This is a genomic window from Pseudomonas sp. S2_B07 (assembly GCF_054668435.1).
Genome location: NZ_CP162769.1, coordinates 2,860,601 through 3,088,938, shown reverse-complemented (window position 1 = coordinate 3,088,938; position 228,338 = coordinate 2,860,601). Strand labels below are relative to the sequence as shown.

The window sequence follows — 228,338 nt, the reverse complement described above, 5'->3', positions numbered from 1 at the left end:
AGCTGATGCACGACCTCGACCTCGGCGCCTTGCTGGTGACCCGTGGCGAACACGGCATGACCTTGCTGCGTCCGGATCATCCGGCGCTGCACCTGCCGGCCCGTGCCCGTGAAGTGTTCGACGTGACCGGTGCCGGCGATACCGTGATTTCTACCCTGGCAGCGGCGATTGCCGCGGGTGAAGAATTGCCCCATGCGGTGGCCCTGGCCAACCTGGCAGCGGGCATTGTGGTCGGCAAACTCGGTACCGCAGCCATCAGCGCCCCGGAACTGCGCCGCGCCATCCAGCGCGAAGAGGGTTCCGAGCGCGGTGTGTTGGGCCTTGAGCAACTCTTGCTGGCCGTCGCCGATGCGCGTGCGCACAAAGAGAAGATTGTCTTCACCAATGGCTGCTTCGACATTCTGCATGCCGGCCACGTGACCTACCTCGAGCAGGCACGGGCCCAGGGCGATCGATTGATCGTTGCGGTCAATGACGATGCTTCGGTCAGCCGCCTGAAAGGGCCGGGTCGTCCGATCAACAGCGTCGACCGTCGCATGGCCGTACTGGCCGGTTTGGGCGCAGTGGATTGGGTGATCAGCTTCCCTGAAGGCACCCCGGAAAATCTGTTGCGCGAGGTCAAGCCGGACGTGTTGGTGAAGGGGGGTGATTACGGGATCGACCAAGTGGTCGGCGCAGACATCGTGACGGCTTATGGCGGGACGGTGAAAGTGCTGGGGCTGGTAGCGAACAGCTCTACAACGGCGATTGTCGATAAGATCCGTCAATCCGAGTGAGACGTTGATCATTCCCACGCTCTGCGTGGGAATGATCAACGGACGCAGAATGTGGGAACGATCAAGAGCTGACTTTTTTATGCGGCACGATTTTCTTCAGCAATTGCTTTGCCTTCCCGCGTAATCGCGCCAGACCCGAAACCTTCCCCGGCGGGCTCAGCCCCTGCTGGCGCACCCAATCTTTCCAGCGAATCCGCTCATCACGCACCACCCAGCCTTCCTGTTGGGCAAAACTCTCTGCCAGGAACAAGCCGCGCGTGCTCGCGGGGTAGAGCTGATCCTTCTTCAAGGTATACAGCTCGGCCATCGGCTGGCCGTCCTGCAAGGGCATCAGGTACAAATCCGGGCGCTTGCGGTCGAGGCGGGCCACCAGTTGATCGCCTTCCAGGCGCTCATCGACATGAAACAGGCTCAGGGATTTGGCTTCCTTGGGCACGTCCAGGCGCAGGTCATAGATCAGTTGCAACGACGCGGTGGGCAAATGCACGTAAGCCCGTGGCCGTTCGATCAGTTGCAAGTTGGCGCACCGCACCGGCCGCGCCGAACCGGACAACGGCGTCAGGCGAAACGGTAGCGCCTCGCGGTAGTGCAGGGCACTGGCATAGGGCGCAGGCAACCACGTGTCATTAAAACGCCCGCCGAGCCAGCCTTCCGGGGTTTCCAGCAGGCACTCTTCGGCAATTTCCTGAATCGCCGTGTGCAGCGGCAGGTTCAGTTCATGGGCCGGTACGTACCCGGAGATCAGCTTGAGCACCACGTCGCCACGGTCTTGCCGACGCTGGCGCACCAACACCCAGTAATCGCGATTCTGCCAATGCAGGGTCAGGCGCACCGAGACCCCGAGGTTGGCCAGTTCCAGCGCAAACCGCTCGGTGCTGGCTACCGTCACAGGACGGCGACGTTGCAGGGTCTGGGAAAAGTTGAGCGGCATCCCGACGCTCTGGTAGCTCAAGCCTTCGGGAGTCGCTTCGACGTACAACGGCAGGGTCTTGAAGTTGCTCGGGTTCTTTCTAATGAGCGTACGCGGCATGTCGGCTCCTGCTTAAGGCCGCGTGGGCGGCATCAGTTTCTACGGAGGACCTGGGCAACGGTCGCAACGTTGTGGGCGAGGTGCAGCGGATTAATGGTCCCGACAATAGCACTGGCCACACCCGGATGTTCAAACAACAACTCGAAGCTGGCGCGCACCGGGTCCACGCCTGGACTCAGGCACACATGACCGCTGGCGAGGGCTTTTTTGACCAGAATGGCTTTGCCGTGAGCAGCAGCATAGTCAATGACAGGCTTCTCGTTCTGATCGTTCAGATTGTAGGTGACCATGGCGCAATCACCTTGCTCCAGAGCCTTCAAACCACCTTCGACGGTTTTGCCGGAAAAACCGAAACCGCGAATCTTGCCTTCGGCCTTGAGCGTGGCGAGGGTCGCGTAGACCTCGCTGTCATTGAGGATCGCCATATCGTTGCCGTCGGAGTGCACCAGCACCAGGTCGATAAAATCCGTTTCCAGACGTTGCAGGCTGCGCTCCACTGAAAGACGGGTGTGGGCGGCACTGAAATCGTGGCTCGACTGGCCATTGGAAAACTCTTCGCCGACCTTGCTGACAATCACCCAGTCCTGACGCTGGCCGCGCAATAGCGGGCCGAGGCGTTCTTCGCTGCGGCCATAGGCCGGGGCGGTGTCGATCAGGTTGATGCCCATGTCGCGGGCGAGTTTGAGCAACCGGCGTGCATCATCGTCGTCGGGAATCTGAAAACCATTGGGATATTTCACGCCCTGGTCACGGCCGAGTTTGACCGTGCCCAGGCCCAGCGGCGACACCAGCAGGCCGGTGCTGCCCAATGGGCGGTGCAGATCGTGCAGGGTTGGTTGGCTCATGGCAGCAGTTGCTCCCAGGCCGGCACGCCCATTGGCGGTTTCGGTAGTTCCGGCAGAGGCTCTGGATGGCTCGGCTGGATGCCGTCACGCGTCAGGCTGGCGATGACCCGGTCGGCGAAGTCCGGTGCCAGCGCCAGTTTGGTCGGCCAGCCCACCAGCAGGCGACCTTGTTCGGCGAGGAAGGCGTTGTCGGGACGGGTGAGCCCCGATTGCAACGGCTCGGCGCGGTCCACGCGCAAGGTGGCCCATTGCGCGGTGCTCAGGTCGATCCATGGCAGCAACTGCCCGAGCTCTTGCTGGGCCGTGGCGATTTGCTCGGCAGGTTCGCGGGCAACGCCTTCAGCCTCGGCAATGTCGCCCCCCATGTACCAGACCCACTGACCGTCGGCGGCCGGGTGAGTGGTCACGGTCAGGCGCGGTTTGGTGCCGCCGCCCAGGCAATGGGCGTAAAGCGGTTTGAGGCCCGGGCCTTTGGCGATGATCATATGCAACGGCCGACGCTGCATGGCGGGCTGGCTCAACCCCAGCGCTTCGAGCAATGCCGCGGTGCCAGCACCGGCGCTGAGGACGATGCGCTGGGCACGAATCTCGCGCTCATCGACCTTCAGGCCGACCAGCACGTTGCCTTCCAGCAGCGGCTCGATCTTCTGCGCGGCGAGCAGGCCATCACCGGCCAGAACGGCCAGGCGCTGGATCAGGCTTGGCACGTCGACCACCAATTCCGCCAGGCGATAAACCTTGCCCTTGAAGCGTTTGTCTTGCAGGGCCGGCGGCAGTTGCTCGCCCTTGACCTGATCGACACGGCCGCGCACGGCCTTGCTCGCGAAGAAACTGGTGAGGTTGCCGGCGAGCGTGCCGGGGGACCAGAGATAGTGCGCTTCGGACAACAGGCGTACGCCGGACAGGTCCAGTTCGCCATCGCCCGCCAGCGCTTCACGCCAGCGGCGCGGCATGTCGGCAATCGCTTCCGATGCCCCGGTCAGGGCGCCGTGCAACGCGTACTTGGCGCCGCCGTGGATGATGCCCTGGGATTTCACACTCTGCCCGCCGCCGAGGCTGGCGCTTTCCACCAGCACGGTCGAAAAACCCTGGCGGCGCAGGCGCGCATTCAGCCAGAGGCCGGCGACACCAGCGCCGACAATTAGAACGTCGGTGGAAATAACGGATGGCATGCGGCGACCTCAGTGTTCAAGACGAGGGCGCAGTATACAGATTCATGCCAAGCGCTATGTAGCAGCTGCCGAAGGCTGCGTTCGAGCCGGGGTCGCGCTCGACCGAAGTCCTCGCCTTCGATCTGTCTGAGATGTCTATTGTCAGTTTTTACAACTGCTTCGCAGTCGGACGCAGCCTTCGGCAGCTGCTACAAAAAGCGGTGCATCAGTGCCCGGCAGTTTTTGAGAACAGTTGGATGACCACGACACCCAGTACGATCAACGCCATCCCCAGCATCGCCGGCACATCCAGCTTCTGCCCGTAGATAAACAGCGCCGCGACGCTGACCATCACGATTCCCATGCCGGCCCACACTGCGTAGGCAACTCCCACCGGAACGCTGCGCACTACCAGGGTCAGCATCCAGAAGGCAATGCCGTAACCGACGATCACCAGAACCAGCGGCAGCGGCGTGCTGAAACCTTTGACGGCTTTCATCGAAACAGTTGCGATCACTTCGGCGCAGATGGCGATGGCCAGATAGTAGTAAGCGGTCATGGGTGCATCCTCGTGTGAAGTGTTGCTTTCTGAGGTCGGCATTTTAGAGACTCTTCAGATGCGGTAAAGTCATTACCTATCTGCCAAAAAGATGGGTTGGCCTATGCAATGGAATCTTGAGCAACTGCGGTTGTTTGTCAGCGTAGCGGAGCATCGTTCGTTTTCTGCGGTGGCACGTGATCAGCGCAAGGCGCAGTCAGCGGTCAGCAGTTCGATTGCGCTGCTCGAAGAAGATCTGGGCGTGAGTCTGTTCGATCGCAGTAGCGGCCGTCAGCCGAAACTCACCGAGGCCGGTAATGCCTTGCTGGAAGAGGCGCGAGAAGTGCTGCGCCAGTGCGAGCGCCTCAACGGCCGCGCGCTGGCCATGATGCGCGGCCAGGAAGCTCGATTGCGTGTGGCTCAGGATGAAGCCATGCCCTATCAGCCGATCATCGAAAGCTTCGAAGCCCTGGCGGAAAAATTTCCCAGCCTCGAAGTGCAGCTGACCAGCGCCGCCCAGGGCGATGTCGCGCGCAAACTGGTGGAGCGCCGGGCTGATCTGGGGCTGCTGTTTTATCACGACCAGATTCCCGAGGCCCTTGAGCGGCGAGTGGTGGGCAGCGTCGAGATGCTCACGGTGTGCGGCGTCGGGCATCCACTGGCGAAGCAGGCTCACGTTGATTGTCAGGCGCTGGCGCAGCATCGGCAGTTGCTGATGTCGACCCAGTCCAGCGTTTACCCCGGCAGCGAGCCCGCCAGCCCGCAAGTCTGGCGGGCCGACAGTTTCTACGTGATGGCCGAATGGCTGGTGCGCGGCCTCGGTTGGGCCTGGTTGCCCCGGCACGTGGTGCAATACCCGGCGTACCAGGGCCTGATGGTCGAACTGGACAGCGAATGGACCCCGCCGGCGCTGGTGGTGGAGTTGGTGTGGCGTCGCGATGAACCGCCGGGCCCGGCGGCTCGTTGGCTGGCGGAACGTTTTGCCGTGCACTTGCAGGCGATCGGCGAGAAAAGCCGATAAACTCCGCCGCCATGAATAGAACTCTCTATACCGCGCTGTTTTATCTGGGGCTGCCACTGGTAGCGATTCGTCTGTGGCTGCGGGCGCGTAAGGCGCCGGCGTATGCCAAACGCATTGGCGAGCGGTTCTCCCTCGCACTGCCGGTAATGAAGCCGGGCGGTATCTGGGTGCACGCGGTGTCGGTGGGCGAAAGCATCGCGGCGGCGCCGATGATCCGCGCCTTGCTGCAACGTTATCCACAGCTGCCGATTACCGTGACCTGCATGACCCCGACCGGGTCCGAGCGCATCCAGGCGTTGTTCGCCAATGAACCGCGCATTCAGCACTGCTATCTGCCTTACGATTTGCCCTGCGCCGCTGCGCGTTTTCTCGACCGCGTCCGGCCAACGCTGGCGGTGATCATGGAAACCGAACTCTGGCCTAACCATATTCACCAATGCGCCAGGCGCGGGATTCCCGTGGCGCTGGCCAATGCGCGACTGTCCGAGCGCTCGGCCAAGGGTTATGGCCGCTTCCGCAAACTGACGCAGCCGATGCTCGCCGAGATGAGCCTGTTCGCGGTGCAGACCGAGGCTGAGGCCCAGCGCTTTCGTGACTTGGGAGCGCGTCCGGAAACCGTGGAAGTCACCGGCTCAATCAAGTTCGACCTGACCATCGACCCGCAATTGCTGCAACGCGCCGTCGAGCTGCGCACGCAATGGCAGACGCTTGAGCGGCCGGTGTGGATCGCCGCCAGTACCCATGAAGGTGAAGACGAAGTGGTCCTCGCGGCCCATCGTCAGTTACTGGCCAATCATCCCGATGCGTTGCTGATCCTGGTGCCGCGCCATCCGGAGCGTTTCAACACGGTGTTCGAGCTGTGTCAGCAGCAGGGTTTCGCCACGCTGCGTCGTTCCACAAGCGAGCCGGTGACCTCGGCCACGTCGGTGCTGGTGGGCGACACCATGGGCGAGTTGCTGTTTCTCTACGCCTTGGCAGATACCGCTTTCGTGGGGGGCAGCCTGGTGCCGAACGGTGGGCATAACCTGCTGGAACCGGCCGCGTTGGCCAAGCCGGTACTGAGTGGCCCGCACCTGTTCAACTTCCTCGAAATCGCCGCGCAGCTGCGCAGTGCCGGGGCGTTGCAGGAAGTGGAGGATGCCGAAGGTCTGGCGCTGGCGGTGCAGCGGCTGTTCGAATTGCCGCGCGATGCACAGCGGATGGCTGAGGCGGGGCTGAAGGTGATGCGCAGCAATCAGGGGGCGTTGCAGCGATTGCTGGATGGGCTGGGGCGGTTGATCAACCGACCGATCTGAGCCTGACATTTCTGAAGAGGGGGCAAGCCCCCTCATCAGAATAATGACGTATTACTCGCCGGGTCTTGCCTTGAGCTGGGCAGCCGCAGCCTTCGCCAGATCCGGCGGCAGGAAGTCCTTGTCCGGGTTGTAGTCGGCCTTGAGGTAGCGCTTCAGGTCTTCCAGATCCCCCGGGCTCAACGTGCCGGCCTGCTGCTTCAGGCGCAGGTTGTCGAGGATGTAGTCGTAGCGGGTGTTGTTGTAGTCGCGTACCGAGTTGTACAGCGAGCGCTGCGCATCCAGTACGTCGACGATGTTGCGTGTCCCTACCTGATAGCCGATTTCAGTCGCTTCCACCGCACTCTGGTTGGAGATGATCGACTGCTTGCGCGCCTGTACCTGATCCACATCGGTGTTGACCGCGCGGTGCAGGTTGCGGGTGCTTTCGACGATCTGCCGACGCAGCGCTTCGCGTTGCTGCTCGGTCTGATCCAGTTGCGCATACGATTGACGCACCTGGGAGGTGGTCAGGCCGCCGCTGTAGATCGGGATATTCAGTTGCAGGCCCACTGTCGTTTGCTCGACGTTGCCACTGTACGGTTGGCCAAAGGCGTTCGGGTTGCTGAAGCCCAGTGCGTCGTTATCACCTTTTTCGTATTTCGCCACCGCGTCGACCGTCGGCAAGTGACCGGACTTACGCTGCTTGAGGGTTTCTTCGGCGGCACTGACCGCGTAGTTGCTGGCCAGCAGATTCAGGTTCTGGCGGGCGGCCGTATCGACCCAGGCTTTAGCGTCGTTCGGCGCCGGCGGCAGGATCGGCAGGCTATGGACGACGCCCCAGATCGAGTTGTACTGACGGTTGGTCAGGGTGATCAGCGCTTCAAACGCGTCATCGACCTGGCGTTGCGCAACGATCCGGTTGGCGCGTGCGGTGTCGTAACTGGCTTGTGAGTTGAGCACGTCGGTCTTGTCCGACAGGCCGACGTCGAAACGCTCGTTGGACTGGTCGAGCTGGCGTTTGAATGCGGCTTCTTCAGCCTTGGTCGACGCCAGGTTGTCCTGGGTGCGCAGCACGTTGAAGTAGCTTTCAGCCGATTGCAGGATCAGGTTTTGCTCGGTGGCCGAGAGTTGCAGGGCCGCCTGTTCGTTGACGTCCTTGGCGGCCTGGAACTGGAACCAGCGATCAGCACGGAACAGCGGCTGCGCCAGGGTAGCCTGATACGAATTTGCGCTGCGATTGGCCGTCGATGAAGGCTGGTCGATCGCGGTGCGCACGCTGGCGACTTCGGCCCCCCCTGACAGATTGGGCAGCAGGCCGGCGCGAGCCTGAGGCACGACTTCTTTCTGCGCGCCATATTGCGCGATGGCCGCCGCGAGGTCGGCGTTGTTGGCCTTTGCTTCCTGGTAAACGCTGACCAGGTCGTTCTTGGTCGATAAGGGCGCTTCTGCTGCCCAGCCCGTTCCATAAGACGCACAAGACACGGCAAGGGCCAGTGAAAGTTTGCGCAGCATAGGCGTTCCCTAGAATTAATATTACACAAGTAATTTGAGCGCCAAGGCTAAGGCGCGGCACGTACCACGTCAATGCATGGCTTGGCGTAGCGAGTGTAGTTGTGCAATGGGGCGGCAACAATCCTGATTCTGCCATTCATCGAGGTGTTTGCGCGGTGTTGGCGTTCTTTGTCAGTTGTGTCTAGACTGGCCGGGTTCTTGTCGGGGTGCCTTGCTATGAGGCTGAGATCGAATAATTTCGGATCCCGTTGAACCTGATCAGGTTAGCGCCTGCGTAGGGAACAAGATTTCTCGTCACCCGGCGAGTCCTCTTGTGCTTCGTCCGGGATGTTGTTCGACAATCGAACACCCCTCGAGCACTGAGCACAGCACCAACAGCTTTGTTATTGCTGATTGGTCGCGTCCATTCGTTACAGGTTCGCTCCGACAAAATTCCACTGCCTGGATGCTGTCTGGAGAGCCCGTGATGACGATAAAACCAAAAAATACGATGAACCTGAGTGATTCGGCCCAAGTCGATCAACAGTCGGTTCAACCGTTTACCCGCTCGCAAAAAATCTATGTCCAGGGCTCGCGCCCCGACATCCTCGTGCCCATGCGCGAAATCAGCCTGGATGTAACGCCGACCGACTTTGGCGGCGAGATCAATGCACCGGTGGTGGTGTACGACACCTCGGGCCCGTACACCGACCCCAATGTCATCATCGACGTGCGCAAAGGCCTCGCCGATGTGCGTTCTGCGTGGATCGAGTCCCGTGGCGACACTGAACGCCTGCCGGGCCTGAGCTCCAATTTCGGCCAGGAACGCCTCGCCGATGCCGAACTGACCAAACTGCGCTTCGCCCACGTCAACAACCCGCGCCGCGCCAAGGCCGGGGCCAACGTCAGCCAGATGCACTATGCCCGCCAAGGCATCATCACCGCCGAGATGGAATACGTCGCCATCCGCGAAAACATGAAGCTGGAAGTGGCTCGCGCCGCTGGCCTGCTGGACCAGCAACACGCCGGCCACAGCTTCGGCGCCAGCGTGCCGAAGATCATCACCCCCGAATTCGTCCGTGACGAAATCGCCCGTGGCCGCGCGATCATCCCGGCCAACATCAACCACACCGAACTGGAACCGATGATCATCGGCCGTAACTTCCTGGTGAAGATCAACGGCAACATCGGCAACAGCGCCCTGGGTTCGTCCATCGAAGAAGAAGTGGCGAAACTGACCTGGGGTATTCGCTGGGGTTCGGACACGGTCATGGATTTGTCCACCGGCAAACACATTCACGAAACCCGTGAGTGGATCATCCGCAACTCGCCGGTGCCGATCGGTACGGTGCCGATTTATCAGGCCCTGGAAAAAGTCGGCGGCGCCGCTGAAGACCTGACCTGGGAGCTGTTCCGCGACACGCTGATCGAACAGGCCGAGCAGGGCGTCGACTACTTCACCATCCACGCCGGCGTGTTGCTGCGCTACGTGCCGCTGACCGCCAAGCGCGTGACCGGTATCGTTTCCCGTGGCGGTTCGATCATGGCCAAGTGGTGCCTGGCGCACCACAAGGAAAACTTCCTCTACACCCATTTCGAAGACATCTGCGAAATCATGAAGGCCTACGACGTCAGCTTCTCGCTGGGCGATGGCCTGCGTCCGGGCTCGATTGCCGACGCCAATGACGCCGCACAATTCGGTGAGCTGGAAACCCTCGGCGAGCTGACCAAGATCGCCTGGAAGCACGACGTGCAGTGCATGATCGAAGGCCCGGGCCATGTGCCGATGCAGTTGATCAAAGAGAACATGGACAAGCAGCTCGAGTGCTGTGACGAGGCGCCGTTCTACACCCTCGGCCCGCTGACCACCGACATCGCGCCGGGTTACGACCACATCACCTCCGGGATCGGTGCAGCGATGATCGGCTGGTTCGGTTGCGCGATGCTCTGCTACGTGACGCCGAAGGAACACTTGGGCCTGCCGAACAAGGATGATGTGAAGACCGGGATCATCACCTACAAGATCGCCGCGCATGCCGCCGATCTGGCGAAGGGACATCCGGGCGCGCAGATTCGCGACAATGCCTTGAGCAAGGCACGGTTCGAATTCCGTTGGGAAGACCAGTTCAACCTTGGCCTGGATCCAGACACCGCCCGTTCGTATCACGATGAAACCTTGCCGAAGGATTCGGCCAAGGTCGCGCACTTCTGCTCCATGTGCGGGCCGAAATTCTGCTCGATGAAGATCACTCAGGAAGTCCGTGAGTACGCGGCCAACCAGCGGATCGAAACCGTGGATGCCGAGGTCGCCCAGGGATTGGCGGATCAGGCTGAACGGTTCAAGCAGGAAGGCAGTCAGCTGTACAAGAAAATCTAGCCACGAGCGACAAGCGACAAGCTGCAAGAAGAAGCGGATTGCGGATTGCTTCTAACTTGTAGCTTGCCGCTTGAACTTGCCTCTGCTCTTATTTGAGATAACCCCCTTGAGCATTCAACCGAGTACTTATTCCCCTGGCATCGCCGTGCCAACCGACAAACGCGTTTTCGGCGGTCGTGATCTGTTTTCCCTGTGGTTCTCCCTCGGCATCGGCTTGATGGTGCTGCAGACCGGCGCCTTGCTCGCGCCAGGCCTGGGCCTGTCCGGCTCACTGCTGGCGATCTTCCTCGGCACCCTGGTCGGCGTTCTGCTGCTGGCCGCCGTCGGCGTGATCGGCAGTGATACCGGCCTGTCGTCGATGGCCGCGCTCAAACTCAGCCTCGGCAAACGTGGCGCGAGCCTGCCGGCCGTGTTGAACCTGCTGCAACTGATCGGTTGGGGCTCGTTCGAAATCATCGTCATGCGTGATGCCGCCAGCCTGCTCGGCGCGCGGGCGTTCAGCGAAGGCAGCCTGCTGTCGAATCCGCTGCTCTGGACCATTGTCTTCGGTGGTCTGGCGACGTTGCTGGCCGTCAGCGGGCCTCTGACATTCGTGCGGCAGATCCTGCGCAAGTGGGGCATCTGGCTGTTGCTGGCCGCGTGCATCTGGCTGACCTGGAACCTGTTCGCCAAAGCCGATCTGGCTGCCTTGTGGGCGCAGGCCGGTGATGGTTCGATGCCGTTCGCCGTCGGCTTCGACATTGCTATCGCGATGCCGCTGTCGTGGCTGCCGCTGATTGCCGACTACTCGCGTTTCGGCAAGCGTGCGAAAAACGTCTTCGGCGGCACCGCGCTGGGCTTCTTTATCGGTAATTTCTGGCTGATGAGCCTGGGCGTGGCCTACACCCTGGCGTTCGTGCCGAGCGGTGAAGTGAATGCCTTGTTGCTGGCGCTGGCGGGTGCAGGCCTGGGCATTCCGCTGTTGCTGATCCTGTTGGACGAGTCGGAAAACGCCTTCGCCGACATTCACTCGGCGGCCGTTTCCAGCGGGATTCTGTTGCGCTTGAAAGTCGAGCATCTGGCGTTGGCCATTGGCGTGATTTGCACACTGATCGCGTGCCTGGCGCCATTGGCCCAGTACCAAAACTTCCTGCTGTTGATCGGTTCGGTGTTTGCGCCGCTGTTCGGCGTGGTGCTGGTGGATCACTTCATTCTGCGCAAGCGTTCGGCTCAGGTGGCGTCAGCCGCATTGCGCTGGCCGGCGTTGCTCGCCTGGTTGGGCGGGGTGAGCACCTATCACTTGCTGGCCAATCTGTATCCGGACATCGGCGCAACCCTGCCGTCGTTGATTCTGGCAGGGCTGCTGCAGCTGGTGCTGGGCCGGGCTTTCAGTTACGGCCGGGAAACAGCTCGGGCTTGATGATGCCATTCAGGCGAGGGTAGGGGATCTTCAGTTCGACATGGCCCAGCGCGTATGGCGCGATGGTGCTGGTTTCGTACTTGAGGATCACCCCACCGTAGGTCAGCGCCACGTTCTGGGTTTTCTGGAACGGCCAGCTCTTCACGAACTCCGGTTCCTGATCGAGCTTGGTGCTGATCAGCCAGCTGTTGTGCGCCACTTGCGCCGCCTTCCAGAACGCCTCTTCCTGACCCGGCACCAACATGTCCGACAGCGTCAGCACTTTGTGCTGCTGGCGTGAATAGTTGATAAAGCTGCGGCCCGGTGTGCCATGAGCGCCGCCGGTGTCCAGGTAGCTGGAAAATTCGACGATCACCAAGCCGTCATGCTGCTCACGTACCTTGGCTTGCAGGTAACTGCTGTAGCGCGGCCCGGCGGTGCGCAAAAACTCATCGCGATAGGCCGTCAGCGTCGGCGCCACCGGGGCGTCCGGTGTGGTGCGGGTCATTTGCAGCAGGCGTTTTTCGACGATGCCGTCCAGCTGCGGTTCGGCGGGGAAGCGCAATGTATCGATGTTCACCAGCGGACAATCGGGTGTGGTGCAACCCGGTTTCAGGGTTTCGGTAGCGTCGCGGGTAGTTTCCAGCGGCGCCCGGTAGTTGGGCTGAAACAGACTCTGGCAGGCGCCCAGCGTCAGGGCGATTGCGGCCACGGAGGCGATTTTAAAAAGCGACATGGGCGTCCTTTGTAAAACAGGGAAAGGCAAAAAGTTATCCGCTTCGACTCTCAACGAAGCAGTCAGTTCGCCACTAAGCTAATTAGAGTTGGTTTCGCCCTCACCGTCTATCCCGCTGACGGGAAAGGGGCTGCATCAAATGTCGCAGGCGCGTTAGGATGGCGCGAAGTCGAGGTTGCAGGTAACAAAAAGGAGCCTCGTAACGGATTTGCAGTAAAGAGGATTGTCATGACTGATTTTGCCAACGCCATTCCGACCACCGTTGATATCGTTCGGCGCGAAATGTGTTACGAGGGCTTTTACAAGCTCCACCGTGTGCACTTGCGCCACGAGTTGTTCGCCGGCGGCATGAGTCGTGAAATCAATCGTGAAGTGTTCGTGCGCCACGACGCCGTGTGTGTGTTGCCTTACGATCCGCAGCGTGACGAAGTGGTGCTGATCGAACAGTTTCGCGTCGGCGCCATGGGCAAGACCGACAACCCCTGGCTGATCGAGCTGGTCGCTGGTCTGATCGACAAGGAAGAAGTGCCGGAAGAAGTTGCTCACCGCGAAGGGCAGGAGGAAGCTGGGCTTGTGTTCGGGGCGCTCTGGCCGATGATCAAATATTTCCCGTCGCCGGGCGGCAGCAATGAGTTCGTGCACCTGTTCCTGGGGCGTTGCGACTCTACCGGGGTTGGCGGCCTGCATGGGCTGGAGGAAGAAGCTGAAGATATCCGCGTCACGGTCTGGGCGTTAGAAGATGCCTTGCAGGCCGTGCGCGACGGACGAATTGCCAACGCGGCCAGCATCATTGCCTTGCAATGGTTAGCTTTAAACCGCGCTGAAGTGAGGGGGTTATGGTCGTAAACAAGCTGCGCGATCGCTATCGGGTGGACCTTGCGGGGCTGCAAGCTTCCTGTGAGGCGAACTACGCGCGCTTGATGCGACTGTTGCCGGACATGCGCGACGAGCCGGCGGCGCGGCGCATTGCCGTAACGCATGGCGAACAGATGCTCGGCGTGCTGGCGCTGGAAGTGTTGCAGGTCTGTCCGTACACCACGACCCTGCAAGTGCGTCAGGAGCACAGCCTGCCGTGGCTGCCGATTCCGCAGCTGGAAGTGCAGGTCTACCACGACGCCTGCATGGCCGAAGTGGTCAGCGCCGAACATGCGCGGCGTTTTCGCGGCATCTATCCTTACCCGAACGCCTCGATGCACCAGCCGGACGAAAAGGCCCAGCTGAATATGTTTCTGGGTGAGTGGCTGAGCCATTGCCTGGCGTGCGGCCACGAGTACGCCGTTGTGCGGTAGTTGTGAACTGCGTCAGGTTCACAGGTTTCCCCTTTTGAGCGTCCCCCAGCATAATTGCGGCACCTATCCACCCCCGTGATTCTGCCTTGGGAGAACGCCTTGCCGAGCGTATCCACATTGACCACCGCCGATCCGGCGTTGCTGGTGCAACTCTCCGACAGCCATCTGTTCGCCGAAGCGGACGGGACGTTGCTGGGTATGAACACGCGGGACAGCCTGCAAAAAGTCATCGAACTGGTGCAGCTTCAGCAGCCGAATATCGATCTGATCATTGCCAGCGGCGACCTGTCTCAGGACGGGACGCTGGAGTCCTACCAACAGTTTCGCGACCTGACCGGGCAACTCGATACGCCGGCGCGCTGGATTCCCGGCAATCACGATGAGCCACAGATCATGGCCGAGGCCGCGGTGAAAAGCGCATTGCTGGAGCCGGTGGTGGATGTCGGCAACTGGCGAGTCACCTTGCTTGATTCCGCCGTGCCGGGTTCGGTGCCGGGGTACTTGCAGGATGAGCAGTTGCAGCTGTTGGTTCGATCGCTGAGCGAGGCGCCGGAGCGGCATCATCTGGTATGTTTTCACCATCACCCGGTGTCGATTGGCTGTGCCTGGATGGAGCCGATCGGCTTGCGCAATCCTGAGGCGCTGTTTGCAGTGCTGGATCGTTTTCCGCAGGTGCGGGCGGTTTTGTGGGGGCATGTGCATCAGGAGATTGATCAGCTGCGTAATGGCGTTCGTTTGATCGCCTCGCCGTCGACCTGCATTCAGTTCGAGCCGGGCAGCGATGATTTCAAGGTCGGGGAGCAGGCGCCGGGGTATCGCTGGTTGCGGTTGTTGCCGGATGGGCAGATTGAAACCGGGGTGGAACGAGTCACCGGGTTTGATTTTGAGGTTGATTACGGCTCTAACGGCTATTGAGTATTCAGTAAGACCGGGGGCGGCCATCGTGAGCAGGCTCACTCCTGCATTGGAATGCATACCCCTGTAGGCGTGAGCCTGCTCGCGATGGCGCCCTCAAAGGCACCACGAATTTCAAGGATATCCCCGATCCCCCCGACTCCCTGTAAACTGCGCCTCTTTACCCGACGCACAGGGAGCTCAAATGTCAGGTTCGATCCTTTATATCCACGGTTTCAACAGCGCGCCTTCGTCGAAAAAGGCTACGCAGTTGATGCAGGTGATGGACCGACTCGGCCTGAGCGATCAACTGCGCGTTCCGGCCTTGCATCACCACCCGCGCGAGGCCATCGGTCAGCTGGAGCAGGCGATTGAAGCGCTGGGGCGGCCACTGCTGGTCGGCAGCTCACTCGGCGGCTACTATGCGACTCACTTGGCCGAGCGTCATGGCCTCAAGGCTTTGCTGATCAACCCGGCCGTCAGTCCGCACCGGATGTTCGACGGGTACCTGGGAACGCAGAAAAACCTGTATACCGATGAAGCCTGGGAATTGACCCACGACCACGTGACAGCTTTGGCCGAACTGGAAGTGCCGGCGCCCCGGGACCCGCAGCGGTATCAGGTGTGGTTGCAGACCGGTGACGAAACGCTGGACTATCGCCTCGCCCAGCAGTATTACCGGGCCTGCGCCTTGCGCATCCAGGCCGGTGGCGACCATGGTTTCCAGGGCTTCGCCGCGCAATTGCCGGCGATGCTGAGTTTTGCCGGCATCGGCGCAGATTTGTATCAGGCGATCGATTTCACTGCACTGTGAACCCTCGCCCCTTATTAAACGAACACTCTTTTTACAGGCGGACGACGAGACCCCATGGCCACTCCCAGCGCTAGCTCTTATAACGCAGACGCCATCGAAGTCCTCTCGGGCCTCGACCCGGTGCGTAAACGCCCCGGTATGTACACCGACACCAGTCGGCCGAACCACCTTGCCCAGGAAGTCATCGACAACAGCGTCGACGAAGCCTTGGCCGGGCATGCGACTTCGGTGCAGGTCATCCTGCACGCCGATCACTCCCTGGAAGTCAGCGATGACGGCCGTGGCATGCCGGTGGACATTCACCCGGAAGAGGGCGTGTCCGGGGTCGAACTGATCCTCACCAAGCTCCATGCGGGCGGCAAGTTTTCCAACAAGAACTACCAGTTCTCCGGCGGTCTGCACGGGGTGGGTATTTCCGTGGTCAACGCCTTGTCGACCGAAGTCCGGGTGCGCGTCAAGCGTGACGGCAACGAATACCAGATGACGTTCGCCGACGGTTACAAGAAAACCGAACTGGAAGTGGTCGGCACCGTCGGCAAGCGCAACACCGGCACCAGCGTGTTCTTTGCGCCGGACCCGAAGTACTTCGATTCGCCAAAATTCTCCATCAGCCGCCTCAAGCACGTGCTCAAGGCCAAGGCCGTTCTCTGCCCGGGGCTGCTGGTCAGTTTTGAAGACAAAGCCACCGGCGAGAAAGTCGAGTGGCATTACGAAGACGGCCTGCGTTCCTATCTGGTCGACGCCGTCAGCGAATTCGAACGCCTGCCGGACGAGCCGTTCTGCGGCAGCCTGGCCGGTAATAAAGAAGCGGTCGACTGGGCGCTGTTGTGGCTGCCGGAAGGGGGCGACGCGGTTCAGGAAAGCTACGTCAACCTGATCCCGACGGCCCAGGGTGGTACACACGTCAACGGTTTGCGTCAGGGTTTGCTCGATGCGATGCGCGAATTCTGTGAATTCCGCAGCCTGCTGCCACGCGGCGTGAAGCTGGCGCCGGAAGACGTCTGGGAACGCATCGCCTTCGTCCTGTCGATGAAAATGCAGGAGCCGCAATTCTCCGGCCAGACCAAAGAGCGTTTGTCGTCCCGTGAAGCGGCGGCGTTTGTTTCCGGTGTGGTCAAGGACGCGTTCAGCCTGTGGCTCAACGCCAACCCGGAAACCGGCATGCTCCTGGCGGAATTGGCGATCAACAACGCCGGCCGCCGCCTCAAGGCGAGCAAGAAGGTCGAGCGCAAGCGCGTCACTGCAGGGCCGGCGCTGCCGGGCAAACTCGCCGATTGCGCCGGGCAGGACCCGATGCGTTCCGAGCTGTTCCTCGTGGAAGGTGATTCCGCCGGCGGTTCCGCCAAGCAAGCACGAGACAAAGAGTTTCAAGCGATCCTGCCGTTGCGCGGCAAGATTCTGAACACCTGGGAAGTCGATGGCAGCGAAGTGCTGGCCAGCCAGGAAGTGCACAACATCGCCGTGGCCATCGGTGTCGATCCGGGTGCGGCGGACATGAGCCAGCTGCGTTACGGCAAGATCTGCATCCTCGCCGACGCCGACTCCGACGGTCTGCACATTGCCACGCTGCTGTGCGCGTTGTTCGTCCAGCACTTCCGCCCGTTGGTGGATGCCGGTCACGTCTACGTCGCGATGCCGCCGCTGTACCGCATCGACTTGGGCAAGGAGATTTACTACGCCCTGGACGAAGCCGAGCGCGATGGCATTCTCGATCGTCTGGTCGCCGAGAAGAAACGCGGCAAGCCGCAGGTCACCCGATTTAAAGGCCTGGGTGAAATGAACCCGCCGCAACTGCGCGAAACCACCATGGACCCGAACACCCGGCGTCTGGTGCAGTTGACCCTGGACGATTTCGCTGCGACCTCGGAAATGATGGACATGCTGCTGGCGAAGAAACGTGCCGGTGACCGCAAGTCCTGGCTGGAATCCAAGGGCAACCTGGCCGAGGTTCTTGGTTGATGCGGCTCGGCTTTGCCCTGGCGTGTGCGTTGCTTCTGACCCCGGTTCTGGCCTTTGCTGAACCGGCACCAGAATTGCGCGTGGTCTCCGAGCATCCCGTTGACGGCATGCGCGGCGGCAACCTGTCGGGACTGGCCCAGTGCGGCAAGGACCTGTGGACGGTCTCGGATCGCGACGACGATCAGATTTACCGCCTTGATACCAGCAACGCGACCTGGCAGGCCGAAAGCGTGGGCCTCGGCGTACCTCCGGTGCCGGACAACGGATTGCCCTGGGGGTTGCGTGCGCGAACCTGGGCGGCGTCGTTCGTGCGTGGCGGCGATCTGGATTTCGAAGGTATTACCTGTGACAGCGCCGGCAATCGCTACATTGTCAGCGAAGGCCATGCGGCCGTCCTCCTGGTACCCCCTACAGGGCCGGCGAGCTGGTTGAAAATCTCGCCAATGCTGGTTCGCGAAGCGCGTGCCAGCGGCATGCTGTTGCAGTTCAATGCGCTGTTCGAGGGGCTGGCGATCAATCCGGCGGGCGATCAAATATGGTTCGCTGCCGAACGTCAAAGCCGCGGCTTGTTGACGATCAAGCGCAAACAGACCGTATGGGATTGCGACGGTGGCTGTGTGCTGCTGAGCGAAGCGGGCATGGAAATGCAGCCGCCGCAGTTCCCTCATGCCAAACCGGTTAACCGGGATTTCTCCGACCTGTCATTGTTCGAGGGCAAGTTGTTTACCCTTGAGCGCAACGCCTATCAGATCTGTCGCCGAGACCCGCAGACGGCCAAGGTCGAACGCTGCTGGTCGTATGCGGCCGAGTTGTTGCAGGAAAACCGCCGTTATTCGCAGAACTACGGTCTGGAAGAGGCGTTGATCATTGACGCTGACGGTGCCTGGATTGGCGTCGACAACAATTTCGGGCCCCGTACCGATGGTGAAGTTCGCCCGGTTGTCTGGCGCTTCGCCGCGCCTGAAGGTGGCTGGAGCGCCAAGCCGTGAGTCAACAACCGCCGGGCAAGCGCGCCGGTCGTGTGTTGATGGTGCTGGCCTGGTGCGCGGCGCTGTTTCTGGCCACGCGGTTTTTCGGGCAGTGGGAAGAGCGGCAGCAAAACCCGAATGGGGTGGTCAGTTCCGAGCAGGGCGATGGGTTTATCGAAGTGAAGCTGGTCAGCAACGGCCAGGGGCATTTTGTCGCCAGCGGCGCGATCAACGGCCACCCGGTGGATTTCATGCTCGATACCGGGGCGACGGATGTGTCAATTCCGGCCAGTGTGGCCGAGGGATTGAAACTGGAACAAGGCTTCGGGGTGACCCTGAGCACGGCCAACGGTCTGAGCGAGGGCTATCGAACCCGCATCGACCGGCTGCAACTGGGCGACATTGTGTTGCGTGATGTTCGCGCGCTGGTCGCCCCTGGCCTGGAAGGTAAGCAGGTGCTGCTCGGCATGAGCGCACTGAACAAACTTGAATTTACCCAGCGCGGTGGCACCATGCTGCTGCGCCAGACAACGAACCGATGAGGCCCGCATGAGCGACTCCCTTGATCTCAGCCTGGACGGTGTAGAACGCCGGTCACTGGCTGACTTCACCGAAAATGCCTACCTCAACTACTCCATGTACGTGATCATGGACCGTGCCTTGCCGCATATCGGCGACGGCCTGAAACCGGTACAGCGACGCATCATCTACGCGATGAGCGAGTTGGGGCTGGACGCCGATTCCAAGCACAAGAAATCGGCGCGTACCGTCGGTGACGTGCTCGGCAAGTTCCACCCGCACGGCGACTCGGCCTGCTACGAAGCCATGGTCCTGATGGCCCAGCCGTTCAGCTACCGCTACACGCTGGTCGACGGTCAGGGTAACTGGGGTGCGCCGGATGATCCCAAGTCCTTCGCCGCCATGCGTTACACCGAAGCGCGGCTGTCGCGTTATTCCGAAGTGCTGCTCAGCGAACTGGGCCAGGGCACGGCGGACTGGGGCCCGAACTTTGACGGCACCCTCGACGAGCCATTGGTGTTGCCGGCACGTTTGCCGAACATCCTGCTCAACGGCACCACCGGCATCGCCGTGGGCATGGCCACCGACGTGCCGCCGCACAACCTGCGCGAAGTCGCGACGGCGTGCGTGCGTTTGCTTGATGAGCCCAAAGCCACGGTCGAACAGCTCTGTGAACACATCCAGGGCCCGGATTACCCGACCGAAGCGGAAATCATCACCCCGCGCGCCGACCTGCTGAAAATGTACGAGACCGGCAAGGGCTCGGTGCGTATGCGCGCCGTGTACCACATCGAAGACGGCGACATTATTGTCACCGCGCTGCCGCACCAGGTGTCCGGTGCCAAGGTGCTGGAACAGATCGCCGCGATGATGCAGGCCAAGCCGTCCAAGGCGCCGCAAATTGCTGACTTGCGCGACGAATCCGACCACGAAAACCCGTGCCGCATCGTGATCATCCCGGGGGCGCGCAAAAACTTTGACCACGATGCACTGATGACGCACCTGTTCGCCAGCACCGAGCTGGAGTCGAGCTACCGGGTCAACATCAACATCATCGGCCTGGACGGCAAGCCGCAGCTGAAAAACCTGCGGGCGCTGCTGGTCGAATGGCTGGAATTCCGGGTGCAGACCGTGCGTCGCCGCCTGCAATTCCGCCTCGATAAGGTCGAGCGTCGCCTGCACCTGTTGGACGGTTTGTTGATTGCCTACCTCAACCTGGATGAAGTGATTCACATCATCCGTACCGAGGAGCACCCAAAAGCCGCCCTGATCGCGCGTTTCGCCCTGAGCGAAATCCAGGCCGACTACATCCTCGACACCCGTTTGCGTCAGTTGGCGCGACTGGAAGAAATGAAACTGCGTGCCGAGCAGGATGAACTGCTCAAGGAACAAGCCAAGCTGCAAGCGCTGCTGAGCAGCGAAGCCAAGCTGAAAAAACTGGTGCGCACCGAGCTGATCAAGGACGCCGAAACTTATGGCGACGACCGTCGTTCGCCGATTGTCGAGCGCGCCGAGGCCAAGGCCCTGACCGAGCACGACCTGCTGCCGAACGAGAAAGTGACGGTCGTGCTGTCGGAAAAAGGCTGGGTCCGTTCAGCCAAAGGTCACGAAATCGACGCCACCGGGCTTTCCTACAAGGCCGGTGACGGCTTCAAGGCCCTCGCAGCCGGGCGCTCCAACCAGTTTGCGGTGTTTATCGACTCCACCGGTCGCAGTTATTCGGTGGCGGCGCACACGTTGCCATCGGCCCGTGGCCAGGGCGAGCCGTTGACCGGTCGTCTGACGCCACCGCCAGGCGCGAGCTTCGAATGCGTGTTGATGCCGGAAGACGATTCGCTGTACGTGATCGCCTCCGACGCCGGGTATGGCTTTGTGGTCAAAGGTGAAGATTTCCAGGCCAAGAACAAGGCCGGCAAGGCGTTGCTGAGCCTGCCGAGCAACTCGAAAGTCATTCTTCCGCGCCCGGTCGCCGATCGCGAGAGCAACTGGCTGGCCTCGGTCACGACCGAAGGTCGCCTGCTGATCTTCAAGATCAGCGACCTGCCACAATTAGGTAAGGGCAAAGGCAACAAGATCATCGGCATCACCGGTGAGCGCGTGGCCAATCGCGAAGAATATGTCACGGACATCGCCGTGCTGCCGGAGGGTGCCACTTTGGTGTTGCAGGCCGGGAAACGTACCTTGTCGCTGAAAGCAGACGACCTCGAACACTACAAAGGTGAGCGTGGACGTCGTGGTAACAAATTGCCACGTGGCTTCCAGCGGGTCGATGCGCTGCTCGTCGAAAACCTCAATTAGGCGTCCTAGACCGCTCGATCTACGATTTAACGCGTAGATCGACGCATTGGCGCTGGAGTCGGAACGCATATTCACGGATGATATGGCCTTTCAAGCGCCGGCGTGGCCGAGCGTTCTTCACATTTATTGAGTATTTTCACTGTGGTCAGCCTTGTGGCGGCCACCTGGATGGGACGATGACTGCTCTGCGCCTTCCTTTTATTTTGATGCTCGCTGGCGTTTTAGGCCTGGCGGGTTGCAGCGTTCACCAGCCGGTGTCGCTGTATCAACTGGACAGTGGAAGTCCGGTTGCGCCTGCGCAAAGCGCGGGCATGGCCGTATTGTTGGGCCCGGTAACCGTCGCTGATTACCTGCAACGTGAAACCCTGTTGCAGCGTCAGCCCGATGGCAGCCTTCAGGCGTCGACCGACGGTCGATGGGCCGGGAGCCTGTCTTCGGACATCGATCAGTTGTTGCTGCGTCAGGTAGCCGGTCGTCTGGACAGTCAGCGTGTTGTGCTGGCGCCCGCGACCCTCGGTTTCACGCCGGATGTTCAGGTGCTGCTGACGATTACTCGCCTGGACTCCGGTGAGTCGCAACCGGCCATCCTCGATGCGCAATGGCGTTTGATTGATCGTCGTGGCCAGGTTCGCGACAACCGCATCATTCATTTGCAGGAACAGCACGCGGGCGGCACAGCGGCGCAGGTTCAGGCTCAGGGGGTGTTGTTGCAGCGTCTGGCGGAGCAATTGTCGGTGGCGTTGAAACCATTGGCCAACCAGCCACCGATTGCTGAGGCGCCAAAGAAATCAGCTGCCAAGCCTGTAGCACCGGCGACAGAGCAAGAGAAACAACCGAAGATCCCGATGGCGTCACCGATCCGGACCGATATGGAAGTGTTCAGGTTCTAAGCCTGGACTGATCCAAAGCAAAGCCCGCCTTGTGCGGGCTTTGTTGTTTCTGCAGGTTGGAGGTCTACGGCGCTGCTGACGGCCTCATCGCGAGCAAGCTCACTCCCACAGGGGATCTCTGGCGTTCACAGAGGCGGCGTCCACAACAGATCCCTGTGGGAGCGAGCTTGCTCGCGATGAGGCCAGAACAGACAACAAAAAACCCGCAGACAATCACTCATCTGCGGGCTTTTTTACAGCGGGGGCTAGTGCTTACGCCCGACGCTCATGCATCCGCGCCAACTGCCGCTCCAGCATCGACGGATAAGGCTCCATCAGCCGCTCCACACAGCAAGCCCCCTCAGGGCTGGCAATCGGACGAATCCGTGCGCGCTGACGGATCAGTGCATCGTCACTGATCTTGCGTTCCACCAGCAGCAGGTTGCGGCTGTGTTGCGACAGGGCCAGGGCGTCCTGGGCGGACTCGGTCAGCAGCAAGTCGATCTGACTCATACCGAACAACTCTTCACCCAGCGTCAGACCCAGCTGCAATTGCAGGGTGATGCCGCTGTCCGCGACTTCGATCTGCAACTGATGGCCCAGCGCTCGCAGCAGCTCACCGCAGCAGATGGCGTTGGTCAGGTAGTCGTCGCCGCTGTCTTCGGTGTGGAACAGCATCAGCGTGCTGCCATCGTTCAGGGTATGCAGTTCGCTCTGGTAGAGCGAAGCGGCCTGATCGAGGCAGTCGCGATAGCGTTTCAGCAATTCTTCCAGGCGTGTGCGAGGCAGGCGACGCAGTTGATCCTGGGCGCCCAGTTGCACGGCCAGGACCGCACTGTGTTGCGGCACGTTCGAGATCACCGGTTTTGCCGCCGGTTTCGGCGCGCTGGCGACCGACTCGTCACGCAGATCGGCAAACGCATCATCGTCGTCATCGTCTTCAGCGGTGCTGACAATGTGCCGTGGCGCCGGTTTGAGGGCTGCCACAGGCTTGGTTTCGTCAAAACTCGGGTCACGCAAGTTGCGCACTTCGAAGGTCGGTTCGTTGTCGTCCGCGTCTTCGTAGTCGCTCTCGTCGTACTCGGGTTCTGGCGCTGGCTCGGGTTCGGCCGGCTCTGGTGCGAAATTGGCGTGCAGCTGACGGGCAAGGTCGCCGATTTCATCCTGGCGCTCGGTGGCCGGGGTGTATTCGTCGATATTGCGCAGCCACACGCGCAATTGCAGCAGCGGCGTGGAGATGTGCCGACCCAGGCGCAGGCTCAAGGCCAGGGACAGGGCCAGCAGTATCGCACTCAAAATGCCCATGCTTTGCAGGCTGATGGTCATCGGCTGCTGGAACTGATCCATGTCCAGGCTGATGCGCAGTTGCCCGGCGGTCACGTCCTGGAACGTGATCTTGCTCTGGTACATGCCCTCGGCTTCGCCCAACAGGCTGTGCTTGGGGCGCTGACCGGCTTCGGCGAGGATGCGGTTATCCACGCTATAAATGGCGGCGTGGGCCACCAGTTTATTCTTGGTCAGGTTGTTGAGCAGCACGTTGAGGCTGAGGATGTCGTTGGACACCAACAGCTCCGTGGCGGACGTGGCGGTCTGCGTGGTCAGGCTTTCGCCCAGCGCATCGGCCTGCTCGTGCATGGCCTGCTTGAACTGCAAACCCATCACGCAGGCGTAGATCACCAGGGCCAGAGCGACCAGGATCACGTTATGGCTGGCGATGCGCAATGCAATCGGTACACGGCGATGGCGCAGTGCCCGGAAGATCAGCAGAAAGAAGTTATCGGTTTTTACTGGCGTGGGCCGGTTCACTTGAGCTCGGCTCTTTTGTCCGTGAAGTTGACGCGCAGTATAGCGACAGGCCCTAGACCGGCAAAGCGCTCACGGTGCCCGATGGTCACTGAAAGTGGGTAGAATGCGGTTTTTTTCCACTTGCGGGGGTGCGCCTTGCGCGAAATCGTCCTGATAAACATCACGGGAGTCGACCGTCCGGGTCTGACTGCGGCCATTACCGGCGTTCTGGCCCAGGGTGGTGTGAACATTCTCGACATCGGTCAGGCGGTGATCCACGACACCCTGTCGTTCGGCATCCTGGTTGAAATTCCGGATACCGAGCAAGGCAAGTCGGTGCTCAAGGACATCCTGTTCAAGGGCTACGAGCTCGACCAGCAGGTGCGTTTCACGCCGGTGTCCGAAGAGGATTACCAGCAGTGGGTCGGCAACCAGGGCAAAAAGCGCCACATCGTGACGCTATTGACCCGCAAAGTGACCGCCGGGCAATTGCAGGCCGTGAGTTCGATCACCGCGAAATATGGCCTGAACATCGATCACATCGATCGCTTGTCCGGGCGCATGCCGCTGGACACCCCGGCCGACAAGGGCAAGGGCTGCATCGAGTTTTCCGTGCGGGGCGAAGCGGCCGATCCGCAGGCGCTGCGGGCCGAGTTCCTCAGCGTTGCGCAGGAATTGAACGTCGACATCGCCTTCCAGGAAGATTCGCTGTTCCGTCGTAACCGTCGGCTGGCGGTGTTCGACATGGATTCGACCCTGATCGAAGCCGAAGTCATCGACGAACTGGCCAAGGCAGCCGGCGTCGGCGATCAGGTGTCTGAAATCACCGAGCGGGCGATGGCCGGCGAACTGGATTTCCGCGCAAGCTTCAAAGAGCGCCTGGCGCTGCTCAAAGGCCTGGACGTCAGCGTGCTGGACTCGATTGGCGCGTCCCTGCGCCTGACCGAAGGTGCCGAAACCCTGTTCGCCGAACTCAAGCGCCTGGGCTACAAGACCGCCATTCTGTCGGGTGGCTTTACCTACTTTGCCAAGCAGTTGCAGGCCAAGCTGGGTATCGACTACGTGTTTGCCAACGAACTGGAAGTGGTCGACGGCAAGGTGACCGGTGTGGCGGTCGAGCCGATTGTCGATGCGCAGCGCAAGGCGGATCTGCTGCGTGAGCTGGCGCATAAGGAAGGTTTGCGTCTGGAGCAGACCATCGCGGTCGGCGACGGCGCCAACGATCTGCCGATGCTGGCGATTGCCGGATTGGGCGTGGCGTTCCGGGCCAAGCCGTTGGTGAAACAGTCGGCGAAACAGGCGATTTCTACGCTTGGGCTGGATGGCGTGCTGTACCTGTTGGGTTTTCGGGACCGTGACGGGCAGCTCTGAGGTCGTCACGGTCTGAACTGGCCTCATCGCGGTCTTTCAGGCCACACTCACAGCGAAGGCCACAACGAATCAAACACCTCCCCAACGCCGCTCCCCGCGGCGTTGTCGTTTCTACTTGTCTCCAGCGACCGATACGCAAACTGATTAAAACTGTGGGTACTCGCCACCCGCCGATCCAGCCCGGCCCGGCGTTCCTGGCCGTTGGTGTTGATCAGCACCTTGCTGCCTTCCTGAAACGGCAAACGCGGGGCGAGCACGGTGGCGGGCAGGTCGATGGCACTGATCTGCGGTAGCAACAACCCGCGCAAGTACTGGCTGTGGTCATCCCGGTTGCGCACCAATTGCAGCCCGCAAGGCTCGGCGAAGGGCGCAACCTGCTCAATGCCCATTTGCGTACCGCCACCGCGCACCTGACGAATCCAGCGCACGACCGCAATGCTCCAGCCTTTATTGACTGAATCCTCAATCCCGACCATTTCACCGGCCTGTAACTCGGCGGGCACCGCGTTGGGCCAGGCCAGGCAATAACCGCCGGGGCTGTGATTGATGACGGGCAGGGCATAGGTCGGAAAATGCCGGTTGCTGTCGGCCTCTTTGCTGTCGTCATTTTGCAGTTGCGGGTATTCAATTTCTTCGTAGGGCAGCAAGGCATCGGCAGTGCCCTGTGACGCGGCATCGAACGCCTGATGCCAGGGGTCGCTGCCCCGACTGGCCGCAGGCATTGCCGAAAACTGCGCGGGCCGGTGGCCAGGGTTTTTCAACAGGTCGCTGAATGAGCGCTGCCCGCCCAGATAAAAGTGCAGTGCGCTCATCCCCACGCACAGCGTCAACGTACCTTGACCGGCCGTTCGCTGAAAACTGCGCTCGGCCGCTTGACCCCAGGCGGCGTGCAGGTGCTGCAGCGTGTCCACGCTAAGACCTGTGGGTACGGGCAAGGCGTCTTTATTGCCTTGCAAGTGTGTTTCGATGGTGTCGACCAGTGGCTGCGGATCAAACCCCAGCAAACCGGCTTGCTGCCCGGCCCGGAACTTGTTGCGGTAACGCGGGCCAGTGTCGAGGTCCGGCGCGACGGCGAACAATCCATCGGCTGGTAGTTTGACCCGATGACTCCAGGCTTCCAGCGCTTCGGCGAGGCGGGCGATCTGGTTCTGGCGCAATTGATTGCAGCGTGACGCACCCAGCAGCAGGGCGACGGCGTAAGTCTGTTCGATGCTCAGGGAGTGCGTCTGGCTGGCCAGTTCATCGCGCAGGCTCAGGTGTTGCAACCGGTGTTCGCAGCCGATCCGGTACAACTGATGCAATTCCAGCCACACACCGTCCGGCACTGGGCAGTAGAGCTGAGTGGCGCGGATCAACTGACCGTTCAGGCAATGGAGTGCCCGTTGCAACGCTTGCGCCAGCAGTGGCGCACGGTCTTTGCTGAAACGAGGCGTGATTCGGATGACGATCTGTTTGTAGCCGATCGCCAAATGACTTTGCAGGGCCTGGCAAAGGTTGGCGATCTTGCGCGAACGCTCGTCGAGAACAATCGCCTGGTGCAGGAAATGCCGCTCCAGGTGTCTGCAGACGTAATACACCTCGGGCCTGAGCAGCTCGAGCATGGGCAGGCGATTGGCACTCGGTGTCAGCAGTTGGTTGAGTTCACCCAAGGCTTGATAGAGCTGGCGCGCGGTTTCGCCGATGTTGGCTTTGGGCAGGGCGGCGATCCAGCGCTTGAGGTCGCGTGGGGTGGCTTCGCAGAAAGTCAGGCGCAATTGCGCGGGGAGCGGGGCGCTTAGCAGCAGGTGGGGACTGGTTTCATTCATGCCGTGGAAAAACTCCAGCCGGTCAATGGGCAGTGAATGACCTGACTGTAGCAGCTATGTCCATCAGCGCGGGACAACCAGAGCGGTCGCCACCGAGTGGTATCCGCTCCTCCGAAGATGTTCGCAAGAGCGGATCAGCGGATCAGGCCTTAGGCAGACCCATGCCCTGGCCCATCTGTACCGGCGAACCGGCCGCCAGTTCTTCGGCCCATTTGACCTGGTCTGGCCCGAACAGCACGACAGCGGTCGAACCCAGTTTGAAGCGACCCAGTTCCGCACCTTTCTCCAGATGAATGGGCGCGCGCGCGGCTTCGTCGTAGCGGAAGGTTTTCAATTCGCGTTTCGGCGGCGTGACCAGCCCGGCCCAGACGGTTTCGATCGACGCAACGATCATCGCGCCCACCAGCACCACGGCCATCGGCCCGCGCTCAGTGTCGAAAATGCACGCCACACGTTCGTTGCGGGCAAACAGCTCCGGCACGTTTTCGGCGGTGGTCTGGTTGACCGAGAAAATCCGGCCCGGGATGTAGACCATCTCGCGCAGGGTGCCGGCCAGCGGCATGTGCACGCGGTGGTAGTCCTTCGGCGACAGGTAGATAGTCGCGAAATCACCGCCCATGAACGGCGCGGCGTTGGCCGCGTCACCGCCCAGCAACTCCAGCACGCTGAAGCTGTGGCCCTTGGCCTGGAACACCCGACCGTGTTCGATCGGACCGAGCTGGCTGACTGCGCCATCGGCCGGGCTGAGGATCGCCCCCGGGGTTTCGTCGAGCGGACGAGCGCCGTCCTTCAAGGCGCGGGTGAAGAACGCGTTGAAGTGTTCGTAGGCAGTCAGGTCTTCGACCAGCGCCTGGGACATGTCCACCTGATAACGCTTGGCGAACCAGGCGGTAAAGGCGTTCTTGAACCAGCGCACGCGGCATTCGGCAATGCAGCCGGCCAGTCGCGAGAGCAAGTGATGGGGCAGCAGGTATTGGCTGAGGATAAACAGACGCTTGTTCATTAACTGTCCTTAAACCTTAAATCTCTACGGGGGTGTCGGGGTGGTTGCCCCATTCGCCCCAGGAACCGGCGTAGCCTTTGACCCGCGGATAACCGAGGGATTTGGCCACCAGATAAGTGAAGCCAGAACGGTGGTGAGTCTGGCAGTGAGTAATGACTTCTTTGTCTTTGCTGATCCCTAGCTGTTCGAGGATCTGCGGCATGTCCGTGCGGATGCGCAGGTTACGCGCCTTGTCCATGCCGGCAGTCCACTCGAAATTGACGGCGCCCGGAATGTGCCCGGCCTTGGCCGCCAGCACTTTCTCGCCGGAGTACTCCAGCGGCCCGCGCGCGTCCCAGATCGCCAGGTCGGCGGCGCCGAGTCGGCTTTGCAGGTACTCGCGGGTCGCGGTGGGTTCGTCGTGCAGGGTCAATTTCACCGGGCCGCCAACGGGGGCCGGGATCTGGATCGACATCGGCATGCCTTCTGCCAGCCAGGCCGTCAGACCGCCGTCGACGTAGTGATATTTACGGTGGCCGATGACGTCCAGCAGCCAGATAAAACGCCCGGCCCAGCCACCACCTTCGTCGTCATACACCACGTACACCGCATCGGGGTTGTGGCCCAACTCGCCAAACAGCGCTTCAAGTGCCGCTTGCGGCGGCATCAACCCCGGTGCCGGCGCCTGACCGAGTTGCGTGCGTTTCGGATCAACAAAACGCGCGCCGGGAATATGCCCTTCGGCATAGCGGGCACTGCTGGTCAGGTCCACCAGAATCAGATCGCGGGCCTCGAGGCGAGGGAGCAAGTCGCTCGGCTCGATCACCAGCGGCAAGCCAGAGAAGTCAGACATGTGAGGTCTCCAGGGCACAAAAGGGTGGATTGTAGCGCAGCGTCATTGGCCGCGGTGGCTAAAGGTGTTCAAGGCTTTCTCAATGCACTGCGCGGTTTTGCCGAAGGCTTGCACGGTGATTTCCGAGAACGGCCCGCCGCCCTGATCCGCCACCACCACCATGATCACCCGACCATTATTGACCAGTGAGCGCAGGATCAAGTGTTCGCCACGGAACTGCGCGCGCAGGTTGCCAGGCAACAACGCCGAGAACTGCGCGGTGTTGGCCGGTGTCAGGCGCACTTGGGCCTGTTGCGAGAGCAAACGTTGTAGCACAGAGCTTTGGCTCACCGCGAAATTCAGCCCGGCCGCTTCTGCTGGCAAACCGGCAACCTGATGCACCCGCAGATTGGCGTGCGTGCGATCAGCCATCAAGATCATGACGCGACGCATGCCGCACGCGACCAGAGCGTCCCGGGCGGAGGTGGTCAAGTGCATCGCGTTGGTGAAGGGGCTTGGCTCCACCAGCAACTCGGCGCATTGGCTGCGCCACTTCGCCAGGTCTTCGGTGGTCGGCGCCGGGGCCGGCAGCAAGGCGGCGTGGACCCGGTTCATGCCCCACGGCCAAAGCAGCGAAACAGCGGGGTGCCAGAGGTCCGGCATGGCATGCAGTCGGGCGCTGTTGGCGGCCTGTTGGTGCAATTGTTGCTGCACGTCGGCCATGGGCATTTGCAGGTAAAGGCTGGTCAGGTATTGCCAGCGCTCGCTGTGCGGGCTGTCCCACGCCTGTTGCGCCGACAGTGCCAGACCGTTGGCCAGCAGCACGGTATTGGCCGGCTGATTGAGCCAGCGCCGCAGGGTCGGATCGTCATCGAGGCGGTTTTGCTGGCGCAACGGATGATCACTATCGCGGGCAATGCGCAGCACTTTGACCAGTTCGCGCTGCTCGGTCAGCAGCAGGCGATACCCCTGTTCTACCCAGATCGGCAGGCGCCAGATGGTCACCAGAGCCTGGCAAATATCCAGCAGGCGCACCCCGAACAACTGCTTTTCGACCTTGCGCGCCGACTCACCTTTATGGATGACCCGCAGTTCCCATTCTTCGAGCAATTGCGGATAGGTCAACGCCATCGGCCACAGCGGCGAGAGGAACAGCAGACTGCCCCAATGAATGTCCTGCCACAGCCGAGCCAGGCGACTGGCAAAAAAACCATTGGCCTGTTGCGTCGCGTGCTGGCTGATCAATTGCAACTGGCGCAAGGCAAGCGGGATCTGCATTTGGGGTTCGGCGGGGAGGCGGGCGAGCAGTTCTTCGGTGCGTTTCAAGCCGAGGCGATTGATCGCCACTTCCAGGTTTTCCGCAGGCTCGGTCATGCTGCCGTGGGTATGGCGATTGGCTTCACGAATGATGCTCAAGGCCAGGGCCGGGCTGTCTTGCATCAATTCGGCGATATCACGCAGTGAGCTGCGGTTATCGGCGATAGCTCTGCAGACACGGTCATGGCTGTCTTGCGGAACCGGCAGGCGCACGCCATCGAGAAGCTTGACCCAGCCTTCTAGAGTGGTCGGTTTTTGAGTGGGAGTGTTCGTCTGGTTAGCCATGGTTGGACGCAATCTTCGTCTGCATTACCTATGCCCGGAGTAGGCTAAATTAGCTTTTCGCTTGAACGGCCTATAGTCTGGCGCAGTTTTGCCGATAAGGAGAAGAAGAGATTTTTCGACCTCCGAATATGACCTTGAACCCGACTCAGTAAGTGCTCTCCTACCTATGGCTAAAATTCTCGGCATCATTGTCGTATTCGCGAGCGTGCTCGGCGGGTACGTGCTCTCCCACGGCAAGATTGCTGCCCTTATCCAGCCTTTCGAGGTGATGATTATCGGTGGTGCAGCCTTTGGCGCATTCCTGCAAGCCAACCCTGGCCACATGGTCAAAAACGTTCTGAAGAAAGCCTTCGGGATGTTCAGCTCGCGCTTCAACCACACCTTTTACCTTGAAGTGCTGGGGCTGATTTACGAGATCCTCAACAAGAGCCGCCGCGAAGGCATGATGGCCATCGAAGGCGACATCGAAGATGCTGCCGCGAGCCCGATTTTCGCCAAGTACCCGGCGGTGCTCAAAGATGACCGCATGACCGCGTACATCTGCGATTACCTGCGCATCATGTCCTCCGGCAACATGGCTCCCCATGAGCTGGAAGGCCTGTTCGACATGGAACTGACCAGCCTCAAGGAAGACCTCGATCACCCGTCCCACGCGGTGAATGGCATCGCTGACGCCATGCCGGGTTTCGGTATCGTCGCGGCGGTACTGGGTATCGTGGTGACCATGGCCTCCCTGGGTGAAAGCGATCAGAAAATGATCGGTGTACACGTGGGTGCGGCATTGGTCGGTACCTTCTTCGGTATTCTCGCGGCGTACGGTTTCTTTGGCCCGCTGGCTCATGCCCTGGCCCACGATGCCAAGGAAGAACTGAACGTCTACGAGGCCATCAAGGCTTCGCTGGTGGCCTCGGCGTCCGGCATGCCGCCATCGCTGGCCGTGGAATTCGGTCGCAAGGTTCTGTACCCGGCGCACCGTCCTAGCTTCGCTGAGCTGGAACAAGCGGTTCGCGGTCGATAGTGCTCTGTTTTGCAAATACGTTCCTTTTTTGGCGAGTGACTGTTGTTGCCAGACAAGGCGCCGAGACGAGTCATAGCCCGCTATGGCGAGGAGCGGCAACGCCGTATGGCGACAACAGGCACCGTCAAAAAGGAACAGTATTTGTGAGACAGAGCACTCTGTATGGAAAATAACCAGCCGATCATCATCAAGCGCGTCAAGAAATACGCGAGCGGGCATCACGGTGGTTCCTGGAAAATCGCTTTCGCGGACTTCGCGACGGCGATGATGGCGTTCTTCCTGGTGCTGTGGCTGCTGTCCACCGCCACCCCGGAACAGAAGATCGCCATCGCCGGTTACTTCAAAGACCCGGTCGGCTTTACCGAAAGTGGCACGCCGTACATCATCGATCTGGGTGGCTCCCCGACCCTGGCGCCGGAGAAAACCCTCAACCCCGAGGTGAAATCCCAGCCGCAGCCAGACCGCGTCACTGTCGACACCGAACAGGTCGAAGGCATGGCCGAGCAGGTCGAGAAGGAACGCCTGGAACTGTTGCTGCAAGAATTGCAGAACAAGGTCGATGAAAATCCGCAGCTGCAGAAATTCAAGGACCAGATCCTGTTCGAGATCACGCAGGACGGTTTGCGTATCCAGATCATGGACGCCGAAAACCGCCCGATGTTCGACTCCGGCAGTGCGCGTTTGAAACCGTACTTCGAAGACATCCTGCTGGCCATGGCCGACACCATCAAAGCGGTGCCGAACAAGATCAGCATCAGCGGTCACACCGATGCCAAGCCGTACTCGGGTACCGGCGATTTCGGCAACTGGGAACTCTCGGCCAACCGTGCCAACGCCGCTCGCCGTGCGCTGGTCGCCGGCAGCTATCCGGATCAACAGGTGGCGCGGGTGGTCGGTTATGCCTCGTCGGCACTGTTTGACCGCGAGAACCCGTTCAATCCGGTCAACCGCCGCATCGACATCGTGGTACTGACCAAGAAAGCCCAAAAGGCCATTGAAGGCTCGCAAGGTGCAGAACCTGCGCCAGAGCCGGCACCAGCCCCGGCAGCACAAGGGCAGGGCGGTCCGGGCGAAGTGCCGGCCAAACCAGTTGACCCGAACGCCTTGCCGGCGGACAAAGAGCCGCTGCCGGCCCATGAGCTTCGTGAGCGTCTGAATATCTTCGAAAACCCGGCACCGAAACCGGCTGAACCGCCGAAGCAGTGACCGACAAAAAAGCCGACAGCGATGTCGGCTTAATTTTTGTGCCTGTCAGAAACCCCGTTGAATACGGTTCTTGAGCTGGTCGTGGAACAGCTCGGCATTGCGTTTGTAGGTGCCATAAAGGGATTCGCTGATTGAATCCAGTGTCATTGAGCGCTTGGTCGCCACTTCCTCTCGATAGGCATCGATGAAAAACTCCAGATCCCTGTCGGTGCTGATCTTGGGCCATTTATCGAGATACAGCGGCAGTTCCGCCGGTTCTGTCTTGAATGAGCAGATCCGTCGATTACTGATGGTCGCTTCACCGATTTCAAACGGCACCCACCACGACAACGCGGTCTTGCCCGAGACCACCGCAATCAGATGCGTGCACGCGGTGATGTTGCGGGTGATGACCCCGGTGATGTCGTCAGTGGTCTGTGATTCCGGATCCAGCACGTCGAAGTAGGTCTTGATGTTGGCCTGAATCAGGCGGGAGTTGATGGCGATGGCGTGGGGGCGGTCGCTATGGCGGTAGCTGATAAACACAGGCATCAGAAATGTCCTTTGATCGCGAGTTCGCGGTAGTAGGCGCCGAGGGCGGTCAGGCGGCAGCCGGTGGAATGCAGGGCGGCGTAGTACATGTGCTCGGCGTCTACCGGTTCGATCAGGCTGTGGCGGTTGCACTTTTGCAGTTGCTTGAAGATGTCGCCGTTGTCGGAATCGAACGCGGCCTCGGTCGGTTCATAACTGGGGTCCAGCGGGAATACGTAGCTAGGTTCGGGGAACCAGTCCTTGAGCTTGCGCAGGGTTTCTTCGGCAATCAGCGGCGTCACTTCCCGCAGCGGCACAAATTGCGAAACGTTGGTCTTGAACACCGGCCGTTGCTCCCATGCCCCTAACGCGTTGTCGACGAACGAATACACGCTACCCGGCGTGACCTTGCCCAGCACATTGGCAGCTCCACCGTGCAGTGCTTGCAGCAGGAGGTCGGTAAACACGCCGTGGCCGCGACCTTCGAGCGCCACCTGGTCTTTCTTGCAGGCAGTGAGAATGGTCAGGCCTTCGCTGATCACGCTGCTACCACCGCGCAACCCGCGCATGGCTGCCGCCGCGCCGGCCTGGCAGCAGTCGAGGATGATGATTTTGTTCTTGATGTGGGGGGCGTTTTCCGCCCAGTTGAGGATGTCGCTGATGCGGATGCCTTCGACGCCTTGGCCGAAATCCTGAGGGATCAGCAGGCCTTCATCGATGCTGGTATCAAATTGGCCGTGACCGGCGAAGTACAGCAGCGCCACATCGCAATCGCCGGAAAACAGACTCTGGATCTGCTGCTTCAGGTTCGTATGAGTGAGGTTTTCCTCCGCCGAAGTCAGGACCTTGCTGCTGAAGTTCGGACGCCCGTTGGCGTGGCGCTCCAGCACCGAGGCCATGGCCATCGCGTCGTTGTTGCAGCCACTCAATGGCGACACATGGGTGTAGTGGTTGATGCCTATGAACAGTCCCTTGCGCATGCTTACACCGCCGTGTGCAGGCGAATGGCGTTGACGATGCTGTTGGTGTTCCACGCACATTCGGCGTGCGCGGCATCACGCACCACCGTGGAAATCCGCTCTGCCCCAAACGGCTTGACCGCAATGATCACCTTGCCCATCCGCTTGGCGATCTCGATTTCCTTGTTGATCCACTTGCTGTAGGTCGAATACATCCCCGCCATGATCAGCACCGCCGAGCAGGGGCGGATTTTGTTTTCGATGGCGGTTTCCAGTTGCTTGTCGGTCTGCGCGTCGACGATCGGGTTGTCCGTCGGCACTGAAAAATTTTTGAAGGTGAAGCCGGGTTTGGCGTTGAGCAGGCGCACGAGATTGTCGTGGGCGTGGGGGTAGCTCCACGAATGGCTGATGAACAAATGATAGGTTTGCATGGTCGTCCCTCGGTATCGCCGGAATGCGAAGAGGGCTTGAATGTATGCACTTGATTGGCCGCAACAAGGCCTGCGCGGTTAAAGAGACGGATCCTTCCAGCGGGCGCGCGGAAGTCCTACAGAGGTGTCTGACGTTTAATCAGCGGGGAAATGTGTAGGTCGCAACAAGCGGCCCACCGTCCCGTCAGTGACGGGGCGATGGGCGCGTCTGTTTAGTAGCTGGTTTCAGGCAGGCTGGCGATGATCGAGCGGTAGCTGTTCATCCGTTGCTGCTGCACGCGGCCTTCTTCGAGGGCCTTGAGCAGGGCGCAACCCGGTTCGCGGTCGTGCTTGCAGTCGCGGAAACGGCAGGTGCCGATCAGGTCGTTGAACTCGATGAAACCGGCTTCGACGTCGGCGCGGCTGACGTGGCCGAGGCCGAATTCACGAATGCCCGGGGAGTCGATCAACTCACCGCCACCGGGGAAGTGGAACAACCGCGCGGTGGTCGTGGTGTGAGTGCCCTGGCCGGACAGCTCGGACAACGGGCCGACGCGGGCTTCGACTTCCGGCAGCAGGCTGTTGACCAGCGACGACTTGCCGACGCCTGACTGGCCGACGAACACGCTGATGCGCCCGTCCAGCTGTTCCTGCAGTTGCTCCATGCCATTGCCGTGATGCGCCGAGACTTCCAGCACCGGGTAACCGAGCGTGCGGTAGACCGCCAGCAAGGCATTCAGAGCCGGGGCGTTCTGCTCGTCGATCAGGTCGAATTTGTTGAGCAACAGCAGTGGCCGGATACCGGCGTGCTCGGCAGCTACCAGATAACGGTCGATCAGGTTCGCGTGAGGCTCGGGCAGCGGGGCAAAGACGATGACGATCATGTCGACGTTGGCGGCCACAGGCTTGAGCTGGCCACGGCTGTCCGGACGGCAGAGTTCGGTTTTGCGTGGCAGTTGCGCCACGATCACACCGATGCCCTGGTTGCCGGCACGCCAGACCACCTGATCGCCGGTCACCAGTGCCGGGAGGTTGGCGCGCAAGTGACAACGGAACACTTCACCAGCCAATTCGCCCTCGAGGGCTTCGACTTCGACCTGTACGCCGAAGTGCGCGATCACCAGCCCGGTCTGTTCCGGGCCCAGGTCGCCACCCTCAAGTGCCTCGACAGCCGAGGACTCGCGTTTGGCGGCGCGGGCAGCGCGTTCGCCCTGAATCTTTTCGATGCGCCAGTTTTGACGACGATTGAGTTGGCGTTTGGCCATGGGTGTTCCGTATCAAGAATGCAGCGATTAGGTAAAACGGCCGCGAGTTTAGCACGCCCCGCCGGTTGCCTAGGCTAAACTGCGCAGCATTGCCTAGGAGCCGACACATGCAAAACCCGCAGAATCTGATCTGGATCGACCTGGAAATGACTGGTCTGAACCCTGATACCGACGTCATCATCGAAATGGCCACCATCGTCACCGACAGTGACTTGAACACCTTGGCCGAAGGCCCGGTGATCGCCATCCACCACAGCGACGAGATCCTCGCCGGCATGGACGAGTGGAACACCCGTCAACACGGCGGCTCGGGCCTGACCCAGCGCGTTCGCGACAGCCGCATCAGCATGGCCGAAGCCGAAGCCGAGACTATCGCCTTCCTGGAGAAATGGGTGCCCAAGGGCAAGTCGCCGATCTGTGGCAACAGCATCTGCCAGGACCGTCGCTTCCTTTATACGCACATGAAGTCCCTGGAAAGCTACTTCCACTACCGCAACCTCGACGTATCGACTCTCAAAGAGTTGGCCGCACGCTGGGCGCCGGACGTACGCGACAGCTTCAAAAAAGGTAGCACTCATTTGGCGCTGGACGACATCCGCGAATCGATTGCCGAGCTGCAGCACTACCGCAAGCATTTCATCAAGTTCTGATTCGGCGGCCTCTGTGCTGGCCCCATCGCGAGCAAGCTCGCTCCCACAGGTACAGCGCCGTCCCTGTGGGAGCGAGCTTGCTCGCGATGGCGTCCTTACAGTCACCATTGATGATTGGCTAGATTCTCTGATGCCCTCTTTTGGGGCTTCGGTGAAGTGAGTAGACTGCGCGCCTTTCTGCAAGGACCGCCGCCATGTTGCTGATGCTCTACCTGATCGCCATCACCGCCGAAGCCATGACCGGCGCGCTGTCTGCCGGCCGTCGCGGCATGGACTGGTTTGGCGTGGTGCTGATCGCGTGCATCACTGCGTTGGGGGGCGGCTCGGTGCGTGACGTCCTGCTCGGCCACTACCCGCTGACCTGGGTCAAACACCCGGAATACCTGGTGCTGACCTCGGTCGCCGCCATGGTGACCGTCTTCACTGCGCGCTGGATGCGCCACCTGCGCTCATTGTTCCTGGTCCTCGACGCCGTGGGCCTGGTGGCGTTCACCCTGATCGGCTGCATGACCGCTTTGGAAATGGGTCACGGCATGCTGGTGGCGTCGGTCAGCGGCGTGATCACCGGCGTATTTGGCGGCATCCTGCGCGACATCTTCTGCAACGACATCCCGCTGATCTTCCGCCGAGAGCTCTACGCCAGCGTCTCGTTCGCGGCGGCGTGGTGCTACATGCTCTGCATCTACCTGCAATTACCCGGTGAACAAGCGATTCTGATCACGCTGTTTGGTGGCTTCCTCCTGCGACTGCTGGCGATTCGTTTCCACTGGGAAATGCCGAAGTTCGTTTACAACGACGAGGCTTAAGACTGGCACGGTTCCTGTGGCCGCTGCCGAAGGCTGCGTCCGGCTGCGTAGCAGTCGTCTATCCGGAAAGCGAGTTCTGCGGCCTCGAACCTCCGAACGCGGCCCGAGCCTTCGGCAGCGGCTACAGGAGACCGTGTTGTTTCAGGGCCCATTCGACATGTTCACGCACTAACTCCGACGGGTAATCCCTGCGAGCCTTCAACGCTTCCAGCACCGGGATGCTCGACGGCGCATTGCCCAGCCCCACCGCCAGGTTACGCAACCAACGCTCATAACCCGCCCGGCGTAATGGCGAGCCTTCAGTGCTGCTGAGGAATTTATCCTCGTCCCACATGAACAACTCAGCCAATTCCGCATTGTCCAGGTTGTGCCTTGGCTTGAAGTCGCTTTCGCCGGACGGACGGGCAAAGCGGTTCCAGGGGCAGACGATCTGGCAATCATCGCACCCAAACACCCGGTTGCCGATCAGTGGCCGCAGATCTTCCGGGATTGCGCTTTTCAGTTCGATGGTCAGGTACGAAATGCAGCGCCTGGCATCCAGAACGTAAGGGCCGACGAAGGCGTTGGTCGGGCAGATGTCGAGGCACGCGGTGCAGCGGCCGCAATGTTCGGTGGTGTGGGGCGGGTCGACCGGCAATGGCAGATCGACAAACAACTCGCTGAGAAAGAAGTAGCTGCCGGCCTTGCGATTCAGGACCAGGGTGTTTTTGCCGATCCAGCCAAGACCGGCCTGTTCGGCGATGGCTTTTTCCAGCACCGGGGCGCTGTCGACGAAGGCGCGGAAACCAAACGGGCCGATCTGTGCCTGAATTTTGTCGGCCAGTTGTTGCACGCGTTTACGAATTAGTTTGTGGTAATCGCGGCCCAAGGCATAACGCGAGACGTAGGCTTTTTCCGGCTGGGCCAGCATTTGCGCCATTTGGGTGTCGCCGGGCAGGTAGTCCATGCGCAGGGAAACCACGCGCAAGGTGCCGGGCACCAGCTCTTCCGGATGTGAGCGTTTGCTGCCGTGGGCGCCCATGTAGTCCATTTCGCCGTGGTAGCCGGCGGCGAGCCAGCGCTCCAGGTGCTGCTCATGCTCGGCCAGGTCCAGGCCGCTGATGCCGACTTGCTGAAAGCCCAGCTCGCGGCCCCAGTCCTTGATGGATTGGGCGAGGGCGGGCAGGTCTGTGGTAATTGCGGGCATGAGGCGAGAGAAACCGGAGCTGAGGTGCGTATAATTCTGCCAGACATCGGAGCCCGAAGACGCATGCCGCACACTAAAGATGATTTACCCGACGCGCTGTATAGCGCCGCGCAGGTCCGTGGGCTCGATGCGAGCCTGATCGCGGCCGGCACGCCGGGCTTCGAGTTGATGCAGCGCGCGGCGCGGGCGACCTGGCGGGCGCTGGTCCGGCAATGGCCGTCGGCGAATGAATTAACGGTGCTGGCCGGCCACGGCAATAACGCGGGCGACGGTTATCTGGTGGCAGTGCTGGCCAGCCGTGCGGGTTGGTCGGTTCGCGTGTTGGCGGTGGGCGATCCCCAACGTTTGCAGGGGGATGCGGCGTTGGCGTATGCCGAGGCGGTGTCGGAAAAAGTACTGATCGAACCCTGGTCTGCACAATCCGGATTGCGCGGCGTCGTGCTCGATGCTTTGCTCGGCACCGGTCTGACGGGGGAAGTGCGTGCGCCTTACGCTGACGCTATCGCGACGATCAATGCCAGCGGGCTGCCGGTCGTGGCTGTGGATATCCCTTCAGGGCTGTGCGCCAATACCGGTCGGATCCTCGGTCTGGCGGTGCATGCCGACCTGACAGTGACCTTCATCGGTTTGAAACTGGGGCTGTTCACCGGGGATGCAGCAGATGTGGTTGGGGAACTGGTTTTCAATGATTTACACGCCGACCCGCAGCTCGTCGAGGCCGCGGCGATCAGCGCTCGGCGCCTGACGCCCGGCAACTTGCCGCGTCCTGCACCGCGAGCGCCGACGTCGCACAAAGGCAAATTCGGCCATGTGCTGTTGATCGGCGGCGATCTCGGCTTGGGTGGCGCGATCCTGCTGAGCGCACAAAGCGCCCTGCGCGGCGGTGCCGGCATGGTCTCCGTGGCAACCCGCAGTGAGCATGTACCGGCCGCGCTGGCGAGAATTCCCGAAGCCATGGTGCTGGGCACTTCGTCGGCCAACCAGTTGATGGATTTGCTGCAAAAGGTTTCCGTATTGGTGGTCGGCCCTGGCTTGGGGCAGGCGTCCTGGGGGCGCAGTTTGCTGTCAGCGGCCGCCAATGCACCGTTGCCGCAAGTCTGGGATGCCGATGCGTTGAACCTGCTGGCCGAAGAATGTGTGAATTTGCCCAAGGATTGCGTGATCACGCCGCATCCGGGCGAAGCGGCGCGGTTGCTCGGGATCAGCACCGCCCAAGTGCAAGCTGATCGCCCGGCGGCGGCGCATGCGTTGAGCAAAAAATATACAGCAGTCGTGGTATTGAAAGGCGCTGGCAGCCTGATCGCCAGTCCCGATGGGCGTCTCACCGTGTGTCATCAAGGTCATCCGGCCATGGCCACGGCGGGTTTGGGCGATGTATTGGCCGGTCTGGTCGGCGCGCTGCTGGCTCAAGGCATGCAGGCGTTCGACGCCGCGTGCCTGGCGGTCTGGCTGCACGCCAATGCGGGTGAGCAACAAGGTAAAAATGGCCGCGGGCTGGCGGCCAGTGATCTGATTCCGGCCATTCGTCAGTTGTTGGAGGAGCAAGCACCGTGTCTGAAGTAACCCTGTACCTGGCTGATGAAGAGGCGATGACGGCCTTTGGCACACGCATCGCAAAAATCACCGAAGGGCACGGTCTGATTTTTTTGGAAGGGGACCTGGGGGCAGGTAAAACCACGTTGTCGCGGGGTATCATCCGCGGCCTGGGGCATGAAGGCGCCGTGAAAAGTCCGACCTTCACCCTGGTCGAGCCCTATGAGATCGGCGACATCCGCGCTTTCCATTTCGACTTGTACCGTTTGGTCGATCCGGAAGAGCTGGAGTACCTCGGCATTCGCGACTATTTCGACGACGACGCGCTGTGCCTGATCGAATGGCCCGATAAAGGTGCAGGCTTTTTGCCAAAGCCTGACCTGACCATTACCATTAGCCCGCAAGACAGCGGGCGTTCGCTGAAAATTTTATCCCGGGGCTCGCGTGGCGAGACCTGGTGTGCCGCTTTGGCATTGGAATCCAATTAAATGATGGGGTCAGGTATGCGCTTTCGCGCGATGGTAGCTGCCGTAGGGTTGTTGTTTTTGGCGGTGACCGTCGACGCTGTGGCCGACGCAAAGGTCAACAGTGTTCGCCTGTGGCGGGCGCCGGACAACACACGGCTGGTGTTCGACCTGACCGGGCCGGTGCAACACAGCGTGTTCACCCTTACCGCTCCGGATCGGCTGGTGATCGACATCAATGGTGCAACGCTCGGCGCGCCGTTGAACGTCAACACTTCCAATACCCCTATCACCGCCATGCGCTCGGCTCAACGCACGCCGACTGACCTGCGGGTGGTGATCGACCTGAAAAAGGCCGTGACCCCGAAAAGTTTCTCCCTGGCGCCAAACGCCCAGTACGGCAACCGGTTGGTGGTCGACCTGTTTGATAACGCTGCCGATGCCGCGCCGTCGCCAGCCCCGACTCCGACACCGACCCCTTCGGTCGCCACGATGCCGGCAGTGCCCGTCACGCCGGTTGAGCCTGCGATCAAACTTCCTCCTGCACCTCCGGCAAACGCGACATCCTCGTGGTGATCGACGCCGGCCACGGCGGTGAAGACCCGGGTGCTTCAGGCTCCCGCGGTCAGAAGGAAAAAGACGTGGTATTGGCCATCGCCCGTGAACTGCAGCGTCAGGTCAATGGCATGAAAGGCTTCCGCGCCGAACTGACCCGTACGGGCGACTACTTCATTCCGCTGCGCGGCCGAACCGAAATCGCCCGTAAGAAAGGCGCCGACCTGTTCGTTTCGATCCACGCCGACGCCGCGCCGTCGGCCGCTGCCTTCGGTGCGTCGGTGTTCGCCCTGTCTGATCGCGGCGCGACTTCGGAAACGGCCCGCTGGCTGGCGGACAGTGAAAACCGCTCTGACCTGATCGGTGGTGCTGGCAACGTCAGCCTTGATGACAAGGACCGCATGCTCGCGGGCGTGCTGCTTGACCTGTCGATGACCGCGTCGCTGACGTCCAGCCTGAACGTTGGCCAGAAAGTCCTGAGCAACATCGGACGGGTTACGCCACTGCACAAGCAGCGTGTGGAACAAGCCGGGTTCATGGTGCTGAAGTCGCCAGATATCCCGTCGATCCTGGTGGAAACCGGGTTCATCTCCAACTCTAACGAAGCGTCCAAACTGGCCTCCTCGAATCACCAGCAGGCGCTGGCGCGTTCGATCAGCAGCGGCGTGCGGCAGTTCTTCCAGCAAAACCCGCCACCGGGCACTTACATTGCCTGGCTGCGTGACTCCGGAAAAATCGTTCAAGGCCCGCGTGATCACCGGGTCAGCCCGGGTGAGACCCTGGCGATGATTGCCGTGCGCTATCAGGTGTCGCCTGCCACGCTGCGCAGCGTCAACAAGCTGCCCAGTGATGAGCTGAAGGTCGGTCAGCACCTGACCATTCCAGGCACCGAGTTGGCGGCCAAAGAATGAATCAGGTCGTGATCAACAGCGCTCGCATCGAGCTGCTCAGCCCGCGACTGGCGAACCAGATTGCCGCCGGCGAGGTGGTCGAGCGCCCGGCTTCGGTGATCAAGGAGCTGCTGGAAAACAGCCTCGACTCCGGCGCCAAGCGCATCGATGTCGATGTCGAGCAGGGCGGCGTCAAGCTATTGCGCGTGCGCGACGATGGCAGCGGCATTTCTGCCGATGACCTGCCGTTGGCGCTGGCGCGACACGCCACCAGCAAGATCCGCAATCTGGAAGACCTCGAACAGGTCATGAGCCTCGGGTTTCGCGGTGAAGCACTGGCATCGATCAGCTCCGTGGCGCGCCTGACGCTGACGTCCCGCACTCGCGATGCCGATCAGGCCTGGCAGGTCGAAACCGAAGGCCGGGACATGGCGCCGCGCGTGCAGCCGGCCGCCCATCCGGTGGGCACCTCGGTGGAAGTGCGGGACTTGTTCTTCAACACCCCGGCGCGTCGCAAGTTTCTCAAGACTGAAAAAACCGAATTCGATCACCTGCAAGAAGTGATCAAGCGCCTGGCGCTGGCACGCTTCGATGTCGCGTTCCACCTGCGCCATAACGGCAAGACCATCCTCAGCCTGCACGAAGCCCATGACGACGCGGCCCGCGCCCGGCGTGTGGCGGCGATTTGCGGTTCGGGGTTCCTCGAGCAGGCGCTGCCGATCGAAATCGAGCGCAATGGCCTGCATTTATGGGGCTGGGTCGGCTTGCCGACGTTCAACCGCAGCCAGGCAGACTTGCAGTATTTCTTCGTGAATGGCCGCGCAGTTCGCGACAAACTGGTGGCCCACGCGGTGCGCCAGGCCTATCGCGATGTGCTGTTCAATGGCCGGCATCCGACGTTCGTGCTGTTTTTCGAAGTGGATCCGGCGGGTGTCGACGTCAACGTGCACCCGACCAAGCACGAAGTTCGCTTCCGTGACGGGCGCATGGTTCACGATTTCCTTTACGGCACCTTGCACCGCGCCTTGGGCGATGTGCGTCCCGAGGATCATCTGGCCGCACCGGTGGTGACGGCCGTCGTGCGTCCAACCGGGCTCGATGCCGGCGAATTCGGCCCGCAGGGCGAAATGCGTCTGGCGGCCAATGCGCTGCTGGAGCAACCTCAGGCGCAACCGTCGTTCAATACCCCGGCCGGGTCGGGCGCTGGCGCCGGTTATCAGTATCAATACACGCCACGGCCCCAATCCGGTGTACCGGTTGCTGAAGCCCAGGCGGCGTACCGTGAATTCTTTGCGCCATTGCCCGAGGCCAACGCGGTCGCGCTGCCAGCCGGGCAGGACGATATTCCGCCGCTGGGTTACGCCCTGGCGCAGCTCAAAGGCATCTACATCCTGGCGGAAAATGCCCAAGGGCTGGTGCTGGTGGACATGCACGCGGCTCACGAGCGGATCATGTACGAGCGCCTGAAAATCGCCATGGCCAGCGAAGGCCTGAGCGGCCAGCCGCTGCTGGTACCGGAATCCCTGGCTGTCAGTCAGCGTGAAGCCGATTGCGCCGAAGAGCACGCGGCGTTGTTCCAGCGTCTGGGTTTTGAATTGCAGCGTCTGGGACCTGAATCCCTGGCCATTCGGCAAATCCCGGCCTTGCTCAAGCAGGCGGAAGCCAATCGACTGGTCAGTGATGTCTTGGCGGACCTGATGGAATACGGCACCAGCGACCGGATTCAGGCACATCTGAATGAGTTGCTCGGGACGATGGCTTGCCACGGCGCGGTTCGTGCGAATCGGCGCCTGGCGATCCCGGAAATGAACGGTCTGCTGCGCGACATGGAAAACACCGAGCGCAGCGGTCAATGCAACCATGGCCGACCGACCTGGACCCAATTGGGCCTGGACGATCTGGACAAACTGTTCTTGCGCGGTCGTTGATGAGCCAGCTTCCTCCAGCGATTTTCCTGATGGGCCCGACTGCTGCGGGCAAGACCGACCTGGCCATCGAGCTGACCAAGGTTCTGCCCTGCGAGCTGATCAGTGTCGATTCGGCGCTGGTCTATCGGGGCATGGACATCGGCACCGCCAAGCCTTCGAAAGAAATCCTGGCCGAATTCCCGCACCGTTTGATCGACATTCTCGACCCGGCCGAGAGCTATTCGGCCGCCGATTTTCGTCGTGATGCCCTGGAGGCGATGGCCGAGATCACCGCGCGGGGAAAAATCCCGCTGCTGGTGGGCGGCACAATGCTCTATTACAAGGCTTTGGTCGAAGGTCTGGCGGACATGCCAGCGGCCGATCCCGATGTTCGGGCGCAGATCGAGGAAGAGGCTGCACGCCTTGGCTGGCAAGCGCTGCACGAACAATTGGCGTTAATTGACCCTGAGTCTGCCGCGCGTATTCATCCAAACGATCCGCAGCGACTCAGTCGGGCGCTGGAAGTTTATCGCGTCAGCGGTCAGAGCATGACCGAGCTGCGGCTGAAACAATCTGTGCAAAGTACCGAAGCAGCCGCTTCGGGACTGCAACAATTGCCCTATACTGTCGCGAACTTGGCCATTGCTCCTGCAAATCGCCAGGTACTGCACGAGCGAATTAAACAAAGATTCACGAATATGTTGGAACAGGGATTCATTGACGAGGTCGTAGCCCTGCGTAAGAGAAGTGACCTGCATTCCGGGTTGCCGTCTATACGTGCGGTAGGCTACCGACAAGTTTGGGATTACCTGGATGGCAAGCTGACGCAAGCCGAGATGCAGGAGCGTGGAATCATTGCCACGCGCCAATTGGCAAAGCGTCAGTTCACCTGGCTGCGCAGTTGGGCTGATTTACACTGGCTGGACAGTCTCGATTGCGACAATCTGCCGCGCGCCTTGAAATACTTGGGGACCATCTCCATATTGAGCTGAGTCCTTGCAATTGCCGTCTATCCTTGGGGGTGTGGCGGCTAAAGCCATCTGTTTACCTATTTTTTATATTGAATCCTTAAAGGAGTGCGGCACATGTCAAAAGGGCATTCGCTACAAGACCCTTACTTGAATACTTTACGTAAAGAGAAAGTTGGGGTGTCTATCTACCTGGTCAACGGGATCAAACTGCAAGGCACGATCGAGTCTTTCGACCAGTTCGTTATCCTGCTGAAAAACACCGTTAGCCAAATGGTTTACAAACACGCTATCTCGACAGTGGTGCCGGTTCGTCCAATTCGTCTGCCAAGCGCAACCGAATCCGAAGCAGGTGACGCTGAGCCAGGTAACGCCTGATAGGAGTCTCCTTTGTTCTTTGAGCGCCACGGTGGTGGTGAGCGAGTCATCCTCGTTCACTTGGATGGACAGGACCCTGAGGCGCGCGAAGATCCGCAGGAGTTTCAGGAACTGGCTAATTCGGCGGGCGCCGAGACCGTTGCGTTTTTTAACGTGCCGCGTCATCGGCCAACCGCCAAATTCCTCATTGGCAGTGGCAAGGTCGAGGAACTGCGCGACCTGGTCAAGGCCGAAGAGGCTGATCTGGTGATCTTCAATCACATCCTCACGCCCAGTCAGGAACGTAACCTCGAACGTGTTTTCGAGTGTCGCGTGATCGACCGCACCGGTCTGATTCTTGATATTTTCGCCCAACGCGCCCGTACCCATGAAGGCAAGCTCCAGGTAGAACTGGCTCAGCTTGACCACATGAGCACCCGCCTGGTTCGTGGCTGGACTCACCTTGAGCGCCAAGGTGGCGGTATCGGCATGCGTGGCCCGGGTGAAACCCAACTCGAAACCGACCGCCGTTTGCTGCGGGTTCGCCTGCGACAGATCAAGGGCCGGCTGGAGAAAGTGCGCAGCCAGCGCGAACAGTCGCGACGTGGTCGTATGCGTGCGGATATCCCTACCGTTTCGCTGGTGGGGTATACCAACGCCGGTAAATCCACGCTCTTCAATAACGTGACGAAATCCGACGTTTACGCGGCTGACCAATTGTTTGCCACGCTGGACCCGACCCTGCGCCGTCTCGATCTGGACGACCTGGGGCCGATTGTCCTGGCGGACACTGTAGGTTTCATTCGCCACTTGCCCCACAAGCTGGTCGAGGCATTTCGGTCTACTCTCGAAGAGTCGAGCAATTCCGACCTGTTGTTGCACGTGATCGATGCGGCCGAACCGGATCGCATGTTGCAGATCGAGCAGGTGATGGTGGTGCTGGGCGAGATTGGTGCCCAGGACTTGCCGATACTCGAGGTGTATAACAAACTCGATTTGCTTGAAGGCGTTGAGCCACAAATCCAGCGCGACGAAAGCGGTAAACCCCTGCGGGTCTGGCTGTCGGCGCGTGATGGCACGGGTCTGGAATTGCTTGAGCAAGCCATTGCCGAGTTGCTTGGCAGTGATTTGTTTATCGGTACCTTGCGCTTGCCGCAACGCTTCGCTCGACTGCGTGCGCAGTTTTTCGAACTTGGCGCGGTGCAGAAAGAAGAACACGACGAAGAAGGCACCAGCTTGCTGGCCGTTCGCTTGCCACGGATCGAGTTGAATCGATTGGTGAGTCGCGAAGGTTTGCAGCCGAATGACTTCATCGAGCAACACACTTTGCAATAAAAGCCTGAGAAAGCGGTTGTGTCGTGGTGACAGGCATTCTGTAGCATTGGTCGGCGCGCCGTGGGTGCGTCTTTGCTTTATCAGATGGAGAGCGCTATGGCTTGGAATGAGCCGGGTGGCAACTCGAATAATCAGGATCCTTGGGGTGGCAAGCGCCGCAATAACGGCGACCGCAAGGGACCACCGGATCTCGACGAGGCCTTCCGAAAGCTGCAGGAAAGCCTGAACGGGTTGTTCGGTGGTGGTAAGAAACGTGGTGATGACGGCGGTGGTTCGGGCAAGAGCGGCGGCTTCGGTGGCATTCTTGGCATCGGCCTTGTCGTGCTGGCGGCCGTTTGGCTGTACAGCGCGGTCTACGTTGTCGACGAGCAGGAGCAAGCCGTGGTGCTGCGCTTCGGCAAGTACTACGAAACCGTCGGCCCGGGCCTGAACATCTATTTCCCGCCGATCGATCGCAAGTACCTGGAAAACGTCACGCGTGAGCGTGCCTACACCAAGCAGGGTCAAATGCTGACTGAAGACGAAAACATCGTCGAAGTGCCACTGACCGTGCAGTACAAGATCAGCAACCTGCAGGACTTCGTGCTGAACGTTGATCAGCCGGAAATCAGCCTGCAGCACGCGACCGAAAGTGCCTTGCGCCATGTGGTGGGTTCCACTGCGATGGACCAGGTGCTGACCGAAGGTCGTGAGTTGATGGCCAGCGAAATCAAGGAGCGTCTGCAACGCTTCATGGATACCTATCGCACCGGCATCACCATTACACAGGTCAACGTACAGAGCGCAGCCGCACCGCGTGAAGTACAGGAAGCTTTCGATGACGTGATCCGCGCCCGTGAAGACGAGCAGCGTTCGCGTAACCAGGCTGAAACCTATGCCAACGGCGTCGTGCCGGAAGCCCGTGGTCAGGCCCAGCGCATCATCGAAGATGCCAACGGCTACCGTGACGAAACGGTCTCGCGCGCCAAGGGTGAGGCCGATCGCTTCACCAAACTGGTTGCCGAGTATCGCAAGGCCCCTGAAGTCACCCGCGAGCGTCTGTACCTGGACACCATGCAGGAAGTCTTCAGCAACACCAGCAAGGTTCTCGTGACCGGCAACAAGAATGGCCAGAGCAATCTGCTGTACTTGCCGCTGGACAAGATGGTCGAAAGTGGTCGCAACACCAGCGCTCCGGTGACCAGTGCAGCAACCACCAGCAATGAAGCGAATGCGCGTGCAGCAGCTGATCTGCAGCAACAGCAAGCACGTACCAGGGAGAGTCGCTGATGAGCAATAAATCGCTGATCGCCCTTATTGTCGGCGTCGTCGTGGCGATCGCTGCCTGGAACTGCTTCTACATCGTGGCTCAGACCGAGCGTGCGGTGTTGCTGCAGTTCGGTCGTGTGGTCCAGGCCGATGTTCAGCCGGGCCTGCATGTGAAAGTGCCTTACGTTAACCAGGTGCGTAAATTCGACGCACGCCTGATGACGCTGGATGCACCGACGCAACGCTTCCTGACGCTGGAAAAGAAAGCCGTCATGGTGGATGCCTACGCCAAGTGGCGGGTGAAAGATGCCGAGCGCTTCTACACCGCAACGTCTGGCCTCAAGCAAATTGCCGACGAGCGTCTTTCCCGTCGTCTGGAGTCGGGCCTGCGTGACCAGTTTGGTAAGCGCACGCTGCACGAAGTGGTGTCCGGTGAGCGCGATGCGCTGATGACCGACATCACGGCTTCGCTGAACAAGATGGCCGAAAAAGAGCTGGGTATCGAAGTGGTCGATGTTCGGGTCAAGGCTATCGATCTGCCGAAAGAAGTGAACCGCAGTGTGTTCGAGCGCATGAGCTCCGAGCGTGAGCGTGAAGCTCGCGAGCACCGCGCCAAGGGTAACGAACTGGCCGAAGGTATTCGTGCCGACGCCGATCGTCAGCGCCGCGTGTTGCTGGCTGAAGCCTATCGTGAATCTGAAGAGGTTCGTGGTGACGGTGATGCCCAGGCCTCTGCGATCTACTCCAAGGCCTACGGCCAGGATCAGGAGTTCTATGGTTTCTACCGTAGCCTGCGTGCCTACCGTGAAAGCTTCGCGAACAAATCCGACGTCATGGTCCTGGACCCAAGCAGCGACTTCTTCCGTTACCTGGAAAAAGCCAAGCCTTGATACTGCGTTGACCTGAATCATCCCCCGCCTGGCGGCTAAAGCCTCGGGCGGGGTGATCCTTTGGGAAAACGTGTGTATGATGCGGCAGCCGGGAAATTCCCGGCTTTTTTGCGTCTGCACGTTTGATTGCTGTTTTTATGCAGGCTCAACAGGTTTTTCGAGGAAAGTGGTTGGCGAAGCCGGTTTAAGGCTTTTCGCCATGTCGTTCATGCGCGTGGTTTGCGTACGAGCCGACCATTTTCTGCTTCACTCAAGGCTCGCCCGAGGGCTTGCCGCCCGGATCATAGGGGAATGGCGTAATGGCAACGGTAGACCGCTGGCTGCTGCCAGATGGCATCGAAGAAGTACTGCCACCAGAAGCGGCGCGCATTGAAGTTGCGCGTCGTCAGGTGTTGGATCTGTTCCAGAGCTGGGGTTACGAGTTTGTCGTGACTCCCCACATCGAGTACCTGGAATCCCTGCTGACCGGCGCGGGCTCTGACCTCGACCTGCGTACCTTCAAGGTCATCGACCCGCAATCGGGCCGGCAGATGGGTTTCCGCGCCGACATCACGCCGCAAGTGGCGCGCATTGATGCGCACACCCTGCGTCGTGAAGGGCCTAGCCGTCTGTGCTATGCCGGTAGCGTGCTGCACGCTCAGCCTCGCGCCTTGTCGTCCTCGCGCAGCCCGATCCAGTTGGGTGCCGAGTTGTACGGCGATGCCAGCCCGAGCAGCGACGTGGAAGTCATCAGCCTGATGTTGGCTATGCTGCAACTGGCCGATGTGCCGGATGTACACATGGACCTCGGTCATGTAGGCATCTACCGTGGCCTGGCCCGCGCCGCCGGTTTGTCCGGTGAAGTCGAGCAACAATTGTTCGACGCGTTGCAACGCAAGGCCATCGACGAGGTCATTACCTTGACCGAAGGCCTGCCTGCCGATTTGTCCGGCATGCTGCGCGCGTTGGTTGATTTGTGTGGCGGCCGTGAAGTGTTGAGCGCTGCCCGCGAGCGTCTGGCGAGTGCGCCGGCGCCTGTTCTGGCGGCTCTGGACGACTTGCTGGCAATTGCCGAGCGTCTGTCCGTGCGTTTCCCGGATCTGCCGCTGTACTTCGACCTTGGCGAGTTGCGCGGTTACCACTACCACACCGGTGTGGTGTTCGCGGTGTTCGTGCCGGGTGTTGGCCAGTCCATTGCCCAAGGCGGTCGTTACGACGACATCGGCGCCGACTTCGGTCGCGCACGTCCGGCCACCGGCTTCTCTACCGACTTGAAAACCCTGGTGACCCTGGGGCGTGCTGAGATCGAGCTACCGTCTGGCGGTATCTGGATGCCTGACAGTACGGATGCGGCACTCTGGCAGCAGGTTTGCCAGTTGCGCAGTGAGGGTCAGCGTGTCGTTCAGGCATTGCCTGGGCAACCTTTGGCCGCCGCCCGTGAAGCGGACTGCGACCGGCAATTGATTCAGCAGAACGGGCTTTGGCAAGTATTGCCGCTGGCTTCTTGAGTTTTCCCGCCGGCGGCTGCCGGCACCAAGTTTGCGCGAATGAGGACAAGTGTTATGGGTAAGAATGTCGTAGTCCTGGGCACCCAATGGGGTGATGAGGGCAAAGGCAAGATCGTTGATCTGCTGACCGAACATGCTGCCGCCGTAGTGCGCTACCAGGGTGGCCACAACGCGGGTCACACGCTGGTGATCGACGGCGAGAAAACCGTCTTGCACCTGATCCCGTCGGGCGTGTTGCGCGAAGGCGTGCAGTGCCTGATCGGTAACGGCGTGGTGGTTGCACCTGACGCCCTGCTGCGCGAGATCACCAAGCTGGAAGAGAAAGGCGTACCGGTGCGCGAGCGCCTGCGTATCAGCCCGTCCTGCCCGCTGATCCTGTCCTTCCACGTGGCGCTGGACCAGGCCCGTGAAAAGGCCCGTGGCGAGCTGAAGATCGGTACCACTGGTCGCGGCATCGGCCCGGCGTACGAAGACAAGGTTGCACGTCGTGGCCTGCGCGTTGGCGACCTGCTCAACATGCCGCGCTTCGAAGACAAGCTGCGTGAACTGGTGGATTACCACAACTTCATGCTGGTGGGTTACTACAAAGAGCCTGCCATCGAGTTCGAAAAGACGCTGGCCGAGTGCAAGGAATATGCAGAGCTGCTCAAGCCGTTGATGCTGGACGTGACGGCCGAGCTGCACGACCTGCGCCGCGCCGGCAAAGACATCATGTTCGAAGGCGCCCAGGGTTCGTTGCTGGACATCGACCACGGCACCTATCCGTACGTGACCAGCTCCAACACCACCGCCGGTGGCGTGGCGACCGGTTCGGGCGTAGGTCCGATGTTCCTGGATTACATCCTGGGCATCACCAAGGCTTACACCACTCGCGTAGGTTCGGGCCCATTCCCGACTGAGCTGTTTGATGAAGTGGGTGCGCACCTGGCCAAACAAGGTCACGAGTTCGGTGCTACCACCGGCCGTGCCCGTCGTTGCGGCTGGTTCGACGCCGTTATCCTGCGTCGCGCAATCGATGTGAACAGCATCTCGGGCATCTGCCTGACCAAGCTGGACGTACTCGACGGCCTGGAAACCATCAACATCTGCGTCGGTTACAAAGATGCGCAGGGCAACGCCGTTGCTCCGACTGACGCAGACAGCTACGTAGGCCTTCAGCCTGTGTACGAAGAAGTGCCGGGCTGGACCGAATCGACCGTGGGTGCCAAAACCCTGGAAGAGCTGCCAGCTAACGCTCGTGCCTACATCAAACGCGTTGAAGAGTTGATCGGCGCGCCGATCGACATTATTTCGACGGGCCCGGACCGCAACGAAACCATCGTTCTGCGTCATCCGTTTGCTTGATAAGTCATTGAAGTGAAACACAAAGGGTCCTTAATAGGGCCCTTTGTCGTTTATGCCTCTTGGACGGCATGACCTTTGCTGTGATGTTGAATAAAAGCATCGCTTCCAGCGCGCCATCAATTTAATGGCGCCAAAGCAGAGGGATTTTAAGTGTCGGCAGTTCTCTCATTGTTACAAAGCCGTTTGTTGCGGCCCGTGTTCGTTACCCTCGGTATCGCCCTTTTGGTGCAAGTGCTGGTGGCTGTTGCTCTGACCCGGAGCACAGTGACTGCATTGGAAGCCGATCTGGGTGTGCGCCTGGGGGTCGACAGTCAAAAGCTCTCTGGCGAACTTGAGCAGGCAGGGCGTGAAGTCACGTCGAGCCTCGACAACCTATCGACCAGCACGCGTCAGCGCCTTACGGCCGGTTTGTCCTCGCGTTTGAAGGATGAGCAGGCTCAGTTGCGTGCGACGCTGGAAAAAGACCTGAAGGACTCCGCCAATGATATGGCGCAGCTCTTGGCCTCGGTCGCCCCCCGCGCGATGTGGGACAGTGACGTTCCAACCTTGTCCGAATTCGCCCGCCGGGCCCAGCGCAATCCCAATGTGTTGTTCGTGGTGTATGACGATGCGACCGGGCAGCATCTGACGCGCTACCTCAATCGTGAAAACCCGATCAACAAGGCCCTCCTTGAAAAAGGCCAGGGCGAGCGAGCGCTCGACAAAGTGCTGGATGCGGCGAAGAACGATCCTTCGGTTTATTACCTCGAAGCCTCGATCAATCCCAATGGTGTGGAAATCGGCAAGGTAATAATGGGGGTCTCCACCGCGTCAGTGGAAACCGACCTCGCGGCCCTGGATAAGCGTTTCTCGGCGCTGATTGCCAGCAGCGATCAACTGGTGGGCGACAGCCTCAAAGGCGCGGCCGCCGACAGTGCCGCGGCGATGGGTGCACGTTTGCAGTCGGCGCAGTCCACGGCGTCTGAAATGAAAGCCAACACCACCGGTACCGTACAGGAAGCGGCCGCGACCTTGCGCTGGCGCATTGGTCTGGGTCTGGCGCTGGTCGGTTGCGGCGTGCTGTTGTTGCTGGCCGTGGTGCTGGGGCGGCGCGTGGTCAATCGCTTGAAGATGCTGATCAGCGCCATGGATGATCTGGCGGCTGGCGAGGGTGACCTGACCAAGCGTGTGCAGATCAACAGCAAGGACGAAATCGGCGACATGGCGTCGGCGGTCAATCGCTTTGTGGATAAGTTGCAGCCGATCGTGCGTGAAGCCGGCGATGTGGCCCAGCGTACCGGCGTGGAAATCGGTGCCATGACCCTGCGTAATGCCGGAGCTGACAAGGCCGCCGGAATGCAGCGCGATGAAGTGGCTGAGAGCCTGCGAGCGTTGTCGCAAATGGCCGATGAAGCCCAATCTGAAAGTCATGCCATGCAGGCAGCTTTGCAGCAGGTGGTGGACATTCGTTCGGCCACGGATGAAAACACCCGGACCTCGGCGAAAGTCGGCAGCTTGATCGAGGCGCTGGCCGGGCAGGTCGACACCGGGGCGAAAGTCATCGAACGACTGGCGCAACAGAGTGAACAGATCGAAGTGGTACTGACGGTGATTCACGGGATCGCGGAGCAAACCAATTTGTTGGCACTGAACGCGGCCATCGAAGCGGCGCGTGCGGGCGAGACCGGTCGCGGATTTGCCGTGGTCGCTGACGAAGTGCGGGCACTGGCGAGCAAGACTCAGAGTTCGACCGGCGACATTCAGGCGCACATCGTTGCCTTGCAGCAAGGTGCGCGCGAAGCGGTGGCGGCAATTGGTCAAGCCGGGCGTCAGGCCAGTGAAGGTTTGCTGGTGCTGCGCGACAGTGCGCGGTTGCAGCAGTCGGTGCAGGAATCGGTCGAGCAGGTGCATGCGGCGATTGGCCTGGCGACTCAGGCAGCGGCGCATCAGGCGCAAGGTGCGCAGGCGGTGCGGGGGCGGGTTGAAACCATTCATGCGCAGGCCGAAAAAGCGGCTCAGGCAGTGGTGGAGACCACGGCCAGCGGCAAGGTGCTGGATGGGTTGGCGGCGCAGTTGAAGGCGAGTCTGGGGCAGTTCAGGGCGTAATCGGTTGTCCGGACTGGCCCCTTCGCGAGCAGGCTCGCTCCCTCATTTGATCTCTGGTGTTCACGTAGTGTGAGTTCACAGTAGATCCAGTGTGGGAGTGAGCCTGCTTGCGAAGGCGCTCTCAACGGCTCAGATACATCCGAGTCGTGAGTAGATAAACCGGCACCCCCGACACCACTATCAACAACGCCGCATAAGGCGCCGCCGCCGCAAACTCCACATTCGCGGTATGCGCCCACACCTCTGTTGCCAGTGTGTTGAGCCCGGTGGGACTCAATAGCAATGTCGCCGTCAGCTCCTTCATCGCATCCAGAAACACCAGCGCAAACGCCGCCCCCAGCGCCGGGAAAATTATCGGCAGCGTGATCCGGCAAAACGCACTGAACGACGTAGCCCCGAGTGTGCGTGCAGCCTCTTCCAGTTGCGGTGCAGCCTTGTTCAGAGCCGTTCGAATCGGCGCCTGAGCCAACGGCAGAAACAACAACGCATAAGCGATCAGCAGCAAGGCGGACGTCTGGTACAGCACCGGCACATAGTGCAGGGCGAAATACACTAGTGTCAGCGCAATCACCAGGCCGGGCAACGCATGCAGCAGATACGGCAGTCGCTCGGCCCAGATCGCCAGTGGGCCTTTGTAACGCACCACCAGCAAGCCCACTGGCACGGCCAGCACCAGGCAAAGCGCTGCGCCACCGAGGGAGAGTGCCAGCGATGAGAGCAGCGCTTCGCCGATGGCGGCGACCGGAAATGCGGCTGAGGAGCCGACCGCCAGCCAATACCCCAGCATTCCCAGTGGAATGCCACTGCCGATGATCGCCAGCGCCAGGCAGTAAAGCTGTCCGATGCCCGCCCAGGGCCCCAATCGAACCTGTTCCGCATGCCGCGCCGCACCCTGGCCGGTACGAACATGTCGGCCCTTGCCGCGAACCCGCAGCTCCAGCCATAACAACGCCAGACACAGCACCAGCAACACCGCTGACAGCATCGCTGCATTGGCATTGCTGAATTCCAGTTCGAACTGCTGATAAATCGCCGTGGTAAAGGTTTGCAAGCCGATGATCGACAGCGCGCCGAACTCCACCAGCATGTGCAGTGCGATCAGCAGTGAGCCCGCCAGCAACGATGGCCAGAGCAGCGGCAACGTGATTCTGAAAAACACGCCCCAGCGATTCTGTCCGAGTGTCCGGGCAGATTCTTCAAGAGAGGGGTCAAGATTGCGCAAGGTCGCCGCGACCGGCAGAAAGATCAGCGGGTACTTGGACAGCGTCATCACCAAAATCGCCCCGCCCAAACCTTCAAAGTGAGCGCTCAGCGAAACCCAGGTAAAACTGCTGACAAACGCCGGAACGGCGAACGGCAAACAGAGGATGACGCCCCACAATCGCCGCCCCGGCAGATTGCTGCGTTCCAGCAGCCAGGCCAGTGACAGGCCGATTAAGGCGCAGGCTAGCGTTACCCCGGCCATCAGCGCCAGCGTATTGCGCAGCAACCCAAACACATAAGGTCGCCACAGCAGGTGCAATGCTTCGGCCCAGCCGGCTTGCCAGGCTTTTAGGCCGACATACATCAGCGGCAACAGACTGAGCACAACCAGCAGCAGGACTGGCAGTAATAGCCAGATCGACGGCCGTTGGCGCCGAGGCACGTACACCCCGCGTGAGGCGGGGGAGGCTGGCGAAGCGCTCATCAGTTCAAGCCAACGTCGCGTTCCAGGTCCAGGGCTTGTTCGGCGTTACCCAGATCGGCCGGTGTGACATTGGGTGCTTGCAGTTCGCTGAACGGCTTGAGGCCACGATCCGATTCCATACCTTTGTGCAGCGGGTATTCGGCGGTGGTTTGAGTGATCACGCGCTGGCCTTCTTCGCTCGCCATGTAGGCCAGAAACGCCTGGGCTTCTTTTGCGTGTTTGCTGGATTTGAGCACGGCTGCGCTGGAAACGGTGATCAGCCCGCCGACGTCGCCGCCGGTGAAGTAATGCAGTTTCGAGTCCAGTTGGCCTTTCTCGCGTTGCAGGGCGAACCAGTAATAGTTGTTAACCAGAACCGTGGCGACTTCACCATTTTCCACAGCCTTCAGGGCGACCATGTTGTTGCTGTAAGTCTTGCCGAACGCGCGCAGGCCGGTCAGCCACTCTTCGGCTGCGTCCATGCCGTGCACTTTGATGATCGCGACCGCTTGTTCCTGGAAAGCGCCACTGGTGGGCACGAAGCCGACCTTGCCTTGCCATTTTGGATTGGAGAACTCCATCACCGATTTCGGCAGGTCCTTCTCCTCGATCAGCTTGGGATTGAATGCCACCACCCGGACCCGAGCGGTAATGCCGATCCAGGTGCCGTTGCCTGCAACATAATCCTTTGACAAAACCGCCAGCGTGGCGTCGTCGGTCTTGGCCAGGAAACCTTGCTCGCCGAGTTTGTTCAGTGGCGGTGATTCTTCGGTGTAGATTACGTCGGCAGGGGAGCGGTCACCTTCTTCCATGATCTGGCTGGCGAGCTGGTTACTGCTGCCTTTGCGCACATTCACATGAATGCCGGTCTTGGCTTCGAAAGCCTTGGCGATGGCGTCGCCGACTTCCTTGTGTTGACCATTATAGAGCGTCAGGGAAACCGGATCGGCCGCCTGGGTGAGGGGGGTGGCGAGTACCAGGCCGAGCAGGGTGAAGGTCAGGCCGCGGCGTAGGGTATTTCGAAACATCATTCGCAGGGTTCCTCACTGTCGCATTGCAAAAACTTGCAACAATGATAAACGATATTGTTTCTCAAGTGCGCCTTGCTAGGTCGGGAAGTGCCAGCTAGAGCGGCGGACCCAACACCAGCAGCAGCCGAACGCAGGCTTCGCCAGCTGCTACAAGGTCATGTGTTTCTTGAGGGGGGGCAGGTTTTCGGATGCCAGAAACGCAAAAACCCGCTTTCGCGGGTTTTTGTGAAATTCAAGGTCGTAACCTTGAATTTGAATTGGTGCCCAGAAGAAGACTCGAACTTCCACGACCTTGCGGTCACCAGCACCTGAAGCTGGCGTGTCTACCAATTTCACCATCTGGGCATTTATCTTCAGCGTTGCCGCTGTTGATGTGGCGCACTATACGGAGAGCGTTTTGATCTGTAAACCCCTGATTTAGATTTAATAAATCAGAAGCTTGGAATGCAAAAAACCCGCTTTCGCGGGTTTTTGTGTGAGCCTTGAAATTGATCTAATCTCAAGCTCGAAATTGGTGCCCAGAAGAAGACTCGAACTTCCACGACCTTGCGGTCACCAGCACCTGAAGCTGGCGTGTCTACCAATTTCACCATCTGGGCAGTATCGGCAGCGCGTCTGCGTCGTCGATGGCGCGCACTATACGGAGCGTCTTTTTAACTGTAAACCCCCGACATCAAAAAAACCTGGAAAATTTCGCCAGTGGTCTTTAAATCAGCGTTGCGATGTCGATAAAGGGCTTTAGAAGGGCTGTCATAGCTTGAAATTTCCCGTTTCATTACGCCTATGCCAAACTAACCCGCATATAGACAAGGTGAAAACTCTCTAATGGCCGATTGGCAGTCCCTCGATCCCGAGGCCGCTCGTGAAGCGGAAAAATACGAAAACCCTATTCCTAGCCGCGAACTGATCCTTCAGCACCTTGCTGATCGAGGTTCGCCTGCTAACCGCGAGCAGCTGGTCGAAGAGTTTGGTCTGACCACGGAAGACCAGATCGAAGCCCTGCGTCGCCGTCTGCGCGCCATGGAGCGCGACGCTCAACTCATCTATACCCGTCGCGGCACTTATGCGCCGGTGGACAAGCTCGACCTGATCCTGGGCCGCATCAGCGGTCACCGTGACGGTTTCGGCTTCCTGGTCCCGGACGACGGCAGTGACGACCTGTTCATGAGCCCGGCGCAAATGCGCCTGGTCTTTGACGGCGACCGTGCCCTGGCCCGCGTTTCCGGCCTCGACCGTCGCGGTCGCCGTGAAGGCATGATCGTCGAAGTGGTTTCCCGTGCTCACGAAACCATCGTCGGTCGTTACTTCGAAGAAGGCGGCATTGGTTTCGTCGTTGCGGATAATCCGAAGATCCAGCAAGAAGTGCTGGTCACGCCGGGCCGCAACGCCAACGCCCAGATCGGTCAGTTCGTCGAAGTGAAGATCACTCACTGGCCGACACCACGCTTCCAGCCGCAAGGCGACGTGGTCGAAGTCGTGGGCAACTACATGGCGCCGGGCATGGAAATCGATGTCGCCCTGCGCACCTACGACATTCCTCACGTCTGGCCTGAAGCGGTCTTGAAAGAAGCCGCCAAGCTCAAGCCGGAAGTCGAAGAAAAAGACAAAGAGAAGCGCATCGACCTGCGCCATCTGCCGTTCGTAACTATCGACGGTGAAGATGCACGCGACTTCGATGACGCGGTTTACTGCGAATCCAAACCGGGCAAGCTGCGCCTGTTCTCCGGTGGCTGGAAGTTGTACGTGGCGATCGCCGACGTTTCCAGCTACGTGAAGATCGGTTCGGCCCTGGACAACGAATCCCAGGTTCGCGGCAACTCGGTGTACTTCCCCGAGCGCGTCGTGCCGATGCTGCCTGAGCAGCTGTCCAACGGCCTGTGCTCGCTGAACCCGCACGTCGACCGTCTGGCCATGGTTTGCGAGATGACCATCTCCAAGTCCGGCGAAATGACCGACTATTGCTTCTATGAAGCAGTGATTCACTCCCACGCCCGCCTGACCTACAACAAGGTCAGTGCGATGCTGGAAACGCCGAAACTCACCGAGGCGCGTCAGCTTCGCGGCGAGTACAACGACGTTCTGCCGCACCTCAAACAGCTTTATGCGCTGTACAAAGTGCTGCTGGCCGCTCGTCACGTGCGTGGCGCGATCGATTTCGAAACGCAGGAAACCCGGATCATCTTCGGGACCGAGCGCAAAATTGCCGAGATCCGTCCGACCGTTCGTAACGATGCTCACAAGCTGATCGAGGAATGTATGCTGGCGGCCAACGTGGCCACCGCTGAATTCCTGAAAAAGCACGAAATCCCGGCGCTGTACCGTGTCCACGATGGTCCGCCACCGGAGCGTCTGGAAAAACTGCGCGCCTTCCTCGGCGAGCTCGGCCTGTCCCTGCACAAAGGCAAGGACGGCCCCTCGCCGAAGGACTACCAGGCCTTGCTGGCAAGCATCAAGGACCGTCCGGATTTCCATCTGATCCAGACCGTTATGCTGCGTTCGTTGAGCCAGGCGGTGTACAGCGCTGATAACCAGGGCCACTTTGGCCTGAATTATGAAGCCTATACCCACTTTACCTCGCCGATCCGCCGCTACCCGGACTTGCTCACGCACCGGGCGATCCGCAGTGTGATCCATTCCAAGCAGGACACCCCGCACGTTCGCCGTGCTGGCGCGATGACCATTCCGAAAGCACGGATTTATCCGTACGACGAAGCGGCGCTGGAGCAGCTCGGCGAGCAGTGCTCGATGAGCGAACGCCGCGCCGACGAAGCGACCCGCGATGTGGTGAACTGGCTCAAGTGCGAGTTCATGAAAGACCGCGTGGGCGAATCGTTCCCGGGTGTGATCACCGCCGTGACCGGTTTTGGCCTGTTCGTCGAACTGACCGATATCTACGTCGAAGGCCTGGTGCACGTCACCGCGCTGCCGGGCGATTACTACCACTTCGATCCGGTTCACCACCGTTTGGCGGGTGAACGTACCGGTCGCAGCTTCCGCCTGGGCGACACCGTTGAAGTGCGCGTCATGCGTGTTGACCTCGACGAGCGCAAGATCGACTTCGAGATGGCTGAAAAAACCATCAGCGCGCCGATTGGCCGCAAGAAGCGCGGAACCGAAACAACCGCTCCAGCGGCTAAAACCGCCGCAGAACCGGCACCGGCAAAAACCGGTCGTCGTCCTGCCAAGGAAAAGGCTGTCGAAGCCTATCGTCCAAGCGATGCTGCGGCGAAAAACGCCGAGCTGCGTAAAAGCCGTGAAATGAAACAGGCGTTGCTGTCTGAAGCGAAAAGCGGCGGTAAAGCGGCGTCTGGGGGAAAGACCGGACGGTCGGCGCCTGACAAGGCCCCCGGCGGCAAGCCAGCAAAACCGAGCAAACATCGTAAAGGCCCGCCAAAAGCGGGTGCTGCTCCAGCCGGAAGAAGCGGCGGGGCGCGTAAACCTAAGGCTAAACCATGAGTCAGTTGGAAAAGATCTACGGCGTGCATGCGGTAGAAGCATTGCTGCGCCACCACCCGAAACGCGTCAAGCAAATCTGGTTGGCCGAAGGCCGCAGTGATCCGCGCGTGCAAACGCTGATCCAGCTCGCCGCCGAAAACCGCGTTGCGGTCGGCAATGCCGAGCGTCGCGAGCTGGATGCGTGGGTTGAGGGCGTGCACCAAGGCGTGGTGGCGGACGTGAGTCCGAGCCAAGTCTGGGGTGAGGCAATGCTCGACGAGCTGCTGGATCGTACCGAAGGCGCACCGCTGTTGCTGGTGCTCGACGGCGTGACCGATCCGCACAACCTCGGCGCCTGCCTGCGTTCGGCTGATGCGGCCGGTGCGCTGGCAGTGATCGTACCCAAGGACAAATCAGCGACGCTGACCCCAACGGTGCGTAAAGTGGCTTGTGGTGCGGCGGAAGTGATTCCGTTGGTCGCCGTGACCAACCTGGCGCGCACCCTGGAAAAGCTCAAACAGCGTGGTTTGTGGGTTGTCGGAACGGCGGGTGAAGCTGAGCAGAGCCTGTATCAGCAAGACATGACTGGCCCGACCATCTTGATCATGGGCGCAGAAGGCAGCGGCATGCGTCGCCTGACCCGCGATCTTTGTGACTACCTGGTGCACTTGCCGATGACGGGCAGCGTCAGCAGTCTCAACGTCTCCGTGGCGACGGGCGTCTGCCTGTTCGAAGCCCAGCGTCAGCGCAGCGTCAAGGCTGCCGGGACCGCCAAAAAGTCCTGATCTGCTGCAAATCCCCTGTGGGAGCGAGCTTGCTCGCGATGACGGAGTAACATTCAGCATAAATATTGAATGTTGAGCCCTCATCGCGAGCAAGCTCGCTCCCACAGTGGTTTGTGGTGGGGCGAAGATTGGTGGTATGAACGAACTGTTCAAATAATCACCAATTGCCTTGCGCCTCTCCTGTCCCTTCTCTACAATTGCGCCCCTTGCTGTGACGGCAGGCACGCATGTGTCTATCGCAAGCAAGTCCATAAGTGTCATTCACTCCTTGTCTGACCGCTTTTGAGCGGCAGGCTACAACCCGTAAGGAGCATTCATGCGTCATTACGAAATCATCTTTTTGGTCCACCCGGATCAAAGCGAGCAAGTCGGCGGCATGGTAGAGCGTTACACCAAGCTGATCGAAGAAGACGGCGGCAAAATCCACCGTCTGGAAGATTGGGGCCGTCGTCAACTGGCCTACGCAATCAACAATGTTCACAAGGCTCACTACGTGATGCTGAACGTTGAGTGCACTGGCAAGGCCCTGGCCGAGCTGGAAGACAACTTCCGCTACAACGATGCAGTGATCCGTAACCTGGTCATCCGTCGCGAAGAAGCCGTTACCGGCCAATCCGAGATGCTCAAGGCTGAAGAAAACCGCAGTGAGCGCCGTGAGCGTCGCGACCGTCCTGAGCACGAAGGCGCTGAAAGCGCTGATAGTGATGACAGCGACAACAGCGATAACGCTGACGAGTAATCCACGGACCTTTTGAGGAGCCTATTACATGGCACGTTTCTTCCGTCGTCGTAAATTCTGCCGCTTCACCGCTGAAGACGTGAAAGAGATCGATTACAAAGATCTCAACACTCTGAAAGCTTATGTATCCGAGACCGGCAAAATCGTTCCAAGCCGCATCACCGGTACCAAAGCACGTTATCAGCGTCAGCTGGCCACCGCTATCAAGCGCGCCCGCTTCCTGGCCCTGCTGGCCTACACCGACAGCCACGGCCGCTGAGACCGGGCAGTCGACACGTAGCAAAGGATTGAATGCATGCGCGCCATAGCTGAGTTCATCATGCGCGGCCGCATGCAGGCCACTCTCGTAGTGGCTGGATGCGTAACATTGCCGTTGTTGTATTGGTTGGGTGCTGCCGCGGGATGCCTTGTGCTTCTGCGGCGCGGATTGAAGGACGCCCTTGGCGTTCTTGCCCTGGGAATGCTGCCGGCGTTGATCTGGTGGCTTTACTCGGATGACCCTCGGGCACTTCTGGTGCTGCTGGGTTCTTCGAGCCTTGCGTTGGTTTTGCGCGCAAGCGAATCCTGGGACCGCGTGCTGCTGGTCAGCATAGCGATGGGAGTGGTGTTTTCGGTGGTGCTGGGGGCGACGTTTGGTCCCCAAATCGAGATGCTGGCGCAGGCTTTGATAAAAGTCATGCCGTCGCTACTCGGTGATGTCTACGAGAAGTTGTCGGTAGACGAGCAAGCGCATTTTGCGTCCCTGATTGCACCGGTCCTGACCGGCCTGATTGCGGCCTTGTTGCAAATCGTCAGTGTGCTGAGCCTGCTTGTCGGGCGCTACTGGCAGGCGTTGTTGTACAACCCGGGTGGTTTTGGTCGCGAGTTTCGCGCCATCCGATTCCCGTTTTTGCCGGCGATGTTGCTGCTGGCGTGCATGCTTCTGGGGCCGAACATTGGTCCGCAGATGGCCATGTTAACGCCGTTGTGCAGCGTACCGCTGGTGTTCGCCGGGCTGGCCCTGATTCACGGGCTGGTGGCGCAAAAGCGACTGGCCAGGTTCTGGCTGGTGGGGTTGTACGTCACGCTGTTGCTGTTCATGCAGCTGATCTATCCGTTGCTGGTGGTCTTGGCCATCGTCGACAGCCTGATTGATTTTCGCGGTCGTTCGGCACCGAAAGATGCCGATAACGCGAACGGTGAAGGTTAAAAGTTAAGAGGATTTTCACATGCAACTGATCCTTCTGGAAAAAGTCACCAACCTGGGCAACCTGGGTGACAAAGTGAACGTTAAGGCTGGTTACGGTCGTAACTACCTGCTGCCTTACGGCAAAGCGACCGCTGCGACCGCTGCCAACCTGGCCGCGTTCGAAGAGCGTCGCGCTGAGCTGGAAAAAGCCGCAGCAGACCGTAAAACTTCGGCTGAAAGCCGTGCCGCCCAACTGGCTGAGCTGGAAGTGACTATCACTGCCACCGCTGGTGACGAAGGCAAGCTGTTCGGTTCGATCGGCACCCACGACATCGCTGATGCACTGACCGCCTCTGGCGTTGAAGTTGCAAAAAGCGAAGTTCGTCTGCCGAACGGCACCATCCGCAACGTAGGCGAATTCGACGTAGCCGTGCACCTGCACGCTGAAGTTGAAGCCACCGTACGCGTTGTCGTGGTAGCAGCTTAAGTAGTACTTGTCGGCTGGCACCCTCGGGTGCTTGCCGGTAACATCGGGCACGATCCTGTTTACAGGTCGTGCCCTTTGTCTTTCTGCAGTTCCTGATTTTCACACACTCAATTCAAGTGGCCATGAACGATATCTCCGCACCTGAGCAATACGATCTGCAAACCGCTTCCCTGAAGGTGCCGCCGCACTCCATCGAGGCCGAACAGGCCGTGCTCGGTGGTTTGATGCTGGACAACAACGCCTGGGAACGCGTGCTCGATCAAGTGTCGGATGGCGATTTCTATCGACATGACCACCGCCTGATCTTCCGCGCGATCGCCAAGCTCGCCGACCAGAACTCCCCGATCGACGTCGTGACCCTTGCCGAGCAATTGGACAAGGAAGGTCAGACCTCGCAGGTCGGTGGCCTCGGTTACCTTGGCGAACTGGCGAAAAACACGCCGTCCGTCGCCAACATCAAGGCTTACGCACAGATCGTTCGTGCGCGGGCGACATTGCGCCAACTGATCGGCATCGCTACCGAGATTGCCGACAGTGCCTTCAATCCGGAAGGCCGCACGGCTGAAGAGATTCTCGACGAAGCTGAACGGCAGATCTTCCAGATCGCCGAGGCCCGGCCCAAAACCGGCGGCCCGGTGAGCGTGAATGACCTGCTGACCAAGGCCATCGACCGCATCGACACCCTGTTCAACACCGACAACGCCATCACCGGCCTGTCCACCGGCTACACCGACCTCGACGAGAAGACCAGCGGCCTGCAGCCGTCCGACCTGATCATCGTCGCCGGCCGTCCGTCCATGGGTAAAACCACCTTTGCGATGAACCTGGTGGAAAACGCCGTGTTGCGCAGCGACAAGTGCGTCCTGGTTTACTCGCTCGAGATGCCGGGTGAATCGCTGATCATGCGTATGTTGTCGTCCCTGGGCCGTATTGACCAGACCAAGGTCCGGGCCGGTCGCCTCGACGACGACGATTGGCCGCGCCTGACCTCGGCGGTCAACCTGCTCAACGACCGCAAACTGTTCATCGACGATACGGCCGGTATCAGCCCGTCGGAGATGCGTGCACGAACCCGTCGATTGGTGCGTGAGCACGGCGATGTTGCCCTGATCATGATCGACTACCTGCAATTGATGCAGATTCCAGGTTCCGGCGGTGACAACCGGACCAACGAGATTTCCGAGATCTCCCGTTCCTTGAAAGCCCTGGCCAAGGAATTCAACTGCCCGGTGGTGGCGTTGTCCCAGCTCAACCGCTCCCTGGAGCAACGACCAAACAAACGTCCGATCAACTCCGACCTCCGGGAATCCGGAGCGATCGAGCAGGATGCTGACGTCATCATGTTCGTGTACCGGGATGAGGTATATCACCCGGAAACCGAGCACAAAGGCATCGCCGAAATCATTATCGGTAAACAGCGGAACGGCCCGATTGGCACGTCGCGACTGGCGTTCATCGGCAAGTACACCCGCTTCGAAAACCTGGCGCCGGGCAGCTATAACTTCGACGACGAGTAAGTTGTGTTGTGCCTGAGAGGGCCTCTTCGCGGGCAAGCCCGCTCCCACAGGGATCTCAACGTTCTTGTGGGAGCGGGTTTGCCCGCGATTGGGTCGACACTAATTTCCGACCATAGCCGTCGGAATTGGTTATTTTTTGTGCTATATTCCGCGCCCGCGATTTTTCATCTCAACACCGGTCATCGTCATGCAAACAGCCAAGCCGTTATTTGACTATCCCAAGTACTGGGCCGAATGTTTCGGTCCAGCGCCATTCCTGCCGATGAGCAGGGAGGAGATGGATCAGCTTGGCTGGGATTCCTGCGACATCATCATCGTCACCGGTGATGCGTACGTTGACCATCCGTCGTTCGGCATGGCGATCATCGGCCGGCTGCTGGAGTCGCAAGGCTTCCGCGTCGGGATCATTGCCCAGCCGAACTGGCAGTCCAAAGACGACTTCATGAAGCTCGGCGAGCCGAACCTGTTCTTCGGTGTCGCGGCCGGCAACATGGACTCGATGATCAACCGCTACACCGCCGACAAGAAAATCCGCTCTGACGACGCCTACACCCCCGGTGGCCTGGCGGGCAAGCGGCCGGACCGTGCGAGCCTGGTTTACAGCCAGCGCTGCAAGGAAGCCTACAACCACGTGCCGATCGTGCTCGGTGGCATCGAAGCGTCCCTGCGCCGCATCGCCCACTACGATTACTGGCAGGACCGGGTGCGCAACTCGATCCTGATCGACGCCTGTGCCGACATCCTGCTCTACGGCAACGCCGAGCGTGCGATCGTCGAAGTCGCCCAGCGTCTGTCCTACGGTCACAAGATCGAAGACATCACCGACGTGCGCGGCACCGCGTTCATCCGTCGTGATACGCCGAAAGACTGGTACGAAGTCGATTCCACGCGCATCGACCGTCCGGGCAAGGTCGACAAGATCATCAACCCGTACGTGAACACCCAGGACACCCAGGCCTGCGCCATCGAGCAGGAAAAAGGGCCGGTTGAAGATCCGACTGAAGCCAAGGTCGTACAGATCCTGGCCAGCCCGAAGATGACCCGCGACAAGACCGTGATTCGTCTGCCGTCGGTAGAAAAAGTCCGTGGCGACGCCGTTCTGTACGCTCACGCCAACCGCGTGCTTCACCTTGAAACCAACCCGGGCAACGCCCGCGCGCTGGTGCAGAAGCATGGCGACGTCGATGTCTGGTTCAACCCGCCGCCGATTCCGATGACCACTGAAGAAATGGACTACGTGTTCGGCATGCCCTATGCGCGCATCCCGCACCCGGCGTACGGCAAAGAAAAGATTCCGGCCTACGACATGATCCGCTTCTCGGTGAACATCATGCGTGGCTGCTTCGGCGGCTGCACCTTCTGCTCGATCACCGAGCACGAAGGCCGGATCATTCAGAACCGCTCCGAAGAGTCGATCATTCGCGAAATCGAAGAGATCCGCGACAAGGTGCCGGGTTTCACCGGCGTCATTTCCGACCTCGGCGGCCCGACCGCGAACATGTACCGCATCGCCTGCAAGAGCCCGGAAATCGAATCCGCGTGCCGCAAGCCTTCGTGCGTGTTCCCTGGCATCTGCCCGAACCTGAACACCGATCACTCGTCGTTGATTCAGCTCTACCGCAGCGCCCGTGCCTTGCCGGGCGTGAAGAAAATTTTGATCGCTTCCGGCCTGCGCTACGACCTCGCGGTCGAGTCGCCGGAATACGTCAAGGAGCTGGTGACCCACCACGTCGGTGGTTACCTCAAGATCGCCCCGGAACACACCGAGGAAGGTCCGCTCAACCAGATGATGAAGCCCGGCATTGGCAGCTATGACAAGTTCAAGCGCATGTTCGAGAAGTACTCCAAGGAAGCCGGGAAAGAGCAGTACCTGATTCCGTACTTCATCGCCGCCCACCCGGGCACCACCGACGAAGACATGATGAACCTGGCCCTGTGGCTCAAGGGCAACGGCTTCCGCGCCGACCAGGTGCAGGCGTTCTACCCGTCGCCGATGGCTACCGCCACCGCGATGTACCATTCGGGCAAGAACCCGCTGCGCAAGGTTACTTACAAGAGCGACGCCGTGACCATCGTCAAGAGCGAAGAGCAGCGTCGCCTGCATAAAGCGTTCTTGCGTTATCACGACCCGAAAGGCTGGCCGATGCTGCGTGAAGCGCTGACCCGCATGGGCCGCGCCGACCTGATCGGGCCGGGCAAGAACCAGTTGATCCCGCTGCATCAACCGGCGACCGACAGCTACCAGAGCGCCCGTCGCAAGAACTCGACACCGGCTGGTAGTCACAAGGTTGCAGGGGAAAAGACCACCAAGATCCTGACCCAGCACACCGGCCTGCCACCGCGTGCCAGCGATGGCGGTAACCCGTGGGACAAGCGTGAACAGGCCAAGGCGGCGGCGTTCGCCCGCAACCAGCAGGCGGCCAAGGAGCGCAAGGACGCGGCGAAAGGCAAGGGTCCTAAGCCTGCCCGCAAGCCGGTTGTACCGCGCTAAGCCTTGCTTGAGCTGAACAGAACGCCAACCTTCGGGTTGGCGTTTTGCGTTGTGCGCCACTGAAAACCCGGCCGACGGCGCCCCGACCGCAACATTTGCGTGCAACTGCCCCCAACCAATTTCCCGCATCGCCCGATTTTGGTGCTGTACTGCCTCAAGCAAATGGAGAAAGCGCCAGCGGTGCTGCGATGGCATAAGTCTTGCGCGCTTTCGATAACGCTTAGGGCTCGCAGGAGGCACGCCGTGTCGATTCATGTCGCATTGCACCACGTCACGCATTACCGCTACGACCGCGCTGTCGAACTCGGTCCGCAGATCGTTCGCCTGCGCCCGGCCGCCCACAGTCGCACGCGGATCCTGTCCTATGCGCTGAAAGTCTCGCCCGAGCAGCACTTCATCAACTGGCAACAAGACCCGCAGGGCAATTACCTGGCGCGGTTGGTGTTTCCGGAGAAAACCGATGAGCTGCGGATCGAAGTCGATCTGCTCGCAGAAATGGCGGTCTTCAATCCCTTCGACTTTTTCCTCGAGCCCTACGCGGAAAAAATCCCGTTTACCTACGCCGCCGACGAGCGCAAGGAACTGGCGCCGTACCTGGAAACCCTGCCCCTGACGCCGAAGTTCAAGGCCTATCTGGACGGCATCGACCGCACGCCGCTGCCCAGCGTGGATTTCCTCGTCGCGCTCAACCAGCGCTTGAGCGAAGACATCGGTTACCTGATCCGCATGGAACCGGGCGTACAGACACCCGAGCACACCCTCGAACACGCCTCCGGTTCCTGCCGCGACTCGGCCTGGTTGCTGGTGCAACTGCTGCGTAACCTCGGGCTGGCCGCGCGCTTTGTTTCCGGTTACCTGATTCAATTGACCGCCGACGTCAAAAGCCTCGACGGTCCATCCGGCACTGACGTGGACTTCACCGACCTGCATGCCTGGTGCGAAGTCTATTTGCCCGGTGCCGGCTGGATCGGCCTGGACGCGACCTCAGGGCTGTTTGCCGGCGAAGGCCACATTCCGTTGGCGTGCAGCCCCGATCCGGGCTCTGCGGCGCCGATCAGTGGCCTGGTGGAGCCGTGCGAGTGCGAGTTCACCCACGAAATGTCCGTGGAACGGATTTGGGAGGCCCCTCGCGTCACCAGGCCCTATACCGACGATCAATGGTTGGCGATCCAGGCGCTGGGCCGGCAGATCGATGCCGACCTGCTGGAAGACGATGTGCGCCTGACCATGGGCGGCGAGCCGACCTTCGTTTCCATCGATGACCCGGATGGCGCCGAGTGGAACACCGCCGCGCTCGGGCCGGACAAGCGTCGACTGTCCGCCGAACTGTTCCAGCGCATGCGCAAACACTACGCGCCCAAAGGCCTCGTACATTTCGGCCAGGGCAAGTGGTACCCCGGTGAGCAGTTGCCACGTTGGTCGTTGAATTGCTATTGGCGCCGCGATGGCGTGCCGATCTGGCACAACAGCGGGCTGATCGCCGATGAGCAGGAAGACTACGGCGCTGATGGCGCACTGGCCGGTCGGTTTCTGGCGAGCGTCGCCGAACGGTTGAAGCTTCCGACACGCTTCGTGTTCCCGGCCTACGAAGACAATTTCTATTACCTATGGCGCGAAGGCACATTGCCGGAGAACGTCAGCGCCGAAGACTCACGTCTGGAAGAGCCGCTGGAGCGTGCACGTCTGCGTAAAGTCTTCAGCCAGGGGCTGGATAAAGTCATTGGCCAGGTCCTGCCGCTGGCGCGCACCGCCAAGGGTGATCAATGGCAAAGCGGTCGCTGGTATCTGCGTGACGAGCATTGCCGGCTGGTGCCGGGGGATTCTCCGCTGGGTTATCGCTTGCCGCTCGGCTCGCAGCCTTGGGTGAAAGCGGCCGAGTATCCGTTCATTCATCCCAACGACCCGAATCAGGAATTCCCGGCGCTTCCCGACACCATGGCGTTGAACAGTCCAGGCGCGCCGGCCGAAGCGGTTGAGCGCGAGCCGAAAATCGACGAGTCTGCCGACTGGCTGACACGCACGGCGTTCTGCGCTGAAGCCCGGGAAGGGCGGTTGTACCTGTTCATGCCGCCGCTGGAGCGGGTCGAGGATTATCTGGAACTGGTCACCGCCATCGAGGCCACTGCCGAAGAGCTGCATTGCCCGGTGTTGCTGGAAGGCTATGAACCGCCAAGCGATCCGCGTCTGAGCAACTTTCGTATCACCCCGGATCCGGGCGTGATCGAAGTCAACGTGCAGCCATCCGCGACATGGGACGAGTTGGTTGAGCGCACCGAGTTTCTGTACGAAGAAGCGCGCCAGACCCGACTGACCACCGAAAAATTCATGATTGACGGGCGGCACACAGGCACGGGGGGCGGTAACCATTTTGTGCTCGGCGGCGCGACCCCGGCCGACTCGCCGTTTCTGCGTCGTCCCGACTTGCTGCGCAGCTTGATCAGCTACTGGCATAACCATCCGTCGCTGTCCTACCTGTTTTCCGGGCTGTTCATCGGCCCGACGTCCCAGGCACCGCGCGTCGATGAAGCGCGCAACGATGCGCTGTATGAACTGGAAATCGCCTTCGCCCAAATGCCTGCACCGGGTGAGGAATGCGCGCCATGGCGGGTGGATCGGTTGCTGCGTAACCTGCTGATCGACGTGACCGGCAACACCCACCGTGCCGAATTCTGCATCGACAAACTCTATTCGCCGGACGGTGCCACCGGACGTCTTGGCTTGCTGGAGTTGCGTGCTTTTGAAATGCCTCCACACGCGCGCATGAGCCTGGCTCAGCAATTGTTGCTGCGAGCGCTGGTCGCGCGGTTCTGGCGTGAGCCTTATGCGCCGCCGAAGCTCGCGCGCTGGGGCACGGAGCTGCACGACCGGTTCTTGTTGCCGCACTTTATCGAACAGGATTTCGCTGACGTCATTGTCGATCTCAATGCGGCCGGGTATCCGGTGCGGGCCGAGTGGTTCGCCGCGCATCTGGAGTTCCGTTTTCCCAAGGTCGGTGATTACGCGGTCAGCGGCATTGAACTGCAATTGCGTCAGGCACTGGAACCGTGGCATGTGTTGGGTGAGGAGGGCGCGGTCGGCGGCACGGTGCGGTATGTGGATTCATCGCTGGAGCGTTTGCAGGTCAAGCTCACCGGCCTGCCACCGCAACGTTATCTGCTGACCTGCAATGGTATTCCGGTGCCGTTGCAACCCACCGGACGGGTTGGGGAGTTTGTTGCCGGCGTGCGTTTTCGCGCCTGGCAACCGGCCAACTGTTTGCAACCGACCATCCCGGTCCACGCGCCATTGGTGTTCGACTTGCTCGACACCTGGATGCAGCGTTCGCTAGGCGGCTGCCAATACCACGTGGCCCATCCGGGTGGGCGCAACTACGACAGCCTGCCGGTGAACGCCAATGAGGCCGAGAGCCGGCGAATGGCGCGATTTTTCCGTATAGGGCACACGCCGGGAAAACTGCCCGTACCGACTGTGGAAATCAACGACGAGCTGCCGATGACGCTCGATTTACGACGTTTCTAAGTCGTACGCGACGCTCGGATTTTTCGTCTATCCGGGCGTCATGAGCGTGCGTTAGTCTGACTGTTCTTTGCTGTCTGCCGAGCTTTCCATGCCTGACCTGCTTGACCGCTACCCGCTGACGGCGGGCACTTATCACGAACTGCTCGACGACAGCGGCACCGTACGCCCGCACTGGCGTCGGCTGATCGACCAATTGCAACGCAGCACGCCTGCACAATTGGTGCTGCGTCAGGCCTTGTTGACCCGGCAGATCCAGGAAAACGGCGTGACCTACAACGTTTACGCCGATCCAAAAGGCGCGGATCGGCCGTGGGAACTGGATCTGTTGCCCCATGTGATTGCCGCGGATGAGTGGGCGCAGCTGTCAGCTGGGATCGCACAGCGGGCGCGTCTGTTGAATGCGGTGCTGGCGGATCTGTACGGCCCGCAACGCTTGATCGCCGAAGGTCTGTTGCCGGCAGAACTGGTGTTCGGTCATAACAACTTCCTCTGGCCCTGTCAGGGCATTGCGCCGCCCGACGGGGTTTTTCTGCATCTGTATGCCGTCGATCTGGCACGCACGCCTGATGGCCGCTGGTGGGTCACCGCGGACCGGACGCAAGCGCCGTCCGGCGCCGGTTACGCCCTGGAAAACCGCACCATCGTGTCCCGGGCCTTTCCCGAGCTGTATCGCGATTTGAAAGTGCAGCATCTGGCCGGGTTCTTCCGCACGCTTCAGGAAACCCTGGCTCGTCAGGCCCCGCGCGATGATGAAGCTCCGCTGATCGTGTTGCTGACCCCGGGGCGCTTCAATGAAAGCTATTTCGAACACCTGTATCTGGCGCGTCAGCTCGGTTACCCATTGGTGGAGGGCGGCGACCTCACGGTGCGCGATGCCACGGTCTACCTGAAAACCCTGAGCGGCCTGCGTCGGGTTCACGCAATCATGCGCCGGCTCGACGATGATTTCTGCGACCCGCTGGAGCTGCGCACCGATTCTGCACTGGGCGTGCCGGGGCTGCTCGAAGCCGTGCGGCGAGGGCGGGTGTTGGTGGCGAATGCCCTCGGCAGCGGCGTGCTGGAGTCGCCGGGGTTATTGGGCTTTCTGCCGAAGATCAATCAGTTCCTGTTCGGCGAAGAACTGATCCTGCCGTCCATCGCAACCTGGTGGTGCGGCGAGGCGCCCGTGCTGGCTCAAGCGCTGGAAAAACTGCCAGAGTTGCTGATCAAACCAGCGTTCCCGTCTCAAAGCTTCGCGCCTGTGTTTGGCCGTGATCTGAGTGAAAAACAGCGTCAGGCCCTGGCTGAGCGCATGCAGGCGCGGCCTTATGCCTATGTGGCGCAAGAAATGGCCCAGTTGTCCCAGGCGCCGATCTGGCAGGCCGAAGACGGTCAATTGCAACCGCGTGCCATCGGCATGCGCGTCTACGCCGTGGCCAGCCATGACGGCTACCGGGTTTTACCCGGCGGTCTTACCCGCGTGGCGGCCGAGGCGGACGCCGAAGTGGTGTCGATGCAGCGCGGCGGTGCGAGCAAGGACACGTGGGTACTAGGGGATCGTCCGCCCAGCGGCGAGCAATGGAAAACCCAGCGCACGATCGGTGTGCATGACCTGGTTCGGCGAGACCCTTATCTGCCCTCGCGGGTGGTGGAAAACCTGTTTTGGTTCGGCCGCTATTGCGAACGTTGTGATGACAGCGCGCGACTGCTGCGGATCGTGCTGGCGCGCTACGTCGACGGCGATGATCCGCAAGCCTTGCAGGCGGCCGTCGACCTCGGTGAACGGCTGAATCTTTTGCCCGATGAAGGCGAGTTGCCGGAGCGTTTGTTGGCCGCCTTGCTCGGTGACGATTGGCCATTCAGCCTGCGTTCCAATCTGCAACGCCTGCAGTGGGCGGCCTCGCAAGTGCGCGGCAAACTCTCGCGGGAAAACTGGCAGGCGCTGGTGGAATTGCAGCGCGAAGCCATGGAACTGGAAACCGGAGAGCCGGACTTTGGTGAGCTGCTGGATTTCCTCAACCGTCTGGTGATGTCGCTGGCGGCGCTGTCAGGTTTCGCCCTGGACGACATGACCCGCGACGAAGGCTGGCGCTTCCTGATGATCGGCCGACGGATCGAGCGTCTGCAATTTCTCAGCGCCAGCCTTTCAGCGTTTCTGCGCGGTGCCGGGGCTTTTGATCAGGCCGGGCTGGAATGGCTGCTGGAGTTGGGCAACAGCAGCATCACCTACCGCTCGCGGTATCTGGCGGTGGCGCAATTGCTGCCGGTGCTCGACCTGTTGCTGCTCGATGAGCAGAACCCTCACGCCGTACTGTTCCAGTTGAAGTTGGTGACGCGAACCCTGAAACGCTTGAATGACGACTTTGGCGCGCCACGCGAAGCCGGTTTGCCGCTGTTGGTGGAGCGGCTGGCGCAGTTCGATCTGGGCTGCCTGGAAAACGCCTTGTTCGGCGAAGCCAGCGTTCGCGCCGCGCTCGATGGGCTGGCCGATTTGCTGCAAGAGATTGCCGACGCCAGTGGCCAGGTCTCGGATCGCCTGGCCCTGCGCCATTTTGCTCATGTCGATGACGTCAGCCAACGTACGGTGTCTGTCTGATGAGTGCTCACTACCAGATTTTCCACGACACCCATTATCACTATGACAGCCCGGTTTCTTTGGCTCAGCAGCTCGCTCATCTCTGGCCGCGGCCCTGCGCCTGGCAACGCTGCACCGCTCGACAATTGCAGATCAGTCCCGACCCGACCACGCGCCGGGATGAGCTGGATGTGTTTGGCAATCCGCTCACGCGCCTGGCCTTCGAGCGCCCGCACGATGAATTGCTGGTCAATGCCAGCCTGACCGTCGAGGTCCTGCCCCGGCCCGTGCTGGACTTCAAACAGTCGCCGCCCTGGGAGGACACCCGCAATGCGTTGACCTACAGCAGCCAGCCGCTGTCCCCCGACATACTCGAAGCCTGCCGGTATCGGTTCGAATCGCCTTACGTGCATTTGAAGCGCAATTTCGTCGAGTTCTCCGAGAGCTGTTTTCCCGCGGGGCGACCGTTGCTGTGGGGCGTTCAGGCCCTGATGGAGAAAATCTTCAGCGAGTTCACCTTCGACGCCGAAGCGACCCAAGTGGCGACGCCGTTGGTGGAAGTGCTGGAGCGCCGACGCGGGGTCTGCCAGGATTTCGCCCACCTGATGCTCGCGTGCGTGCGTTCTCGTGGTCTGGCGGCGCGCTATATCAGCGGTTACCTGCTGACTCAGCCACCGCCGGGGCAGCCGCGATTGATCGGGGCGGACGCGTCCCACGCCTGGGTCTCGGTGTTTTGCCCGGTGCTGGGCTGGGTCGATTTCGACCCGACCAACAACGTTCAGCCGGCACTTGAGCACATCACCCTGGCCTGGGGCCGGGATTTCTCCGATGTTTCGCCATTGCGTGGGGTGATTCTGGGGGGCGGCAATCACGACCCGGAAGTCCGCGTCACCGTAATGCCAATGGATTAACACAGATCCCCTGTAGGAGTGTGTGCGTTCTATGGATTGGGGTACTTCAGAGGGGGACTGTGAGGGTCAGCAAAAACAACTGCTGACCCTGGACACAGATCCGGTGGGCCTGATCAGATCATCCGGCCCTGAGGGTCTCAGGCGTCGGGCGCCTGATCTTTCGGTGCTTCAGTTTCGTCTGTAGCCACTTCGCCTTCGGCATCCGGGTTCAGTGCTGCTGCTTCTTCTTCAGCTGTAGCTTTCTTGCGCTGAAGCTTTTCCTCTTTCTTCTGCTCCTTGGCCAAGTCTCTCTGACGTTTGGCGAAGGAATAATTAGGTTTAGCCATGGGCGATCCTCTGGGGTCGAAGGTGAGGTTGAGCGGCGCATATTCTGCCCTGTATCGGTGCCGAGCCGTTAGCTGGGTTTTTGATCGGTCCATTTTGGCAGGACCGACGGTTGCCAGGCGTCCAGGGCATCGAGCAGGGTTTGCGGTGATTCGCTCACTTGCAGCATGTCACGGTGCGGTGCGCGAACGAAGCCTTCGCCGACGATATGATCAAGAAAACCGGTCAATTTGCTGTAGAAACCGTTCACTTCCAGCAGGCCGAGCGGCTTGCCGTGATAGCCGAGCTGGCCCCAGGTCCAGACTTCGAACAGTTCTTCCAGGGTGCCGAGGCCACCGGGCAGCGCGATAAACGCGTCGCTGAGTTCGGCCATCCGCGCCTTGCGCGCATGCATGCCGTCGACCACTTCCAGGCGCGTCAGGCCGCTGTGGCCGATTTCCTTGTCCTTGAGGCTTTGCGGGATGATCCCGATCACTTCACCGCCGGCCGCCAGTGCCGCGTCGGCCACAATCCCCATCAGCCCGACGGCGCCGCCGCCATAGACCAGGGTCAACTTGCGCTCGGCCAAGGCTCGCCCCAAGGCAACTGCCGCTTCACGATAGGCTGGGTGGGTGCCGGTGCTGGCGCCGCAAAATACACAAACAGACGTTAAAGACATGCCTTACTCCAGGGTCAGGATGGCCCACAGAATAAAGGCAGGTCAGCTACGCTCCAAGGGTTAAACCTCGCGCTGGGGTGTTTCATAGGTGCCGCTGGCACCACAGGCGTAGGCGGCAAGCAAACTGCGCAACAGGCTGTTAAAGGACATGACAGGCGCTCCAGATCAGGGATGACGGCCTGATGATAGGGCCGGGCCAGACGTCTGGCTGGTAGATTGTTTCGATAGGTGTCATAGCCCGAAAGTTGTATACAATTTTTGATTCAGGTCATAGGAACTTGCGCAGTTTTCAGGCAGTCTTCTGTCCATTCGCACTCTTGTTAACCCTGCCTTGGAGATTCACCATGTTTGCCAAACTTGTTGCGGTATCCCTGCTGACACTGGCTAGCAGCCAACTGATGGCTGCTGAATGCAAGGCCACTGTCGACTCCACCGATCAAATGACCTTCAACACCAAGGCCATCGAAATCGACAAAAGCTGTAAGACGTTTACCGTAGAGCTGACCCACTCCGGCAGCCTGCCGAAAAATGTCATGGGCCATAACCTGGTGATCAGTAAAGCGGCAGATATGCAGCCGATCGCTACCGATGGCCTGGCAGCCGGTATCGACAAAAACTATCTGAAAGACGGTGATGATCGCGTTATTGCTCATACCAAAATCATCGGAGCCGGAGAGAAGGATACGCTGACCATCGATGTATCGAAGCTGACAGCGGGCACCGATTACGGTTTCTTCTGCTCGTTCCCGGGCCACATCTCGATGATGAAAGGCACGGTTACCCTGAAGTAATCGAATCGAGCTCATAAAAAAAGCGTCCGCTTGGGACGCTTTTTTTGTGCCTGACGTTTGACCGAGTCATCGTTCATCGCGGGCAAGCCACGCTCCCACAGGATTTGCGTCGTGCCCATTACCGGCGTCCGACACAAAATCTGTGGGAGCGTGGCTTGCCCGCGAAGGCGTCATACAGACGCCGACGTCCTTATGGCGCAAACGGCATCACCCGCTTGTGATGAGTTTTCTTGTAAGTCTCACAAATGATCTTGAACGCTTCCTCACGCACCGGCTCACCGTGCAGGAACGCATCAATCTCGGCATAGGTCACGCCATGGGACGCTTCATCCGGCTTACCCGGCGACAGGTCTTCCAGATCCGCCGTAGGGATTTTCTCTACCAACGATTCCGGTGCACCAAAGCTGCGAGCAATATCGCGAACCTGATTCTTCACCAGCCCACTCAACGGGGCGAGGTCGCAGGCGCCGTCACCGAACTTGGTGAAGAAACCCATCACTGCTTCCGCCGCATGGTCGGTGCCGATCACCAGGCCATGGGCCGCGCCGGCGATGGTGTACTGAGCAACCATGCGCATGCGCGCCTTGGTGTTGCCGAGCACGAAATCCACCGACACCGCGTGCTTGCCTTCGAAGGCCGCGACTTCATTGGCCAGGGATTTGACCGCCGGGCCGATGTTCACGGTGTGGCGTTCGTCCGGGGCGATGAAGTCCACCGAAGCCTGGGCGTCGTGTTCATCGAACTGAGTCTCGTACGGCAAACGCACCGCGATGAACTTGTAACTCTTGTCGCCGGTGCGCTGACGCAGTTCACGCATCGCGCGTTGGGCCAGCAGGCCGGCGGTCAGGGAGTCGACGCCACCGCTGATGCCCAGCACCAGGGTCTTGAGCCCGGAATTGACCAGGCAATCCTGAATGAAACTCACCCGCCGGGCGACTTCTGCCTCAAGGGCGGCCTCGTCGGCGAACGGTGGTTGAACCTTGAGCTGCTCAGCAATCTCACGCTGTACGGCTTGCATGAATTCACTCCTTGCTAGATGTGCTTGAAAGGGCGGCAGGTACTTTGAAAACGTGTCGCAAATAGGCGACGAAATTCGGGTCTTTGCAGTGAGTCTTGCCAGGCTCATCAGAAATCTTCGCCACGGGCTGGCCGTTGCAGGCCGTCATTTTAAGCACGATGCTCATCGGTTCGACACCTGGAATATCGCAGGTCAGGTGGGTACCGATGCCAAAGCTGACATTGATTCGACCCCGCAGCGCGCGGAATATTTCCAGCGACTTGGGCAGCGTCAGGCTGTCGGAGAATGTCAGCGTCTTGCTCATCGGGTCGATGCCGAGCTTGTGATAATGAGCGATGGCTTTTTCCGCCCATGCCACCGGATCACCCGAGTCGTGGCGCAGGCCGTCGAAAAGCTTGGCGAAGAACAGATCGAAATCACCGAGGAACGCATCCATGGTGATGCAGTCAGTCAGGGCAATCCCCAGCAGGCCACGGTACTCGCGCACCCAGCAGTCGAGCGCGGCAATTTGACTGTCGATCAGCCGTGGACCGAGCTGTTGATGGGCCATGATCCATTCGTGGGCCATGGTGCCCAACGGTTTCATGTCCAGTTCCCGGGACAGGTGCACGTTGCTGGTGCCGACGAAACGCCCGGGGAAGTCGTGCTTGAGCACGTTGACCACTTCTTCTTGCACGCGGTACGAAAAGCGCCGGCGCGTGCCGAAATCGGCGACCTGCAACTCGGACAATTCGTCGCTGCTGGCGTTGGCGGTCAGCCAGTCGAACTTGCGGTACAGCTGTTCGCGCGCCTGTTCCAGGACGATCTCCCGGTAGCGATAGCGGTTGCGCACTTCACTGACAATCGCCAGCAGCGGCACTTCGAACAGAATCACATGCAGCCACGGCCCGCGCAGGCGGATGAACAACTCGCCGTTTTCGATGCCGGTGTGGATGTAACGCAGGTTGAAGCGGAACAAGCCGAGAAACCGCAGGAAATCCGGCTTCAGAAAACTGATGCGCTCCAGAAAACCCAATTGATCAGGGCTCAGGCTCAACTCTGCCAGACGCTCGATCTGGAAACGGATCTCCGCCAGGTACGGGCGCAAATCTTCACTGTTGCGGCAACGAAACTCCCATTCGACTTCGACGTTCGGGTAGTTGTGCAGCACCGCCTGCATCATCGTCAGTTTGTAGAAGTCGGTGTCGAGCAGGTTCTGCACGATGCGATCGCCAAACACGCTCTCGCTCATAACGGGGTTCTCCGCATTGAATGGGGGTAGTGGCGCATATCACGGGTAAAAATTGCCAGCGATTTTTTGGACAACAGCAGACCCCTGTGGGACCGAGCAAGCTCGTTCCCACAGGGATTGAGTGAAACTTTAGATTTGTGCTCCATCCGGGCTATCTATCTGCTCCAGCATCCATTTCACAAAATCCCGCACCTTGGGCACTTCCGCCGAATGCTCGGGATACGCCAGGTAATAGGCGTCCGTGCTCGGCATCGCGTGTTTCCAGGGGATGACCAGTTTGCCGTCGGCCAATTCCTCTTCCACCAAAAACCTTGGCAACAGCGCCACGCCGCAGCCGACCTGGGCGGCGCGAATGCACATGTAGAAGGTTTCAAACCGCGGGCCATGGTAGCTGTGTTCGGTGTGGTAGCCCTGACTGTCGAACCAGTCGTGCCAGGCCTGCGGGCGAGAAGCGTTTTGCAGCAGGACCAGGTCGGTGAGCTGTGTCGGGTCGGTGAACGGCTTGTCGGGGAGGCTGCCCGGTGCGCAAACCGGCACCAGTTCTTCGCCGAACAGCTTCAGGCATTCGGTCCCGGGCCTTGAACCCTGGCCGAAGTAGAACGCCAGATCGCTGCGACCTTGCAATAAATCGTCGGCTTCCTGCTCGCTGCACAGGTCCAGATGGATCGAGGGATGGCGCAGGCGCCAACCTTTCAGGCGCGGCACCAACCAGCGCGCACCGAACGTTGGCGGAGTCGAGACGCGCAAGACTTCGGTTTCCCCGCCGTAGGAGCGCAGGTAATGGGTCGACATCTCGACCTGGGTGAGGATTTTTCTGACTTCCACCAGGTACAAATCACCGGCCGGAGTCATTTGCAGGCGTCGGCGCACGCGGCGGAACAACAAGTGCTGCAACAATTCTTCAAGTTGCGCGACCTGTTTACTGACCGCGCTCTGGGTCAGGTTCAGCTCTTCGGCGGCCCGGGTGAAGCTCAAATGCCGGGTCACGGCCTCGAAACACTGCAGCGCGGTGATCGACGGCAGGTAACGTTTATTCAGCATGGGTAGTCCTTTTTCTTGTTTCTTTCTTACCAGCAATTCGCAGCATGAATAAACGGAATGATATCTCTCTTAAAGGTCGTTTGTTGGGTAACCTCCGGGGCGCTAAAACTACAGGTCTGATCAGCCGTGATTATTCCGGCTGCACCCTTTGTGTTTTTCGCTTGAGGAGTGACCCATGGTTGCCGCATTGCTTGATCGTCTTGGTGTAAACCCGGCCCTGTACCAGAACGGCAAAGTGCCGGTGCATTCGCCGATCGATGGCAGCCGGATTGCTGCCGTGAACTGGGAAGGCGCGGCTGAAGTCGAGCAGCACATCAGTCGTGCCGATCATGCGTTCGAATTGTGGCGCAAGGTCCCGGCACCGCGCCGTGGCGAACTGGTGCGCCAATTGGGCGACATCCTGCGCGAATACAAGGCTGATCTTGGCGAACTGGTCTCCTGGGAAGCTGGCAAGATCACTCAGGAAGGCCTGGGCGAAGTTCAGGAAATGATCGACATCTGCGATTTCGCCGTCGGTCTGTCCCGTCAGCTGTACGGTCTGACCATTGCGTCCGAGCGTCCTGGCCACCACATGCGTGAAACCTGGCACCCGCTGGGCGTTGTCGGCGTCATCAGTGCGTTCAACTTCCCGGTTGCGGTCTGGGCCTGGAACACCACGCTGGCGCTGGTCTGCGGCAACCCGGTGATCTGGAAACCGTCCGAGAAAACCCCGCTGACCGCGCTGGCCTGCCAGGCGCTGTTCGATCGCGTACTGAAAAACTTCAGCGACGCACCACCGCACCTGAGCCAAGTGATCATCGGCGGCCGCGACGCTGGCGAAGCGCTGGTCGATGACCCGCGTGTCGCACTGATCAGCGCCACCGGCAGCACCCGCATGGGCCGCGAAGTGGCACCGAAAATTGCCGCACGTTTCGCTCGCAGCATTCTCGAACTGGGCGGCAACAACGCGATGATCCTCGGCCCTAGCGCCGACCTGGACATGGCCGTTCGCGCCATCCTGTTCAGCGCCGTCGGCACTGCCGGCCAGCGCTGCACCACCCTGCGTCGCCTGATAGCGCACGAATCGGTGAAGGAAGAAATCGTCACCCGCTTGAAAGCCGCGTATTCCAAAGTGCGCATCGGCCATCCGCTGGAAGGCAACCTGATCGGTCCGCTGATCGACAAACAAAGTTTTGAAAACATGCAGGACGCGCTGGAGCAGGCGTTGAGCGAAGGCGGCCGGGTATTCGGCGGTAAGCGTCAACTGGAAGACAAATTCCCTGACGCCTACTACGTCGCGCCGGCCATTGTTGAAATGCCGGAGCAGAGCCCTGTGGTCTGCCACGAAACCTTCGCACCGATTCTGTACGTGATCGGCTACAAGGATTTCGACGAAGCCCTGCGCCTGAACAACGCCGTGCCACAAGGCCTGTCTTCGTGCATCTTCACCACCGACGTGCGTGAAGCCGAGCAGTTCATGTCGGCGGTCGGCAGCGACTGCGGCATCGCCAACGTCAACATCGGCCCGAGCGGCGCAGAAATCGGTGGCGCGTTTGGTGGCGAAAAAGAAACCGGCGGTGGCCGTGAATCGGGCTCCGATGCATGGCGCGGCTACATGCGTCGCCAGACCAACACCGTGAACTACTCGCTGGAATTGCCGTTGGCTCAGGGCATTACATTCGATTAAGCAGCGGCAAGCTACAAGCTACCAGCTGCAAGCAAACTGGCTTGCGGCTTGTAGCTTGCGACTTGTAGCTGCTCCGACAGGAGCTTGCAATGCCGTTACGCGAAGAGTGTCTGTGGGAAAAACTGACGCCGCAAAGGCCTGACAACGCGGCGCTCAAGGGTGAAGTGACAGTCGATGTCTGCGTCATCGGCGCCGGGTTCACCGGTCTGTCGGCGGCGGTGCATCTACTGGAACAAGGTAAATCGGTGTGTGTGCTGGAAGCTCATCGCGCCGGCCATGGCGGTTCGGGGCGCAATGTCGGCCTGGTCAACGCCGGCATGTGGATTCCGCCGGACGACATCGAAGCCGGCTTCGGCGAAGCGGTGGGCAGCCAGCTCAACCGCATGCTCGGCGCGGCACCGTCCCTGGTGTTCAGCCTTGTGGACAAATACAACATCGATTGCCAGTTACGCCGCGAAGGCACGCTGCACATGGCGCACAACGCCCGTGGCGAGGCGGACTTGCGCAGTCGTGAAGAACAATGGAAACGTCGCGGAGCGCCGGTTGAACTGTTGACCGGCCAGGCCTGCGAGCAGGCGACGGGTACCAAGAAAATCGCCGCTGCCTTGCTTGATCGACGTGCGGGCACCCTCAATCCGATGGCTTACACCACCGGGCTGGCCAAAGCGACCATCAGCCTCGGCGGTCACCTGTTCGATCATTCCCCGGTGACCCGACTCGAACGCCAGGGCCAGCGCTGGTCGGTGCAAACCGCTCAGGGTTCGGTCATGGCCGAGAAAGTCGTGATCGCTTCCAACGCTTACACCGAAGGTGACTGGACAGAGTTGCGGCGCAATTTCTTCCCCGGTTATTACTACCAAGTGGCTTCGGTCCCGCTGACCGAAGACGCCGCGCAACAGATTCTGCCTGGCGGCCAGGGTTCCTGGGACACCCGTCAGGTGCTCAGCAGCATTCGTCGCGACAAGGACGGGCGTCTGTTGCTCGGAAGTCTCGGTAATGGCAATCAGAAACCGGCCTGGTTCCTCAAAGCCTGGGCTGACCGCGTTCAGCAACACTATTTCCCCTACCTCAAACCGGTGGAGTGGGAATGCACGTGGACCGGCTGCATTGCGTTCACCCCCGATCATTTGATGCGTCTGTTCGAACCGGCGCCCGGTTTAGTGGCAGTCACCGGTTACAACGGCCGGGGCGTGACCACGGGGACAGTCGTCGGCAAAGCCTTTGCCGATTATTTGTGTAACGGAAATCCTCAAGCGCTACCGATTCCGTTCGCACCGATGCAGCCCCTGGCGGGAGTAGGGTTGCGCAGTTGTCTATACGAGGCTGGATTCTCGCTGTATCACGCAGGCCAGTGCTTGCGGATCGTCATCTGATTGTTGAAATTTGTTGCTGGAAGCGGCGCTTTTCGGCGCAGCGACTAGCCTGTAATGGTGCGGGTTGTAGCAGTCCCGCACCAGCAGTGTGCACTTCGGTGACGCACGTTGTTACAGGCTGGTTGCACGTCGTTTAACGCCGCGGTTGCAATGATGGCGCATGCGGGTTGCGCCTTTAAAAATAAATGGTTTCACCTTCCGCGGTTTAGACGGTTGCACGCCCAATGAAAATGGGATCGAAACAGTCGAAAAAACAATAAAGCAGCGACTTTTTTCAGAATAAAAAACCGATGGCACGGCCCTTGCTCTGAGCAATCAGTGAAATCGCAGTGCCAACTAAAAAAAAACCTTGGAGCACCACCTCATGTCCCAGACGTTTTACAAGAAAGGCTTTCTGGCCCTCGCAGTGGCAGCTGCGCTGGGTGTTTCTGCGTTTGCACAGGCTGATGTGAAAATCGGTGTGGCGGGCCCGATGACAGGCGCCAACGCGGCATTTGGCGAGCAGTACATGAAGGGTGCACAGGCTGCAGCCGACGCGGTCAACGCGGCGGGCGGCGTTAACGGGGAAAAAATCGTACTGGTGAAGGGCGATGACGCCTGCGAACCGAAACAGGCTGTGACGGTCGCCAAGGACCTGACCAACCAGAAAGTGGCTGGCGTGGTCGGTCACTTCTGCTCCTCGTCGACCATCCCGGCCTCCGAGATCTACGACGAAGCGGGCATCATTGCAATCACCCCAGGTTCCACCAACCCGGCTGTTACCGAACGCGGCCTGAGTGCCATGTTCCGTATGTGCGGGCGTGACGACCAGCAAGGCATCGTGGCCGGCGACTACATCGTCGACGTGCTCAAGGGCAAAAAAGTTGCCGTGCTGCACGACAAGGACACCTACGGTCAGGGCCTGGCTGATGCCACCAAGGCTCAGCTGGAAAAACGCGGTGTGAAACCGGTTCTGTATGAAGGCCTGACTCGCGGTGAGAAAGACTTCAGCGCCGTGGTGACCAAGATCCGTGCGGCCGGTGCCGACGTGGTCTACTTCGGCGGCCTGCACCCAGAGGCGGGTCCACTGGTTAAACAGCTGCGTACCGAAGGCCTGAAAGACGTGAAATTCATGTCCGATGACGGCATCGTGACCGACGAACTGGTGACCACCGCTGGCGGCCCGCAATACGTCGACGGCGTGCTGATGACCTTCGGCGCCGACCCACGCCTGCTGCCAGACAGCAAGACCGTGGTAGACGCTTTCCGCAAGGCCGGTACCGAGCCTGAAGGCTACACCCTCTACGCTTACGCTTCGGTCCAGACCCTGGCCGCTGCTTTCAATGGCGCCAAGTCCAACAAGGGCGAAGACGCTGCCAAATGGCTGAAAGCCAACCCGGTCAAAACCGTGATGGGCGAGAAGACCTGGGACGCCAAGGGCGACCTGAAAGTCTCCGACTACGTGGTTTACCAGTGGGATAAGGACGGCAAATACCACCAGCTGGAAAAACAGAAGTGATATGACCTGCTGATTGTCCGGCGCCTTGTGCGTCGGGCATTCAAAGAACATGTCCGTGCAGTACCTGTCTTTTCTCGTAGAGCTGCACACAACCGGTTAGCGTCGGCGGCTGAACCCCGGTCCGTCGCACCCGGCTTCTGTGCAGTCTCTCAAATGCGTGAGATTGCGTTATGGATGGTATTTTCCTGCAGCAACTGGTCAACGGCCTGACCCTCGGGTCGGTCTATGGCCTGATCGCCATCGGCTACACAATGGTCTATGGCATCATTGGCATGATCAACTTCGCCCACGGCGAGGTTTACATGATTTCTGCTTACCTGGCGGCAATCAGTCTGGCTCTGCTGGCTTACTTCGGTATTGAATCCTTCCCGCTGCTGATGCTCGGCACACTGGTCTTCACCATCGTCGTTACGGCGGTGTATGGCTGGGTCATCGAGCGCGTCGCCTACAAACCGCTGCGAAACTCAACCCGACTGGCACCGCTGATCAGCGCCATCGGTATTTCCCTGATCCTGCAAAACTATGCACAGATCGCCCAAGGTGCACGCCAGCAAGGTGTTCCGACACTGCTGACCGGTGCATGGCGCGTTGAAGTCGGCACTGGCTTCGTCCAGTTGACCTACACCAAGATCTTCATTCTGGTCGCCGCGTTTGTCGGGATGGGCCTGCTGACCTACGTCATCAAGTACACCAAGCTCGGCCGCATGTGCCGCGCGACCCAGCAAGACCGCAAGATGGCCTCGATCCTGGGGATCAACACCGACCGCGTGATTTCCTACGTGTTCATCATCGGTGCAGCGATGGCGGCCCTGGCCGGCGTACTGATCACCATGAACTACGGCACGTTCGACTTCTACGCAGGTTTCGTCATCGGTATCAAAGCGTTCACCGCAGCGGTACTCGGCGGGATCGGCTCGTTGCCGGGTGCGATGCTCGGCGGGATCATTCTCGGGATCTCCGAGTCGCTGTTCTCTGGTCTGGTCAACTCGGACTACAAAGACGTTTTCAGCTTCTCGCTGCTCGTTCTCGTTCTGGTCTTTCGGCCTCAAGGCCTGCTCGGCCGTCCTCTTGTGTCGAAGGTGTAAGCGATGTCTTCAACCACTAAAAAAACCATTGATCTCAAAAGAAGCCTGGTTGACGCGATTCTTGCCGGCCTTGTAGCGCTCATCGTGTTTGGTCCGATTGTCGGCATTGTCCTCGACGGCTATGGCTTCAACCTGCAACCAACACGCGTGGCGTGGATTGTCGCCATCGTCATGGCGGGCCGTTTTGCCCTGAGCCTGTTCCTGCAAACACCCAAGGGTCTGAAAATTCTCGAAGGGTTTGAAACCACCGGCTCCGGGGTTCATGTACTGCCGCCCGATTACAAATCCCGGTTGCGCTGGATCATCCCGCTGATGATCGTCATTGCCGTGGTGTTTCCGTTTTTCTCCAACTCCTACCTGCTGGGCGTGGTCATCCTTGGATTGATCTACGTGCTACTCGGTCTGGGGCTGAACATCGTGGTCGGCCTGGCCGGCCTGCTCGACCTGGGTTACGTGGCGTTCTATGCCATCGGCGCCTATGGCCTGGCGCTCGGTTACCAGTACCTCGGCCTGGGCTTCTGGACGGTGCTGCCGCTGGCGGCAATCACTGCCGGGCTTGCCGGGTGCATCCTCGGCTTCCCGGTGTTGCGTCTGCACGGTGACTACCTGGCCATCGTGACCCTGGGTTTCGGTGAAATCATCCGCTTGATCCTCAACAACTGGCTGTCGCTGACCGGCGGCCCGAACGGCATGCCGGCACCGCTGCCGACGTTCTTCGGCCTGGAGTTCGGCAAACGGGCGAAAGACGGCGGCATACCGTTCCACGAGTTCTTCGGCATCGCCTACAACCCCGACGTGAAGTACTACTTCATCTACGCGGTGTTGTTCATGGTTGTGCTGGCGGTGTTGTACATCAAGCATCGCTTGACCCGTATGCCGGTTGGCCGCGCCTGGGAAGCCTTGCGTGAAGACGAGATCGCCTGCCGCTCCATGGGCCTGAACCATGTGTTGGTGAAGCTCTCGGCGTTCACCATCGGTGCGTCGACGGCCGGTCTGGCTGGCGTGTTCTTCGCCACCTATCAAGGCTTCGTCAACCCGACCTCGTTTACCTTCTTTGAATCGGCCTTGATCCTCGCCATCGTGGTACTTGGCGGCATGGGCTCGACCATCGGCGTGGTGATTGCAGCCTTCGTGCTGACCGTCGCCCCGGAGCTGTTGCGTGGCTTCGCGGAATACCGCGTGCTGCTGTTCGGCATCCTGATGGTGTTGATGATGATCTGGCGACCGCGCGGCCTGATTCGGATCAGCCGTACCGGTGTGACCCCGCGTAAAGGAGTAGCGCCATGAGCGAAGTCGTACTCTCGGTCGAGAAGCTGATGATGCACTTTGGCGGCATCAAGGCGTTGAATGATGTCAGCCTGCAGGTCAAACGCAACTCGATCTTCGCCCTGATCGGCCCCAACGGCGCCGGCAAGACCACGGTGTTCAACTGCCTGACCGGGTTCTACAAGGCCTCCGGCGGCAAGATCGAACTGAACGTGCGCGGCGAGCAGACCAATGTCATCCAATTGCTGGGCGAAGCGTTCAAACCGACCGATTTCGTCTCGCCTAAATCCTTCGCCAGTCGTCTGTACTACAAGATGTTTGGCGGCACCCACCTGGTGAACCGGGCCGGGCTGGCGCGGACCTTCCAGAACATTCGCCTGTTCAAGGAAATGTCGGTGCTGGAAAACCTGCTGGTGGCCCAACACATGTGGGTCAACCGCAGCATGCTGGCCGGCATCCTCAACACCAAGGGCTACCGCAAGGCTGAAAGTGATGCGCTGGACCATGCTTTCTACTGGCTGGAAGTGGTGGACCTGGTGGATTGCGCCAACCGCCTCGCCGGCGAATTGTCCTACGGCCAACAACGCCGCCTGGAAATCGCCCGGGCCATGTGCACCCGTCCGCAGATCATCTGCCTCGACGAACCGGCCGCCGGCCTCAACCCTCAGGAAACCGAAGCATTGAGCGCGATGATCCGGCTGCTGCGTGACGAGCACGATCTGACCGTGGTGCTGATCGAACACGACATGGGCATGGTGATGAGTATTTCCGACCACATCGTGGTGCTGGACCACGGCATCGTCATCGCCGAGGGCGGCCCCGACGCGATCCGCAACGACCCGAAAGTGATTGCGGCCTACCTGGGCGCCGATGAAGAGGAAGTGGTGTTATGAGTCAACCGATCCTCGAACTCAAGGAACTGGACGTGTTTTACGGGCCGATCCAGGCCTTGAAGAAAGTCTCGTTGCACATCAATGAAGGTGAAACAGTCAGCCTGATCGGCTCCAATGGTGCCGGCAAGTCGACCCTGCTGATGTCGATTTTCGGCCAGCCGCGCGCGGCAGACGGGCAGATCATCTATCAGGGTGTGGACATCACCCACAAGTCGTCCCACTACATCGCGTCCAATGGCATCGCGCAATCGCCGGAAGGGCGGCGGGTGTTCCCCGACATGACTGTCGAGGAAAACCTGCTGATGGGCACCATCCCTATCGGTGACAAGTACGCCAAGGAAGACATGCAACGCATGTTCGAGTTGTTCCCAAGGCTTGAAGAGCGGCGCAACCAGCGGGCAATGACCATGTCCGGCGGCGAACAGCAAATGCTCGCCATCGCTCGTGCGTTGATGAGCCGGCCAAAACTGCTGTTGCTCGACGAGCCAAGCCTGGGGTTGGCGCCGATTGTGGTGAAACAGATCTTCGCGACCTTGCGCGAGCTGGCCAAAACCGGCATGACCATCTTCCTGGTCGAGCAGAACGCTAACCACGCGCTCAAGTTGTCGGACCGGGCGTATGTGATGGTCAACGGCGAGATCCGCCTCACGGGCACCGGCAAGGAGCTGCTGGTGAACGAGGAAGTGCGTAACGCGTATCTCGGCGGTCATTGATTCTTCGCTGAAATACCCACAGCCCCGACGAGCAATCGCCGGGGCTTTTTTACGTCCCCAATTCACCGCATTTCCCCTCACAGGTCACAAAACAGTGCTTTCTGGAAATTGTGGAAAACAATATTCACAAGCTCTGAAAGCGCGACATAAAGCCGCTGCAAATAGTTGTTTTGTCACGGTTTTGACTTGTCCCCGTTTGCTGTGGAGCTGGCTGTGAATAACGTGGGAGTAGCTGGCTGGGCGCCTTTAAATCCGTGGCTTGCAGCGCTGTGGTTGTTTTTTGATCAGGCGTTTTTGCGTGGGGGAGAACCGTCGTTGTCAACCTTTTTATTGGAGACAAAAGAGAGGCGAAACAGGTAGGGCAAGCCTGTGGATAAGTCTGTGATTAAACTCTGGAAAGACTCGGCTGAGGGCCGTAGTTACTGGCTTGGCGCCATCGCTGCTCTGTAGGGCCCATCGTGCAAAATGCCCTGCGCTACACCGCGAGCATTCGAGGGTCAAGCAAAAAACTTTCAAAACTCCCCGCAAAGCCTTGTGCACAGCGGCTTCCAGCTTTTCCACTTGCCCCCGGAAACTGTGGACCGGCCTGTGGATAACGTGCGCGTACATGGCTGCAAGCCGCGGGGCGTAAGGCGTTCGCTGGGTTGGTTGTTTTTCGTACAGCTTTTGCGGTGGTTGCCGCTGTGAGCAAGGCCGGGCATGCTGCCAGCTGATTTTCTATTCCAAGGGCTGTCCATCAGCCGAAGCAAGGAGAACACGATGTCCAACACCCTGTTTATTACCGGCGCGACCTCCGGTTTTGGTGAAGCCTGTGCCCGCCGTTTTGCCGAGGCTGGCTGGAAACTGGTGCTGACAGGCCGTCGTGAAGAGCGCCTGAATGCCCTGTGCGCCGAATTGTCGAAGCAGACCGAGGTGCATGGCCTGGTGCTCGACGTGCGTGATCGCAAAGCCATGGAGGAAGCGATTGCCAACCTGCCGCCATCCTTCGCCAAGCTGCGCGGGCTGATCAACAACGCCGGCCTGGCGCTCGGTGTGGACCCGGCACCCAAGTGCGATCTCGACGATTGGGACACCATGGTCGACACCAACATCAAAGGCCTGATGTACAGCACCCGTCTGCTGCTACCGCGCCTGATTGCCCATGGCCGTGGCGCCGGCATCGTTAACCTTGGCTCCATCGCTGGCAACTATCCGTATCCGGGCAGCCATGTGTATGGCGCGAGCAAGGCGTTCGTTAAGCAGTTCTCGTTGAACCTGCGTTGCGACCTGCAAGGCACTGGCGTGCGCGTCAGCAACATTGAGCCGGGTCTGTGTGAGAGCGAGTTCTCGCTGGTGCGTTTCGCCGGTGACCAGGAGCGGTACAACGCGACGTATGCGGGTGCCGAGCCGATCCAGCCGCAGGATATCGCCGAGACTATTTTCTGGGTGATGAATGCGCCGGCGCACATCAACATCAACAGCCTGGAGTTGATGCCGGTGAGCCAGACCTGGGCTGGTTTCTCGATTGAACGTAATGCCAAGGCGTAAGACCGCGTAACGGCCATCGCGGGCAAGCCACGCTCACACAGGTACAGTGTGATCCCTGTGGGAGCGCGGCTTGCCCGCGATAGCGATCTGTCAGTTAGCCGAGAAACTCGACCAGCCCGCGATAGCAGGTCGCCAAGTGATAAGGCGTCGTCGACGGCATGTCCTTGCGGCTCACGTCGCCTTTCTCATCACGACACTCATACCAACCGCCCGCATGCAGGAAATGCTGTTGCAGCGCCTGCAATTGACGCTGCACAGAGGCCTCGCTGTCGGGCCGCAAGGTCAGGGCGCGCAGGTATTCAGCCTGGGCCCAGATGCGCTGGGTGGCATCCTTTGCAGAACCCTCCAGATCGAGCATCGCGACAACGGCACCCGTCTGTGGATCAACACCCCGCTGCTCGGTCAGCGTAAATGCATGATCAAGCGACACATGTAATGCCGAGCCGCGCAGTAACGGCGAAGATTCCAGCAGGAAATACCATTCGAACTGATGCCCCGGCTCAAACCAGTTATCCACAGCACCCAACGGCTTCTCCATCAACACGCACTGTTGCGGGTCGATGAAGCGCTTCTGCATGGCTGTGCATAAGTCGACGAGCGCTCGCTGCACGGCGGCGTCTTCACGCACCGACAGGGTGGCAAGGAAGGCTTCGGCCAAGTGCATCAGGGGATTTTGCAGCGGCCCGGAATCAAGCGAGGACCAGCCACGGTCGAGGCTGGCTTCGTACAGGCCGTCGCCCGTCGCGAAACGCTGAGCGATCACTTCCAGCGCTGCATTGAGTACCGATTCCACCAGCGGCTCGCGAACCTTGTCCCAGTAATGGGCGCAGGCGAACAGAATGAATGCGTGGGTGTAGAGGTCTTTGCGCGGGTCGAGTGGCGCGCCTTGCGGGTCGATGCTGTAGAACCAGCCGCCGTGCTCGGCATCGTGGAAGTGCTGCTGAAGGGATCGGAACAGCGCGGCGGCACGCGCTTCGGCGCCCGGCACCTGGCCGATCAGGCTTGAGAAAAGATACAGCTGCCGTGCGCAGGCCATGGCCCGATAGCGTTGAGGCGGCAGCGGCTGATGCTCCGCGTCCAGCGCCTCATACGGCAGCGCCATGTCGGCATTCCAGCCGGGGCCTTGCCAGAGCGGCACGATCACGTCCTGGAAGTGCTGTTGCACCGAGGCGAACAGGGCGGTCAATTCAGGCTGGGAGGCGGAGCGGGAAACAGGCGGCATTGGCTGGCGTCGTCACGGCAGGGTTGATTGCGCGACATGTTAGCAGGCCTGAGAGATGCGGTGTCTGTCAGGCCGCCATCGCGAGCAAGCTCGGCTCCCACAGGAGTACGCATTCCACTGTGGGAGCCGAGCTTGCTCGCGATGAGGCCATTACCGGCGATAAAGAAATCAGCCCGCCAACAACCACACGCCAGTCGCTGCGGACGCCGCGCCCGCCAATCGAACCAGCGGAGCCGCCGCGTGCGGCAACACCCGAACGACCGCATAACCCAACCCATGCAACGCCGCCGTCGCTGCCACGAACCCGGCCGCATACGCCCAAGGGCTCGACATGTCCGGCAATTCCAGCCCATGCGCCACACCATGGAACAGCGCAAACAACGCCGTCGCCGCCACCGCGAGGCTCAATGGCGGACGCACCGCCAACGCCACCGCCAGACCCAGCGCCAGCACCGACGCGGCAATCGCGCCTTCCAGCGCCGGCAGGTTCAGCCCTTCAAACCCCAGCAACCCGCCAATCAACATCGTGCCGACAAACATACACGGCAGTGCCCAGCGCGCCGCGCCTTTTTGCTGCGCCGCCCACAAGCCGACAGCCACCATCGCCAGCAAGTGATCGAGGCCGCCAATCGGGTGGCTGATACCGGCGATCAGGCCGTTGTCGCCATGTCCCGGATGGGCGAAGGCGATGGCCGGGGTCAGCAGCAGGGCCATGGCGCCCAGAATACGTTTCAGTGTCATGGATAAGCTTCCTTGTTGATAAGTGGTGGTCAGGCGGCTGTCAGCAGGCCTTGGCGTTCGATGAAGGCGATGATTTCTTCAAGGCCCAGACCGGTTTTCTGGTTGCTGAAGACAAACGGCTTGCCGTTGCGCATGCGTTTGGTGTCGCTGTCCATCATCTCCAGCGACGCACCTACCAATGGCGCGAGGTCGACTTTGTTGATCACCAGCAGATCGGATTTGCAGATCCCCGGACCGCCCTTGCGCGGCAACTTGTCGCCGGCCGAAACGTCGATCACATAGATGGTCAGGTCGGACAGTTCGGGGCTGAACGTCGCAGACAGATTGTCGCCACCGGACTCCACCAGAATCAGGTCCAGCCCCGGGAAGCGGCGGTTCAGTTGATCCACGGCTTCGAGGTTGATCGAGGCGTCTTCGCGGATCGCCGTGTGCGGGCAGCCGCCGGTTTCCACACCGATGATCCGCTCCGGCGCCAAGGCTTCGTTGCGCACCAGAAAGTCGGCGTCTTCGCGGGTGTAGATGTCATTGGTGACGACGGCCAGGTTGTAGCGCTCGCGCAGGGCCAGGCACAGGGCCAGGGTCAACGCGGTTTTACCGGAACCGACCGGGCCGCCGATGCCGACGCGCAGGGGTTGTGTGTTCATGTGGTTCTCCAACTTAAAAGGCCCTAGGAACGGAACAGACGGCTGTACTGGCGCTCATGGGCCATGCACGCCAGGGACAGGCCAAACGCGGCGCTGCCATAGTGTTCGGGGTTGATTCGGGTGGCGTCCTGCTGGGCTTGTTGCAGCAGCGGCAGCAGTTCGCTGGTCAGGCGTTGCGCGGCTTGCTGGCCCAGCGGCAGGGTTTTCATCAGCACCGCCAACTGGTTTTCCAGCCAGCTCCAGAGCCACGCGGCCAGCGCATCCTGCGGACTGATCCCCCAGGCCCGGGCGGCCAGCGCCCAGCCGAGGGCCAGATGCGGTTCGGGGCGTTGTTCGAGGAAGGCGCGGGCGGGTGCGTCGAGTTCCGGCAAACCGCTGAGCAGTTGTTGCAAGGAGTAGCCCATCTGCCGGCTCTCTTGATGCAATTCGCGGGTTTCCCGACTGGCCCGGTGTTCTTCGCAGCGTTGCTGCAATTCGGCCCAGTTTTCCTCCGCGGCGGCCACGCAATGGGCGAGTAACAGCGGCGCTTCGAACCGCGCCAGGTTCAGCAACAATTGATCGCTGATCCAGCGTCGCGCGCCGTCTGCATCGCTCACGCGGCCGTTATCCACCGCCATTTCCAGACCTTGGGAATAGCTGTAGCCGCCAATCGGCAACTGCGGACTGGCCAGGCGCAGCAGCGCCCAGGCCGGGTTCATAAACGGACGCCGAACTGGTGCAGTTTCGGTGGGTAGTTGAAGTCTTCGTCGCCATGCCGCGAATGGTGATGGCCGCCACCATAGGCGCCGTGTTCCGGCTGGAACGGCGCTTCGATGTTTTCGACCTTGGCCTCCAGCTGTTCGAGCATGGCTTTGAGCACGTAATCGTCAAGCAGGCGCAGCCAGCCATCACCGATCTGCAGGGCGACATGGCGGTTGCCGAGGTGATAGGCGGCGCGAGTCAATTCGAAGGCGTTGGCGCAGGTAACGTGCAGCAATTGTTCGGGGCGGGCGCAAACACGCACGATGCGCCCGTCTTCCGCTTGCAGGCACTCGCCGTCATACAGGGGCGGCTGACCGCGCTCCAAAAATAACCCGACGTCTTCACCTTCGGCACTGAAACAGCGCAAACGGCTTTTACTCCGGGCTTCGAAGGTCAGGTGCAATTCAGCGGCCCAGACGGGTCGAGGGTCGATTCTGCGATGAATCACCAGCATCGGTAGGCTTCCAGCAATGGGCAATGCTCAGGCTAGAGCAAGGGGCTTGCCAATCGGGGGATACGTAGGAAATACCTGTCGGAGCGCAGTGGGTGTTTCTGGATGTTGCAGGGTTTTGGCTGAAATTGGTGCGGGGATAGGGTGTGGCGCACCAATTTGCAGCGATGCAACTCCTTATGGGAGCGGGGGGTAGGGGATTATTCTGTGCTACCGAGGCCTTGCCAGTGTTTCAGGCCGATGAAGATGAAGCGCAGTTGCTGCGTGATTTTCGCTTGCGGCGTCAGATGCTCCGGTAGCGCTTCGGCGGGCGGGTCAATGATGTCCGGCAGTGTCGCGAACACGCTTTTTACAATCAGGTCCGCCATCACGCTCAACCCGGCAATGTCCAGATGCTGCAGCTTTGGCATCAACGACAAGTCGGCCGCCAGATCCGAGCTGATGTCTTCGCGCAACCGCCCGATCGCCAACCGCACGGGCAGCGATCCGCCGTATTGCTCACGGGCAAGAAACAGAAATTGCGAACGATTGGCACTGACCACGTCGAGAAAGATCCGCACCGACGCATCGATAATGCCGCCCATGACGAATTCGTTATGGCGCACCAGGCGAATGGTTTCGCGAAAGGTCTGACCGACTTCGCTGACCAGCACCAGGCCCAGTTCATCCATATCGGCGAAATGCCGGTAGAAACCGGTGGGCACGATGCCAGCGGTTTTCGCCACTTCGCGCAGGCTGAGACTGCCGAATCCTCGGCCGCATTCCATCAGGTGACGGGCAGCGTCCATCAGGGCGTTGCGGGTTTGTTGTTTCTGTTCGGCGCGGGGCAGCATCGCAAGGGTGTTTTCTGGACAGGACAGCGGCGCACTCTAGCAAATCGGCTTCGCTGGCGTCGAACGACTATCGGGGGCAGGCGGGGGAAAACGCGGCTTCTCTATAAGTCAAAAGCCCAATCCGGGGATTGGGCTTTTTTTCAGGGCGGCCATGAGGCTTAGCTCAGAGCGCTGTTGCGTTCGATCACACGGTCACCACCACCTTCAGCCAGGGTTTGGCCTTGTGGGGTACGGTCGGAACCGTCAGCAGCCAGGGTTTGGCCTTGTGGGGTACGGTCGGAACCGTCAGCAGCCAGGGTTTGGCCTTGTGGAGTACGGTCGGAACCGTCAGCAGCCAGGGTTTGACCTTGTGGAGTGCGATCGGAACCGTCAGCAGCCAGGGCCTGGCCTTGTGGGGTGCGATCCGAGCCATCTTGAGTGATCAAGCCTTTTTCTTTCAGGCGATCGTTACCGCCTTCGGCAAGGGTCTGGCCTTGTGGAGTGCGGTCGGAACCATCAGCGGCGACGGTTTGGCTGAACACCGAGTGGCTGTCTTTGACTTGCGGAGTGGCCTGATCAGCGGCTGGCAGAGCGAAAGCGGTGCTGGCTAGCATCGAGAGGGTCAGGCTAAGCAGTAATTGGCGTTTCATGATGGGGTGCTCCTTGGGAGGGCGATAAAGTGGGTACGAGGGCAATGCTACTCTCGATAAGTCGATATGAAAGTTCATAAACGCAATGGTAATAATCAACAGAATTGATTGTTCTGCTGGAGGGCTCTAAACCGGGCCTTTCCGTCGGGTGTTTTTGCACTGGAGTGGGTAGTTTCGACTCACTCATGCCGCACAGCAGTGCGGGTGGCGGTAACACCGTTTGGAGTGCGCAGAGTGATCGTGGGGGATTATTTGAACGTTAATAGGCTTTTCGGTTAAACCTGCGCGGCTTTTCCCAGTCCTAGCTGTCATGGCAGGCCGGTTCTGGCCTAACGTTTCATACGTGCGTCGCAGTCAGGGCGCTCAGTCGTATTCAGGAGTCCTGTGCAATGACGCGCACCCCCAAAATTTTCGCCTGGGTCTTTGCCAGCCTGGTTGTTCTACTGGCGATACTCGTGCTGATCATCGTGTTCTTCGATTGGAACCGGATCAAACCCACGATCAACACCAAAGTCTCCGAAGAGCTGCACCGAGCGTTTGCTATTAATGGCAACCTCGCGGTGGTCTGGCAGCGCGAGCCTGACGAGGGTGGCTGGCGGGCCTGGGTGCCGTGGCCGCATGTGGTGGCCGAAGACTTGAGTCTCGGCAACCCGGACTGGTCGAAACAACCGCAGATGGTCACCCTCAAGCGCGTTGAATTGCGTATTTCGCCGCTGGCCCTGCTGGCGCAGCGAGTGGTCATCCCGCGTATCGACCTGACCGAACCGAACGCCCAGCTCCAACGCCTGGCTGATGGCCGCGCGAACTGGACCTTCAAATTCGACCCGAAAGACCCCAACGCCGAACCGTCGAACTGGGTGGTCGATATCGGCGCCATCGGCTTCGACAAGAGCCACGTTACCCTTGACGACCAGAACCTGAAGACGCAGCTCGATGTGCTGATCGATCCGCTGGGCAAGCCAATTCCGTTCAGCGACATCGTCGGTGACAAGGCCGCGAAAGCCGCGCTTGAGAAGGGTGCTGCGCCCCAGGACTACGCCTTCGCCCTCAAGGTCAAAGGCCAATACCACGCGCAGAAACTCGAGGGCTCCGGCAAGATCGGCGGCTTGTTGGCGTTGCAGGACGCGGCCAAGCCGTTCCCGCTCCAGGCGCAGGTGAAGATTGCCGATACCGGCGTCGAACTGGCCGGCACCCTGACCGATCCCCTGAACCTCGGCGCGCTGGATCTGCGGCTGAAACTGGCCGGCACCAGCCTCGGCAATCTGTATCCGTTGACCGGTGTGACACTGCCGGATACGCCACCGTACGCCACCGACGGGCACTTGATTGCCAAGCTGCATGAGCCGGGTGGCGCGGTATTCCGCTATGAAGACTTCAACGGCAAGATCGGCGAAAGTGACATTCATGGCAGCCTGGCGTATGTCGCCAGTCAGCCAAGGCCGAAGCTCAGTGGTTCGCTGCTTTCCAACCAACTGCTGTTTGTCGACCTCGCACCGCTGATCGGCGCCGACTCCAATGCCAAGCAAAAGGCCCGTGGCGCCGACAGCCAGCAGCCGACGGACAAAATTTTGCCGGTCGAAGCGTTCAAGACCGAGCGCTGGCGCGACATGGACGCCGACGTCGAATTCACCGGCAAGCGCATCGTCCACAGCGAAAAACTGCCGTTCACCGACCTCTATACGCATTTGGTGTTGACCGACGGCCAACTCAGCCTCGAACCCCTGCGCTTTGGTGTGGCGGGCGGCAATCTGGAAGCGCAGATTCGCTTGAATGGCCGGACTGAACCGCTGGAAGGGCAGGCCAAACTCACTGCGCGCAAGTTCAAGCTCAAGCAACTGTTCCCGACCTTCGAACCAATGAAAACCAGTTTCGGCGAACTTAATGGCGATGCCGACCTCTCGGGGCGCGGCAACTCGGTGGCCAAGCTGCTGGGCAGCGCCAACGGCAATCTGAAATTGCTGATCAATGACGGCGCGATCAGCCGCGAGCTGATGGAGCTGGCCGGGCTCAACGTCGGTAACTACGTGGTCGGCAAAATCTTCGGCGACAAGGAAGTGAAGATCAATTGCGCGGCGGCCGACTTCGACATCAAGACCGGGCTGGCGACCACGCGCCTGTTCGTCTTCGATACCGAGAACGCGATCATCTACATCGATGGCACCGCGAACATGGCGACCGAACAACTGGACCTCACCATTACGCCGGAGTCGAAGGGCTGGCGCTTGATCTCTCTACGCTCGCCGCTGTACGTACGGGGCAAGTTCATCAAGCCGGATGCCGGGGTGAAAGCGGTGCCGCTGATGCTGCGCGGGGCGGGGATGGTGGCGTTGGGCGTGATTGCAGCGCCGGCGGCCGGGTTGCTGGCGCTGGTGGCGCCCAGTGGTGGCGAGCCGAACCAGTGTGCGCCGTTGCTGGAGCAGATGAAGGCGGGCAAGGCGCCGGTGACCGTCAAACCTACCCGGTAAATGCGACGTCAATGAAGACGCCTTCGCGAGCCTGCTCGCGAAGGCGGTCTGTCAGCGCTACAGGTCTTTCAGAATGTCAGCCATGTCATCCGCATGCTCTTCTTCCTGAGCCAGGATGTCCTCAAAGATCCGCCGCGTAGTCGGGTCTTTCTCGCCAATGTACTGAATGATCTCGCGATAGCTGTCGATGGCAATACGCTCGGCAACTAGGTCCTCGTAGACCATCTCCTTGAGGTTGTTCCCCGCCACATACTGGGCATGGGAATTCTTCGACAACAGATCCGGGTTGAACTCTGGTTCACCGCCCAGCTGCACGATGCGCTCGGCCAGGCGGTCGGCGTGTTCGGCTTCCTGGGTCGCGTGTTCGAGAAACTCATCGGCCGCCACATGGGCTTTCAAGCCGTTGGCCATGAAGTAGTGACGCTTGTAGCGCAACACGCAGACCAGTTCAGTGGCCAGCGAGGCGTTGAGCAGGCGCAAGACTTCATCGCGGTCAGCGCTGTAGCTTTCAGTGACCGCGCCATTCTCGACATTCTGGCGAGCCCGTTCACGAAGGGTGGTTACATCAGACAAATGCATGTCACTCATCTCGTTCTCCTGGAGGCTAATCCGGTTTGCGTCACCGTCTAGAGAAGTGATCGCTACGAAAGTTGTGAGTCATGCGCGTGCCGAAAAGTTTGATGTGATTTGTAATCGGCGGCCTCACGCCAATGCATGCCCGGACAGCAACGCCTCCTCGCGCAACCACGCAAAAAATGCCCGGACCGGCGGATGCCGCTCGCGCCCCGGCACACACAGCGCGCTATAGCCGGCGCCATCGACCTGAATCTCGCCGCGATACGCCACCAGCAACCCGCTGGCCACGCTTTCCGACACCAGAATATTGCTCGCCAGCACCAGGCCTTGCCCGGCAATCGCTGCTTGCAGGGCGTAATGCTCTTCGTCGTATTCACGGATCGCCGGTTTGCCGGCCCACCATGACTCGCCCGACCGCGCGCACCACGCCTCCCAGCCATGGGCGTACAGCTTGGAGTTGTGCCAGTGCACGCTGATCAGCGTCGGCGTGCGAGTGGCGGCCAACGCGACCTGCTCGGGCGAGCCGTAGACACCGAAGGACTCATCGAACAAACACAACCCATAGAGGTTGGGGTAGGTGTCGAGGCTGTAGCGCAGCACCAGATCGACGCTGGCGTCCTGATGCAGATCGATGACTTCGCAGTGGGTGTCCAGGCGCAGACTGATGCCGGGATGGCGCGCATAAAAGCGCCCGAGGCGCGGCACCAGCCACAACGCCGCGAAGGCTGCCGTGGTGGAAACCGTCAGGCTGGTGCCGTTGCGTTGCGGGCGCAAGGTATCGACGCTTTGCGCCACGTCCAGAAAGGCACCGTGCAGGCTGCGGAACAGCCGTTCACCGCCGTCGGTCAAGCGCACTTGCCGTGGCAGTCGCTCGAACAGTGGCACGCCGAGCCAGGTTTCCAAAGAGCGAATCTGATGAGACACCGCGGTCGGCGTTACCGAGAGTTCTTCGGCCGCCGCCTTGAAACTCAGCAAGCGGGAAGCGGATTCAAAGGCGCGCAGGGCGGTCAGTGGCAACGAGGCGAACATTCAAGGCTCCATGGATGAAATGAATTCATCCTGACTGATTTCTGCTCATTTGAAGTGGTTGGCGGTGAGCTTCAAGCTGCAATCCACACGCCGTTCGAGTGTAATCCCAAGGAGATTCAGATGAGTAAAATTCTTGCCATTCACGCCAGCCCCCGTGGCGACCGCTCTCACTCCCGCCGTTTGGCTGAAGTGTTTCTTTCGGCCTGGCAGGCGCGCCATCCACACACTCAGTTGACCCGCCGCGAAGTTGGCCGGGCGCTGATTCCACCGGTCAACGAAGCCTTTATAGCCGCTGCGTTTTACCCGGAACCGGATGCCCGACCGCTGTCGATGCAAGCTGATCTGGCGTTCAGCGACGAATTGGTGGGCGAGTTGCTCGGCCACGATCTGCTGGTGATTTCCACGCCGATGCACAACTTCAGCGTGCCCAGCGGCCTCAAGGCCTGGATCGATCAGGTTGTGCGGCTCGGCCTGACGTTCAACCACAGCCTGGACAACGGCGTGGCCCAATACGAGCCGTTGGTACGGGGCAAAAAAGCCTTGATCGTCACCAGTCGTGGCGGCTTCGGCTTCGGCCCGGGCGGTGAGCTGGAAGCCATGAACCACGCTGATCCGTTGCTGCGCACGGCACTGGGATTCATCGGCATCACCGACATCACCGTGGTCGCCGCCGAGGGCGAAGAGTCCGAAGAGCGCACCTTCCGGATCTCCGCCGCCGAGGCCGAGCAGCGCCTGTTGGCGCTGGCCCGGGAGTTTTAGATGGCCTGGTTGTTTCTGCTGATCGCCGCCGGGTTCGAAGTCACCTTCGCCATGGGCATGAAGTACGCCGAAGGCTTCACCCGGCTCTGGCCGTCGCTGATCACGGTCGTGGCCGCCGTGGGCGGGATTTACTTCCTGACCCTGGCCATGCGCGAGTTGCCGGTGAGCATCGCGTATCCGATCTGGACCGCCATCGGTTCACTGGGCACGGTATTCCTGGGGGTTGCGTTGCTGGGTGAAAGCCTGACGGCGATCAAACTGGTGTCGGTCGGGCTCATCGTGGCGGGTGTGGTCGGGTTGAAGTAGCGCTCAAGTGCGGCGGTTGTCATAGACTGGTCGTCGAGTTGTCATATTCGGTGACGATGCTTGGCTGACGTCTTGCATCGCGCCTTGCTTCATCTCATCGACCACACGGACGTTCGCCCATGTCACAAGGTTCCGCCACGCGCTTCCCGTTGGTGCTGGTCCCGGGAATGCTCGGGTTTATCCGGCTGGTGCTCTACCCCTACTGGTACGGCATCGTCGCGGCGTTGCGCCAGGGTGGGGCGACGGTGTTCGCGGTACAGGTTTCACCGCTCAACTCCAGTGAAGTGCGCGGCGAACAGCTGCTGGCGCGGATCGAGGAAATCCTGCGCGAGACCGGGGCCGAGAAAGTCAACCTGTTCGGTCACAGCCAGGGCTCGCTGACGGCCCGATACGCTGCCGCCAAACGCCCGGACCTTGTGGCGTCGGTGACCTCGGTGGCCGGGCCGAATCACGGTTCGGAACTGGCCGATTACCTGCACAGACACTACCCGCATGACAGCGCCAAGGGCCGGTTGCTGACCTTTCTATTGCGGATGATTGCCGCGTTGATGAGCCTGCTCGAAACCGGTTATCGCGGGCCGAAGCTGCCGGTGGATATCCATGCCTCCCATCATTCACTCACCACCGAAGGTGTGGCGCTGTTCAATCAGCGTTATCCACAGGGCTTGCCTGAAACCTGGGGCGGGCACGGGCCGGAGGAGGTCAATGGCGTGCGTTATTACTCGTGGTCCGGGAAGTTGCAGCCTGGCGTTACGGATCGCGGGCGCAACCTGTTGGACGGGACCCATCGCAGTTGCCGGTTGTTTGCCAAAACCTTTGTGAACGAGGCCGGGCATTGCGACGGGATGGTCGGGCGTTACAGCTCGCACCTGGGGACGGTGATTGGCGATGAATATCCGCTGGATCACTTCGACATCGTCAATCAGTCGCTGGGGTGGGTGGGAAAGGGGGCCGAGCCGATTCGGTTGTTCGTCGAGCATGCCGCGCGGTTGAAAGAGGCAGGCGTCTAGACCGAGTCGCCTTTTTCGCGAGCAGGCTTCAGTTCAGGCAACCCGAACCTTACGGCCGATCACCGTGGTCCAGCGCTCAGAAAGCACCACCCCGCCCAGCGTCAACAGCCCGCCCACCAGGTGGTACATCGCCAACTGCTCATGCAGCACCACCGCCGCAATCAGCGCGGTCATCACCGGCAGCAAGTTGAAAAACAGTGTGGTCCGGCTCGGTCCCAACCGCACCACCGCCTGCATCCACGCCAGCGGTGCCAACATTGAAGCCAGCAGGCAGGCATAAAGCACCAGCGGAATATTCTGCAGCGTCGGCCCGACCTTCGGTGAAGCCGCAAACAGCGGAAACAGCACCACCACCGCCACCCATACCTGCAAATACAACAACACCAGCGGCGGCAAACGCAGCTGCCATTTTTTCAGCAGGGTGCTGTAAATCGCATAGGCCAGCGTGGCGATCAACATCATCGCGTCGCCCAGGTTCACGCCATGTTCCAACAGTGCGCCGAGGCTGCCGGACGACACCACCACCAACACACCGGCAAACGACAGCACTGCACCGGCCAATGCGCCGATGGTCAGGCGCTGCCCGAGGCTGATAATCGCCATGGCCAGCGACATCAGCGGCATCAGCGACAGGATGATCCCCATGTTGGTGGCCGAGGTCAGGGCGGCGGCGAAGTAGGCCAGGCTCTGATAGACCGCCATGCCCAGCACACCGAGAACGAAAATCTTGCCCAGGTTCGGACGAATCTGCGGCCAATGCGCGATCACCGGTTTGAGCATGAACGGCGTGAACAGCATTCCGGCCAGCAGCCAGCGGTAGAAACCGATCTCGGCGGGGAATATGGCCCCGGCCGACATTTTGGTGATCACGGTGTTGCCAGCCCAAATGAAAATGGCCAGCAGGGGATAAGCGTATTGCATCGGAAAAAAACCAGAACGTTAATGAGGGGCAATTATCCCCTTGTCTGGATACAAGCCTATACTTCGATCCAGACAATCGGCCCTTGATGACGGACAGCATGACCAGTAAACACATCGACCTGCTGGAGTTCAGCGAACTGCCGGCTCCGATTTATTTCCGCTACGCCGACTTCAACACCCACGAATACGCCTCGGCTCACCGCCACCCTTGGGGCACGCTCGAATATTCGGCCAATGGCGTGTTGCACATGGAAATCGGCAACAGTCGCTTTATGTCGCCGCCGCAATACGCGGTATGGGTGCCGCCCGAGACCGAGCACAGCTTCTATAGCAACCAGCCGATCAACTATCGTGCGGTGTGCCTGGCGCCGTCGCTGTGCCGCGAGTTGCCGCAACAGGCCTGTACGCTGGCAATCAGCGACATTCTCAAGGCGATCCTCAAGGACTTCGCGGCGCGGGATGTGAAAATTCCCGAGTACGAGGCGGACGTTCGTCTAGGCCAGGTGCTGGTGGATCAACTGCAACTGGCGCCGGTGCATGAATGCTACCTGCCTTACGCCAGCAGTCCGGGGTTGCTCGGGATACTGGAAACCTTGCAAGCCGAACCGGGCGATAACCGGCCCTTGGCCGACTGGGCTGCGCAGATCCATGTCAGCGAACGCACCCTGGCACGGCAGTTCGTTCGCGAACTGGGCATGAGCTTCGGTGAATGGCGCCAGCGCTTGCGCTTCCTCGCGGCGATCGAGGCGCTGGACAGCCAGCGCAGTGTTCAAGACATCGCCTTCGACATGGGTTACAGCACCGGCTCGGCTTTTATCGCAATGTTTCAGCGTCAGGCCGGGTGTACGCCGGAGCAGTATCGACGCAGTCACCTGGAGAACAGGAAGGTGTAACAGGGGTTGTCTACACTCCAGCATGAGGCCGTGCCCATCGGTGCGGCAACAAGGAGAAAACTCCATGAAGATGTTGCGTGCCCCTTTGTTGATGATCGGTTTGCTGCTCTGCTCCCAAGGCTTTGCGGCCACTGCCCAGCAGGACAAGATGACGACCTGCAATGCCGATGCGACGGCCAAAAGCCTCAAGGGCGATGAGCGCAATACGTTCATGAGCAACTGCCTCAAAGCAGCGCCGGCCGCTCCGGCCGCCGCTGAAGTCAAGGCCATGACCCCGCAGCAGGAGAAGATGAAAAACTGCAACGCCGACGCCACCACCAAGGCGTTGAAAGGTGATGAGCGCAAGGCGTTCATGAGTAACTGCCTGAAAGCCGAGCCGGCGGCCACTGACGTGAAAGCCATGACCCCTCAGCAAGAGAAGATGAAAGCCTGCAACGCCGATGCTACGACCAAGGCGCTGAAGGGCGATGAGCGCAAGGCGTTCATGAGTGATTGCCTGAAGAAAAAATAAGTTCTGGTCCAGAAGGGGGTGGGGGCTGAGAGGGCTTCTTCGCGAGCAGGCTCGCTCCCACAATAGATCTATGTTCGCAGAACCCATGTGGGAGCGAGCCAGTTCACGAAGCGGCCCGTCGGCGCGCTGCAAAAAAATCACCAGAGCCCCGACCAAAGTCGATCGACACAATCCCTAGTGCTGCCACCGGAACGCTGGCAGACTGCCAATCCTTTTTACGCCGTTCGTTTTGAGGCTGTATGCCAACGTTTTCTCAACGCCACGTTTTGCTGCTGATCAGTTGGGTCATCATTTTTGGTGGTTTGCTGCTGGTGATCCCGCTGCGCTTGCTGCCTAGCCTGTTGGCCGGCCTGCTGGTGTTCGAACTGGTCAATATGCTCACGCCGCAATTGCAGCGGCTGATCGAAGGGCGGCGTGCGCGCTGGCTGGCGGTGGCGCTGCTCGGGACTCTGGTGGTGAGTGTGCTGGCGCTGATCTTTGCCGGCGCCTTCAGTTTCCTGCTGCACGAGGCGGAAAACCCCGGCGCGTCCCTCGATAAATTCATGCACGTGGTTGAACGCGCGCGCGGACAATTGCCGCCGTTCATCGACGCCTATCTGCCCGCCAGCGCCGGTGAATTTCGCGTGGCCATCGGCGAGTGGATCAGCAAGCACTTGAGCGATTTGCAACTGGTCGGCAAGGATGCGGCGCACATGTTCGTGACGCTGCTGATCGGTATGGTGCTGGGAGCGATCATTGCCTTGCAGCGCGTGCCGGACCTGACCAAACGCAAGCCGCTGGCCGCTGCGTTGTTTGATCGTTTGCATTTGCTGGTCCAGGCGTTTCGTAACATCGTGTTTGCGCAGATCAAGATTTCCCTGCTCAACACCTTCTTCACCGGGATCTTCCTGGCGGTGATCCTGCCGATGTTCGGCATCAAGCTGCCGTTGACCAAAACCCTGATCGTGCTGACCTTCCTGCTCGGCTTGCTGCCGGTGATCGGCAACCTGATGTCGAATACGCTGATCACCATTGTCGGTTTGTCACTGTCGATCTGGGTCGCAGTGGCGGCGTTGGGTTACCTGATTTTTATCCACAAGCTCGAGTACTTCCTCAACGCGCGGATTGTCGGCGGGCAGATCAGTGCCAAGTCGTGGGAGTTGCTGCTGGCGATGCTGGTGTTCGAAGCCGCGTTCGGCCTGCCGGGGGTAGTGGCGGGGCCGATTTATTACGCGTATCTGAAGAGCGAGTTGCGGCAGGTGGGGATGGTCTAAGCGACTGTTGATCTACTGTGGCGAGGGGGCTTGCCCCCTCGCCACAGGGTTTCGGATCAGTCCATCGTGCCGTAACGCTTCGACGCTTCAATCGCCAACCCGCTACCAATGCTGCCGAAGATGTTCCCTTCCACATGCCGCGCCTTTGGCAACATCGCCGAAACGCTGTTGCGCAGTGCCGGAATCCCGCTCGAACCGCCGGTGAAGAACACCGTATCCACCTGATCAACCCGCACATTCGCGTCGTTGAGCATTTGCGTCACGCTGTTGCGCACGCGCTCCAGCAACGCTTCGATGGCGGATTCGAACAATGCGCGGCTCAGTTCCACACTCAGCCCCGGCTCGATCCGGTCCAGCGGCACATGGCGACTGTCGGCATGGGTCAGCTGGATCTTGGTTTCTTCCACTTCCATGGCCAGCCAGTGCCCGGCGCGCTGGTCGATCAGCTTGAACAGGCGATCGATGCCGCCGGTGTCTTCGATGTCGTAGCGCATGCTGCCCAGGGCCAGGGTCGACTTTTGCGAGTACACCGAGTTGATGGTGTGCCAGGTCGCCAGGTTCATGTGGTGGCTGGTCGGCATGTAGGCGCCGCTCTTCATGCGGCTGCCGTAGCCGAACAGCGGCATCAGGCCCTGCAGGCTCAGCTGCTTGTCGAAATCGGTCCCGCCGATGTGCACGCCGCCGGTGGCGAGGATGTCATCGTGACGGTTGTCGTGGTTGCGGCGCTCAGGCGACAGGCGCACCAGCGAGAAGTCGGAGGTACCACCGCCGATGTCGACGATCAGCACCAGCTCTTCTTTTTCGATGGTCGACTCATAGTCGAACGCCGCGGCAATCGGTTCGTACTGGAACGAGACATCCTTGAAGCCAATGGCGCGGGCCACGTCGACCAAGGTGTTTTCGGCTTCCTGGTCGGCCATTTCATCGTCATCGACGAAAAACACCGGGCGACCCAGCACCACTTCCTCGAACTCCCGACCAGCGGCGGTTTCGGCGCGCTTCTTCAACTGGCCGATAAACAGCCCTAGCAGGTCCTTGAACGGCATCGCCGTGCCGAGAACGCTGGTGTCGTGCTTGATCAGCTTGGAGCCCAGCAGGCTCTTGAGCGAGCGCATCAGTCGGCCTTCATAGCCTTCCAGGTACTCGTGCAGCGCCAGACGGCCGTATACCGGGCGGCGTTCTTCCATGTTGAAGAAGACCACCGAGGGCAGGGTGATCTTGTCGTCCTCCAGCGCGATCAGCGTTTCCATGCCGGGGCGCAGCCAGCCGACGGTGGAGTTGGACGTGCCGAAGTCGATACCACAGGCACGGGCTGGAGATGCGTTTTTCATGACTTTCAGGTTCCGGTTAAAAAACGGCCGCGCAGTGTATGTCAGTGCGACGAATATTCGAAGGCCGACTATCCGCTATTTCGCAGGCATTAGCGCTTGAAACACTCAGCTTTGCCCCAAACTTGCTGGCATGGGCCTGGTAGCCAACCGGCGGTCGCAAGAACCGCCGCCCGCTGCCGATAAACTTCTGACGCGCCGCCCGGTCACAAAGTTGAGATCGGTCAATCCAAATGCTGCAAACAGGAGCATGCTGTGCGTGGCTGCGCGAATTGATAACGGATGGTGATCCTTAGATGGACTTCAAAGACTATTACAAGATTCTCGGTGTGGAACCGACCGCTGACGACAAGGCAATCAAGGCTGCCTATCGCAAGCTGGCGCGCAAATATCACCCTGATGTCAGCAAGGAAAAGGACGCCGAGGCGAAATTCAAGGACGCCTCGGAAGCCTATGAAGCGCTGAAAAGCGCCGACAAACGCGCCGAATACGACGACTTGCGCAAATACGGCCAGCACGGCCAGCCGTTCCAGGGCCCGCCAGGTTGGCAGGGGCGTGGTGCCGGTGGTTTCGGTGGTGGTCAGGACACGGGCGATTTTTCGGACTTCTTCAGTTCGATCTTCGGTAACCGTGGGCCTGGTTTTGGCGGTGGAGAGTCGCGTCGCAGTGCGGGACGTCGAGGGCAAGACGTGGAAATGGAACTCGCAATTTTTCTGGAAGAAAGCCTCTCGAACGAATCGAAGAAGGTCACCTTCCAGGTGCCGCAGTACAACGCGGCCGGCCAGCATGTCAGCAACACCACCAAGAGCCTGAACGTAAAGATCCCGGCCGGTGTGACCGACGGCGAGCGCATTCGCCTCAAGGGCCAAGGGGCCCCGGGGATCGGTGGCGGCGCCAATGGCGACCTGTTCCTGATCATCCGCTTTGCGCCGCACCCTAAATTCGACGTTGAAGGCGAGAACCTGATCATCACGTTGCCGCTGGCACCGTGGGAACTGGCGCTGGGTACTGAAGTGGCGGTGCCGACCCTGACCGGCAAGATCAACCTCAAGGTCCCGGCCGGCAGCCAGAACGGCCAGCGCATGCGTGCCAAGGGCCACGGCCTGCTGAACAAGGCGGGCGAGCGTGGCTTCCTGTTCGTGCAATTGAAGGCGGTCATGCCAAAAACCTCGAACGATGAGGTCAAGGCGTTGTGGCAGGAACTGGCGAAAAAAGCCGAGTTCAACCCAAGAGAAAACTTCTGATCCAAGAGACGGAGTAGCCCATCATGAGCACCCCCCTGACCGTTCACCTGGACCTGGCAGAATTCTGTGAGGCGACCGACCTGTCGGACGTCTACGTGATCGAAATCGTCGAACACGGCATCCTCGAACCTCAGGGCAAGCAGCCCAAGGATTGGCGTTTCAACGATTACGAGCTGTCACTGGCCAAGCGCGCCGCGAAGTTGCGGCGCGACCTGGAGCTGGAGTGGGAAGGCGTTGCCTTGGCGCTGGACCTGCTGGAAGAGGTTCAGCAGTTGCGGGCCGAGAACCGGATGTTGAAGCAACGGTTGGGGCGGTTGGTGGTCGAGTAGGTCTCGATTGCCTGTCAATCCGCTTTCGCGAGCAGGGGCGGTCATCCTTCTGGATGAACTCGGTTTATTGTGGGAGCGAGCCTGCTCGCGAAGAACGATAACGCGGTATTCCTGCCTATCCGTTCCGGGGCAACACCACCGTAAACAGTGTCCCGTCAGTCTTGTTCGAACTGACCTCTATCGTCCCGCCATGGGCATTCACCACTTCCTTGACGATAAACAACCCCAGGCCAAGGCTGGTCGTTGGCTGACCCAGTCCTTCGTCGGCACTGCGCACCAGTGGGTCGAAGACGGTGCCAATGGCCTCCTCGGGAATCGGCACGCCAAAGTTGTGCACCGTCAGGCGAACCGCCTGAGGCTCCCCGCTCACGGTGACGGTCACATCGCGTTTGTTCAAACCGTGCTGCAAGGCATTGCCGATCAGGTTCTGCAACAGTTGAGCGATCCGCCCGGCATCCCAGACACCTTGGGTGTCCCCCACGACTTTTAGCGTTGGATCGCACTCCGGGTTACCGGCGCAGGCTTGGGCAATCGCCGCGTCCGCGGCATCGGCCAGGTCCATGGGCGCCGGCTCGATGGGCAGGCTTTTGCCCAAACGGCTGCGCACCAGCTCCAGCAAATCGCTGACCATCACCGCCATGTGCCGTGCGCCACGCTTTATGTTGTTCGCGCAGGCGAGTGCATCGCCTTCCAGCGCCACTTTTCGCATCAGCATTTCAGTGGACATGCTCACCGCTTGCAACGGTGCGCGCAGGTCATGCCCGAGAATCGCCAGGAAGATGTCCCGTGAGTGATTGACCTGATCGGCATAGGCCGCAGTGGACTCGGCGAGGGCTTCGTCGACGGCTTCGTTGAAACGGATCATGTCCTGGAAGTAGGTCAGGTCCGGTGATTCCAGGGTATCGACCCACAAACGGATCACGCAGGCGCGCAGATGCCGGAATTCCGAGGTCATCTGCACCAAGTCAAATCCCACGGTATGGCGCAGTTCGCCATGGCTGGCGCCGGCTTCATCCAGGCTCGGGGTTTTTTCCGGGCCTTCGCCCTTGGCCTTGGCCATCTGTTCGCAGGTGGTTTGCGCGGTGGTCATGTCCCGCGCCGCGGCCAGCAAAATGGCCTTGGCATGATCGCGCAAGGCGACCTTGTCCATGTGCTCGGCCGCCGGGGTAATGGTACTGGCGAACTGCTCCCATTCATCGACGATACGGTCTACGTGTTGCCTGATGAATTCGGGTAGGCGCATGTCCGGTTTCCTGATGGGAAGTCTGGCGCATCTTAGCTCCTTTGCTGCCCGCTAAAAACTACCATTACGCGGTAGCGCACTTTCGTCTGGCGCCCGGGCGGTAATTACCTGTTTTTTTAATTCTTAAATCGAATACGACTTTGAGGTATGCCTGATTTCAGCGCTGTTTTTTGATCTTTTGTTTTCGTCGCCAGCCAATAATCTGTTGGTTCAATTCATCGCATAAGGATTTGCGAAATGAACGAACGTTCAGACACTGCGGATCGATCCGTCATTGCCCTGCATGCAAGAGACGCAGAGCGCACTGTTTATCGTGATTATCTGCTGGGTAAACTGCCCCCGCTGGTCAAAGACGCACCCGCCTCGCGCCTTGTTGCCTTTGCCCATTCGAAACCGGAGTTTCCTGAGTGGTATTTCAATTCAACGGCCATTGATCGCCAGTACCTCAAGGAGTTGATCGACGAGCACTGGCGCCTTCAGGGGCCATTGGACAATACGCTGAAGAACGTGCAGCAGGACATTCTTGCCTTTGCCGAGCCTTTGCTGGTCCAGGCATTGAAAGAGCAGTTGAATCTGGAACTGGACGTCAACGCGACGCTGATCCGGCTGTACATCCCCGCCAATCTGGCTATTGGCATCGATACCAACGCCAGTCGGCTCAGGCAATCGTCGTTGCTGGAAGCTGCCCTGCACAATTTCGAGGCCCCCGAAACGCAGGTGGGCGCGTTTCGCGGTGGCTCGGGCATTTTCACCAGGGACGACGAAAACGAGCTTCACCGGCATACGCTGACGGTCGAAAGATTTGCGTCCCTGTGCCGGACGCTCGATATCGGTGCGCAATATCAGCGCCACCTCACGGCATTACTGATGCCCGAGGACGTCACGGCCAGAGCCAACGTCGTGGGGCAATGCACGGCCAGTGAAAAAGCCGCGTTCCACGAGTCGGCGCTGATCGCGTACCTGAAAAAGGACGTCACGTCCTATGGCTACGGGAAACTTCGGCAGATACGTGACAACGGACCAGGCATTTTGATGGGGCGTCGTCCCCTGCATTGCCATCGGCTCTCGATCATGGGGTTCAGGCTGTCCGGTATTGTGTTGTTCAGTGCCGTGGCGGATCCCGCTAAAATCAAAAGAGTCTACGACGCCCTGATTCCAGAGCATCAACGAACGATGCTCGAATGGTCGCGAAGTCTGGCACTGCTCCCGGGGCAGGAGTTTGAACAGTTCAAGCAGCTCCAGGCGTTCTTCGCCAATGGCCCCAGTGGTCTTGTCGAGGCCATGTTGCAGCGCCACGATGCTTATCAACAAAGCCGTCTGGAGGGAACACTGATTGCGTATGTCCCCGATGATCCCGACCACCCCTTCAAGGAATACGAGTCCTTCACTGATTTCATGAAGGAACTGACGAGCCAATTGCGCTCGCCGGGTTATCAACAGTTTTTCAGTCGTTTCGTCGCGCAAAAAGACCAGGGCAAGTTCTTTGCCCGGGTTCGCGAGCGCCTCTCGACATTCACCTGGAAACAGCGCGAGCCGCTGGACATGGGGCCATGGTGGCGCGAGACCGCCGTTGAAAATGCCGACGCAGAACCTGTCACCCATACCCTTTCAGGCGATCTCTGGGCGCAGACCCGTCTGTGGCGCAGGGAGAAAGCGATTGCGGACGCGCGGCAAATCGCTGTGCCGACCGGCGATGAAGACGCCACCAACCGCTGGAATCGCCTGACCAGTTATCTGAACATCGGCTGGAACGTGTTCAACTTTGGCGCCATGCTGGTTCCCGGCCTGGGCGAAGCGATGCTGGCCATCATGGCCGGGCAAATGGCTTTCGAAACCCTGGAAGGCATTGAAGACTGGAGCAAAGGGGACAAGGAGGAAGCGGCGGCCCATCTCACCGGTGTCATGATCAATTTCGCGCAGTTGGCCATTATGGCGGCCGGGCATGTCTTGCCGTCTGGTGCGGCGCCGTCTGTCAAACCGTCGGCGTTTATCGACCGGTTGAAAAAGGTTGAAGTGGCGGATGGTCAGACGCGCCTATGGAACCCGGACCTTTCGCCCTACGCCCAAGACAGGGTGTTGCCCACCGAGGCGAAGCCAAACGAGCAGGGCCTGTACCGGCACAGGGAAAAAGACATCCTGAAGCATGACAACAAACATTTCGACGTCATCAACGATCCACGCACCGGTCAGCCACGCCTGCAACATCCGACCCGGCCAAAGGCTTATCAGCCGACACTGGAGCACAACGGTGCCGGCGCATGGAAGACCGAACTCGACCGCCCCATCGAGTGGGACACCACCACCCTCATGCGGCGCTTGGGACCGAAGGTCGAGGGCTTTTCTGATAACACCCTGGAGCAGATTCGTCTCGTCAGTGGGCTGGAAGAGGATCAATTGCGTCGGTTGCATGTCGTCGGCGATCCGCCGCCTGCGTTGCTGACCGACACGATCGAACGTTTCCAGGCCTGGGCCGAGGTGCAAAAACTGCCCGGGCAGATAAGGCTCGATGAGGTTCCGGAGGCGTTCGTCGAGCAGGTGCCCCGGTTGCTGGTTGAATTGCCCAGATGGCCCGAGCAAAAAAGCATCGAGCTGTTTGACGGCCCCGGGCATAGCGGGCGCTCGATCAAATTGGGCAACGTCGATGCGCTGCCCGCCGACACGCTGCAGATCAGCCATGCCGAGGTCCGATCAGGGAAACTGCCGGAGCGTGCGGTGAAGTTTGCGAACGAGACGGACATTCACGCGATGCTCGGACAGGGCATTGCGTCTGACGAGCAAATCCGCATCGAAGCCTTGAAAAACCTGTTGGCCGGGCGAGCAAGCCAGCGCCGCGCAGCTCTGTTTGACGCGCTGAGTCGCCGTTTGCAGCAAACCGACAACCCGCAGGTGCAGGTGCTTCAGGATGCGTTCAATGGGCTCCCCACGGCCGTAGCCCGGGAATTGCTCGCCGACATCGAGCCGCAAGACCGGCTCAACCTCACCGAGCCGTCGCGCATCCCCTTGCAACTCAGGGAGCGGGTGAGAGTGGCCTTGCGGGCCATACGAACCGCGCGCGCTTATGAAGGGCTCTTTCTCGACGTGCCGTTCGGTGTGGACACCGAACGGCTGGCATTGCACTCGATTCAAGCGCTACCGGAGTGGCCCGAAAACGTTCGGATCGAAATCCGTGAGCTTTCATTCGACGGGCGGTTGCGCGACAGCATCGGCTCGACGGACGCCACCCACCGCAGAATCCTGGTCAGCGAGGACGGCCAATACCAGGCACGCGATCCCGATGATCTGCATTTGCACGGGGCCGATGATCTATACACGTCGGTGTTGCATGCTTTGCCGGATGCCGAACGAAACACACTGGGGTATCACGTCAATCAAGGCGCCACGCTCAAGATCGCCATTCAAAAAACGCCATTGCCACGGGACACGTTCAGCGCGCTACTTGGCGATAACCCTGTACGCAAACCGACGTATGACCCCGTCACGATGCGCCTGCGTGGCGGCATGCGCGGGGTGGCTCATGGGCTAAGCCGAGTCAACGAGCCCATGACGCCGCAAGAGCGGGTGCGTGTTGTCCGCCCCGGATGGACGGAGGTCGAAGCCTTGTCCTATCTGCAGGTGAGTGGCAGCGAACTCAGTCTGGAGCAGAGGGCCAGCGCACTCGAAGCGGAATTCGATCGGCTCAATGCCAGCTTTCAACGCTGGTTGAAGTCGCCGACCCACGCGTACAGCTTCACCCCTGCCGGCGTCGCCGAATGGCAATCCAGAAACGCCTTGTACAAAGCGGTCAGGGAATGTTGGCAGCACACCGGGTTGCGCCATGTGGATTCATTCGGTCATTTGCAGGGCATGGTGCTCGACCTGGAAAACATGCCGCTTGGGCGTCATCTGCGCACCCTGCCTGCCCTGGAAGGCAATTTCGATCACGTCACGCGCCTCAATTTGACCCTGACCGAATTGACCGACGCACACAGTTCCTTCCTCGATCATTTTCCCCGCCTGCGTTCGCTCAACGTCAACGGCAATGCGCTCTCCGCTGTTCCCGGTGCCATCCGCCGCATGCGCGCGCTGACGGAACTCAACATGCGAGGTAACCGTATTGTCCTGGACGCACAAGGTGTCGCGGACCTGCGCAACCTGACACGACTGGAGGTTTTGGACCTGTTTGGCAATCCGTTGGGGCAAGCCCCGGACATTGGCAGCATGAGAAGGTTGCACACGCTGATCCTGGCGGACACCGGGATTCATGGCTGGCCGCAGGGGCTGTTCGCACAACCGCGGTTCCGGCATTTTTTCCTGGATTTGCAGCGCAACGAAATCACCCACATTCCGGCAGTGCCCCCTGGCTCTGCTCAGGCGGAATTGCTGGCGCGCACCTTGCTGAGCCGGGAGCCGCAGTGGTTGGCCGAGGCCAATCTGCAGACGCTCAGGGACTCCATTGAATCCGTCGGCATGGACCCGGATCGTCCATATCCACCCCGCGGTGTGCGTGACAGTCTCGACTGGGAGGCGGGCATGACACGGTCGGAATGGGTGGCGAAACAGGAGGTCTGGAACAGCGTCGAAGATGAGCACGGATCGGTCGGTTTTTTCAACGAGATCCGCAAACTCACCGAGTCGGGGCATTTCAAGCACGACACCGGATTTCGGGTCGATATGACCGCCAAGGTTTGGCGCATGCTTGAAGCGATGTCGAAAAACACCGAGCTTCGGCAAAAACTTTTCACCATGACCACCGTGCCCACGGCGTGCGTCGATGCTGGCGCGCAGCTGTTCAATGCCATGGGCCTGGAGGTGCTGATTCATGAGGCGTATGAACTGGCCAATCCCTCGCTGGTGGAAGGTGAGCTGGTTACGCTGGCGCGAGGCAAGTCACGTCTGGATGAACTGAGCAGGATTGCCCGCAAAACCATTTCCGAACGCGAGGCGATGGGCGAGGCGTTCAGGCGTGTCAATGCCATGGGGGAGGTGATGGGCACGATCGATGAGGTGGAAGTTCACCTGGCGTTCATGACCGATCTTGCCGAACGGCTGGACTTGCCCTGGCAGTCTCGAAACATGCAATTCAGAGGGATCGCGGGTGTCACCTCGGCGATGATCGACAATGCTTACCTGCGTGTGCTCGACCTTGAGGAAGGTGAGCTGCTCGGTGATTTGCTTGTCGATCAGCCGTTCTGGGCAGCCTACGTCGAAGGGGTCAACCGACGGGCTTTCAAAGGGTTCAGGCGCCGGATCGATGCCACGACAGACTTCTATATGGCATTGGACCAGCGTGCGAATGACACAACGCTTTCCCTTGAGCAAAAGGCTCGGTTGAAGGAAGAGCTCAGGGTGCTTGGCGCTGAACTGGGCAAACCGGAAAGCGATTTTGCGCCGGGCCGTGTCATGACCGACGCAGACTATGCTGCTGAGCTGAATTCAATCGATGAAGACAAAAAGGAGTTGCTCAAAACCTTCACCCAACAGGCGATCGACCGCGCAAAACTGCAAAGGGTAGAGGTCCCGTTTGTCGTACAGCCGGACGTTTGATTGCTGCTTTCCCGGGGAACGGGTACGCCAGGTCCCCGGGAATGATCAGACCGATCGAACGATCAAAACAGGAAATATCGCTGGGCCATCGGCAGCACATCCGCGGGCTCACACCAGAGCAGCACGCCGTCGGCTTTGACTTGATAGGTCTGTGGGTCGACATCGATCGTCGGCAGGTAATCGTTGTGAATCAAGTCGGTTTTCTGCACCTCGCGGCACCCTTTGACCACTGCGATTTTTTTCTTCAAACCCAACGCCTCAGGCAGGCCCGCCTCCTGCGCGGCCTGGCTGATAAAGGTCAGGCTGGTGGCGTGCAACGAACCGCCGTAGCTGGCAAACATCGGGCGGTAATGCACCGGTTGCGGCGTCGGAATTGACGCATTGGCGTCGCCCATCAGGCTGGCCGCAATAGCTCCGCCCTTGAGGATCAAGGTCGGCTTGACGCCAAAAAACGCCGGCCGCCACAGCACCAGATCCGCCCATTTACCCACTTCGACCGAGCCCACTTCATGGCTGATGCCATGGGTGATCGCCGGGTTGATGGTGTACTTGGCGATGTAGCGCTTGGCGCGGAAGTTGTCGTTGCCTTCGCCATCACCGGGTAGTGGGCCGCGTTGCTTTTTCATCTTGTCGGCGGTTTGCCAGGTGCGCGTGATGACCTCGCCAACGCGGCCCATGGCCTGGCTGTCGGAGCTGATCATCGAGAACGCGCCAAGGTCGTGGAGGATGTCTTCGGCGGCAATCGTCTCGCGGCGGATACGGCTTTCGGCGAAGGCCACGTCTTCGGCAATGCTCGGGTCCAGGTGATGGCAGACCATCAACATGTCGAGGTGCTCGTCGATGGTGTTGCGGGTGAACGGCCGTGTCGGGTTGGTCGAGCTCGGCAGCACATTGGCAAAGCCGCAGGCCTTGATGATGTCCGGGGCATGACCGCCGCCCGCACCTTCGGTGTGGTAGGTGTGGATGGTGCGGCCTTTGAACGCGGCGAGGGTGGTTTCGACGAAGCCGGATTCGTTGAGGGTGTCGGTGTGGATCGCCACCTGCACGTCGTACTGGTCGGCGACGCTCAGGCAGTTGTCGATGCTCGCCGGCGTGGTGCCCCAGTCTTCATGCAGTTTGAGGCCGATGGCGCCGGCCTTGACCTGTTCGATCAAGGGCTCCGGCAGGCTGGCGTTGCCCTTGCCGGTGAGGCCGATGTTCATCGGGAACGCGTCGGCGGCCTGAAGCATGCGCGCCAGGTGCCACGGCCCGGAGGTGCAGGTCGTCGCGTTGGTGCCCGTCGCCGGGCCGGTGCCGCCGCCGATCATGGTGGTGACGCCGCTCATCAGCGCCTCTTCGATTTGCTGTGGGCAAATGAAGTGGATGTGGGTGTCGATGCCGCCAGCGGTGAGAATCATCCCTTCACCGGCGATGACTTCGGTACCGGCGCCGATGGCGATGGTCACGTTCGGCTGCACGTCCGGGTTGCCGGCCTTGCCGATGCCCGCCACGCGGCCATTCTTGAGGCCGACGTCGGCTTTGACAATGCCCCAGTGGTCGATAATCAGCGCGTTGGTGATCACCGTGTCGACGACGTCTGCGGCCAACAGTTGGCTCTGGCCCTGGCCGTCGCGGATGACTTTGCCGCCGCCGAATTTCACTTCTTCGCCGTAGGTGGTGAAGTCTTTTTCGACTTCAATCCACAGTTCGGTGTCGGCGAGGCGAACCTTGTCGCCGACGGTGGGGCCGAACATGTCGGCGTAGGCCTGTTTAGAAATTTTCATGGGCTTGCCTTGGGATTCGATTGTTTTTGAGACCGCTCGCATAGCTCGCTATCGCAGCCTCGCTGCGCTCGACAGCTCCTACAGGTGCTCACACACGTTTGTGGTTGCACGCGGTCTTGTAGCCGCTGTCGAGTGAAACGAGGCTGCGATCTTTTTGGACGCACTGCAGTAATCAGTCGAGGTCACCCATGATCCTGCCGGCAAACCCGAACACCCGGCGATGCCCGGCCAGATCGACCAGCTCGACCTCGCGACTTTGTCCCGGCTCAAAACGCACCGCGGTGCCCGCCGGGATGTTCAGGCGCATGCCGCGGCTGGCGGCGCGGTCGAAGGTCAAGGCGTCGTTGGTTTCGAAAAAGTGGTAATGCGAGCCGACCTGGATCGGCCGGTCGCCGCTGTTGGCTACCTTCAGACTGACGGTGCGGCGGCCAACGTTGAGTTCGATGTCGCCGGGCTGGATCTGGTATTCACCGGGAATCATCAATGGGCTCCTTGCAGAATCTTGTAGTAGAGCGCGGTCGGTTTGTAGCGCCCGCTCGGGTCGCACGCGTAGTCGGGGATCTCGCCCGCCCGGGTATAACCCAATGCCTTATAGAAATCTTCGGCGGGGGAGCCGGCTTCGGTGTCGAGGTAGAGCATGCCGCGCTTGTGCTGGAGCGCGGCCTGTTCCAGCGCGCTCATCAACTGTTGGCCCAGACCACGACGACGCGCGTGTTCACGCACCAGCAGTTTTTGCACTTCGGCGCGGTTCAGGCCATTGGCTTTCTGGCACAGGGTCAGTTGCACACTGGCTTCCACTTGTTCGTCGCGAACCACCACCCACAGCAGCACGCTGCCCTTGTTCAGGTTCTCCTGGACTTCATCGAAATAGGCGCGGGCCTGAGTCGCGTCCAGATTGGCCATGAACCCGACGCTGGCGCCATAACCCACGGCGTCGAGCAGCAGATCAATCAAACCCTGGCGGTAGTGCGCAAAGCTTTCAACATTGACGCGTCGCAGTTGGGCGGCGTTCATCGGGCGTTACTCCTTGCTGGCGACAGGCGGCTGCGCGCCGGGATTGAGGGTCAGTTGCATGAAGGTCAGGTCCAGCCAGCGGCCGAACTTGGTGCCCACTTGGGGCATTTGCCCGGTGGTGATGAACCCGACGCGGTCATGCAGACGAATGGAAGCGGCGTTGCCGCTTTCGATGGCAGCGACCATCACATGCTTGTCGCAACCTTTGGCGCGTTCGATCAGCACCGTCATCAGTTTCGGGCCGAGGCCGTTACCGCGCTGATCGCTGCGCACGTACACCGAGTGCTCGACGGTGTGGCGGAAACCATCGAAAGGCCGCCAGTCACCAAATGAAGCGTAGCCCAGCACGCTGTTGTCACCGTCGACAATCACCAGAATCGGATAACCCTGGGCTTGCCGGGCGCTGAACCAGGCCTGGCGATTGCCGAGATCAACGGCCTGTTCATTCCAGATCGCCGTGGTGTTGAGCACCGCGTCGTTGTAGATGTCGCGGATCGCCGGCAAGTCGGCATGCACCGCGTCACGGATGTGGTAAGTCATGGCGGCTCCTCAGGCGATGGGTTGGTGGACGGTGACCAGCTTGGTGCCGTCGGGGAACGTCGCTTCAACCTGGATCTCCGGGATCATTTCTGGAATCCCTTCCATGACTTGTTCGCGGGTCAGCAGCGTGGTGCCGAAGTGCATCAAGTCGGCCACGGTCTGGCCGTCACGCGCACCTTCGAGCAGGGCGGCGGAGATGTAGGCCATGGCTTCCGGGTAATTGAGTTTCACGCCGCGCGCCAAACGCCGCTCGGCCACGAGGCCGGCGGTGAAGATCAGCAGCTTGTCTTTTTCGCGTGGTGTCAGGTCCATCGTTGGAATCCATCTGGGCAGATAAAAAATTTCAGATCTGTAAACACCAATCCCCTGTGGGATCGTGTTTCAGGTGCTCCATATTCTCGGTGGGACCGCTTCCCGGCCAAGCAGCGCAGGCCTGAGCAATCGCCACAATTCAATCAACCAGCCGCGCGCCAACAGCGCTTCACTGGCCAGGCACCGGGCCACCAACAGCCCCGGCAACTGGGTCAAATCCCCGCGTACGTCATTGGGCAGCGATCGACAGGTTTCCAGCTGTTCACTGTCGATCTCCCCGGTGACCAGCAACGTCGCAAACACCGGTTGACCATCAAGACCAATCGGCGAATCCAGCAACCCGTCATTCCCGACAATGCGCTGGCGTTCGTGCCAGAGCAACTGGCCGTCGCGGCGAATGTCCAGCCGCGCCTGGAAATGCCCGAGGTCAAAACGCTCGCCACTGGCCGGGCGACCCAGCGCCACAACGTCCCAGTAGAACAGCCGCGCGTCACCTTCCAGCTCAATCGAGGTGCTCAATTCGGCTTGGGCATCGCTGAAGATAATCGTCTCCTGCGGCAACCACTCCAGCGTTCCGCCAGCCGCGACTTTCAGATCCAGTTGCTGATAGGCCGGGCCTGCCGCGCGGTACCACTTGGCCGCGCCGGGGCTGGTGATTTGCGCCCAGGCCTTCGCGCCGACACTGGCCGAGATGTCCAGCCGATCACCGCCTGCAATCCCGCCCGGCGGGTGCACGATGATGTGCTGACAGACCTCGGGGCCTTCGGCATACAAGTGCTTTTGCACCCGCAGCGGGCCTTTGTGGCGGCGCTGGACCGGACGCGTGCTGTCGCCGAAACGGGCATAGCCCAGCTCCAGCTCGGCGTGCCAGCTCGGGGTAAACAGGACAGCAGGAAGAGGTACATTCATAGTTTCTAATTATCGTTAGGACGCTACAGATTAGATCGTAGCCTTAAATCGTGACTAGACCGCGCACACCTTCGGCTTCCATATGTTCACCGCGACCCTGTTGCACGATCTCACCCCGGGACATCACCAGGTATTGATCGGCCAGTTCGGCGGCGAAATCGTAGAACTGTTCCACCAGCAAAATCGCCATGTCGCCCCGAGCCGCGAGCTTCTTGATCACCGCACCGATTTCCTTGATCACCGATGGCTGGATGCCTTCGGTGGGCTCATCGAGGATCAACAGGCGAGGACGGCTGGCCAGCGCCCGGCCGATCGCCAATTGCTGTTGTTGACCGCCGGACAAGTCACCGCCGCGCCGTTGCTTCATTTGCAGCAGCACCGGGAACAGCTCGTAGATGAACGCCGGGACTTCCTTGGCTTCGCTGCCAGGGAAGCGTGACAGGCCCATCAGCAGGTTTTCTTCGACGGTCAGCCGACCGAAAATCTCGCGGCCCTGCGGCACGTAGGCGATCCCGGCATGCACGCGTTGATGTGGCTTGAAGGTTGTGATCGGGTTGCCTTCCCAGTTCACCGCACCTTCCTTGGCCGGGAGCAACCCCATCAGGCATTTGAGCAGGGTGGTTTTGCCGACGCCGTTGCGTCCGAGCAGGCAGGTGACTTCGCCGACTTTCACGTCAAACGTCAGGCCGCGCAGGATGTGGCTACCGCCGTAATACTGGTGCAGCTTGTCGACTTGCAGCATTGCTGAATTCCTTCTGTTTCACACAGAACCCTGTGGGAGCTGGCTTGCCTGCGATGGGGGTGGGACAGTTAACGTCATTGTTGGATATGCTGGCCTCATCGCAGGCAAGCCAGCTCCCACAGGTTTTGCGTGTGCAGGTTCAGCGACCGAGATACACCTCGATCACTCGCTCATCGGCCTGCACCTGCTCCAGCGACCCTTCCGCCAGCACGCTGCCCTGGTGCAACACGGTGACGTGGTCGGCAATCGAACCCACAAACCCCATGTCGTGTTCCACCACCATCAACGAATGCTTGCCCGCCAGGGTCTTGAACAGTTCTGCGGTAAATTCGGTTTCAGCGTCAGTCATGCCCGCCACCGGCTCGTCGAGCAGCAGCAGTTGCGGGTCTTGCATCAGCAGCATGCCGATCTCCAGAAACTGCTTCTGACCGTGGGACAACAACCCCGCCGGCCGATTGACCGACGTGGTCAGGCGAATGGTTTCCAGCACGTCAGTGATGCGATCTTTCTGCTCACCAGTAAGGCGCGCACGCAGGCTGGCCCACACTGATTTGTCGGTTTTCTGCGCCAGCTCCAGGTTCTCGAACACGCTCAACGCTTCGAACACCGTCGGCTTCTGAAACTTGCGACCGATACCGGCCTGGGCGATCTGCACTTCGCTCATCTGCGTCAGGTCCAGGGTTTCACCGAACCAGGCCTTGCCGTGGCTTGGCCGGGTCTTGCCGGTGATCACGTCCATCAGCGTGGTCTTGCCGGCGCCATTGGGGCCGATGATGCAGCGCAACTCGCCGACGCCGATGTACAGGTTCAGGTTGTTCAGCGCCTTGAAGCCGTCGAAGCTGACGCTGATGTCTTCCAGGGTCAGGATCGTGCCGTGGCGGGTGTCGAGGCCGGGGCCGACGCGTTGGCCGTGACTGATGGCGTCGCGGCTGGTGCCGGCGTCCTTGTTTGGCTCTACGGGAAAAAAGGCTGGTTCGAGCATGAATTCCGCCGTGGGTGTGATTCTCATTGTTCGCCCCTTTTCTTCAGCAGACCGATCACGCCCTTCGGCAGGTACAAGGTCACGACGATGAACAGGGCACCGAGGAAAAACAGCCAGTACTCCGGAAACGCCACGGTGAACCAGCTCTTCATGCCGTTGACCACGCCGGCGCCCAGCAGTGGACCGATCAGCGTGCCGCGACCACCAAGGGCCACCCAGACCGCCGCTTCAATCGAGTTGGTCGGCGACATTTCACTCGGGTTGATGATCCCGACCTGCGGCACGTACAACGCCCCGGCCAGACCGCACAACACCGCACTCAACACCCAGACAAACAGCTTGAAACCGCGCGGGTCGTAGCCGCAGAACATCAGGCGGTTTTCCGCATCGCGCAGTGCGGTCAGCACCCGGCCGAACTTGCTCTGCGCCAGGCGCCAGCCGATGAACAGGCTTGCCACCAGCAACACCACCGTGGCGAAAAACAGCACGGCGCGAGTGCCGGGTTCGGTGATGCCGAAACCGAGAATGGTGCGGAAATTAGTGAAGCCGTTGTTGCCGCCAAACCCGGTCTCGTTGCGGAAGAACAGCAGCATTCCAGCGAAGGTCAGGGCCTGGGTCATGATCGAGAAATACACGCCCTTGATCCGCGAGCGGAAGGCGAAGAAGCCGAACACCAGCGCCAGCAATCCCGGCGCCAATACCACCAGGCACATGGCCCAGAGGAAGCTGCTGGTGCCGGTCCAGTACCACGGCAATTCGGTCCACGACAGGAAGGTCATGAACGCCGGCAAGCCATCGCCCGAGGCCTGGCGCATCAAGTACATGCCCATCGCGTAACCGCCGAGGGCGAAGAACAGGCCGTGGCCGAGGGACAGCAGGCCGGCGTATCCCCAGACCAGGTCCAGCGCCAGCGCGACGATGGCGTAGCAAAGAATCTTGCCCACCAGCGTCAGGGTGTAGGCCGAGACGTGAAACACACTGATCGGCGACAACAGCGACAGCAGCGGCAACGCCAGCAGCAGCGCGAGAATCACCGCGCCGACCGCGATCGTGACTGTGGGGCCGGCTTTTTGTGTAGCGGTAACGAGCAGGGGCTGGTTCATCAGTCGATCACCCGTCCTTTCAGTGCGAAGAGGCCTTGCGGACGCTTCTGGATGAACAGAATGATCAGCGCGAGGATCAGGATCTTGCCGAGCACGGCGCCGATCTGCGGTTCGAGAATTTTGTTGGCGATGCCGAGGCCGAACGCGGCGAGCACGCTACCGGCCAATTGGCCGACACCGCCGAGCACCACCACCAGGAACGAGTCGATGATGTAGCTTTGGCCGAGGTCCGGACCGACGTTGCCGATCTGGCTCAGCGCTACGCCACCGAGGCCGGCGATGCCCGAGCCGAGACCGAAGGCGAGCATGTCCACGCGCCCGGTCGGCACGCCACAGCAGGCGGCCATGTTGCGATTCTGGGTGACGGCGCGCACATTCAAACCCAGGCGCGTCTTGTTCAGCAGCAGCCAGGTCAGCACCACCACAAACAGCGCAAACGCGATGATCACGATGCGGTTGTACGGCAGCACGAGGTTGGGCAGCACTTGAATCCCGCCCGACAACCACGCCGGGTTGGCCACTTCAACGTTCTGCGCGCCGAACACCAGGCGCACCAGCTGAATCAGCATCAGGCTGATGCCCCAGGTGGCGAGCAAGGTTTCCAATGGGCGGCCATAGAGGTGACGAATCACCGTGCGCTCCAGCGCCATGCCGATGGCGGCGGTGACGAAGAATGCGACCGGCAACGCGATCAGCGGGTAGAACTCGATGGCTTGCGGGGCGTAGCGCTGGAACATCATCTGCACCACATACGTCGAGTACGCGCCGAGCATCAGCATCTCGCCGTGGGCCATGTTGATCACGCCGAGCAGGCCGAACGTGATCGCCAGACCGAGGGCGGCGAGCAGCAGGATCGAACCGAGCGACATGCCGCTGAAGGCTTGGCCGAGCAACTCGCCGATCAGCAGTTTGCGTTTGACTTGGGCGAGGCTGGTTTCGGCGGCGGTGCGCACGGCGACGTCGGCTTCGACGCCCGGTTCGAGCAAGGTTTCGAGGCGGGTACGGGCGAGCGGGTCGCCGGTTTCACCGAGCAAACGCACCGCAGCGAGGCGCACAGCGGGGTCGGTGTCGACCAGTTGCAGATTGGCCAGGGCGAGGCTGAGGGCGGCGTGGACGCTTTCGTCTTTTTCGCCGGCCAGTTGCTGGTCGAGGAATGTCAGCTGCGCGGGTTTGGCGCTTTTCTGCAGCTGCTGCGCGGCGGCCAGACGGGTTTTCGGGTCGGCGGCGAGCAGTTGATGGCTGGCCAGTGCGGTGTCGATCAGACCCCGCAGGCGATTGTTCAGGCGCAGGGTTTTGGTTTGGCCGTCGACAGTCAGTTCGCCTTGTTGCAGGGCGTTGATCAGTTCGATACGGGCCGGGTCGGGCTGCGCGGCCCAGGCTTCCAGCAGTTTGGCTTGCTGCACGGGGGGGGCGGCGACGAAGTCTTCGGTGTCGCTGGCAAAGGAGGTTGCCGGCAGCAAAAGCGCAATGGCGAGAATCAGACGATAAAGGGCGGAGGGCATAGGTAGTCGCCTTGACACGGACATTGTGGGAGCTGGCGTGCCTGCGATGCAGACGACTCGGTGTGTCTGATGCTCCGAGGTGATGCCATCGCAGGCAAGCCAGCTCCCACAGGGATTTATGTCGGGCCTGGGCTCCATGCCCAGGCCCGACATCCAGTGGCTTAGTTGCTCTTCATCGCATAATCCGGCTTCTTGTCGTTGCCATCGATAAACGGGCTCCACGGCTGGGCGCGGATCGGGCCTTCGGTCTGCCACACCACGTTGAACTGACCATCGGCCTGGATCTCGCCGATCATCACCGGTTTGTGCAGGTGGTGATTGGTCTTGTCCATGGTCAGGGTGTAGCCGGACGGCGCGGCAAAGGTCTGGCCGGCGAGGGCTTCGCGGACTTTGTCGACGTCGGTGGACTTGGCTTTTTCCGCCGCTTGCGCCCACATGTGAATGCCGACATAGGTGGCTTCCATCGGGTCGTTGGTCACCGCTTTGTCGGCGCCCGGCAGGTTGTGTTTCTTGGCGTAGGCTTTCCAGTCGGCGACGAATTTCGCGTTCTGCGGGTTCTCGACCGATTCGAAGTAGTTCCACGCCGCAAGGTTGCCCACCAGCGGTTTGGTGTCGATGCCGCGCAGTTCTTCTTCGCCGACGGAGAACGCCACGACCGGAACGTCGGTGGCTTTCAAACCCTGGTTGGCCAGCTCTTTATAGAACGGCACGTTGGAGTCGCCGTTGACGGTCGAGATGACGGCTGTCTTGCCGCCGGCGGAGAATTTTTTGATGTTGGCGACGATGGTCTGGTAATCGGCGTGGCCGAACGGGGTGTAGACCTCTTCGATGTCCTTGTCCGCCACGCCTTTCGAATGCAGGAACGAGCGCAGGATTTTGTTGGTGGTGCGCGGGTAGACGTAGTCGGTGCCGAGCAGGAAGTAACGCTTGGCGCTGCCACCTTCTTCGCTCATCAGGTATTCAACGGCGGGAATCGCCTGCTGGTTTGGCGCGGCGCCGGTGTAGAACACGTTCGGCGACATCTCTTCGCCTTCGTACTGCACCGGGTAGAACAGCAAGCCGTTGAGCTCTTCGAACACCGGCAACACCGATTTACGCGACACCGACGTCCAGCAGCCGAACACCACCGCAACCTTGTCTTGAGTCAGCAACTGCCGGCCCTTTTCAGCGAACAGCGGCCAATTCGAGGCCGGGTCCACCACCACCGGTTCCAGCATCTTGCCGTTCACGCCGCCCTTGGCGTTGATCTCGTCGATGGTCATCAACGCCATGTCTTTGAGCGACGTTTCGGAGATCGCCATGGTGCCGGACAACGAATGCAGAATCCCGACCTTGATGGTCTCGGCGGCCTGGACAGTCCAGGTCATGCCCATCGCGGCAATGCTTGCCGAGAGTGTGAAAGCCTTGATCAAGCTACGACGCTTCATTGTGCGATCTCCATGAACTTATGAATTTTTTTGGTTGGCAGATGCGGACTACTGAAGGGTGTTTTGCAAAGGCTGTGCCCGGTCGGCAAAAGGCAGGGAAATGTCGTTTTAGAGCGCTCGCGCGCGGTGGCGGCGCACCATGAAGGGACGAGGGCGGGGCGGTGGTGCGAGGGTGTGCGTCATTGTGGTGCTGCCGCGTGGCGGCAGCGGTGATGCAGAAGGGTTCAGTTGGGGCCGGGAAATGAGTCGACGTATTGGATCTTGAAATCGGGGAAGGAATCGACGATCTGGATTTTGTAATCAGGGAAGCTGTCGACGGTTTTCCACTTGCCCGGCGAGTCCGCAAAAGAGTCGACCTGCTGCACCTTCAGATCGGGAAAGGAGTTCACCACCTGCACCTTGTAGTCCGGAAAGCTGTCGACGAATTGGATCTTGCCGTAAATCTTCGAGACATCGACGGTGGTATCGGCCATTGCGGCGCTGGAGCCGAATACCAGCAACGACAGGAAAACAGATTTCAGCATGAGGCTCATCCTGAGGGTCGTGAGATGCGCAGTGTAAGGAATGTTGAGCCCCGGTGGGAGCGAGCAGCCTCACTCCCACATTTTTTCTTGCGGTGTATTCAAGTGGGAACGACCTTATCCACCGCGCGGTTCACCGCCAGTTCGGCGAGCATGATGATCTGCTGGATGGCCATCGCCTTGTGGCGCTGCGGGCCGATCAGGTCGGCGGCGAAGTCGCTGGCCAGGACACTGGCGGACGCCAGGGATTCACAAGCATGGACCAACAGGCTTTCGCTGTCGTTGTCCGGGGCGATCATGTACATCGTGCTGGGGCGGCGGGGTTTTTCGGTGTAGAGCGCAGGCGGATCCAGGTAGTAGTCGAGGGCGCGTTTGATGGCTTCGCGGTCTCGGAGCAGGTCTTCGTCGCGAGATGTTTCGGGTTCGGGCGTGGTGGTGTCGATGGGTGGATCGGGTACGATTTTCTTAGTCATGGTAATGATTCCCTTGAAGCAATTGGAGCCATCACTTGTCGTTTCTCACGCGACGAAGGGGTGGCAGCTATGTGCGGAGTGAGAAACCGGTAGGAATCAACCCGGCCGAACCGAAGTCCGCCCGCACACAGCCGCCATAGTCATTGCCGGCAGCGAATAAGCTGGCGGCAATTATGGTGGAGCTAGCGTTGGATTGAAACCTGTCCGGGTTCTCACACCCGATCACTGAGTCTTCAGTGACAGCCCCAGACTAGACAGCCCACGTCCGACGAACAACCTGAAAAAGCCGTGGGAAACTTCCAGATTTCGACACATCAATTAAACAAAAAATAAACTCGTCAGAAAGGGGACAGATTTATTTTCGGTGCGCCGGCGTGCGCAGCATTGGTGCTGGCTGCGTAAAAAGCGCAACACCGGAGGGCGATACATATGTACCACCTGCTGCGCTCCGGGATCCTGATCATCGTGGCTTCTCAATCGAGTGAGCAGCACATGAACGGCACCTCAATCAGCACACCTTCAACACCCCGAAGGGCGGCAACCTTTCCTGCCCTGGGGCCGACATTCACCAGCGCGGACGACGCGGCCTACTGGGCTCACCGGCAGATCGGCGCGCGCCGCGACAAGGCTTACGGCGGTGTAATCGTGCAGCGTGGCGACGGAAAATTTCAGCCCACGTTGCCAGTGGCGGGGAGGATGGGGCATTTCGAATTCGACTTCCTGCTGTCTACTGAAGCCCCCCGAGAGCTGTTTGCTCCACCGGGCTACAGTGGCGCGGCGTATTACCTGTCCCATTCGGCCAATCACGCTGAAGTCCTGCGTGTTCACCCAGGCTGGACGAGCGAGCAGATCACGTTGAGCCTCGGATTTTTTTCCAGAGGACATATTCTGAGTCATATGCAGGACCCGGGTGCCTATGGCCAGCGTCATTATCTGTCGGGTCCGGATGGTTCACTGATCAAGTACGAGTCCACTCAGCCGGCAGAAGAGAAAAAACTCTTTGAGCAAGGGTTCAAGGCTTTCGGTCCGTTCTCCGACGTTGAACACCTGATTCAAAAAATTGCCCAGACCGGCACGCTGAGCGTACTGGTCGCCAATGCGCCGTGGGGCGGCGTAAGAGGAAACGTGCCGGCGAACTGGACGCTCGGTACCGCAGCGGTGCGAAGTCCGACCCCGGTACAACCGTTTTTTTGTGCGGTGTTCAACCAAGTGGACAAGGCCATCGAAGCCGCCGCCGCGACAGTAACCCTGTCCACCGGCAGCGTTTATCTTGGGTTTGTTGTGACCTCTGCCGACAGCTCGGAGTGCATGGCGACCTATCCGGTACTTTCCAGCGAGCCGGCAGCCGAATTGTTCAAGACTTTTCCGATGAAAGCTGATCGCACGCTGGAGCGCCTGCTCGATTTCGACTTGAACGGCGTTTACTTCGTGCCGCAGGGCGATGCGGCTCAGAGTGCCAGTGAGCCCTGGCTTTATGAGCGGTTTTTTTCACCGGACGAATTGGCGGCGGGCATCAAATTTTCGCTGTGGGATGTTCACCGGCAGGAATACCCGGACTACCTGAAAGTGTACGCCCGGACCCGCGACGGTGCCGTGTTGCAGTACCGCCCCTCGGCGCACCAGCGTGAAGCTCCGCTGAAGGACAGCGCGGATTTCCATGTCCGACTGCAGGCTGGCACGCTCAAGCCTGCGGACTACATCAGGCTGGTGGTCGCAGCCGGCGAGCTGACGGTGCTGAAGGACAGCGCGTTGTGGGATGTGGTCGGGATCGTTGGCCCTGACTGGCAAGCCTATGCCAGGTCGCGGCGTTTGAGTCCTGCGTTCCTCATGGCGGACGATGCCGCACGTTTTGCCCATGAGTACATCGGCAGCCGGCGTGAACAGGGCTTTGTCGGGATGATTTTGCAGGATCGAAACAAACGCTTCGTCGCCACCGAGCCGGTGTTTGCCGCAAAACGGTTCGCACTGGACATGCTTTGCCCCCTCGACGCTAACGGCGCACCGATTGTGCTGGTCCAGGGGCACTCGTTTCATGGGCTTTACGCTTCGCGCTGGCAAGCCGATGCCGTGGGCATCACACGTACAGACTTGCACGGGCAACTGACGCACGTGCAAATGTTTACCGCCGAAGACATTCGCTCGATGTTCGACAGCCACGCGCATGTTGTCGATTTTTACCTGTCTGGCTCGGCCGACTCTCTATTGGTTTATAGCCCCGACGTATCGAAAGTGGCGGCTCGCAACCGCCTGCAGCAGCGGGTGGCCGTACTCGCTGATGGCAACACGCTAATAGATCGGGAGCTGACGGCCGGCACTCTGGAGCCCGGTGCAGTGGTCGATGAACTGGCCGGCACGGGCAGATTGCGTGTGGTGGTCGGCAGCGACGTGTGGGGGCCGCGGGGAGCGCTGCTGGGTGATGAACCAGATAACGAGGCCACCCGCACAGACATCTCCGCTCCGGCGCTGGGGGCAATTTTTACCAGCGCCGAAGACGCGGTGCTGAACGCCCGTCATCGAGCCCGGCTCGACTACCGCGCAGCCGCGGCGGGTTGGGGGTTTATCCTCAAGCACAAAGAGCGCGAGGAGTACGTGGCGACCGAAACGGTTACGACCGGGCGCCTGGGGACGCTCAACCAGGCGAGCGACTTCGGCGCTCCCGTGTTGATCGACGAGTTTAGGACCCTCGGGCTTTACTACGCGGCAAGCTGGATGCCTAAAGGGTCATCAACAACGGACGCCTGGTTAGCCCGGCATTTAGCGCCCGTCAGCGATCTGGCAGCAGCGATATACGACGACAAGGGCACGCAACGTCTGACGCATTTTCAGGACCTGAAGATTTTTATCGCGACACTGGATGGGGCATTGTTGCAGTACCAATACTCGGCCTCTTCAACACAATTCGACAATAAGGGGGTGCAGCAACTGACGTCAGCATTGGGCAAGGAAACACCACCCTATGCCAGCGTCATTCAAATGGTCGCCAAGGCCGGCGAACTGAAGGTGCTACGCACCAGTGAACTGTGGGACGAGCCGGGCAGTGTCGGTCCTGACTGGAAACCTTTCGCGCAGATCCAGCGGCGAGCGCTCAGCCCGGTCTTTCTGTCGCAGGACGATGCCGCGCGCTTTGCGCTGGCGAAGTTGGGCGCGCGGCGTGAGCGGGTCTACGGTGGCCTGGTGCTGCGTCGCGCCGACGGTTTGTTTGTCGCAACGTTGCCGGTGGCCGTCGAAGTCGAGAACTTCCCTGCCAGCTGGATTCGTCTGGACGAGTTGGCTGAACAGGGGTTGTTTTTGGCAGGGAGTACGGTCGTCGCCCGCTACCATTCCCGAATTCAGATCGAACCGATTTTCGCCCTGTCGAACCGCGAACGGGACGTGTATCTGAACATGTTTTCTACCGACTTTCTGGCGGACATCCTGACCGGCTCCGGGCGCTCCCCGTCTCTGTCGCCCGGCAAGGAATACCTGCTGGGGCTCGACGGCAGCCTGATCAGCTACACCCTCAGTGCAAGTGCCAGCGAAAAGCAGCTCGCCCGGGCATTGGCGCCACCCAGCCCGTTGCAGCGCCAGCACACACCGATTGAACTGTACATGCGCAACGGTACGCGAACCCCGAGTGAATACGTCAATCAGGTTGCAAGCGCCGGGCGGTTGCAAGTGGTTCAGGGGAGCCGACTGTGGGGAGAGGCCAGGCCACTGTCGCACTGGAGTGCTTATCCCGGCATTGTTTCGTCGCAAGTGAAGCGATTTGCCATTGCCGAGCCGGCGCTCAGCCCGGTCTTCACACAGATGGACGACGCCGTGCGGCATGTCCATCGCACGGTGGGCGCCCGTGCCAGCCTGATGTTCGGCTTTGTGCTCAAGGCGCTGAACGGTGAACGGTACGTGACGACGTTGCCGATCGACGGGGGACAAGGGCATCTCACGGTCGAGCGGGTGTTTCCCGAAGGTTTATTACCGTTGGGGTATCGAGTCGAGGGCCTCTATTTGTGTCCGTCGACCCGTCCGGGACGATTGCCCCATGACGTGACGCACAGCTTCATATCGCCTCGGGATCTGTCCTACGGGCTGGATGCTGTCGGTGTGCGCACGGCTGAAGGATCCACGTACCTCAACGTCTACTTGTCCTGCTCCGATGGCGCCTTGTTGCGTTACGCCCCTAGGAGCAAGGCCCCGGAATGGACCTTGTTTCATACCACGCAGGCCTACGAGAGAATTGTGCAATCAGGGCAGGAGTCGCTGTTCGAGTATCTGCGCAAAGTGATCGCCAACGGTGAATTGCAGGTCGTGGTGCGCAGTGCTTTCTGGTCGCCGTTCAGGGTTGATGCCCGGGGTGTCAAAACCGGCATCGGGTTGGTGAGGTGGGCGTCGGATAACCGCTTTGCTCTCGGGCCTGTATTCGCACATGCCGATGATGCGGCTCGCTCGGCCCAAAGTCAGATTGGCGAATACATCGGCCAGCAGTATCTGGGTGGCGTGCTGATACACCCGGCGTCATCGTCGTTCGTGGCTGTCGAGCCGCTTGAGGACGGCGTCGAGAGTGGGGCTGTCAGTGCGCTGTTTTACTCAGGACCGGGCGGGCCCATTGCACCGGTCACCGTGCCGGGCGCGCAGCCCTTGCTGTTGCCGGTTTTTCCGCAGGACTACAAATGGGTGGCTGTTCATCAGTTCTACAAACGCTTCAACCTGTTCGTGTGGGACCCCACTGCGTCTGATCGTCTACTGATGGACAACCTGGCGCTGGCCGATCTGTGGTTTTGCAGAGACGTCGTGAAAAAGAGCGGCGTCTCCGGGGGCAGTTGTTATTTCACCGGTCGTGGCGGAGCCCTGTTCAAATTCACCCCCAGCTTCTCGCCGCAGGAAACGGCCTTGTTCAACGAGGAGGCAAAGGACGGGGTGGCGGCTTACCTCGCCGCGCTCGCCGGTGTTGGTCGGCTTGAGGTCGTGGACACCGACGGCTACTGGCAATTTCGCGGGCGATTGAAGTCGACCTGGCAGCCACCTGTGCAGTCGGCGGCGAAGCCGGATCGTGACGAACTGTGAAGTGCAGCACTTATTGATCTGAGTGCCGGATGAACCGTGCCTTCCGCGCTGGCACGGCTCAGCGGCGGCGCATGAGGCCGATGAAGAACAGCCCGCCGATGGCCGCCGTGGCGACGCCAATGGGCAGGTCTTCCGGGGCGATCAGGGTGCGGGCGGCGACGTCGACCCAGACGAGGAACAGGCTGCCGAGCAACACGCACGCCGGCAGCAATCGCCGATGTTCCGCCCCGACCAGCCGCCGCGCAATGTGCGGCACCATCAGCCCGACAAAACCGATGGACCCGCTGATCGAGACCAGCACCCCGGTCATCAGCGACGCAATCAAAAACACCCGCAACCGCACACTGCGCGCATTCAGCCCGAGGGTCACCGCCGTCTGCTCGCCGGCCATCAACGCATTCAACGGCCGGGCCATGCCCAGCAGCAACACCAACCCCAGCAGTACGCTAACCGCTGGCACCGCGAGCAATTCCCAGCGCGCCAGCCCGAGCCCGCCGAGCATCCAGAACATCACCGCCGAACTGGCGCGGTGATCGCCAAGAAACAGCAGCAGATTGGCCATCGCCATCATCACAAACGACACCGCCACACCGCACAACAGCAGCCGATCACTGTCCAGCCGCCCGTGCCGATGGGCGATCACCAGCACGATCAGCATGCTGACCAACGCACCGATAAACGCCGCCATCGGCAAGGTCAGCAGCCCGACAATCTCACCCACATGCAGCACCACAATCACCGCGCCGAGGGTCGCGCCGGACGTGACCCCAAGCAGGTGAGGATCGGCCAACGGATTACGCGTTACCGCTTGCAGCACCGCGCCGATCAACGCCAGCCCGGCGCCCACCAGCGCGCCGAGCAACATGCGCGGTACACGGATCAGCCACACGATATGTTCCTGCCCGGCGCTCCAGCTCACCTCACCAAGCCCAAAGACCTTGTGCAGCAAAATCTGCCACACCACGTCCACCGGCACTCGCGCCGGGCCGAAGCCCAGCGACACCACGCACGACACCAGCAGCAACGCGCCGAGGGCCAGCAGCAACAAACCGTAGCGACGATTGATCATTCGCCGTGGAACCCTTTGGCCAGGGTTTCTACCGCCAACACGTTGTCGATGCCGGGCGTGGCCTGCACGTAGGGAATGACGATAAAGCGCTGGTTCTTGATCGCGTCCACCGATTGCAGCGCCTTGTTGTCGAGCAGGAATTGCTCCTTTTGTTCGGCAGTGACTTCGCCGTAGTCGACGATCACGATCACCTGCGGATTGCGCTCGACCACGCTCTCCCAGTTGACCCGCGTCCAGCTCGCGTCGACGTCATCGAGAATGTTGCGCCCGCCCGCCGCATCGATCAGCGCTTGCGGCATGCCCAGGCGCCCGGAGGTCATGGCGCGGCCTTCACCGCTGTCGTACAGGAACACCCGCGGCTTGTCCGCCGGCAGGTCCTGGCGCACCTCGTCGACTTGCGCCTGCATCTGCGCGATCAAGGCGTCGGCGCGGCCTTGCACGTCGAAGATTTTGCCGAGGTTACGCAGGTCGTTGTAGGTGTCTTCCAAGCTGGCGGCCGGGCGCTTCATCACGAAGGCGCAGGACTCGGTCAGCTCATAGACGTTGATGCCCAACGGTTGCAGGGTTTGCGGCGTCAGGTCGCCGCCCACGCGCATGCCGTAATCCCACCCGGCGAAGAAGAAATCGACGTTGGCGTTGAGCAGGGTTTCCACCGACGGGTACTTGGCGGCGAGCTCCGGCAAGCCGTCGAGGATGCTCTGCATCTCGGGCGTCACCGACTTCCAGCCGCTCACGCCGCTGTAGCCGGCCATGCTCGGTTTTAGGCCGAGGGCGAGCATCATCTGGGTCATGTTGATGTCGTGACTGACCGCGTGTTTTGGCGCGTGCTTGAAGGTCACTTCGCGGTTGCAGCTGTGCACGGTCAGCGGGTAATGAGTGGCCTCGGCCAAGGCCTGGGCACTGCCCAGCAGAAGGGCGGCACACAGCAGGGGACGCAACGTCATGGTTGGGTTATCCAGGTGATTCGTGGGTAGCCGTGCAGGGGATGGTCGTCGATCAAGGCGTCGACGCCGAAAACGTTGCGCAGCAGCGGGGCGGTCAGGACTTCTTTGGGGGTGCCGCTGGCGACGATGCGGCCGTGGTTGATCACGTACAGCCGATCACAGAAAGCCGCGGCGAGGTTGAGGTCGTGGATGCTGGCGAGGGTGCCGATCTTCAGGCGTTTGACCAGTTGCAGCAGTTCCAGTTGATAGCGCGGGTCGAGGTGATTGGTCGGCTCGTCGAGGATCAGCAATTGCGGCTGTTGCGCCAGGGCGCGGGCGAGGATCACCCGCTGCTTTTCACCGCCCGAGAGGGTGGCGAAAGCGTGGTCTTCAAAGCCGTTGAGGCCGACCGATTCCAGCGCCTGGGTCGCGAGGTTCCGGTCTTCGAGGGTGTCGCCATCGAACAGGCCTTTGTGCGGCGTGCGGCCCATGGCGACCACTGCTTCAACGGTCAGGCCGAAGGCGTCGGGGAATTCTTGCAAGACCACGGCGATGCGTTGCGCGCACCAACGGGAGGATTGCTTCCAGACGTTGTGGTGATTGAACTGGACCTCGCCACTCTCGGGTTTGCTGAAGCGCCAGGCGCAGCGCAACAGGCTGGTCTTGCCGCTGCCGTTGGGGCCGATCAACCCGACGAACTCGCTGGCGGCCACGTGCAAGGAGGCATCACGCAGTTGGAACTGGTGATGACAATTGCCGTGGCCCAGGGGTGTCCAGGCGAGGTTTTTGAGGGTCAGCGAGGTCATGCGTTTGCTCGGAGATTTTGGTGATGCGGATGACGTCATCGCGGGCTTGCCCGCGATGGCGGTTTTGAAACAAACGATGAATTTATAGTTATACAGTAACACTAAAGATAAGCGCGAGATAAGCGCGGGAAGTCTACAGGCCTGTCTAACCCGCGCATCTCGCCTGTTTCATGATGAAGATGAGGCCGATTCAGTTTGTCGGGTGAGGCGCGACAACAGCACGCGATCCAGCACCCAGACCACCACCAGTGAAGCCCCCACCAGCGGAAACATCACCGCCAGGGCGAACATGATGACCATCGCTGTTTTCCATTTAGGCAGGTCATGGCGCAGCGGTGGAACACCGAATTTGCCCTGTGGCCGACGCTTCCACCAGATCACCACGCCGCTGACGGCGCTGAGCAGGATCATCAGGCAAATCAGCAGCACGATGATCTGGTTGACCACACCGAACATCTTGCCTTCGTGCAGCATCACGCCGATTTCGGTGGCGCGGGCGACGGGGCCGTATTGTTCATAACGCACGTCGGCGAGGACGTCGCCGGTGTATTGATCGACGTGCAGGGTGGCGTCGTTGCGCGGGTCGTCGGCGAACACGGCAATGGTGAACACGCCGGTGGCGGTTTTCGGGAAAGTGATGCTGTAACCCGGCTCGACCTTGCGTTGCACGGCGATGTTTTGCACGTCTTGCAGGCTGATGGTCGGGGCGGCGGGGCCGGCTTGCGCGCCGCCGTGGGCCATGTGTTCGGCGTGGTCGCCGCCAGACATTGGCATCGGCGTGTTTTCCATTGCCCAAGGCACGGTCTGTCGGGTGGCGGTGTTGAGGCTGCGCGCTTCGACATCGGACGTGGGCACGTTGTCCCACATGGCGGCCGGGAACACGTTCCACACGCCAGCGTATTGCTGGCCCCAGAACCCGGTCCAGGTCATGCCGCTGAGCAGCATCACCAGCAGCAACGAGGCGCCCCAGAACCCGGTCACCGCGTGCAGATCACGCCACAACACGCGACCGCGACTGCTCAGGCGTGGCCACAAAATGCCGGCCGCCTGACCTCGGGGCCACCACAGGAACACCCCGGACACCACGAGCACGATGCCCCAACCGGCGGCCATTTCGATCAGTCGATCACCGACGGTGCCGATCATCAGCTCGCCGTGAATCGCCCGTGCAATGGCTTGCAGGTTGTTCTTGGCGTCTTGCTCGCCGAGGATGTCGCCGTGGTACGGATCAATGAACACGTTGAGTTCGGTGCCGCCGTTGATCACGACGAATTGCGCGCTGCGCTCGGCGTTGACCGGCGGCAGGTACTGTTTGATCGTGGCTTGTGGATATGCCTCTTTCACGCGTTTGAGCAGGTCGTCGGCGGACACCGTGTGGTGGTCGGCCGGGACGGTCATCAGGCTGCCGTACATCAACGGATCGAGTTGCGGTTTGAACAGGTAAAGGGTGCCGGTCAGGGCCAGCATCACCATGAAGGGGGCCACGAACAGACCGGCATAGAAATGCCAGCGCCAGGCCAGGTTGTAGAAATTCACTTTGGGCTGTTTCATCACGTGTGCTCCGCTTTGGCATGGATCTTTTAGTTGTTTGTTGGCGGTTGCTGCGCAACCGATCGCGAGCAAGCTCGCTCCCACAGGTTTCACACTGTCCATGTGGGAGCGGGCTTGCCCGCGATGCCTTTAGAAACTCATGTCCACCTTGGTCCAGAGCGTTCGTCCCGGTTCTTTAATGGCCTGCGGGTCATTGGCCGGGTAGCCGAAACCGGCGTTGCCGGCCAGGTTCAAGTGCTCGGCGTAGGCCTTGCCGAACAGGTTGTCGACGCCGGTGCTGACCCTCCAGTGCTTGTCGATTCGGTAGGCACCGTTGAGCGAGAACACGCCGAAGCCCGGGGTCTTGTCGAAGTCTTTGCCGACGACGTTGCCCTTGTTCTGATCGATGCGGTTTTGCGCCGCGACCACCCGCCACAAAACGCCGGCGCTCCAGTTGTCTTCGCTGTAAGTCAGGCCGAAACGCGCATCCAGTGGCGGCATTTGCGGCAGTGCGTTGCCGTCGCTGCTGTTCTTGCCCCAGGCGTAGGCCAGGGTCGCGTCGGCCTTCCAGTTGGAGGTCAGCTTGTAGGCCGCACCGAGCTCGCCACCCATGATTCGCGCGTCGATGTTTTGCGCCTGGGAGGTGGTGCCCATCGGGGTCGGGAGGTAGTTGAACAGGATGTAGTCGTGGACTTTGCCGACGTAACCCGAGGCCCAGGCGTCGAGGTTTTCGGTTTTGTATTGCAGACCGAAGTCGAGCTGGGTGGTTTTCTCGGGCTTGATCGAATCGAAGGCATTCACCGAACCGGCGGGGCCGAGCTTGGGTGAAAACAGCTCCCAGTAATCCGGGAAACGCTCGGTGTGGCCGATGCCGGCGTAGAGGGTGGTCGGGCTGTCGGCCAGGTCATGCTCATAGCGGACGAAGCCACTTGGCAGGGTGTCGGCGCGGGTGTCGTCGGCGGTCGGGTTGGGGCGGGTCGTCATCCCTGAGCCGGTGGTTTGCCGGTAATCCTTGGCCGAGGCGCGGTCCAGGCGCGCGCCGGTAATCAGCCGGTCGCGGTCGGCGGCGTACCAGGTCAGTTCACTGAAAACACCGTAATTGTGGAAGTCGGCGTCCTCGGTGTACGGCAGGTTTTTGTAAGTGTCGACGCCCATGCTGCCGCGCTGGCGGTGTTCGCTGGTTTGCGCATCGAGGCCGCTGATCAACTGCACATCGGCCCAGCGCCAGGTGCCTTTGATCCTTGCGCCGAGGGTGCGGCGGTCGACGTTCGAGGCCATCGGGCCGGACATCATCCCGGTGCCGGAGGGCGTGCGCAGGGTGTAGTTGTCCATCACGTGGTCGGCGTAGTTGTAGTAGATCTGCGCTTCGACCTTGTCCAGCACGTCGCCGATGTTCGACTTTTCGAAACGCAGGCCCAGGCTTTCACGCTTGAACTGCGAACCGTCCATGCCGCGCCCGGCGTAACGCGCTTCACCATCGCCCTTGCCGGCAGTCAGTTCCAGCAGGGTGTCGGCGTCCGGGGTCCAGCCGAGCATGACGTCGCCGTTCCACTTGTCGTAGCGCGAGGGCACGGTGTCGTTGTTGCCATCGCGATAATCGTCGGCGTGCGCGGTGTTGCCGATCACTCGCACATAGCCCAGTGGCCCGCCGGCAGCGGCGTCCACCACTTTGTCGAAACGGCCGTTGGAGCCACCCAAGACGCTGGCGTTCACCCGCGTACCGAGTTCGCCGAAGCTTTCCGGTTCACGGTCGAAGAGGATGGTCCCGGCGGATGCACCCGGTCCCCAAAGCAGGGTTTGCGGACCTTTGATCACGGTGAGTGTGTCGTAGGTTTCCGGCGAGAGGTACGAAGTCGGCGCGTCCATCCGGCCGGGGCAGGCGCCCAGCAATTGGCCACCGTTGGTGAGGATGTTCATCCGCGAGCCGAACATGCCGCGCAGCACCGGGTCGCCGTTGGTGCCGCCGTTGCGCACGAGGGCGAAGCCGGGGATGGTTTTCAGATAGTCGGCACCGTCGCTGGCCGGCACCGGCTGGCGCGGGTCCTTGGGGTGGGTGACGATGGTCAGCGGCGAGCTGGGAGCGATCGCGGTGATCACCGTCGGGCTCAGTTCTTCGATATGGCCCGCGTGTTCATCGGCCAGCGCCATGGGTGTTAATAGAGCGCCACAAAGGAAGGCGGTGGCGTGCCTGAAACGAACACTGGCGTCGTTCAGGGCAAAAGAAGCTTGGGCAGTGCTCAAGCGTGAGTCAGCAGAAAACCTGGACATGACAATTTCCATCGAGCGGCATAAACGACACGGCCGACAGCCTGAAGCTGTCTTCGAATCCGTGTGAGATCAGAGGTGGGTGTTTACGCGACGATGGGCGGGGCGCGGGTTCGGGCGCCGGGGAAGACGGTTTGCCGGGCGTGGCCCAGGCGGGGGGACGGAGTAGTGAAGGTGTGGGGGAGCGGGGTGTTGAAAGTTGTGAATGAAACACCGCCGGTCAGCGCCGGGCAGTTGAACAGCAGGCTGCAATAGCCGCATTTTTCCCAGATCGCGTGGTGCGACGGGGTGGGCGGGCAGTGCTCGGCAGCGGGTTGCGCGCCGTGGTCGGCGTGCTCCATCGCTGACATGTCCATGCTCATGTCCATCGACATGTTCATGGCCATTGCCGAGGCGCGTTGATCCATCGGCATCGACTGAGAAATCAGCGGACCGATAAAGATCATCAGCATGGCGAACAGGCTGATCCAGCTGCCGCGCGTCAGGCTCAATGACTGACGGCGTGTCGCGGATGACCTGGCGCTAGGCGGGCGCATTTGCTCAGCCGGTTACTGGGCGTGAGCGTGCATCTGCATGTCTTCGGGCGGCTTCTTCTGCACCGAGACTTCGACCGTCACGTCACCGGCCTTCTCGAAATGCATCGTCAGCGGGAAGCGTTTGCCGTCGCTCAACAGGCTACGGTCTTTCAGGTTGACCAGCATCACGTGATAGGCCATCGGCGCAAACATGACGTTGCCGCCCGCCGGAATATCAACGCTCGGCACCTGTTGCATCTTCATCAGATCGCCTTGCATCACGTGTTCGTGCAGCTCGGCTACGGCCGAAATCGGCGAGTCGACACTCAGCAGGCGATCAGCGGTTTTGCCGCTGTTGTGAATCACGAAATAGGCGGCAACGGTTGGCGCGTTCGGCGGCAACTCCTGCGACCACGGGTGAGCGATTTCCAGCTCGCCGACTTTGTATTCGTGGGCATTGGCAAAGCAGGCAGGCAGCAGCAACGCGGCCAGAACGATGAGTTTGTTCAACATGGCAGTTCTCCAGAGCGATTCAAAACGCAGATCAATTGCGAGAAGGAATCACACCAGAGGGGAAGCGCGGGGGTTGAGGTTGGGCCATTGCTGGCGCGGTGTGGGGATATCGAGTGTGACGGCAGGCAGGCTTCGATTGGCCTCGAACTGCGCGAAGTACAGCTGCGGCTCATGCCCTGGCAGCGCCACGACAGGCGCTGCGCCCGAGCAACACCAGCAATGCTGCATGTTGGAGTGATCGTCGCCTTGCGGCGCTTTCTGCCCGAGATCGCCCAGGGAAATCGCTACCATCTTGGTGCCGCTGGACGTGCAGAAACTGCCCCACAACAATTGCTCGGCAGGCGATTTGGCAGACTGCGCCATCGCATTGCTCATCGGCATGGCGAGCATGTTGAACAGCACTGCGAAGCAGGCGATCCAGGCAATTGCAAGCCGATGTCGGGACATGGGGAAATCCGTTTGGGTGGGCGATCAAGCGCAGCTATTTAGCCTGATCAGGGCCGATAAGTAAAAAAGCGGCGTGCGGTGTGGTGTCGCAGTGCCACGCTTTCATAAACTTCATGATAGTCGCGAATTTCAGATTGCCAGTGCCGACCAGCGAGGGGCGCGCATTTTTTGTAGCCGCTGCCGAAGGTTGCGTCCGGCTGCTACAGGTTTTGTGTCGAACTCTTGCGCAAGGCTGCCAGCACGTCCGCCAGCGTACTGAACTCTCGATCAACTTGTGGCAACGCCGGCCGTTTCAAAACAATCACCGGCACCCCCCGCTCCCGCGCCACTTCCAGCTTCGGCTCGGTCGCGGTGCTGCCGCTGTTCTTGCTGATCAGCACATCGATCTGTCGGCGCTCAAACAGCTCGCGTTCTTCCTCGATCACAAACGGGCCGCGTGCGCCGATGACTTCGCAGCGGTCGTTGCCGGGGTAAACGTCCAGCGCACGTAACGTCCAGAATTGCTCCGGCGGGATTTCGTGCAGGTGCTGCAAGGGTTCGCGACCGAGGGTGAATAAGGGGCGGTGGAAGGGTTGCAGGGCTTCGATCAGTTCGGACCAGTCGGCGACTTCGCGCCAGTCATCCCCGGCCAGGGGTCGCCAGGCCGGACGGCGCAGCGCCCAGCAGGTGATGCCGGTCAGCTGTGCGGCCGTCGCGGCGTTGTGGCTGATTTGGGCGGCGTAGGGATGGGTCGCGTCCAGCAGCAGGTCGATGCCTTCTTCGCGAATGAACTGCGCCAGACCTTCCGCGCCGCCGTAGCCGCCGACGCGCACCTGACAGGTCAGATCCGTTGGCACCCGACCCACACCGGCCAGGCTGTAAATGTGTTCAGGGCCAAGGGTGCGAGCGATGGCCAGCGCTTCCGTCACGCCGCCGAGCAGCAAGATGCGCTTCATTGAAAAGCCCCCGCATGGCCGACAATGCCGCCCTGACGATCGATGGCAAACACTTCGACCTGAACCTGCGCCGGCACCACGCTACGGGCAAATTCCAGGGCGTGCTGACACACCGCATCACCGAGGGCGATGCCCGCAGCGGCAGCCATCGCCAAGGCTTGCTGGCTGGTATTGGCCTCGCGAATGGCCTGTTGCAGTGCTTCATCCGCGCCGACCGCTGCTGCCCATTCCGCCAGTTGCGGCAGGTCGATGCTCGAATGCCGACTGTGCAAATCCATGTGCCCGGCCGCCAGTTTGCTGATCTTGCCGAAGCCGCCGCACAGGCTGAGTTTATCCACAGGCACTTTGCGCAGATGCTTGAGTACGGCGCCGACGAAGTCGCCCATTTCGATCAGGGCGATTTCCGGCAAGTCGTAGACCCGGCGCATGGTGTCTTCGCTGGCGTTGCCGGTACAGGCGGCAATGTGCAGGTAACCGTTGGTTTTGGCGACGTCGATGCCTTGGTGGATCGAGGCGATGTACGCCGCACACGAAAATGGCCGGACGATGCCGCTGGTGCCGAGAATCGACAGCCCGCCCAGTATCCCCAGGCGCGGGTTCATGGTTTTCAGCGCCAGGGCTTCGCCGTCCTCGACGTTGACGGTGACCTCGAAGCCGCCGCGGTAGCCGAGTTCTTCGGCCAGCAAGGTCAGGTGATCGGTGATCATTTTGCGCGGCACCGGATTGATCGCCGGTTCGCCGACGGCCAGTACCAAGCCGGGGCGCGTCACCGTGCCGACACCACGCCCCGCCTTGAAATGAATGCCCGGCTCGACGCTCAGGCGCACGTGTGTGTACAGCAGGGCGCCGTGCGTTACGTCAGGGTCGTCGCCCGCGTCTTTGATTGTTCCGGCTTCGGCGCCGTCGTCGGTCAGGCGACAAAATTCCAGGCGCATCTGCACGTGTTTGCCCTTGGGCAATACGATCTCGACCGCGTCAGCACCCATGCCCCCCAACAACAGACGCGCTGCGGCCAGACTGGTGGCGGTGGCGCAGCTGCCGGTGGTCAGGCCGCTGCGCAAAGGGGCGGGTTGTTCGGCGGTTTCGTCACGCATCGCAGGGCTTCGTCACGTCCAGCAGGGTAATCGGCAGCGCCTGGCGCCAGGTGTCGAATTCACCCAGCGGCTGCGCCTGGGCAATGTGGATGCGGGTCAGCTCGCCGCCATGCTGTTCGCGCCAGGCCATCAGGGTCATTTCACTTTGCAGCGTGACCGCGTTGGCGATCAATCGACCGCCGGGTTTGAGTTGCGCCCAACAGGTATCGAGCACGCCTTCACGGGTGACGCCGCCCCCGATGAAAATCGCGTCCGGGCGTTCGAGCCCGGCCAGGGCCTGGGGTGCGTTGCCGCGAATCAGTTGCAGTCCGGGCACGCCGAGGGCGTCGCGGTTGTGTTCGATCAGCGACTGTCGACCTTCATCGGCTTCAATGGCCAGTGCGCGACATGTCGGGTGGGCGCGCATCCATTCGATGCCAATCGAGCCGCTGCCAGCGCCGACGTCCCACAGCAGCTCACCCGGCACCGGCGCGAGGCGCGCGAGGGTGATGGCGCGCACGTCGCGCTTGGTCAGTTGGCCGTCGTGTTTGAACGCGGAGTCCGGCAACCCGGCCAATCGCGAAAGGTTCGCTGTGCTCGGCTCGGCGATGCACTCGATGGCAACCAGGTTCAGGTCGGCGATCAGCGGATCATTCCAGTCATTGGCAACGCCATCGATGCGCCGTTCGGCTGCACCGCCCAGATGTTCCAGCACGGTGAGGCGGCTCGGACCGAAACCGCGTTCGCGCAGCAGAGCGGCAATCGCCGCCGGGCTTTGACCGTCGTTGCTCAGCACCAGCAAACGCACGCCACTGAACACCTGCGCATTGAGGGCGGCGAGCGGCCGGGCAACGACTGAAAGCGTCACCACCTCCTGCAACGGCCAGCCCATTCGCGCGGCTGCCAGCGAACAGGAGGAAGGCGCCGGCAGGATCTGCATGTCTTCAGCCGACACCTGGCGCGCAAGGCTGGCGCCCACGCCGAAGAACATCGGATCGCCGCTGGCCAGCACACACACCGCCTCACCGCGACGGGCCAACAGCGGCTCAAGGGAAAAAGGGCTCGGCCACACCTGGCGCTCGCCACGGATGCACACTGGCAGCAGATCCAGTTGCCGCTGGCTGCCCATAATCCGCGAAGCGCGCAGCAGGGCATGCCGGGCGTTTCTGCCCAGGCCCTTGAAGCCGTCTTCACCGATTCCCACTACTGTCAGCCAGGGTGACATCTGCAGTCCTTAAAAATAGTCCTCAATCGGACGGTTCCGACGGGCAGGCTTTTCATGCCGCCTGACAAAGCAGGCATAATACCGCGCCTTCGCCCGCGAAGCGCCTTTCCCACACAGCCGGTCGCCCCCTTGAACGAACGTCCGATGTCCACTGCCTTACGCCCCTCGGCTTGCCCGGGGTTGCTGCGTATTGTCCAGGCACTGGACGGCGGCATCTGCCGGATCAAGTTGAATGGTGGTTCGATCAGCGCCGATCAGGCCGACGCGGTGGCGAGTGCTGCCGAACGCTATGCCGGGCGCGTGATCGAGGCGACCAACCGCGCCAACCTGCAAATTCGCGGGATTGGCGGTGAACACGCAGCCTTGATCGACAGCCTGATGGCGGCCGGACTCGGCCCGAGCAGCGCCGCTGGCGATGATGTGCGCAACCTGATGCTCAGCCCGAGCGCCGGGATCGATCGGCACCGGTTGATCGACACGCGCCCGTTGGCCGGGCAGGTTCTCGCCACGCTGCAAAGCGATGCACGCTTGCATGACCTCAGCGCCAAATTTGCCGTGCAACTGGATGGCGGCGAAGCCTTGGCGATGCTCGAACATCCCCATGACCTGTGGCTGGCAGCGATTGAGCGTGACGGCGAACAACGCTGGGCTTTCGGTCTGGCCGGGTGCCCGACAGACGTGCCTGCCGGTTCGGTGGCGCTGGATCAGGGCCATGCGCTGGTCGTTGCGGTGCTGGAGTTGTTTCTTGAAAGGGCTCGTCCCGAGCAGACACGCATGCGCCATTTGCTCGCTGAATGTTCACTCGACGCGTTTCTTGCTCGACTGGCCGAGCGAGTGCCGCTGAAAGCCATCGAGGGTTGGCAGCGCATCGCAGGTCCGAATGCCTTGCACATCGGCGCTCATGCGCAGCGTGACGCCGAGCGCGTGTACATCGGCGCAGTACCGCCGTTGGGACGTCTCGACCCCGCGATGCTGCGCGGTGTCGCACAACTGGCACGGGAACACGGTGACACCAGCCTGCGATTCACGCCGTGGCAAAGCCTGTTGCTGCCCGGCGTGCCGCTCGACAAGGCAGCGCAAGTTATCCACAGCCTCGAACAACTCGGCCTGCGCTGCTCGGCCGATGACGCCTTGGCCCACCTGATCGCCTGCACCGGCTCGATCGGTTGCGGCAAAGGCCTGGCCGACACCAAGGGCGATGCCCGGCAACTGGCCGCGCTGCTGCAACGCCAAGGGCTGGCGCTGAACGTTCACCTGTCGGGTTGCTCGCGCTCCTGCGCGGCTGCGCACATCGCGCCGATGACCTTGCTGGCGGTTTCCGCCGGTCATTACGACCTCTATTTTCGCGACGCAGCACAGCCCGGTTTCGGCGCGCTGCACGCACGCAATCTTACTATTGAAGCGGTCGCAGCCTTACTCGACGACCGCTCACGGAGCCCCCTAGATGCTTGATTACATCCGCGACGGTCAGGAGATCTATCGCAACTCCTTCGCGATCATTCGCGCCGAGGCCAACCTCGCACGCATCCCCGCCGATCTGGAGAAACTCGCGGTACGCGTGATCCACGCCTGCGGCATGGTCGATGCGATCGACGGCTTGCAGTTTTCCGAAGGCGCGGGCAAGGCCGGGCGCGAGGCGCTGGCCGCCGGTGCGCCGATCCTGTGCGACGCGCGGATGGTCAGCGAAGGTGTCACCCGCACGCGGTTGCCGGCGAACAACCAGGTCATCTGCACCCTGCGCGATGACAGCGTTCCGGAGCTGGCTCGCGAATTGGGCAACACCCGCTCCGCCGCTGCGCTGGAGCTGTGGCGTCCGCACCTGGAAGGCAGCGTGGTGGTGATCGGCAATGCGCCGACCGCGCTGTTTTACCTGCTGGAAATGCTCGATGCCGGTGCGCCGAAACCGGCCCTGATCCTCGGCTTCCCGGTGGGTTTCGTCGGTGCCGCTGAATCCAAGGCTGCGCTCGCCGCCGACAGTCGCGGTGTACCGTTTGTGATCATGCAAGGCCGGCTGGGCGGTAGCGCCATGGCCGCCGCCGCCGTCAACGCCCTCGCCACGGAGATCGAATGATGCAGCAACCTGGACGCTTGATCGGCCTGGGCGTCGGCCCCGGTGATCCGGAACTGATTACCGTCAAAGCCCTGCGCCTGTTGCGCGAATCGCCAGTGGTGGCGTACTTCGTCGCCAAGGGCAAAAAGGGCAACGCCTTCGGCATCATCGAGGCGCATTTGCAGGACGCGCAAACCCTGCTGCCGCTGGTGTACCCGGTGACCACCGAAGCACTGCCGGCACCGCTGTCGTACGAGCAAGTGATCAGCGATTTCTACGATGCGGCCGGCGAAGAGCTCGCGGCGCATCTGGACGCGGGCCGTGACGTGGCAGTGATTTGCGAGGGTGATCCGTTCTTCTACGGTTCCTACATGTACCTGCACGATCGGCTGGCCGAACGCTATGAAGCCGAAGTGGTGCCGGGCGTGTGCTCGATGCTTGGCGGCGCTTCGGTGCTGGGTGCGCCGTTGGTGTACCGCAATCAGAGTCTGTCGGTGCTGTCCGGCGTGCTGCCTCACGACGATCTCAAGCGTCGGCTGGCCGATGCCGATGCGGCGGTGATCATGAAGCTGGGGCGCAATTTCCCCAAGGTCCGCCAAGTGCTTGAAGAACTCGGTCTAGCGGAACGTGCGCTCTACGTCGAACGCGCGACCATGGCCAATCAGAAAATCGTCCCACTGGACCAGGTCGAGCCGATGTCGTCGCCATACTTCTCGCTGATCATCGTTCCCGGCGAAAGGTGGCAAGGCTGATGGCCCGTCCAGCTCCGGCGATTGTCATTCTGGGCAACGGCAGCCTCGCGACCGCACGCAAAATCCAGCAGGTCTACCCCGGCGCTCTGATTCATGGCCTGGCCGGACGGGTTGAAGGCGCGGACCGTGTTTATCACGAGTTTGGCGCCACCGTGCGCGAGTTCTATCAGCAGGACACACCGATCATTGCCTTGTGCGCGGCCGGGATCGTGATCCGCACCCTGGCGCCGTTGCTGCTTGAGAAGGGCGCCGAACCGCCAGTGCTCGCGGTGGCCGAAGACGGCAGCGCCGTGGTGCCGCTGCTGGGCGGTCTCGGTGGCGTGAACGTCATGGCGCGGCAGATTGCTGCCGGTCTCGACGTGGCGGCGGCGATCACCACCAGCGGTGAATTGCGCTTCGGCACCTGCCTGCTCAATCCACCCAACGGCTACGCCCTCGGCGATCTGGAACTGGGCAAACGTTTTGTTTCGGATCTGCTCGCGGGCCACAGCGTGCGCATCGAAGGGGCGGCCCCTTGGCTGGCACAAGCGCAGTTGCCGGAAGACCCGGAGGCGCCGTTGTCGATTCATGTTGGCAGTGCCGAGCGCACGCCGGTGGCCAATGAATTGCTGATCTACCCGCGCAGCGTGCTGGTGGCGGTGAGCGCCGAGGTGGCGGATCTGCCGAACGCGATTCGCGGGGCGTTGCATCAGGCAAACATCGCCGTGCAATCGCTGGCGTGCTTGCTGGCCAGCGATCGGCACATGGCCAATCCTGCGTTGCGCGAAGCGGCGCTTGAACTGGGCGTGCCGCTGCGGTTTGCGTCGGTCAACGGCGGCGTCAGCGAGCTGGCCCGCCACACCGTGCCGAACGCTACCATTGTGTCGGCGGAGACCGGCATCGCCATCGCGGTGGCCAACGAGCCACTGGAGCTTGCACAGATCGGGCGTGCACGCGGTCGTCTGGCCGTGATCGGCCTGGGCCCAGGCGCTGCCGAACTGATGGTGCCGGCGGTCAAGGCCGAACTGGCGCGCGCCAATGACGTGCTGGGTTATGAAACCTACGTGCGCATGGCCGGGCCATTTCGCGAGGATCAAGTGCTGCATTGCACCGACAACCGCGAGGAAATGCAGCGCGCTCGCCACGCCTTTGAGCTGGCGGCCCAAGGGCGGTCGGTGGTGGTGGTTTCGTCGGGGGATCCGGGCGTATTCGCCATGGCAGCCGCCGTACTCGAAGCGCTGCATGAGTCGAGTGAGCCGGGCTGGCACAGCGTCGATCTGGAGATTCTTCCCGGCGTCTCCGCGTCCCTGGCAACCGCGGCTCAGGCCGGCGCGCCATTGGGGCACGACTTCTGCGTGATGTCCCTGTCAGACAACCTCAAGCCTTGGGCAATGATCGAGAAGCGGCTGGACCTGGCGTCTCAGGCCGACCTGGCGCTGGCATTCTACAATCCGATTTCGCGGTCGCGCCCGTGGCAACTGGGGCGGGCACTGGAGATTGTCGCGCAGCACCGCTCCGCTGAAACGCCGGTGGTGTTGGGGCGGGACATTGGTCGTCCGGGCCAGACGTTGCGTGTCACCACGCTGGGTGATCTGACCCCCGATCAGGTCGACATGCGCACCATGGTGCTGGTCGGTTCTTCCACCACCTGCGTGTTCCCGCGTGCCGAGGGTGGCCAGTGGGTGTATACGCCACGCTGGTACGGTGACAAGCCCTCTTCGTGAAAGTCGGCGGCCTCGTTCTGAAGCCGCTTTTATAACGATCTGCCGTTAATGAACAGGATGTCATTGCGGCAGGTCGTTCGATGTGTTGATGTAAGCCGATGTTTTGTTCACGTGTAAGGAAACTGTCGAGTTTGTTGATGGTTGTCCTTTATCTGGTCTTTTTTCTGTTGTTTTTGAATATCTAAAGTTTCTGGATGTTTGGCGGGTCATTAATTGTTTGTTTTCTTCTTTGAAGCGGATAAATCGTTCGGTTAGTGTTGTTTTATAACCGGATGGGTTCTCCGTTCGGGTGGAGGCCCGCTTTTATTTTTACAGGGAAGTATCTTTATGAGTGAACAAACAACTGGTCATGTAAACGGCTACGTCGATTTTATCGATCTATTCAAACTGTCTGATCTTGAGCAGGCGTTACAAGAGCATAAAGGTGCAGAGGAATATGACGCAGTATTTCGATATTACTTTGCTTGTATCTCAGTGCTCGATTTTCCAAGAATGCTTGCGCCGCTGGGTTTGCTGCGCGAGGCCCTCGGGTCTTTTGTCGAGCCCAAGCGCCGGCGTCGGCGCGCAGCCGGTGTGGAGCGGCCCACGGCACAGCCGGGCGACGCAGCGCCGGGGCTGACGGAGATCCGCGACAGGGTCGAAGGCTTCCACTCGCGCTTGTCCAATAGCATTGAACAGCTGAGTACCGCCGCCACCGAAGTGCCGAAAAATCTCCACTTCGTCTGGCTGGGGGGCGGCTTGGGAAACATTCAGCGCGACTATATTAATGTCTGGCAAAAGGTGTTGGCCGGGCAGGGCTATACCGTGAAGCTCTGGTACGACAGCGATGCATTACTGGCCTATGAAACCAACCGGATCATTGTCGAGGCCGCGAAGGCCGATGCAATGGTCAATGGCGGTCATGGCAGCGAATCGTTTCTTGATCTGAGTGATAAATATGAGGAGCGGGCCATTGTTCTCAAACAACAAATGTTCGCGCATATCAACAAAGCGGTAGCGCGTGGTGTTAATGCGGATGATGCACGAATTGATTATCTGGTCCGTGGATATGGTCAGAATGAAGCCAGCTTGAAAGCCTTGCGGGACAAGAATAATCAAAGTATTTCGGCAATGGGCGAGGGCGGTGTGGAGCTTCGTAATATTGCAGCGAATGGAACACCGTTGCACTTGCAGGATATTTACCAACGGGAAATCAGTCTGCGAGGCAACTTTGCCGCGGCTTCCGATGTGGTGCGCATTGAGGCCTTGATGGCTGAAGGCGGAAGTTATGCGGATGTCGATAACCTGCCGCCTCTTCTGAAGACGCTGGGCGGGGTGGACATCAGTCAATTCAGCAGCGATGCGCGCCTGGGCGTCTTGCAGTTGTTGCTGGATCAGAACCCGGAGTGGATGCCGGGTCGTGAGGCATCAAGAAGCATGTACACAAGCTACTTCGAGCGCATACCTGAAGAACATCGCCCGGCGCTGGAGCAGTTCGCCAACAGTCATCCGCCGTTGAATAGCGTTTTTCGCGAGCCCGCAGAGCGCCTTGTACGACCGGACGGACTGCGAGCGGTTGCCGAAGGGGGCAGCCTGAGTAATGCGTTTCTCATGGCGCATCCAGGATCGGCGATGGTCAGCGCCGTGATTGATCGCTTCAAACTCAATTATGAGATCGTTGATGCCACGGCCCGTTTGGCCATGGAGCGTCAAGTCGCCGCTATCGATGTTGAGGCCATCAGTCAAATTGCGTTGGATGTCGTCGAAGAAAAATTCGCCCTCTTAGGTGCTTCGCCGGGGGATGTAGAACCTGCGCAGTATCTTCTGGCTCTGGCTGCAGCTTCCTACTACAGCGACGGTATTCGCCCCCAAAGCGAAGTGACCATCTATCTGACCGGGCCCGCTGCGATGCGCGATGCGCTCGCGGATTACGCAAGCAGGCATTTCACCCCACGAGCAGCGGGCGCCTGGCGAACGGATGTGGCAATTGACCCCGCCGCAACGGTGAACCGGGCCACCGAGGAGGAGTTGGACCACTCCTGGAAAGAAAACGAAAGCGACACCGAGGAGTGGTTCAAGAACGAAAAACAACGGTGGGAAGCCGGGCAGTTCAAGGCGCGTTACCTGGGCAAAGTGGATCAGTTGCTGAAGAGCCAGACGCTCTCTTTCGACCATGGCTGGCCCGTCATCGAAGGTCGACACGTGTTGTCGACTGAACTGCTGCAATCCCTGGCGGAACAGCTTGGCGAACCTTTCTTTCGTGCAATGAGTGAGCAGACCAGCGGTGAGGTGGCTTTCGACAAACCATTGCAGCTGGGTTTTGACGAGCGTCAATCCATCCTTGCGCAGGAGATCGCGCCACCGCCGGTGCTGGTCGGTGAGCCGGCCTCCGCGGAGTTGGCTCTGGATGAATTGCTTCACCGAATTGGCCGAGGGATGTTGCAGGTAGAGCAACTTGATCCGCGACAGCGGCTACTGATCGGTTCGTTGCTGGGCGCGCGGGCGATGGATCAACGCAACTTTGATCACGTCCGCGCGCGGCTGGAAAACCTCGCTAACAACGTGTCTGAATTGGGCGTGTCACACCGGTACGGGGCGATTGAACGGGAGCTGTTCAAAGAAAGTCATCCGGCGTTCGTTGACGGTTTGGCCCGCGCCTCGACACCGTCCGTGACATTGTCCGAGACCAGCATTGAACTGAAGAAGCAGGCGTTGGAGCAATCGCTGACCTTGCTGCAATGGGGACGCCAGGTTGCCCGGATTCAGCAGGTCGCCAAACTCGAATTCCGTGATCGCATCAGCGAGCGCATGACCGATGTACTGGAAAGCTTCGATCAAGGCACCTTCAAACTGGTGCCACAGGATTTGTTGCTCCAGGGCGCCGGTGACCGGATCGCCGGGCGTTGCTATCCGTTGGCATTGGCCATGGCGGCGGCGATCAGCAAGGGGAGCGAAGCGGCCAACATGCTTCGCGAGCGGTTTTACCTGGCGGTCATTGAACCCGGTACCCGAGATTCGAATGCATTCGTGAGCGTTATCGAAGAACTTCGTGACGTCGACATCCGTGACCTCGGCGGGCTGGTCGTGCGCTCCGATCTGGCACAGGTGATCGCGACGCTTGAAGCGAAAACCGGCAGCAGCACGTTGATGCTCAATTCGGATAACCACTCGATGCTGCTGGCCAAGAGTAGGGTGGACGAGCGCAGTACTTATCATTTCTACGATCCGAACTTTGGTGTTTTCGAGTTCAATACCGCGCAAGCGCTCAGTGCAGCATTGACCCATTTTTTCATTAGCCAAGAGATGGCAGGGCCTTACGCCGCTTATGGGGAGCCCGGTCGTCCAGCCTTTGATTTGATTGAGCTGGACGCAGGCCGTCTTAATGCAAAGGTGTTGTCGTCGGGTGTCCCGGTGTCGAGTCTTTCCGATTCGGGCAGCCTGCCAGACCAGGCGCCGCGGGTAAGACAGCGGCTGGCCAGCGCGCGAGGGCAGTCGTTGGTCAGCAATGGGGTGCTGGGCAGTTCGTTGCTGGAACTGGACGCCCATTGGTGGGGTGATCAGATCGCCCAGGCGACCCGGCAGTTGCAGGCGCAGCACGGGCTGTCGTCGAGCGCAGTTGCGTTGTTCGAAACGCTGGAGATCACCCCCGCAGGCGAGTACAAAATCAGTCTGGTCGATACCGATCCAGCGCAGACCATTGTGCGCGTCACCACCGATGATCCGCGATTCCTGAGAATCAAGAATTACCTCTCGGAAACCTTCCGTACGCTGGCCGCGCAACCGCATGAGTCGGCCAGCTTGCCTGACCCTACGGAGGCGGGCAGCGTCCATACGCTCAATGCCGGTTTCACTGTGCAAGCCTTGATGAATGCGCTGCGTCATCACGAGGGCGCGGCCAGCGGGGGTGACAAGGCGCTGACCACGGCCATTCGCTTGCATGCCTATGTCAATTACGCCCAACTGGTCCACGGCAACGTGGTGGATGTGGTTGGCGTCGTGACGCTGGTGCGTCAGGCACTGGACGATGAAAAACTGATCGCCCGCACCAGCGCACCGTTGGTGCAAAAGGCGTTGGGGCATGTGGCCAATGAAGGCGTCGGCACGGTGTTGGGGATGGTGAATGTCGGGTTTGATATTTACCAGTTAAGCCGTGCCACCAATGACATTGAGAAGGCGCAATTCGGCACGCAGCTGGCGTTCGACTCCGCGAGCGCCATGTTGGGCGCCGCCGGACTGGGTGCGGCATTGGCCGGGGCGGGAACGGTGGCGGCGGTGCTGGGCGGTGCCGGGGTGATTCTGGGTGGGCTGGCGGTGGGCGTCGCTGCGCTGGCCGAAGGGTTTGCCACCATTGCCGAAGAAGCCAAGGAGGTCGCCCGGTTTTTTGAGGGGGTGGAGAAGGCTTATCGAGAGGGCGGCTATCATCTGGACAAGGCCTCGAACGCCTGGCTTGCGCACCCCTTGCCGGTATTTGCCGAGCTCGATTTGCACGCATCCTGCGTCCGTTTCGACAGCCCCAGGCTGTTCCCGCTACGGGACCATTTCGGGGTTCCCGATTTCGATGTGGATTACGACCGCGCCACCGACATCCGCGTGGGCCTCGGGTTGCCCGACTCGGCGCCTTTCGCGCCGCCGCCCGGGCAGGCGATCGTTTTGCCCGGCACACCCAAAACCTGGTACGGCTATGAGTACACATTGCTGCCGTTTGTCACGTTTCGTCATGCCGGCGGCTTCGATACGGCCCGTCGGCTGGAGAAAAAGAATGAACAGGGACAATGGCAGTTTCTGTTTTCGTTCTACTCGTTTCCCGGCGAGTACGTGGTCAGCCGGCTGAACCCGGTCTACAAGCCCACGGTGTTCAACGTGCGTCTCGACAACATCGAACGTTCGCTGGTGGTGCCAGCCCTGCCAAAAGCGTGGCACGGACTGGTTTCCTACCGGATCGAAGGCGCCGGCGCCCAATGTTCCGTACTGCTCAATCCCGGGGTGAGCCTTGTACTCGACGCACCCGGTCACACGGCCATGCGCTGGGTGTTGCAGGCGCCCTGGTTGACGGAGGCAGACATCCGGATAGCCACTGCGGGCAGGCTCGTTTCGGACACGCTGGGTGTGAAGTTCAGTGGCAGCGGCGTTCACGATGTGTTGCTCAAGCTGGCGGGGAACACAATCGTGCGCGTTGATCTTGTTGCCCTGAAGTTGGAGGTGGTCGAGGAAGACGCCGATCCGGCGCTCGGGGAACAAGCGCTGCTGGATCACTTCAAGTCATTGGCCCGCGAACATCGACTGGCCATGCCTTACACCCCCGTTCACAACTTCGTGGTGCCGTTTGAAAAACCGGACGAACCGAGAACGGTGGCTGCGTATTACGACTCGGCGCAGGATCGTTTTCTGTATATCCGCGACCCGAATGTCCTGCTGGCCGATGAAGCCGTGCTGGGCGCCGTGGTCGAGGGCTCAGCCTATTTCTATCACCCCGCGAGTTTTGATGTCTGGCAGGTCGACGCGATCACCGGCACGCTGGTTCAGCGCTACCGTTTGCTGTTCAGGGATGGCTTGACCATTGACCGCTGTGAGGCCGTGGCCAACGGCGGCATTCAGATCGTGCAGCAGTACGTTCGCAAGGATGGCCAGCGCGATGAACTGACCTTCCTGATCCATCAGCAAACGGTGTTGCTCGCCTCGATCACCCTGGGTCAGGATCCAGCACTGCAGGCGGTTTTAGAGGCTGACACGCTGACGGACTGGAAGCGGATACTGGGCAATTATGTGTTGCCGGGAGCGTTCGTTGATACCGTGGACTGGCGCCCCGGTGCGCTGGTTTCGATCTGTTGGCAGCGCGAAGACAACTCCCGTGATCTGGTCTGGGTCCGCGATCTTGACGGGTTGATCATCCGTGCACCCGCCCGGCGTCACCATGTGCGAGGCTGGAAGGATTCGATCAAGGCCTTGGATACCCTTTTACTCATTGCGCCCGACGGTGCTAAGGGCGAGGTGTTCGTGACCTACGACAAGGACATTCAAAGCCTCGTGCGCCAGCAAAGGTCGATGGTCGAGGGGCGCGTGCAATGGTCTTCCAGAGAAATTGCCCCCACAGGGCTGAAAAATGTTGTCGCGGTCGAGCAGGGGCATCTTGCCCTGACCGACTCGGGCCTGTTCTTCACGATGACGTCGGAAGGCTATCTGCGCTTGGGCGGATTGACGGGCACCTGGTTCAAGGATCGGGCCCGGTGGTGGTCCGAACTGCCTGCGGTGTCGACGCAGTATCCGGTGTCGAGTCTCGCCCTTCTTGGGTTGAGCAACTTTACGGGTAGCGGCGATTTATGCGCCTGGTATGTGGAGGATCGGCTGTTGCTCGCGGACCTGGGCCATGGCAAAGAAGTGCGGTTGCTGAGTAGTGTTCCGGACAATCAGGCTGCCTGGTTATTCGATCTTTCAACGGGCAGGATTTTCAGCCAGCGCTTTATCGAAACGACACACTTGAACGCTGCATTTGGCCCGGGAACCCGGCTTTTGCAGGCTGAGGCATTGCCTGCTCCGATGCAGGAATGGGCGCCCTGGGTCTTTACCGACGTGAAAGTGGAGGGTGCCGGCCTGAAGGCAACAACGCTTGATGGCCTGGAGATGGATTTACAGCACAACGAACCGGTCCGGATTACGGGGGTGGGCAGCCGCTGGGTTGCGGCACTGGAAGGGCCATTGAGTGAGGGGCTGGCGGCGCTGGCGAACGAATATCGCTGCGCCGATTTCCTGTCCGTCAAAGACCCCGACAGCCTTCAATGGTATGTGGTCCGCAGCGGACGATTGATCCGGATTCCGAAGGCCGCCGTTACTGCGCACTACACGCTGGTGGGCACCCGGGATCAAACCAGTGCGATGCTGCACGAACGCGAAGATGGTTTATTGTACACCTATCCGCAAAAAAGCACGGTCGGACCGCTCGACTATATCCAGCGTAACGCCCAAGTGCTGGTGGTCGAGGGGCCGAAGAAGGCCCATGACCTTCTGCCGTTGATTGCTGATGATGTCAGCATCCTGGTGCTCAAAATGGGTCAGGGGACCACGACAAGCCGACTGACCCGAGCGGCCTGGTTGAAGCTTGAATCGGTCATCGTCGATTGTCGTTATTCGCTTGAGCGGCCACCCTCGATTCCCGGGAAACTGATTCTGGACCCTTCGATCATGGATCAGTTATGGGTCAGCCTGGTCGATGAACACCTGGTGATGAACGGCCTGGACAGCGGGCACAGCCTGATTTTTCGCGGTGTTTACTCTGCGGATGTGGCGTTGCGGGGTGACGTGTTCCTTTCGCTCAATGGCTATCGGTCACGGGCGGTTTCGGAAATAGTGACCGAGTTACTGAGGCTAAAAGGCGTTGCCGGCAGCGCCACGTTAACGGAGCTGATGTCGAGTTCTCAGGTCGAGGTGGTCGCAGAACCGGCAAAATCCAGGGCGTAGCGTTCCCGCACTGATTACGGCACCAGATAACCTTTCACACCCGTGAAGATAATCTGTGCCGCCAGCGCACACACAAACAATCCCATCAATCGGCTGACAATCTGCAAGCCCTGGTCTCCAAGAATCCGTTCGATGCGGTTGGACAAATAAAGGACCACACCGACCGTGAAGCTGGCCAGGGCAATGCTGAGAATGGCCGTGAGTTTGTCGTCCCAGTGTGGCTGGCTCACGCCCATCACCAGCAAGGCACCGATGGTGCCGGGGCCGACCGTCAATGGAATCGTCAGCGGGACGATCGTCACGTCCTGCTGCACATTGTCGGTCTGCACCGCCGACTTGCCCTGGGCCATGCCCAGTGCCGAGATAAACAGCACGCTGCCGGCACCGATGCGGAACGCATCCACGGTAATGCCGAAGACACTGAAAATCACCCGTCCGAACAAGTACAGCAAGACGCTGGACACCAGCGTCGCGGTGGCCACTTTCCAGGCCAGCCGACGCTGTTCCTTGCGTGAATAACCGCGGGTCAGGCTGATGAAGCAGGACAACACGAAGAACGGGCTGTAGAGCACCAGCATCTTCAGGTAAACGCTGAATAACACGTGGAGCATGGTGGTCGCTCTCAGGTCAGGGAAGTCGAGGGGAGTCTATCAGGCGGTACGGGGGCTGTCGGCTAACAGACGGGGAGTTGTGCCGCGTTTTTTCAATCGCAGGAGAAGATTCTGCGCAGCGTTAAATCAATCAATGGAATGAAAAAAGGAGCATCAAAATGGAATTTGCATCACAAGACATTACTCGGGGTATTACGCCGCAAAATGGCGCCGCGGTTTTGCACAATAGTTTGCTGGGTTTAAGCGCTCAGCTGTCGAGTCAGGACAGGCAGTTCGTCAAAAACAGCGTTCGATATGCCAAAGCCCGGGCGGACCAAAAATACAACAGTGTCAAACAGGCGGCTGAGTGGTTCGAATACTACTCCGGGGTAATGTGGTCTATCGGCTGGGGGCTTGATCAACCCCTGGTGGAGGTGATTGACAGGAAGTTCTCCGGAAGTGTGACGCGAGCGTATCTGGACGTCATGTCCAGCAGGGTTGCACGCAGCAAGCTTGCAACGCTTGAAAATGCCTTAAACATGCTGCAGAGCGATGAAGTGTTGCAAGGAACGTTCGCCGCCAGAGTGAGAGCCTTCGGTGCGTTTGAAGTATTGCCCACCGACCGTGAGCCGGACGGCTCCCTGGGGATATTTTTGAGCCATGTTCGTCTACTGAAACTGGATTGGTCCACGGGCTTTTGGAGCGTGGGGCATTCGATGGCGCAACTGGATATCCGTGTTCGACAATTTACCATTCGGCAGCGGGTCATTGAGCAAAACCGCAAGGAGTTGCAGGACGCGTTAACGGAGTTGGAGGGTAAGGAGTTTATGGATTTGCTGTCTCGCGGCTAACGCATGGTCAAACAAGTTAGTTGAATATTAGTTTGGTTGTTCATGTGCTGTTTTCTGGGGCGGTAATTATTTGTATGTGTTCTGAGTTGAGTTATAGGCTGGGGTTAGGTAGTGTTGTCTTCGAGCTGGATTTGCTCATATTAATTAACAGGAAGTTAAATTGTGAATGAAGTACAAGTGTTGGCTGAGTCGGAACAAGCAGCGTTTATTTCTGACTTGGTTAAAAGTTACCCTGCTTCAATGGCTAAACCGCGGGTTGCAGGTTTTTCCGCACGTTCGGGGTCGAGCATTATCAATCTCGACGATATTCAAGCAGTTGTCGACGGCCCTAACGTCATCGGTATGTTTGACGGGATGAGTCGGCGCAACAAACGAATCGCGCTAAATACTTATCGGTTTGCCGAAATCATGGCCACTAACAAGTACCCGGCCAAGCATCAGATCGAACAACGCTTTCAGTTTCTGATCAGTGTACTGACAGCGTTGAAGTGGACCAAAGTCGTTCAGGTGTCCAAGGCGTATGAAAAGAAGACACAAAGTCTGACCATGGCCAATGTAGCGGTCGATATTATTAGCGGCGTAGTGAAGGGCGTCGCTGGAGGTATTGGTATCCCCTCGCTTGTCGCTGACACACTGGGATCCCTCAAACAGGATGAAAAGGCGCTCAACCTTTTCAATCGCTCTGTAGAGAAAGATCAGGGTCGCCGCTTTGGTGTGGCCTCCTGTGCACAGGACAAGGAGGGTTCCGTCAACATGGCTGTCGCAGCAGTCAACTATTCCAAAGAACCTGGTAAAGATGGCGGTGTGCTGTTCGTTGAATGGAAAAGTTCCGAGGTGGACGTTTACCAGGACACGGCGTATTTGGTCATTCATGAGGAAGACTACCCTGGTACAAGGGAGACGACGGTGAATGCCTATCTGGACGAGCTTGATGAGCGTGCGTTTCAAGCCATTTTAGCCAGTAAGTAACAAAAAGGCCGGAGGCATTTGTCTCCGGTTTTTTTTAGTCCGGAAGTGAATCTTATGCTGGATTTTAATTACGCCGTTTATATTGATGGTGGGAGCGTTTTACTCCTGTCGCATGAGCTCAGTGCGCGTGAGTGTACTGATGTACTGGATTCAACGTTATTCATGCAGCTTGCGGCGGCGGCAGAGCAGCCAGGATTGGACGGGTATGAGCAGTGGTGGGGGGGTTATCGCTCGCAGCTTAATAAATTTGGTTGGTCGCGTATTCAGGATTTCGAAGGCTCGTTCAGGTCTGATCCAGATCTATTGCCCCAGACGGTCAGCCAGGCAGTGGCGTCCAAAGTCCGTCGTTTTCTTTCCGCTGAATATGTCGATGCTGTGGGTCGCGCGTTTATCGAAGTGTCCAGACTTTCACCGCACCATTTGGCCCGTACGTTACTGCGATATTATTCGATAGCCGAAGATCCGGTCTCGAAACTGACCACGGTCCGGTTGCAGTTTGGAATTGTCGTGGCGGGTGCTCGGCTAATCTATCTGACGGTAAGTTTCATTACCCGTGAAGCGTTTTCGAGTTCGATCATCGAGCAAAACTTTCTAACCGATGACATCGTCGGGGAAATCGAGTTTAAAGGGTGTGTCGCTGTGCTGGATTCAGCTGCTTATGACTCGTGGCGTGGACGGATTGCGATGGCTGTGGCTCCTTTTCGTGAAGAGCAGATACGGGCGGTGTCCTCGCCAAACACCGAGTGGTAAGGCACGCTTACCGACGAGGTTTCGTCGCTTTGGCACTACTGCACTGTCCGCTCAGGGCGTATTAACGGCTACCCGGTTTTGCTCATCCCGCTGCGCCACCCAATGCTCGATCAAATCGCGCAACTGCGATAACTCCACCGGTTTTGCCATGTGCCCGTCCATGCCGGCCTGGCGCGCACGCTCTTTGTGCTCCGCGAGAATGTGGGCCGTCAATGCCACCACCGGTGTGCGGGTGCGTTGATTGCTGACTTCCCAGGCGCGTAGTTGCTGGGTGGCAGAGAAGCCATCGAGGATCGGCATTTCGCAATCCATCAGCACCAGGTCGTAGCGTTGGGCTTTCATCGCCTGCAAGGCTTCTTCGCCATTGCTGGCGGTGTCCGGTTGCAGGTTGAGCTTGCCGAGCATGCCGCGAATCACCTTGGTCGAGATCGTGTTGTCCTCCGCCACCAGGATGCGGAAGTCGCTCGGGACCTTGACCGGAAGTGCAGGGCCGGCAGGTAGGTGATGTGAAACCGCCAGGCCTTTGTTGCGCTGATTCAGCTCGTCCGCGAGGGTGGTCTTGAGGGTGTAGCCAGCCACGGGTTTGGCGAGAATGCGTTTGATCCCGGAGTTGCGTGCAATGATCTTGCTCGGTGCATTGCTGATGCCCGTCAGCATGATCAGCAGAATGTCGTGATTGAGGCTCGGGTCTTCCTTGATCTTGGCGGCCAGTTGCATACCGGTCATGCCGGGCATGTTCTGGTCCAGCAAGACCACGTCGAAGTAGTCGCGCAAATGAGCCTTGGTACGCAGCAATGCCAAGGCTTCCTTGCCGGACGGTACGGCACTGACATTCAGGCCCCAGGCGCTGCATTGTTGCACCAGTACTTTGCGGCAGGTGTCGTTATCGTCCACCACCAGCACGCGCGCCCCTTGCAGCGGACCATCGAGGTCGGAGGTCGGGTGTTCAAGCCGGTCCGGGTCCAGGGGGAGCGTCAGCCACAAGGTACTGCCCTGGTTGGCGCCGGTCTTGATGCCGAACTCGCCCTGCATCAGGCGGATCAGCTGGCGCGCGATCACCAGCCCCAGATTGCCGCCCAGACTCGTCGCCGAGAGGAAGTGCTTGCTGTGCAGTTCGGCGTGCATCAGGGCATCGCGTTCTTCGGCTTCCATCGGCACACCGCTGTCCTGCACGGCGATGCGCAGCCGTGGTTTGGCACTGCGTTCGTCAAGGGCGACAACGATCAGGATCTCGCCTTCTTCAGTTTTCTTCAGCGCGTTTTCCAGCAGGCTCAGCAGAGTCTGGCGCAGGCGTGTCGGGTCACCGCTGATGACGCGTGGCACTTGCGGCTGAATAAAGCTGATCAGTTCGACATTTTGCTGCTCGGCCTTGGCGCGGAAGATGCTGAGGCAGTCTTCGATCAAGGCGTTGAGGTCGAATTGCACATCGTCCAGTTCGATCTGCCCTGACTCGAGCTTGGAGATGTCGAGGATCTCGTTGATCAGCGTCAGCAGTTCGTTGCCGGCGCTATGGATGGTTTGCACATAGTCGCGTTGCTTGACCGACAGTGGTGTGCCCAACAGCAGCTCGGTCATGCCGAGCACGCCGTTCATGGGGGTTCGGATTTCGTGGCTGATTTTCGCCAGGAATTCGGCCTTGGCGTTGATCTCCGCGTTGCTGGCCGCCAGGTCGCGACTGACGCTGAAGCGATCTTCAGTGATGCTGCGCTGACGTTCGCTCAGGGCAATGCTCATCAGCAGGCCGCTGATGCAAACGAACACCAGAAGCGTAGTGATCAGGCCTTGCGGCGCGACCTGAGTCAGTCCCAACAGGGCGGGCAGGATGATCAGGGTGCCAATGTTGAACACCACCATCGCCGCAACGAAAAACCGCGCCGGACGATAACCTTTTTGCCAGTGATAGGCGCTGACGAACAACATGCTCAGGCCTGCCAGAGCAACCAGGGCATAGGTGATGATATTCAGCGGCAGTGTGTTGACGAACAATAACAGCAGGCCGCAGACGATGATGAACAGAATGTCCGCCAGCAGCAGTTTGTTCAGCGGGTGCGGGCCAAGCGGGGCGAAGAAGCGACAGGCGAGCATCAGGCCGCTCGGCGCAGTCATCAGTAACGCGAGGTAGGCACCAGGCGTCTGGATGGCGTGCCAGTTCGGCAACCATGGCCCGGCCAGGTTCAGCAGCATTAGCAAGCTGAGCATCAACAACCCTTCACACCAGGCCAGCCAGAGGCTGCTGCGCGAGCGTGTGTAGGCATAACGGACAAAGTTGTGCAGGATCAGCATGCCGAGGCAACCGAACAGCAGACCATAGAGCAATGTCTGATTCTGATCGGCCGCGGTCATGACCGCCGATTGCAGGGTGATGTAGGGCCGTAGCTGATGGTCGGAGACCAGTCGCAAGTAGACGTCGAGGGGGGTGTCACTTTGCGGCAGCGGCAACATGAAATCGCTGCTGGGCAGGGGGCGGTCAGCCTGGCGTTGCACGGTTCCTGTTTGCACTTGATCGATCAGTTTGTCGCCATCGAGTACATACAGTTTGAGCGACGACAGGTCGGGAGCGAACACCCGCAGTAATTGTTCATGCTTGCCGGGGGCCAGCCTGAAACGCAGCCATAACGCGCCATCGGGCTCGGCCGCCGTGAGGCGATCGAGTTCGATGGGGCTGAATTGATTGGTGTAGCGAGCAGAACGAATGTCGCTTAGCTGCAGGTCGCCCTGTTCGTCGAGCAATACTGCCCAGCCACTGCCTTGACCGGCCTGGGCCGGGAGCATGCAGAGCAAGGTCAGCAGAGTGACGGTGAGACTGATGGCAATCCTGAGCCTGCGCACGGCGAAATCCCTTCGTAGGTTGATGCCAGATTATAACTATGCGCGGTGCCGGAATAGTGGGGCAAGGACCAGCGGCCCTTGCCCGGCCGAATGAATGGCCTTACTCCTGGCTTTCGCCACGTTCACGGGCAATGGCACGGTAGCCAATGTCCTTGCGATAGAAACAGCCTTCCCAGTCAATTTTTGCCGCCAGTTTGTAAGCTTGCTGCTGAGCCTCATCGACGCTGGCGCCCATGGCCGTGGCGCAGAGCACCCGACCACCGGCCGTGACCACTTGACCGTCCTTGAGTGCAGTACCGGCGTGGAAGACTTTGCCTTCCAGTGCGGCGGCTGCATCCAGACCGTTGATGGCCACGCCTTTGGCGTAGTCACCCGGATAACCGCCAGCGGCCAACACGATGCCGACGCTCGGACGTGGATCCCATTGCGCTTCGACCTTGTCCAGCGCTTGCGCCAGAGCCGCTTCGACCAGCAACACCAGGCTCGACTGCAGACGCAGCATCACCGGTTGGGTCTCAGGATCGCCGAAACGGCAGTTGAATTCGATGACTTTTGGGTTACCAGCCTTGTCGATCATCAGGCCGGCGTACAGGAAGCCAGTGTAGACGTTGCCTTCCTCGGCCATGCCGCGAACGGTCGGCCAGATCACCAGGTCCATGACCCGCTGGTGCACTTGGGCAGTCACGACCGGGGCAGGGGAGTAAGCGCCCATGCCACCGGTGTTCGGGCCGGTGTCGCCGTCGCCGACACGCTTGTGGTCCTGGCTGGTGGCCATTGGCAGCACATTCTTGCCGTCGACCATGACGATGAAGCTGGCTTCTTCGCCGTCCAGGAATTCTTCGATCACTACGCGCGAACCCGCATCGCCAAACGCGTTGCCCGCGAGCATGTCGCGCACGGCGTCTTCGGCTTCGGCCAGGGTCATGGCAACGATCACACCTTTACCGGCGGCCAGGCCATCGGCCTTGATCACGATCGGCGCGCCTTTTTCACGCAGATAAGCCAGGGCTGGCTCGATCTCGGTGAAGTTCTGGTAATCGGCAGTCGGGATTTTGTGGCGAGCGAGGAAGTCCTTGGTGAAGGCTTTCGAACCTTCCAGCTGGGCCGCGCCAGCGGTCGGACCGAAGCAATCCAGGCCGCGGGAGCGGAACAGATCGACGACGCCAGCCACCAGGGGCACTTCCGGGCCGACGATGGTCAGGGAAACGTTTTTCTCGGCAAAGTCTGCCAGCTGTTCGAGAGCCAGCACGTCGATGGCGACGTTTTCGCATTTGGCTTCGATGGCGGTACCGGCGTTGCCAGGGGCCACGAACACTTTCTGCACACGCGGATCCTGAGCCACTTTCCAGGCCAGTGCGTGTTCACGGCCACCGCTGCCAATGATCAAAACATTCATTTCAAAAAACCTCGGATGACGCAAATTCTGTGGGCAGCGTTGGAGCTGCTTTTCTGTGGGAGCTGGCTTGCCAGCGATGCAGGCGACTCGGTTCATCAGTTAGACCGAGGGGATGCTATCGCTGGCAAGCCAGCTCCCACATTTGGATCGAGTTGAATCAGTGACGGAAGTGGCGCATGCCGGTGAAGACCATGGCAATGCCGGCTTCGTCGGCCGCAGCAATCACTTCAGCATCACGCATCGAACCGCCCGGTTGAATCACGGCAGTCACGCCCGCCTTGGCGGCGTTGTCCAGACCGTCGCGGAACGGGAAGAATGCGTCGGAAGCCATTACCGAACCGGCTACCTGCAGGCCAGCATGTTCCGCCTTGATCGCAGCGATACGCGCCGAGTTCACACGGCTCATCTGACCCGCGCCGACACCGATGGTCTGACGGTTCTTGGCGTAGACGATGGCGTTGGACTTCACGTACTTGGCGACTTTCCAGGCGAAGATCAGGTCATTGATTTCCTGTTCGGTCGGGGCGCGTTTGGTCACGACTTTCAGGTCGTCGGCACTGATCATGCCGATGTCGCGGCTCTGCACCAGCAGGCCACCGTTGACGCGTTTGTAATCCCAGGCAGCGGCGCGATCAGCCGACCATTCGCCGCAGGCCAGCAGGCGCACGTTGGCTTTGGCTGCAACGATGGCGCGGGCTTCTTCGCTGACGGACGGGGCAATGATCACCTCGACGAACTGACGCTCGACGATGGCTTTGGCCGTTTCGGCATCCAGTTCGCGGTTGAAGGCGATAATGCCGCCGAACGCCGATTCGGTGTCGGTGGCGTAAGCCAGTTCGTAGGCCTGGCGGATGCCGCCTTCGGCGTCCGGGCTCACGGCCACGCCGCACGGGTTGGCGTGCTTGACGATCACGCAGGCCGGCTTGACGAAGCTCTTCACGCATTCCAGCGCGGCGTCGGTGTCGGCCACGTTGTTGTACGACAGTTCTTTGCCTTGCAGCTGGGTCGCGGTGGCGATGCCGACTTCGGCAGGCTTGGCTTCCACGTAGAACGCCGCGCTCTGGTGCGGGTTTTCGCCGTAGCGCATTTCCTGAGCCTTGACGAACTGGCTGTTGAAGGTGCGCGGGAATTCGCTGCGACCTTCGGTGCTGAGGGTGTCAGCGGCCTGGTTCACGGTGCCCATGTAGTTGGCGATCATGCCGTCGTAGGCGGCGGTGTGTTCGAACGCCTTGAGCATCAGGTCGAAACGCTGAGCGTAGGTCAGGCCGCCGGCCTTGAGGCCTTCGAGGACGCTGGCGTAATCGCTGGCATTGACCACGATGGCCACGTCTTTGTGGTTCTTGGCCGCGGAACGGACCATGGTCGGGCCGCCAATGTCGATGTTCTCGATGGCGGTCGGCAGGTCGCAGCCTGGCTTGTTAATGGTGGCTTCGAACGGGTACAGGTTGACCGCGACCAGATCGATCGGCTTGATGCCGTGCTCGTTCATGATCGCGTCGTCGATACCGCGACGACCGAGGATTCCGCCGTGGATTTTCGGGTGCAGGGTTTTCACCCGACCGTCCATCATTTCTGCGAAACCGGTGTAATCCGCGACTTCCACTGCGGCAACACCGTTGTCACGCAGCAGCTTGAACGTCCCGCCGGTAGAGAGGATCTCGACGCCCAGGGCTTCAAGCTCTTTGGCGAATTCGAGGATCCCGGTCTTGTCGGAAACGCTGATCAAGGCGCGGCGGATCGGCAGGCGGGTAGTCTGGTCGGTCATTTCAATTTCCATCAAAAGCAAAGGAGTCAGCAAAAAAGGCGACCGTTTTTACGCGGGCGCCTTTCTGGTTTGATTGAATGCTTACAGCAAATCGTACTGCTTGAGTTTCTTGCGCAGCGTGCCCCGGTTGAGTCCGAGCAGCTCGCTGGCCTTCGTCTGGTTGCCCTTGACGTAGTTCATCACGCACTCGAGCAGGGGAGCCTCGACTTCGGAGAGCACCAGGTTGTACACATCCGTGACGGCAGCGCCCTCAAGGTGGGCGAAATAATTGTGCAGCGCCTTCTCGACACTCCCGCGAAGGGTCTGACCTTCTTCGCTGGGCGTATTGAGGTGCTGTTTCAAATTCACGTTGTCGCTCACGGGTGTTGTTCCACTCACTAAAGTCTCGGTCATCATCGTCATGCGGCCACCCCTTCTCCGTCCCCTGTCAGGCTCTTGTAACGTTCGGCGAAGAAGCCCTGAACGTTGGCGCATTGTGCTTCCGTATCTTCCAAACGATTGAAGTGGGCGCGAAACTCCCTGGCGCCCGGCAAGGTTGCGAGATACCAGCCCACATGCTTTCGAGCGATCCGGACACCCATGACATCGCCATAGAAGACGTGCAGGGCAGCCAGATGCTCTAGCAGAATGCGTTCCACCTCGATCAATTCCAGCGCCGGGAGTTTCTCGCCGGTACGCAGGAAATGGTCGATCTCGCGAAAAATCCATGGCCGCCCTTGGGCTGCCCGGCCTACCAACAAGCCATCGGCACCGGTCGCGTCCAACACGTACCGGGCTTTCTCTGGTGAATCGATATCGCCGTTGGCAAAGACCGGCATCGACACCGCCTGCTTGATCGCGGCAATGGTGTCGTACTCGGCTTCACCGGTGTAGAGGTCGGCACGGGTGCGGCCATGGACCGCCAACGCCGTAATGCCTGCCTGCTCGGCGATCTTCGCCACCGTCAAACCATTCTTGTTGTCCCGGTCCCAGCCGGTACGGATCTTCAGGGTCACCGGCACATCAACCGCAGCCACGACGGCCTGCAGGATCTCGGTGACCAATGCTTCATCCTTCAACAACGCAGAACCGGCAGCCTTGTTGCAGACCTTCTTCGCCGGGCAGCCCATGTTGATTTCAATAATCTGCGCACCCAGCTCGACGTTGGCCCGGGCCGCGTCCGCCAGCATCTGTGCATCACCACCGGCGATCTGGACCGAGCGTGGCTCGGGATCACCTTCGTGGATCATGCGCATCCGCGACTTGCGGGTGTTCCATAAACTCATGTCGCTGGTGACCATTTCCGAGACAACCAGCCCCGCACCCAATCGCTTGCACAGCTGACGAAAGGGTTGGTCGGTGACTCCCGCCATCGGGGCGAGAATCAAGCCGTTTTGCAATGTGTATGGACCGATGCGTACCGCCGACATAGGACTTCCCTGTTGTGGGGCCGGATCATTAGAGTTCGAAAAAGGGTTGGCATGATACCCGCTCTCGATGACTGGATAAAGGCTGAATTGAACAAAATCTGAACAGTTATTCTGTTATTGCCAGCAGTTTGGTACGGACGGTCCCAGTCAGAAATCTGCCGCCAGGCTTGTAGCGGTGAAGCGTTTCACTCGGGGGAGTGGAAGCTCAGGCTGTAGTTCACCGCTTTGGCGCCCGGGTCGAGAATATCCAGCGCGATGTGGATCGGCGTTTGCGGTGGCATTTCCGCCATGCCTTCGAGGTCGCCGTTGAGGTACTCGCCGGGTTTGAAGCGACGGCTGGCGATCAAGTGGCCATTGAGGTCGGCAAAGCGCAGCTCCAGCAGCGGGAAGGGCTGCGAGAACGGCGCGCGGTTGTAGATAATCGCATCGACCACCAGCGCGCCACTGAACTCCGGATGGCTGCGGACCACCAGGTTGCTGCTTTTGATTTTTGCAATGTCGACTTTGGATGGCACCGTGCAGCCGAGTTGCGGGCACAGTTGCTGGAACCAGGGGCGGTACTGGTCCTGGCGGGCCAATTCGTCGAAATGGTATGCAATGTATTGGCCGGCCAGCGCCGCAGCGCCGAGCAAGACCAGCAGCATCCAGAACAAGCGTCGGCCCCAGGGGGAGCGACGTTTTTGCCAGTCCAGTTGCAGTGGGTCATCGGTCAGGTCCTGCAATACCTCGGCGCGCACGCCCGGCTCGCTGCGCTCGCGACGTTTGCGCAGCGGTTCGATCGACGGCAGGTCGTCGTCGAGCGCCTCGGTTGCCGACAGGCGTTCATGGTTGAGCGGGGCGTCGAGAGGGTCGTGCAGGCGCAGATGAGGCACCTGGGGTTCATCATCGAGATCAACCGGTTCCAGCGAAAACGAAGGCTCGGTGCGTTCGTGGTTGTCCGGTTCGGGGGCTGTTTCCGGGTGTTCGGTCTCTACCGGTTGGGCGCGGTCGGCGGCCGATTCGCTGAAGAGGCTGTCGGACCACTGTTCTTCGTCGTGCTCGCTAGAGTCGCGCCGGGCGCTGAGGCCGTCTTCGCGGTGCCGGCCAAACTCCTTGGTCGGCTGGATCTCCCGCTGTTCGAGCCGGGCGAGTTCTTCGTCCAGGTCCAGGCTGTCCAGATCCAGTTCGGAGGCCGTCCACTGCTTTTGGCTGATCGCGCGTGGCGCTGGTGGCTCAACAATGGCCGGGGTTACCGGTTTGACGGCTTCCTTGTCGGCCCGTTGCTCAAGCAGCTGCTTGGCCGCGTTGAACACTTGCAAGCACGAGCCGCAACGAACCACTCCGCGTGCCACGCTCAACTGAGCATGGCTGACGCGGAAGCTGGTTTGGCAATGCGGGCACTGGGTGACGAAGCTGTCGGTCATGCGGCGATCCGGTTTATGCAGGCGTTCATTCTAGCGCCGACGGCCGGTGATGCGCACCCAGCCATCGCGATTGGCAATCGGGTCCAGATCGAAGTCTTGAGCGTAGGCGGCGGCAACGTCTTCGCCTTGTTCTGCAAGGATCCCGGACAGCGCCAGGCGACCACCCGGCTTGACCAGGCTGGACAGTTGCGGTGCCAGAGAAACCAGCGGGCCGGCGAGGATGTTGGCGACCAGTACGTCGGCCTTCACCTGTGGCAGGTCTTCAGGCAGGTACAGCGGGAACAGCGCTTCGTCGATGTTGTTGCGCCCGGCATTGTCGCGAGAGGCTTCCAGGGCCTGCACGTCGATGTCGGTGCCGACGGCTTCCTTGGCGCCTAGCAGCAAGGCGGCAATCGCCAGAATCCCCGAACCGCAGCCAAAGTCGAGCACGTTGCAGTCTTTCAGGTCCTGACCGTCGAGCCATTCCAGACACAGCGCGGTGGTGGGGTGGGTGCCGGTGCCGAACGCCAGGCCCGGGTCCAGCAGCAGATTCACGGCGTCAGGCTCGGGTGCGGCGTGCCAGCTCGGGACGATCCACAGGCGCTGACCGAAACGCATCGGCTGGAAGCCGTCCATCCAGCTGCGTTCCCAATCCTGGTCTTCGATCACTTCGCTGTGATGCTCGGGCAGCGGGCTGCCGGTCAGCAGCTCAAGGTGGGCCAATACGCTGGCGGCTTCGGTGCCGCCCTCGAACAGGGCCAGCAGGTGCGTGTGCGACCACAGCGGCGTGGTGTTGAGTTCTGGCTCGAAGATCGGCTGATCTTCGGCGTCCATGAAGGTCACCGACACGGCGCCCACTTCAAGGAAAGCGTCTTCGTAGGTTTCGGCTTGTTCTGGGCTGATGGCGAGACGGACTTGCAGCCAAGGCATGGCGGGCACCTTTGAAAAATATTGATTGCAGCCTAGCGGGCTGCGAGAAGCGCGCAAGTTTACGCGAGCGCGGAGGTTTTGTGGGAGTGGGGTGGCTCCAAACGCAGAAGCCATGTGCAGCGCGCCCCTGTAGCAGCTCATAAGAAATACCCAGAAACAACAAAGCCGCCCGAAGGCGGCTTTGTTGATCGGGTCGAAGCTTAGTGCTTCTCGCCTGCCAGCTTGTGCTCGAGGTAGTGAATGTTCACGCCCCCTTTGCAGAAGCCTTCATCACGGACCAGGTCGCGGTGCAGCGGGATGTTGGTCTTGATCCCGTCGACAACGATTTCGTCCAGCGCATTGCGCATGCGCGCCATGGCTTCGTCACGGGTTGCGCCGTAGGTGATCAGCTTGCCGATCAACGAATCGTAGTTCGGCGGAACGGCATAACCACTGTACAGGTGCGAATCGACGCGAACGCCGTTGCCGCCTGGTGCGTGGAAATGCTTGACCGTGCCTGGGCTCGGCATGAAGGTTTTCGGGTCTTCGGCGTTGATACGGCATTCCAGGGCGTGACCGCGGATCACCACGTCGTCCTGGGTGTACGACAGCTTGTTGCCAGCGGCGATGCTGAGCATCTCCTTGACGATGTCGATGCCGGTGACCATTTCCGAAACCGGGTGCTCTACCTGGACACGAGTGTTCATCTCGATGAAGTAGAAGTGGCCGTTCTCGTAAAGGAACTCGAAGGTACCGGCGCCGCGGTAGCCGATGTCGATGCACGCCTTGACGCAGCGAGCGAGGACTTCCTGGCGTGCTTTCTCGTCGATGCCCGGTGCCGGCGCTTCTTCGAGAACCTTCTGGTGACGACGTTGCAGCGAGCAGTCGCGGTCGCCCAGATGGATGGCGTGACCCTGGCCGTCGGAAAGTACCTGGACTTCCACGTGGCGTGGGTTGGTCAGGAATTTTTCCAGATAGACCATCGGGTTGCCGAACGCCGCGCCAGCTTCGGTGCGGGTCAGTTTTGCAAAGGAGATCAGGTCTTCTTCTTTATGCACAACGCGCATGCCGCGACCACCGCCGCCGCCAGCGGCCTTGATGATCACCGGATAACCGACTTCGCGACCGATGCGCAGAGCGGTTTCTTCGTCTTCAGGCAGCGGGCCGTCGGAACCCGGAACGGTTGGAACGCCCGCAGCGATCATGGCGTGCTTGGCCGATACCTTGTCGCCCATCAGGCGAATGGTGTCGGCTTTCGGGCCAATGAAGGCGAAGCCGGAGTTCTCGACCTGTTCAGCGAAATCAGCGTTTTCCGCAAGGAAACCGTAGCCTGGGTGAATGGCGGTAGCGCCGGTCACTTCAGCTGCGGCGATGATTGCCGGGATGTGCAGGTAAGAGTGCGCGGCCGAGGCCGGACCGATGCAGACGGATTCGTCTGCCAGGCCCAGGTGCATCAGCTCTTTGTCAGCCTTGGAGTAAACGGCGACAGTCTTGATGCCCATCTCTTTGCAGGCACGCAGGATCCGCAGGGCAATCTCACCGCGGTTGGCGATCAGAACTTTTTCCAACTTCGCAGTCATCAAAGTTTCTCCGCGGTTCAAACGATGGTGAACAGCGGTTGGTCGTACTCAACCGGCTGGCCGTCTTCGACGAGGATGGATTCGATCACACCGCTGGTTTCAGCTTCGATGTGGTTCATCATCTTCATGGCTTCGACGATGCACAGGGTGTCGCCTTTCTTCACGGTCTGGCCAACTTCAACGAACGAAGGCGAGGATGGCGAAGATTTGCGATAGAAAGTGCCGACCATCGGCGAACGGGCTACGGTGCCGTTCAGGACAGGTGCGGACGGTGCAGCAGGTGCAGCGGCGGCAGCCGGAGCAGCAGCAACAGGCGCAGGTGCCGGAGCGTGCTGCATTGGAGCAGGTGCGTAGTATTGCTGAGCCGGCGTCTTGCTATGACGGCTGATACGTACGGACTCTTCGCCTTCCTTGATCTCGAGCTCGTCGATGCCGGACTCTTCCAGCAGTTCGATCAGTTTCTTAACTTTACGGATATCCATGAATCATCAACTCCCAAGGGTCGGTCAGGGGCGTATAGCTTGTGGTTCAAGCTGTTCCAGGGCGGCCTCCAGGGCCAGTCGATAACCGCTGGCGCCAAGGCCGCAGATCACTCCCACCGCTACGTCGGAGAAGTAAGAGTGATGGCGGAAAGGTTCGCGTTTGTGCACGTTAGACAAATGCACTTCGATGAATGGGATGCTCACCGCCAGCAGCGCGTCACGTAATGCGACACTTGTGTGTGTAAAAGCTGCTGGATTGATCAGAATGAAGTCCACACCCTCGCCACGAGCGGCGTGAATGCGGTCGATCAATTCGTACTCGGCGTTGCTTTGCAGGTGCAGCAGATGATGGCCGGCTTCACGGGCGCGGCGTTCCAGGTCCTGGTTGATCTGCGCCAGTGTCGTAGCGCCATAGGTGCCCGGTTCACGGGTGCCGAGCAAGTTCAGGTTGGGGCCGTGCAGCACCAATAGGGTCGCCATCTGCTGTTCCTTGTTATCTGTGTGCAAGTGTCAGAACCCGGCGACTATGCCGCAAAGCCTTTGTGACTGTCCAGTTCTATGCAATAGCCAGCACGATAGCCGATGTTTGCGCGAAATATGTGACCGGCTGATTAAATCCGGTCATTTGCCTTCGCAACACGTTCGGCGAAGTCCTTGGCGTTGATCTCGCCGATCACTCGCACATCGGCACGCTCAACACCGTCCTTGCCGAAAAACATCAGGGCCGGAGGACCGAACAGTTTGTAACGGTCGAGCAGGGCGCGTTGTTCGGCATTGCTGGCGGTGATATCGAAACGAACCAGTCGATAGCCTTGCAGGCGTTCGATGACGTTGGCGTCGTTGAGCACTTCGTGTTCGATGACTTTGCAACTGATGCACCAGTCGGCGTACCAGTCGAGCAACAGCGGGGTGCCGGAGGATTGAGCATCGGCGAGCACGCGATCCAGTTCTGAGGGCGTGTTGATGGTTTGCCAGGTACCGGCGTTTTGCGCAGGCGCGTTACCTGCAATCGCACGCGATTGGCCGATGGGGTTGAATGGATCGGTCTGTCCGCTGAACGCCCCGAACCAGCAGGCCAATGCGTAAAACAGCAGGAACATCCCGAGCAACTGGCCAAGGCGTTTTCGAGGGGGTTTGTAGACGAACTCCAGCGCGCCCATGAACAAGCCGACACCACCGGCCAGCAAACCGATCAGCAGCAAGGTGATCTGGCCCGGCAGTACGCGGCTGAGCAGGCCGATCGCCAATCCCAGTAACAACACGCCAATCGCGTTTTTCACATAGACCAGCCATGGCCCGCTTTTCGGCAGCCAGGCCGCGCCACCGGTAGCCACCAGCAACAGCGGCGCGCCCATGCCGAGGCCAAGCATGAACAGCTTCAAACCGCCGCCCAATGCATCGCCACTGGCGCTGATGTACAGCAGCGCACCGGCCAGCGGCGCCGAAACGCAGGGCGAAACCAGCAGGCTCGACACCACGCCCAGCACCGCGGCGCCCCACAGCGAACCGCCTTCCGTGCGCCCGGCAATGCGATCCAGGCGACTGCTGATGGCGTGCGGCAGCTTGAGTTCGAATACGCCGAACATGGCCAGGGCAAATACCGCAAAAAACGTCGCGAACGGCACCAGCACCCAGGCCGATTGCAGGCGCGCCTGAAGATTGAGTTGTGCGCCGAACAGGCCCATCAGTGCACCCAGCAGGGCAAAGCAGGCGGCCATCGGCAGCACGTAGGCCAAAGACAGATTGAAACCGCGCAAACCACCGACCTGACCGCGCAACACCACACCGGAAAGAATGGGCAGCATCGGCAATACGCAAGGCGTGAACGTCAGACCCAGGCCGGCGAGGAAAAACAGCGCGAGTTCACGCCATCCCCAGTTTTGCGTCGGGGCCTGATCAGGAGCACCGATGCCATTAATGCTCAGGCGTTCGGTTTCCGGCGGATAGCACAGGCCTTTGTCGGCGCAACCCTGATAGGTTACGGCCAGCGTGAAGGCGCGCTGATCGGTGCGCGGCAGTTCCACCTCGATGATCCCGTGATACACCTCGACATCGCCGAAGTACTCGTCGTGCTTCTGTTCGCCCTTGGGCAGTTGGGCGACGCCCAGCGTTACCTCGGCCGGGTCAGCCCGAAACTGGAAACGATGGCGATAGAGGTAATAGCCTTCGGTGGCGACGAAACGCAGCTTGATCGATTGCGGCGTGCTGTCTACCAGGCTCAGTTGAAAGGCTTCGCGCACCGGCAGGAAGTCGGCGCTGTTGTTGATCGAGCCCAGGGTGGAGCTGGGTCGGGTGTCCAGCAACCCGGCGGCGGTGGCCGGCAGGGCGAGCACTAAAAGCAGCAGGCAGAGCAAACGGCGCATGACAATCTCGCGTATCGGAATTGGGGGCATGATAGCGGACGGCGCGCGGGTGTGCAGGGCGGGGCGTTCGGTGGTGGTTGTACCGACGCCATCGCGAGCAAGCTCGCTCCCACAGGGGGAACGCATATCCCTGAGGGAGCGAACTTGCTCGCGAAAGGGGTCTATCAGACGCGGAAAGCCTGAACGGCGGTACGCAGCCGCCCGCCCAGCACCAACAGATTCTCCCCTTGCTCACGCCCTTCACCAATGCGCAGCAAGTTATCCCCACCCAATTGATGGATGCGCTCACTGTGATCGCGAATCTCGCTGACCGCGCCACTCTGCTGGGCGGTGACATCGGCGATGCGCACAGCCGTGTCGGCAATGGTCTGGATCGCGCCGACGATTTTATCCAGCGCACCATCTGCCGCCTGCGCCTGACTGGCCGTGGCTTCGGCGTGTTCGACCTGCGCGCGCATGCCCTCTACCGACTGACGCGCGGCGGTTTGCAGGCCGGCAATCAGTGTCTGGATCTCTGCTGTCGCGCCTGCGGTGCGTTGCGCCAGTGAGCGAACCTCTTCCGCCACCACCGCAAACCCGCGCCCCATCTCGCCAGCGCGGGCCGCTTCGATGGCGGCGTTCAGGGCCAGCAGGTTGGTCTGGTCGGCAATCGAGCGGATTACTGTCAGCACGCCGCCGATGGTCGCCGACTCTTCCGCCAGGTGCTCGATCATCTGCGCGTTGCCCTGCACTTCACCCACCAGCGCATGCAGGCCGGTCAGGCTCAGGCCAATGACTTTCTGACCGTGTTCGACCGCCAGGCCGGCATGGCGACTGGCATCCGCGGCCTGGCTGGCATCGCCGGCGACTTGTTGAATGGTCGCCTCCAGTTCACCAAGGGAATCGCGGATCAGGGCGGTGTCGCCGGCTTGATGTTCGGCGCCGCTGTGCAGGTCGTTACTCAGGTCGGCCAGGGTTCGGCTGCTGCCGGCGACCTGCTCGGCGTTGAGACGAATGGTCCCGACCAGATCCACCAGGTAGGCGCGCAAGCGATTGAGCGACGCCTGTATGTCATGCAATTCGCGATTGGTATTGCCCAGCTCGATGTCGCGGCTGAAGTCGCCTTCGGCCCAGATGGACAGGGCTGGCGCCAGGTTGGTCAGGGTTCGGGCCAGGCGTCGTTGCAGGGTATCGATGAGCAGTGCGATCAGCAGGATCAGCCCGATCATCACACCCTGCATCAAGCGCACTTCGCCCTGAATCTGCCCGTGCTGCGCGCGGACCACCGGTTCGAGTCCGGCAATCGCTTGCTGCACGGCGGCGATTTTCAGGTGTGTGGCGGCACTGAGGTCGGTGCGTTTCTGGATCTGATCACGGGTGCGCGACAGCTCGGCCGGGTAGCGTGTGAGCAGGCTGTTGAGTTCACGCTTGAGGCCGACACCAGCGTCTTCCGCGGCGGCTTTCTCGTTGTTCTCCAACCCCATCATCGAGGCGAAATCATCGGTGCTGGACTCTGTCTTGGCGGCTACGCCGAGCAACGGCAAGCTGGCCAGCAGTTCCGCCTGAGCACGGATGCTGGCCACTTCACGCTCGACGTCGGCGGCCAGTTCGCTGCGGCCGCTGCTGACCAGTTTGTCCCGGGCCAGAGAGAGTTTGCCCAGATGTTGAGAAGCGGCGAGCAGCGGCGTCAGGTAAGCCGCGTTTGCGCTGGCGTACTGGTTGAGCTGGTCAAGACTGGCGCCGAGTTCGCGCTCGGCTTGCAGCAGCAATGCCTGCGGGTCGCCCGCGAGTTTGCCGGCGGCCAACAGGTCGGTTTTGCTGAACTCATCCAGCGTCGACAGGCTCGGGCGCAAGGTCTCGGCCAGTGCCGGTGGCAGCTCGGCCAGATCTTTTTGCAAGACATCAATCGCCTGGCTGGCGCTGCTCAGGCGCAGGGCATCGCCACTGGCGAGGTAGTCCTCGATATTGCGCGCGACTTCATTCTGAAATTGCTGGGACAGGCCCAGGTAACGCTCCATCAACAGATAGGGGCGCTCCAAGGCCTTTTGCGACCACCACAGCGTGGCGCCAAGGGCCACGCACACGGCGACTAAAAGGAGGGTGTTGAGATTGGTCAGCAGCTTCAGGCGCATAGCGGATCTACCAACGGCAGAATGGTAAGCGCCTGAATTTATTGCGTTTGTGTTACAGGGTTATGACCGAATCGGTGGATTCTGATGAAAAAGTGGCACTTTGCTGTGACGTTCGCGCCGCCTGAACACGATTTCGTCCGGCGTCCTTGGCGCTGTACAGCGCCTCGTCTGCCTGGCTGGCCATCATCAGGCTGTCGGAGTGCTCGCACAACTCCACCACGCCGGCACTGAACGTGCACCACAGGTCTTGAGGCTGCGCCGGATAGTGGATTTCGGCAAAGCGCTGACGAATTTCATCCAGCACGGCATAAGCCGATGCGAGGTCGGTGTCAGGCATGACGATTGCGAATTCTTCACCGCCATAGCGGCCGATGAAGTCGGTCTTGCGCAGGCGTTGCTTCAGGAACAGCGCCAGGCTCTTGATCACCCGGTCGCCCATAGGATGCCCGTGGCTATCGTTGACCCGTTTGAAGTGGTCGATGTCGAGCATCGCAAAGCTCAGCGGCTTGTTCTCACGGCGGGAGCGGAAGCTGCAGTCTTCAAGCAATTGCAAAATGTGCGTGTGGTTGTACAAGCCGGTCAGGCTGTCGCGGACCATCCGGGCTTTCAGATTGCGTGCCCGCGCCGCGCGGTTGCGCACGGTGGTGATCAGGTGGCGCGGCTTGATCGGTTTGGTCAGGAAGTCGTCGCCGCCTTCGCTCATCGCGTCGAGCTGCTTGTCCAGATCGTCTTCGGCCGACAGGTAAATGATCGGGACGCTGACGTAACGGTCGTTGTGACGGATCACCTTGGCCAGTTCCGTACCGGTGCAGGTCGGCATGTACATGTCGAGGATGATCAGGTCAGGCTGAAAGTCCGAGAGTTCGGCCATGGCCTGAATCGGATCGATCAACGTGCGCGTGACGATCCCGGCACTATTGAGCAGGCGCTCGGTGTGCAGGGCCTGGGCGCGGGAGTCGTCAATGATCAGCACTTTATAAGGTTCGTACTGGGCGACGCAGGTCAGGACTTCGATTTTCTCCAGCAGGCTCGAAGCCTCCAGGGTGCCGGTGAGAAACTCCTGGCCGCCGGCGCGCACGGCGGCCAGGCGGGTTGGGGTGTCGGTTTCGTGCAGGCTGAAGAACAACAGCGGCAGGCGATGATCGAGACCTTCCTGGGCTTCGGCGGCCAGTTTCAGGCCGATACCGGGGCCACTGAAGTCCACGTCCATGACGATTGCAGCGGGCAAACGCTCGACCATCGAGGCGCGGAACGCGGCAACGCTGTCGAGGGATTGGGCGCTGAGCCCGAAAAATTCCAGTTGCTTGGCCAGGCGCTCAGCGCGGTCGTGATCCTGCAGCATCACGTAGATCGGCTTGCGCAACGGCGGCAGGAAGGTTTGTTCGTACTGATCGCCATGCCGCAGGCCGGTACGCGACAGGCGCTGCATCAAGCGATTGAGGTCGGTGATCAGCCCGCTGCTCAGGCGTCCGCGATTGGCGTCGACAGCCTCCAGCGACTGGCCGATGTGGCGCGCCAGTTGAGTGTGTTCCGGTTGTTCGAAGCGCTCGGCAAACCGCAACAGGCGCAGGTTCGCCTCGCTCAGTTCCGATAAGTCGGTGATGGACCACTCACTGCGTTGCAGGCGCTGCCAGATCTCAAGAATTTGACGTGCCTGATGAATTACCCGCTGGGCAAAGTGGTGCTTGAGGCGCTCACGGCTGGGGTCTTCTGGCTCGGTCATATCCTGACTACTAGTTAGGGTAAAAGCTGAGATCGACTGGTGGCTCTATGCTAGCACCTCTTTGCAATTGCACGAGTGTCGTACGTCAATAATCTGTAATGCGGCGTCATTCAGTTTGTGACCGGCTGGTCGGATAGGCTCAAGGCGTGTGCTTCCTTTATAGTGGCGCCTCGACGATGCAATCCTGGCTCACAGCAGCGCGCCGATTAATACGCGGCAAAACGAGGCACGATGGCGTAGGGTTGTGGTCGAACCGATGAACTCAAGTGATTGAAAGGATATCGCCATGCTGGACTGGAAGAACCGCGCGGGCAGTGCCCCTGAACGTGCCGCTGAACCGAAGTCGGCCACCCGCAGTTATATCGGCGGCCTGCTGTTCAGCCGGGCGCTGGCCACCTTGATCGGCCTTTACCTGCTGGTGGCGATTGCCCTGGGTTGGTATTGGAGCGAGGAGCCCGCGCTGTTCCCGGTCCAGCAAAATGCCCAGATCGCTGCCGAGAAAGAAGGCAAGCAGATGGTCGTCGGCTACACCACCGTGGAAACCCTCAAGACCGTCGCCGGTACGTTGCTGACCAAACCGGGTGGCTACATTTCCAACGACCGTTTCCCGCCGGGCCTGTGGATGGACAACATGCCAAGCTGGGAATATGGCGTGCTGGTCCAGGTTCGCGACCTGAGCCGTGCACTGCGTAAAGACTTCGCCCGCTCCCAGTCGCAATCGGCCGAAGACGCCGACCTGGCCAAGGCCGAACCGCGTTTCAACTTCGACAACAAGAGCTGGGTGCTGCCTTCCAGTGAGTCCGAGTATCAGGAAGGCATCAATTCCCTGAGCCGCTATCAGGCGCGGTTGTCCGATCCTAACCAGAAAAGCGCCCTGTTCTATGCCCGCGCCGACAACCTGAACAACTGGCTCGGTGACGTCGGCACCCGCCTGGGTTCGCTGTCGCAACGCCTGTCGGCCAGCGTCGGTCGGGTCAAACTCAACACTTCGCTGAAAACCGAAGTCCTGACGCCAGGGCAAGTGCCACAGGTGGACGAAGAAATCGTCGAGACGCCGTGGATGCAGATCGACAATGTGTTCTACGAGGCTCGCGGTCAGGCCTGGGCACTGTCTCACCTGCTGCGCGCCATCGAAGTCGACTTCGCCGACGTATTGGCCAAGAAAAACGCCACGGTCAGCGTGCGCCAGATCATCCGTGAGCTGGAAGCATCGCAGGAGCCGGTCTGGAGCCCGATGATCCTCAACGGCAGCGGCTTCGGTGTACTGGCTAACCACTCGCTGGTTATGGCCAACTACATTTCCCGGGCCAACGCTGCAGTGATCGATCTGCGTCAATTGCTCAATCAAGGCTGAGTCATGGTTGATAACGCCAAAGAGGCCGCCCATCGCGCGGCCTCGGATGCCGAACAGATCGCCTGGGTCGACGAGCAGGACAACCTGCTTGGTGCCCTGGTCCGTTCCGATTTGCGCGAGCGTGGGCTGATCGGGCGCGGCACCTACATCATGCTGTTCAATTCGGCCGGTGATCTCTGTGTGCACCGTCGAACCTTGAGCAAAGCCATTTATCCGGGGTACTGGGATGTGGCGGCAGGGGGCATGGTGCTCGCCAGCGAAACCTACGCCGAGTCAGCTGCCCGCGAGCTGGAAGAAGAGCTGGGCGTGAGCGGTGTGGAACTGACCGCCCACGATCACTTCTTCTTTGAAGACACCGGCAACCGGCTCTGGTGTTCGGCGTTTTCGGCGGTCTGGGACGGGCCGTTGATTCTGCAGCCCGAAGAGGTGCTTGAAGCGTGCTTTATGCCCATCGATCAGGTCATGGTGGAAATCCAGCAAAAGCCTTATTGCCCGGACTCTCTGGCGGCGTTGAAGCGCTATCTGCGCGCGCAACGGGATGGCGTCGCAAAAGAGCTGTAAATTGGCGCCGATTGGCTCTTAGCAAGTCGGCTTTTTGCCGTTACACTGCGCGACCTTTTCAAGCTGAACCCGCACGTCTGGTTCAGTAGCGCTGCCCCTGCCTGAGTGGGGCTTCGCGGTCGATGGCTCCTGCCCAGGTTGCCGCGACCAGTCTTTGTCCTCCCAAGAGGATTGCCGGTGGCCAAAAAAGCCGCATCCTTCGCCGCCCTTGGTGGCCTGGTATTTTCCACCGACGCAGGTCGTCATTGCCCGGATTGCAGTAAACCGGTGGACGCCTGTATCTGCAAACAGACCGTTATCCCGGCCGGCGACGGCATCGCTCGCGTGCGTCGCGAAAGCAAGGGCCGTGGCGGCAAGACGGTGACCACCATCACCGGCGTGCCGTTGGCCGAAGACGCGCTCAAGGAACTGGCCACCACGTTGAAAAAACGTTGTGGCACAGGCGGAGCGTTGAAAGACGGGATCATTGAAATCCAGGGCGATCATGTCGAGCTACTCTTGGGCGAGCTGATCAAACTCGGTTTCAAAGCGAAGAAGTCCGGCGGCTAGCAGCCTCTGTGAAAACCACCCTCGGCTTGATCCAGTCCTGAAAACGGGTCTGGCGTCGTCTACATGGTTTTCACAGAGCCTGTTCTGACTGGTTTCTAAACTCAAACCTGAATGTGAGGTCTATCGCCCTTGCATGCAGGCTAATCGTCATTTTCATTCTTTAGACTGCGCCGGCCTGAACCCAGGCGACGCTCTATGACTTCTTTATAGGGGACTTCAATGTCCGTACGACGCACACGCAAAGACGATGGCAGCCAATGGACAGTTGCGGACAGCCGCAGTGTTTACGGGATTCGCCATTGGGGGGCCGGGTATTTCGCGATCAATGACGCCGGTCGCGTCGAAGTTCGTCCGAACGGTCCGACCAGTTCGCCTATTGATCTGTTCGAGCAAGTCGACCAACTGCGCAAAAGCGGTTTGTCCTTGCCATTGCTGGTGCGTTTCCCGGATATCCTGCAAGACCGCGTGCGTCAGCTGACCGGCGCCTTCGATGCGAACATCGAGCGTCTGGAATACCAGAGCAAGTACACCGCGCTGTACCCGATCAAGGTGAACCAGCAAGAAGCGGTGATTGAAAACATCATTGCGACCCAGGACGTCTCCATTGGTCTGGAAGCCGGCTCCAAGCCAGAGTTGCTAGCGGTATTGGCGCTGGCGCCGAAGGGCGGCACCATCGTTTGCAACGGTTACAAGGACCGCGAGTTCATTCGTCTGGCGCTGATGGGCCAGAAGCTGGGTCACAACGTCTTTATCGTGATCGAGAAAGAATCCGAAGTCGGCCTGGTGATCGAAGAAGCGGCCTCGCTGAAGGTCAAGCCTCAGGTCGGCCTGCGCGTACGTCTGTCGTCCCTGGCCTCGTCCAAATGGGCGGACACCGGCGGCGAGAAATCCAAATTCGGTCTGTCGGCGGCACAATTGCTGTCGGTGGTTGAGCGTTTCCGCGCCGCGGGCCTGGATCAGGGCATTCGCCTGCTGCACTTCCACATGGGCTCGCAGATCGCCAACCTGGCGGACTACCAGCACGGTTTCAAGGAAGCGATTCGTTACTACGGCGAACTGCGCAACCTCGGCCTGCCAGTGGATCACATCGACGTGGGCGGCGGTCTGGGCGTTGATTACGACGGTACGCATTCGCGTAACGCCAGTTCGATCAACTACGACATGGACGATTACGCCGGTGTCGTGGTCGGGATGCTCAAGGAATTCTGCGACGCGCAGAACCTGCCGCACCCGAACATCTTCTCTGAAAGCGGGCGCTCCCTGACCGCTCACCACGCCATGCTGGTGGTGCAGGTCACCGACGTCGAGAAACACAACGACGACGTGCCGCAGATCGACAACAAGGAAGAACTGCCGGAAACCGTGCAATGGCTGGTTGACCTGCTGGGCCCGACCGACATCGAGATGGTCACCGAAACCTACTGGCGCGCGACGCACTACATGAGCGACGTGGCCACCCAGTACGCCGACGGCAAGCTGACCCTGGCGCAAAAAGCCCTGGCCGAGCAATGCTACTTTGCCGTGTGCCGTCGCCTGCACAACTCGTTGAAAGCCCGTCAGCGTTCGCACCGCCAGGTGCTCGACGAACTCAACGACAAGCTGGCCGACAAGTACATCTGCAACTTCTCGGTGTTCCAGAGCCTGCCGGACACCTGGGCCATCGGCCAGGTCCTGCCGATCCTGCCTCTGCACCGTCTCGACGAGGAGCCGCTGCGCCGCGCCGTGCTGCAAGACCTGACCTGCGACTCCGACGGCAAGATCAAGCAGTACGTCGACGAGCAGAGCATCGAAACCAGCCTGCCGGTACACGCACTGAACGAAGGTGAAGACTACCTGCTGGGGATCTTCCTGGTCGGCGCTTACCAGGAAATCCTCGGCGACATGCACAACCTGTTCGGTGACACCGACTCGGTGAACATCTACCAGAACGCCGACGGCAGCGTGTACCACGCCGGTATCGAAACCCACGACACCATCGAAGACATGCTGCGTTACGTGCACTTGTCGCCGGAAGAGTTGATGACCCACTACCGCGACAAGTGCGCCAGTGCACGCATCACCGCGGCCGAGCGCACCCAGTTCCTCGACGCTCTGCGCCTGGGCCTGACCCGTTCGTCTTACCTGTCTTCGTAAGGTAGGGCACCGCTCCCATCAGGTTGTCTGAAAATGTTCCGCACGCTGCGGAAATTTCAGATGACCTGGTGCGACGCGTCTTTGATTTCCCGCGAAATGACTCACATCCTCGTCTATCCCTGCGATGTGGTCTTCTTTTCGCGTAGGTCATTTCCTAAGTTGTAGTTCAGCTCTCTACTCGGCCAACTCTCTCAGAGAGAATCCCCAGCCGCCCCTCCTGTAGAGAATCGCCGATGTTCGATCCAGCCAACGAGCCGTCATTTCGTCTGGATGTAGAGGGTCTGCCTGATCCCTTTGCGGTCTTGGCCTTTAGCGGCAGTGACGCGATCAGCGAACCTTTTGAGTTCAACATGGAGCTGCTGATTGACGATCCGGCACTGGACCTGGCAAGCCTGTTGTACCGGCCGGCCTTTTTGCATGTCGGTCCACCGGGAAACGGTTTTCACGGACAGTTGCATGAACTGGTCCAGGCCGGACAGAGCGCCACACCCAGGCGCTGTCGTGTACGCCTGAAGCCGAAACTGGCCTGCCTGGCCCAGCGATTCAGCCAGCGTATTTTCAGCAACCGTTCGGTCCCGGAGATCCTCGCCCAGGTACTCAAGGAACATGGCATTGCCGGCAAGGATCGGCGTTTCGAGTTGACCGGCGATTACCCGCCTCGGGATTTCTGCACGCAGTATCAGGAATCGGACCTGCAGTTTTTCCAGCGGCTATGCGCGCAGGAACGCCTGCATTACCACTTCGAGCACCGCAGGCGTGGTCATTGTCTGGTCTTGGGTGACGGGCATGTTCAGGACGGCACAGAGTTGCCTCCGATGAATTTGTCCACTGGCCCCCGAATGCACAGCCTGCAACGGGCTTGGGTGGTCGAAGTCGATGAGCCTCAACCCGATGTAGCCAGACCTGTCGCGGTGCAATTTGACTGGCTCTATCAGGGCGAAGGCGCGGCCCCCAGCCACTGTTGGTTGTCGATAGCGCCTGAATTGAGCGGCGCCCACACCCTGCCAATGAGAGAAGGTCTTGAGGTGCTGGTGAGCTTTATCGAAGGCGATCCCGATCAACCGCTCATCACCGGATTTCTTTGCGGCCCCCCAGTCGCCCAGGCGCCAGGCTTGGCCGATGCGCAGCCCGCTGTGGTGGCGGATAACAATGTGTCGGTTGATGGATTGTTGCGCCTGTTACAGTCCAGCGAACCGTTGGTGTTGCTGTGTCTGCTACCCGGCGGGGGCAGTTTCGTACATTGCACACAAGTCCTTTGCGCGTGCCGGGCAGCGACACAGCTTGGCCAGAGCGGTGCACCATGATTGCCGCCCAGGCTCCCGATCCAACTTCACAATGGCTCTTGCTCGATGTGCCGGGCGTACCCGGGGCCGGAGCAACGCTGCGGCAACCCTTTGCCCACGTCCGCCAGTACGGGCTGTTTGACGACACCGAATGGCAGTCGTTACGGGATCACGGGCCCGTGCTGGTCGACCTCAAGGGATGCCCGGCGCTGGCCGAGCGTTGTCTGCGCGAACCCCACCTCTGGAGCGGGTTGTGGCTGGTCAGTCAGGCGCCTGCGTCACAGTTGCTCGAGCATTTACGCCGCATGCTCACCGTCACTGTTGGCCTGCACCACCGCGCCTTGCTGAGTTTCTACAACTCCCACACGGCCAGTTACTTTTTCGATGCCTGCGATGCCCCGGAACTGAGTCGCTGGCTCGGTCCGATCCGGCAGATACGCTGGTTCGGTGGAACCTGGGCTGATCGGGCCATCGGTTGTCAGGGCTGGCAGCAGTTGTTCAATCCAGGGCTTGTCGTCAAACCGCTAGGGATTGAGGAAGATCTCAGTGCGCGTCAGCGCGACGCTTTGCAAACCTGCCTGCTGGAGCAGCATGCCTGGCGCTGGAGCCAATCCACCGGTCGCGATTACACCCGTCTATGGTCCCATCTGAGGGAAGGGCTGGCGCTGGGCTTCAGCGAGCGACCGGTGCTCGACGGCTGGTTGTGGCTACGTTTGCAGCACCCCGGCGCAAAGCCTGAACTGCCTTTGTCGGGCGCCACCCAGCAGGCGCGTCTCGATAGCCTGCGCACCCTGTGGCAGAACGCTCAACCCAGAGAGGGCCCTGACCCCATCATCCAGTGAACCAGCCGTCGTTCTTGCGCAAGTACCAGGCAAACGCACCGAGGGTCAGGCTGCGCAACACCATGAACAGCAGAAAGGTGATCCACAGTCCATGGTTGCCCAAGCCTTGCAGCGCCCAGGCGAAAGGCAGCAGCAGAACCACGGTCAACAGCATGCCGTTGCGCATTTCCCGGGCGCGAGTGGCACCGATGAACAGCCCGTCGAGCAGGTAACTCCATACCGCAATCAGCGGCAGCGCGGCGAGGTAGGGCAGGTAGATGAAGGCGGTGTCGCGCACGCTCTGGATGTTCGTCTGCATCTCGATAAACACATGCCCGGCGAACGCAAACAGCACGGCAAAGCCCAGGCTCGCCAGCAATGACCAGCCGCAGGCGACCACCAGAGAACGCCGCAGCGCCCCTCGATCACGGGCGCCGATGGCGTGCCCGCACAGGGCTTCCACGGCATGCGCCAAACCGTCCAGTGCGTGGGCCGTCAGCAGTAAGCCGTTCAGCAGCAGTGCGTTGGCGGCAACGGTGGCATCGCCAAGTCGCGCGCCTTGCACGGTGATCAGGAAAAACACCGATTGCAGCGCCAGGCTGCGGATGAAGATGTCGCGATTGACCGCCAGCAATGGCCGCCAACTCTGCCACAGGGCCAACGCGGCCCAGACGATATGACCGGGGTAGGCGCGCAAGGCTTTGCGCGTCATCAGCAAACCGATCAGTGCGCCGGTCCATTCGGCAATCACCGAGGCGCGGGCGGCACCGACCACGCCCCATTCCAGCCCAAGGACGAACCACAGGTTCAGCGCGATGTTCACCAGGTTGGTGCTCAGCAGAATCGCCAGCGGCGCCCGGGCGTTCTGGGTGCCGAGGAACCAGCCGACCAATGCATAACTGGCCAGCGCTGCCGGCAGTCCGAACAGCCGCGTGTGGAAAAACTCGCGGGTCAGTTGATCCAGCTCTGCCGAGGGTTGCATGAAGTGCAGCGCGACGCCGCTCAAGGGAACACCCGCGGCCCCCAGGACAATCGCCAGCCCCATCGCCAATAACAAGCCTTGCAGCAAAATCTGCCGCAACGCTGCGCCATCCCCGCGGCCGGCAGCCTGCGCCGCGAAACCGGTGGAGCCCATGCGCAGAAAACCCATGGCCCAGGCCAGGAAGGTATACAAACTGGCCCCGACGGCGACGGCCCCCAACTGATGGGCGTGGGGCAGGTGGCCGATGACCGTACTGTCGACCAGCGCCACCAGCGGTACGGAAATGTTCGACAGAATCATCGGCGCAGCCAGCGCCCAGACCCGGCGATGGGTCGGGCGGTCACGCCAGTCGGCAATCAGGTTGGACATGCAGGCTCCTTGGCGAAGCCGGCATTGTAGCGATAGTTGGAAGTGATCGTTCCCACGCTCTGCGTGGGAATGATCAATCGCGAGCAGGCTCGCTCCTACAGAGATTTTTGGGTGTCAGTGGATGATCCAGCTCAGCAGCCACAGCCCCAACAGCAACCAGATAATCCCCATGATGACCGACGCATTCATGAACGCCCGAATCGCCGACCACAACAGCATCAACCCCAGGATCAGCGCAATGATGTTGATGATCGAAGTGTCCATCCCCAGTGTCCGGGACAACCCATCGACAAAGTTGCTGCCGGCGTGGCTCAACAGGTTGAACAAGCCACTGAGGGCGTCAACGATAAAGCGGATGACCGAACCGAGCGCCTGGCCGAGCCATTCGAAAAAACCTTCTACCTGCATGTCGTTAACGTCCTGATGTAAGTGGTTGAGCCTTGGGCCATTGATCGCAGTGGCGAGTTCCCCACAAGCATAGAGGGTTGCACTGCACCTGTGGGAAAAGCGCCCTTGCCATCCCCGGCCATCCCCCCGAAGCTATACGCCTTCAGGAGAGCCCGATGAACCTTGTTGAACTGACCGAACGCCTGCATGCCATCCGTGACCGCAACGACTGGCGGCAATTCCACAGCCCGAAAAACCTGGCCATGGCCGCCAGCGTGGAAATGTCCGAGCTGGTGGAGATTTTCCAGTGGCTGACCGAAGACCAGTCGCGTCAATTGCCGGCCGACAAGCTCGCCCATGCCGGGCAGGAAGTCGGCGACATCGTGCTCTATTTATTGCTGCTGTGCAGCGAGTTGGGGCTGGACATGAATGAAGTCGTGCTCAGCAAACTCGCGGACAGCGAAAAGAGGTTCAGCTGATGAGTGATCGTCATTTCGATCAACTGGCGACACGCTTCGCCGAAAAAATCTACGGCGGGGCCAAAGGCGCAATCCGCCTGGCGGTGCTTCAGGCCGACCTGGCCGAAACCCTGCCGGACCGGCCGCTGCGTGTGCTCGACATCGGCGCCGGCCTGGGCCACATGTCGTTGTGGCTGGCCCAGCGTGGTCACGACGTCACGCTGGCCGAGCCCGCCGAACCGATGCTCGAAGGCGCCCGCCAACGTTTCGCCGAGGCGGGGCAGAGCGCGACTTTCATCCAGGCACCGTGGCAGGAACTGCTCGGTCAGCTCACCGAACCCTACGACCTGGTCCTGTGCCATGCCGTGCTGGAATGGCTGGCCGAACCTCACGCGATTTTGCCGGTATTGCATCAATTGACGAAAAAAGACGGCTGGTTGTCCCTGGCCTTCTACAACCGCGATGCGTTGATTTACCGCAACCTGCTCAAGGGCCACTTTCGCAAGATGCGCAAGAACGACATGGCGGGCGAAAAGCAGAGCCTGACCCCGCAACAACCGCTCGACCCGCGGGAATTGGCGGCGCAACTTGAGGGCTTGTGGCAGGTCGAAACCCAGAGTGGCGTGCGGGTTTTTCACGACTATATGCCCGTGGAATTCCAGGCCCGTGCCGAGCTGGTGGACCTGCTCGAAATGGAACTGGCCCACCGTCGTCACCCGAGCTTTGCCGGGCTCGGGCGCTACTTGCACTGGATCTGTCGGCCGGTCTGATCGGAGCTCGAAATGAAAAGTCGTTCAGGGTTACTGGTGATCTGTCTCGGGCTGGCGGCCTGTCAGGGCGGCAACCCGTATGTGGCGTCGTCGAACCCGATCCCGCCAGCGCCGCCGGGCGCTGCCAAGGTGTTCGATCGCAGCGCCTACCCGGCGCCGCCTCATGACTATGGGCGTTATCGCAGCTGGGCGTGGCTCGACGGCCATCTGCCGCCGGGCACCACCTGGGCCGACCCGGCGCAGGTGGCCGAAGTGGTCAGCAACGCCCTCGATCAGCGCGGCTTGCGTCCGCTGCACGATAACCGTCCGGCCGACCTGTTTGTCAGCGCCAACCTGCACATCGAAACCCGCTTGCGTCAGGAGCGCGACGACTACGGTTACTACGGCGCTGGTTATGGCGGTTACAACCACTATGGCAACGGTTACGGCATGTACGGCAGCGTGCCGATCGTGCGCACGTATCAGGAGCAAGTCCTGGTGGTGCAGGTGGATCTGTACGACGCCGGCACCGGTCAGCCGGTGTGGAGCGGCAGCGCCGAAACCGGCCAAAGCGGCAGCCAGAGCGAACAAGCCGATGCCCTGCGAAAGGCTGTAGAAAAGGCAATGTCGGCGTATCCTCCGAGTTAGCTTCTGTCGATAAGAAGCATTGCGCAGGTGACGCCTCAACCGGAGAAAGATCATGTTCCGACGTCTCGCTGTACTGGTTGTGGCCGCGCTGCTCAGTGCCTGCGCCGCCAACCAGGTCAATCATGACTTTGACGCCAGCCGCGATTTTGCCGCCTACCGCAGCTGGAGCTGGAAAGAACCGGCCCTGCAATACCGCCCGGATGATCCGCGGATCAAGAGTGACCTGACCGAACAACGCATCCGTGAATCGGTGACCGATCAGCTTGATCAGCGCGGCTTGCGCCCGGCCGCCACCGGCACCCGGGGCGATTTGAACGTACAAACCTATCTGATCGTCGAAGAGCGCCAGCAACAAGTCACCACCAGCTATGGCGGCGGTTATGGCAACCCCTGGAACGGTTACTGGGGTGCGCCGATGTACAACGAAACCCGCAACGTCAGCTACAAAGTGGCGACCATCCAGATCGACCTGCTCGACGGCAAGGACGGCAAACTGGTGTGGCGCGGCAGCGACGAGCAACTGCTCAGCGGCTCACCGAACCCGTCGGATCGCAGCACTGCGATCCACGAAACCGTGGCGCGCATCCTGGCCAACTATCCACCCAAATTAGCCCACTAATCCCCTTGTAGGAGTGAGCCTGCTCGCGATAGCGGTGTAACAGTCAAAATTGATGTCGACTGACACTCTGCTATCGCGAGCAGGCTCACTCCTACAGGGGTTTTTGTTGTCTGGGCTGGCGAGTTGCCAGCATTCTGGCCAACCCTTGTCTACACTGCTCTTCACGATCGCAGAAAGCCCCGGCAGTGCACCGGCAAAGGAGTGCGCGATGTCTCCCCGCTTGCAGTTTCGTGGACCGGCCCGGCAACGGGGGGCGATTGGCTTGATGGCGGCGCTGACCATGGCGGCGGCGCTATTGTGCCTGGTGGTTGTGGTCGACACCGGCCGGCTCTACCTGGAAAAACGCAACCTGCAACGGGTCGCCGACATGGCTGCGCTGGAAGCCGCCACACGGGGCGGTGACTGCCTGGTCGGCGCCTCCGCCGTCACCTACGCCACCGCCAGCGCCCAACGCAATGGTTTCGCCCTCCCCAGCGCTGGCCGCGCCTTGGCCGTTGCCTGCGGCGCGGTGACCGTGAACGCCGGCAACCTTCGGGTATTCGCGGCGGACCCGAGCAAAAGCGAAGCGATCCGGGTCATCGCCAGCCATGTGGTGCCGCAGAGTCTGGTCGGCGGTCTCGGAGCGATGTTCGGCGGCTCCCCTGCCAACTCGACCATTAACCTGAGCGCCACGGCCGTTGCGGGTGTCGCGGGGCCGCCGGTGGCCCAACTGAGTATTCAAAGCACGCTGGCAGACGTTAATTTGTTGAACGGTATGTTGTCTGGCTTGAGCGGTGCGCCGATCAACTTGACCGTCGCCAGCTGGAACGGTTTGGTGGCTGCCAATATCAACCTGCTCAAATACATGGATCAGCTTGCCGTTGACCTGCAGGTCACCGCCGGCGACTACACCCAATTGCTCGGCGCAGACGCCACGGTGGGCCAGCTGCTGCGAGCTGCCGCGACCGTGGCCCAGGCCAATGGCGCGACGGCGGACGTTCAGACCGGTTTGAATGCGCTGGCCAACACCGTCGTCAATCCGCTCAAAGTGCATTTGGGTGACATCTTGCAGTTGCAGACGGGCAGCACCGCGTCCGGCCTGAACGCTAACGTGAATGCCTTTCAACTGGTCCAGGCGTTTATCGAACTGGGCAACAGCAAGAGTGCGCTGACGGGCACGCTTCCGGTGAATCTGTTGGGGTTGGGCATCGGGGCCACGGCAAACATCAAGGTGATCGAGCCGCCACAGTTGTCGGTAGTGGGTAACCCGGCCTTGGCAAAACTGGCGCCGTTGGGCGCCAATCGAATCTATGTGCGCACCGCGCAGGTCCGGGTGTTGGTGAGCCTGGATTTGTCGCTGGTCACTAACCTGACCGGTTTGGTGACGAGCACTTTGTCTGTGGTCACCGGGTTACTGGGACTCGATTTGTATGTATTGCCCAATCCCAATCTGGACGTGAGTCTTGAGGCGGGCGGGGGCAGCAGTTACGTCACCGACTACACCTGCGCCAGCGAATCCAATAAAAGCCTGACCGCTTTCACCACCACCACCGTGGCTGAATTGCGGGTCGGGCGGGTCAACTCCAATTGGGCCTCCTCGATTGCGCCTCTGAGCGTCACGCCCTTCACCTTGCTCGATATCCGGCATGCCGGCGTGCCCTTTTCCGGTGGTGGCGCTGAACTCAGGATCGACAGCCCCGTCGTGCCGACCAGCGCATCAACCACGTTCATCAACCCGCCGAAAGTCGGGTTGGCCCCCTCCAGTCCGCCTTATACCTTGACCGCCACCAATGCGATCTCCGGCTTGTCGCAGGCGATCAATCCCTTGCCATTGATTGTTCACACCCCGTCATTCAGTCCCGGCTTCCTGCTGCAGGCGGTTTTCGATTTGCTGAACTCGCTGTTGACCAGCGTGCTGTCGCTGTTGACGACAACGCTGAACTCGATCCTCAGCCCGCTGCTCGACAACCTGCTCAACACCGTCCTGAAAACCCTTGGCATCGAAGTCGGGAAAATTCAGGTCGGCGCCAACCTCAGCTGTCACTCCGGTCGAGCATCACTGCTGCTCTGATCATCCAACGCAACCGGCAGCTCGATGCAAAACCGTGCGCCCTCCACTGAGTTGCGAACGCTCAGGCGTCCGCCCATGTTCTCGACGATGCCGTAGCTCACCGACAACCCCAACCCCGTGCCGATGCCGACCGGTTTGGTGGTGAAAAACGGTTCGAAAATCTTCTCCATCAACCGCGGGTCAATGCCGCCGCCATTGTCCTCGACCCACAGCCGCACCGACTGCTTGTCCCGTTCGGCGTACACCGAAATCCACGGCTTGAACTCGCGGTCGGCCTCGCGTTTGCTCAGCAGCGCGTCCCGGGCGTTGACCATCAGGTTGATCAACACCTGCTCCAGCTGATCGACGTAGCCGCGCACTTGCACGTCAAAACCGGTCTCGCTGACCCGTAGTTCAACGCCTTTGCCACGCATGCCTTCGGCCAACAGCGCCAGCGTGCCCTCGATAGCCTGCGCCGGGTTGAACGGATGCTGTTCGATCTCCGAACGACGGCCAAACACGCGCATGTGATCCACCACTCGCGCGGCGCGCTGGACCTGGGAATCGATACGGTTGAGCTTGTCGGTGAGGTAGTCGATCTGCACCTCGCCCGTGCTCAGGCGCTTGAGCACATTGACGATGGCCATGCGCATCACGTTCAGCGGCTGATTGATTTCGTGGGCCAGGCCGGTGGCCATTTCGCCGAGGGTGGCCATTTTTGCGCTCTGCGTGAGTTGCTGCTGCGAGCGCCGGACTTCGGTGTTATCGCGCCCGACGGCCTGAATCTCCAGCAGGAGCCCTTGCTCATCGAACACCCCGCGATCAGACCAGACCCACCACGCGTGCTCCCGGCCGGGCAGTTGCAGGTTGATTTCCGCGGTGCTCACCGGGAACTCAGGGCTCAGTTGACTGAGCCGCTGCACGAACGCTTCACGTTGTTCGTCCGACATCCATTGGCCTAGATTCACCCCGGGCAATTGTTCGGGCTGGCATTCCAGATAGGTCGCCAACGGCCGATTGCCGAAGGTCAGCGTCAGGTCCGGGCGATACCGGCAAATCATCGCGGGCGAGTCCTCCACCAGAATCCGGTAGCGCTCTTCACTCTGTTTCACCTGTTCGGCGGCCAGGGTCGCTTCGGTGACGTCCAGCCACAAGCCGACGGCTTCCACCGGCAGGCCGAGGTCATCGCGCAGCAGCTTGGCCTCATCGAGCAGCCAGTGGTAATCGCCGCGATGGTCGCGCAGTCGGTAACGGGCACGCACCGAGCCTTCGCGCAGCAACTGCCGGGTACGCTCGAAATACTGATCGCGGTCCTGCGGGTGAATGCGTTCGATCAAGGCCCCGGCGCTGCAATCGGCGAGGGTCAGCCCTAGTAGCGGCAGCAGGCTGTCGCTGAAAAACGTCGGTTGCAATGCGCCTTCGACGTAGCGCTGCACGTAAATCACCGCGGGTGAGCTGGCGATCAGGTTGTCCAGTCGCGCATGGGCGGTGGCGGCGTTCTGTTGCTGATTTTTGATATCGCTGATGTCGAGCATGAAGCCAACCAAACGGCGCTGTTTACCGGCGCCCAGGGCCTGGCCTTGCAGGCGATACCAGATCGGCGTTTGTGTGGCTTCGGGGCGGTGCAGACGCACACACAGCAACAACGGCGTGCCGGCGTCCTGCAAGTCCAGCAGGCGACTGCGCAGTTCTTCGCGGTCAGCGGGGTGAATGTGGTCGAGCCATTCGTTCAACGGTAATTGCGTGCTCGTCAGGCTCAGCACGTTGGCGAGCGACGGCGCCAACTGCACCTGGGCGCTGTCGCTGAACATTTCCCACCAACCGGTGCCGAGCAATCCTTGCAGTGATTCCAGCCGTTCCAGTTGCAGTTGATGACGATGCTCGCGCAGGCGTTCCAGCAGCGGGCTGGCCAGTGCAGCGCAGAGCTGCAACCAGTCACTGTCGTTGAGATCCGGAGCACGTTGCTGCGCCGTATACACACCGCAGAGTAACCACGCGACCACACCGTGAGCGTCGTAATAGGGCACCGCCAAGCCGTCGGCATGCCCGAAGATGTCTTGCAGGCGCGGGTGCGCGGCGGGCGTCAGGTGTTGGGCGACCGAGCCGTTCAAACTGTCGAGCCCGGTGCCCAGGCGCTGAGCGTTTTGCCACAGCTTCGGCGCATCGAGGGCGGCGTATTGCTGATGAATTTGCCAGCCCTGAGCCTGCTCATCGAGCAACGCCACCGCAACGCAGGGAATGTGAAAACGTTGCGCCAGCACCTGAAGCTGATCGAGCAAAACATCGGGCAGACGCACCAGGCTGCACAGGCGCAGCTGTTCGCTGATCTTCGCCGTGAGTAACTGGTTCTGTTCGCGGCTGCGCGATTGCCGGCGCTCGAGCAAGACGTCGCCGATGTCGAGTAACTGCAACAACCAGTTTTTGTCCGCGGGCTGGACCCAGCCGCGCAGGTGCAGGGGCTGTCCGCTGACGGTGTAGAAGTCCAGGTCCAGGGTCTGTCCCTGCCAGTCGGCGGGCACACCTTCGACCGCGAGGCTGCTGTGGGGCATGAGGTAATCCACCAGCAGCGGGGACTGCGCGGCTGGAATCTGCTGGGCCAGCATATGCCGCAGCGGTCCCGTCTGATGAATCACCCGGCCTTCGGCATCCAGGTACAGTTGCAAGCCCACACTCTGCACGCACAGGGTGTCGGGCATGGTCACAGGCTGTGGCGGATGGCGGTTCAGCAGACGGCCGAACAGTTTGTCGCCGGAACTCAAAATTGCAGACTCGAACTGGCGCTGAGTGTCGCCGGCAAATTGGGCACCGAACCGATCCCCGGCAGCACCAGAAACGGCACCACACGGTTGAGCTTGCTGGTGGGGTAATCGACTTTGACCTTAAGCACTCCGGCGACAAAGGTGATGGTGGAATCGGTGGCGGCATTGAAGTTCAGTGCGGCAGGAATCCAGGCCAACTGCCGGTTCAATTCTGCTGCTGCGGTGGCTTGCACGGTGGCCGCGTAACCGGGCGCGCTCGGGTCCACCGCCACGCTGCGGCGAACCGCTTCAGCGGTCGACTGGTTGAACGATTGCATCAGCAACAGCGGCAAGCTGTAACTGACAATTGCATAGAACACGGCGAAAAAAAGCACGAACACCAAGGCGAACTCAATCGCAACGGCGCCTTTTTGTTTGCGGGGGAGGCTTGATTTCATGAGTGCGTCTACCCTGACTGTCACAGCGTGATATCAGCATAGAATCATTCAGCCATAACGGATGTTTTTTACCGAATGCAAAGCTTTGTATTATTGATCTGGCTGACGCTCTGCGCGGCACAGGATGCCCGGGAAAAGCACATCGCCAATGGCCTGACCCTCGGTGCAGGCGCGTTGGCGCTGACCTGGTTGTTGTGGACCGACACCACCTGGCTGGGCGCTGAGGCCGCGCAGGGCGGTTGGGCGTTGTTGCTGGCGCTGGCCTTCACCTTGCCCGGTTATGCGCTGCGCCGCATGGGCGCGGGCGATGTGAAACTGATGGGCGCCCTGGGTCTCGCGACGGACGGTATACACCTGCTGGGCAGCTTTATCGGTGCCGCACTGGCCAGTGTTTTATGGCTGCTGGTGGCGCCAAGAGTCTGGCTTCATTTGGGTCAAGGGCTTAGGGCTCGTCTTCGCTACCTGGAGCCGGGAGTGTCAAGGAAGCAGCCATTTGCGCCCTTTGTGTTGGTGGGGTTGTTGTTCACGTTCGCCTGGATTCACTAGTCGCCCGTTCTATGTACAGAGTCAGAAAGTGCGTCTACTTTCAAATCACTGGTTGTGCAGCCTGGGGCTGTCAGTACAGGAGCGGTCAGCGTTGGCCTGAGCATGGAGTGGCGCGTGAATAAGTTTACGTCTGCGGTAAAAATCCTGGTGGTCGATGATCAGCCTTTGATCGTGGAGGAGCTGTGCGAATTCCTCGAGAGCAAGGGCTATGGCTGTATTCCGTGTGAGTCTGGCCAGCAGGCGATCGAGCGCTTTGAGGAGGATCTGGATGTCGGCCTGGTGCTGTGCGACTTGCAGATGCCTGGGCTGAACGGGATTGAGTTGGTTCAGGTGTTGCAGCGGTTGTCTGGCAAGCACCGGGCGTTTGAAGCCATCATGCTGACAGGACGTGCGGACAAGCAGGATGTGATCAAGGCGCTGCGGGCCGGGTTTGCTGATTACTATCAGAAGCCGGTTGATCTGGGTGAGTTGCTGGAAGGGGTTCAGCGTCAGGAAGTGGCGTTGCAGGAGCGGCAGAAAAATCTGCAGCTGGGGCATTTGAATCAGAAGCTGCAGTATCTGTCCGAGTCGATCGATGATTTGTATCAGGATCTGGATAAGGTTCGACGTGGGCCTCAGGCGGATGTCGGCGACGCTGAGGTCAGTGATGTGGATCGGGTGGAGATGCCGGCGATTTTCAATCAGTTGTCGCCACGACAGCTGGATGTGGCGCGGTTGGTGGGCAAGGGGCAGACCAATTATCAGATTGCCTGTGAGCTTGGGATTACCGAGAACACGGTGAAACTGTATGTGTCGCAGGTGTTGCGTTTGACGCATATGCATAACCGCACCCAGTTGGCGTTGGCGTTGTCGCCCAGCAGTTCCGGGATGCGCCAGCGGGTTACGGCTCACTGATTTTCCTCCGCTGCACACTGTTTGACCTGTGGGAGCGAGCCTGCTCGCGAAGGCGGCAAACCACACACAAAAAACCAAAACCTACCCCCCCGACCCACTGCTCACCGTCCCCCCCTGATCCTGATCAAAAAACTGCGGGATCTCATGCTCATAACTCTTCAACCAGCGCTGCATGCTCAGCTCGCGTTCAGTCGCTGTCGAGGTCTGTGGTTTCTGCGAAGCAGCCTTGTTGCTGCTTTGCAGTTGCAGCCAGCCTTCGGTTTCCGCTTGTTGTGGCGAGGATGGGCCGTCGAGCGCAAGGGCGGCGAGGGGCAGGGCCAGCAGGCCGAGGCAGCTGAGGACGATTGGTTTCATCGCAAAGGACTCCCTATTGGAGGCTCGGCGTCGTGACGACGGCGACCTGGTTAACAGGAATCGGGCCTGTCTTGCCCGGGGTCTTGAGTTTTTGTGCGCGTTCCTGGGCTTCGGTGACTTGGGCGGGGCTGAGGCCGAGGCGGCTGACGAGTTCGGCGGCGCGGCTCCAGTCGTCCTGGTAGATCAGTAGCGTCACCATGTTCAATGCGGCCAGTTGATCGCCTTGCTTGAGTTCCATGGCGGTGAGGAATTCAAAGCGTGCATCGTCGACGCGCAGTTGATTGAGGTACACCACGCCGAGGTCGTTGCGGATTTTGTCGTCGGTGGGCGCCAGCCGCGCGGCGCGCAGCAAGTGAGCCTGGGCCAGGCCGTTGTCGCCCTTGGCTGCAGCGAGTTGGCCCAGGCCGTGTTCGGCTTCGGCGGCCATGCAGGTGCCGAGCAGGCTGCGGTATAACGGCTCGGCTTCGCTGCGCCCCAGCAGGCGGTAGACCTTGGCCCGGCGCAGGCGTACGTCGGCCACGTTGTCCGGCAGGCTTTGCAGGTTGGCCAGGCTGGCGTGCAGTTTGCCGTCGTTGGCCATGTCGTCGGCCAGGTTTAATTTCAGTTGTTCATCGGCACTCAATTTGCTGCAACTGGCGCTGCTGGTCAGGGCGCTCCATGGTGTCTGGCCGTCGGTGGCGCAACCGCCCAATAACAGCAAACTCAAACCGGCAATCATCGCTTTCATCAGGACCCCTCTATGAACCAATGGCCCGGGCCAGGGCGGTGAAGCCCGGGCCGGCCAGCACGATCAATAACGCCGGGAAGAGAAACAGCATCATCACGACGGACATTTTGGCGGACATCTTGGAGATGTATTCCTGCAGGCGCGTCAGGCGCCGGTCATCGAATAATTGCTTGAGCGTCAGCAGGGATTTCATCGCACCGCCGCCCTGGTGGATCAACTGTTCAAGGATCACGCAGGTGTCGGTGAATTCATCGACCGCCAGCAAACGGCTGACCTTGTGCAGTTCTTCACCCAGTTCCAGGCCGGAATCGACACGGGCCAGCACCAGACGCAGTTCATGGGTCAGCGCGGGCATGAGTTGTTTGCCTTCGGTGCTCAGGACGCGCAACGACTGCTCCACCGCCATGCCCGATTCGAACAGGATGCGCAGCAGCGGGATGAAGGTGGAAATCTCGGACGCCAGTTGTTTTTGTCGACGCAACGAGGCAGCGGCGAGTAAGCGCTTAGGCAGCAAATAGCCGATGGCCGTGGCGAACAGCGGGGCGATCCAGTGGTTCTGCGCATCGGGATAGAACACCCCCTGAATCAGCAAACTCATGGCCAGTGCCAGCACCGGCACGCCGACCTGGCACGCGGCGAACAGTGAGCGACGACGGGTGCTGCGCCAGCCGAGGCGGTTGAGCAGTGCCTGGGTTTCGTTGTCCAGATTGACCGAGCGCTGACCGATCCGACTATTACCCAACGCCTGCAACCAGAGACCCAACTGGCTGTGACCGAGCGGCTTGCCGTCCAGCCGCTGGGCCACCTGACGCGCCCGTCGACGCTGGTCCAGCAGGCTGCTGAGCAGCAACAGCGTGGCCCCGAAAAACAGCAGTGCACTGATCAGTAGAGGCATTTTCATACGCTGCGCAACATGCGCCAGAGCGCGAGGCTGCCCACCGCCTGCAAACCAAACGCCGTCGCGAGCATGATTTGCCCCGAGTGGTCATTCCACATGGCGAGTAAATAGGCCGGGTTAGCGATCAGAAAATAACCGGCCAGGCCCAGCGGTAAACACCCCAGCACCCACGCGGTTACCCGGGTTTCACCGGTCATGGCGCTGAGCTGGCGGGCGGCCTGCTCGCGCTCACGGATCATTTTGATCAGGTTCTCCAGCAGTTCACTGGCATTGCCGCCGTAGCGATGATTGACCTTCAAACCCAGGGCCAGCAGGCGCAGTTCATCTCTCTCATACAACTCGGCGAAGTCCGACGCGGCGTCGGGCAGGCTGACGCCCAACTGCACGTTGCGCTGGACCCGGCCCATGGCATTTTTCAATGGGTCATCGGCGGCTTCGATAGCGCCGAGCAGGGCATCGGCCAGGGTTCGACCGGATTTCAGGCTGCGCACGGTGTGATCAAGCAACGGCGGAAGTTGTTCGATCATGCGCTTGAGCCGGCGCTGATAACGCCAGCCGACATACAGCCGCAGGAGCAACGGCGGCACCAGTACAAACAGCAGCGCACCGATCCAGCCACCGACGACAACGCCCAGCAAAATACCGAGGGCCCACAGCAGCACCCAGCGTCCCAACCGTTCAGTCGGACGCCCGAGACCGGCGCGCAAGAACGCCCGTTCCGGCCCGGCCCAGGAGGTTTTTTCAACGACGATTTGCGGCTGCCCTTGGCTCAGGCGACCCAACACGCGTTCGGTCCCGGTCTGGCGCAGCCCGCGGAGCAACAAGCGGATCGATAGCCCGAACAGGATCAGGCAAACGAGAATCAGCAGCGCCGGTTTGAGCATGCCGTGGCCTCAGTGCGGTGAGGAAACAAGTGCCGTTTCGCGGCGCAGTTTGTCGCCGGCGGGGTTGACCGCCTCGCGCATAAAACCGAAACCGGTGCGACGGTCGAGCCGGAACAAGGTGTTGGTGACGTACACGTCTTCGCGCACGCCGACCACTTCCACCACCTCGCTGACGCAGCGGCGACCGTCGGGCATGCGGGTGAGCTGGATCACCACGTCCAGCGCGGCGCAAATCATCTGGCGCAAGGTTTTTTCGGCGATGGTGCGGCCGGTCAGGCCGACCAATGTCTCCAGGCGCAGCAGCGCGTCCTGGGCATTGTTGGCGTGCACGGTGCTCATCGAACCGTCGTGACCGGTGTTCATGGCCGTGAGGACGTCGAGCACTTCGACGCCGCGAATTTCGCCGAGGATGATCCGGTCCGGACGCATCCGCAGGGCGTTGCGGATCAGGTCGCTGGACTTCACTTCGCCGTGACCTTCGGCATTCGGCGGCCGGGTTTCGAGGCGCACGACGTGCGGGTGGCCCAGTTGCAGTTCGGCGACGTCTTCGATGGTGACGAGGCGTTCGTGCGGATTGATCAACTGGCTGAGGATGTTCAGCAACGTGGTTTTGCCGGTGCCGGTGCCGCCGCTGATCAGGATGTTGCAGCGCTTGCCCACGGCTTCCTGAATGAAGTCGTAGATCGCCTGATCGATGGTTTGCATTGCCATCAGGTCGCTGCTTTTGAGCATGTCCTTGCGAAATTTGCGAATCGACAGACACGGCCCGTCGAGGGCAATCGGCGGAATGATCGCGTTGACCCGGCTGCCATCGGGCAGGCGTGCATCGACCATTGGCGAGGACTCATCGAGCCGTCGGCCCAAGGGCGCGAGAATACGTTGCATGACGCGTTCGACGTGGTGCGAGTCAATGAAACGCAAGTCACTTTGATGCAGCACGCCGTCGCGTTCGATGAACACCCGGTGCGGACCGTTGACCAGAATCTCGGTCACGGACGGGTCGCGCAGCAGCACTTCCAGCGGGCCGAAACCGGTGAGTTCGTCGACCAGTTCTTCGGCCAAGCGCTCCATCTCATAACGGGAAATCGCCAGGTGCAGCCGGGCAATGTATTCGGCCACTTTGTCGATGACGAATTGCGACAGCGCCGGCCGCGACCCTTCCAGCAAGTTTTTTCCGGACTCTTCGATGGCATCGATGATGTAGCGGTGCAACACCAGTTTCAGGCCTTCGTTGTCGGTGTTGCCGGACGGCGTGCGCGCCGGGGCGCCGAAGAGTTTTTCCGTACTCATTGCGCACCCCTCAGCCGGTTGAACCAGCCGATCCTGGGTTTGGCCAGGCCTTCGGAGCGTTTGGCCAGGCCTTCGCCGAGGGTGCGCAGGCTTTGGGTCAGGCCTTCACGCGGGGCCAGTTCGAACAGGCTCACACCCTGGTTTTTGGCGTTCAGGCGCACTTCCGGGCTGAAGGCCAGAATCGCGAAGACTTCCATGCCGAAGCTTTTGCCCAGGGTGTCGGCGTCGGGTGCGACATTGCGCAGGTAGCGGTCAATCAGTAACCGGGCGTGATCGAGCTTCATGCCTTTTTCGCGCCACAGGTTGAGCACCGCGAGGTTGCGCCGGCAGTCGAGCACGTTCTGATCGGTGTACCACAGCAGCTTGTCGCAATGACTGACAAAGGTGCGCAGCGCTTCGCTGTCCGGCTGGCCGGTGAGGTTCACCACGATGTGCTGGAAGTGTTGGCGCAGGGCGCTGAGCAGCATGTACAACTCGGCGGCGCTGGTGCGCTCCAGTGGTTCATCGTGGCTGGCGTAGGCGAGGATTCGCAGTCCCGCCTCATTGCTGGTAAACGCACTGTCGATCAGCGTGGCGTCGAGGCGCCGCAAGTGCCGCACGGCGTCACCGAAATGAAACGAGCTCTCCAACCCGAGCAACGCCAGGCTGTCGCCGCGCGGCAAACCCAGGTCCAGCAACAAGGTTTGCTGGCCGCTTTTCTGCACCACTTGCGCCATGTGGTTGGCGATCAGCGCTCCGTCGGCGTTGGTTTGCGCACCGTAGAGCACGGTCAGGCCACCGAGCTGGGTGCTCGGCGCCACCGTTGGCAGGCGTTTGCCGAGCCGGCGCACCAGCCCCGAGACTTCACTGGAGCGCGAGCCATAGGCGACAAAATCCCGCGCACCGGCACGCATCGCATTCAGCACAAGCTGATTGTCCATGCCATCGCCCAGCGCCACGATCGCCAGCATCGGCTTGGCTTCCAATGCGCCTTCGATCAGCGCGCTTTGCGCCACCACGTGTTCGCGGTCCAGCCCGACGAACACCAGGCTGGCGAAGGTGACGTCGACCAGCGCCAACAGTTCGTCGAGGCTGCCGCCGCCGGCGCTGACCACCTGGCCCAACGGGGCGAGGGCGCCTTGCAGCCACTCAAGGTCAGTGTCGTTGCGCGTGATCGCGAGGAAGGTCTGGCTCAGGTTCTGGCTCATTGCGATAACCCGCTGCGTTTATCGAAGTTGCCGTCTTCGAGGAAGAACATGCGATAGAAACCGGGGTCGTAGTTGCGCAGTTGTTCACCGGGCAGCGACGGCAGTGGTGCATTGACGGCCAGCGGTTGAACCAGGTGCGGCGTGACGATCATCAGCAGTTCACGCTCTTCGCGCCTGATCGATGAACTACGGAAAAAGGCGCCGAGGACCGGGATATCCCCCAGTCCCGGAAACTTGTCGACCTGTGACGTGTTTTGCGTGCTGATCAAACCGCTGATGACAAAACTCTCGCCATCGGCCAAGGAGATGCTGGTGTCGGTGCGGCGAATGGTGAACGCCGGAACCGTGGTGCCCCCGATGGTGACAGCGTTGGCGAAATCAAGCTCGCTGACCTCCGGCGCGACTTTCAGGGCGATGCGATCGGTGCTGACCACGGTCGGCGTGAGCGTCAGGCGGACTCCGAATTCCTTGTACTCGATGGAGTAGCTGTTGCTGTTGGCACTCGGCACCGGGATCGGGATCTCGCCGCCCGCGAGAAAACTCGCGCTCTGCCCGCTGATCGCCACCAGGCTCGGCCGCGCCAGGGTGTAAGCGAAGCCGCTGCCTTCCAGGGCGTTGATGATCGCCAGGAAGTTGCCGCCGCCGGCGACGATGTTGAACATGTCATTGGCCAGCGGAATGCTCGGCACGGCGATGCGTGGATCAAGGTTGCGCAATGGCAGCACTCGCGGGGTCACGGCGGTGTTCGGCACGGTGCCGGGGGAGCCAAAGAGGAAGTTCGAGTTTTTACCGTAGATCGAGGTGCTGGCCTCTTTGAGTTTGGTCCGGCTGACCTCGACGAAGCGAATGTCGGTCTGCACTTGCGACGGTAGCAACGGGTCCTGAGAGGCCAGGGTTGACTTGCCGGTCATGGCCGCCGTGGCGCGACCCTGCACAAACACCATGCTTTGACGCGGGGCGCTGGCGCACGCCGTCCAGACCATCAGGCTGGTAGCGCCGGGCGCCATGCCGGTGAGCAAAAAGGCCTGGTTACCGTTGACCCGCACGTCGGCGATTTTCGGATCTCCCACGGCCAGCCGCGTAATCGCCACCGGGGATTGCACTTCCTGCTGCAAGCCTTCGCCGACTTGCAGTGTCGCCGGCAATTGGCCGAGTGCGGCACAGTTACCGCTAGCCGCAAAGGTTGCCGTGAGTGGCACGCTGCTCAGCAGCGTGCCCCAGAGCAGGCCTTGAAACATGAACATGGTACTTCTGCGCATGTAGATGCGTCCTTGCTCAATTCAGGGAGTTTGTTGAGTGAGTTGATTGCCGCGAATGACTTCCACGCCTTTTTTCTGCGGTGCCGAACTGGCACCGACGGTGAGGGGTTTGGGGGTGCCGACGAGGGCCAGTTGACTGAATTGCACGAGGTCGCGATTGGCGCTGGCGAGATTGGCCGGCGAAGCGCTTTCGCCGGCCCAGTAATGCGCCAGGCGTTTTTCTTCGGCGCTGCGCACGGCCAGGCGCAACGTGCCGGCCTGGGCCGCGAGCGTCAGGCGACTCAGCAAGGGTTCGGGGACGGCGAGCAACACCGAGCGTGCGTTGGCCCGCAGTTGGTCCTGCTTGAGTTGTTCTTCACTGCTGCGCGCCGGGTTGGCGGGACGCCCGTCGTTAGTCAGCCCCAATTGTTCGCCGACCCCGAGTACGCGCAACGCCGGGACTACCACCTGGGCTGATTGCTGAGTGTTGTTGGCGTCGGCGCGCAGAAACAGCATCACGTCGACATAATCTCCAGGGCTCAGTTGTCCGCCGGCATTGGTCACTTCGTCCACTGCGACCGCGAGTGCTCGTTCATTGGGGCGGATCATCCGTGCCAGCGAGCTGCCGGCCTCGAAGCTTTGATCGTTGAGCCAGGTGCCGGCGGTGAGGGCGTGCCAAGGCGTACGGCCAATCGCTTGCTCAAGCGTGGTCAAACTGCCGGCCGGGGCGGTACGCAGTTTTTCGAGGGTGACGTCGGCTGCGGTGATTTGAACGAAGGGGGCTACGTCGTGCAGCAGGACCACCACCGGTTGGCGCGTGGGATCGTCCATTGGCACAGGGGCTGGAGCGGTTGGCGCTGTGTTAGCGACAGGTTGCGCGGCAGGCTCGGGAGCGGGTTGACGGCTCAGCGCAAGTCCCCAGTAACCGGCAATGATGGCACCCACCAGAAACAATCCGGCCAATCCCAGGGTGACGCGGCTGTTCATGAGGGCTCTCCCTTTCCAGCTGCCGATGATCCGTACCGTCTCGAACGAGATAGATTCGCAAAAAAGCATTTAAATACATGGAACTATTTCGCTATTTGAAGGTAGCGCAGCTAGAGCAAAACGCCATTACTGGGTGGCAAAAAAACGAGGAAATGGGGGTGTTTGAAATGCCAGGCCCCGTTTTTTGCCGAAAACGGGTGGGGTACTACTTAAGTATTAATACGTTCTTACAGTTGTTGGGTTGGGGAATGCCGACAATGCTGATGCTGGCAAAGGGGAATCATGTTGCGACCGTGCAACACCCGCAGTCCTTAGGAGAAGTCGTCATGTCCTTTAAAAGCGCTTTTCAGCACATCAAGAGCGAGATCGTTTTCTACTACAACCTGGCCAAAGACACCGAAGGCGCTTCGGGCATCGAGTACGCCATCATCGCGGGGATGGCGGCGGTTGCACTGGCCGCGTTCATGGACCCGATTTCGAAAGCCATCACTAAAGTCTTTACCTCTATCACCGCGTTGTTTCCCGCTAGTTGACCATTACCGTTTGCTAACCTGTCATGGCACAACTAACTTCAGCACTAAGTCCATTGCAGGAATCCCCCATGACCGCTCCCTCGCCGCAACGCCAACAGCTGCTCCTGGTCGATGACGAGGAGGACGCGTTGATGGAACTGGCGGAGTTGCTGGAAGGGGAGGGTTTTTGCTGTTTTACCGCAACCTCGGTCAAGCTCGCCTTGCAGCACTTGACCCGCCATCCGGACATTGCGCTGGTGATCACGGATCTGCGTATGCCAGAGGAAAGCGGCATGTCACTGATCAAGCGCTTGCGCGAGCACACGTCGCGTCAGCATTTGCCGGTAATCGTCACGTCCGGGCACGCGGACATGGAGGATGTCAGCGACATGTTGCGCTTGCAGGTGCTCGAACTGTTTCGCAAGCCGATTTTTCACGTGCGGTTGCTGGAGACGCTGGGTAATTTGTTTCCGCAGCCTGTGGCTCCGTCTTAGTCTGGACGACCGCTATCGCGAGCAGGCTCTCTCCCACAGGGATTTGTGTTGTTGCGCAAATCCAGTGTGGGAGCGAGCCTGCTCGCGAAAGCCATTTCAAACTCGCAAGATATTTTGTTGCCTGGCATCAAGCCACCGGCCGCCAATGCCCGACCATGTGCTCAAGATTTCCAACACCTACCAACCGAAAATCCCCACTGGATCCCGCCGCGCTCGCCAGTAATGTCACTTCACTGGGCAACCGCACCGGTTTGCGAAATTGCACGGCAATCTCGATGTTCGCCGTCGGCAAGTGATCGGCCAGAGCCGCCAATGTGCGTGCCTTGTTCCATAACCCGTGGGCAATGGCGGTCGGGAAACCAAACAGTTTCGCGCTGACGGCACTCAAGTGAATCGGGTTGTAGTCGCCGGACACCTTGGCGTATTGCCGACCAATGTCGGCCGGCGCTTTCCAGCGGGTCACTTCGATCATCTCCAGCGTCGGGGCCAACACGTCCTCGAGCGGTTCGCCGTCCAGTTTGACGCCCCGGCACAGCATCTGGCTTTGCGCCTCCCAGAGCGTTCCCAATTGATCGTCCAACGTGGTCACCAGATCGAACGTCGCACCCTTGGCATGGGGTTGCAGATTCTGCACCTGCACGCTCACGCGCACCCGATTCACGCCGCCCATGGGGCGCAACACGCGAATGCGGTTGCTCAGGTGAATCAGCCCCAACAGGGGAAACGGAAACTCCTTGGCCGTGAGCAATTGCATCTGCAAGGCAAACGCGAGGATGTGCGGATAGGTCGGCGGCAGCAAGCCGTTGTCGGCAAATCCGCAGACGTTGCGATACGCCGCCAGGCGTTTGGGATCGACATTGACCCAGCAGTGCAACCCGGTGTCGGGCAGGGTGGTGCCGGTGATTTTGCGTCGCGTCGCCGCTCGCATGTACAACGCCGGCAAGCTCGGTTCGCGGTTGAGTGTGTGCCAGTCGGTGATCATCACTTAGGCCCCCAGAACGCTTTGTCCACAGACCCGCAACGCCTGGCCGGTAAACGCGCCGGTGCCCGGTTGCGCCAGCCACGCCACGGCCTCTGCGACGTCCTGCGGCAAGCCGCCCTGGCCGAGCGAGCTCATGCGCCGGCCCGCTTCACGCAAGCCGAACGGAATGTGCGCGGTCATCTGCGTTTCAATAAACCCAGGCGCCACTGCATTGATGCTGATACCGCGTTGATCCAGCAACGGCGCCCAGGCTTGCGCGAGGCCAATCAGCCCGGCCTTGCTCGCCGCATAATTGGTTTGCCCGCGATTGCCGGCGATACCGCTGATGGAGGCCAGCAAAATCACCCGGCCGTTGTCGCGCAGGGTGCCGCTATCGAGCAAGGCCTTGGTCAGCACGTGTGGCGCGTTGAGGTTGACCGCGAGTACCGCATCCCAAAATTCCGGGGTCATGTTGGCCAGGGTTTTATCGCGAGTGATCCCCGCGTTGTGCACCACGATGTCGACGCCGTCGGGCAGGTGTTCGATCAACTGTGCAGCGGCGTCTTCGGCGCAAATGTCGAGGGTGATGCTGCGTCCGCCAAGGCGTGCGGCGAGAGCGTCGAGATCGGCTTTGGCCGGTGGCACATCGAGCAGAATCACCTCGGCGCCGTCACGGGCCAGCGTCTCGGCGATTGAAGCGCCGATGCCACGCGCTGCACCGGTTACCAACGCCTTGCGTCCGGCCAGCGGTCGAGTCCAGTCCTCAACGGGCGTAGCGCACGCCTTCAAACGAATCACTTGTCCGGACACAAACGCACTTTTCGGCGAGAGGAAAAACCTCAGCGGTCCTTCCAGCTGATCGTCCGCACCGTCGCCGACATAGATCAACTGCAAGGTGCCACCGCTGCGCAGTTCCTTGGCCAGCGAACGGCTGAAGCCTTCCAGCGCGCGCTGGGCACTGGCGGCGAACGGGTCGCTCAAGGTCTCCGGTGCACGACCGAGAATTACCAGGTGTGCGCTGTGATCGAGGTTTTTCATCAGCGGCTGGAAGAATTCGCGCAGCTGTTTGAGCTGATCGGTCTGCAGCAAATGACTGGCGTCGAACACCACGGCTTTGAGTTTCGGACCGTGGCCGGGAATCCACGCGGTGGCCAGGGACGGCTCGGTGCCGTAGCTGTAAATCGCGTCGGTCAGGCGATTGGCTAAAGCGCTGACCTTGTCCGCCAGCGGGCCTCCACCGATCAACAGCGCCCCTTCGACAGGCCGCAGCCGGCCTGCCTGCCAGCGCTCCAGGCGAACCGGCGACGGCAAACCCAGGGCCCCGACCAGGCGATGGCCGATGGACGAATTGGCGAAGTCGATATAACGGTCTGACATGGAACGTGCTCCGGCGGCTGAGGTTCAAAGTGTGGACCACGAATGGCAATCAGTCGTTCGATCCACGAGATAAGGCCTACGCTTGAACATTGCAGAGTAGTTGGAGCTTGGGTTTAGCAGAACTTGCGGGGTCATGCAGAACCTGTGAGAGCGGGCCCGCCCGCGAAGGGGCCAGCCAATCCGACATTGTTGTTGGCTGATCCACCGCTATCGCGGACAAGCCCGCTCCCACAGGGATGTGCATTCACATTTCATTTTTTTAAGGAGCTTTTCATGACTCAGCTGCGCCGCGTCGCGATTATCGGCGGTAACCGTATTCCTTTCGCCCGCTCCAACGGGGCGTATGCCACCGCCAGTAACCAGGCGATGCTCACCGCAGCGCTCGAAGGCTTGATCGAACGCTACAACCTGCACGGCCTGCGCCTGGGGGAAGTGGTCGCGGGGGCGGTGCTCAAGCTGTCGCGGGACATGAACCTGACCCGCGAATGCGTGCTCGGGTCGCGGCTGTCGCCGGAAACGCCGGCCTATGACATCCAGCAAGCGTGCGGCACCGGGCTGGAAGCGGCGTTGCTGGTGGCGAACAAGATTGCCCTGGGGCAGATCGATTGCGGCATTGCCGGTGGCGTCGATACCACCTCGGATGCGCCGATCAGCGTCAGTGAAGGCCTGCGCAGGATTTTGCTGCAAGCCAACCGCGCCAAGACCACCGGCGACAAGCTGAAAACATTCCTGCAATTGCGCCCCGGGCATCTGATTCCGGAATTTCCGCGCAACGGCGAGCCGCGCACCGGGTTGTCCATGGGCGAACATTGCGAGCTGATGGCGCAGACCTGGAACATCCCCCGCGAAGAACAGGATCAACTGGCGCTGGAAAGCCATCAGCATCTGGCCGCGTCCTACGCCGAAGGCTGGCACAACGACTTGATGACACCGTTCCTCGGCCTGACCCGCGACAACAACCTGCGCCCGGACCTGACCCTGGAACAACTGGCCAAGCTGAAACCAGCCTTCGAGAAAAGCGCCAAGGGCACGATGACGGCGGGCAACTCGACGCCACTCACCGACGGTGCGTCGCTGGTGCTGCTGGGCAGTGAAGAATGGGCGAAGGAACGGGGGCTGCCGATCCTCGCGTACCTGCGCGATGGCGAAGCGGCGGCGGTGGATTTCGTCAACGGTGCCGAAGGCCTGTTGATGGCGCCGGTCTACGCGGTGCCGCGCTTGCTGGCCCGCAATGGCCTGACCTTGCAGGACTTCGATTACTACGAAATCCACGAAGCCTTCGCCGCGCAAGTGCTCTGCACGTTGAAGGCCTGGGAAGATCCTGACTATTGCAGAACCCGGCTCGGCCTTGATGCGCCGCTGGGCTCCATTGACCGCAGCCGCCTCAACGTCAAAGGCAGTTCGCTGGCGGCCGGGCATCCGTTTGCGGCGACCGGCGGGCGCATTGTCGCCAACCTGGCGAAGTTGCTGGACGCGGCGGGCAAGGGGCGGGGATTGATTTCGATCTGCGCGGCGGGTGGCCAAGGCGTCACCGCCATCATCGAACGCTGAAGAAACACCGTAACCTGTAGGCGTGAGCCTGTTCGCGATAGCGGTGTGTCAGACACATGAATGTTGGCTGACACACCGCTATCGCGAACAGGTTCACGCCTACAAGGATTCTCGGCATCAAATAGATTTGTATGAATCTGCTACTTGGCCTAACGTCGGCCCCATCAGCCCTCGTGCGATATAAGGCTCGTTGATGCCGACTAACGGACAGATCTCCCTCGAACGAACAATCCCAACCCTGTCGTTACTGCCCCGACCGTTATTCGCCCGGGTAGAAAGTCTCAACGCCGGGTCCTGGACACCCCCGCATCGCCACGACTGGGTGCAGTTTTCCTACGCCATCAGTGGTGTTCTCGGCGTGCACACCGCCGAAGGCAGTTTCTATGCGCCGCCGCAGTGGGGTATCTGGATTCCGGCGGACCTTGAACATCAAGTCGTGACCTCGATGCGCGCCGAAATGCGCAGCCTGTACGTGCGTCGCGAAGATTGTGAGTGGGCGGACGGGCGCTGCCGGGTGCTGGAGGTCACGCCGTTGGCGCGGGAGCTGATCAAGAGTTTTTGCATGTTGCCCGTGGAATATCCACAAGGCGACAGCCAGGAAGCGCGGTTGGTGGGTGTGTTGCTGGATCAGTTGGCGAACTTGCCGGAGGTGGGGTTTTCCCTGCCGCTGCCACGGCATGAGCGGCTGCTGGGGTTGTGCAACGAGTTGATTGAAAGCCCTGAGCAGAACGTGACATTGCAGGCGTGGGCGGAGCGCTTGGGCACGTCGGAAAAGACCCTGATGCGCCTGTTTCAGCGCGAGACGGGTTTGAGCTTTCGCGGCTGGCGACAACGGATGCGGCTGTTGTCTTCGTTGAGTTTGCTGGAGGAGGGCGACAGCGTGACCAATGCAGCGCTGGCGTGTGGGTATGACTCGACGTCGGCGTTTATTGCGGCGTTCAAAGGGCTGTTCGGGTTTACCCCTGGCGAGCTCTTCAAGCAATAACACCACCTGATCCTTGTAGGAGTGAGCCTGCTCGCGATAGCTGACTGACCTTCAACATTGATGTTGACTGACATGGCCTCATCGCGAGCAGGCTCACTCCTACAGTGGATGTGTGGTGTTCTTGAGATCAGGTTTTGAAGCGTCGAACCAACCCGTCCAGTTCATTCGAAAGCCCGGCCAGGCTCTGGGAATCCAGACGCGCCGAGTTCGCCAGTTCCGCGACCAATTGCGCGTCGCCATGGATCTGGCTGATGTGCCGGTTGATGTCTTCGGCCACGTGATGCTGCTCTTCGGCCGCGGTGGCGATCTGCGTGTTCATGTCGCGGATTACGTCCACCGACTCGCGAATCAACCCGAAGCTGTTGCGCGCTTCGCCGATGCGGCTCACCGACTGCTGCGACACTTCCAGGCTCGCATGCATCTGTTGAGTCACCTGGCTGGTGCGCTTGGCGAGGTTGCCGAGCAGACCGTCGATCTCTGCCGTGGAATCCGCCGTGCGCTTGGCCAGCGCCCGCACTTCGTCAGCCACCACCGCAAACCCGCGACCTTGCTCGCCGGCACGGGCCGCTTCAATGGCCGCGTTCAGCGCGAGCAGGTTGGTCTGCTCGGCGATCGAGCGAATGGTCCCCAGGATCGACTGGATATCGTTGCTGTCGCGCTCGAGTTGCTGCATCGACTGTGCCGACTGTTCGATTTCCTGGCTCAAGCGATCAACGCTGCTTACTGCCGCATCAATTTGCTGCTGGCCTTCGCGCGCCTGGCGCTGGCCACTGTCGGCAGAGTCCGCCGCCTGACTGCAAGAGCGCGCGACTTCGTTGGCGGTGGCGACCATTTCGTGGAACGCCGTGGACACCATGTCCACCGCTTCACGCTGACGCCCGGCGGCTTCGGCCATGTCGTTGGAGACCTGGGTCGAGCTTTTCGAGGTCGCGAGAATCTTGGTCGCGGCGCCGCCGATGCTTTGGATCAGGTTACGAATCGCGGTCAGGAACTGGTTGAACCAATTGGCCAGTTGCGCGGTTTCGTCGCTGCCACGGATTTCCAGGTTCTTGGTCAGGTCGCCTTCGCCTTGCGCGATGCCTTCCAGGCCGCTTGCCACGCTGCGGATCGGCCGCACGATGACACTGGCAAAACTGGCGCCGAGGATGGCGAAGAACACGGCCAGCACGGCGGCGATGATTGCGATCAGCCAGGTCAGTTGGGTGGCCGAGCTCATCACGTCGTTTTGTTTGATCAGGCCGATGAAGGTCCAGCCCAGTTGCTCCGACGGCCAGACGTTGGCCATGTAGCGTTCGCCATTGAGCTCGACTTCCACCAGACCTTTGCCGGCCTTGGCCAGTTGTGCGTAACCCTCGCCGAGGCTGCTCAGTGGCTTGAAGTTGTGCTCCGGTTGTTTCGGGTCCACCAGGACCATGCCGGTGTTTTCCAGCAACATCAGGTAGCCGGTTTCACCGAGCTTGATCTGTTTGACGATTTCGGTGAGCTGCTTGAGCGTCACGTCGATGCTGACCACGCCGCCGTTGCTGCCCAACTTGTTGTCGATGGTGCGCACGGTGCTGACGTAAGTCGCGTCGTCCTGTGCCCAATAGTAGGCCTCGGTGCGAAACGGCTTGCCCGGTTTGGCCTGGGCTGCTTTGTACCAGGGGCGCTGGCGCGGGTCGTAGTTGTTCAGCTTCGCATCGTCCGGCCACGACACATAACCACCGGCCGCGGTGCCGAGAATGGCGTAGGCGTAGGACGGGTGACTGTTGCCCAGGTCCTGCAGGAGGCCGAAGACTTTTTTGTCCATCTCGCCTTGCGGAATGCTCTCGGCGTTGGCGCTCATGTAGGTCTTGAGGCTGTCGTCGGAGTTCTTGATCAGCGGTTGTTTGGCCAGGTAATCGACGTTCTGGCTGATGCCGTCGAAAAACAGTTGCATGGCGTTGCTGACCTGACGAATTTCGCGGCCGCTGCCATCGACGAAACTCTCTTTGGCATCGCTGCGCAGGTTCATCACAACGAGGGTGGCGACCAGCACCACGGGCAAGCAGGCGATGATTGCAAACGCCCAGGTCAACTTCTGTTTGATGTTCATCCGCGCTCCAGATTTTCTTGTAGGCCCACGCAGTGCAGATGACTCGCGGAATATTGGCAGCCGAAAACGTTGTTGTTCATCTCGGGTCCGTGAGTGCGCCGTCGTTTTCTGTAGGAAAGATTGTCGGACAAATACCTTTGTCACTGAGGACTTCGGCTGCTGGCGGGGGAAATTGAGGCCTGTTTGGAAAAATCCTACGAAGGGTACGAATCTGGATGTCAGCTTCTGTCGTAAATGCCCTAAAAACCATTCGCTTACGTGTGTCATCGGCTCAGCTATGATCTACGGCGGTCATTGACGACCGGCGGCGAATGAGCAATTAATCCGGCACATTGTGTGCATCACGACGTTCATAGGTCGGCAACCCCTCCCCCGAACGAGTGGATTGCCGTATAACGAATGACTTTCGCGTGTTTGGTAATAAAGGACCCACAATAAAAGCTGATGAAGACTCCAAAACGCATTGAACCCCTGATCGAGGACGGTCTGGTCGACGAGGTGCTGCGCCCACTCATGAGTGGTAAAGAAGCAGCTGTTTATGTGGTGCGCTGCGGCAACGAGTTACGTTGCGCGAAGGTCTACAAGGAGGCGAATAAACGCAGTTTCCGTCAGGCGGCCGAGTACCAGGAAGGCCGCAAGGTACGCAACAGCCGTCAGGCTCGTGCCATGGCCAAGGGCTCCAAGTTCGGCAAGAAAGAAACCGAAGACGCCTGGCAAAACGCCGAAGTGGCGGCCCTGTTCCGTCTGGCCGGTGCCGGTGTGCGGGTGCCCAAGCCGTATGACTTCCTCGAAGGCGTACTGCTCATGGAACTGGTGGCCGATGAATACGGCGATGCCGCGCCGCGTCTGAACGACGTGGTGCTGGAACCGGACCAGGCCCGTGAATATCACGCGTTCCTGATTTCACAGATCGTGCTGATGCTGTGTACCGGTCTGGTGCACGGTGACCTGTCCGAGTTCAATGTGCTGTTGACCCCGGACGGCCCGGTGATCATCGACTTGCCTCAGGCGGTGGATGCGGCGGGCAACAACCACGCGTTCAACATGCTGGAACGGGACGTGGGCAACATGGCGTCCTACTTCGGGCGGTTTGCACCGGAGTTGAAAAAGACCAAGTACGCCAAGGAAATGTGGGCGTTGTACGAAGCCGGCACCTTGCACCCGGCCAGTATCTTGACCGGCGAGTTCGACGAGCCGGAAGAGTTGGCCGACGTTGGCGGGATCATGCGTGAAATCGAGGCTGCGCGGCTGGACGAAGAGCGTAAGCAAGCGATCCGCGCTGCTGACGACGCGCCCCCGAGCAAAGCCGAAGAACCGCCTCCGCCCTGGATGCAGTGATGGGCTAAACAAAAACCCGGCTTCGGCCGGGTTTTTTGTAGAGGCTTTATTTGTGGAACCGCGGCGTCTGCATCGCGGGCAAGCCACGCTCCCACAGGTTAGATGTCGATCACAGATCCGTGGTCTGCACATAACCTGTGGGAGCGTGGCTTGCCCGCGATGGCGTCAGACCAGACAATCCACAACAGCCAGACCCTCCACACTCAAGGATTGAATGTGAACACCTCCACCCGCAACGCCCGACTGATCATCGCCGCCCGTCTGGTTTCGGACTTTGGCGCTTTCCTCAACATGGTCGCCCTGGCCACTTACGTTTACCTGCTCAGCAACAGCGCCATAAGTGTCGGCATTTTCCTCGCCAGCCGTGTCGGCGGAGGGATTTTCGCCAGTCTGATCGGCACCCCGTTCTATCGCCGCTGGGGCGGGCGCATGCCGTTGATCGCCTTCGACCTGTTGCGTGCAGGATTGCTCGGGTTGTTGCTGGTGCTGCCGGTGAGTCAACAGGCGCTGCTGCTCCCCGTTATCGCGTTCGGCCTGGGTTTGGGCAACTCGATGTTTGCCATCGGCCTGAACAGTCAGCTGCCGCATTTGATCGATGGCGTACACCTGCTCAAGACCAATGCCTGGATCACCTCCGCATCGTCGGCCGCGATGGTCGGCGGCAGTCTGGTGGCGGGGCTTTTGGTGGCGACGTTTGGGTTTGAAACGGTGTTTGCGCTGAACGTGGTGACGTACCTGTTGGCCGCGTTGTTCATATTGCCGCTGCGATTTTCCATCCCGGCAGCCAGTGATGAGTCGTCCCGCAAGGGCGGTGAATGGGCGGCCCTGCGCCAAGGGTTGCACAGCGCACCGGTCGTGGCCGCGATGCTCGCGGTCACCATGGCCGACACCCTTGGCAGTGCCGCGCACAACGTGGGTTTGCCAATAGTTTCCAAACTGCTGACCCCCGAATCAGCCAGCACCACGCTGGGCTTGGCGCTGGCGGTCTGGGCGTGCGGAAAGTTGATCGGCGCTCGAATCGCCAGTCGCCTGAAAGGCTCGGACAACATCAATCTGGAGCGGCGATTTTTCTTCGGGGTGTTGCTGATGTCCTGCGGCTTCATCCTGATGTTTCAGCAGCAGACCCTGTTCGGTTTGCTGTTGTTCTCGTTGCCGGCGGGATTGGGTGACGGCTTCTCGGAAGTCGGCTTGATGTCCCGTTTGCAACGCGAACCGGACGCTCTGCGTTTGCCGATTTTCAGTTTGTTAACCCTGCTGCAAATGACCGGGTTCGGCGTCGGCATGTTGATCGCCGCACCGTTCTATTCATGGTGGACGCCGGGTGCGGTGGTGTTGCTGTTCCACGGCATTCCCCTCACCACGTTGCTGGTGGTGAAGGGCCTGGCGATCAGGGGCGCACAGGTTCGGCGCAGCAGCCCGACGCCAGGTTCTTGAGGATCGGGCAGTCGGGGCGATGGTCGCCCTGGCAATGCTCGACCAAGTCTTGCAAGGTGTCGCGCAACTGGCCGAGTTCGCGGATCTTCTGGTTCAGCTCGTCGATGTGCTGACGGGCCAAGGCCTTCACGTCGGCGCTGGCGCGTTGGCGGTCCTGCCAGAGGGTCAGCAGCTTGCCGACCTCTTCCAGTGAAAACCCCAGGTCCCGGGAGCGCTTGATGAACGCCAGCGTGTGCAGGTCGTCGTCGCCATAAACCCGGTAGCCGCTGTCGGTGCGATGGGCAGCCTTGAGCAGTCCGATGGACTCGTAGTAACGGATCATCTTTGCGCTCAGGCCGCTTTGACGGGCTGCTTGACCGATGTTCATCAATTGTCCTCCAGGTCCTTGGGCTTCCAGGTTTTCAACAGTAACGCATTGCTCACCACGCTGACGCTCGACAACGCCATGGCCGCCCCGGCCAGCACCGGGTTGAGGAAACCGAACGCCGCCAGCGGAATGCCGATCAGGTTATAGACGAACGCCCAGAACAGGTTCTGCCGGATCTTCGCGTAGGTCTTGCGGCTGATCTCCAGCGCCGCCGGCACCAGCCGTGGATCGCCACGCATCAGCGTGATCCCGGCCGCGTGCATGGCCACGTCGGTGCCGCCACCCATGGCGATGCCGATGTCCGCCGCAGCCAGCGCCGGGGCGTCGTTGATGCCATCGCCGACCATCGCCACCACACCGGTTTTTTTAAGTGTGGCGACGGTGGCGGCTTTGTCGGCGGGCAGCACTTCGGCGTGGACATCGGTGATGCCCAGTGCCTCGGCGACGACTTTGGCACTGCCACGGTTGTCGCCGGTCAGCAGGTGACTGCTGATGTGCCGCGCGCTGAGTTGTTGCACGGCTTGCAGGGCACCGGGTTTGAGAGTGTCGCCAAAAGCAAAGAGGCCGAGCACTTTCGATTCAGGGCTTTGTTCGATCAGCCAGGACAGGGTTCGGCCTTCGGTTTCCCAGGCGGTTGCCGAGTCCGCCAATGAACCCGCGTTTAAAGCACTTTCTTCCAATAGACGACGATTGCCCAGTGCCAGTCGACGCCCCTCAAGCGTGCCGGCGATGCCTCGCCCTGTCAGCGATTGACTGTCGCCGACATCCGCCACGGTCAAGCCGCGTTCGGTGCAAGCGTCCAGCACGGCCTTGGCCAGCGGGTGTTCGCTACCTCGTTGCAACGCACCGGCCATTTGCAGCAGGGCCGCTTCATTGCCGTCGATAGCCGTCAGATGGGCAATACGCGGTGCGCCCGAGGTCAGCGTGCCGGTCTTGTCGAATACCACCGCGCTGACTTCATGGGCGCGTTCCAGTGCTTCGGCGTCTTTGATCAGAATCCCGTGACGTGCCGCCACGCCAGTCCCGGCCATGATCGCTGTTGGCGTGGCCAGTCCGAGGGCACAGGGGCAGGCAATCACCAACACCGCGACGGCATTGATCAGGGCGGTTTCAATCGGCGCGCCGTACAGCCACCAGCCGATGAAGGTCGCCAGCGCGATCAACAGAACAGTAGGCACGAACACCTGGCTGACTTTATCCACCAGTTTCTGGATGGGTGCCTTGGCGGCCTGGGCGTCTTCGACCAGACGAATGATGCGCGCCAACACGGTTTCCGCGCCCAAGGCCTGGGTGCGCACCAACAATCGCCCTTCACCATTGATCGCGCCGCCGGTGACCTTGTCCCCCGGTTGCTTGGGTACCGGCAGGCTTTCGCCGCTGATCAGCGCTTCGTCGGCGTGGCTCTGGCCTTCGACCACTTCGCCGTCCACCGGGAAGCGTTCACCGGGTTTGACCATGACTAGGTCATTTAGGCGCAGGGCACTGATGGCGACGTCTTGTTCGCGTCCCTCGATCACTTGAATCGCCCGCTCCGGACGCAAGGCTTCGAGGGCGCGAATGGCGCTGGCGGTCTGGCGCTTGGCGCGGCTTTCCAGGTATTTGCCGAGCAGGACCAAGGCAATCACCACGGCCGAGGCTTCGAAATACAGGTGCGGCATGCGCCCGGCGGCGGTGGCCCATTCGTAAAGACTCAGGCCGTAACCCGCGCTGGTGCCGAGGGCGACCAGCAAATCCATGTTCCCGGCCCCGGCGCGCACGGCTTTCCAGGCCGCGACATAAAAACGTGCACCGAAGATGAATTGCACTGGCGTTGCCAGGGCGAATTGCGCCCACGCGGGAAGCATCCAGTGCACGCCGAACGGTTGCAGCAACATGGGCAGCACCAGCGGCAAGGCGAGGACGAGAGCCATGATCAACGCCCAGCGTTCACGGTGCAGGCGCTGTTGTTGAGTGTCGGTGGGCGGGTGTTCGACTTCCCAGACACTGGCGGCGTAACCGGCTTTGGTTACTGCCGCGATCAAGGTCTGTGGATCGATCTGGCCGAGCAGTTCGAGGTGGGCGCGTTCGTTGGCCAGGTTGACGCTGACGCTCTGGACCCCCGGCACCTTCGCCAGCGCACGTTCGACCCGGCCGACGCACGAGGCGCAGGTCATGCCGTCGATGCTCAGTTCCAGGCTGTGGCGGGGCACGCTGTAACCGGCCTGTTCAACAGCGGCCATCAACGCGGGCAAGCTGTCGCTGGGCGCCTGGACGCGGGCCTGTTCGGTGGCCAGGTTGACACTGACGGCGGTGGCGCCGATGACTTTGCTCAAGGCGCGTTCGACACGCCCGGCGCAACTGGCGCAGGTCATGCCGGCAATCGGCAGATCGAATGTGGTGGATTCGGACATCGGTCGAACTCCCTGTAGTAGATACCCACAGGATCAACCTTGCCATGCGGGCAAGGTCAAGCACCAATATTTATGCCTGCGCCGAACCCTGTGGGAGCGAGCAAGCTCGCTCCCACAGGGGCTTCACATTGGATTTGCTCAGTATTCGAGAGAAGCAGGCTTGAGGTACATCCCTTCCTGCGTCATCGCGATCCGGTACTTCAACACATCCCCCGCCTTGAGCGAGATGATCTGCGAACCCGGCGCGAGCATGCCCGGGTTGCAACCCGGCACCTGGCCCGGCAGCAGTTTAAGGCGCAGGGACACGGGGCCCGGTGGCAGGTTGAACGAGGTGCTTTGTTCCTGGAACAGTCGTGCGGACAGTTGGTCCTGGATGTACACACCGATTTCGCAGGAGGTCGCGACTTCCAGGCGCTCGCGGGAAATGATCAGTACGCCATAGTCCTCCCCGGCGGCTTGAACCGAAGGTGTCGCGGCAAAGAGGCTGAGCAAGCCAAACAGGCTGAGAGCTGACCAGCGCATGGCTGAATCTCCTGAAATCGAGTCATTGATGCACGCAGCTTGGCCGAGCACGACGCCGAATGCCAGCCCGGCAGATTGTTGAAGAACTTGACCTTGCCATGGTGGCAAGCTCGAGACTGTTCGCAACCTCAATAAAGGAGCCACACCATGCAAGTGTTCAACGTTCAGGGCATGTCTTGCGGTCACTGTGTCAAAGCCATTACCCAGGCCTTGCAAGCCAAGGATCCGGCGGCCAGCGTGCGGGTCGATCTGGCGGCCAAGGAAGTCGGGGTTGAGAGCGCGCTGACGGTTGAGCAGGTAATCGCCGCGATCACCGAAGAAGGCTACGACGCCAAAGTCGCCTGACCCAACGCACTCCTACAGGGAATCTACATTCATTCAGCGGGTTTTTAATAGTTAGCGAGCTATCGGAATGTTCAAGGCGTTCATGCGCGGCTAGACTGTGGGGCCTGCCGACCCATGCTCAACTGGATGCCTGATGAATTTCCGTACCATTTTGATTCTTGGCGCCCTGACCGCTTTCGGTCCGCTGGCGATCGACTTCTATCTGCCCGCCTTCCCGGCAATGGCCCTGGCCTTCGGCACCGATGAAAAACACGTTCAACTGACCTTGGCGGCGTACTTCCTCGGTTTGTCGATTGGTCAACTGGCCTACGGCCCGGTGGCCGATCGTTTTGGACGGCGTATCCCGTTGCTGGCCGGGGTCGGTCTGTTCACCCTCGCTTCGCTGGCCTGCGCTTATGCGCCGAACCTCGAATGGCTGATCGGCGCGCGTTTTGTCCAGGCGTTGGGCGGTTGTGCGGGGATGGTGATTTCCCGTGCGGTGGTCAGCGATAAATGCGACGCCGTGGGGTCGGCGAAAGTTTATTCGCAACTGATGCTGGTCATGGGGCTGGCACCGATTCTCGCGCCGATGCTCGGCGGCTTGCTGGTCAACACCACGGGTTGGCAGTCGATCTTCCTGGTATTGTCCGGTTTCAGTGCCCTGGCTGCCTTGGCCGTGGCACTCGGGTTGCCGGAAAGTTTGCCCGCGCATATGCCGCGCCAGCCGCTGACGGGGGCTTTGCGGCAGTACGGTCGCCTGTTGTCCGACCGGGTCTATCTCGGTCACGCCCTGACGGGTGGCATCGCCATTGCCGGGATGTTTTCCTACATCGCCGGATCACCGTTCGTGTTCATCAAACTCTATGGCATACCGGCCGAGCATTTCGGCTGGCTGTTCGGCACGAACGCGGCGGGGTTTATTCTGGTGGCGCAAGTCAATGCGCGATTGCTGGCCAAGCGGGGGCCGGCGTTCCTGCTGGCGCGTGCCGTGTGGGTTTACCTGATCGCCGGCCTGGCGCTGCTCGCCGTCAGTGCGCTGCACCCTGAGCACCTGTGGCCGTTGCTGATCCCGCTGTTTATTTGCATCTCCAGCCTCGGTTGCATCCTGCCCAATGCGTCGGCGTGCGCCATGAACGGGCAGGGCGCCCGTGCTGGCAGTGCGTCGGCATTGCTTGGGTGCCTGCAGTTCACCGTCGCGGCCGGTGCGGCTGCGCTTGTGGGTGTTTTACACGATGGCAGCGCCGTGCCGATGGCGATGGTCATCAGCCTGTGCGGACTGTTGGTGGTGAGCGCTGCAATGCTCACCCGTCGTTTGCAAAATGCCCGGGCGCTGGCGCAAGCCCAGGTCTGAGGCAGGGCTCAGCCAGCAGCGCGCTGCTGTTGGCGACCGGGAATCTGGTGGGGGGCGTACAGGCGGGCTTCGAGGGTTCGGGTAAAGGCCAGTGCTTCGGCTTCACTGCGAAAGGTCACGGCATGCTGGTCCAGACGGACTTGCCACTGAGATTTAGCCACTTCTTTTATCAGGATCTTCATTGCTGATCTCTCCTCTCGTAAAAGTTGCTACGTAAAGATTGTGCCGCAGAGATTTCGATTGTAGACCCGAATACGATCGCTATTGTGACAGACGTCAACCTTCGGACTGACGGTGTCGCTCATTGCTGAGCGACACTGTTTCATCATGTTTCAGAAGCCTTCCAGCACAATCTTGCCCTTGGCTTTGCCGCTCTCCAGAAGCGCATGTGCCCGGCGCAGGTTGGCCGCATTGATGGTGCCGAAGTGCTCGCCGACCGTGGTTTTCAACGTGCCAGCGTCGATCAGCCCGGCAACGCGGTTGAGCAGTTTGTGCTGCTCGATCATGTCCGCGGTTTCGAACAGCGAGCGCGTGTACATGAACTCCCAGTGCAGCGACAGGCTCTTGCGTTTGAGCTTGGTCACGTCCAGTGACTTGGGGTCATCGATCAGCGCCAGTTTGCCTTGCGGCGCCAGCGCCTCGACCAGTTGGTCCAGATGCTGATCGGTCTGGGTCAGGCTGGCGACATGGGTCACGGCGTCCACGCCGGCACGCTTGAGTTCGTCGCTCAGCGGTTGGCTGTGATCGATTACCAGGTCTGCCCCCAATTCACGAACCCAGTCTTGGGTGTCCGGACGAGAGGCGGTGCCAATGACCTTAAGCCCGGTGAGCTGGTTGGCCAATTGCGTGAGGATCGAACCCACGCCACCGGCCGCGCCAACGATCAGCAGACTCTGGCCTTCATCGGTGTTGCCTTCGCGAACTTGCAGGCGCTCAAAGAGCAATTCCCAGGCGGTGATGGCGGTCAGCGGCAGTGCGGCGGCTTCGGCGAAACCGAGGGTTTTCGGCATGTGGCCGACGATCCGCTCATCCACCACATGGCGTTCGCTGTTGCCACCGGCACGCGCAATGGAGCCCGCGTAAAAAACCTTGTCGCCGACCTTGAACAAGGTCACGTCGCTGCCGACGGCCGTGACCACACCGGCCACGTCCCAACCGAGCACCTTGGCTGCGCCTTCTTCAGGCTGGACGTTCTGGCGGACCTTGGTGTCCACCGGGTTGACCGAGATGGCTTTGACCTCCACCAACAGATCGCGCGGACCGGCAACCGGTTCTGGCAGCTCGATGTCTTGCAGGGAGTGCTCGTCGCTGATCGGCAGCGAATTGTAGTAGGCAATGGCTTTCATCTAAGGAGCTCCGAAAGGTAATAAAAGAAGGGGTAGGCCTGATGCCAGCTGCTACAAAGTGCGCGTCGGCGGGAGGGGTCAGGCCACGGTACGCAGGCGCTTGAGGTCGAAGTGTTCGAGGAAGTCGCCGGCCTTGGCCCGGAAATTCTGGATATGGGCGCTGGCGTCATGCGCTTGCAGGGCTTCGTCGCTGCTCCACTGTTCGATCATGTAAAAGGCCAAGGGATTGGCGAGGTCCTGGTGCAGATCGTATTGGCCGCAACCGGCCTCGGCGCGGGTCGGTTCCAGCAGGGCGCGCAGGTGCTGTTCGAGAGCGTCTTGCTGGCCGGCTTTGGCGATGAGGGTGGCAATGGCGGTAAATGGCTGGGACATGAACGACTCCGGGAGCGTGATGAATTCGATTGCACAGATGATTGGCTATTTCGCCGCAAGATAAAACCCGCTAAAAGAGCAGTCTCTTTCAATATTTTTTTGATAATCGAGGCTGAAAATGCTGCGTTTCGATGACTTGCAGCTGTTCGTTCGCGCTGCCGATCTGGGAAGCCTGTCGGCGGCGGCGCGGGTGATGGACATGTCCGCGGCGGTGGCCAGCGCGGCGTTGAAGCGCATCGAGCAACAACTCGGTGCCCGCTTGCTCGCACGTTCCACCCGCAGCCTGCGCCTGACGGCCGAAGGCGAGGGCTTTCTGGAATATGCCCGGGCGGCCCTGAGCAACCTGGATGAAGGGCGCCGTTTGCTGGCCAGTGGTCAGGACCAGGTCAGCGGGATTCTGCAACTGTCCGCCCCGTCGGACTTTGGCCGCAACCTGTTATTGCCGTGGCTGGACGAGTTTCAGCGCGAGCATCCGAAACTGACCGTGCGGTTGTTGCTGGGTGATCGCATTGCCGACTTGTTCCGGCAACCGGTCGACATCGCCCTGCGTTATGGCGAGCCGGAAGACTCGAGCCTGGTGGCGCTGCCCATCGCCCCGCAGAACCGCCGCGTCCTGTGTGCCGCGCCGGATTACCTGGCCAGACATGGCGAACCCCGGCAGCTGGAGCAATTGGCCCAGCACAATTGTTTATTGTTCATGCTCGGCAGTCGGGTCCACGATCACTGGAGTTTCCATGACGGCAAACGCGAGGTCGGCCTGACGGTCAGCGGTGATCGTTTCAGTGACGATGCTGATGTGGTGCGTCTGTGGGCGGTGGCCGGCGCCGGGATCGCTTACAAGTCCTGGCTCGATGTCGCCGCCGATGTGCTCGCCGGGCGGTTGAAAGTGTTGATGCCGGAACTGCTCTGTGAGCGCGCACCGCTGAATTTGCTGTGCGCCCATCGCGCACAATTGAGTAAGCCTGTGAACCTGTTGCGGGAAATGCTTGCCAGCCGATGTGCTGATTTGGGCAGACAATTCCCGACGATATCGGGCAACGATCAATAGTCGCAGGCAAATAGAGAAATTTCTGTCAGCAACTATCAGCACCCACGGTTTCCCAAGGGCAGGAACCGGCGGTTAACCCGCTTATACTAGCGCCCGCCTCATGTACGCACCGTCGTTCTCGCGATGGCGAGTCCGCGTTACAGTCGGCTGGCACTCCGTTCAAGTACCCGACCTTTGCCCTGGCTGCGAAGAAATGGCTCGGGTGAGCGGGGGACTTTGCCCGGCTAATGGCGGTTTCCGCGTCTTGGCCGACGACACATTACTGGTCAAGATGTCTCTGAGCAGCAGACGAAACGATTCAACAGGGAGTGAATACATGGAACATGCACCTTGCATCAGCCAGATCGCCACGTTACTGGCTGACCCAAAGCGCAGCGCAATGATGTGGGCCTTGATGGACGGCGCGGCGCGGCATACCGAAGAGCTGGCGTTGTTGGCCGGCCTGTCACCCTCTTCGGCCAGCGCGCACTTGGGGCGATTGTCCGCAGGCGGTCTGTTGAAAGTTGACGTTCGCGGGCGAAAGCGTTTTTTCCGCCTGGCTGCCCCCGAAGTCGGCGCGGCCATCGAGGCATTGGCCAGCGCCACGCTGGCCAGTACGCCACGGGAAGTCCCGGATGTTTTCAAGCGTCCCAATCCCGTCGCCAAACCTCAGGCGGCGCCATCTTCACTGCTGCGGGCGAGACTGTGCGACGACCATTTGGGCGGCACCCTGGCCGCCGACCTTTACCAGCGATTGCTGGATGCAGGCTGGATCGAACAGATCGATCAGCGGGTCATGATTACCCATAAAGGCTCGACGCAACTGGCGACACGCGGCGTGTTCATCCAGGCACTGGCCCATCGCAACAGTCGAGTGGCCTGCGCCTGCCCGGACTGGAGCGAAAGACGCCCGCACATGGGCGGTTCACTGGGGGCGGCGTTGTTGCAGCTGTTCATGCAATCGGGCTGGTTGAGCCTGCCCAACGAGTCCCGCGCCTTGCAGATCACCGCTGCGGGGCAGCGTGAAATCCATCGTTTCGCCAAGGAAACCGAACTGGAAATGGCGCTTTAGAGCGTCCTGATGTCGACGTCTGCCGGCATCGTGTTCAGGCGTCGTTCAGAGCTGTGGACAGGTCGCATCCAGCAATAGCCGCCAGACACTATCGCGCACACTCGATCCAGGGACTTTCGGATGAGGGGGGATGTGGCATGGAAACACGTGGCTTCAGCGCGGCAGAACGATTGGAACGTCTGCCCATCAGCGGTTATCACCGGATCATTTTCATCATCATTGCCCTGGCGTTTTTCTTCGACTCCATGGACCTGGCAATGATGACCTTTCTGCTCGGCTCGATCAAAACCGAGTTCGGCCTGAGTTCGGCGCAGGCCGGGCTGCTGGCCAGTTCGAGTTTCTTCGGCATGGTGCTGGGCGCCTCACTGTCGGGCATGCTGGCCGATCGCTTTGGTCGCAAGCCGGTGTTCCAGTGGAGCATCGTGCTGTGGGGCATCGCCAGTTACCTGTGTTCTACGGCGCAGAGCGTTGAAGCGCTGACCTTGTTCAGAATCCTCCTGGGCATCGGCATGGGCATGGAGTTTCCGATTGCCCAGTCGATGTTGTCCGAGCTGATCCCGGCCAAACGGCGTGGGCGCTACATCGCGTTGATGGACGGTTTCTGGCCACTGGGTTTTGTCGCGGCCGGGGTGCTGTCCTATTTTCTGTTGCCGGTGATTGGCTGGCGGGACATCTTCCTGGTTCTGGCGGTGCCGGCGGTGTTTGTGCTGGCGATCCGCTTTTTCATTCCCGAGTCGCCACGCTGGCTGGAACAGGCCGGGCATCATGCGGCGGCCGACACGGTGCTGCGACGCATCGAAGAGCGTGTGCGTGTGTCGCTGGGACGTGGGGACTTACCTGAGCCGGTTCGGCTGCCGCACGTGGCGACTACGCCAGGCAACTTCTTTTCCGCGTTGCAACAGATCTGGTCGCCGCAGTATCGCCAGCGCACGATGATGATCTGGAGCGTCTGGTTCTTTGCCTTGCTGGGTTTCTACGGCCTCACGTCCTGGCTCAGTGCCTTGCTGCAGCAGTCGGGTTTTGCCGTGACCCAGTCGGTGTATTACACGGTGCTGATTTCCCTCGGCGGGATTCCCGGCTTCCTCATGGCCGCCTGGCTGGTGGAGCGTTGGGGGCGTAAGCCGGTGTGCGTGGTGACCTTGCTCGGCGGCGGGGTGATGGCGTTTCTCTACGGGCAAAGCGCAGTGTTTGGCGGCAATGTCAGCCTGTTGATCGCGTCGGGGCTGTTGATGCAGTTCTTCCTGTTCGGCATGTGGGCGGTGCTCTACACCTACACGCCGGAGTTGTACCCCACGTCGGCACGCGCTACGGGCTCGGGGTTTGCCTCGGCGATTGGTCGGGTGGGCTCGTTGCTCGGTCCATTGGTGACGGGGTTGGTGTTTCCGGTGACCGGGCAGGGCGGGGTCTTCGCGTTGGGGGCGATGTGTTTTGCGATTGCGGCGGGGGTGGTGTGGGTGTTCGGGATGGAGACGCGAGGGAAGACGCTGGAGGAGTTGACGGAAGCAGTGGTCGTCAATTAATCACAATCCCTGTGGGAGTGAGCTTGCTCGCGATGGCGGCCTTACATTCAACAATGATGTTGGGTGTGATGGCGTCATCGCGAGCAAGCTCGCTCCCACATGTGATCTTCAGCAGCCTTACGGTTTTACCAACCGGGCATCCAGGCTGTTCTGCGCCAGGCGCTTGGCCTGATCCTGGGTCATGCCCAGGTCGGTGTACAGCGCGTGGAAGTTCTCGGTCACGTAGCCGCCGAAGTACGCCGGGTCATCGGAGTTCACCGTCACTTTCACGCCACGCTCGAGCATGTCGAGAATGTTGTGCTGGGACATGTGATCGAACACCTTGAGCTTGGTGTTGGACAACGGGCACACGGTCAGCGGGATCTGCTCGTCGATGATCCGCTGCATCAAGCGCTCGTCTTCGATGGCGCGCACGCCATGGTCGATGCGCTGGATTTTCAGCAGGTCGAGGGCTTCCCAGATGTACTCGGGCGGGCCTTCTTCACCGGCGTGGGCCACGGTCAGGAAGCCTTCGTGACGGGCACGGTCGAACACGCGCTGGAACTTGCTCGGCGGGTGTCCCCTCTCGGAACTGTCCAGGCCCACGGCGATAAACGCATCGCGGAACGGTAGCGCCTGGTCGAGGGTTTTCTGCGCCTCGTCTTCGCTCAAGTGGCGCAGGAAGCTCAGGATCAGACCGCTGGTGATGCCCAGTTGCTGCTCGCCATCCTTGAGCGCAGCGGCGATGCCGTTGAGCACCACTTCGAACGGTACGCCCCGGTCGGTGTGGGTTTGCGGGTCGAAGAACGGTTCGGTGTGAATCACGTTCTGCGCCTTGCAACGCAACAGGTACGCCCAGGTCAGGTCGTAGAAATCCTGCGAGGTGCGCAACACGTCGGCGCCCTGGTAATACAGGTCGAGAAACTCTTGCAGGTTGTTGAAGGCGTACGCTTTGCGCAGGGTGTCGACGTCGCTCCACGGCAGGGCGATCTTGTTGCGTTCGGCCAGGGCGAACAGCAGCTCAGGCTCCAGCGAGCCTTCGAGGTGCAAATGCAGTTCTGCCTTGGGCAGGGCGTTCAGCCAGTCGTACATGGTCTTTTCTCATCAGGTGCAGATGGCGAGCATTCTACAGATGCTCGTAGAAACATTTAGCAAAACCTGACCAGCCGGTTGATCACACCGCTTCCGGTTCCCGTCGATAGGCGTAGGTATCGGCGAAACGCGAGAGCAGGAATTCGGCGCAGGTGGTGGCCGGGTATTTCGCCGGGTGCATGTCATCCTGACAACCGGGCAGGCATTGGATGCGCGTGTCGGGGTGCGGCTCGGCGAAGAATGGCATCGAATAACGGTCCACGCCCAACGGGCTGAGCACCCGATGCGGCGTCGACAGGTAACGGTCGTTGCTCCAGCGCGCCATCATGTCGCCGAGGTTGACCACGAACGTACCCTCAATCGGTGGCGCGTCGATCCATTCGCCTTTCACGTTGCGCACTTGCAAGCCACCGGCGGCGTCCTGATAGAGCAGGGTGATGCAACCGTAATCGGTGTGAGCGCCGGCGCCTTGTTGTTCGGCGGAACTGGCGGTGTGGCGGGGCGGGTAATGGATCATTCGCAACACGCTGACCGGCTCGTTGAAACGGCTGTCGAAAAAATCCCGCTCGATGCCCAGGGCCAGCGTCATCGCACGCAACAGGGTTTGGGCGAGGGCCTGCATGTCGACGTAGTGTTGCTCCATCAGCGCTTCCCACCCAGGCAGCAACGGATGACGGTTAGGCCCGCGCAAAGGTTTTTCCGCCAGGACTTCGGGGTGATCGGCCGGCAGGTGCAGGCCCATGTCGAAGGTTTCCTTGAGGTCGCTGGGCTTGCTCGGGTCGAGTTGTTCGGTGGCGATGGCGCCGTAGCCGCGGTGATGGCGGGTTTGGGTGATGTCGATTTTCAGCTTTTCGGCAGTGGGTTGGGCGAAAAAGTGTTGGGCGTGGTCGAGTACGGCGGCGATGCGTTGCGCGGAAATCGGGTGGCCCTTGATGTAGAAGAAACCCCATTCGCGGCAGGCGTGGTCGATCTCGGTAGCGACGGCTGTCCACGCATTTTGGTCATCGCTGTAGAGCGGGGCGATGTCGATGATAGGAAGACGGTTCATGCAATTGTCCTGAGGAATACGCAGTCTGAAAAACACCGGAGTACCCCTGTGGGAGCGAGCTTGCTCGCGATGAGGCTGACTGATAGTCCGCTATCGCGAGCAAGCTCGCTCCCACAGGTACGGTGGTGTGGCTGAAATGGATTACTTCGGAATCTCGGCCTTCATGCCTTCAACGTAGTAGTTCATCGACGCCAGCTGGGCATTGCTCGCCGTCGCCCCCGCTGCAATTTTCTCTACGCCGGCCTGATCCTTGATCGGCCCGGTGAACGGGTGCAGCGCACCGCTCTTGATGTTGGCAATGATCTGCTCGGCTTCGGCTTTCACCGGTGCCGGCACCAGGTCACTGATCGGCAGTTCAACGGTGCCTTCCTTCAATCCACCCCAGTAATCCTGGGATTTCCAGTCGTGGTCGAGCACGCTTTGGGTCGCCTGAATGTAGTGCGGACCCCAGTCGTTGACGATGGATGTCAGCACCGCTTTCGGCCCGAAGTGCGCCATGTCCGAAGCGTAGCCGACGGCATACACACCGCGACGTTCAGCCGCCTGGATCGGCGCCGGGCTGTCGGTGTGCTGGAACACCACGTCCACGCCCTGGTCGATCAGCGCGTTGGCGGCGTCGGCTTCCTTGCCTGGGTCGAACCACGAGTTGACCCACACCACTTTGATCTCGGTGCCGGGGTTGTACTTGTTCAGGGCCAGTTGAATGGCGTTGATGTCGCGGATCACTTCCGGGATCGGGAAGGAGGCGACATAGCCGATCTTCTTGGTCTTGGTCATCTTCGCCGCGAGGAACCCGCCGACGTAGCGCCCTTCATAGGTGCGCGCGAGGTAGGTGCCGAGGTTCTTGTCCTGCTTGTAGCCGGTGGCGTGCTCGAAGGTGACCTTGGGAAATTGTTTGGCGACTTTGAGCGTCGGGTTCATGTAGCCGAAGGAGGTGGTGAAGATCAGGTCGTAGTTGTCCTTGGCCATGTTGCGGATTACCCGCTCGGCGTCGGCGCCTTCCGCGACGTTCTCCACGTAATTGGTGGTGATCTGCGAGCCGAATTTTTCAGCCAGCACCTTGCGCCCCTGTTCATGCTGATACGTCCAGCCGTGGTCACCGATCGGACCGATATAGACGAAGCCGACTTTCAGCGGGTCGGCGGCACTGGCGGTCAGGCTGGCGCTCAGACCGATGGCGGCGGCGACGGCGCAAAGCAGCTTCTTCAGCGGACGTTTATGCATGAATTCCAACTCCATTTTGTTTTGTGGTTGGAAGGGGTAATGCAAATTGCTGACCAACAGGACAACAAACGACGTGAGACCGTGTCGAGGCCATCACGAGCAGGCTCACTCCTACAGGGGAACGCATTCCAATGTAGGAGTGAGCCTGCTCGCAATGCGGCCCTTGAGGCCGATAAAAGTGCACGCCCTGAACCTGCTGCCATCCACTGGTGCGCTAAGGTGTAACGAAACGTTAGCGCTTCACCGCAGTCAGTAGCTCATCACTCTGCTTTCGCTTCACTGCGCAAAAAGGCCCGCAATGTTCACACACCTCAAGCAAGAAGCATTTCTGCTGCTGGCCATGTTCGCCGCCGTCGTCGCGTACCCGCTGGAGCACTGGATGCTCCACAGCGGCCAACCGGTTGCGCTGGCCGCCGGGCTGGTGTTGATTGCGTTCATCGTCGCCGCCTCCATGCGCGTCGCCCATCACGCCGAGCTGTTGGCGGAAAAAGTTGGCGACCCCTACGGCACGATGATCCTGACGCTGGCGGCGGTGCTGGTGGAAGTGGTGATCCTGGCGATCATGATGAGCAACGAAGCCTCGTCCACTCTGGTGCGCGACACGATTTACTCGGCCGTCATGCTCGACATTAACGGCATCCTCGGCCTCGCCGCATTAATGGGCGGGCTCAAGCACGGCGAGCAGTCCTACAACGATGATTCGGCGCGCAGCTACAGCGTGATGATCCTCACGGCCATGGGCGTGTCGATGGTGGTGCCGGAGTTTATTCCCGCGGCCAACTGGAAGATTTATTCGGGCTTCACCATCGGTGCCATGGTCGTGCTGTATGCGTTGTTCCTGCGGATGCAGGTCGGGCCGCACAGTTACTTTTTCAGCTACAGCTACCCTGAAAAACGCCGGCGCAAAGTCCCGGAAGAAGAAGCCGAACCGGTCAATGTGGCGCTGAGTATCGGCACGTTGGTGTTTGGTGTGGTGGTGATCGGCGCACTGGCCGAGGTGATGTCCAAGACCCTCGATCTGGGGCTGGAAGGGACGGGCGCTCCGCCGGTGATTACGGCGATTCTGGTCGCGGCCATTTCGGCGGCACCGGAGATTCTGACGGCGTTGCGCGCGGCGTTGGCCAATCGGATGCAGTCGGTGGTCAACATCGCGATGGGGGCGTCGCTATCGACGGTGATCCTGACCGTGCCGGTGATGGAAGCGATGGCGCTGTATACCGGCCAGCCATTTCAGATGGCGATGACGCCGGTGCAGACGGTGATGATCTTCCTGACGTTGATCGTCAGTGCGATCAACCTCAACGATGGCGAAACCAACGCCATCGAAGGGATGACCCACTTTGTGCTGTTCGCGACATTCATCATGTTGTCGCTGCTCGGTCTCTGAAACCACCACAAATCTCCTTTAGGAGTGAGCCTGCTCGTGATAGCGGCGTATCAGTCGACACTGATAGCGTCTGACACACCGTCATCGCGAGCAGGCTCACTCCCACAGTTTTAGATTTGTGTTGTATCAGGTTCCGGCGATCAGTTGGCGAGCGGCCTGGCTGTGGTCGGCAATCAATCCTTTGAGGTCCAACCCCTCAACCTGCCCATCAATCACTCGCCACTTGCCACCGACCATCACCCGATCCGCCCGATCTGCGCCGCACAGCAGTAACGCCGACACCGGATCATGGCTGCCGGAGAAACGCAGTTCATCCAGTTTGAACAACGCCAGATCCGCCTGCTTGCCAACCGCCAGCTCACCGATATCGGTACGCCCCAGCAGACTCGCCGAACCCTTGGTCGCCCAGCCCAATACCAGTTCCGGCGTGATCTTCTCCGCACCATAACGCAGGCGCTGGATGTACAGCGCCTGGCGGGTTTCGAGCATCATGTTCGACGCATCGTTGGACGCCGAACCGTCCACGCCCAGCCCGAGCAACGCGCCCGCCGCTGTCAGGTCCAGCGTCGGGCAGATGCCGGAAGCGAGGCGCATGTTCGAGCTTGGGCAATGGCAGATACCGGTGCCGGCAGCGCCGAGGCGGGCGATTTCGTCCGGGTTGAAGTGGATGCCGTGGGCCAGCCAGGTACGCGGGCCGAGCCAGCCGACACTGTCCAGATAATCCACGGTGCGCAGGCCGAAACGTTGCAGGCAGAAATCTTCTTCGTCGAGGGTTTCGGCCAGGTGCGTGTGCAGGCGCACGTCGAGTTTGTTTGCCAGTTCAGCACTGGCGGACATGATTTCCGGAGTCACCGAGAACGGCGAACATGGCGCCAGGGCGATCTGGATTTGCGCGCCGTCGCCGCGTTCGTGGTACTCGGCGATCAAGCGTTGACTGTCGTCGAGGATCACTTGGCCTTCCTGCACGGTCTGCTGCGGTGGAAGGCCGCCGTCCTTCTCGCCGAGGCTCATGGAACCGCGGGTGAGCATGGCGCGCATGCCCAGTTCGCGGACGCTTTCGACTTGCACGTCGATCGCGTTTTCCAGGCCTTCGGGAAACAGGTAATGGTGATCGGCCGCAGTGGTGCAGCCAGACAGCAGCAACTCGGCCAGCGCGACTTTAGTGGCGAGGGCCAGTTTTTCCGGGGTGAGGCGAGCCCAGACCGGGTACAGGGTTTTCAGCCACGGGAACAACGGCTGATTGACCACCGGCGCCCAGGCGCGGGTCAGGGTTTGATAGAAATGGTGATGGGTGTTGATCAGCCCCGGCAGGATCACATGCTCGCGGGCGTCGAAAACGTGTCCACAGGGCGCGGACGGTTGCTGGCCGACGGCGAGCACTTCAACGATCACACCGTCTTGCACAACCAGACCGCCACGGGCATCGAGGCCATTGGCAGTGAAGATAGCGAGGGGATTTTTTAACCAGGTACGGGATGCGGGCATGTTGGCCGGCTCCTCTGAAAGTGGGGTTCAGGGTTGCCAGCTCAGTGATTACCCTGTCTGCTGATCCAGGATCGCCGCGGGGGCGAGGTGCGGAGTTTCGGACAAAACGCAGCGCCGGGCAAGCCCGACCCGACCAGACAACAAAAATCCCTTGTCTGGAATGATCCCCTGTGGGAGCGAGCTCACTCCCACAGGGGATTGTGTGGTGATTACCAGGGAATGGTTTCACCTCGGTAATTCACGAAGTGATGCCCGCCCTTGCCGGTGTAGGCATTTACCTGATCAACCAGCCCACGGGTGCTGGTCTCCACATCAATGTCCGCACCTTCACCGCCCATGTCGGTTTTCACCCAGCCCGGATGCAGCGACAGCACCGTAAGTTTGTGCTCACCCAGTTGCGTCACAAAGCTGTTGGTCATCGAGTTCAGTGCAGCCTTGCTCGCCTTGTACAGCGCCAGTTCCGGTGCGTCCGGCATGGTCACGCTGCCGAGCACCGAACTCATGAACGCCAGCACGCCGCTGTCCGGGCGAATCTGCCCGACGAATTGTTGGGCCAGGTTGATCGGGGCCACGGCGTTGGTGAAAAACAGCTGGCCAACCTCGGCCAGCGTCGCGCCGCCCGGTGTTTGAACGTCCGGGCCCTTGACCCCGGCATTCACGAACAGCAGGTCAAACACGTCGCCCTTGAGCTGTTGGCTGAGGGCGATCACCGCCGACTGATCGTCCATGTCGAGTCTCTCGATCCGCACGTTGCCCACGGCCCGCAGGGCGTCGGCGTTTTGCGGGTTACGCACGGTGGCGGTGACTTGCCAGCCGTCGGCCAGCAGGGTTTTCACCAGGCCGAGGCCCAAGCCTCGTGAGGCTCCGATGATGAGCGCGGTTTTTGCCTTGGACATGAGTGGCTTCCTTGAAAAAAGAGGTTCACGGATTCAGTGGACAGCGTTGCCCGAGCCGTTGTTGCAACTCGTGACGCAAAGCGCCGAGTTCATCCATCCGGGTTTCGATCAGTTTGAGTTTGTCTCGCAGCAATTGCGTGACGGCGCTGTCTGGATCAGGCGACTGCCGGATTGCCGCGACGCTGTTGCCGATTTCGCCGAGGGTAAAACCCAGTCTTTGAGCGGTCTTGATGTACTGCACCAGTTGCACCATGTCTGCCGGGTAGTCGCGATAACCATTGGCGCTGCGTTGCGCCGCGATCAATCCGCGTTGCTCGTAAAACCGTAGCGTGTCACGGCTGACGGCGCTGGCCTGGGCTAATTCACCGATGCGCATGTTGACGTCTCGAGAGGGCTTGACCTTGGAGCATACTCCAGGCTTTAGCCTTGTTGCTCCTCGAATATATATGGAGCAGGGCCGATGTGGACTTCAGCGCAATATCGCCGGGTGGTGCGGGGCAGTGCCTGGTATGACTTGATCGTGACAGCGGCGTTTGTCACGCCGTGGAGTTTTGCGGGTTTGCATGGGGCACTGACGGGGTTGAGTCAGGCGTTGGATTTGCCTGGAGCACTACCGGCGTTTGAGCCGATGCACATGCTGATGGCAAATCTGTTGGGGTCGATTGTGTGCGTTTGGGC

General features: G+C 60.5%; 195 protein-coding genes, 2 tRNA genes, 3 pseudogenes and 1 riboswitch (2 of these 201 running past the window's edge). Of the genes and pseudogenes, 97 read left to right on the top strand and 103 right to left on the bottom strand.

From position 1 onward, the window contains the following. On the top strand, window positions 1-776 hold the 3' portion of the coding sequence (gene hldE / locus AB4N43_RS14215; protein ID WP_059181742.1) for a bifunctional D-glycero-beta-D-manno-heptose-7-phosphate kinase/D-glycero-beta-D-manno-heptose 1-phosphate adenylyltransferase HldE. The gene continues 649 nt to the left of window position 1, outside the view; only the last 776 of its 1,425 coding nucleotides appear in the window; its start codon lies beyond the left edge, outside the window; the stop codon is at window positions 774-776. Between the two features lie 61 nt (window positions 777-837). Here hldE and AB4N43_RS14210 read toward each other — a convergent pair whose 3' ends face one another. The 4 genes from AB4N43_RS14210 to AB4N43_RS14195 all read right to left on the bottom strand — a co-directional run bounded on the left by AB4N43_RS14210 (window position 838) and on the right by AB4N43_RS14195 (window position 4,361). Further along, window positions 838-1,806, bottom strand: coding sequence for a metal ABC transporter ATPase (locus AB4N43_RS14210; protein WP_460154165.1), 969 nt, complete (start codon window positions 1,804-1,806; stop codon window positions 838-840). A gap of 32 nt (window positions 1,807-1,838) precedes the next feature. Next, a complete protein-coding gene (locus AB4N43_RS14205) occupies window positions 1,839-2,651 on the bottom strand; it encodes an aldo/keto reductase (protein ID WP_059181741.1) in 813 nt (270 codons plus the stop codon). Then, on the bottom strand, window positions 2,648-3,823 hold the full coding sequence (locus AB4N43_RS14200; RefSeq protein ID WP_027922019.1) for an NAD(P)/FAD-dependent oxidoreductase: 1,176 nt from the start codon (window positions 3,821-3,823) through the stop codon (window positions 2,648-2,650). Before AB4N43_RS14200 ends, AB4N43_RS14205 begins: the two co-directional genes overlap by 4 nt. A 205-nt stretch (window positions 3,824-4,028) precedes the next feature. Next, entirely contained in the window at window positions 4,029-4,361 is a 333-nt protein-coding gene (locus AB4N43_RS14195) for a DMT family transporter (RefSeq protein ID WP_015093202.1), read from the bottom strand. A 103-nt stretch (window positions 4,362-4,464) separates the two neighbouring features. Here AB4N43_RS14195 and AB4N43_RS14190 point away from each other — a divergent pair, with 103 nt between their 5' ends. Both AB4N43_RS14190 and waaA read left to right on the top strand, forming a co-directional pair. Further along, window positions 4,465-5,361: a LysR family transcriptional regulator gene (locus AB4N43_RS14190; RefSeq protein WP_059181739.1), complete on the top strand. Its 897-nt coding sequence runs from the start codon at window positions 4,465-4,467 to the stop codon at window positions 5,359-5,361. 11 nt (window positions 5,362-5,372) lie between these two features. Beyond that, window positions 5,373-6,656 (top strand): lipid IV(A) 3-deoxy-D-manno-octulosonic acid transferase, encoded by a 1,284-nt coding sequence (gene waaA / locus AB4N43_RS14185; protein WP_027922017.1) that lies wholly within the window; start codon window positions 5,373-5,375, stop codon window positions 6,654-6,656. A gap of 51 nt (window positions 6,657-6,707) precedes the next feature. Here the strand turns inward: waaA and AB4N43_RS14180 are convergent, their stop codons facing one another. Beyond that, window positions 6,708-8,147, bottom strand: coding sequence for a TolC family outer membrane protein (locus tag AB4N43_RS14180; RefSeq protein WP_027922016.1), 1,440 nt, complete (start codon window positions 8,145-8,147; stop codon window positions 6,708-6,710). 192 nt (window positions 8,148-8,339) lie between these two features. Further along, a riboswitch (TPP riboswitch) is annotated at window positions 8,340-8,445 on the top strand. Between the two features lie 168 nt (window positions 8,446-8,613). On the opposite strand from AB4N43_RS14180, the gene thiC reads away from it, so the two are divergent. Continuing rightward, window positions 8,614-10,503: a phosphomethylpyrimidine synthase ThiC gene (thiC, locus tag AB4N43_RS14175; protein ID WP_059181737.1), complete on the top strand. Its 1,890-nt coding sequence runs from the start codon at window positions 8,614-8,616 to the stop codon at window positions 10,501-10,503. 106 nt (window positions 10,504-10,609) lie between these two features. Beyond that, complete coding sequence (cytX, locus tag AB4N43_RS14170; protein ID WP_460154164.1) at window positions 10,610-11,902, top strand: putative hydroxymethylpyrimidine transporter CytX; 1,293 nt, start codon at window positions 10,610-10,612, stop codon at window positions 11,900-11,902. Here the strand turns inward: cytX and AB4N43_RS14165 are convergent. Continuing rightward, window positions 11,871-12,617: an RsiV family protein gene (locus AB4N43_RS14165; protein ID WP_059181735.1), complete on the bottom strand. Its 747-nt coding sequence runs from the start codon at window positions 12,615-12,617 to the stop codon at window positions 11,871-11,873. The two genes, cytX and AB4N43_RS14165, sit on opposite strands and share 32 nt — an antisense overlap. Window positions 12,618-12,845: 228 nt before the next feature. On the opposite strand from AB4N43_RS14165, the gene AB4N43_RS14160 reads away from it, so the two are divergent. From AB4N43_RS14160 to AB4N43_RS14120, 9 genes are all read left to right on the top strand, one after another. Then, the gene (locus tag AB4N43_RS14160) at window positions 12,846-13,463 is read left to right on the top strand and encodes an NUDIX domain-containing protein (protein WP_027922012.1); all 618 of its coding nucleotides are present in this window, start codon (window positions 12,846-12,848) and stop codon (window positions 13,461-13,463) included. After that, window positions 13,454-13,906, top strand: coding sequence for a DUF1249 domain-containing protein (locus AB4N43_RS14155; RefSeq protein WP_027922011.1), 453 nt, complete (start codon window positions 13,454-13,456; stop codon window positions 13,904-13,906). Before AB4N43_RS14160 ends, AB4N43_RS14155 begins: the two co-directional genes overlap by 10 nt. A 99-nt stretch (window positions 13,907-14,005) precedes the next feature. Further along, entirely contained in the window at window positions 14,006-14,821 is an 816-nt protein-coding gene (gene cpdA, locus AB4N43_RS14150) for a 3',5'-cyclic-AMP phosphodiesterase (protein WP_027922010.1), read from the top strand. A 184-nt stretch (window positions 14,822-15,005) separates the two neighbouring features. Further along, complete coding sequence (locus AB4N43_RS14145) at window positions 15,006-15,614, top strand: YqiA/YcfP family alpha/beta fold hydrolase (protein ID WP_059181734.1); 609 nt, start codon at window positions 15,006-15,008, stop codon at window positions 15,612-15,614. A gap of 54 nt (window positions 15,615-15,668) precedes the next feature. Beyond that, on the top strand, window positions 15,669-17,573 hold the full coding sequence (parE, locus tag AB4N43_RS14140; RefSeq protein WP_194940973.1) for a DNA topoisomerase IV subunit B: 1,905 nt from the start codon (window positions 15,669-15,671) through the stop codon (window positions 17,571-17,573). Continuing rightward, a complete protein-coding gene (locus AB4N43_RS14135) occupies window positions 17,573-18,562 on the top strand; it encodes an esterase-like activity of phytase family protein (protein WP_027922007.1) in 990 nt (329 codons plus the stop codon). The genes parE and AB4N43_RS14135 overlap by 1 nt, the downstream gene beginning before the upstream one ends. After that, window positions 18,559-19,083 carry a retropepsin-like aspartic protease family protein gene (locus AB4N43_RS14130; protein ID WP_460154163.1) on the top strand — a complete coding sequence of 175 codons (525 nt, stop codon included), beginning with the start codon at window positions 18,559-18,561 and terminating at the stop codon, window positions 19,081-19,083. The genes AB4N43_RS14135 and AB4N43_RS14130 overlap by 4 nt, the downstream gene beginning before the upstream one ends. Window positions 19,084-19,090: 7 nt before the next feature. After that, complete coding sequence (gene parC, locus AB4N43_RS14125; RefSeq protein ID WP_027922005.1) at window positions 19,091-21,358, top strand: DNA topoisomerase IV subunit A; 2,268 nt, start codon at window positions 19,091-19,093, stop codon at window positions 21,356-21,358. A gap of 176 nt (window positions 21,359-21,534) precedes the next feature. Next, window positions 21,535-22,248 carry a PqiC family protein gene (locus AB4N43_RS14120; RefSeq protein WP_027922004.1) on the top strand — a complete coding sequence of 238 codons (714 nt, stop codon included), beginning with the start codon at window positions 21,535-21,537 and terminating at the stop codon, window positions 22,246-22,248. Between the two features lie 252 nt (window positions 22,249-22,500). Here the strand turns inward: AB4N43_RS14120 and AB4N43_RS14115 are convergent, their stop codons facing one another. Then, window positions 22,501-24,033, bottom strand: coding sequence for an AhpA/YtjB family protein (locus AB4N43_RS14115; RefSeq protein ID WP_027922003.1), 1,533 nt, complete (start codon window positions 24,031-24,033; stop codon window positions 22,501-22,503). 135 nt (window positions 24,034-24,168) lie between these two features. Here AB4N43_RS14115 and serB point away from each other — a divergent pair, with 135 nt between their 5' ends. Continuing rightward, window positions 24,169-25,383 carry a phosphoserine phosphatase SerB gene (gene serB, locus AB4N43_RS14110; protein WP_027922002.1) on the top strand — a complete coding sequence of 405 codons (1,215 nt, stop codon included), beginning with the start codon at window positions 24,169-24,171 and terminating at the stop codon, window positions 25,381-25,383. A gap of 47 nt (window positions 25,384-25,430) precedes the next feature. On the opposite strand, the gene AB4N43_RS14105 is transcribed toward serB, so the two are convergent. The 4 genes from AB4N43_RS14105 to AB4N43_RS14090 form a co-directional block, all read right to left on the bottom strand. Continuing rightward, window positions 25,431-27,188 carry a molecular chaperone gene (locus AB4N43_RS14105; RefSeq protein WP_228758983.1) on the bottom strand — a complete coding sequence of 586 codons (1,758 nt, stop codon included), beginning with the start codon at window positions 27,186-27,188 and terminating at the stop codon, window positions 25,431-25,433. 142 nt (window positions 27,189-27,330) lie between these two features. Further along, on the bottom strand, window positions 27,331-28,191 hold the full coding sequence (gene asd / locus AB4N43_RS14100) for an archaetidylserine decarboxylase (protein ID WP_027922000.1): 861 nt from the start codon (window positions 28,189-28,191) through the stop codon (window positions 27,331-27,333). Window positions 28,192-28,207: 16 nt separating this feature from the next. Then, window positions 28,208-29,023: a thiosulfate sulfurtransferase gene (rhdA, locus tag AB4N43_RS14095; protein ID WP_027921999.1), complete on the bottom strand. Its 816-nt coding sequence runs from the start codon at window positions 29,021-29,023 to the stop codon at window positions 28,208-28,210. A 42-nt stretch (window positions 29,024-29,065) separates the two neighbouring features. Next, window positions 29,066-30,604, bottom strand: coding sequence for an HDOD domain-containing protein (locus AB4N43_RS14090; protein WP_059181730.1), 1,539 nt, complete (start codon window positions 30,602-30,604; stop codon window positions 29,066-29,068). A gap of 166 nt (window positions 30,605-30,770) precedes the next feature. On the opposite strand from AB4N43_RS14090, the gene motA reads away from it, so the two are divergent. Together motA and motB are read left to right on the top strand one after the other, a co-directional pair. Continuing rightward, entirely contained in the window at window positions 30,771-31,622 is an 852-nt protein-coding gene (gene motA / locus AB4N43_RS14085; protein WP_027921997.1) for a flagellar motor stator protein MotA, read from the top strand. Between the two features lie 162 nt (window positions 31,623-31,784). Next, on the top strand, window positions 31,785-32,828 hold the full coding sequence (motB, locus tag AB4N43_RS14080; RefSeq protein WP_027921996.1) for a flagellar motor protein MotB: 1,044 nt from the start codon (window positions 31,785-31,787) through the stop codon (window positions 32,826-32,828). Window positions 32,829-32,873: 45 nt separating this feature from the next. Here the strand turns inward: motB and AB4N43_RS14075 are convergent, their stop codons facing one another. The 4 genes from AB4N43_RS14075 to rsgA form a co-directional block, all read right to left on the bottom strand. Continuing rightward, a complete protein-coding gene (locus tag AB4N43_RS14075) occupies window positions 32,874-33,359 on the bottom strand; it encodes a toll/interleukin-1 receptor domain-containing protein (RefSeq protein ID WP_027921995.1) in 486 nt (161 codons plus the stop codon). Continuing rightward, window positions 33,359-34,318: a caspase family protein gene (locus AB4N43_RS14070; RefSeq protein ID WP_027921994.1), complete on the bottom strand. Its 960-nt coding sequence runs from the start codon at window positions 34,316-34,318 to the stop codon at window positions 33,359-33,361. The genes AB4N43_RS14075 and AB4N43_RS14070 overlap by 1 nt, the downstream gene beginning before the upstream one ends. Before the next feature lie 2 nt (window positions 34,319-34,320). Then, on the bottom strand, window positions 34,321-34,728 hold the full coding sequence (locus AB4N43_RS14065) for a TIR domain-containing protein (RefSeq protein WP_027921993.1): 408 nt from the start codon (window positions 34,726-34,728) through the stop codon (window positions 34,321-34,323). Between the two features lie 212 nt (window positions 34,729-34,940). Beyond that, window positions 34,941-35,972, bottom strand: coding sequence for a small ribosomal subunit biogenesis GTPase RsgA (rsgA, locus tag AB4N43_RS14060; protein WP_027921992.1), 1,032 nt, complete (start codon window positions 35,970-35,972; stop codon window positions 34,941-34,943). Between the two features lie 107 nt (window positions 35,973-36,079). Here rsgA and orn point away from each other — a divergent pair, with 107 nt between their 5' ends. Both orn and AB4N43_RS14050 read left to right on the top strand, forming a co-directional pair. Further along, the gene (gene orn, locus AB4N43_RS14055) at window positions 36,080-36,622 is read left to right on the top strand and encodes an oligoribonuclease (RefSeq protein ID WP_007995036.1); all 543 of its coding nucleotides are present in this window, start codon (window positions 36,080-36,082) and stop codon (window positions 36,620-36,622) included. 194 nt (window positions 36,623-36,816) lie between these two features. Then, window positions 36,817-37,428 carry a trimeric intracellular cation channel family protein gene (locus AB4N43_RS14050; RefSeq protein WP_027921991.1) on the top strand — a complete coding sequence of 204 codons (612 nt, stop codon included), beginning with the start codon at window positions 36,817-36,819 and terminating at the stop codon, window positions 37,426-37,428. Window positions 37,429-37,549: 121 nt separating this feature from the next. Here the strand turns inward: AB4N43_RS14050 and queG are convergent, their stop codons facing one another. Continuing rightward, window positions 37,550-38,614, bottom strand: a complete 1,065-nt coding sequence (gene queG / locus AB4N43_RS14045; RefSeq protein WP_027921990.1) for a tRNA epoxyqueuosine(34) reductase QueG — start codon at window positions 38,612-38,614, stop codon at window positions 37,550-37,552. 63 nt (window positions 38,615-38,677) lie between these two features. Between queG and AB4N43_RS14040 the strand changes: the two genes are divergently transcribed. The 12 genes and pseudogenes from AB4N43_RS14040 (at window position 38,678) to AB4N43_RS13985 (ending at window position 53,677) form a co-directional block, all read left to right on the top strand. Then, on the top strand, window positions 38,678-40,177 hold the full coding sequence (locus AB4N43_RS14040; protein ID WP_410921784.1) for an NAD(P)H-hydrate dehydratase: 1,500 nt from the start codon (window positions 38,678-38,680) through the stop codon (window positions 40,175-40,177). Then, on the top strand, window positions 40,165-40,635 hold the full coding sequence (tsaE, locus tag AB4N43_RS14035) for a tRNA (adenosine(37)-N6)-threonylcarbamoyltransferase complex ATPase subunit type 1 TsaE (protein ID WP_460154162.1): 471 nt from the start codon (window positions 40,165-40,167) through the stop codon (window positions 40,633-40,635). The genes AB4N43_RS14040 and tsaE overlap by 13 nt, the downstream gene beginning before the upstream one ends. A 30-nt stretch (window positions 40,636-40,665) precedes the next feature. Continuing rightward, a pseudogene (locus AB4N43_RS14030) lies at window positions 40,666-42,077 on the top strand (N-acetylmuramoyl-L-alanine amidase). Continuing rightward, the gene (gene mutL / locus AB4N43_RS14025; protein WP_027921986.1) at window positions 42,074-43,984 is read left to right on the top strand and encodes a DNA mismatch repair endonuclease MutL; all 1,911 of its coding nucleotides are present in this window, start codon (window positions 42,074-42,076) and stop codon (window positions 43,982-43,984) included. Before AB4N43_RS14030 ends, mutL begins: the two are co-directional and overlap by 4 nt. Continuing rightward, a complete protein-coding gene (gene miaA / locus AB4N43_RS14020; RefSeq protein WP_194940970.1) occupies window positions 43,984-44,955 on the top strand; it encodes a tRNA (adenosine(37)-N6)-dimethylallyltransferase MiaA in 972 nt (323 codons plus the stop codon). The genes mutL and miaA overlap by 1 nt, the downstream gene beginning before the upstream one ends. A gap of 93 nt (window positions 44,956-45,048) precedes the next feature. After that, entirely contained in the window at window positions 45,049-45,309 is a 261-nt protein-coding gene (hfq, locus tag AB4N43_RS14015) for an RNA chaperone Hfq (RefSeq protein WP_007902656.1), read from the top strand. 12 nt (window positions 45,310-45,321) lie between these two features. Then, window positions 45,322-46,623: a ribosome rescue GTPase HflX gene (gene hflX / locus AB4N43_RS14010; protein WP_027921984.1), complete on the top strand. Its 1,302-nt coding sequence runs from the start codon at window positions 45,322-45,324 to the stop codon at window positions 46,621-46,623. Between the two features lie 96 nt (window positions 46,624-46,719). Beyond that, window positions 46,720-47,892, top strand: coding sequence for an FtsH protease activity modulator HflK (gene hflK / locus AB4N43_RS14005; protein WP_027921983.1), 1,173 nt, complete (start codon window positions 46,720-46,722; stop codon window positions 47,890-47,892). Next, window positions 47,892-48,761, top strand: coding sequence for a protease modulator HflC (gene hflC, locus AB4N43_RS14000; protein WP_027921982.1), 870 nt, complete (start codon window positions 47,892-47,894; stop codon window positions 48,759-48,761). The genes hflK and hflC overlap by 1 nt, the downstream gene beginning before the upstream one ends. Before the next feature lie 299 nt (window positions 48,762-49,060). Beyond that, a complete protein-coding gene (locus tag AB4N43_RS13995; protein WP_027921981.1) occupies window positions 49,061-50,248 on the top strand; it encodes an ATP phosphoribosyltransferase regulatory subunit in 1,188 nt (395 codons plus the stop codon). A gap of 54 nt (window positions 50,249-50,302) precedes the next feature. Continuing rightward, complete coding sequence (locus AB4N43_RS13990; RefSeq protein WP_027921980.1) at window positions 50,303-51,592, top strand: adenylosuccinate synthase; 1,290 nt, start codon at window positions 50,303-50,305, stop codon at window positions 51,590-51,592. A 150-nt stretch (window positions 51,593-51,742) separates the two neighbouring features. Then, complete coding sequence (locus AB4N43_RS13985; protein ID WP_027921979.1) at window positions 51,743-53,677, top strand: methyl-accepting chemotaxis protein; 1,935 nt, start codon at window positions 51,743-51,745, stop codon at window positions 53,675-53,677. Window positions 53,678-53,798: 121 nt separating this feature from the next. Here the strand turns inward: AB4N43_RS13985 and AB4N43_RS13980 are convergent, their stop codons facing one another. The 4 genes from AB4N43_RS13980 to AB4N43_RS13965 all read right to left on the bottom strand — a co-directional run bounded on the left by AB4N43_RS13980 (window position 53,799) and on the right by AB4N43_RS13965 (window position 56,973). Then, window positions 53,799-55,364: an ABC transporter permease gene (locus AB4N43_RS13980; RefSeq protein ID WP_460154161.1), complete on the bottom strand. Its 1,566-nt coding sequence runs from the start codon at window positions 55,362-55,364 to the stop codon at window positions 53,799-53,801. Beyond that, entirely contained in the window at window positions 55,364-56,374 is a 1,011-nt protein-coding gene (locus AB4N43_RS13975) for an extracellular solute-binding protein (protein ID WP_460154160.1), read from the bottom strand. Before AB4N43_RS13975 ends, AB4N43_RS13980 begins: the two co-directional genes overlap by 1 nt. A gap of 258 nt (window positions 56,375-56,632) precedes the next feature. Next, window positions 56,633-56,719: transfer RNA gene (locus tag AB4N43_RS13970), tRNA-Leu, on the bottom strand. 167 nt (window positions 56,720-56,886) lie between these two features. Further along, window positions 56,887-56,973 (bottom strand) — tRNA-Leu (locus AB4N43_RS13965). A 226-nt stretch (window positions 56,974-57,199) separates the two neighbouring features. Between AB4N43_RS13965 and rnr the strand changes: the two genes are divergently transcribed. The 11 genes from rnr (at window position 57,200) to AB4N43_RS13910 (ending at window position 73,980) form a co-directional block, all read left to right on the top strand. Beyond that, the gene (gene rnr, locus AB4N43_RS13960) at window positions 57,200-59,830 is read left to right on the top strand and encodes a ribonuclease R (RefSeq protein WP_027921976.1); all 2,631 of its coding nucleotides are present in this window, start codon (window positions 57,200-57,202) and stop codon (window positions 59,828-59,830) included. Further along, window positions 59,827-60,594, top strand: a complete 768-nt coding sequence (gene rlmB, locus AB4N43_RS13955; protein WP_027921975.1) for a 23S rRNA (guanosine(2251)-2'-O)-methyltransferase RlmB — start codon at window positions 59,827-59,829, stop codon at window positions 60,592-60,594. The genes rnr and rlmB overlap by 4 nt, the downstream gene beginning before the upstream one ends. Before the next feature lie 316 nt (window positions 60,595-60,910). After that, window positions 60,911-61,333 carry a 30S ribosomal protein S6 gene (rpsF, locus tag AB4N43_RS13950; protein WP_003217491.1) on the top strand — a complete coding sequence of 141 codons (423 nt, stop codon included), beginning with the start codon at window positions 60,911-60,913 and terminating at the stop codon, window positions 61,331-61,333. Between the two features lie 28 nt (window positions 61,334-61,361). Beyond that, window positions 61,362-61,592 carry a 30S ribosomal protein S18 gene (rpsR, locus tag AB4N43_RS13945; protein ID WP_002551829.1) on the top strand — a complete coding sequence of 77 codons (231 nt, stop codon included), beginning with the start codon at window positions 61,362-61,364 and terminating at the stop codon, window positions 61,590-61,592. A gap of 36 nt (window positions 61,593-61,628) precedes the next feature. Further along, a complete protein-coding gene (locus tag AB4N43_RS13940) occupies window positions 61,629-62,522 on the top strand; it encodes a YybS family protein (RefSeq protein WP_027921974.1) in 894 nt (297 codons plus the stop codon). Between the two features lie 19 nt (window positions 62,523-62,541). After that, the gene (gene rplI, locus AB4N43_RS13935; protein WP_003197251.1) at window positions 62,542-62,988 is read left to right on the top strand and encodes a 50S ribosomal protein L9; all 447 of its coding nucleotides are present in this window, start codon (window positions 62,542-62,544) and stop codon (window positions 62,986-62,988) included. A gap of 122 nt (window positions 62,989-63,110) precedes the next feature. Beyond that, window positions 63,111-64,505, top strand: coding sequence for a replicative DNA helicase (gene dnaB / locus AB4N43_RS13930; RefSeq protein WP_007947521.1), 1,395 nt, complete (start codon window positions 63,111-63,113; stop codon window positions 64,503-64,505). A gap of 187 nt (window positions 64,506-64,692) precedes the next feature. Continuing rightward, window positions 64,693-66,996, top strand: coding sequence for a YgiQ family radical SAM protein (locus tag AB4N43_RS13925; RefSeq protein ID WP_027921973.1), 2,304 nt, complete (start codon window positions 64,693-64,695; stop codon window positions 66,994-66,996). Window positions 66,997-67,239: 243 nt separating this feature from the next. Next, a complete protein-coding gene (locus tag AB4N43_RS13920) occupies window positions 67,240-70,515 on the top strand; it encodes a transglutaminase family protein (RefSeq protein ID WP_460154159.1) in 3,276 nt (1,091 codons plus the stop codon). Window positions 70,516-70,603: 88 nt separating this feature from the next. Further along, a complete protein-coding gene (locus tag AB4N43_RS13915) occupies window positions 70,604-73,090 on the top strand; it encodes a circularly permuted type 2 ATP-grasp protein (protein ID WP_027921971.1) in 2,487 nt (828 codons plus the stop codon). Beyond that, window positions 73,090-73,980, top strand: coding sequence for a transglutaminase family protein (locus tag AB4N43_RS13910; RefSeq protein WP_059181724.1), 891 nt, complete (start codon window positions 73,090-73,092; stop codon window positions 73,978-73,980). The genes AB4N43_RS13915 and AB4N43_RS13910 overlap by 1 nt, the downstream gene beginning before the upstream one ends. 137 nt (window positions 73,981-74,117) lie before the next feature. Here the strand turns inward: AB4N43_RS13910 and AB4N43_RS13905 are convergent, their stop codons facing one another. Beyond that, window positions 74,118-74,306, bottom strand: coding sequence for a hypothetical protein (locus AB4N43_RS13905; protein ID WP_007947526.1), 189 nt, complete (start codon window positions 74,304-74,306; stop codon window positions 74,118-74,120). Window positions 74,307-74,374: 68 nt separating this feature from the next. Continuing rightward, a complete protein-coding gene (locus AB4N43_RS13900) occupies window positions 74,375-74,962 on the bottom strand; it encodes an LOG family protein (RefSeq protein WP_027921969.1) in 588 nt (195 codons plus the stop codon). A 344-nt stretch (window positions 74,963-75,306) separates the two neighbouring features. Here AB4N43_RS13900 and azu point away from each other — a divergent pair, with 344 nt between their 5' ends. Beyond that, window positions 75,307-75,753 carry an azurin gene (azu, locus tag AB4N43_RS13895; protein ID WP_027921968.1) on the top strand — a complete coding sequence of 149 codons (447 nt, stop codon included), beginning with the start codon at window positions 75,307-75,309 and terminating at the stop codon, window positions 75,751-75,753. A gap of 190 nt (window positions 75,754-75,943) precedes the next feature. Here azu and nadE read toward each other — a convergent pair whose 3' ends face one another. The 3 genes from nadE to AB4N43_RS13880 form a co-directional block, all read right to left on the bottom strand. Continuing rightward, window positions 75,944-76,771, bottom strand: coding sequence for an ammonia-dependent NAD(+) synthetase (gene nadE, locus AB4N43_RS13890; protein WP_027921967.1), 828 nt, complete (start codon window positions 76,769-76,771; stop codon window positions 75,944-75,946). Window positions 76,772-76,775: 4 nt separating this feature from the next. Further along, on the bottom strand, window positions 76,776-78,002 hold the full coding sequence (pncB, locus tag AB4N43_RS13885) for a nicotinate phosphoribosyltransferase (RefSeq protein WP_027921966.1): 1,227 nt from the start codon (window positions 78,000-78,002) through the stop codon (window positions 76,776-76,778). Window positions 78,003-78,131: 129 nt separating this feature from the next. After that, the gene (locus AB4N43_RS13880) at window positions 78,132-79,043 is read right to left on the bottom strand and encodes a LysR family transcriptional regulator (protein WP_027921965.1); all 912 of its coding nucleotides are present in this window, start codon (window positions 79,041-79,043) and stop codon (window positions 78,132-78,134) included. Between the two features lie 175 nt (window positions 79,044-79,218). Between AB4N43_RS13880 and amaB the strand changes: the two genes are divergently transcribed. From amaB to AB4N43_RS13840, 8 genes are all read left to right on the top strand, one after another. Then, the gene (gene amaB / locus AB4N43_RS13875; protein WP_027921964.1) at window positions 79,219-80,709 is read left to right on the top strand and encodes an L-piperidine-6-carboxylate dehydrogenase; all 1,491 of its coding nucleotides are present in this window, start codon (window positions 79,219-79,221) and stop codon (window positions 80,707-80,709) included. An 89-nt stretch (window positions 80,710-80,798) separates the two neighbouring features. Continuing rightward, window positions 80,799-82,082, top strand: a complete 1,284-nt coding sequence (amaA, locus tag AB4N43_RS13870) for an L-pipecolate oxidase (RefSeq protein WP_460154158.1) — start codon at window positions 80,799-80,801, stop codon at window positions 82,080-82,082. Between the two features lie 364 nt (window positions 82,083-82,446). Then, window positions 82,447-83,580 (top strand): branched-chain amino acid ABC transporter substrate-binding protein, encoded by a 1,134-nt coding sequence (locus AB4N43_RS13865; protein WP_027921962.1) that lies wholly within the window; start codon window positions 82,447-82,449, stop codon window positions 83,578-83,580. Window positions 83,581-83,750: 170 nt separating this feature from the next. After that, a complete protein-coding gene (locus AB4N43_RS13860) occupies window positions 83,751-84,665 on the top strand; it encodes an ABC transporter permease subunit (protein ID WP_027921961.1) in 915 nt (304 codons plus the stop codon). A gap of 3 nt (window positions 84,666-84,668) precedes the next feature. Next, on the top strand, window positions 84,669-85,952 hold the full coding sequence (gene livM / locus AB4N43_RS13855; protein WP_027921960.1) for a high-affinity branched-chain amino acid ABC transporter permease LivM: 1,284 nt from the start codon (window positions 84,669-84,671) through the stop codon (window positions 85,950-85,952). After that, window positions 85,949-86,824, top strand: a complete 876-nt coding sequence (locus AB4N43_RS13850) for an ABC transporter ATP-binding protein (RefSeq protein ID WP_027921959.1) — start codon at window positions 85,949-85,951, stop codon at window positions 86,822-86,824. The genes livM and AB4N43_RS13850 overlap by 4 nt, the downstream gene beginning before the upstream one ends. Then, complete coding sequence (locus AB4N43_RS13845; RefSeq protein ID WP_027921958.1) at window positions 86,821-87,537, top strand: ABC transporter ATP-binding protein; 717 nt, start codon at window positions 86,821-86,823, stop codon at window positions 87,535-87,537. Before AB4N43_RS13850 ends, AB4N43_RS13845 begins: the two co-directional genes overlap by 4 nt. 759 nt (window positions 87,538-88,296) lie before the next feature. Continuing rightward, complete coding sequence (locus AB4N43_RS13840; protein ID WP_027921957.1) at window positions 88,297-89,064, top strand: SDR family oxidoreductase; 768 nt, start codon at window positions 88,297-88,299, stop codon at window positions 89,062-89,064. A 94-nt stretch (window positions 89,065-89,158) separates the two neighbouring features. On the opposite strand, the gene AB4N43_RS13835 is transcribed toward AB4N43_RS13840, so the two are convergent. The 7 genes from AB4N43_RS13835 to AB4N43_RS13805 form a co-directional block, all read right to left on the bottom strand. Further along, a complete protein-coding gene (locus tag AB4N43_RS13835; protein WP_460154157.1) occupies window positions 89,159-90,286 on the bottom strand; it encodes an AGE family epimerase/isomerase in 1,128 nt (375 codons plus the stop codon). A gap of 168 nt (window positions 90,287-90,454) precedes the next feature. After that, entirely contained in the window at window positions 90,455-91,027 is a 573-nt protein-coding gene (locus AB4N43_RS13830; protein ID WP_460154156.1) for a HupE/UreJ family protein, read from the bottom strand. A 29-nt stretch (window positions 91,028-91,056) separates the two neighbouring features. Further along, the gene (gene ureG, locus AB4N43_RS13825; protein ID WP_007947546.1) at window positions 91,057-91,671 is read right to left on the bottom strand and encodes an urease accessory protein UreG; all 615 of its coding nucleotides are present in this window, start codon (window positions 91,669-91,671) and stop codon (window positions 91,057-91,059) included. A 23-nt stretch (window positions 91,672-91,694) separates the two neighbouring features. Beyond that, complete coding sequence (locus AB4N43_RS13820) at window positions 91,695-92,369, bottom strand: urease accessory protein UreF (protein ID WP_027921954.1); 675 nt, start codon at window positions 92,367-92,369, stop codon at window positions 91,695-91,697. Further along, window positions 92,366-92,866, bottom strand: a complete 501-nt coding sequence (gene ureE, locus AB4N43_RS13815; protein ID WP_027921953.1) for an urease accessory protein UreE — start codon at window positions 92,864-92,866, stop codon at window positions 92,366-92,368. Before ureE ends, AB4N43_RS13820 begins: the two co-directional genes overlap by 4 nt. 197 nt (window positions 92,867-93,063) lie before the next feature. After that, window positions 93,064-93,696: a TetR family transcriptional regulator gene (locus AB4N43_RS13810; RefSeq protein WP_027921952.1), complete on the bottom strand. Its 633-nt coding sequence runs from the start codon at window positions 93,694-93,696 to the stop codon at window positions 93,064-93,066. 158 nt (window positions 93,697-93,854) lie between these two features. Further along, entirely contained in the window at window positions 93,855-94,325 is a 471-nt protein-coding gene (locus AB4N43_RS13805; RefSeq protein WP_027921951.1) for a hypothetical protein, read from the bottom strand. Window positions 94,326-94,714: 389 nt separating this feature from the next. Here AB4N43_RS13805 and AB4N43_RS13800 point away from each other — a divergent pair, with 389 nt between their 5' ends. Next, window positions 94,715-96,790 (top strand): AsmA family protein, encoded by a 2,076-nt coding sequence (locus AB4N43_RS13800; RefSeq protein ID WP_194940966.1) that lies wholly within the window; start codon window positions 94,715-94,717, stop codon window positions 96,788-96,790. 57 nt (window positions 96,791-96,847) lie between these two features. Here the strand turns inward: AB4N43_RS13800 and AB4N43_RS13795 are convergent, their stop codons facing one another. Both AB4N43_RS13795 and AB4N43_RS13790 read right to left on the bottom strand, forming a co-directional pair. Beyond that, the gene (locus tag AB4N43_RS13795; protein ID WP_027921949.1) at window positions 96,848-97,378 is read right to left on the bottom strand and encodes a ferritin-like domain-containing protein; all 531 of its coding nucleotides are present in this window, start codon (window positions 97,376-97,378) and stop codon (window positions 96,848-96,850) included. A 114-nt stretch (window positions 97,379-97,492) separates the two neighbouring features. Then, on the bottom strand, window positions 97,493-98,395 hold the full coding sequence (locus AB4N43_RS13790) for a LysR substrate-binding domain-containing protein (RefSeq protein WP_027921948.1): 903 nt from the start codon (window positions 98,393-98,395) through the stop codon (window positions 97,493-97,495). 120 nt (window positions 98,396-98,515) lie between these two features. Between AB4N43_RS13790 and AB4N43_RS13785 the strand changes: the two genes are divergently transcribed. The 3 genes from AB4N43_RS13785 (at window position 98,516) to AB4N43_RS13775 (ending at window position 100,470) form a co-directional block, all read left to right on the top strand. Beyond that, window positions 98,516-99,154 carry an FMN-dependent NADH-azoreductase gene (locus AB4N43_RS13785; RefSeq protein ID WP_027921947.1) on the top strand — a complete coding sequence of 213 codons (639 nt, stop codon included), beginning with the start codon at window positions 98,516-98,518 and terminating at the stop codon, window positions 99,152-99,154. Then, window positions 99,155-99,460, top strand: a complete 306-nt coding sequence (locus AB4N43_RS13780; RefSeq protein ID WP_410921794.1) for a DMT family transporter — start codon at window positions 99,155-99,157, stop codon at window positions 99,458-99,460. A 119-nt stretch (window positions 99,461-99,579) separates the two neighbouring features. Then, a complete protein-coding gene (locus AB4N43_RS13775) occupies window positions 99,580-100,470 on the top strand; it encodes an esterase/lipase family protein (RefSeq protein ID WP_027921946.1) in 891 nt (296 codons plus the stop codon). A gap of 33 nt (window positions 100,471-100,503) precedes the next feature. Here AB4N43_RS13775 and AB4N43_RS13770 read toward each other — a convergent pair whose 3' ends face one another. Then, window positions 100,504-101,391 (bottom strand): DMT family transporter, encoded by an 888-nt coding sequence (locus AB4N43_RS13770; RefSeq protein ID WP_027921945.1) that lies wholly within the window; start codon window positions 101,389-101,391, stop codon window positions 100,504-100,506. 98 nt (window positions 101,392-101,489) lie between these two features. Here AB4N43_RS13770 and AB4N43_RS13765 point away from each other — a divergent pair, with 98 nt between their 5' ends. The 4 genes and pseudogenes from AB4N43_RS13765 (at window position 101,490) to AB4N43_RS13750 (ending at window position 104,048) form a co-directional block, all read left to right on the top strand. Next, window positions 101,490-102,284 carry an AraC family transcriptional regulator gene (locus tag AB4N43_RS13765; RefSeq protein WP_027921944.1) on the top strand — a complete coding sequence of 265 codons (795 nt, stop codon included), beginning with the start codon at window positions 101,490-101,492 and terminating at the stop codon, window positions 102,282-102,284. Window positions 102,285-102,348: 64 nt separating this feature from the next. Further along, window positions 102,349-102,654, top strand: a pseudogene (locus AB4N43_RS13760) (PsiF family protein); the annotation flags it as partial. Beyond that, window positions 102,637-102,795, top strand: coding sequence for a PsiF family protein (locus AB4N43_RS13755; protein WP_442966304.1), 159 nt, complete (start codon window positions 102,637-102,639; stop codon window positions 102,793-102,795). The pseudogene AB4N43_RS13760 and the gene AB4N43_RS13755, both read left to right, overlap by 18 nt. Window positions 102,796-103,034: 239 nt before the next feature. After that, the gene (locus tag AB4N43_RS13750; protein ID WP_027921942.1) at window positions 103,035-104,048 is read left to right on the top strand and encodes an AI-2E family transporter; all 1,014 of its coding nucleotides are present in this window, start codon (window positions 103,035-103,037) and stop codon (window positions 104,046-104,048) included. Between the two features lie 56 nt (window positions 104,049-104,104). Here the strand turns inward: AB4N43_RS13750 and AB4N43_RS13745 are convergent, their stop codons facing one another. Then, the gene (locus AB4N43_RS13745; RefSeq protein WP_027921941.1) at window positions 104,105-105,379 is read right to left on the bottom strand and encodes an Hsp70 family protein; all 1,275 of its coding nucleotides are present in this window, start codon (window positions 105,377-105,379) and stop codon (window positions 104,105-104,107) included. A gap of 293 nt (window positions 105,380-105,672) precedes the next feature. Between AB4N43_RS13745 and AB4N43_RS13740 the strand changes: the two genes are divergently transcribed. Together AB4N43_RS13740 and AB4N43_RS13735 are read left to right on the top strand one after the other, a co-directional pair. Beyond that, on the top strand, window positions 105,673-106,620 hold the full coding sequence (locus AB4N43_RS13740) for a DnaJ C-terminal domain-containing protein (protein WP_027921940.1): 948 nt from the start codon (window positions 105,673-105,675) through the stop codon (window positions 106,618-106,620). 23 nt (window positions 106,621-106,643) lie between these two features. Next, entirely contained in the window at window positions 106,644-106,949 is a 306-nt protein-coding gene (locus tag AB4N43_RS13735; RefSeq protein WP_027921939.1) for a chaperone modulator CbpM, read from the top strand. Window positions 106,950-107,064: 115 nt separating this feature from the next. Here the strand turns inward: AB4N43_RS13735 and AB4N43_RS13730 are convergent, their stop codons facing one another. After that, entirely contained in the window at window positions 107,065-108,192 is a 1,128-nt protein-coding gene (locus AB4N43_RS13730) for a sensor histidine kinase (RefSeq protein ID WP_027921938.1), read from the bottom strand. Window positions 108,193-108,429: 237 nt separating this feature from the next. On the opposite strand from AB4N43_RS13730, the gene AB4N43_RS13725 reads away from it, so the two are divergent. After that, complete coding sequence (locus tag AB4N43_RS13725) at window positions 108,430-113,715, top strand: NEL-type E3 ubiquitin ligase domain-containing protein (RefSeq protein ID WP_460154155.1); 5,286 nt, start codon at window positions 108,430-108,432, stop codon at window positions 113,713-113,715. Between the two features lie 62 nt (window positions 113,716-113,777). Here AB4N43_RS13725 and ureC read toward each other — a convergent pair whose 3' ends face one another. The 13 genes from ureC to AB4N43_RS13660 all read right to left on the bottom strand — a co-directional run bounded on the left by ureC (window position 113,778) and on the right by AB4N43_RS13660 (window position 125,003). After that, complete coding sequence (gene ureC, locus AB4N43_RS13720; protein WP_194940964.1) at window positions 113,778-115,478, bottom strand: urease subunit alpha; 1,701 nt, start codon at window positions 115,476-115,478, stop codon at window positions 113,778-113,780. Between the two features lie 172 nt (window positions 115,479-115,650). Continuing rightward, window positions 115,651-115,959 (bottom strand): urease subunit beta, encoded by a 309-nt coding sequence (locus tag AB4N43_RS13715; RefSeq protein ID WP_109627750.1) that lies wholly within the window; start codon window positions 115,957-115,959, stop codon window positions 115,651-115,653. Next, window positions 115,959-116,492, bottom strand: coding sequence for a GNAT family N-acetyltransferase (locus AB4N43_RS13710; RefSeq protein ID WP_027921934.1), 534 nt, complete (start codon window positions 116,490-116,492; stop codon window positions 115,959-115,961). The genes AB4N43_RS13715 and AB4N43_RS13710 overlap by 1 nt, the downstream gene beginning before the upstream one ends. A 6-nt stretch (window positions 116,493-116,498) precedes the next feature. Beyond that, complete coding sequence (locus AB4N43_RS13705) at window positions 116,499-117,032, bottom strand: GNAT family N-acetyltransferase (protein ID WP_027921933.1); 534 nt, start codon at window positions 117,030-117,032, stop codon at window positions 116,499-116,501. Window positions 117,033-117,041: 9 nt separating this feature from the next. Beyond that, window positions 117,042-117,344 carry an urease subunit gamma gene (locus AB4N43_RS13700; protein ID WP_007945249.1) on the bottom strand — a complete coding sequence of 101 codons (303 nt, stop codon included), beginning with the start codon at window positions 117,342-117,344 and terminating at the stop codon, window positions 117,042-117,044. Between the two features lie 69 nt (window positions 117,345-117,413). Next, window positions 117,414-118,253 carry an urease accessory protein UreD gene (locus AB4N43_RS13695; protein ID WP_460154154.1) on the bottom strand — a complete coding sequence of 280 codons (840 nt, stop codon included), beginning with the start codon at window positions 118,251-118,253 and terminating at the stop codon, window positions 117,414-117,416. Between the two features lie 43 nt (window positions 118,254-118,296). After that, window positions 118,297-118,995, bottom strand: a complete 699-nt coding sequence (gene urtE, locus AB4N43_RS13690; RefSeq protein ID WP_027921931.1) for an urea ABC transporter ATP-binding subunit UrtE — start codon at window positions 118,993-118,995, stop codon at window positions 118,297-118,299. 139 nt (window positions 118,996-119,134) lie between these two features. Further along, window positions 119,135-120,004 (bottom strand): urea ABC transporter ATP-binding protein UrtD, encoded by an 870-nt coding sequence (urtD, locus tag AB4N43_RS13685; RefSeq protein ID WP_027921930.1) that lies wholly within the window; start codon window positions 120,002-120,004, stop codon window positions 119,135-119,137. Further along, a complete protein-coding gene (urtC, locus tag AB4N43_RS13680; RefSeq protein WP_027921929.1) occupies window positions 120,001-121,080 on the bottom strand; it encodes an urea ABC transporter permease subunit UrtC in 1,080 nt (359 codons plus the stop codon). The genes urtD and urtC overlap by 4 nt, the downstream gene beginning before the upstream one ends. Beyond that, a complete protein-coding gene (urtB, locus tag AB4N43_RS13675; RefSeq protein ID WP_460154153.1) occupies window positions 121,080-122,582 on the bottom strand; it encodes an urea ABC transporter permease subunit UrtB in 1,503 nt (500 codons plus the stop codon). Before urtB ends, urtC begins: the two co-directional genes overlap by 1 nt. 161 nt (window positions 122,583-122,743) lie before the next feature. After that, window positions 122,744-124,009: an urea ABC transporter substrate-binding protein gene (gene urtA / locus AB4N43_RS13670; RefSeq protein WP_027921927.1), complete on the bottom strand. Its 1,266-nt coding sequence runs from the start codon at window positions 124,007-124,009 to the stop codon at window positions 122,744-122,746. Between the two features lie 224 nt (window positions 124,010-124,233). Further along, entirely contained in the window at window positions 124,234-124,533 is a 300-nt protein-coding gene (locus AB4N43_RS13665) for a hypothetical protein (RefSeq protein ID WP_194940960.1), read from the bottom strand. Window positions 124,534-124,631: 98 nt separating this feature from the next. Next, window positions 124,632-125,003: a DUF6124 family protein gene (locus AB4N43_RS13660; RefSeq protein ID WP_410921800.1), complete on the bottom strand. Its 372-nt coding sequence runs from the start codon at window positions 125,001-125,003 to the stop codon at window positions 124,632-124,634. A gap of 429 nt (window positions 125,004-125,432) precedes the next feature. On the opposite strand from AB4N43_RS13660, the gene AB4N43_RS13655 reads away from it, so the two are divergent. Continuing rightward, the gene (locus tag AB4N43_RS13655; RefSeq protein WP_460154152.1) at window positions 125,433-130,043 is read left to right on the top strand and encodes a hypothetical protein; all 4,611 of its coding nucleotides are present in this window, start codon (window positions 125,433-125,435) and stop codon (window positions 130,041-130,043) included. Between the two features lie 58 nt (window positions 130,044-130,101). On the opposite strand, the gene AB4N43_RS13650 is transcribed toward AB4N43_RS13655, so the two are convergent. From AB4N43_RS13650 to AB4N43_RS13600, 11 genes are all read right to left on the bottom strand, one after another. Beyond that, window positions 130,102-131,112 carry a FecCD family ABC transporter permease gene (locus AB4N43_RS13650; RefSeq protein ID WP_027921923.1) on the bottom strand — a complete coding sequence of 337 codons (1,011 nt, stop codon included), beginning with the start codon at window positions 131,110-131,112 and terminating at the stop codon, window positions 130,102-130,104. Next, window positions 131,109-132,056 carry an ABC transporter substrate-binding protein gene (locus AB4N43_RS13645; RefSeq protein WP_460154151.1) on the bottom strand — a complete coding sequence of 316 codons (948 nt, stop codon included), beginning with the start codon at window positions 132,054-132,056 and terminating at the stop codon, window positions 131,109-131,111. The genes AB4N43_RS13650 and AB4N43_RS13645 overlap by 4 nt, the downstream gene beginning before the upstream one ends. Next, window positions 132,053-132,841 (bottom strand): ABC transporter ATP-binding protein, encoded by a 789-nt coding sequence (locus AB4N43_RS13640; RefSeq protein ID WP_460154150.1) that lies wholly within the window; start codon window positions 132,839-132,841, stop codon window positions 132,053-132,055. The genes AB4N43_RS13645 and AB4N43_RS13640 overlap by 4 nt, the downstream gene beginning before the upstream one ends. 168 nt (window positions 132,842-133,009) lie before the next feature. Then, the gene (locus AB4N43_RS13635) at window positions 133,010-134,392 is read right to left on the bottom strand and encodes a PepSY-associated TM helix domain-containing protein (protein ID WP_027921920.1); all 1,383 of its coding nucleotides are present in this window, start codon (window positions 134,390-134,392) and stop codon (window positions 133,010-133,012) included. A gap of 129 nt (window positions 134,393-134,521) precedes the next feature. After that, window positions 134,522-136,639: a TonB-dependent copper receptor gene (locus AB4N43_RS13630; RefSeq protein ID WP_460154149.1), complete on the bottom strand. Its 2,118-nt coding sequence runs from the start codon at window positions 136,637-136,639 to the stop codon at window positions 134,522-134,524. A gap of 83 nt (window positions 136,640-136,722) precedes the next feature. Continuing rightward, window positions 136,723-137,172 carry a DUF2946 domain-containing protein gene (locus tag AB4N43_RS13625; RefSeq protein WP_027921918.1) on the bottom strand — a complete coding sequence of 150 codons (450 nt, stop codon included), beginning with the start codon at window positions 137,170-137,172 and terminating at the stop codon, window positions 136,723-136,725. A 12-nt stretch (window positions 137,173-137,184) separates the two neighbouring features. Further along, the gene (locus AB4N43_RS13620; protein ID WP_027921917.1) at window positions 137,185-137,664 is read right to left on the bottom strand and encodes a copper chaperone PCu(A)C; all 480 of its coding nucleotides are present in this window, start codon (window positions 137,662-137,664) and stop codon (window positions 137,185-137,187) included. A 48-nt stretch (window positions 137,665-137,712) separates the two neighbouring features. Next, window positions 137,713-138,111 carry a DUF2946 domain-containing protein gene (locus AB4N43_RS13615; RefSeq protein ID WP_027921916.1) on the bottom strand — a complete coding sequence of 133 codons (399 nt, stop codon included), beginning with the start codon at window positions 138,109-138,111 and terminating at the stop codon, window positions 137,713-137,715. A gap of 200 nt (window positions 138,112-138,311) precedes the next feature. Next, the gene (locus AB4N43_RS13610) at window positions 138,312-139,046 is read right to left on the bottom strand and encodes a cobalt-precorrin-6A reductase (protein WP_460154148.1); all 735 of its coding nucleotides are present in this window, start codon (window positions 139,044-139,046) and stop codon (window positions 138,312-138,314) included. Continuing rightward, window positions 139,043-140,140 carry a cobalt-precorrin-5B (C(1))-methyltransferase gene (locus AB4N43_RS13605; protein ID WP_194940955.1) on the bottom strand — a complete coding sequence of 366 codons (1,098 nt, stop codon included), beginning with the start codon at window positions 140,138-140,140 and terminating at the stop codon, window positions 139,043-139,045. Before AB4N43_RS13605 ends, AB4N43_RS13610 begins: the two co-directional genes overlap by 4 nt. After that, entirely contained in the window at window positions 140,133-141,344 is a 1,212-nt protein-coding gene (locus AB4N43_RS13600) for a bifunctional cobalt-precorrin-7 (C(5))-methyltransferase/cobalt-precorrin-6B (C(15))-methyltransferase (protein ID WP_027921913.1), read from the bottom strand. The genes AB4N43_RS13605 and AB4N43_RS13600 overlap by 8 nt, the downstream gene beginning before the upstream one ends. Window positions 141,345-141,488: 144 nt before the next feature. On the opposite strand from AB4N43_RS13600, the gene cobG reads away from it, so the two are divergent. The 5 genes from cobG (at window position 141,489) to AB4N43_RS13575 (ending at window position 153,280) form a co-directional block, all read left to right on the top strand. Beyond that, the gene (cobG, locus tag AB4N43_RS13595; protein ID WP_460154147.1) at window positions 141,489-142,796 is read left to right on the top strand and encodes a precorrin-3B synthase; all 1,308 of its coding nucleotides are present in this window, start codon (window positions 141,489-141,491) and stop codon (window positions 142,794-142,796) included. Beyond that, window positions 142,789-143,415, top strand: a complete 627-nt coding sequence (locus AB4N43_RS13590; RefSeq protein WP_027921911.1) for a precorrin-8X methylmutase — start codon at window positions 142,789-142,791, stop codon at window positions 143,413-143,415. Before cobG ends, AB4N43_RS13590 begins: the two co-directional genes overlap by 8 nt. Next, on the top strand, window positions 143,415-144,146 hold the full coding sequence (locus tag AB4N43_RS13585; RefSeq protein WP_017336332.1) for a precorrin-2 C(20)-methyltransferase: 732 nt from the start codon (window positions 143,415-143,417) through the stop codon (window positions 144,144-144,146). Before AB4N43_RS13590 ends, AB4N43_RS13585 begins: the two co-directional genes overlap by 1 nt. Beyond that, window positions 144,146-145,849, top strand: coding sequence for a precorrin-3B C(17)-methyltransferase (gene cobJ, locus AB4N43_RS13580; protein ID WP_460154146.1), 1,704 nt, complete (start codon window positions 144,146-144,148; stop codon window positions 145,847-145,849). The genes AB4N43_RS13585 and cobJ overlap by 1 nt, the downstream gene beginning before the upstream one ends. Before the next feature lie 327 nt (window positions 145,850-146,176). Further along, window positions 146,177-153,280 (top strand): TcdA/TcdB pore-forming domain-containing protein, encoded by a 7,104-nt coding sequence (locus AB4N43_RS13575; protein ID WP_460154145.1) that lies wholly within the window; start codon window positions 146,177-146,179, stop codon window positions 153,278-153,280. A 14-nt stretch (window positions 153,281-153,294) separates the two neighbouring features. On the opposite strand, the gene AB4N43_RS13570 is transcribed toward AB4N43_RS13575, so the two are convergent. Then, the gene (locus tag AB4N43_RS13570) at window positions 153,295-153,891 is read right to left on the bottom strand and encodes a MarC family protein (RefSeq protein WP_007937197.1); all 597 of its coding nucleotides are present in this window, start codon (window positions 153,889-153,891) and stop codon (window positions 153,295-153,297) included. A 158-nt stretch (window positions 153,892-154,049) separates the two neighbouring features. Here AB4N43_RS13570 and AB4N43_RS13565 point away from each other — a divergent pair, with 158 nt between their 5' ends. The 3 genes from AB4N43_RS13565 to AB4N43_RS13555 all read left to right on the top strand — a co-directional run bounded on the left by AB4N43_RS13565 (window position 154,050) and on the right by AB4N43_RS13555 (window position 156,440). Then, the gene (locus tag AB4N43_RS13565) at window positions 154,050-154,721 is read left to right on the top strand and encodes a ShlB/FhaC/HecB family protein (RefSeq protein WP_059181698.1); all 672 of its coding nucleotides are present in this window, start codon (window positions 154,050-154,052) and stop codon (window positions 154,719-154,721) included. A 162-nt stretch (window positions 154,722-154,883) separates the two neighbouring features. After that, window positions 154,884-155,690 carry a hypothetical protein gene (locus tag AB4N43_RS13560; RefSeq protein ID WP_027921907.1) on the top strand — a complete coding sequence of 269 codons (807 nt, stop codon included), beginning with the start codon at window positions 154,884-154,886 and terminating at the stop codon, window positions 155,688-155,690. Window positions 155,691-155,744: 54 nt separating this feature from the next. Beyond that, window positions 155,745-156,440, top strand: a complete 696-nt coding sequence (locus AB4N43_RS13555; RefSeq protein ID WP_027921906.1) for a hypothetical protein — start codon at window positions 155,745-155,747, stop codon at window positions 156,438-156,440. Between the two features lie 51 nt (window positions 156,441-156,491). On the opposite strand, the gene AB4N43_RS13550 is transcribed toward AB4N43_RS13555, so the two are convergent. The 13 genes from AB4N43_RS13550 to AB4N43_RS13490 all read right to left on the bottom strand — a co-directional run bounded on the left by AB4N43_RS13550 (window position 156,492) and on the right by AB4N43_RS13490 (window position 174,389). Beyond that, window positions 156,492-159,269, bottom strand: coding sequence for a hybrid sensor histidine kinase/response regulator (locus AB4N43_RS13550; RefSeq protein WP_027921905.1), 2,778 nt, complete (start codon window positions 159,267-159,269; stop codon window positions 156,492-156,494). A 100-nt stretch (window positions 159,270-159,369) separates the two neighbouring features. Continuing rightward, complete coding sequence (gene purD / locus AB4N43_RS13545; protein WP_027921904.1) at window positions 159,370-160,665, bottom strand: phosphoribosylamine--glycine ligase; 1,296 nt, start codon at window positions 160,663-160,665, stop codon at window positions 159,370-159,372. A gap of 157 nt (window positions 160,666-160,822) precedes the next feature. Then, a complete protein-coding gene (gene purH / locus AB4N43_RS13540) occupies window positions 160,823-162,430 on the bottom strand; it encodes a bifunctional phosphoribosylaminoimidazolecarboxamide formyltransferase/IMP cyclohydrolase (RefSeq protein WP_027921903.1) in 1,608 nt (535 codons plus the stop codon). 81 nt (window positions 162,431-162,511) lie between these two features. Next, window positions 162,512-162,832 carry a DNA-binding transcriptional regulator Fis gene (gene fis / locus AB4N43_RS13535; RefSeq protein WP_007907419.1) on the bottom strand — a complete coding sequence of 107 codons (321 nt, stop codon included), beginning with the start codon at window positions 162,830-162,832 and terminating at the stop codon, window positions 162,512-162,514. Beyond that, window positions 162,829-163,839 carry a tRNA dihydrouridine synthase DusB gene (dusB, locus tag AB4N43_RS13530; protein ID WP_460154144.1) on the bottom strand — a complete coding sequence of 337 codons (1,011 nt, stop codon included), beginning with the start codon at window positions 163,837-163,839 and terminating at the stop codon, window positions 162,829-162,831. The genes fis and dusB overlap by 4 nt, the downstream gene beginning before the upstream one ends. Before the next feature lie 185 nt (window positions 163,840-164,024). Further along, entirely contained in the window at window positions 164,025-165,242 is a 1,218-nt protein-coding gene (locus tag AB4N43_RS13525; protein ID WP_027921901.1) for a DUF3426 domain-containing protein, read from the bottom strand. A 30-nt stretch (window positions 165,243-165,272) separates the two neighbouring features. Continuing rightward, window positions 165,273-166,151, bottom strand: a complete 879-nt coding sequence (gene prmA / locus AB4N43_RS13520) for a 50S ribosomal protein L11 methyltransferase (RefSeq protein ID WP_027921900.1) — start codon at window positions 166,149-166,151, stop codon at window positions 165,273-165,275. A 200-nt stretch (window positions 166,152-166,351) separates the two neighbouring features. Then, entirely contained in the window at window positions 166,352-167,710 is a 1,359-nt protein-coding gene (gene accC, locus AB4N43_RS13515) for an acetyl-CoA carboxylase biotin carboxylase subunit (RefSeq protein WP_027921899.1), read from the bottom strand. 17 nt (window positions 167,711-167,727) lie between these two features. Beyond that, on the bottom strand, window positions 167,728-168,192 hold the full coding sequence (gene accB, locus AB4N43_RS13510; RefSeq protein ID WP_027921898.1) for an acetyl-CoA carboxylase biotin carboxyl carrier protein: 465 nt from the start codon (window positions 168,190-168,192) through the stop codon (window positions 167,728-167,730). Between the two features lie 24 nt (window positions 168,193-168,216). Further along, a complete protein-coding gene (gene aroQ, locus AB4N43_RS13505; protein ID WP_027921897.1) occupies window positions 168,217-168,672 on the bottom strand; it encodes a type II 3-dehydroquinate dehydratase in 456 nt (151 codons plus the stop codon). 131 nt (window positions 168,673-168,803) lie between these two features. Beyond that, on the bottom strand, window positions 168,804-170,555 hold the full coding sequence (locus tag AB4N43_RS13500) for a protein-disulfide reductase DsbD (RefSeq protein WP_027921896.1): 1,752 nt from the start codon (window positions 170,553-170,555) through the stop codon (window positions 168,804-168,806). 164 nt (window positions 170,556-170,719) lie between these two features. After that, entirely contained in the window at window positions 170,720-171,763 is a 1,044-nt protein-coding gene (locus AB4N43_RS13495; protein WP_460154211.1) for a methyl-accepting chemotaxis protein, read from the bottom strand. A gap of 955 nt (window positions 171,764-172,718) precedes the next feature. Continuing rightward, window positions 172,719-174,389 (bottom strand): diguanylate cyclase, encoded by a 1,671-nt coding sequence (locus AB4N43_RS13490; RefSeq protein ID WP_460154143.1) that lies wholly within the window; start codon window positions 174,387-174,389, stop codon window positions 172,719-172,721. A gap of 286 nt (window positions 174,390-174,675) precedes the next feature. On the opposite strand from AB4N43_RS13490, the gene AB4N43_RS13485 reads away from it, so the two are divergent. The 6 genes from AB4N43_RS13485 to AB4N43_RS13460 all read left to right on the top strand — a co-directional run bounded on the left by AB4N43_RS13485 (window position 174,676) and on the right by AB4N43_RS13460 (window position 181,111). After that, window positions 174,676-175,743 (top strand): DUF2333 family protein, encoded by a 1,068-nt coding sequence (locus AB4N43_RS13485; protein WP_027921893.1) that lies wholly within the window; start codon window positions 174,676-174,678, stop codon window positions 175,741-175,743. Window positions 175,744-175,746: 3 nt separating this feature from the next. Next, window positions 175,747-176,304 carry an NUDIX hydrolase gene (locus tag AB4N43_RS13480; RefSeq protein WP_460154142.1) on the top strand — a complete coding sequence of 186 codons (558 nt, stop codon included), beginning with the start codon at window positions 175,747-175,749 and terminating at the stop codon, window positions 176,302-176,304. Window positions 176,305-176,481: 177 nt separating this feature from the next. Beyond that, entirely contained in the window at window positions 176,482-176,853 is a 372-nt protein-coding gene (locus AB4N43_RS13475; protein ID WP_027921891.1) for a translation initiation factor Sui1, read from the top strand. Between the two features lie 219 nt (window positions 176,854-177,072). After that, window positions 177,073-178,986: an arginine decarboxylase gene (gene speA, locus AB4N43_RS13470; RefSeq protein ID WP_027921890.1), complete on the top strand. Its 1,914-nt coding sequence runs from the start codon at window positions 177,073-177,075 to the stop codon at window positions 178,984-178,986. A 233-nt stretch (window positions 178,987-179,219) separates the two neighbouring features. After that, window positions 179,220-180,290: a contractile injection system protein, VgrG/Pvc8 family gene (locus AB4N43_RS13465; RefSeq protein WP_194940948.1), complete on the top strand. Its 1,071-nt coding sequence runs from the start codon at window positions 179,220-179,222 to the stop codon at window positions 180,288-180,290. Then, window positions 180,287-181,111: a DUF4123 domain-containing protein gene (locus AB4N43_RS13460; RefSeq protein WP_194940947.1), complete on the top strand. Its 825-nt coding sequence runs from the start codon at window positions 180,287-180,289 to the stop codon at window positions 181,109-181,111. The genes AB4N43_RS13465 and AB4N43_RS13460 overlap by 4 nt, the downstream gene beginning before the upstream one ends. Here AB4N43_RS13460 and AB4N43_RS13455 read toward each other — a convergent pair. Both AB4N43_RS13455 and AB4N43_RS13450 read right to left on the bottom strand, forming a co-directional pair. Then, window positions 181,101-182,441, bottom strand: coding sequence for an MATE family efflux transporter (locus AB4N43_RS13455; protein WP_027921887.1), 1,341 nt, complete (start codon window positions 182,439-182,441; stop codon window positions 181,101-181,103). The two genes, AB4N43_RS13460 and AB4N43_RS13455, sit on opposite strands and share 11 nt — an antisense overlap. Before the next feature lie 114 nt (window positions 182,442-182,555). Beyond that, window positions 182,556-182,849, bottom strand: a complete 294-nt coding sequence (locus AB4N43_RS13450) for a hypothetical protein (RefSeq protein WP_027921886.1) — start codon at window positions 182,847-182,849, stop codon at window positions 182,556-182,558. 155 nt (window positions 182,850-183,004) lie between these two features. Between AB4N43_RS13450 and AB4N43_RS13445 the strand changes: the two genes are divergently transcribed. The 5 genes from AB4N43_RS13445 to AB4N43_RS13425 all read left to right on the top strand — a co-directional run bounded on the left by AB4N43_RS13445 (window position 183,005) and on the right by AB4N43_RS13425 (window position 187,352). Beyond that, window positions 183,005-183,307: a MazG-like family protein gene (locus tag AB4N43_RS13445; RefSeq protein WP_027921885.1), complete on the top strand. Its 303-nt coding sequence runs from the start codon at window positions 183,005-183,007 to the stop codon at window positions 183,305-183,307. Next, the gene (locus AB4N43_RS13440; RefSeq protein ID WP_027921884.1) at window positions 183,307-184,056 is read left to right on the top strand and encodes a methyltransferase domain-containing protein; all 750 of its coding nucleotides are present in this window, start codon (window positions 183,307-183,309) and stop codon (window positions 184,054-184,056) included. Before AB4N43_RS13445 ends, AB4N43_RS13440 begins: the two co-directional genes overlap by 1 nt. Window positions 184,057-184,068: 12 nt before the next feature. After that, complete coding sequence (locus AB4N43_RS13435; RefSeq protein WP_027921883.1) at window positions 184,069-184,683, top strand: DUF4136 domain-containing protein; 615 nt, start codon at window positions 184,069-184,071, stop codon at window positions 184,681-184,683. 52 nt (window positions 184,684-184,735) lie between these two features. Then, window positions 184,736-185,302 (top strand): DUF4136 domain-containing protein, encoded by a 567-nt coding sequence (locus AB4N43_RS13430; protein WP_027921882.1) that lies wholly within the window; start codon window positions 184,736-184,738, stop codon window positions 185,300-185,302. A 208-nt stretch (window positions 185,303-185,510) separates the two neighbouring features. Next, window positions 185,511-187,352: a pilus assembly protein TadG-related protein gene (locus AB4N43_RS13425; RefSeq protein WP_460154141.1), complete on the top strand. Its 1,842-nt coding sequence runs from the start codon at window positions 185,511-185,513 to the stop codon at window positions 187,350-187,352. Here the strand turns inward: AB4N43_RS13425 and AB4N43_RS13420 are convergent. Then, window positions 187,322-190,090, bottom strand: a complete 2,769-nt coding sequence (locus AB4N43_RS13420) for a PAS domain-containing sensor histidine kinase (RefSeq protein ID WP_460154140.1) — start codon at window positions 190,088-190,090, stop codon at window positions 187,322-187,324. The genes AB4N43_RS13425 and AB4N43_RS13420 overlap by 31 nt on opposite strands. Further along, window positions 190,087-190,527 (bottom strand): TadE/TadG family type IV pilus assembly protein, encoded by a 441-nt coding sequence (locus AB4N43_RS13415; protein WP_027921879.1) that lies wholly within the window; start codon window positions 190,525-190,527, stop codon window positions 190,087-190,089. Before AB4N43_RS13415 ends, AB4N43_RS13420 begins: the two co-directional genes overlap by 4 nt. A 75-nt stretch (window positions 190,528-190,602) precedes the next feature. Here AB4N43_RS13415 and AB4N43_RS13410 point away from each other — a divergent pair, with 75 nt between their 5' ends. Together AB4N43_RS13410 and AB4N43_RS13405 are read left to right on the top strand one after the other, a co-directional pair. Continuing rightward, complete coding sequence (locus AB4N43_RS13410; RefSeq protein ID WP_027921878.1) at window positions 190,603-191,073, top strand: prepilin peptidase; 471 nt, start codon at window positions 190,603-190,605, stop codon at window positions 191,071-191,073. Window positions 191,074-191,187: 114 nt separating this feature from the next. Continuing rightward, entirely contained in the window at window positions 191,188-191,967 is a 780-nt protein-coding gene (locus AB4N43_RS13405) for a response regulator (protein ID WP_194940944.1), read from the top strand. 81 nt (window positions 191,968-192,048) lie between these two features. Here AB4N43_RS13405 and AB4N43_RS13400 read toward each other — a convergent pair whose 3' ends face one another. From AB4N43_RS13400 to cpaB, 8 genes are read right to left on the bottom strand one after another with little or no spacing between them, the layout of a single operon-like run. After that, complete coding sequence (locus AB4N43_RS13400) at window positions 192,049-192,321, bottom strand: DUF3613 domain-containing protein (protein ID WP_027921876.1); 273 nt, start codon at window positions 192,319-192,321, stop codon at window positions 192,049-192,051. A gap of 13 nt (window positions 192,322-192,334) precedes the next feature. Beyond that, window positions 192,335-193,048, bottom strand: coding sequence for a tetratricopeptide repeat protein (locus tag AB4N43_RS13395; RefSeq protein WP_194940943.1), 714 nt, complete (start codon window positions 193,046-193,048; stop codon window positions 192,335-192,337). Between the two features lie 10 nt (window positions 193,049-193,058). Continuing rightward, on the bottom strand, window positions 193,059-193,949 hold the full coding sequence (locus AB4N43_RS13390) for a type II secretion system F family protein (RefSeq protein WP_027921874.1): 891 nt from the start codon (window positions 193,947-193,949) through the stop codon (window positions 193,059-193,061). Then, complete coding sequence (locus AB4N43_RS13385) at window positions 193,946-194,830, bottom strand: type II secretion system F family protein (RefSeq protein WP_460154139.1); 885 nt, start codon at window positions 194,828-194,830, stop codon at window positions 193,946-193,948. The genes AB4N43_RS13390 and AB4N43_RS13385 overlap by 4 nt, the downstream gene beginning before the upstream one ends. 9 nt (window positions 194,831-194,839) lie before the next feature. Further along, on the bottom strand, window positions 194,840-196,120 hold the full coding sequence (locus AB4N43_RS13380) for a CpaF family protein (RefSeq protein WP_460154138.1): 1,281 nt from the start codon (window positions 196,118-196,120) through the stop codon (window positions 194,840-194,842). Continuing rightward, window positions 196,117-197,307, bottom strand: coding sequence for an AAA family ATPase (locus AB4N43_RS13375; protein ID WP_027921871.1), 1,191 nt, complete (start codon window positions 197,305-197,307; stop codon window positions 196,117-196,119). Before AB4N43_RS13375 ends, AB4N43_RS13380 begins: the two co-directional genes overlap by 4 nt. Next, window positions 197,304-198,566, bottom strand: coding sequence for a type II and III secretion system protein family protein (locus AB4N43_RS13370; RefSeq protein WP_027921870.1), 1,263 nt, complete (start codon window positions 198,564-198,566; stop codon window positions 197,304-197,306). The genes AB4N43_RS13375 and AB4N43_RS13370 overlap by 4 nt, the downstream gene beginning before the upstream one ends. 21 nt (window positions 198,567-198,587) lie before the next feature. Then, a complete protein-coding gene (gene cpaB / locus AB4N43_RS13365) occupies window positions 198,588-199,532 on the bottom strand; it encodes a Flp pilus assembly protein CpaB (protein WP_059181690.1) in 945 nt (314 codons plus the stop codon). Between the two features lie 326 nt (window positions 199,533-199,858). On the opposite strand from cpaB, the gene AB4N43_RS13360 reads away from it, so the two are divergent. After that, the gene (locus AB4N43_RS13360) at window positions 199,859-200,065 is read left to right on the top strand and encodes a Flp family type IVb pilin (RefSeq protein ID WP_059183035.1); all 207 of its coding nucleotides are present in this window, start codon (window positions 199,859-199,861) and stop codon (window positions 200,063-200,065) included. A gap of 68 nt (window positions 200,066-200,133) precedes the next feature. Continuing rightward, on the top strand, window positions 200,134-200,538 hold the full coding sequence (locus tag AB4N43_RS13355; protein WP_194940938.1) for a response regulator: 405 nt from the start codon (window positions 200,134-200,136) through the stop codon (window positions 200,536-200,538). 127 nt (window positions 200,539-200,665) lie between these two features. Here the strand turns inward: AB4N43_RS13355 and AB4N43_RS13350 are convergent, their stop codons facing one another. Next, a complete protein-coding gene (locus AB4N43_RS13350; RefSeq protein WP_059181688.1) occupies window positions 200,666-201,520 on the bottom strand; it encodes a MaoC family dehydratase in 855 nt (284 codons plus the stop codon). A gap of 3 nt (window positions 201,521-201,523) precedes the next feature. Beyond that, complete coding sequence (locus tag AB4N43_RS13345) at window positions 201,524-202,876, bottom strand: 3-oxoacyl-ACP reductase (protein WP_059181687.1); 1,353 nt, start codon at window positions 202,874-202,876, stop codon at window positions 201,524-201,526. A 273-nt stretch (window positions 202,877-203,149) separates the two neighbouring features. On the opposite strand from AB4N43_RS13345, the gene AB4N43_RS13340 reads away from it, so the two are divergent. Further along, window positions 203,150-204,427 carry an acetyl-CoA C-acetyltransferase gene (locus tag AB4N43_RS13340; protein WP_027921864.1) on the top strand — a complete coding sequence of 426 codons (1,278 nt, stop codon included), beginning with the start codon at window positions 203,150-203,152 and terminating at the stop codon, window positions 204,425-204,427. A 193-nt stretch (window positions 204,428-204,620) separates the two neighbouring features. Then, window positions 204,621-205,412 carry an AraC family transcriptional regulator gene (locus AB4N43_RS13335; protein WP_027921863.1) on the top strand — a complete coding sequence of 264 codons (792 nt, stop codon included), beginning with the start codon at window positions 204,621-204,623 and terminating at the stop codon, window positions 205,410-205,412. 127 nt (window positions 205,413-205,539) lie between these two features. Here the strand turns inward: AB4N43_RS13335 and AB4N43_RS13330 are convergent, their stop codons facing one another. Next, window positions 205,540-206,244, bottom strand: a complete 705-nt coding sequence (locus tag AB4N43_RS13330; RefSeq protein ID WP_460154210.1) for a methyl-accepting chemotaxis protein — start codon at window positions 206,242-206,244, stop codon at window positions 205,540-205,542. Window positions 206,245-206,445: 201 nt separating this feature from the next. After that, window positions 206,446-207,330 (bottom strand): annotated as a pseudogene (locus AB4N43_RS13325) (cache domain-containing protein); the annotation flags it as partial. Between the two features lie 600 nt (window positions 207,331-207,930). Between AB4N43_RS13325 and AB4N43_RS13320 the strand changes: the two are divergent. Next, on the top strand, window positions 207,931-208,824 hold the full coding sequence (locus AB4N43_RS13320) for a PA4780 family RIO1-like protein kinase (protein ID WP_027921861.1): 894 nt from the start codon (window positions 207,931-207,933) through the stop codon (window positions 208,822-208,824). A gap of 216 nt (window positions 208,825-209,040) precedes the next feature. Beyond that, the gene (locus AB4N43_RS13315) at window positions 209,041-210,258 is read left to right on the top strand and encodes an MFS transporter (RefSeq protein WP_460154137.1); all 1,218 of its coding nucleotides are present in this window, start codon (window positions 209,041-209,043) and stop codon (window positions 210,256-210,258) included. Here the strand turns inward: AB4N43_RS13315 and cueR are convergent. From cueR to AB4N43_RS13300, 3 genes are all read right to left on the bottom strand, one after another. After that, the gene (gene cueR, locus AB4N43_RS13310) at window positions 210,212-210,625 is read right to left on the bottom strand and encodes a Cu(I)-responsive transcriptional regulator (protein ID WP_027921859.1); all 414 of its coding nucleotides are present in this window, start codon (window positions 210,623-210,625) and stop codon (window positions 210,212-210,214) included. The genes AB4N43_RS13315 and cueR overlap by 47 nt on opposite strands. Next, window positions 210,625-213,015, bottom strand: coding sequence for a heavy metal translocating P-type ATPase (locus tag AB4N43_RS13305; protein WP_460154136.1), 2,391 nt, complete (start codon window positions 213,013-213,015; stop codon window positions 210,625-210,627). The genes cueR and AB4N43_RS13305 overlap by 1 nt, the downstream gene beginning before the upstream one ends. Before the next feature lie 138 nt (window positions 213,016-213,153). Continuing rightward, window positions 213,154-213,537 (bottom strand): hypothetical protein, encoded by a 384-nt coding sequence (locus AB4N43_RS13300; protein WP_027921857.1) that lies wholly within the window; start codon window positions 213,535-213,537, stop codon window positions 213,154-213,156. A gap of 147 nt (window positions 213,538-213,684) precedes the next feature. Here AB4N43_RS13300 and AB4N43_RS13295 point away from each other — a divergent pair, with 147 nt between their 5' ends. After that, window positions 213,685-213,882, top strand: a complete 198-nt coding sequence (locus tag AB4N43_RS13295; RefSeq protein ID WP_027921856.1) for a cation transporter — start codon at window positions 213,685-213,687, stop codon at window positions 213,880-213,882. Between the two features lie 133 nt (window positions 213,883-214,015). Further along, window positions 214,016-215,212, top strand: coding sequence for a multidrug effflux MFS transporter (locus AB4N43_RS13290; RefSeq protein WP_460154135.1), 1,197 nt, complete (start codon window positions 214,016-214,018; stop codon window positions 215,210-215,212). A gap of 8 nt (window positions 215,213-215,220) precedes the next feature. Here the strand turns inward: AB4N43_RS13290 and AB4N43_RS13285 are convergent, their stop codons facing one another. From AB4N43_RS13285 to AB4N43_RS13275, 3 genes are all read right to left on the bottom strand, one after another. Continuing rightward, complete coding sequence (locus tag AB4N43_RS13285; protein ID WP_172825920.1) at window positions 215,221-215,394, bottom strand: hypothetical protein; 174 nt, start codon at window positions 215,392-215,394, stop codon at window positions 215,221-215,223. A 150-nt stretch (window positions 215,395-215,544) separates the two neighbouring features. Further along, window positions 215,545-216,558 (bottom strand): zinc-binding alcohol dehydrogenase family protein, encoded by a 1,014-nt coding sequence (locus AB4N43_RS13280; RefSeq protein WP_059181683.1) that lies wholly within the window; start codon window positions 216,556-216,558, stop codon window positions 215,545-215,547. 78 nt (window positions 216,559-216,636) lie between these two features. Continuing rightward, the gene (locus AB4N43_RS13275) at window positions 216,637-216,930 is read right to left on the bottom strand and encodes a putative quinol monooxygenase (RefSeq protein ID WP_027921853.1); all 294 of its coding nucleotides are present in this window, start codon (window positions 216,928-216,930) and stop codon (window positions 216,637-216,639) included. 118 nt (window positions 216,931-217,048) lie between these two features. Between AB4N43_RS13275 and AB4N43_RS13270 the strand changes: the two genes are divergently transcribed. The 3 genes from AB4N43_RS13270 to AB4N43_RS13260 all read left to right on the top strand — a co-directional run bounded on the left by AB4N43_RS13270 (window position 217,049) and on the right by AB4N43_RS13260 (window position 220,549). Then, window positions 217,049-217,978, top strand: a complete 930-nt coding sequence (locus tag AB4N43_RS13270; RefSeq protein ID WP_027921852.1) for a LysR family transcriptional regulator — start codon at window positions 217,049-217,051, stop codon at window positions 217,976-217,978. Window positions 217,979-218,294: 316 nt separating this feature from the next. Further along, window positions 218,295-219,029: an ArsR/SmtB family transcription factor gene (locus AB4N43_RS13265; protein ID WP_027921851.1), complete on the top strand. Its 735-nt coding sequence runs from the start codon at window positions 218,295-218,297 to the stop codon at window positions 219,027-219,029. A gap of 137 nt (window positions 219,030-219,166) precedes the next feature. Continuing rightward, window positions 219,167-220,549, top strand: a complete 1,383-nt coding sequence (locus tag AB4N43_RS13260; RefSeq protein ID WP_460154134.1) for an MFS transporter — start codon at window positions 219,167-219,169, stop codon at window positions 220,547-220,549. Between the two features lie 117 nt (window positions 220,550-220,666). Here AB4N43_RS13260 and AB4N43_RS13255 read toward each other — a convergent pair whose 3' ends face one another. From AB4N43_RS13255 to AB4N43_RS13245, 3 genes are all read right to left on the bottom strand, one after another. Beyond that, window positions 220,667-221,620: an adenosine deaminase gene (locus AB4N43_RS13255; RefSeq protein WP_460154133.1), complete on the bottom strand. Its 954-nt coding sequence runs from the start codon at window positions 221,618-221,620 to the stop codon at window positions 220,667-220,669. An 82-nt stretch (window positions 221,621-221,702) separates the two neighbouring features. Beyond that, window positions 221,703-222,668, bottom strand: coding sequence for a 2-oxoglutarate and iron-dependent oxygenase domain-containing protein (locus AB4N43_RS13250; protein WP_460154132.1), 966 nt, complete (start codon window positions 222,666-222,668; stop codon window positions 221,703-221,705). Between the two features lie 141 nt (window positions 222,669-222,809). Continuing rightward, the gene (locus tag AB4N43_RS13245) at window positions 222,810-223,892 is read right to left on the bottom strand and encodes a BMP family ABC transporter substrate-binding protein (protein ID WP_027921847.1); all 1,083 of its coding nucleotides are present in this window, start codon (window positions 223,890-223,892) and stop codon (window positions 222,810-222,812) included. A 298-nt stretch (window positions 223,893-224,190) separates the two neighbouring features. Between AB4N43_RS13245 and AB4N43_RS13240 the strand changes: the two genes are divergently transcribed. Then, window positions 224,191-225,279, top strand: a complete 1,089-nt coding sequence (locus tag AB4N43_RS13240) for a calcium:cation antiporter (protein ID WP_027921846.1) — start codon at window positions 224,191-224,193, stop codon at window positions 225,277-225,279. A gap of 126 nt (window positions 225,280-225,405) precedes the next feature. On the opposite strand, the gene AB4N43_RS13235 is transcribed toward AB4N43_RS13240, so the two are convergent. The 3 genes from AB4N43_RS13235 to AB4N43_RS13225 all read right to left on the bottom strand — a co-directional run bounded on the left by AB4N43_RS13235 (window position 225,406) and on the right by AB4N43_RS13225 (window position 228,036). Beyond that, a complete protein-coding gene (locus AB4N43_RS13235) occupies window positions 225,406-226,764 on the bottom strand; it encodes an 8-oxoguanine deaminase (RefSeq protein ID WP_027921845.1) in 1,359 nt (452 codons plus the stop codon). Between the two features lie 209 nt (window positions 226,765-226,973). Beyond that, window positions 226,974-227,660 carry an SDR family oxidoreductase gene (locus AB4N43_RS13230; protein ID WP_027921844.1) on the bottom strand — a complete coding sequence of 229 codons (687 nt, stop codon included), beginning with the start codon at window positions 227,658-227,660 and terminating at the stop codon, window positions 226,974-226,976. A 25-nt stretch (window positions 227,661-227,685) separates the two neighbouring features. Continuing rightward, complete coding sequence (locus AB4N43_RS13225; RefSeq protein ID WP_059181680.1) at window positions 227,686-228,036, bottom strand: MerR family transcriptional regulator; 351 nt, start codon at window positions 228,034-228,036, stop codon at window positions 227,686-227,688. A gap of 84 nt (window positions 228,037-228,120) precedes the next feature. Here AB4N43_RS13225 and AB4N43_RS13220 point away from each other — a divergent pair, with 84 nt between their 5' ends. After that, a protein-coding gene (locus AB4N43_RS13220; RefSeq protein WP_460154131.1) for a hypothetical protein crosses the window boundary here: on the top strand, window positions 228,121-228,338 show its start. 223 nt of this gene lie beyond the right edge of the window; only the first 218 of its 441 coding nucleotides appear in the window; it begins with the start codon at window positions 228,121-228,123; its stop codon lies beyond the right edge, outside the window.

What these genes read in the sequence shown, in the direction of transcription:
- AB4N43_RS13385 (WP_460154139.1), bottom strand. Translation starts at nt 194,830, where the DNA reads ATGCTCAAACCGGCGCTGCTGATTCTCGTTTGCCTGATCCTGTTCGGG.
- AB4N43_RS13415 (WP_027921879.1), bottom strand. Translation starts at nt 190,527, where the DNA reads ATGAAATCAAGCCTCCCCCGCAAACAAAAAGGCGCCGTTGCGATTGAG.
- thiC (WP_059181737.1), top strand. Translation starts at nt 8,614, where the DNA reads ATGACGATAAAACCAAAAAATACGATGAACCTGAGTGATTCGGCCCAA.
- AB4N43_RS13490 (WP_460154143.1), bottom strand. Translation starts at nt 174,389, where the DNA reads ATGACCGAGCCAGAAGACCCCAGCCGTGAGCGCCTCAAGCACCACTTT.
- cueR (WP_027921859.1), bottom strand. Translation starts at nt 210,625, where the DNA reads ATGAACATCGGTCAAGCAGCCCGTCAAAGCGGCCTGAGCGCAAAGATG.
- AB4N43_RS14050 (WP_027921991.1), top strand. Translation starts at nt 36,817, where the DNA reads ATGTTGCTGATGCTCTACCTGATCGCCATCACCGCCGAAGCCATGACC.
- AB4N43_RS13555 (WP_027921906.1), top strand. Translation starts at nt 155,745, where the DNA reads ATGCTGGATTTTAATTACGCCGTTTATATTGATGGTGGGAGCGTTTTA.
- AB4N43_RS13610 (WP_460154148.1), bottom strand. Translation starts at nt 139,046, where the DNA reads ATGAAGCGCATCTTGCTGCTCGGCGGCGTGACGGAAGCGCTGGCCATC.
- AB4N43_RS13485 (WP_027921893.1), top strand. Translation starts at nt 174,676, where the DNA reads ATGCTGGACTGGAAGAACCGCGCGGGCAGTGCCCCTGAACGTGCCGCT.
- urtD (WP_027921930.1), bottom strand. Translation starts at nt 120,004, where the DNA reads ATGAGAATCACACCCACGGCGGAATTCATGCTCGAACCAGCCTTTTTT.
- AB4N43_RS13995 (WP_027921981.1), top strand. Translation starts at nt 49,061, where the DNA reads ATGGCAACGGTAGACCGCTGGCTGCTGCCAGATGGCATCGAAGAAGTA.
- AB4N43_RS13330 (WP_460154210.1), bottom strand. Translation starts at nt 206,244, where the DNA reads ATGGTCGCCACCGCCAACGAAGTCGCGCGCTCTTGCAGTCAGGCGGCG.
- AB4N43_RS13270 (WP_027921852.1), top strand. Translation starts at nt 217,049, where the DNA reads ATGCTGCGTTTCGATGACTTGCAGCTGTTCGTTCGCGCTGCCGATCTG.
- parC (WP_027922005.1), top strand. Translation starts at nt 19,091, where the DNA reads ATGAGCGACTCCCTTGATCTCAGCCTGGACGGTGTAGAACGCCGGTCA.
- AB4N43_RS13390 (WP_027921874.1), bottom strand. Translation starts at nt 193,949, where the DNA reads ATGAAAATGCCTCTACTGATCAGTGCACTGCTGTTTTTCGGGGCCACG.
- AB4N43_RS13735 (WP_027921939.1), top strand. Translation starts at nt 106,644, where the DNA reads ATGAGCACCCCCCTGACCGTTCACCTGGACCTGGCAGAATTCTGTGAG.
- AB4N43_RS13355 (WP_194940938.1), top strand. Translation starts at nt 200,134, where the DNA reads ATGACCGCTCCCTCGCCGCAACGCCAACAGCTGCTCCTGGTCGATGAC.
- urtE (WP_027921931.1), bottom strand. Translation starts at nt 118,995, where the DNA reads ATGCTGCAAGTCGACAAGCTGCACCAGTATTACGGCGGTAGCCACATC.
- AB4N43_RS13865 (WP_027921962.1), top strand. Translation starts at nt 82,447, where the DNA reads ATGTCCCAGACGTTTTACAAGAAAGGCTTTCTGGCCCTCGCAGTGGCA.
- AB4N43_RS13255 (WP_460154133.1), bottom strand. Translation starts at nt 221,620, where the DNA reads ATGTACGACTGGCTGAACGCCCTGCCCAAGGCAGAACTGCATTTGCAC.
- AB4N43_RS14155 (WP_027922011.1), top strand. Translation starts at nt 13,454, where the DNA reads ATGGTCGTAAACAAGCTGCGCGATCGCTATCGGGTGGACCTTGCGGGG.
- fis (WP_007907419.1), bottom strand. Translation starts at nt 162,832, where the DNA reads ATGACGATGATGACCGAGACTTTAGTGAGTGGAACAACACCCGTGAGC.
- AB4N43_RS13780 (WP_410921794.1), top strand. Translation starts at nt 99,155, where the DNA reads ATGGCCTGGTTGTTTCTGCTGATCGCCGCCGGGTTCGAAGTCACCTTC.
- AB4N43_RS13250 (WP_460154132.1), bottom strand. Translation starts at nt 222,668, where the DNA reads ATGAACCGTCTTCCTATCATCGACATCGCCCCGCTCTACAGCGATGAC.
- AB4N43_RS13625 (WP_027921918.1), bottom strand. Translation starts at nt 137,172, where the DNA reads ATGCGCCCGCCTAGCGCCAGGTCATCCGCGACACGCCGTCAGTCATTG.
- AB4N43_RS14210 (WP_460154165.1), bottom strand. Translation starts at nt 1,806, where the DNA reads ATGCCGCGTACGCTCATTAGAAAGAACCCGAGCAACTTCAAGACCCTG.
- AB4N43_RS13915 (WP_027921971.1), top strand. Translation starts at nt 70,604, where the DNA reads ATGCCTGACCTGCTTGACCGCTACCCGCTGACGGCGGGCACTTATCAC.
- AB4N43_RS13375 (WP_027921871.1), bottom strand. Translation starts at nt 197,307, where the DNA reads ATGAGCCAGAACCTGAGCCAGACCTTCCTCGCGATCACGCGCAACGAC.
- ureC (WP_194940964.1), bottom strand. Translation starts at nt 115,478, where the DNA reads ATGAAAATTTCTAAACAGGCCTACGCCGACATGTTCGGCCCCACCGTC.
- AB4N43_RS14195 (WP_015093202.1), bottom strand. Translation starts at nt 4,361, where the DNA reads ATGACCGCTTACTACTATCTGGCCATCGCCATCTGCGCCGAAGTGATC.
- dnaB (WP_007947521.1), top strand. Translation starts at nt 63,111, where the DNA reads ATGAACGATATCTCCGCACCTGAGCAATACGATCTGCAAACCGCTTCC.
- AB4N43_RS13290 (WP_460154135.1), top strand. Translation starts at nt 214,016, where the DNA reads ATGAATTTCCGTACCATTTTGATTCTTGGCGCCCTGACCGCTTTCGGT.
- AB4N43_RS14160 (WP_027922012.1), top strand. Translation starts at nt 12,846, where the DNA reads ATGACTGATTTTGCCAACGCCATTCCGACCACCGTTGATATCGTTCGG.
- AB4N43_RS13630 (WP_460154149.1), bottom strand. Translation starts at nt 136,639, where the DNA reads ATGTCCAGGTTTTCTGCTGACTCACGCTTGAGCACTGCCCAAGCTTCT.
- AB4N43_RS13850 (WP_027921959.1), top strand. Translation starts at nt 85,949, where the DNA reads ATGAGCGAAGTCGTACTCTCGGTCGAGAAGCTGATGATGCACTTTGGC.
- AB4N43_RS13845 (WP_027921958.1), top strand. Translation starts at nt 86,821, where the DNA reads ATGAGTCAACCGATCCTCGAACTCAAGGAACTGGACGTGTTTTACGGG.
- nadE (WP_027921967.1), bottom strand. Translation starts at nt 76,771, where the DNA reads ATGCAAGCCGTACAGCGTGAGATTGCTGAGCAGCTCAAGGTTCAACCA.
- AB4N43_RS13805 (WP_027921951.1), bottom strand. Translation starts at nt 94,325, where the DNA reads ATGAAACGCCAATTACTGCTTAGCCTGACCCTCTCGATGCTAGCCAGC.
- AB4N43_RS13590 (WP_027921911.1), top strand. Translation starts at nt 142,789, where the DNA reads ATGCTTGATTACATCCGCGACGGTCAGGAGATCTATCGCAACTCCTTC.
- AB4N43_RS13820 (WP_027921954.1), bottom strand. Translation starts at nt 92,369, where the DNA reads ATGAACCCGGCCTGGGCGCTGCTGCGCCTGGCCAGTCCGCAGTTGCCG.
- amaA (WP_460154158.1), top strand. Translation starts at nt 80,799, where the DNA reads ATGCCGTTACGCGAAGAGTGTCTGTGGGAAAAACTGACGCCGCAAAGG.
- orn (WP_007995036.1), top strand. Translation starts at nt 36,080, where the DNA reads ATGCAAAACCCGCAGAATCTGATCTGGATCGACCTGGAAATGACTGGT.
- AB4N43_RS13430 (WP_027921882.1), top strand. Translation starts at nt 184,736, where the DNA reads ATGTTCCGACGTCTCGCTGTACTGGTTGTGGCCGCGCTGCTCAGTGCC.
- rsgA (WP_027921992.1), bottom strand. Translation starts at nt 35,972, where the DNA reads ATGGCCAAACGCCAACTCAATCGTCGTCAAAACTGGCGCATCGAAAAG.
- AB4N43_RS13460 (WP_194940947.1), top strand. Translation starts at nt 180,287, where the DNA reads ATGATTGCCGCCCAGGCTCCCGATCCAACTTCACAATGGCTCTTGCTC.
- AB4N43_RS14200 (WP_027922019.1), bottom strand. Translation starts at nt 3,823, where the DNA reads ATGCCATCCGTTATTTCCACCGACGTTCTAATTGTCGGCGCTGGTGTC.
- AB4N43_RS13395 (WP_194940943.1), bottom strand. Translation starts at nt 193,048, where the DNA reads ATGAAAGCGATGATTGCCGGTTTGAGTTTGCTGTTATTGGGCGGTTGC.
- AB4N43_RS13660 (WP_410921800.1), bottom strand. Translation starts at nt 125,003, where the DNA reads ATGACTAAGAAAATCGTACCCGATCCACCCATCGACACCACCACGCCC.
- hfq (WP_007902656.1), top strand. Translation starts at nt 45,049, where the DNA reads ATGTCAAAAGGGCATTCGCTACAAGACCCTTACTTGAATACTTTACGT.
- AB4N43_RS13710 (WP_027921934.1), bottom strand. Translation starts at nt 116,492, where the DNA reads ATGAACGCCGCCCAACTGCGACGCGTCAATGTTGAAAGCTTTGCGCAC.
- AB4N43_RS13900 (WP_027921969.1), bottom strand. Translation starts at nt 74,962, where the DNA reads ATGTCTTTAACGTCTGTTTGTGTATTTTGCGGCGCCAGCACCGGCACC.
- AB4N43_RS13370 (WP_027921870.1), bottom strand. Translation starts at nt 198,566, where the DNA reads ATGCGCAGAAGTACCATGTTCATGTTTCAAGGCCTGCTCTGGGGCACG.
- pncB (WP_027921966.1), bottom strand. Translation starts at nt 78,002, where the DNA reads ATGAGCGAGAGCGTGTTTGGCGATCGCATCGTGCAGAACCTGCTCGAC.
- AB4N43_RS13640 (WP_460154150.1), bottom strand. Translation starts at nt 132,841, where the DNA reads ATGACCTCGCTGACCCTCAAAAACCTCGCCTGGACACCCCTGGGCCAC.
- AB4N43_RS13860 (WP_027921961.1), top strand. Translation starts at nt 83,751, where the DNA reads ATGGATGGTATTTTCCTGCAGCAACTGGTCAACGGCCTGACCCTCGGG.
- AB4N43_RS13980 (WP_460154161.1), bottom strand. Translation starts at nt 55,364, where the DNA reads ATGAGCGCTTCGCCAGCCTCCCCCGCCTCACGCGGGGTGTACGTGCCT.
- AB4N43_RS13495 (WP_460154211.1), bottom strand. Translation starts at nt 171,763, where the DNA reads ATGATCGGGCTGATCCTGCTGATCGCACTGCTCATCGATACCCTGCAA.
- ureE (WP_027921953.1), bottom strand. Translation starts at nt 92,866, where the DNA reads ATGCTGGTGATTCATCGCAGAATCGACCCTCGACCCGTCTGGGCCGCT.
- AB4N43_RS13585 (WP_017336332.1), top strand. Translation starts at nt 143,415, where the DNA reads ATGCAGCAACCTGGACGCTTGATCGGCCTGGGCGTCGGCCCCGGTGAT.
- AB4N43_RS13345 (WP_059181687.1), bottom strand. Translation starts at nt 202,876, where the DNA reads ATGTCAGACCGTTATATCGACTTCGCCAATTCGTCCATCGGCCATCGC.
- AB4N43_RS13435 (WP_027921883.1), top strand. Translation starts at nt 184,069, where the DNA reads ATGAAAAGTCGTTCAGGGTTACTGGTGATCTGTCTCGGGCTGGCGGCC.
- aroQ (WP_027921897.1), bottom strand. Translation starts at nt 168,672, where the DNA reads ATGGCGACCCTATTGGTGCTGCACGGCCCCAACCTGAACTTGCTCGGC.
- rplI (WP_003197251.1), top strand. Translation starts at nt 62,542, where the DNA reads ATGCAACTGATCCTTCTGGAAAAAGTCACCAACCTGGGCAACCTGGGT.
- AB4N43_RS14135 (WP_027922007.1), top strand. Translation starts at nt 17,573, where the DNA reads ATGCGGCTCGGCTTTGCCCTGGCGTGTGCGTTGCTTCTGACCCCGGTT.
- AB4N43_RS13700 (WP_007945249.1), bottom strand. Translation starts at nt 117,344, where the DNA reads ATGGACCTGACACCACGCGAAAAAGACAAGCTGCTGATCTTCACCGCC.
- AB4N43_RS13975 (WP_460154160.1), bottom strand. Translation starts at nt 56,374, where the DNA reads ATGATGTTTCGAAATACCCTACGCCGCGGCCTGACCTTCACCCTGCTC.
- AB4N43_RS13770 (WP_027921945.1), bottom strand. Translation starts at nt 101,391, where the DNA reads ATGCAATACGCTTATCCCCTGCTGGCCATTTTCATTTGGGCTGGCAAC.
- AB4N43_RS13440 (WP_027921884.1), top strand. Translation starts at nt 183,307, where the DNA reads ATGAGTGATCGTCATTTCGATCAACTGGCGACACGCTTCGCCGAAAAA.
- miaA (WP_194940970.1), top strand. Translation starts at nt 43,984, where the DNA reads ATGAGCCAGCTTCCTCCAGCGATTTTCCTGATGGGCCCGACTGCTGCG.
- AB4N43_RS14145 (WP_059181734.1), top strand. Translation starts at nt 15,006, where the DNA reads ATGTCAGGTTCGATCCTTTATATCCACGGTTTCAACAGCGCGCCTTCG.
- AB4N43_RS14120 (WP_027922004.1), top strand. Translation starts at nt 21,535, where the DNA reads ATGACTGCTCTGCGCCTTCCTTTTATTTTGATGCTCGCTGGCGTTTTA.
- AB4N43_RS13665 (WP_194940960.1), bottom strand. Translation starts at nt 124,533, where the DNA reads ATGCTGAAATCTGTTTTCCTGTCGTTGCTGGTATTCGGCTCCAGCGCC.
- AB4N43_RS13705 (WP_027921933.1), bottom strand. Translation starts at nt 117,032, where the DNA reads ATGACTTACCACATCCGTGACGCGGTGCATGCCGACTTGCCGGCGATC.
- rpsR (WP_002551829.1), top strand. Translation starts at nt 61,362, where the DNA reads ATGGCACGTTTCTTCCGTCGTCGTAAATTCTGCCGCTTCACCGCTGAA.
- AB4N43_RS13300 (WP_027921857.1), bottom strand. Translation starts at nt 213,537, where the DNA reads ATGCGCTGGTCAGCTCTCAGCCTGTTTGGCTTGCTCAGCCTCTTTGCC.
- AB4N43_RS13285 (WP_172825920.1), bottom strand. Translation starts at nt 215,394, where the DNA reads ATGAAGATCCTGATAAAAGAAGTGGCTAAATCTCAGTGGCAAGTCCGT.
- AB4N43_RS14105 (WP_228758983.1), bottom strand. Translation starts at nt 27,188, where the DNA reads ATGAATGAAACCAGTCCCCACCTGCTGCTAAGCGCCCCGCTCCCCGCG.
- rnr (WP_027921976.1), top strand. Translation starts at nt 57,200, where the DNA reads ATGGCCGATTGGCAGTCCCTCGATCCCGAGGCCGCTCGTGAAGCGGAA.
- AB4N43_RS13230 (WP_027921844.1), bottom strand. Translation starts at nt 227,660, where the DNA reads ATGTCCAAGGCAAAAACCGCGCTCATCATCGGAGCCTCACGAGGCTTG.
- asd (WP_027922000.1), bottom strand. Translation starts at nt 28,191, where the DNA reads ATGAACAAGCGTCTGTTTATCCTCAGCCAATACCTGCTGCCCCATCAC.
- waaA (WP_027922017.1), top strand. Translation starts at nt 5,373, where the DNA reads ATGAATAGAACTCTCTATACCGCGCTGTTTTATCTGGGGCTGCCACTG.
- AB4N43_RS13655 (WP_460154152.1), top strand. Translation starts at nt 125,433, where the DNA reads ATGTACCACCTGCTGCGCTCCGGGATCCTGATCATCGTGGCTTCTCAA.
- rlmB (WP_027921975.1), top strand. Translation starts at nt 59,827, where the DNA reads ATGAGTCAGTTGGAAAAGATCTACGGCGTGCATGCGGTAGAAGCATTG.
- AB4N43_RS13235 (WP_027921845.1), bottom strand. Translation starts at nt 226,764, where the DNA reads ATGCCCGCATCCCGTACCTGGTTAAAAAATCCCCTCGCTATCTTCACT.
- AB4N43_RS13740 (WP_027921940.1), top strand. Translation starts at nt 105,673, where the DNA reads ATGGACTTCAAAGACTATTACAAGATTCTCGGTGTGGAACCGACCGCT.
- accB (WP_027921898.1), bottom strand. Translation starts at nt 168,192, where the DNA reads ATGGATATCCGTAAAGTTAAGAAACTGATCGAACTGCTGGAAGAGTCC.
- AB4N43_RS14075 (WP_027921995.1), bottom strand. Translation starts at nt 33,359, where the DNA reads ATGCCTGTGTTTATCAGCTACCGCCATAGCGACCGCCCCCACGCCATC.
- AB4N43_RS13615 (WP_027921916.1), bottom strand. Translation starts at nt 138,111, where the DNA reads ATGTCCCGACATCGGCTTGCAATTGCCTGGATCGCCTGCTTCGCAGTG.
- cobJ (WP_460154146.1), top strand. Translation starts at nt 144,146, where the DNA reads ATGGCCCGTCCAGCTCCGGCGATTGTCATTCTGGGCAACGGCAGCCTC.
- speA (WP_027921890.1), top strand. Translation starts at nt 177,073, where the DNA reads ATGTCCGTACGACGCACACGCAAAGACGATGGCAGCCAATGGACAGTT.
- AB4N43_RS13940 (WP_027921974.1), top strand. Translation starts at nt 61,629, where the DNA reads ATGCGCGCCATAGCTGAGTTCATCATGCGCGGCCGCATGCAGGCCACT.
- AB4N43_RS13450 (WP_027921886.1), bottom strand. Translation starts at nt 182,849, where the DNA reads ATGCAGGTAGAAGGTTTTTTCGAATGGCTCGGCCAGGCGCTCGGTTCG.
- AB4N43_RS13620 (WP_027921917.1), bottom strand. Translation starts at nt 137,664, where the DNA reads ATGTTGAACAAACTCATCGTTCTGGCCGCGTTGCTGCTGCCTGCCTGC.
- AB4N43_RS13335 (WP_027921863.1), top strand. Translation starts at nt 204,621, where the DNA reads ATGCCGACTAACGGACAGATCTCCCTCGAACGAACAATCCCAACCCTG.
- AB4N43_RS13305 (WP_460154136.1), bottom strand. Translation starts at nt 213,015, where the DNA reads ATGTCCGAATCCACCACATTCGATCTGCCGATTGCCGGCATGACCTGC.
- motA (WP_027921997.1), top strand. Translation starts at nt 30,771, where the DNA reads ATGGCTAAAATTCTCGGCATCATTGTCGTATTCGCGAGCGTGCTCGGC.
- cpaB (WP_059181690.1), bottom strand. Translation starts at nt 199,532, where the DNA reads ATGAACAGCCGCGTCACCCTGGGATTGGCCGGATTGTTTCTGGTGGGT.
- AB4N43_RS13320 (WP_027921861.1), top strand. Translation starts at nt 207,931, where the DNA reads ATGAAGACTCCAAAACGCATTGAACCCCTGATCGAGGACGGTCTGGTC.
- AB4N43_RS13835 (WP_460154157.1), bottom strand. Translation starts at nt 90,286, where the DNA reads ATGCCGCCTGTTTCCCGCTCCGCCTCCCAGCCTGAATTGACCGCCCTG.
- urtA (WP_027921927.1), bottom strand. Translation starts at nt 124,009, where the DNA reads ATGAAGCGTCGTAGCTTGATCAAGGCTTTCACACTCTCGGCAAGCATT.
- AB4N43_RS13280 (WP_059181683.1), bottom strand. Translation starts at nt 216,558, where the DNA reads ATGAAAGCCATTGCCTACTACAATTCGCTGCCGATCAGCGACGAGCAC.
- AB4N43_RS13350 (WP_059181688.1), bottom strand. Translation starts at nt 201,520, where the DNA reads ATGATCACCGACTGGCACACACTCAACCGCGAACCGAGCTTGCCGGCG.
- AB4N43_RS13525 (WP_027921901.1), bottom strand. Translation starts at nt 165,242, where the DNA reads ATGACCGACAGCTTCGTCACCCAGTGCCCGCATTGCCAAACCAGCTTC.
- AB4N43_RS14180 (WP_027922016.1), bottom strand. Translation starts at nt 8,147, where the DNA reads ATGCTGCGCAAACTTTCACTGGCCCTTGCCGTGTCTTGTGCGTCTTAT.
- AB4N43_RS13905 (WP_007947526.1), bottom strand. Translation starts at nt 74,306, where the DNA reads ATGGCTAAACCTAATTATTCCTTCGCCAAACGTCAGAGAGACTTGGCC.
- mutL (WP_027921986.1), top strand. Translation starts at nt 42,074, where the DNA reads ATGAATCAGGTCGTGATCAACAGCGCTCGCATCGAGCTGCTCAGCCCG.
- AB4N43_RS14165 (WP_059181735.1), bottom strand. Translation starts at nt 12,617, where the DNA reads ATGTCGCTTTTTAAAATCGCCTCCGTGGCCGCAATCGCCCTGACGCTG.
- AB4N43_RS13810 (WP_027921952.1), bottom strand. Translation starts at nt 93,696, where the DNA reads ATGCTGCCCCGCGCCGAACAGAAACAACAAACCCGCAACGCCCTGATG.
- AB4N43_RS14040 (WP_410921784.1), top strand. Translation starts at nt 38,678, where the DNA reads ATGCCGCACACTAAAGATGATTTACCCGACGCGCTGTATAGCGCCGCG.
- AB4N43_RS13225 (WP_059181680.1), bottom strand. Translation starts at nt 228,036, where the DNA reads ATGCGCATCGGTGAATTAGCCCAGGCCAGCGCCGTCAGCCGTGACACG.
- AB4N43_RS13260 (WP_460154134.1), top strand. Translation starts at nt 219,167, where the DNA reads ATGGAAACACGTGGCTTCAGCGCGGCAGAACGATTGGAACGTCTGCCC.
- hflK (WP_027921983.1), top strand. Translation starts at nt 46,720, where the DNA reads ATGGCTTGGAATGAGCCGGGTGGCAACTCGAATAATCAGGATCCTTGG.
- AB4N43_RS13775 (WP_027921946.1), top strand. Translation starts at nt 99,580, where the DNA reads ATGTCACAAGGTTCCGCCACGCGCTTCCCGTTGGTGCTGGTCCCGGGA.
- AB4N43_RS13990 (WP_027921980.1), top strand. Translation starts at nt 50,303, where the DNA reads ATGGGTAAGAATGTCGTAGTCCTGGGCACCCAATGGGGTGATGAGGGC.
- AB4N43_RS13265 (WP_027921851.1), top strand. Translation starts at nt 218,295, where the DNA reads ATGGAACATGCACCTTGCATCAGCCAGATCGCCACGTTACTGGCTGAC.
- AB4N43_RS13745 (WP_027921941.1), bottom strand. Translation starts at nt 105,379, where the DNA reads ATGAAAAACGCATCTCCAGCCCGTGCCTGTGGTATCGACTTCGGCACG.
- AB4N43_RS13725 (WP_460154155.1), top strand. Translation starts at nt 108,430, where the DNA reads ATGAACGAACGTTCAGACACTGCGGATCGATCCGTCATTGCCCTGCAT.
- urtB (WP_460154153.1), bottom strand. Translation starts at nt 122,582, where the DNA reads ATGCCCTCCGCCCTTTATCGTCTGATTCTCGCCATTGCGCTTTTGCTG.
- AB4N43_RS14190 (WP_059181739.1), top strand. Translation starts at nt 4,465, where the DNA reads ATGCAATGGAATCTTGAGCAACTGCGGTTGTTTGTCAGCGTAGCGGAG.
- AB4N43_RS13785 (WP_027921947.1), top strand. Translation starts at nt 98,516, where the DNA reads ATGAGTAAAATTCTTGCCATTCACGCCAGCCCCCGTGGCGACCGCTCT.
- purD (WP_027921904.1), bottom strand. Translation starts at nt 160,665, where the DNA reads ATGAATGTTTTGATCATTGGCAGCGGTGGCCGTGAACACGCACTGGCC.
- AB4N43_RS13500 (WP_027921896.1), bottom strand. Translation starts at nt 170,555, where the DNA reads ATGCGCCGTTTGCTCTGCCTGCTGCTTTTAGTGCTCGCCCTGCCGGCC.
- parE (WP_194940973.1), top strand. Translation starts at nt 15,669, where the DNA reads ATGGCCACTCCCAGCGCTAGCTCTTATAACGCAGACGCCATCGAAGTC.
- AB4N43_RS13340 (WP_027921864.1), top strand. Translation starts at nt 203,150, where the DNA reads ATGACTCAGCTGCGCCGCGTCGCGATTATCGGCGGTAACCGTATTCCT.
- AB4N43_RS13360 (WP_059183035.1), top strand. Translation starts at nt 199,859, where the DNA reads ATGTCCTTTAAAAGCGCTTTTCAGCACATCAAGAGCGAGATCGTTTTC.
- AB4N43_RS13635 (WP_027921920.1), bottom strand. Translation starts at nt 134,392, where the DNA reads ATGAAACAGCCCAAAGTGAATTTCTACAACCTGGCCTGGCGCTGGCAT.
- azu (WP_027921968.1), top strand. Translation starts at nt 75,307, where the DNA reads ATGTTTGCCAAACTTGTTGCGGTATCCCTGCTGACACTGGCTAGCAGC.
- accC (WP_027921899.1), bottom strand. Translation starts at nt 167,710, where the DNA reads ATGACTGCGAAGTTGGAAAAAGTTCTGATCGCCAACCGCGGTGAGATT.
- AB4N43_RS13600 (WP_027921913.1), bottom strand. Translation starts at nt 141,344, where the DNA reads ATGTCACCCTGGCTGACAGTAGTGGGAATCGGTGAAGACGGCTTCAAG.
- AB4N43_RS13245 (WP_027921847.1), bottom strand. Translation starts at nt 223,892, where the DNA reads ATGCATAAACGTCCGCTGAAGAAGCTGCTTTGCGCCGTCGCCGCCGCC.
- urtC (WP_027921929.1), bottom strand. Translation starts at nt 121,080, where the DNA reads ATGAACCAGCCCCTGCTCGTTACCGCTACACAAAAAGCCGGCCCCACA.
- AB4N43_RS13925 (WP_027921973.1), top strand. Translation starts at nt 64,693, where the DNA reads ATGCAAACAGCCAAGCCGTTATTTGACTATCCCAAGTACTGGGCCGAA.
- AB4N43_RS13380 (WP_460154138.1), bottom strand. Translation starts at nt 196,120, where the DNA reads ATGAGTACGGAAAAACTCTTCGGCGCCCCGGCGCGCACGCCGTCCGGC.
- AB4N43_RS13715 (WP_109627750.1), bottom strand. Translation starts at nt 115,959, where the DNA reads ATGATTCCCGGTGAATACCAGATCCAGCCCGGCGACATCGAACTCAAC.
- AB4N43_RS13765 (WP_027921944.1), top strand. Translation starts at nt 101,490, where the DNA reads ATGACCAGTAAACACATCGACCTGCTGGAGTTCAGCGAACTGCCGGCT.
- AB4N43_RS13790 (WP_027921948.1), bottom strand. Translation starts at nt 98,395, where the DNA reads ATGTTCGCCTCGTTGCCACTGACCGCCCTGCGCGCCTTTGAATCCGCT.
- ureG (WP_007947546.1), bottom strand. Translation starts at nt 91,671, where the DNA reads ATGAACACACAACCCCTGCGCGTCGGCATCGGCGGCCCGGTCGGTTCC.
- amaB (WP_027921964.1), top strand. Translation starts at nt 79,219, where the DNA reads ATGGTTGCCGCATTGCTTGATCGTCTTGGTGTAAACCCGGCCCTGTAC.
- AB4N43_RS13795 (WP_027921949.1), bottom strand. Translation starts at nt 97,378, where the DNA reads ATGAGTGACATGCATTTGTCTGATGTAACCACCCTTCGTGAACGGGCT.
- AB4N43_RS13275 (WP_027921853.1), bottom strand. Translation starts at nt 216,930, where the DNA reads ATGTCCCAGCCATTTACCGCCATTGCCACCCTCATCGCCAAAGCCGGC.
- hflC (WP_027921982.1), top strand. Translation starts at nt 47,892, where the DNA reads ATGAGCAATAAATCGCTGATCGCCCTTATTGTCGGCGTCGTCGTGGCG.
- AB4N43_RS13750 (WP_027921942.1), top strand. Translation starts at nt 103,035, where the DNA reads ATGCCAACGTTTTCTCAACGCCACGTTTTGCTGCTGATCAGTTGGGTC.
- motB (WP_027921996.1), top strand. Translation starts at nt 31,785, where the DNA reads ATGGAAAATAACCAGCCGATCATCATCAAGCGCGTCAAGAAATACGCG.
- prmA (WP_027921900.1), bottom strand. Translation starts at nt 166,151, where the DNA reads ATGCCTTGGCTGCAAGTCCGTCTCGCCATCAGCCCAGAACAAGCCGAA.
- AB4N43_RS14090 (WP_059181730.1), bottom strand. Translation starts at nt 30,604, where the DNA reads ATGGCTAACCAGACGAACACTCCCACTCAAAAACCGACCACTCTAGAA.
- AB4N43_RS13570 (WP_007937197.1), bottom strand. Translation starts at nt 153,891, where the DNA reads ATGCTCCACGTGTTATTCAGCGTTTACCTGAAGATGCTGGTGCTCTAC.
- AB4N43_RS13910 (WP_059181724.1), top strand. Translation starts at nt 73,090, where the DNA reads ATGAGTGCTCACTACCAGATTTTCCACGACACCCATTATCACTATGAC.
- queG (WP_027921990.1), bottom strand. Translation starts at nt 38,614, where the DNA reads ATGCCCGCAATTACCACAGACCTGCCCGCCCTCGCCCAATCCATCAAG.
- AB4N43_RS13695 (WP_460154154.1), bottom strand. Translation starts at nt 118,253, where the DNA reads ATGAATGTACCTCTTCCTGCTGTCCTGTTTACCCCGAGCTGGCACGCC.
- AB4N43_RS13445 (WP_027921885.1), top strand. Translation starts at nt 183,005, where the DNA reads ATGAACCTTGTTGAACTGACCGAACGCCTGCATGCCATCCGTGACCGC.
- AB4N43_RS13465 (WP_194940948.1), top strand. Translation starts at nt 179,220, where the DNA reads ATGTTCGATCCAGCCAACGAGCCGTCATTTCGTCTGGATGTAGAGGGT.
- AB4N43_RS13880 (WP_027921965.1), bottom strand. Translation starts at nt 79,043, where the DNA reads ATGCTGAATAAACGTTACCTGCCGTCGATCACCGCGCTGCAGTGTTTC.
- rhdA (WP_027921999.1), bottom strand. Translation starts at nt 29,023, where the DNA reads ATGTCTGACTTCTCTGGCTTGCCGCTGGTGATCGAGCCGAGCGACTTG.
- rpsF (WP_003217491.1), top strand. Translation starts at nt 60,911, where the DNA reads ATGCGTCATTACGAAATCATCTTTTTGGTCCACCCGGATCAAAGCGAG.
- AB4N43_RS14065 (WP_027921993.1), bottom strand. Translation starts at nt 34,728, where the DNA reads ATGCAAACCTATCATTTGTTCATCAGCCATTCGTGGAGCTACCCCCAC.
- AB4N43_RS13425 (WP_460154141.1), top strand. Translation starts at nt 185,511, where the DNA reads ATGTCTCCCCGCTTGCAGTTTCGTGGACCGGCCCGGCAACGGGGGGCG.
- AB4N43_RS13400 (WP_027921876.1), bottom strand. Translation starts at nt 192,321, where the DNA reads ATGAAACCAATCGTCCTCAGCTGCCTCGGCCTGCTGGCCCTGCCCCTC.
- AB4N43_RS13605 (WP_194940955.1), bottom strand. Translation starts at nt 140,140, where the DNA reads ATGCGTGACGAAACCGCCGAACAACCCGCCCCTTTGCGCAGCGGCCTG.
- AB4N43_RS13240 (WP_027921846.1), top strand. Translation starts at nt 224,191, where the DNA reads ATGTTCACACACCTCAAGCAAGAAGCATTTCTGCTGCTGGCCATGTTC.
- cobG (WP_460154147.1), top strand. Translation starts at nt 141,489, where the DNA reads ATGTCCACTGCCTTACGCCCCTCGGCTTGCCCGGGGTTGCTGCGTATT.
- AB4N43_RS13645 (WP_460154151.1), bottom strand. Translation starts at nt 132,056, where the DNA reads ATGACGTTGCGTCCCCTGCTGTGTGCCGCCCTTCTGCTGGGCAGTGCC.
- AB4N43_RS13800 (WP_194940966.1), top strand. Translation starts at nt 94,715, where the DNA reads ATGACGCGCACCCCCAAAATTTTCGCCTGGGTCTTTGCCAGCCTGGTT.
- AB4N43_RS13455 (WP_027921887.1), bottom strand. Translation starts at nt 182,441, where the DNA reads ATGTCCAACCTGATTGCCGACTGGCGTGACCGCCCGACCCATCGCCGG.
- dusB (WP_460154144.1), bottom strand. Translation starts at nt 163,839, where the DNA reads ATGTCGGCGGTACGCATCGGTCCATACACATTGCAAAACGGCTTGATT.
- AB4N43_RS14205 (WP_059181741.1), bottom strand. Translation starts at nt 2,651, where the DNA reads ATGAGCCAACCAACCCTGCACGATCTGCACCGCCCATTGGGCAGCACC.
- AB4N43_RS13480 (WP_460154142.1), top strand. Translation starts at nt 175,747, where the DNA reads ATGGTTGATAACGCCAAAGAGGCCGCCCATCGCGCGGCCTCGGATGCC.
- AB4N43_RS13410 (WP_027921878.1), top strand. Translation starts at nt 190,603, where the DNA reads ATGCAAAGCTTTGTATTATTGATCTGGCTGACGCTCTGCGCGGCACAG.
- AB4N43_RS13755 (WP_442966304.1), top strand. Translation starts at nt 102,637, where the DNA reads ATGAGTAACTGCCTGAAAGCCGAGCCGGCGGCCACTGACGTGAAAGCC.
- livM (WP_027921960.1), top strand. Translation starts at nt 84,669, where the DNA reads ATGTCTTCAACCACTAAAAAAACCATTGATCTCAAAAGAAGCCTGGTT.
- AB4N43_RS13730 (WP_027921938.1), bottom strand. Translation starts at nt 108,192, where the DNA reads ATGCGCCTACCCGAATTCATCAGGCAACACGTAGACCGTATCGTCGAT.
- AB4N43_RS13840 (WP_027921957.1), top strand. Translation starts at nt 88,297, where the DNA reads ATGTCCAACACCCTGTTTATTACCGGCGCGACCTCCGGTTTTGGTGAA.
- AB4N43_RS13830 (WP_460154156.1), bottom strand. Translation starts at nt 91,027, where the DNA reads ATGACACTGAAACGTATTCTGGGCGCCATGGCCCTGCTGCTGACCCCG.
- AB4N43_RS13575 (WP_460154145.1), top strand. Translation starts at nt 146,177, where the DNA reads ATGAGTGAACAAACAACTGGTCATGTAAACGGCTACGTCGATTTTATC.
- AB4N43_RS13650 (WP_027921923.1), bottom strand. Translation starts at nt 131,112, where the DNA reads ATGATCAATCGTCGCTACGGTTTGTTGCTGCTGGCCCTCGGCGCGTTG.
- AB4N43_RS14070 (WP_027921994.1), bottom strand. Translation starts at nt 34,318, where the DNA reads ATGCGCAAGGGACTGTTCATAGGCATCAACCACTACACCCATGTGTCG.
- AB4N43_RS13565 (WP_059181698.1), top strand. Translation starts at nt 154,050, where the DNA reads ATGGAATTTGCATCACAAGACATTACTCGGGGTATTACGCCGCAAAAT.
- purH (WP_027921903.1), bottom strand. Translation starts at nt 162,430, where the DNA reads ATGACCGACCAGACTACCCGCCTGCCGATCCGCCGCGCCTTGATCAGC.
- AB4N43_RS13295 (WP_027921856.1), top strand. Translation starts at nt 213,685, where the DNA reads ATGCAAGTGTTCAACGTTCAGGGCATGTCTTGCGGTCACTGTGTCAAA.